The organism is Rhodopseudomonas sp. RCAM05734 (assembly GCF_052658035.1).
On record NZ_CP199742.1, the window covers coordinates 2,941,224 to 3,171,909 of the forward strand.

Sequence of the window (230,686 nt, forward strand, 5' to 3'; positions counted from 1 at the left end):
CGGTTGGCGATATCGACCAGGATGCGCTGGCGGAATTTCAGCTTCTGCAGGTCGGTGCAGTTGGCGCGAAAAGTGTCCTCGCTATAGGAGCCATGATCGACGTAATCGAAGAATGCCTTCGGCACCTTGCGCTTGTGCTCCAGGCGAAGGTCTTCGATGCAGGTGATCTTGTTCAGGGACATTGCGCTGCCTTCTTGTATTTGCCGCTCGGGCAGTCATCTAGCATGGTTGGGCCGGCTGCCAAATCCTACGTTGCGCACCTCGCCACGATTCACAGGAGTCCACCATGCCGGAATCCAAGAACCAGCAGATCGCCGCCGAGATCGAGAAGAAGCAGCTCGACGACGCCCTGGAGGAGGGCCTCGAGGAGACCTTTCCTGGCTCGGATCCGGTCAACGTGACCCAGCCGGCGCCCTCGAAAGCCGACAATCACGTCAAGCGGAAGGGCTAGATCGGCGCGGCCCGGGCGGCCGTATCCATGGCATAATTAAGCGAAATCAATGACTTGGTTGATTTTTGCGACCCGCCCGGTGGTAATTATTCATCATATTTTTTGAAGCGATTTTAGGCCGAGGGGCTTTATAAGATCGTCACACGCCAGTGGGGCGTCGCGCTTGGGGCGTTGGGCCGGGGGTTGCCGGCAGCCGCAGGCGACCGTGGGGGTTAGCATGAGCCGCAGATATTTCGGGACCGACGGCATTCGGGGCCGCGCCAATGGCGTCATCACGCCGGAGCTGGCGTTGAAGGTAGGGCAGGCCGCCGGCCTGGTGTTCCAGCGTGGCGAACATCGCCACCGCGTCGTGATCGGCAAGGACACAAGGCTGTCCGGCTACATGATCGAGAACGCCATGGTGGCGGGCTTCACCTCGGTGGGCATGGACGTGCTGCTGGTCGGCCCGATGCCGACCCCGGCGGTGGCGATGCTGACCAAGTCGATGCGCGCCGACCTCGGCGTGATGATTTCCGCATCGCACAACCTGTTCGAGGACAACGGCATCAAGCTGTTCGGTCCGCTCGGCTTCAAGCTGTCGGACGACGTCGAGAAACAGATCGAGGAATTGCTCGATGAGGATCTCGGCCGGAAGCTCGCGCAAAGCGCCAGCCTCGGTCGCGCCCGTCGCATCGACGGCGTGCATGACCGCTACATCGAATTCGCCAAGCGCACGCTGCCGCGCGACCTCTCGCTCGACGGCCTGCGCGTCGTGGTCGATTGCGCCCACGGCGCCGCCTACAAGGTGGTCCCGGAAGCGCTGTGGGAATTGGGCGCCGACGTGATCTCCATCGGTGTCGAGCCCGACGGCTTCAACATCAACAAGGAATGCGGCTCCACCGCACCGGAAGCGCTGTCGCGCAAGGTGCGTGAGATGCGCGCCGACATCGGCATCGCGCTGGACGGCGACGCCGACCGCGTCATCATCGTCGACGAGCGTGGCCATGTGGTCGACGGCGACCAGTTGCTGGCGGTGATCGCGCAGAGCTGGAAGGAAGACGGCCGCCTCGCCAAGCCGGGCATCGTCTCCACGGTGATGTCCAATCTCGGCCTCGAGCGCTTCCTCAACGCGCAGGGCATCGAACTGATCCGCACCGCGGTCGGCGATCGCTACGTGCTCGAGCAGATGATGAAGAACGGCTACAATGTCGGCGGCGAGCCGTCCGGCCATATCATCATGTCGGACTACGCGACCACCGGCGACGGCTTCGTCGCGGCCCTGCAGGTGCTGGCGGTGGTGCAGAAGTCGGGCCGCCCGGTCTCCGAGGTCTGCCACCTGTTCGAGCCGCTGCCGCAGATCCTGAAGAACGTGCGTTATCGCGGCGGCAAGCCGCTCGACGACGCCGAGGTGCAGTCGACTATCGCCGCCGGTCAGGTCCGGCTGAACGGCCACGGCCGACTGTTGATCCGCGCCTCAGGCACCGAGACGGTCATCCGCGTGATGGGCGAGGGCGACGACCGCATTCTGGTGGAGGAGGTCGTCGATACCATCGTCTCCGCGCTGGGGCAGGCCGCGGCTTGATGGAGCGCCTACGGGTGCGCGGACCACAACGTTTTAGAACTACACTCAATTGTTATCACCCGCGCAAGCGGGTGATCCAGTAAGTGGCGTTGCCTCGGCTTTGTCACTGTCGCCGGTGACTACTGGATCGCCCGCCTGCGCGGGCGATGACAGTGAGATCCAGGCGTGCGCGTCAGACCTCGATCGCCGCGCATCGCTGCTATCGACTAATATCCATAGTCCGCCCGGGCGGTTCATTGTACGAGGAGCGTCCCATTGCAGGATGCCGTCGTGAACAAGCCCGTTGTCGTTACCGAGGAATCGCAGGTCGCGCCTGTGAGCACGCCCGCACTGGCTGCGCCAACCGGTCCGGCCTATCTGGTGCTCGGCGGCATCAGCCTATCGCACTTCCTCAACGACACCATGCAGTCCTTGATTCCGTCGGTCTATCCGATCCTGAAGGAAAACTATGCGCTGGATTTCGCGCAGATCGGCCTGATCACGCTGGCGTTCCAGATCACCGCCTCGCTGCTGCAGCCGGTGGTGGGCCATTTCACCGACAAGAAGCCGCTGCCGTTCTCGCTGGCGATCGGCATGGGCTTTACCTTCTTCGGCCTGTTGCTGCTCAGCATCGCCCATGTCTATGCGGTCATCCTGGTCGCTGCGGCGCTGGTCGGGCTGGGCTCGGCGGTGTTCCATCCGGAATCGGCGCGGATCGCGCGGCTCGCGTCCGGCGGGCGCTATGGTCTGGCGCAATCCGTGTTCCAGGTCGGCGGCAATGCCGGATCGGCGCTGGGGCCGGTGCTCGCGGCGTTGATCGTGGTGCCGTTCGGTCAGCCCAGCATCGCCTGGTTTTCGTCGATCGCATTTGTCGCCATCGTGCTGCTGTGGCAGATCGGACGCTGGTACAAGCCGCGCATCGTGCCGCGTGCCGCTAGGGCCGTGGCGCGGCATCCCGATGCCCCGACATCGCGACGCGTGGCATTTGCCATCGGCATTCTGATCGTGCTGGTGTTCTCGAAGTTCATCTACATGTCGAGCCTGACCAGCTACTACACATTTTACCTGATCGAGAAGTTCGGCGTCTCGACGCAGGGCGCGCAACTTTATCTGTTCGCGTTTCTCGGGGCGAATGCGGTGGGCACCTTCTTCGGCGGTCCGATCGGCGATAGGATCGGCCGCCGCTATGTGATCTGGTTCTCGATCCTCGGCGTGCTGCCGTTCACGCTGGCGCTTCCGTTCGCAGGCCTGATGGGCACCGCGGTGCTGAGCGTGATCATCGGTTTCGTCCTGTCGTCGGCGATGCCGGCGATCCTGGTCTACGCGCAGGAACTGGTGCCGCATCGCTTCGGCATGATCTCCGGCCTGTTCTTCGGCTTTGCCTTCGGGGCAGGGGGCATCGGCGCGGCGCTGCTCGGCGAGGTCGCCGACCGCATGGGCATCGCCTTCGTCTATCAGCTCTGCGCGGTGCTGCCGGCCATCGGCCTGCTCGCGGTGCTGCTGCCGAAGATGCCGCGCTCTGCGCACTAGCCGATCCGCCGCGCGCTCCAGTTTGATATCAACACATTGTTAGTAATTGTGGCGCGACCGCGTCGTGCGCGGGTTCCACAGCGGTCCTCACATATTGTCAACCTTAATTGTTAGGGTTAAGCGCCGCTTAAGAATTTGGTGTCATCGTCCGTCCGTGAGTTTCTGAGTGTGGGGCCCCCGGTATTGCCTCTCTTGAAAAAGGACGACGCCAATGCGTAGCGTGAAATTGATATTGGTCGCCGGAGCGGCTTCCCTGATGTCGACCGCGGTTTTTGCCGCCGACATGCCCATGCCGCCGCCGCAGTACTACGCGCCGCCGGCCCCGCCGGCCGAAGAGTTCGGTGGCTGGTATCTGCGGGGCGACATCGGCTTCAGCAATCAGCGCGTGAAGAACATCGAAATGGGCGATAACCGGAACGCCGCTCTGCTGTCGCTTCAGGAGACCACGGCTTTCGACACCGCAGGCATCTATCAGGTCGGCGTCGGCTATCAGTTCAATAGCTGGTTCCGCGGCGACATCACTGGCCAGTACCGCGGCAATTCGAACTTTAAGGGCACCGACCGCATCACCTTTCCTTCGAGCGGATTCGTTGGGAGTGGCGTCAATAACTATAATGCGAGCAAGTCTGAGTGGGTCGCAATGGCCAACGGCTATGTCGATCTGGGCACCTGGTGGTGTGTGACACCGTTTGTCGGTGCTGGTGTCGGTATGGCTCGCGTCAATATTGCGAATTACACTGATAACGGTGGGACGCTCGTCAACTTCGTCAGCTCGTCGAGCTACGCGGGCGCGCCGGCCGCGTCGAAGTGGAATTTCGCCTGGGCGCTGCACACCGGTCTGGCCTACAAGGTCAACCCGGCGATGACCGTCGAACTTGGCTACAGCTACATGAATCTCGGTAGCGGCACCACCGGGCCCGTTTCGGACTACACTGGCTTCACGAAGGGGGTTGCCATGCAGTTCAAGGACATCACCTCGCATGATCTGAAGCTCGGCGTGCGCTGGAATCTCGACGCTGCGCCGGCCTATGCGCCGCCGCCGCCGCCGTTGATCCGCAAGGGCTGATCGGCCCAACTATCTTAAGACATCTTAACGGCGCGGGACCTTCCCGCGCCGTTTTGTTTTGCGTGAACCGCGCTCGCGCAACCATTGGTTAAGGTTAACGCGGGATGATCATGACAGTCGATGAGTTGAGGGATGTCGTGATGCGTAAGTTTCTGATGGCGACGGCAATGCTTGGGATGGCGCATGGCGCACAGGCCGCAGACATGCCGGACCTTCCGGTGCTGCGCGGCGCCTTTTCGGACGGCGTGAGCTCCTCGCAGGTGAACTGGCAGGGCTACTATATCGGTGCCCAGGCTGGCTATGGCCGCTCCGACATGAATTTCGCGGGAGCCACGCGCGCGGTTACGGCGCGAATGCTTGACGGCCTCGCGATCGAGCAGGACGGCCAGGTGTCGCAATGGCCCGTCATGGGCAAGGCATCACAGAACGGCAACGGCTTCGGCGGCTTCGTCGGCTATAACAGCCAGTGGGACGACGTGGTGATCGGCGTCGAGCTCAGCTATCTGCATGGCAAATTCGGCGGCACGCAGAGCGGCAGCGTGGGACGTTCGTTTGTCGACTCGCTCGGCTACACCGATGGCGTGACCAACTACGGTTTATCCAGCATGTCGATCACCGACATCGGCACGTTCCGGGCCCGCGCGGGCTACGCGTTCGGATCATTTTTGCCCTACATGTTCGGCGGTGTCGCGCTGGGACAGGCGGACATCATCAGGACGGCGCGCGTCTTCGGCCAGTCCGTCAACGTCAACGCGGCGCCAGGTTTTCAGTACATTTCGTTCGACCACAACAAGACCGATGCCCAATACAGCCACTTGCTCTACGGCTATTCCGCCGGACTTGGCGTGGACGTCAATTTGATTGGCGGCCTGTTCCTGCGTGCCGAGTGGGAATACATCCGCTTCTCGTCGGCCGTCGATACCAGCATCAACACCGTGCGCGCCGGGCTCGGCTACAAGTTCTGATCGCGCGCCGCCGCCCGCCAAACCTGTTGACAGGATTTGGCCGGGCTGCTGCTCTGGGCTTCCGACATGGAGCAGGGCGATCATGAAGATCTACGGCGACAGCAATTCCGGCAACTGCCTGAAGGTGAAGTGGGTCTGTGATCGGCTGGCGCTGCCGTATGACTGGATCGACGTCGATACGATGAAGGGCGAAAGCCGGACGCCGGAATTCCTCAAGCTCAACGGGGCCGGGCAGGTGCCAACCATCGTGCTCGACGACGGCCGCATGCTGGCGCAATCAAACGCCATCATCCGCTATCTCGCGCGCGACAGCGATCTTGTTCCCCGCGATGCGTTCCAGGCAGCGAAAATGGATGAGTGGCTGTTCTGGGAGCAGTACAGCCATGAGCCCTATATCGCGGTCTGCCGCCACCAGATGGTCTATCAGGGCAAGCCGGCGTCCGACCTCGATCCGGAGAAGATCAAGCGTGGCTACTTTGCGCTGGCACGTATGGAGCACCAGCTCGGGGCGACCAGGTTCCTGATCGGCGATCCGTTCTCACTCGCCGACGTGGCGCTGCTTGCCTATACGCGCGTCGCCCATGAAGGCGGCTTCCATCTCGACGGCTACGCATCGATCCGGCGCTGGATCGCCGCGGCGGAACGTGAACTGGACCTGCCGCCGGCCCGTTGATTGCCGCAGCGAGGCTGCGATTCGGCCGGTTCCGGTTAAACTGTTGGCAACCAAATGGGCGCGCGATGGTAATGTCGTGCAACGGACAGACGTCTCGCGCGTATATCGAGCGTGAATGTCGAAATCAAGAAATGCTATGCGATCGTCAAAATCGGCAACGACTACGTTGTCCAGGTGAACGATCGCGGCGTGATGAAATTCACCAGCAAACGGAAGGCGATACGTTCAGTGACCGTGGCGGCGGGATTGCTCGCGCGGGAGCAGGAAGCGGAGCAGGATGAACCGTCATCACCTTTTCGCGCGTGCTGGGAAGTTCCTTGACGCCGGAAGGCGATTCCCATATCCACGCCAGCGGGCCACCTCCCCCAACGGGAGGCTTGCTATCTGGAAGGATAGATTATGACTGCAGCTAAGCCATCTTCGCGGCCGAACGTGCCGCATTTTTCCTCCGGTCCCTGCGCCAAGCGCCCCGGTTGGACCCCCGAAAATCTCAAGGATGCAGCCCTCGGCCGTTCGCATCGCGCGAAGGTCGGCAAGGCCAAGCTCAAGCTCGCCATCGAACTGACCCGCGAAGTGCTGGAAGTTCCGGCCGGCTACAAGATCGGCATCGTGCCGGCGTCGGATACCGGCGCGGTCGAAATGGCGCTGTGGTCGCTGCTCGGTGCGCGGCCCGTCACCACCATCGCATGGGAATCCTTCGGCGAAGGCTGGGTTAGCGACATCGTCAAGGAACTGAAGCTCAAGGACGTCACCAAGCTGCATGCCGGCTATGGCGAAATTCCTGACCTCTCCAAGGCCGATCCGGCGTCGGACATCGTCTTCACCTGGAACGGCACCACCTCCGGCGTGCGCGTGCCCAATGCCGACTGGATCAAGGCCGATCGTGAAGGCCTGACCATCTGCGACGCCACCTCCGCGGCGTTCGCGCAGAAGCTCGACTGGGCCAAGCTCGATGTCGTCACCTTCTCTTGGCAGAAGGCGCTGGGCGGCGAAGCTGCGCACGGCATGCTGGTGCTCAGCCCGCGCGCTGTCGCGCGTCTCGAGAGCTACACGCCGGCCTGGCCGCTGCCAAAGATCTTCCGCATGACCAAGGGCGGCAAGCTAAACGAAGGCATTTTCGAAGGCGAGACCATCAACACGCCGTCGATGCTGTGCGTCGAGGACTATCTGGATGCGCTCGGCTGGGCCAAGTCGGTCGGCGGTCTCAGCGCGCTGATCGCGCGCGCCGACGCCAACACCAAGGTGCTGGCCGACTGGAAGGCCCGCACGCCGTGGGTGGACTTCCTCGCTGCCGATCCGGCGATCCGCTCCAACACCTCGGTGTGCATGAAGGTGGTCGATCCCGCCATCACGTCGCTGTCAGCCGATGCCCAGGCTGACTTCGCCAAGAAGCTGGTGGCGCTGGTCGAGAAGGAAGGCGCCGGTTTCGACTTCGCGCACTACCGCGACGCTCCCGCCGGCCTGCGCATCTGGTGCGGCGCCACCGTGGAAGCCAAGGACGTCGAGATCCTGACGCAGTGGATCGACTGGGCGTTCGCCGAGATGAAGTCCTCGCTCGCCAAGGCGGCTTAAGCACTTCTTACCCTCCCCTGGAGGGGGAGGGTCGACGGACCCTGAGCGACGCGCGGCGTCGTCACGATTCGGCGGGGTGGGGTGAAGAACTCCCCCCGCTCGTTCACTCAATTGTCAGCTCGTAGCTTCACCCCATCCCGGCGCTTCGCGCCGACCCTCCCCCTCAAGGGGAGGGTGAAGGAGCCTCATCATGACCGCCCCCAAAGTCCTCATTTCCGATGCTCTCTCTCCCGCCGCCGTGCAGATCTTCAAGGATCGCGGCATCGACGTCGACTTCCAGCCGAACCTCGGCAAGGATAAGGACAAGCTCGCCGAAATTATCGGCAACTATGACGGCCTGGCCATCCGCTCGGCCACCAAGGCCACGGCCAAGATCCTTGAGAAGGCGACGCGACTGAAAGTGATCGGCCGCGCCGGCATCGGCGTCGACAATGTCGAGATCCCCGCGGCGACCGCCAAGGGCATCATCGTGATGAACACGCCGTTCGGCAATTCCATCACCACAGCCGAACACGCCATCACGCTGATGATGGCGCTGGCGCGCGAGATCCCGCAGGCCGATGCCTCGACCCAGGCCGGCAAGTGGGAGAAGAACCGCTTCATGGGCGTGGAGATCACCGGCAAGACGCTGGGCGTGGTCGGCTGCGGCAATATCGGCTCGATCGTCGCCGACCGCGCGCTCGGCCTGCGCATGAAGGTGATCGCCTTCGATCCGTTCCTGTCGCCGGAGCGCGCCAAGGATCTCGGCGTCGAGAAGGTCGAGCTTGAGGACCTGTTCAAGCGCGCCGATTTCATCACGCTGCACACGCCGCTGACCGACAAGACCAAGAACATCATCGACGCCACAGCAATCGCCAAGATGAAGCAGGGCGTGCGCATCATCAACTGCGCCCGCGGCGGTCTGGTCGACGAGCAGGCGCTGGTCGATGCGTTGAACACGAAGCATGTCGCTGGCGCCGCCTTCGACGTGTTCGTCGAGGAGCCCGCGACCGCTAACGTGCTGTTCGGCCATCCCAACGTGATCTGCACGCCGCATCTCGGCGCAGCCACCACCGAGGCGCAGGAAAACGTCGCGCTGCAGGTCGCCGAGCAGATGTCCGACTATCTGCTCACCGGCGCGATCTCGAACGCGGTCAACTTCCCGTCGATCACCGCCGAGGAAGCGCCGAAGCTGAAGCCGTTCATCGAACTCGCCGAAAAGCTGGGCTCGTTCGCCGGGCAGCCGACCGAGACCGGCATCGCCAAGGTCACCATCACCTATGAAGGCGCTGTCGGCGAAATGAAGATCAAGGCACTGACCTCGGCGGCGCTCACCGGGCTGCTGCGCCCGATGCTCGGCGACATCAACGTCGTCTCCGCCCCCGTCGTCGCCAAGGAGCGCGGCATGGTGGTGGACGAAGTGGTGCGTGCCGCGCAGAGCGACTACGAGAGCCTGATCACGGTGACGGTGACCACCGACAAGCAGGAGCGCTCGGTGTCCGGTACGGTCTATGCCGACGGCCAGCCGCGTCTGGTCGATATCAAGGGCATCCGGGTCGATGCCGAATTCGGCAAGTCGATGATCTACGTTACCAACGAGGACAAGCCCGGTTTCATCGGCCAGTTCGCCTCGCTGCTCGGCGACGCCAGGATCAACATCGCTACCTTCCATCTCGGCCGCAACAGCAAGGGCGGTGACGCCATTGCCCTGGTCGAGGTTGACGGTGCCGTGCCGGCGGATGTGCTGGCGAAGGTGCAGACCCTGCCGCAGGTGAAGCAGGCCAAGGCGCTGACGTTCTAGGATCGCAAGCGCTTCGGTCGCCGCAGGCGACTCTTTGCAACGACGAAAATGAAAATCCCCGCCCCAAAAAGGCGGGGATTTTTTTGCGTGAATTCCACGTCGCGGTATTTTTGATCGGCGGCGGGCGTAAGCATTTGAAAACACTACGTTGATATATTCTTTCCAGGGGTCATGCCGAGCGCTGCTGAAAGTGTGGGCCAAGGGAGCTATAGCCGTGAAATTCAACAACATTCGCATCACGACCAAGCTGGTTATTCTGGTGGCGGTCACGATGATCGGCCTGTGTGCTGCAGGCGTTCTGGCGGCCCACATGGTCAAGAGCGAGATGCTCGCGGCGCGGACCGAACAGTTGAAGTCGATCGTCGAAATCGGCAGCAACGTGGCTGCCGGCCTGCAGAAGGACGTCGCCGCCGGAAAGCTGACGCGGGAAGCCGCCACCGCCGAGCTGGTGCGCCGGATCGAGCCGATGACCTATGACAACGGCAACTATCTGTTCATCTACACCATGGATGGCACCGTGGTTCATCTGCCGGGCTTCAAATCCGGGGCCGATCGCCTCAACACGCTGGTCAACGGCGTGGCCGTGACGCGCGAGTTTCGCGACGGCGTGGCAGCCAAGGGCTGGCACATTCTGACCTACGAATTTGCCAAACCCAACGCGCAGGTTCTGTCACGCAAGATGGGCTATGCGGCGGCGCTGCCCGGCTGGAACATGTTCATTGCTACCGGCGCCTATCTGGATGACCTCGACGAGCACCTGAAGCCAATCATCTGGGCGCTCGGTCTGGCAATGTTCGCGATTGCCGCCGTTGCCGGCCTTATCGCCTGGTTTATCGGACGCAGCATCACCCGCCCGCTCGGCCGCCTCGGGGCGCGCATGAAGTCGCTCGCCGATGGCGCGCTCGATGAGAGCATTCCCGGTGTGGAGCGCGGCGACGAGATCGGCGCGATGGCGGCGACGGTGCAGGTTTTCAAGGACAACGCGCTGCGCATCCGCGCCCTCGATCAGGTCGAAGCCGACGCGCAGGGCCGCGTCGCCGCCGAACGCCGCGCGGCGATGGAAAGCATCGCCGACGATTTCGAGCGTAGCGTCAACGGCATCGTCCGCTCGGTTTCGACCGCGGCGGCCGGCATGCAGACCACCGCGCAATCGATGACCGCGACGGCAAGCGATGCCAGTTCGCGCGCGGCCACGGTCGGCTCCGCCTCGCAGCGCTCGTCCGACGACGTCGGCACGGTCGCCTCCGCAGCCGAGGAACTGTCGGCATCGGTCAACGAGGTGCTGCGCCAGGTGGCGCAGTCGACCGAGGTCGCCCGCCGCGCTGTCGGCGACGCCGAGCGGACCAACGCCACCGTGCAACTGCTGTCGCGCGGCGCCGAGAAGATCGGCGAAGTGGTGCAGCTGATTCACAACATCGCCTCGCAGACCAACCTGCTGGCCCTCAACGCCACCATCGAGGCGGCCCGCGCCGGCGAGTCCGGTCGCGGCTTTGCAGTAGTGGCATCCGAGGTGAAGGCGCTGGCCAGCCAGACCGCCAAGGCGACCGAGGAAATCTCCGCCCAGGTCTCGGCCATGCAGGCATCGACCAGCGAGGCGGTGGCGTCGATCACCGGGATCACCGGCACCATCGGCGAGATGAGCGAGATCACCAGCCGCATCTCCGGCGCCGTCGAGGAGCAGGGCAAGGCGACGCGCGAGATAGCGCAAAGCATCCAGTCGGTTGCTGCCGGTGCCAGCGAGATCAGCAATCACATCGGTGGCGTCAGTTCGGCCGCCGAAGCCACCGGCGCCGCGGCCTCGCAGGTGCTGTCCAATGCCCGCGATCTGGACGGTCAGTCCGGCATGCTGCGCGCGGCGGTCAATGATTTCCTCGGCAAGGTCCGGGCGGCGTGAGCCATGCCGGTGCTGCTTGCTGATCCTCTGACCTGCCGGCTCCCCGGAAATGCCGTGCGTTACGGGAAGGTATTTATGGTGGCAATCACGCGTTGCGATTCCCCGTATTTTTACGGAGTCGCAGGCTAATCAATAGCGAGGATATGAACGCTACTGTCGGATTAGGTCCGTCGCCGCGACCGTTCGGGAGATAGCCAGTGCAATTCAACAACCTTCGCGTCACCTCCAAGCTGATCATCCTTGTGGGGGTGACTTTGATGGGGCTGTGCGCAGCCGGCCTTCTCGCCGCCAATCTGATGCGGAACGAAATGCTGACGGCGCGTATCGACCAGACCAAGATCTTTGTCGAGGCCGCACGCAACATGGCGATCGGGTTGCAGAAGCAGGTAGCCGCCGGGAAACTTACCCAGGAAGCGGCGATCGCGGAATTCGTCAGTCGCGCAAATACGCTGACCTATGACAACGGCGCGGGCTACCTGTTCGCCTATACAATGGAAGGTGTGGCTCTGGCGCTGCCGGATCCCAAGCTGGTCGGCCAGAACCGGATTGACTCGCTGCTTAATGGGCGGGGGGTGATCCGCGAATTGCGCGACGGAGCCGCCAAGGGTGAAATTGCGCTCCGCTATGAAAACCTCAAACCCAACTCGCAGGAGATGTCGCGCAAGGTGGCCTACGCGGTTCCGATTCCCGGTTGGAACATGTTCGTCGGCAGCGGCGCCTATCTCGACGACCTCGATACCAAGCTCAAGCCCATCATGTGGACGCTTGGCTTGGCGATGGTCGCCATCGGCGCCATTGCCGGGCTGATCGCCTGGCTGATCGGCCGCAGCATCACGGCGCCGCTCGGCCAGCTTGGCGCGCGCATGGAGGGGCTCGCCAATGGCGCGCTCGACGAGAGCATTCCCGGCGTGGAGCGCGGCGACGAGGTCGGCGCCATGGCCAAGACCGTTCAGGTGTTCAAGGACAATGCGCTGCGGATCCGCGGCCTCGAGCAGGTCGAGGCCGACGCCCAGAACCGCGCGGCCGCCGAGCGCCGCGCAGCGATGCAGAGCATCGCCGACGAGTTCGAGCGCAGCGTCAACGGCATCGTCCGGTCGGTTGCGACCGCGGCGACGGATATGCAGACCACCGCCCAGTCGATGACCGCGACGGCGTCTGACGCCAGCTCGCGCGCCGCCACCGTCGGCGCCGCCTCGCAGCGCTCGTCCGACGATGTCGGTACGGTGGCCTCGGCCGCCGAGGAACTGTCGGCGTCGGTCAACGAGGTGCTGCGCCAGGTGGCGCAGTCGACGCAGGTCGCCAGCCGTGCCGTCAGCGATGCCGAACGCACCAATGCCACCGTGCAATTGTTGTCGCGCGGCGCCGAAAAGATCGGCGAGGTCGTCCAGTTGATCCACAATATCGCCTCGCAGACTAACCTGCTGGCGCTCAATGCCACCATCGAGGCAGCGCGTGCCGGAGAGTCCGGCCGCGGCTTCGCGGTGGTCGCCTCCGAAGTGAAGGCGCTGGCGAGTCAGACGGCGAAGGCCACCGAGGAAATCTCGGCCCAGGTCTCGGCCATGCAGGCCTCCACCGGCGAGGCGGTGGCGTCGATCACCGGCATCACCGGCACCATCAGCGAGATGAGCGAGATTGCCAGCCGCATCTCCGGCGCGGTGGAGGAGCAGGGCAAGGCGACGCGCGAGATCGCGCAGAGCATCCAGTCGGTCGCCGCCGGCGCCCACGAGATCAGCAACAACATCGGCGGCGTCAGCGCGTCCGCCGAAGCCACCGGTGCAGCGGCCTCGCAGGTGCTGTCCAATGCCCGCGATCTCGACGGCCAGTCCGGCATGCTGCGCACGGCGGTCAATGACTTCCTCAGCAAGGTGCGGGCGGCGTAACGCTGACTTGCTCGCTCTCCCGGAATGGGGCAGGCGAACCTGCCCGCGCAGCAAAAAGCCCTCCCGCAAGGGAGGGCTTTTCTCGTGGAGACAAGGCCGAGCAGCGAAGCTTACTTCGCCTTCAGGAAATCGCCGACTTCGAGCAGTACGAACTCGTTGTCGTCGGCCTTGTTGGGCTCGCGGCTCGATGAGAACGGCAGGTTGTTGTCGTTGCCGACGATGATATGCGTGGCATCGACCTGATCGACGTTCTCGATGGTGAAGAACGGGAAGGTCAGAACGCCGTCGTTCAAGGGCTTGAGCGACTTCTTGTCGGGATCCTGGATCTTCATCAGGTCGATATAGCCGATCTTGCGCACCGGCTTGCCAACATTGGCGTCGCTGAGTTCGATCTTGAACACGCGCTTGAACTTGGCCAGATCCGGGAAGCAGTCGGTGCCGCGCTTGCCGTCGGCGCAGGCCTTGTCCTTGGTGCCTTCGCCGTTGTCGCGCTCGATGATCAGGCCGTTGTCGGCGGTGATCATGTTGAAGTCGCCGATCGCATTGCCGTTGTTCTCGAACACATACTGCCAGGAGCGGCCGGTGAACTTCTCGGCCTTGACGTCGAATTCGAGGATGCGCGCGGCTTCCTTGCCGTCGACCTTTTCCCAGTCCTTCTTCTCGGCATCCCACACCGGGCCTTCGAGCAGGCCGTAGATGAACTTGCCGTCCTTCGACGACGCGAAGCCCTCATAGCCCTTGGAGCGGCGCAGGTTGACGTTGGTGAAGGTGGCGCCCGGTGCGCCCGGCGACTGCACCTGCCAATGGTCCGGCGAACGCACCGGCTTGCCGTCGATCACGGTCTCGAACACCGCAAGTACCTTGCCGGTCATGTCGGTCTTGAGGATGTAGGGCCCGAATTCATCGCCGATCCAGAAATTGTCGCCGATGATCTGGAAGCCTTCGGTATCGAAATCAGCGCCGGTCAGATAGCGCTTGGCGGTATCCTCGTGGACGATGCGGAACGGCACCTTCTTGTCGGGGTCGTGCAGGAAAACGGTGGCTTGACGCTCGACCTTGCCGGCCTTCCAGTCGATCTTGTGGTGGTTCAGATACAGCATGTAGTCAGCTGAATTGTAGCGCGAGCCGGCGCCGTTGTCGGTCAGTACCCAGAACGAGCCGTCGGGCATCACCTTGATGCCGGAATGCCCCTGCAGCGGCTGGCCCTTCATCGGCAGCGAAATCCCGGTATCGCGCTCAAAGGACTTGCCCATCACGGTGCCCAGCGCGTCCACGCGCTTGCCGGTGGTGTATTTTCCGGAGGTCTTGAGGTCGTTCGGCGCGTCGGCCGGCGCATCGATGGTCGACATTGCCGGCAGCACGGCATGGCCGGCCAGCTTGGCGGGAAATTCGCCTTCGCTTTGCGCCAGAGCCGCGGACGACAGCAGCAGCATCGACGCTACGGAACAGAGCAGGGATTTGCGCATGGTGGTTCTCCTTGTGGTGACCATGCTGCGTGTTCTGGGGCGCGCGCGTTACGGCGCGCTGACGGATGCATGACGGCGGAATGACAGCGGGGGACAAGGCTGCGGCAAGGGGGCGCAGCCGTCGTCCCCGCCGAAACGCAATTGCGTTTCGGCGGGAGGTGCGCAAGAGCGCGCACCTCAGGATGACGCTCCGTCTGTGGCAGTAGTCCCTACTGCTTCTCGATGCCGGCTTCCCTGATCAGCTTCTCCCACACGACGAGCTGTTCCTTCAGGAAGGCATCGAACTCCTCCGGTGGTCCGGAGAACGCCTCCATGCCGCGGTCGGCGAGATCCTTCTTCATTTCCGGACGGTCGATGATCTTGCGGATCTCGGTATTGAGCTTCAGCACGATATCCCGGGGCATGTTGGCCGGACCGAGATAGCCCTGCCACGAGGTGATATCGAAGCCCTTGACGCCCGCTTCGTCCATGGTCGGCAGATCGGGTAACAGTTTCGAACGAGTCTTGGTGGTCACCGCCAGCGCCTTCAGCGCCTTGCCGTTGACGTGCGGCAGTCCGGTCGGCACGTCCGTAAACATCATGCTGACGCGGCCGGCGATGACGTCGGTCAGCGCGGGCGGCGAGCTCTTGTAGGGAACGTGCAGCATGTCGATGCCGGCGAGCCGCGCGAATGTTGCGCCCGACACGATCGCCGACGATGAGCCGCTCGCATAGGAGTACTTGCCCGGGTCCTTCTTGGCCAAGGCGATCAGCTCGGCCACCGAGTTGGCGGGGATCTCCGGATTGATCACCAGCATGAAGGGCAGGTCGCCGGTGCGGGCGATCGGGGTGAAGTCCTTGATCGGATCGTAGTTCATGGTCTTGAGCAGATAGGGATTGGCCGAATGCGAGGTGTTGGTGGTGACGAACAGCGTGTAGCCGTCCGCCGGCGCGCGGGCGACATAGCTGGCGGCGATCGACCCGTTCGCGCCGGGCTTGTTGTCGATCACGATGGTGACGCCGAGCGCCTGGGCGAGTTGCTGCGAGATGACGCGCGTGGTGGTGTCGGTGCCGCTACCGGCGGCAAACGGCAGTACCAGCGTGATGGCGCGATTGGGGTAGGTGCCTTGCGCCAGCGCGCTGCCCGCCGTGCCGATGGCGATGACGGCCGCCGCCGCCCGCAGTGCCCCGCGGACTCCATGAATGTCGATCATCCCGTTTGCTCTCCCTGTCTCCGGCCTGAGTGGCCGGCATTGTTGCGGGCAAACTAACTGACGGTCGCGCGGCGTCAAAGCCGAAACGCGGCACGCTGATACCGCGTGGCGGAAGGCGCCGCAGACGGCGATGACGATCAGCCGTCGCTGCTCCCGATCGTCCCCCGGGGCAGTGTCCGCAGGGCGGCGTGCGGGAGCGATCGTTGCGGCATGTCGAATAGCAAGACCGTGGTCCCTGTGCCGCACCGCGGCAATCGTTTTGACAAAACCGCGGGCCGTCGTTATATCTATTAGAATAATTCTAATCTAAAATAAGGCATTGAAGATGAAGGCATTTTCAGACTTGACGGAGCGCGAGGTGCTGGCGGTCGCGATCTCCGGCGAGGAGGAAGACAGCCGCATCTATTCCAGCTTCGCCGAGGACCTGCTCGATCGCTACCCGGATTCGGCAAAGATCTTCAGCGAGATGGCCGAGCAGGAAAAGGGCCATCGGCACATGCTGCTGGAAATGTATGAGCAACGGTTCGGGCCGAACCTGCCGCCGATCCGCCGCGGCGACGTCAAGGGATTCATCCGTCGTCGCCCGATCTGGCTGACCCGCAATCTCCCGCTCGATGCCATCCGCAAGGAAGCGGAGACCATGGAATTCGAGGCCGAGCGATTCTACGCCAGGGCCGCCGAGCAGACCACCGACGTCCATGTCCGCAAGCTGCTGGGCGATCTCGCCGAGATGGAAAAGGGCCACGAGCAGCTGGCGTCGCGGCTGTCGGAGACGTTCCTGACGCCGGGCGCACGCAGCGCAGAGGATCACACCAGGCGGCGGATGTTCGTGCTGCAATATGTCCAGCCCGGGCTCGCCGGCCTGATGGACGGCTCGGTGTCGACGCTGGCGCCATTGTTCGCCGCGGCCTTCGCCACACACCAGAACTGGGCGACCTTCCTTGTCGGCCTCGCCGCTTCCATCGGTGCCGGCATCAGCATGGGCTTTGCCGAAGCGCTGTCCGACGACGGCTCGATGACCGGGCGCGGCTCGCCGTGGCTGCGCGGCGGCATCTGCGGATTGATGACTACCGTGGGCGGCCTCGGCCACACCATGCCGTATCTTGTGCCGGACTCCTGGGCCAACGCGTTCTGGATCGCTACGGCCATTGCCGGCGTGGTGGTGTTCTTCGAACTCTGGGCGATCGCCTGGATCCGCGCCAAGTACATGGACACGCCGTTCATGCAGGCGGTGTTCCAGATCGTGCTCGGCGGCGTCATCGTGCTGGCGGTGGGCATCCTCATCGGCGGCGCGTAGCCGGAGCCATCGTGCTTTGCAGCCGCGCGTAGCGGCTCCGATTGCGACGTCGACGGCTCACTGATGCGTCGCATCCGCGCGCGAATTGATAGCAGGACCCGCGCCGTTCGAAACACGAGTCACCCCGCTTCTGACGGACGACATAGCGGCAATATGTAGCTTGGCATACTGAGAAAATTTTCATTTTCCAATATCGAGCTACCACTCGCGTTTGTCGCGCAGCCCGCCCGTTAATGCACAGTTATGCTCCGGCCAATACCTTGACGGCACGAACCATAGGAACGTGCCATGCAAATCGGTCGTCTGTTTTCGCTCTCCATGCTCGCGGTCACGGGATTGGCAGTGCTTCTGGGCGCCGAGGTGCTCGTCCCGCAATATCGAACCGTCGCCAGCAAGAGCGAGGCCATGAGGGCCGTCGAGGCCTTCGGCGCAGTTCTGGTGGTGGGACAGAACATGGCGGGCTTGCGGGCGCCTTATGTCGGACCCTTGTTCCAGGAAGCCGCGGCGACGCCGGTGCAGCTCGACGCCGTTGCGAAGGTGCGCGCGGCATCGGACGCCGCTTTTGCGAGCGCGCGCGAGGCTATCGGTGCACTCAGCGACGGCGCGGCGGTAATTGACGGCCTGTCCAAGGCCGCGGCGAGCCTTACCGACGTTCTCGGTAGCGCCGATCGCGCCATGACCTCACCGATGACGGCGCGCGACCCCGCCATCATCAAGGGCTTCCTGCCTGGCGTCGGCAAGGCCGTCGCCAGCGTCGAGCCGCTTCTGAACCGCCTTGAAAACGATGTTGCCGTGGCGGACGCATCGCTCACGACATTGTTGAGCATCGCCCGCACCGCCCAGGATATCCGCGTCACCGGCGGCAGCCGCGCGGCGACGTTCTCGCTGCCGGTCAGCACCCGCCGGCCGCTGACGCCGGCGGAGATGTCCAGCATGGATCGTGGCCAGGGCCGTATCGACGCCGGCCGGGAACGGATCGAGGCGTCTGTCGATCAGCTCGGCAAGCCGGAACGGCTGCTGGCGCCGCTCAAGGTCGCGATCGAGGGCTATTTCGATCGCGCCGCGCCCGCCATCGAGAAGGAGATGCCGGCCGCACGCAGCGACGGCAAATACGCCATGACGTCCGACGTCCTCGCCGCAACCATCGTGCCGGCCATCCAAGCTTTCATCACGGTCCGCGATGCAGCGCTGGCCGAGGCCGCGCAGCGTGCCCGCACCGGGCGCGACCACGCCATGATGATGCTGGCTCTGACCTGCGCCGCAGTTCTTGCCTTGCTTGGCGTGCTGGGCGCGGTGACGGTGATGTTGCGCCGTCGGGTGATCGCGCCGGTGGCGACGATCACCGAGGCCGTCAGCGAACTCGCCGCCGGCCGGCATGACGTCGTCATTCCCGCGATCGACCGGACCGATGAGATCGGCACGATGGCGAAATCCCTGCAGGTGTTCAAGGAAACCCTGATTGCCAAGAAAGCCGCCGACGAGGCCGCTGCCGCGGAAGCCGATGCCAAGATCCGGCGCGGCCAGCGCGTCGATACGATGACGCGCGATTTCGAGGCGATGATCGGCGAGATCGTCGACATCGTCTCGTCGGCCTCCACCGAATTGGAGGCCTCCGCCGGAACGCTGACGTCGACCGCCGAGCGCTCCGAGAAAATGACCACGCTGGTGGCGGCAGCTTCCGAAGAAGCGTCCACCAACGTACAGTCGGTGGCCTCCGCCACCGAGGAGATGGCCTCTTCCGTGAACGAGATCAGCCGCCAGGTGCAGGACTCGGCGCGGATCGCCGGCGAGGCCGTGGTGCAGGCGCAGTCGACCAACGACCGCGTCGGCGAACTGGCGAAGGCGGCTGCGCGCATCGGCGATGTGGTCGAACTGATCAACACCATTGCCGGACAGACCAATCTGCTGGCGCTGAACGCGACGATCGAAGCGGCGCGCGCTGGCGAAGCCGGCCGCGGTTTCGCGGTGGTGGCGTCCGAAGTGAAAGCATTGGCCGAGCAGACCGCCAAGGCGACCGGCGAGATCAGCGCGCAGATCACCGGCATCCAGGCCGCGACGCAGGAATCGGTGAACGCCATCCGGGAGATCGGCAACACCATCGCCAGGATGTCGGAAATCGCCTCGACCATCGCGTCTGCGGTGGAAGAGCAGGGCGCGGCGACGCAGGAGATTTCCCGCAACGTCCAGCAGGCGGCGCAGGGAACCCAGCAGGTCTCGGCCAACATCACCGACGTGCAGCGCGGCGCCAGCGAGACCGGATCCGCGTCCTCTCAAGTGCTCCATGCGGCCAAGTCGCTGTCCAGCGAAAGCGCGCGCCTCAAGGCCGAGGTCGCCCAGTTCCTCAACTCGGTTCGCGCCGCGTAGCGCGATCCGCCAGCACTTGCCACGCGCAAGCTGCCTGCGTTCGGAAGCTGGGCATTGCTGAGGCGCTCTCCGACAAGGGCTCGATGACCAGGTGCGGGTCCCCGTGGCTGCGCGGCGGCATCTGCGACTTGATGATCAAGAGCACACGGATATGCCGTTAGTGCAGGCAGTGTTCGAGATCGTGCTCGGTGGAGTCATCGTGCTGGCGGTCGGAATATTGATCGGCGGCGCGTAGCCGCCGCCGGTTGCGTCCCTGCAGTCCTACGTGATGCCAAATCAACTCGAAATTAACCGAGTGCCACCTAAAGCTTTATTTACTGTCGTTGCATCACCAAAATTGCGTTCAAAGAAAATGCAGGCCGGCGTTCGAATGGACGCAAGCGCAGATTCTCCGCTGTCGGCGGGCATGCGCGGGCACGACCATTCGCGCGCCTGACCAGACCGTTTCGGGGCCCCCCATGAATCTTCGAATCCGCACGCTGCTGCCGCTGGTCGTCTGCGCGCTCGCCCTGATTGCGGTCGGCCTTGCCGGACTTGGCGTCCGTGACGCGCTGCAGCGCGGCGCGCAGTCGGAGGCCTTTCTCGAGGTCAACCAGATCGCGCGGGCGTTGCTGCGCAGCTCGGGGCAATGGGCGACGGAGCGCGGCATCATCAATTCCACGCTGAAGGCGCCGGAAGCGGCGGGCGTGGCGCGGCTCGGCGAGATCAAAGCCCTGCGCGAGGCCGGCGACCAGTCCCTCCGCCAGGCGCTCGAACTATTGCGTGCGCAAGCGCAGACAAAAGCCACCGCTGCGGTGATCGCCGACGCCGAGCAGATGCATCGGGCGCTGCAGGCCGTGCGCGGCAAGATCGATCAGGAACTCGGCAAGCCGATGAATGTGCGGGCGACTGAGGTGGTGCAGGGCGCCTTCGCCCAGATCACCCTGGCGATCGAGACTTCGGCGAAGCTGCGGCAGACGCTCGAAACGCTCAGCTCCCCACCCTCTGCGGCGTTGGCGCGACTGGTGATGCTGCGCCACCTCACCGCGGACATGGCCGAGTATGCCGGCCGCGAGCGCGGCTATCTCGGCGGCATTATCAGCGCGCGTGCCAAACTGGGGAGCGAGCAGTTACGCAACCTGTCGATGTTCCGCGGCCATATCGATCTGGCTTGGTCGATGGTGGCAGCTTTGAAACAGCGTGTCGACACGCCTGCCGCGGTCAGCGATGCGATCGACGGCGTCGCGAAGGAATACTACGGCGTCTATAACGCGGTGCGCGAGCAGATATTCGCCTCCGGAGAACGCGGTGACTACGCGCTCAGCGCCGACGAGTACTTCAAGCGCGCCACGGTGGCGGTCGGCCACATCCTGCGGCTCGCCGAGGCGATCGGCGGCGCGGCCGATGAGGAGGCGGCCAACGACGCGGCGCGCAGCAGCGCTGCCGTGAACGTCAACGGCGGGGTGCTGGCCGCGGCGCTGCTGCTGGTCATCGTCAGCCTGTGGCTGACCTTCGCTCGCATCCTGCGGCCGTTGTCGACGCTGACCACCGCGATGCGCGGTCTCGCCGCGGGCGATCTGACCGTCGCTCTGCCGGGGCTGCGGCGCACCGACGAGATCGGCGAGATGGCGCAGGCAGTGGACGCCTGCAGGCGCCACGTTCAGGCCCGGGCGCGAGAGGAGATCGAGGCAAAAACCGCAGACGACGAGCGCATTGCGGCGCAGCGCCGCAAGGACATGCACCGGCTGGCCGAGGGTTTCGAGAGCGCGGTTGGCGAGATCGTCGAAACCGTGGCGTCGGCCTCCACCGAACTCGAAGCTTCGGCGGCCACGCTGACGTCGACTGCCGAGCGCGCCGAGGAACTGACCACGCTGGTGGCGGCGGCGTCTGAAGAGGCCTCGACCAACGTGCAGTCGGTGGCCTCGGCGACCGAGGAGATGGCGTCGTCGGTCAACGAGATCAGCCGCCAGGTTCAGGATTCGGCGCGGATCGCCGGCGAGGCGGTCGAGCAGGCGCAGAAGACCAACGACCGCGTCGGTGAACTGGCGAAGGCTGCCGCCCGCATCGGCGATGTCATCGAACTGATCAACGCCATCGCGGGACAAACCAATCTGCTGGCGCTGAACGCGACCATCGAGGCGGCGCGCGCCGGCGATGCCGGCCGCGGCTTTGCCGTGGTGGCGTCCGAGGTCAAGGCCCTGGCCGAGCAGACGGCCAAGGCTACCGGCGATATCAGCGCACAGATCAACGGCATCCAGGCCGCGACCCAGGAATCCGTGACAGCGATCAGGGAGATTGGCGAGACCATCGCGCGCATGTCGGAGATCGCCTCGACCATCGCGTCAGCGGTGGAAGAGCAGGGTGCGGCGACGCAGGAAATTTCCCGCAACGTCCAGCAGGCGGCGCAGGGAACCCAGCAGGTCTCGGCCAACATCACCGAAGTGCAGCGCGGCGCCAGCGAGACCGGATCTGCGTCCTCGCAGGTGCTCACCGCAGCGACGTCACTGTCATCGGAAAGCGCCCGGCTCAAGCTTGAGGTCAGCAAGTTCCTCGACTCGGTGCGGGCCGCTTAGCGCGGTCCCCAAGTAGAGGTGTTGCGTCCGCAGTAGCGTAGCGGTTGGCTTCCTGAGCGTCGCGCGCACCACCCCTCCGTCGACACTTCCGGCGCCACCGGAATGCAGGGGCGCATGGGCAACTACCGCCGCGATGCCACGACCACGCCGGCCAGCACCAAGGCATAGCCGACCAGATGAAACAGTTTGGGCTGTTCGTCGAGGAAAACGATGGCCATGGCCGAGCCGAACACCGGCATCAGGTGGAAAAACGGCGCAGCGCGGTTGGGCCCGATCAGGGCGATGCCGCGGTTGAAGAACAGGTAGGCCAGCGCCGAGGGAAAGACGATCACATAGATCAGCGTGACGAGCGTCAGGCGGTCGAGGATCAGCGGCGTGCCGGACGTAAGTTCCCAGATGTTGAGCGGAATGGTCATCAGCGCGCCGGCGCCGATGGTCACCACGATCAGCGACAACGGATGGCTGGCCGGTCGCCGCAGCATCAGCGCCGAGTAGATCCCGAAGATGAACAGCGCCGCCGCCAGCATCGCGTCGCCCTTGTTGATCTCGATGCTGGTCAGCGCCGCGAGGTCGCCACGCAGGATGATGATCAGCACGCCGATGAGCGATGTGAAGATGCCCAGCAGCCGTGGCAGCGTCAGCCGCACGCCGAACAGGATCAGCGTCCACAGCGCCACGCACAGCGGTCCGGCCGACTGGATCAGCAACCCGTTCAGCGCCTGAGTATACAGCAGGCCCCAATAGGCGAGCACGGTGTTGGCGGCAAATCCGGTGAAGCCGAGCGCAAGCATCAAAGGCCAGCGCGCGATCAGCACCGGCCAGTCGTCGCGCAGATGCGGCCAGGCAAACGGCAGCAGCAGCAAGAACGCGCCGACGCAGCGCACGCAGGCCATCGTCACGGGCGGGACATGCCCGGACACGTAGCGTCCCAGCACCATGTTAGTGGCCCAGAACAGCGACGTCAGGCTGAGCAGCAGATAGGGCTGGTTGGAGAGCCAAGTGACGGGAGACAGCTTTCGGCTTTGGTCCATCATCGAGCCCGTCAATCGCCACGCAAGGAGTTTAGATCGATTCAAATAATCGCAACTCACGCAAACAAACAACCGTCCGACGCGGGACGCTTCCATGCACCAACGTGCCGCCGCGCGCAAAGCTGCGGCAGTCTGGCAACAGTGCACAGCGAAAGGCTCTGTCTGGAAGCCTTCCATTGGAGTTGCCTGGACAAGTCGCCTAAGCGGAATCCAGCGAAGTGTTGCGTCATCCACATCAGCAGATGCGCCGGATATGAGTGGAGGCTTGCGTTGAAGAAGATCCATCTGTCGCGGCTGGCGGCCTTGTCGTCGGCCTGTGCGTTGAGCGTGCTGACATTGAATTCATCCGCGGCACAGCAAGCGAACGCGGGGGCTGGGCAGGGCGCGCAGACCCTGCCTCCGGTGGTGATCAGCCAGCCGCAGGTGCGCCGTGCCGCGGCGGCCGCGCCAAAGCGCGCCGCCCGTGCGCCGCGCAGCAGCGCTGCTGCTTCGCGCAGGCCGCCGGTCGAGCGCGCCGCCCTATTCGTCGAGAATCCGCGCGGCGCGATCCGTGGCTATGTCGCCGGGCGCAGCATGGCCGGCACCAAGACCAACACTGCGATCAACGAGAACCCGCAGTCGGTTTCGGTCATCGGCGCCGAACAGATCTCGCGACCAGAGGCCGAAGAAGTTCGATGAGATCGTGCGCTACACGCCCGGCATCGTCGGCGGCTATTTCGGCGCCGACACCCGCAACGACTGGTTCCTGATTCGTGGCTTCAAGTCCGACGACAATAGTCTGTTCCTCGATGGCATCCAGTTGTTCTCGACCGCTTTCGCGACCTGGAAGCTTCAGCCGTTCAATCTCGAGCGTGTCGAAGTCCTGCGCGGGCCTTCCGCGGTGCTGTACGGTGGATCGAGCCCGAGCGGCATCGTCAACGCCGTCAGCAAGATGCCGCCGGCGGAGCCGATCCGCTACATCGAAGCCGGCGTCGATAGCTTCGGCAACGGTTACACGGCGTTCGATTTCGGCGGCCCGGTCGCGATCTCGCCGGAGCATGGCAAGCTGTACACCCGTCTCGTCGGCCAGGTGCAGAACGGCGGCACCCAGACCGACTTTACACCCAACAACAACTACTTCATCGCACCGTCGGTGACCTGGAAGCCCGACGCTGACACCAGCCTCACGGTGCTGGCGTCGGCATCCTATAACCAGACCCGCGCGCAGAATTTCCTTCCCTATGCGGGCACTGTCACCGCCGCGCCGTTTGGCAGGATCGGGACGGGGCTGTTCGCCGGCGAACCGAGCGCCGATACGTTCAAGCGCGAGCAGGAGATGCTGGGCTATCAGTTCGAGCGCCATCTGTCGGACAACGTCACGTTCCGCCAGAATGCGCGCTACGCGCACACCGATGTCACGCTGTCGACGCAGCAGGGGTTGGGCTACGCGACGACGCCCGCCGCCGCAAACCTGGCGCGCGGCAACTTCTTCACCCATGGCATAGGCAACCAGGCCGACCTCGACAGCCAGGTGGAATACCGTTTCGACACCGGCATTCTCAGTCATACCACGCTGTTCGGCCTCGACCTCAAGCACTACAGCATCGATGACTACCAGGGATTCGGCGCGGCGACGCCGCTCAACCTGATCAATCCGGTCTATGCCCCCACCGCGCAGTTCAGCGGGACGCCGTACCAGAATGCGATGCTGACGCAGAACCAGCTCGGCGTCTACGTGCAGGACCAGATCAAGCTCGATCGCCTGACGCTGGTGCTGAGCGGTCGCAACGACTGGGTCGGCACCAACAACGACAACCGCATCGGCGCGGGCCTGAGCCGCGAAGACAGCAAGTTCAGCGGTCGCGCCGGGCTGATCTACAATTTCGACTCTGGCGTCGCCCCCTATGTGTCCTACGCCACCAGCTACAACCCCGTCGTAGGCACCAACTTCTCGACCCGCACGTTGCTGATGCCGGAAACCGGCCAGCAGACCGAAGTCGGCATCAAGTATCAGCCGGTCGGGTTCGACGGTCACTTCGGCTTCGCCTATTTCGACCTGAAGCGTCAGAATGCCCTCACGAGCGATCCCAGCAACGCCAACTTCACGGTGCAGAACGGTGAAGTGACGTCGCGCGGCCTTGAACTGGAGGCGGTCGCCAATCTGGCGCCGGGATTCAAGGTCATCGGTTCATTCACGACCTATAACCTGTTCGTCAGCAAGGATGGCAACCCGGCATTGATCGGTACGGTGCCGACCAATACGCCGCGCCAGATGGCGTCAGGCTGGGCCGACTACACGTTCCAGGACGGACCGCTGCGCGGTTTCGGCTTCGGCGGCGGCGTGCGCTATATCGGTTCGTCGTTCGCCGACGCCGCCAACCTGCTGCCGGTCCCCTCCACTATACTGGGCGATGCGGCACTTCACTACGAGTGGCAGAACTGGCGCGTGGCCGTGAATGCGGTCAATGTCACCGACCAGATCTACGTGGCGAGTTGCGCTACGGCATCGTCCTGTTTCTATGGCGATCGCCGTCGCGTCACGGCCAGCGTCGGCTACAAGTGGTAGCAGGCCGTCAAGGCAGCGGTGCCGATCGGCTCAAGGAAGACCAGCAGGATTAGTCAACCCCGGCCGAAGCCGCGGCAATCGCCGGCTTCGGCTTCCTGGCCGCCACCACGATGCCGCACAGCACCAGCGCATAGCCGACGATGTGAAACAGGTGCATCGTCTCGCCGAGGAAGAAGATGGCCATGGCCGAGCCGAACACCGGGATCAGGTGAAAGAACGGCGCCGAGCGGTTGGCGCCGATCAGGGCGATGCCGCGGTTGTAGAACGTATAGGCCAGCACCGAGGGGAACACCGCGACGTAGGCCAGCGACAACAGGTTGCCGGCATTGATCTCCGCCGGTGGCCGCGTGAACAGCTCCCATATGAACGGCGGCACGAGGCACAGCGCGCCGCAGGCAAAGGTGAAGGTCAAGAACGACAATTGCTGGATCGCCGGCCGTTTCAGGGTAAGCACCGCATAGAGACCGAAGATCGCCATCGCCAGCAGGAACAGGAGGTCGCCCTTGTTGAGCTCGATGGCGGTCAACGCCGCAAGATCGCCACGCAGCAGGATTACCAGCACGCCGATCATGGAGAGCGCGATGCCGCAGGCTTGCGCGATGGTCAACCGCACGCGAAGAATGAGCAGCGACCAGATCGCGACGAACAGCGGTCCCGACGATTGCAGCAGCAGCGAGTTTAGGGCCGTGGTGTATTCAAGTCCCCAGTATTGCAGCGAGTTGAACAGGCCGATGCTGATCAATGACAGGAAGATCATGAATCCGAATTGCCGTCGGATCACCGGCCAGTCCTGCCGCATCGCTCGCCAGCCGAACGGCAGCAAGATCAGTGCGGCGAGGCCCCAGCGAAAGAATGACAGGGTGAACGGCGGAATGTGGCCGGCAGCGGCGCGACCGACGATGGCGTTGCCGGCCCAGAACAGCGAGGTCAGGCTGAGCAGCAGATAGGGCTGGTTCAACAGCCATCCGATCGGTGTGCGTTCGGTCGAGATGGAAGGGGGCATGATTGGGCCTGGACAGAAAACGCTGGTACCGCGCGGCCAGCTACTGGCCGGCTGCCGGATCGGTCTGACAGACACGGATTTGCCGCCGATATCAATGGCGGAACTGCATTGCGATCATGCAGGACAGCGCGGTCGCGCCGCCGCCGCGCAACCTTCGCAGTGCAAAGAAAAGGCCCCGAACGGCTCGGGGCCTTTTTCGCTGCGGACCGACCTTACCAGCGTCGGTTCCAGTCGTTATTCCAGTTGTTGTTCCAGTCGTTATCCCCGCGAGCACCGTGGCGGCGGCTCTTGCGCGGGCGCTGCTCCTGACCGAAGGCCAGTCGCGGATTGACGATGCAGTCGCCGCCGATTCCGCTCACCGTCGCCATGCACTGGTTGAACGACGTAAACGAGCAGCTCGGATTGAAGCCGGTGACCGAGGTGCGCGAGCACCACGGGTAATCTCTAGCCATGCTCGGCGTCGCGCCGAGGACAAGGAGAAAGGCGGAGGCCGCCAAGATTGAACGCATGGTAGAATCCTTGCTCGTTGACAATGACCGTCCAATTCTAGGGACAGTTGATTGTTCCGCCATGCGCGGTCAAGTCTCGTGGGTGACGTCAGCAGTCTCCGGGTTTGGCCGTCGAGGTGGCGCCCTGGGCCTGCTGCGCCGCTGTCGGCTGACCCTCGGTCTGTCGCCGCACGTCCTCCGACGAGGTGGCACCGCCGGCGGTGGCATTGCCCATGGCGCTGGTCGGCGGATGTTGCGCTGTAGTGGCGGAGCCTGTGGTGATCGTCTGTCCGGTATTGCCCGGCGTGGGCCCGGCGCCGGCATCGCCCATCTTGCCGTCCTTGCCCGTCGTGCAGGGGCCTGCCTGTGCGGCGCCGAGGCCGAGCATCAGAATGGCCATTCCGGCCATCATGGTCTGGTGGATCTTCATGTGTCTCTCCTGGGTTTCCCCGTCATCGGCCGCGTCTTCGCGTGGCTGGACGGCAAGGGGGAAACCCGCCCGACGCGGACCTGTTCCGGGAACTTATCTGTTTACGTTCAGGCCACCACGCTGCTGGCGGTGGCGCCAAGTGCCTTGCAGGCGTCGTTCGGATCCAGCGCGATCTGCAAGCCGCGCTGGCCGCCGTTGAGATAGATGCTGGCCTCGCTCAGCGCCGCCTGCTCGATCACCACCGGCACACGCTTCTTCTGGCCGAACGGGCTGATACCGCCGACATGATAGCCGGTCAGACGCTCGGCGTCGGCCGGTCGCATCATCTTCGCGGTCTTGCCGTGCAATGCGGCCGCCAGCTTTTTCATGCTGACTTCGCAGTCGGACGGCACTACGACGCAGACCGGCTTGCCGTCGACCTCGGCCATCAGCGTCTTCAACACCCGCCGCGGTTCGGCGCCCAGCGCGGCTGCGGCCTGCAGCCCGATACTGTCGGCGTCGGGATCGTAATCGTAGCTGTGCAGCGTGAAGGCGATGCCCAGCCTGGTCAGCGCCAGCGTCGCGGGGGTGGTCTTCGACATGGTGCGTCCTGCTTCGTCCGGCGCGGGGCCGGAACCTGTTGTTGCCCTTGACGTTGCTCCGTGCAACCGCAGGAGAGCGCCATGGGACTTGCGACATACGCCATTATCGAAACGGGGAAAACCGGAACCTCCGGCCCCAACATCTACAGCACCTGGGGAATCCTCCACGACGGAAATGTCGAGGGCGATTACGAAACCAAGGAGGCGGCTTTCGAATCCGCAGTGGCCGCGGCCTCGCTGGCGGTGCGCGAAGGCCATGAAGTCCATGTCAGCGTGCCTTCGCGCGCGGCCGGCAATGGCACGGCGCTGGGCGCCACCACCAATTAACCCCTACGTACGCAGAAGCAACAGGAGCCGGCATGAGCCAGGAGACCCCAAAGGACGATCCACGGCAGCGCGACGACTGGAAGCCCACGAAGGGGACCGACGAACCGTGGAAACAGCCTGCACAGAAGTCGCAGGACCCGGCGGCACCGGATACGCCGAAACCCGATCTTGAAAAGTGGAGCGAGACCAACACCCATTGAGCGGCGTGGCGTGGCGGCGCGTGTTACTGCGTGGGCGCGCCGCGCCGCCACAGCCAGACATTGATGCTTCCGGTGCGGCCACGGACTTGCACGTCCTCCGGGCCGTTCAGCACACCGGAGGTCTGCACCGGCGAGTTCGGTCCGGCCTTGCGCAGCAGGTCGTCGGTCAGCGCGATTTCGGCGCCATGGCTCTTTGCTACGTCCATCATTCGGCTGGCGACATTGACGGTGTCGCCGATGGCGGTGACGTGCTGGTGACTGCCGCCAAGCCGTGACGCGACGATGGCGCCGAAATGCGCGCCGATCTTGAAGCCGATCCGGCTTCCGACCTGCGGCGGCAGCGAGGCCAGCCAAGCGTGTGTGCGGGCGCTTAGGCCGAGACAGCAATTTACGGCGTTGACGGCATCGTCGGCGGAAGCTTGCGGCAGGCCGAACAGGATCATCGCGCCGTCGCCCATGAAGCTGGTGATCAGGCCGCCGCAGGCCTCCACTTCACGGTCGACGATGCGCTGGAAATCGCTCAGCAACTCGCGCGTTGCATTGGGGCCGGCCGTCTCGCTGTGTGCGGTGAATCCTGACAGATCGATAAACACAATGGCCGCGTCCTGATGCACCGGCTGCAGCAGGAAGTCGGGATCCTCGGTCAGCCAGGCGTGCAGCCGCGGCGCCTGGAACTGCTGCAGCAGGTCGCTGCGATCCGCAAGGTGCTGGGCGCGCCGGCGCCCCATCCAGATCTGCACGGCGCCGAACAGGATCGTCGGCGGGGCGGCGGCGGCAATCGGGAGCGCGGCGCTTAGCCAGACCCCGTGTGCGAACGCCGCAACGTTGACCGTCGACCAGATCGCCGCGACGGCGGCGATGGCCACAAGCCCGACCGTATTACGGCGCCACGCCAGCAGGCCGACCAGCAGCATCGGTAACAGCACCGCGACGGCGCCATCGGCGAGCCGCACTGCGTGGTTGCGCACCAGCGCATCCTTGGCCAGCAGATGGGTGATGGCAGTCGCGACCACCTCGACGCCGGGCATCACCGGATCGAACGGCGTCGGGAAAAAGTCGCCGCCGCCGGTCGCCGTGACGCCGATCACCACAGCGCGGTCCTCGATGTCGTGGCGCGCCAGCGTGCCGTCAAGCGCGGCGGAGGCGCCAACAGTAGGGATGGTGCCGTGCGGGCCGTAGAACGAGATCGGCAAGAGATGCCCGACGTCGGTCGGGACATCCGGCCCCGACAGAACGAAATCGTTCGGCGCGATGCTGGGGTCCTGGCGCGCGGCCGCCGCCGCCGTGCGCAGCGGCAGCGACACCAGCACGGCATCTGCCGTGCGGAACAGCAGCGGTATCGAGCGCGGAATGCCGGTCTGATCGGTGGTCACGTTGACCACGCCGACGCCGGCCTGATCGGTAAAGTCTTTCAGCGGCAGCAGGAAGCGCGCCGCGGTTGGAAGCCGCGCCAGCGGTCCGTCGCCGTCGGCGGCGAGGCGCTGCCGCGACTCGGCGAATATCGCCGCCGCGGCGATCACCGCATTGGTGTTGCCCAGCGCCCGCGCCAGCGCGGCATCGTCCTCGGGCGTGCTGCGATCGACCAGCAGCAAGTCCACTGCGATCACCCTGGGTTTGAGCTGTGCGATCTGCTCAATGATGCGGGCGAGGGCGGCGCGTGGCAGCGGATAGCTGCCCTGTTCGCGCACCACTTGGTCGTCGATGGCGACGATGGTCACCGCGTCGGGCGGCAGCCGGGTGCCGCGCGCCAGCACCCGCAGATCGGTCAGCGTCGCCTCGAAACGGTCGAGCAGCCGCATGCCGGAGGGCCCGTTTCCCCAGGTCAGCGCCGCGCCCCAAAGGCCTGCCAGCACGATGGCAACGGGAGCCTGGAATGCCCGGGCCTTCATCGGCTGCCTAGCGGCCGAGCCGGGCCATCAGCGCCGCAACGCGGGGCGCGGCCCAGCGCTTCACTTCCAACGGCGTCGTGCCGGCCTCGACATCGACGCCTTCGCCCGGGCCGAGCACCACCTGGCCCGCAACGGTGGGGCGGCGGACGGCGACACGGCCGGTGTCGACGAATACCGAGGTCTTGGCGGCGTCGGCATCGACCGCCCATTTGGTGCCGCGCACCGCGGCGATGGCCTGCGGCGTCGTCACCTCGAAGCGCTTGCCGGATTTGTTTTTCGGCGCCTCGACGAACACCGCCTTGCTCTGCAGGTCGATGGCGTCCACATGCCCGTCACGATTGCGATCCTGCAGCGTGAACGTTGCGCCGCTCTCGGCGACGATGGTCAGCCCACCGCCGCAGCGCAGGGTCTGCGTACCCGCGGCCGACGCTTGCGCCGTGCAGCCCATCCCTGGTTGCTGCGCCGAAGCGGCGCCGCAGAATATTGCGCCCACCAGCGCGGCGGTCGCCATCTGCGTGGGGATACTCATGCCAATACTCCAAATTGTTCGACAGCCATGGTCCTTTAGGCGTGCATCGCGCGGTTTCGTTCAAGGCCCAAGGATTGGCGGGGCGCCGGTACCTATATAAGGCCGGCCGAAACCCATGCCACCCGCCGGTTCAAGTTTTTGGAGGCTTGGCCGTTATGTCGGTGCGGTTTTGCGCAGGTTCGCGATGACGCAGCGAGATCCGCATGCGCATCTCGGGCGGCTCGGCTCCGCGCACCGGCGCGATCAAGCCGCTGTGAACGCGAGCCGCTGTCCGCCTGATGCCTAATCGGCGATCAGCGTACGCAGTTCGTCGATCATCCGATCGGTCTCGAACGGCTTGCCGAAAAACCTGCTGTCGGCGGGCAGCTCATTTTCTGAAACCTGCAGATGGCCCGAGACGATCACGATCTTGATAGGGGGCCAGCGGTCGCGAACGGCGTGTGCGAGTTTGAGGCCGTCCATCGATCCGGGCATGTTGACGTCGGTGAACAGCAGCGCGATGTCGGAACGAGACTCCAGGATCGCGACGGCCTCGTCGGCGTTAGAGGCCTCGATGGGGATGAACCCGGCTTCTTCGACGATGTCGGCGGCATGCATGCGCAGCAACGCTTCATCTTCGACGATCAGGATGGCGTAGCGTTCAGGTTTCTTCGATGTTGCCATTGCGATCTCGTATCAGAGGCTGGGGGCGGCCGAAACCAGATCGCTCAATCTGGTCTCGAACCGGCAGAGCAGGCCTTCCGGCAGGTAGTCGATTTTGACCGAATTGCCAAAATCCGATGCCAATGTTCTCTCGATCAGGCGCGATCCGAAGCCGCGGTGCGTCGGCGGCGCCACAAGGGGGCCGCCGGCTTCGCGCCATTGGAAGTGCAGCAGCGGCTCTTTGTCAGACGCGATACAATTCCAATCGATCGCGATCGTTCCGCCGGGCACCGACAGCGCGCCATATTTGGCTGCATTGGTCGCAAGCTCGTGAAGCGCCAGTGCCAACGACAGCGCCTGCTTCGCGGTGAGCTGGACAGCGGGGCCGCCGGCGCGGATGCGGCCTTCGCCGGTGCGATGCGGCGCCAGCGCGCCGTCCACCACGGTAGGCATCGAGGCACTGGTCCAGCTCGACCTTGTGAGAATGTCGTGGGCCTGATTGAGCGCATGGAGGCGGGCATCGAAGATGCTGCGCGCTTCCTCCTTGGTCGCCGCGGTACGGAAGGTCTGGTTGGCGATGGCGCCGACCATCGCCATGGTGTTCTTGATGCGGTGTTCCAGTTCGCGCGTCAGCAGCCGCTGCTGCGCCTCCGCGCGCTTCAGCTTGCTGATGTCGCAGATCGTGCCAATGAAGCGGATCGCTTTGCCGTTCTCGAAATCCGACTTGCCCTTGGCGGAACACCACCGCTCGATGCCGTCCTCGAAGCCAATGGTGCGAAACTCGATGTCGTAGGCTTGCGGTCCGTCCGGCCGCATGGCGTCGGTACACGCTTTGTCAGTTGCTTCGCGATCGTCGGGATGGACGCCCGCCAGGAACACGTCGAAGCTCACCGGCTTGCCGGGCGTCAGGCCGAACAGCTGGTAGCAACGCGCATCCCATTTCAGGACGCCGGTTTGCGGATCGAAGTCCCAGGTCCCGGTGTCGGCGGCGTTGAGCGCGGCGGCCAGACGGGCTTCGCTGGTCTGCAGCGCCACTTCGGCAAAATGCACGGCGGTCACGTCGCGAGACACCGACAGTAATTTTTCGGGTTTGCCGTCGGGGCCGGGGATGGGCGTGACGCTGACGTCCCACCATCTCGGCGAGCCGGCCATGGTGGCGGCGTAGCCCCGGAAGTGTCCGGCACCTCCGGCCTTTGCGGTGGCCACTGCCGCCTTGGCGTCGATATGGCCTTGGTCCTGCCAGAAGTCCGGCCATGGACAGCCCCGGATAGCAGCGAAGTCGGTGACTTCCATGATCCGCTGGCCGCCCTCGGTCATGAATTCGAGGTTGCCTTCGAGGTCGAGGATCTTGATGCAGTCGCCCGACGAGGCCAGCAGGCTGCGCAGCAGCAACGTTGGGTCTGACAGCGGCCCGAACGATTGATCCACGAATACCTCTGACAATGAATTCTCGAGCGGTCAGTTGCTGCGTATCAGCAGTGCTTGCATCAAGTTGCGAGGTGGGTGACGGTTCCCTGTCGCTCACCGCCACGGCAACGCAGCCACCCCGCTGATTACGCCGGATGTGCCGGAACCCGCGCCATCATTGCCCGGCGCCTCCACGGAGTACGGATTTTTGGGGGATATCAAGGGTTTGACCGCGCTCTGAAGTCCTCAAAACGGCCCTTCTTGCTTGCTTCCCCAAGCGGCTTCCGTTAATCCCGTGATGCCTCGCATGCGAGCGGCTGCGGCCGTGTTTGGCTGGGCGCTCCGGCATGATTCGCACGGCGGGAAACCGGTTTTCCCGCCACAGTCATGCGCCATGAAGTGAATTGCAGGGATTACCTCGAAATGGCCAATGTTGTCGTCGTCGGCGCCCAGTGGGGCGACGAGGGAAAAGGCAAGATCGTCGACTGGTTGTCGGAGCAGGCGGACATCGTCGCGCGCTTCCAGGGCGGCCATAATGCCGGCCATACGCTGGTCATCGACGGCACCACCTACAAGCTGGCTCTGCTGCCGTCGGGCGTGTTGCGTCCGTCAAAGCTCGGCGTCATCGGCAACGGCGTGGTGTTCGACCCGCAGGCGTTCCTCGATGAGGTCAAGCGGCTTCAGGCTCAGGGCGTGCACATCGGTCCCGACAATCTGCGCATTGCCGAGAATGTCACTTTGATCCTGCCGCTGCACCGCGAACTCGACAGCCTGCGCGAAAACGCCAGCAAGGCCAATGCCATCGGAACCACCCAGCGCGGCATCGGCCCGGCCTATGAAGACAAGGTTGGCCGCCGCGCCATCCGGCTGATGGACCTCGCCGATCCCGACACGCTGCCTAACAAGATCGACCGCCTGCTGGCGCATCACAATGCGCTGCGCCGCGGCTTCGGACTGCCGGAATTCGACGGTGCGGAGATCCAGAAGGGCCTGATGGCGCTTGCGCCGGAACTGCTGCCTTACGCCGAGGCCGTCTGGCGGCTGCTCGACCAGAAGCGCCGCGAAGGCAAGCGCATCCTGTTCGAGGGTGCGCAGGGCGCGCTGCTCGACGTCGACCACGGCACCTATCCCTACGTCACCTCGTCCAACACCGTCGCTGCGCAGGCCGCCACCGGCACCGGCATGGGTCCAGGCGCGGTCGGCTACGTGCTGGGCATCTGCAAGGCCTACACCACCCGGGTCGGCGCCGGCCCATTCCCCACCGAACTCGACAACGATATCGGCCGCCGCATCGGCGAGCGCGGCCGCGAATTCGGCACCAACACCGGCCGCCCGCGCCGCTGCGGCTGGTTCGACGCCGTGCTGGTGCGCCAGACCGTGCGGACCTGCGGCATTCACGGCCTGGCCCTGACGAAACTCGACATTCTCGACGGCTTCGACACCATCGAGGTCTGCGTCGGCTACATGCTGGACGGCAAGGAGATCGACTATCTACCGGCCGGCGAGGGCGCCCAGGCCCGCATCGTGCCGGTCTACGAGACCATCGAAGGCTGGAAGGAACCCACCGCCAATGCCCGGTCCTGGGCGGATTTGCCGGCCCAGGCCATCAAATACGTGCGCCGGGTCGAGGAACTGGTTGGCTGTCCGATTGCTTTGCTTTCCACCAGCCCGGAACGCGAAGATACTATTCTGGTGCAAAATCCGTTCGAGGCTTAACGAAGTATTACCAGAATACTCTCAAAGTGAGGGTATTCACAGAGTCGAGTACCGATGGCTGACTACTACCCGCTGATTGCCCGTGCCATCGCTGGCCTGGATCCCAGTGCTCCCGGCGAGCAGCGCCGCGCGCTGTACGAGCGCGCGCGCAGCGCGCTGATCGCGCAATTGCGCAGCGTCGAGCCGCCGCTCACCGAATCCGAGATCACCCGGGAACGGCTGTCGCTCGAGGATGCCGTCCGCAAGGTCGAGTCCGAGGCCGCGGCCCGGGCCCGCGACATCAGTCGCGGTGGCGACGGCAAGCCGCGCGCCGGCGACGCGTTCCGCAACAACAACCGCGCCAATCCACAGCCGCCGGCCGAGCCCTCGCCGCGCGGCCGCCAGCCGATCGTGCCGACGCCGGCACCGCCGCGCGACCGTCCCGACGATGTCGCGGCGGAGCGCCCGAAGCGCAACCTGCGCATCGATCCGCCGCCGATTCCGCGGCAGCAGCAGCCCAGCGTCGCCATGCAGGAGCCCACCCTGCCGCCGACCCGCGAACGCTCCGCTGCGCCGCGCCCCGACCAGCCGGCGGCTCCCGGTGCCGCGGCCATGCGCGGCTTTCGCGACGTCACTGCCGATGTCGACGATCTCGGCCGCGCCGCCGCGCAGGCCAACCGCGCCGCGCGAAAAACCTATGCCAACGTCCCGTCGGAGTCGCCCGAGTTCGACCGGCTCGAGCCGAGCATGGAAGACCGCGGCGGCGATTATGCCTATGACGAGTCCGGCAACGACGGTCGCTTCGAGTCTGAACCGGCGTCGCGGCAGCGCCCGGATTCGGTAAAGCCGAAGAAAGAGAAGAAGATCAAGCCGCCGCGCGCACCGCGCACCGGCCGGTTTCCGCTCAAGACTGCCGTCGGCATCGGCATCGCAATGATCCTGGTCGGCACCGCGATCCTGGCGGGTCCGAAGATCATGCAGACGGTGCGCGGGTTCGGCTCCTCGACGCCGGTCGTGGTCGATGCCACGAAGGATGCGCCGCTGGCGCCGCGGCCGAAGATTGCCGATCGCGTCGGCCAGCCCAGTTCGTCGGACCAGGTCGCCCCCGTGGCACAGCGCGTGGTGCTCTATGACGAGGATCCGGCCGAGCCCAAGGGCAAGCAATATGTCGGCACCGTGGTGTGGCGGACCGAGCAGATCAAGGCGTCGGGCGGCAAGCCCGGCGACCTCGCGGTGCGCGCCGATATCGAGATCCCGGAACGCAAGTTCAAGATGTCGATGTCGTTCCGACGCAATACCGATACGTCGTTGCCGGCCAGCCACACCGCCGAACTGACCTTCGTGTTGCCGCCGGATTTCTCCGGAGGCGGTGTCAGCAACGTGCCGGGCATCCTGATGAAGTCCAACGAGCAGGCGCGCGGCACGCCGCTGGCAGGACTCGCGGTCAAGGTCACCGACGGCTTCTTCCTGGTGGGCCTCAGCAACGTCGAGAGCGACCGCTCCCGCAACATCCAGTTGCTCAAGGAGCGTTCGTGGTTCGACGTGCCGCTGGTCTACAGCAACCAGCGCCGCGCCATCATCGCCATCGAGAAGGGCTCGCCGGGCGAGCGCGCCTTCAACGAGGCCTTCGCGGCCTGGGGCGAGTAGTCTTCCTTCACCTCTCCCCGCTGGGGAGAGGTCGGATTGCGAAGCAATCCGGGTGAGGGGCCTCGCTCGGACACAAACCTCCACGCCAGCGAGTAGGGCGGATCAGCGAAGCGTGATCTGCCATTCGGCGTCAGACAGGCGCAATACGCCGGGCCATTGCGACGTTTGAATGCTCTACGGATGGTGCTGGATCAAGCCGGCGCGGCGGCGAAATATCTTGGCGCGTCGCGCCAGTCGCGGGCCGCGGCCCTGACCGCCTTGGCGCGATAGTCCAGTTCGAGGTCGCACAGCATGCCGCGCAGTTCGGCGTCGGCTTCCTGGCTGGCGAGCCGGTTGCAGTCATCGGCGCGTTGCCGCAGGTACATTTCTGAAATCATGCAGCCTCCGTCCATCAACGAACAATTGACGGAGGCTGTGCGCGGTTATGGGCAAGGGCGTGGCGGCAATGTGCACAAATGCGACCGCCGGGAACCCGAAAAACTACGGCGCGCCGCCGGCGCCGGCGGCGATCGCGTGGGTCACTAGGTCGTGGGCGTCGGTGATGCCTTCCGATGCGCTGCGCACGATGGTTTCGGCCATCTTCGCCTTGGTGGCGGGAGTGCGATGCTGCTCGGCGATCTGCTCCACCGCGATATCCAGCACTTCGCGCAAGGCAGCGATGTAGCTGGGGTCGAATTTCGGCATCGACTCTGTCGTCATGGGGCCCTCTGTTCTCAATGGGCGGACCATGACGACGCAATGGGGCTGATGTGAGTCAGGGCCATGAACTGGCGATGACTGCGGCTGACATTGAAGTGATGGCGACATCGCGCCATCGACACCAAACTGTAACCTTTTCCGTGTGCACGCCGGCGCGGCGCGGGGACGAGCGGACGCGCCTTGGCGCGGTTGCGGCATATGCCGAAGCTACGGCTGCGGCATGCGCGAAAATCGGAGCACGGGCGGTGACGACTCGTTTATGGTGTTGGCGTAGCGTGGCGGCCGTCAGAGCCCGGCTGCCCGCGCTCGCTTTGGGGCTCGCTGATGATGCCGACCACGATTCTGCCGATCCTGCCGATCTGTTCCGACCTGCGTCTGCGTCGTCTGGCGCAGGCCTTTATCGTGCTGCTGGCGCTGTCGCCGTCGCCATCGACGGCGCGCGAGGCGCCGAGCGCGCCGTTCCTGCAGAAGAACGGCTTCTATCTGGAGTCGGCGGGTTTCAAGGCGCGGTTCGTCAGCGATGCGGCCTCGCAGGAGGCGATGCGCAAACTGCCGGCCCACCGCTTCGTGGTGCACAAGACGCCGAACGGTCCGGTCTACGTCTATGCCGATCCGAAAGCCTGCGTCTGCATCTTCACCGGCCGCCGCGACAATTATCTGTCGTATCTGGACATCCTGCGCGCGCCGCTGCCGCAGGCGGATGCGGTGTCGCCGGACTACAAGTCCGAAGCCGGCGCGCTGCTGGCCGACGACCCCGTCGACTCTGCCGGCATCGACTGGCAGCCCGATAGCGCCGCGGCCTTTCTGCGCGACTATTACTAGCACGCGGGTTCTGCAGTTCGGCGACGACGGTAGCACCGGGCGGGTCCGAGAGGTTGATTTCCGACGCCCTCGATGCCGCGCGCGTTACACGCGGAAATCCATGACCTGACCAGGCGATTTTGCGCGTCGGCCTTAAGGAGAGATTAGAACTCGGCGTCTAGATTTGCGCTCCAATTGCGCGATTGAGAGCCCCGCAAAGGTGGACCGGAAGGTCCAGGAAGGTACCTCGATGCAAACCCTTGGTTCAGCTTTGGACGACCAAAAGGGTTTCGGCCGGGGATTCGATTTCCTTCGGATATGTCTGGCGACCGGAATCATTGCCTGGCACACCGCCCAGCCGAGCGGGCATCTGGAGTTGGCCAGGGCATCCGTCTTCTGGCTTTCCGAATACATGCTTGTGCCGATGTTTTTCGCCTTGAGCGGATTCCTGGTGGCAGGAAGCAGCACGCGTCTCTCTGCAAAGAACTTCATGCTTAACCGCGCTGCGCGCATCCTGCCGGCGCTCATCGTCGACATCTTCTTTGCGGCGCTCTTGATCGGCCCGCTGGTGACGACGTTGCCCGCAAGAGAATATTTCACCGACGCGACTTTCTTCAGCTACTTTCTCAACATCACGGGATGGATCCACTACTCTCTTCCGGGCGTGTTCGAGAACAATCCTTCGCCGGAGGTGAATGGCGCGCTCTGGACGGTCCCTTTCGAAATGGGCTGTTATGTCATTCTGATCGGACTGATGCTGTCCGGGGCGATCAAACGAACCAGAGTGGTGCCGTTGTTCACTCTCGGCGTTCTGATCGCCGGAATCTATCTCAGGCAGATGTCATCGCACCTCGTCAGCGACCATGCCTCGTTTTTCGATCTGCTGGCGATGAACCTCTTCCTTTTCCGCGGATCGTTGCTCTGGCCGTCCTTCCTGATCGGAATCGTCCTCTATCAACTGCGGTATTGCGTGCCGTTCTCCAGGACGGCGGCCATCGGCCTGCTATGCGTGGCGGCTCTTTTGAGCGCATTTGGAAGTAATGCGGCGTTGTTCGGCAACCCCGGCGTTCATGCCATCGCGCTCCCGCTGCTCGGCTATCTCACCGTCCTGGTCGGGCTGTCGCCGATGCCACGTCTTCCGGGCTTTGGGACCGGCGACTACTCCTACGGGCTGTATCTCTATCATGTCCCGTTCCTGCAGCTGCTGATCCACTACTTTCCGGAGGCCTGGACCGGCGACCGTTGGTGGACACTGTTTCTGGTCGGGTTTCCGCTCTCGCTGACAGCCGCTGTGATCTCGTGGCACCTGTTTGAATATCCCGTGCTCAAGCTCAGGAACTCTTTCGTGATCAAACGACGGCCGGAAGGTGCTACGGCAGTCTTGGGCGTGCCACGCTTGCCGCCAACAGCCAGTTTGCCGCTGACAGCGCATCTGTCACGGGATAGTTGACCGCAATTCTCGATCGCGATGCAGCGCCAGGATCGGGAAATATCCGGCCTCGTCGCCGTCGGTCGACGCCAACCTGCAGACTGGCGTCATCGCCGACACGCTGCTAAATCCCGACCAGTTCACTGGAGTCTGAAGATGTCCCATAAAACCTGGATCGCGAAACGGTCGCTGTCGATCGATCTGGAATACGACACGGCATTCGAGGTCAGGGAGGGCATGACCTATACAGACGACGGCACCACCGTGTTCGGCGATTATGTCTGCGACGAATTGTTTGCGCCGGCCACGCCCGGTCCCGGCACGATCGTCGTGACCCATCCCGAGGCGCGCAGGTCGCGAAGAAACTAGTCTACAGCGTTTCGAAGGTGGCTCGTCCGCACCAATGCGATGGCTCGGCCTTTTCCTGTCGAAACACCTTGTTGTGCAGGATGGTCACGACGTAGGTCTGCTGCCCGATCGAATTGCCCATCGCGCCGTTCACGGTCGCGCGGACACAGGTCTCCCAGGCTCCGGCTGCCTGCAGCGGCGGCGAAAAACTGATGTTGGACGGTGCCGCTGCGGGCATGAAGAATTCGGACAGCCGTGTCGCGAGCAGATTGCGGATGTCCGGAGCCGGCTCGGGTTGGGGCGCCGCGGCGGCCTTGTCCTTGAGGATGTCCGGCGCCCAGGTGGCGCCGGGATCGATGGAGCATCCCGACAGGGCCACAGCGATCAGCGGAATGACAAGGCATCTGGACATCGGTCCAAGCTAGTGCCCGCCCGGTTGTCGAGCAAGGGGGCTCGCGGCGAGCCATGCTCCTGGCTCGCCCGGCGTTGCGTGGGTACGTCTATGCCGGGCCGCGGTCCCCGGCAGCCGGCGCGCTCCGGCTGACGTAGCGTCCTCCGCCCTCGCGGCCGACCAGCGCGCCATCGCGCACGACAAAGCGTCCACGCAGCATGGTCGCCACCGGCCAGCCGGTGATCTCGATGCCTTCATAGGGCGTGTAGTCGGCGCCGTGATGCAGGCCGGCCTGCGACAGGGTCGCCGTCTTCTTGGGGTCCCACAGCGCGATGTCGGCGTCGTAGCCGACGCTGATCGAGCCCTTTCCTGTCAGTCCGTAGGTCTTGGCGTGGTTGGTCGAGGTCAGTGCCACGAACTGGTTGACGGTGATGCGTCCCTTGCTGACGCCTTCGGAAAACAGGATCGGCAGCCGGGTCTCGACGCCGGGAATGCCGTTGGGAATCCAGCGGAAGCTGGTGCGTCCGCCCGGCGTCAGCTTGCCGGCTTCGTCGTCGAAGCGGAACGGGCAGTGGTCCGACGAGAACAGCGTGAACACGCCCTGCTGCAGGCCTTCCCAGCACGCCTGCTGGCTGGCCACGTCACGCGGCGGCGGCGAGCAGACGTATTTCGCGCCCTCCATGCCGAGATCCTTCAGGTCCTCCTCGGTGAGCACCAGATATTGCGGGCAGGTCTCGCCGGAAATCTTCAGCCCGCGCTGCTGGGCGCGGCGGATCTCTTCCATCGCCTCTCGGTTGGAGACATGGACGATGACCAGTGGCACGTCGATCAGCTCGGCCAGCGAGATGGCGCGATGGGTAGCCTCGCGCTCCACGGCGATGGGACGCGACTTGGCGTGGTAATACGGCCCGGTATTGCCGGCACGTTCGAGGCGGTCGGCAAGAAAACGAATGGCGTCATAGTTCTCGGCATGAACCTGCACCAGCGCGCCGGTCTCACGGGCCACCGTCAGCACCTGCAGGATCTCGTAGTCGCTCAGCACCATGTCCGCATAGGTCATGAAGATCTTCAGCGACGTGTAGCCGTCGGCAACGAGCGCCGGCAGTTCCTGGCCGAGCACGGCGTCGGTGGGATCGGAGATGATCAGATGGAAGGAGTGGTCGATGTAGCAATGCCGCTCCGCCAGCGCATGATAGTCCTTCAGCGCCTCGCGCAGCGGCTGCCCCTTGGCCTGCAGGCAGTAGGGCATCACGAAGGTGTTGCCGCCGAACGCCGCTGCCCGCGTCGCGCTGGTAAAATCGTCGGCCATCACGATGCCCGGACCGGACGGCTGCGAGATGTGGACGTGGCTGTCGATGCCGCCCGGCAGCACCAGCAGTCGGGTGGCATCGACGATTTCACTGGCGTCGGTCAGCGCCTCGCCGAGCGCGACGATGCGGCCGTCCCTGATGCCCACGTCGGCCTTGAAGGTCTCGCTGGCGGTCACCACGGTGCCGTTGCGAATGACGGTGTCGAAAGTGGCCATGGCGAGACCTCCCGTTGAGTGTGTGTTGCGAACCGGTCAGACGTTCTGGAACAGCGAGCCCCAGCCGGTCACTCGCTTGGTGTCGACGCCGGCCATCTTCAGGCACTTCCATACCACGGTGGCGATGGTGTCGTAGACCGGGATGCCGGTTTCCTGCTCCAGTTTCGCGGTCGACGGCGCCACCCGCAGATTGGTGCAGATGATGGCAATGGCGTCGGGCTTGTCAGCGGCGACGTCGCGGGTCATCTGCTCCAGTTGCGGCACCGGCACTTCCGAGAACGAAAAGTTGTCCTGCAGGTTGAGATGGCGCTCACCGCCGCAAGCGATGCCGAGCTTGCCGTAATTGTCCAGGATCTTTGCCTGAACCGCATCGAGATAGGGCGTCACATAGCCGAGCTTCTTCACGCCCGTAGTGGCAAGGATCTCGTTCAGCGCCAGCATCGAGGTGGTGGCGGGAATGCCGGTGGCGGCCGTGATCTGCTCGCACAGGCGGACGTCGGCTTCGAAGCCAAGCCAGCCCGACGACGTGCCGTTCCAGCCGATCACGTCGACCTTGGCGTGGGCCAGCAGTTCGGCGGCCCGCAGGATCTCCGAATTGTCGAACTGCGCCAGCGCGGTGTTGGACAGGGCTATCTCGGTGACCTTGAAGCGGGAGAAGTGTGCGGAGACTTCCGGAAGCCCCGCCAGCATGGCGGTGGTGATCGGCTCCAGCGCCGTGTTGGACGATGGGGTGAGCTGGCCGAGCAGAACGCGTTTGGTCATGGGTGATCCAGAGTTTCGAGGGTGGGTGTTGCCCGCTCCGAGCGGAGCAGGTCGAGGATGTGCCGCTTGATCTCGTTGAACTGCGGGCTGGTGATATCGCGCGGTCGCTCGAGGTCGATCGGGATGATCTCCTTGATGCGGCCGGGCCGGGCGCTCATGACTGCGACATGGGTGCCGAGGGTCAGCGCCTCGTCGATGCCGTGGGTGACGAAGACGATGGTCCCCTGATGCTGCTGCCAGATCCGCACCAGCTCGTTCTGCATCTCCATCCGGGTCTGCTCGTCGAGCGCGCCGAACGGCTCGTCCATCAGGATGACCTGCGGATTCATCAAGAGCGCGCGGGCGATGCCGACGCGCTGGTTCATGCCGCCGGACAGCTCGGATGGATAATGGTTTTCAAAGCCGGTGAGGCCGACCATGTCGATGTAGCGCTGGGCGACGGTGCGGCGTTCTTCCTTCTGGCCGCCCCGCAGCTTGAGATGGAAGCCTACGTTTTCCCAAACCGGCAGCCACGGCATCAGATTGGCCTGCTGGAACACGACACCGCGATCGGAGCCTGGCGATGTGATCAGCTGGCCGTCGACGGTGACGGTGCCGGACGACGGCTTCTCGAAGCCGGCGATCATGTTCAGCAGGGTTGATTTGCCGCAGCCGCTGGGGCCGAGCAGGCACAGGAACTGGTTCTTGGAAACCTCCAGGTTGATGTCGTCGAGCGCGATGACGTCGGCCTTGCGCTTGGCGTCCTTGAAGACCTTGGAGACGTGGGAAATATCGATCGTTGCCATCGCCTATTCTCCCGCGATCGTGGTGTTGCGCTGCCAGTGCAGCACCTGGCTCATCACCGCGCGGATGCCGAGGTCGCTGAGAAAGCCGAGCAGGCCGATGCTGGCCATCGCCGCCAGCACGAGGTCGTACCGCAGGAAGTAATAGGAATCCCAGAGCACATAGCCGAGGCCGCTTTTGACGGCGACCATCTCGGCGGTCACGGTCAGCATCCAGGCGGAGCCGATGCCGATGCGCAGGCCGGCGAAGATGCTGGGCAGCGCCGCCGGCAGCACGATGAAGCGCAGCAGCTCGCGGTTGCCGCCGCCGACCATGGCGCCGGCGCGGATCAGGTTGCGGTCGCAGGTCTTCACGCCGTGGATGGTGTTGAGCAGGATCGGGAAGAACGCCCCGAGAAACACCAGGAAGATCGCCGGCTTGTTGGCGATGCCGAACCAGATGATTGCCAGCGGAATCCACGACACCGGCGGGATCGGCCGCAGCATCTGCAGCGTCGGCTCGATGATCACCTCGATCTTGCGCGACCAGCCGATGGCGACGCCGGTGGACACCGCCAGTACCGTGGCGATGGCAAATCCCGCCAGCACGCGGGACAGGCTGGCGGCCATGTCGGACAGCCAGTGCCCGCTATAGGTCTGGGTGTTGCCGTCGGTGCCGAACAGCCAGTCCGCCCATGCCCACACCACGGTGGACGGGGCGGGGAGCAAGGCGGCGGGAAGCGCGCCCGAGCGCGAGAACGCTTCCCAGCCGGCCAGGATCAGCACCGGCACGATATAGCGGTCGAGTTTTCTGAAGTGCCGGAGGCTGGCCATGATCGATCTCAATAGCCGAGTTCGGTCTTGGGCTTGCCGGTGGCGGCTTCGAGGAATGTGTAGTTCATGTTCTTCTCGACCGCGGCGGAGACGTCGGAGTTGATGTACTTCAGGTCCCGCATCATGTTGGCGATGGCCAGCGCCGAGGCGCGGTACATCTTCGGATCGGGATCGAGATTGTCGACGGCGCCTGTCGCGATGGCCTTGTCGAGGCCGGTGACCTTGGAGATGACGTCGATCAGCGCGCCCTTGTCGGCGGCGACGAATTCATCGACCTTGACGATCGCCTTGACGGTCGCTTCGAGTTCCTTGGGCTTGTCCTTGACCACGTCGGAGCGGGTCAGGATCAGGTTCGTCAGCTTGCCGGCGGCCTGGTCGTAGGGCAGGCCGAACATCTTGGCCGCCTTCTGCTGCAGAATCTGCGTGGCGAACGGCTCGACGGTGCAGATCAGTTCGATCTCGCCGCGGCGCAGCGCCTGCAGATGGTCCGACGGGTTGGGAATATTGACGAACTGCACATCCTTGTTGATGTCGATACCCTGCTTGGCGAAGGCGCCGCGCATGTGGATGTCCTGCGCATTGCCGCGCGACGCTGCCACGCGGAACGGCTTGCCGGCTGCCTTGTAGTCGGCGATGACCTTCTTCAGCGAGGCCCAGTCGTTGGGCGTAACCGGCAGGTCGTTGCCGACCAGCATGGCGGAGCCGCCGTTGACCTGGCCGGAAATCGCGACCACGTCGAAACCCTTGTCGAGCGCGATGGCGTAATGAAGATAGGTGACCTGCGCGACATCGAGATTTTTCGAGATCAGCGCGGTGAGTGCGTCGGTGCCGGTGTTGAAGCTGACGGCATCGATCTGCACGCCCTTGGCGTATTGCGGGGTCAGCGACATCGGCGTGCAATGGGCGCACTTGGCGTAACCGAGCTTGATGACGGGCTCTGATTGGGCGAGGGCGCCGGGTGACATGGCCGAGGTCAATCCAAGGGCGAGACAAATGCCGAGCAATAATCGTTTCATGGTCGCAATCTCCGGGCGTGGGCGATGGGTTCGCTTTGACCTGCATCCATCAGCAAGCCTCATGCCACTTCGAATACGATATGCAATTTTCATATTATCTTGAAATATCAATGATTAAATGCTAATAGTAGTCATCAAAAATTGCTGCATCTTTAGGCGGAGAACACGATTTTGAGGCATTTCGAACCGTCCAGCGATGTGGCTCATGACTGAGCTGGCCCCCGCGCGCGGCTGCGGACGCGCTTCAAGCCCACCCGGCTGAAACTGTCGTCCGACCATTCGAAGCGGCCGCTGGAGCGCATGTCGCTGCACGACCAACTGGTCGCCAAGGTGCGGGAGATGATCGTCGACGGCGAACTCGCGGCCGGCGCGCCGTTGCCGGAAAAGATGCTGTGCGAGACCTTCGGCGTGTCGCGCACGCCGCTGCGCGAGGCATTCAAGATCCTGGCCGCCGAAGGACTGATCGAATTGCGCTCGCACCGGACGCCGGTGGTGACGCCGGTCAACCGCGATGAGATCGCCGACAGCTTTGCCGTCATGGTGGCGCTCGATGGCGTGGCCGGCGCCCAGGCCGCAATGCTTGCGACCGGCGCCGATATCGCCCGGCTCGATGCGATGCATGCGCAGTTGGTGGCGTTGCACCGTGATGCGGCACGCGCAGCCTATTTTCGCATGAACCAGGATATTCACATCGAAATCACGCGGCTCGCCGGCAACCCGGTGCTGCTCAACATCTGGACCACCTTGAACGCCAATATCTATCGTGCGCGCGCGACGGCGAATTACGATGCGAAACGGTGGACCGAGTCCGTCAAGGAGCACGAGGATTTCATGGCGCTGCTGCGCGCGCGCGATGCGCAGGGCTTTGCGGCGTCGCTCAGCGCGCATACCCGCAAGACCGGCGACGCGGTTCTCGCGGCGTTGAAAACCGCAGCCGAGGCGGGTGGCTAGTCGCGGACGCCATCTTGCCTTGCGTCATGCTGCCTGTTGAATGAGCGTTGCGCGCTCCAAAAACTTGCTTGGAGAAGACCGGGCCGATGGTCCAAAGAGTGCCGGTTGAACCGGCAGTGCGGTTCCTGGATCGAGCAATGAACGTCCTGATCTTTGGCGGCACCGGTTTTGTGGGGCTCAATATCGCCGATGTCCTGCTGTCGCGGGGCCATGCGGTGACATTGTTCGACCGCGCAGGCTTGCCGCCGGCGGCGCAGCGGGCCTTCCGCCGTCATGGCGACAGGCTGACGATGGTATTGGGCGACATCCTCGATCGCGCCGCGGTCGATGCGGCCATCGCCGGCGGCATCGATGCGATCGTGCTTGGCGCCGCGATCACCGCCGATGCGGAACGCGACGCCGCCGATCCCGAGAGCATTCTGCAGGTCAACCTGATGGCGCAGACGCCGATCCTTGTTGCGGCCAGGCGTCACGGCGTTCGACGCGTGATCAACCTGTCCTCCGCGGGCGCCTATGGCGCCGCCGCCTTTCGGCACGCGCTGCTCGACGAGGAACTGACCTGCGATCCCCAGTCGCTTTACGCCATCACCAAATTCGCTTCCGAGAAGGTCGCCGCGCGCCTCGCCGCGCTGTGGTCCATGGACATCGTCAGCGTGCGGCTCAGCGGCGTGTTCGGACCGTGGGAGCGGGCGACCGGCGTGCGCGACACGCTGAGCCCGCAGATGCAGATCATCGACGCGCTGCATGCGGGACGCGAAGCCGTACTGCCGCGCGCCGGCGTCAAGGACTCGATCTACGCGCCGGACGTGGCCGACGCCATCGCCCTGCTGCTCGAGGCTGCCAGGCCGCAACATCGCCTGTACAATATCTCCACCGGCGTCGAATGGTCGGCGCTGCAATGGGGTGAAGCACTGGCGGCGCTCAATCCGGGCTTCGTCTGCCGGCTCGCCGCGCCGGGCGAAGCCCCGAACGTCAATCTGCACAGCGCCGCCGACCGCGCGCCGCTGGCTGTGACGCGCCTCGCGGAGGAGTTTGGCTGGCGGGCGCGCTTTGGCTGCGCCGATTCCGCGGCTGACCTTCAGGACTGGTCGCAGCATCAGGAAGGAAACTGAGATGAGACTTCATGGACGCACGGCGATCATCACCGGCGCAGGCTCCGGCATCGGCCGCGCCAGCGCGCTGCTGTTTGCGCGCGAGGGCGCATTCGTCGCATTGGTCGATCGCGACGAGGCCGGCCTGCAGGAAACTCTTGCGGAGATCCAGGACGCGAAGGGCGATGCCTCGATCCACGTCGGCGATGTCGGCGACGGCGAATACGCGTCCGGAACGGTTGAGCATATCGTGGGCCAGCGCGGCCGGCTCGACATCCTCATGACCTCCGCCGGCTTCTCCGTCGGCGGCACGGTGGTGACCACCGCGCCGGAGGATTGGGATGCGGTGTTCCGCACCAATGTGGGCGGCACCTGGCTGTGGGCGCGCGCGGCGGTGCCTCAGATGCAGCGACAGCGCAAGGGCTCGATCGTCACCGTTGCCTCGCAGCTGGCCATAGCCGGCGGCAAGGGCAACAGCGCCTATATCGCGTCCAAGGGCGCGATCCTCAGCCTGACCCGCACCATGGCGGTGGACTTTGCCACCGACGGCATTCGCGTCAATGCCATCGCACCGGGGGCCATCGACACGCCGCTGCTGCGCCGCAGTTTTGCGCGGCATGCCGATCCCGATCCGGTCCGCGAAGCGTCGCGCAACCGCCACGCCATGAAACGTTTCGGCGAGGCCGTGGAGGTCGCCGAAGCGGCGCTGTATCTCGCCAGCGACGCGTCGTCCTTCACCACGGGGACCGTGCTGCCGGTCGATGGCGGATGGCTCGCGGCATGAACGACGCTCTCTCGGCTTTGGAAGCACAGGTTCGCGACGATCTCCACAAGACCGCGCATCCCAATGTGCCGTGGCTCAAGGCAAGGCCCGGTCCGGATGGCAAGCCGGCGCTGGACGTGCTGATCGTCGGCGCCGGCCAGTCCGGTCTCGCCATCGGCTTCGGCCTGCTGCGTTCGCAGGTCGGCAATATCCTCGTTCTGGACAAGGCCGCTGAAGGTCTCGAAGGTCCGTGGCTCACTTACGCGCGCATGCCGACCTTGCGCAGCCCGAAGCATTTCACCGGTCCGGACCTCGATATGCCGAGCCTGACCTACCAGTCCTGGCACGAGGCGATGTTCGGCCGGGAGCACTGGCAGCAGCTCGATCGCATCCTGCGGCAGCACTGGGTGGACTATCTGATCTGGTTCCGGCGTGTGGTCGGCGTGCCCGTGCGCAACGGCTGCGAGGTGCTGGACATCAAGCCGGCCGCGAATGGTTTGCTCGCGGCTTCGGTGCAGACCGCCGGCGGCATGGAGACGCTTTATGCGCGAAAAATCGTGCTGGCGACCGGGCAGGAGGGCATGGGCAACTGGATGATTCCGGAGCCACTGGCGCATCTGCCGCCCTCGCTGTGCGTCAACGCGTCGGCGGACATCGATTTCGCAGCGCTGCGCGGCAAGCAGGTCGTGGTGATCGGCGCCGGCGCGTCGGCCTTCGACAACGCCGCCACGGCGCTGGAAGCAGGCGCCGCCGAGGTGCACCTGCTGTGCCGCCGCGCCGAGGTGCAATTGATCCAGCCTTATCACTGGCTGACCTTTCGAGGCTTCCTGCGGCATTTCAGCGAGCTCGACGACGCCTGGCGCTGGCGCTTCATGCGCACCATCCTGGACATGCGCGAGGGGTTTCCGCAGCCGACCTGGGACCGCTGCGCGCGCCACGCGAATTTCGTCCTGCATGAGGGCGCTCCGGTCGAGGCTGCCCAACAGGCGGGCAACAAGGTCGAATTGCAGACGCCAGGCGGGGCGATGGTCGCCGATTTCTTGATCTGCGGCACCGGCATCGCCATGGATTTTACCAGCCGGCCCGAATTGCAGAACTGCGCGGCCAATATCGCCACCTGGGCCGACCGCTACCAGCCGCCGCAAAGCGAGCGCAGCCCGCGGCTCGGCCGCTTTCCCTATCTGGCCGAGGATTATGCCCTCACCGAGCGCGTGGCCGGAGCGACGCCGTGGATCTCCGATATCCATCTCTTCGCCATCGCCTCAACCATGAGTTTCGGCGCATCGGGTTCATCCATCAACGCGATGACGACCGCGGTTCCGAAGCTTGTGCATGGACTGACTCGCGGCTTGTTTCGCGCGGATATTGAGGGACACTGGGCTACCCTGCAGGCTTACGACGTCCGGCAGGCCGTTATCCGCAGGGAGCCGGAGACTGCAGACGACGCTGGATGATCCCGGTGCGATCGTGCAGGCTGACGCAGCCTCGCGGAGGCCGGCCGGACCGCTTGGCGCATTAATTGCTTTAGATATCGAATAGTTCACGGTGCAGGGCATCGAAGGGTTGTTGATTTCAGGGGAACAGGACGATGAGACTTTCTTATTCGAAGCAGATGCTGGGCGCGGCCGCCGTGCTGGCCTTTCTGGTCGCCGCGGCACCGGTCAAGGCGCAGACCCGGGCCGAGACGCTGCGCTATGTCACGGGCGCTTCGGTCAATACGCTCGACCCGAACATTCCCGGCTCGACCCGCGAAGCCTTTGCCGTCAGTCTCTCGACCTATGACCGGCTGGTCTCGTTCGGACGCAAACAGCTCAACGGCAAATGGGTGTTCGACCTCGATACCATCCGCGGCGAACTCGCCGAGTCCTTCGATGTCAGCCCCGACGGACTGAAGATCACCTTCAAGCTGCGCAAGGACGCCAAGTTCCAGGACGGCTCGCCGGTCACCGCCGACGACGTGAAGTGGTCGCTCGATCGCGCCGTCACCGCCAAGATTCTCGGCAAGGCACAGTTGCTGACGGGCTCGCTGACCGATGCCAGCCAGTTCAAGGTGATCGATCCCCTGACCTTCGAAGTGACGCTGCCGAAGCCCGACAAGCTGGCGCTGCCGAACCTCGCCACCGTCTATCCGATCATCATCAATTCGAAAGTCGCGAAGGCGCATGTGACCGAGGAAGATCCCTGGGCGCAGGCCTGGCTGAAGGAAAATACCGCGGGTTCGGGCGCCTATGTCATCGACAGTTTCAAGCCCGGCGAGCAGGTAATCCTGAAGCGCAACGACGCATGGAATCGCGGTCCCGGCGGCAAGCAGGCGTTCTTCAAGCGGTTGATCCTGCAGTCGGTGCCGGAGCCTTCGACGCGCGCCAACCTGGTCGAGAAGGGCGATGTCGACATCGTCATCGACCTGCAGGCCAGCGATGCGCAATCGCTGGAGGCCAAGGGCAAGCTGAAGGTGATCTCGACCCCGCAGTACAATGCCATCACCTTCATCTCGATGAACAACCAGATGCCGCCCTTCGACAAGGTCGATGTGCGCCGGGCCGTTGCCTATGCGTTGCCCTATGACGATATGTTCAAGGCGGCTTTGTTCGGGCGCGGCGATTTGCTCACCGGCGCCACCTGGACCGATGGCAAGCCGCCATCAGGCGGCTTCCCGATCAAGCAGCCGATCAAGCTCGATCTGGACAAGGCCAAGGCCTATCTGAAGGCGGCGGGCTTCCCGGATGGCTTCTCCACCACATTCAGCTTCAACGTCGGCCAGTCCGCGACTGCGGAACCGATGGCCGCACTGGTGAAGGAATCGCTCGCCAAGATCGGCATCAAGGTGGATATCCAGAAGCTGCCCGACGCGCAGATGTCGACGCAGATCACCGAGAAGAAACTGCCGTTCTTCACCGAAGGCATCGTCGCCTGGCTGCCGTCGACCGACTACTTCTATCGCAACTTCTACACCGGTAACCAGCGCTGGAACTACAGCTCGATCGACAATGCCGAACTCACCGCCATCGCGCAGGAAGCTCGTTTCGAGCCGGACAAGGCGAAGTATGAGGCCGACGGCATCAAGCTGAACGCCATCAATTTCGACCAGATGCCCCAGGTGCCGTTGTGGCAGCCGAGCCAGGACGCGGTGATGGCGCCGTCGATCGAAGGCTACACCTATCAGTTCCACCGCCAGGTCGACTATCGCGACCTCAGCAGGAAGTGATAGACCGATACTGCACGACAAACTAGAGCGTAGGGTGGGCAAAGGCGCACTTGCGCCGTGCCCACCACTTTGATGCTCGGTGGTGGGCACACTTCGCCGAGCTTCCCGCGTCGCAGCTTTGCCCACCCTACAATTGCAGCTTCCCGCAAGCGGGGAGAGGTAATGAAGATCATGAGCCGTGTGATCTTTCTCACGACAGTTTAAGGCGAACCATTTGTGTTGATGAAGCTGGCATCCACTGCGAAACGCGCCGCACGGCGTTTTGCCTCGTCACTGCCCGCATTGTTCGGCGTGCTGATCTTTACGTTCCTGCTGATGCGGGTGCTGCCTGGCGATCCTGCCGTGTTCTTCGCCTCCGGTCCCAATGCCGGCAAGGAAGAGATCGAGACCATCCGCAAGCAGATGGGGCTCGACAAGCCGGTGCCGCAGCAACTCGCGCTGTACCTCTACGACGTCGGCCGCGGCAATCTCGGCCGTTCGCTGATGACCGGCCAGACCGTCACCAAGGATCTCAAGGAGCGGCTTCCGGCGTCGCTGGAACTGACCTTCTCGGCCCTGCTAATCGCGCTCGTGCTCGCTCTGCCGCTCGGGATTCTGGCGGCGCTCAGGCCGGGGTCGCTGATCGATCACGGCGTGCGCATGTTCTGCGCGCTCGGCGTCTGCGTGCCCACTTTCGTCTCCGGGCTGCTGCTGATCTATGTGTTCTACTATCTGCTCGGCATTGCGCCGGATCCGACCGGACGCGTCGATATCTTCATGACGCTGCCGCCGTCGCATACCGGCTTCCTGCTGATCGACTTCCTGATCGCCGGGGATTTCGAGGGCTGGTGGGCCGCCTTCAAGCAGTTGATCCTGCCGGCCTGCACCATGGCGCTGTTCGTGATCGCGCCGCTGGCGCGCATCACCCGCGCCTCGATGCTGGCCTCATTGGGCAGCGACTTCGTGCGCACCGCGCGCTCGGTCGGCCTGTCGTGGTGGCGGATCGTCGTCACCTATGCGCTGCGCAACGCCATCCTGCCGGTGATCACCATTGCCGGCATCGTGTTCTCCACCATGCTCGGTGCCAACGTGCTGGTGGAAAAAGTGTTCTCGTGGCCCGGCGTCGCGTCCTACGCGCTCGACGCGTTGCTGTCGTCCGACTACGCGCCGGTGCAGGGTTTTGTCCTCTTGATGGCGTTCGTGTTCGTCATCGTCAATCTGGTCGTCGATGTCCTCTACGGCATCGCCGACCCCAGGATCTCCATCGGATGAGCAGCGCTACCCTCAGTCACGCCGCCTTCATCCTGCGCGGCAATCCCATCACCGGCATCGCTGCCGCCGGCTCGACGCTGCTGATTCTCGTCGGCATTTTCGCGCCGTGGCTCGCGCCCTACGATCCGATCGTCTCCGACGTGGCCAATGCCCTGCAGGGGCCGAGCGCGGCGCATTGGGCTGGCACCGACCAGCTCGGCCGCGACGTGTTCAGCCGCATCATCGTCGCCACCCAGCTCGATCTCGCCATCGCGATTTCCGCCGTCGGCATCTCCTTCGCGCTCGGCGCGGTGATCGGCGCGCTGTGCGGCTATAGCGGCGGCCGGCTCGATCGCGCGGTCGGCCGCTTCGTCGACGTGCTGATGGCGTTTCCGCTGTTCGTGCTGGCGATGGCCATGGTCGCCGCGCTCGGCAACCGGGTCGAGAACATCATCATCGCCACCGCCATCATCAACCTGCCATTCTACATCCGCTTCGCCCGCGCCGAAGTGAACGTGCGGCGTAACCTCGGCTGGGTCGAGGCCGCGCGCGCCAGCGGCGAGAGCCATTTCTCCGTGGTGCTGCGCTTCCTGCTGCCCAACGTGCTGCCGGCCATGGTGGTGCAGATGTCGCTCAATCTCGGCTGGGCGATCATCAACGCCGCCGGACTTTCGTTCATCGGACTCGGCGTCAAGGCGCCGACGCCGGAATGGGGCATCATGGTCGCCGAAGGCGCGCGCTTCATCTCCACCGGCAAATGGTGGCTGGTGGCGTTTCCCGGCCTGGCGCTGATGATGGCAGTCTTGTGCTTCAACCTGCTCGGCGACGGGCTGCGCGACATTCTCGATCCCCGCCAGCGCACATGAGCAATCTTCTCGACATCGAAAACCTGCACGTCACCTTCTCCACCCGCCGCGGCCCGGTCGAGGCGGTGCGCGGCGTCTCATTGGCTTTGGCGCCGGGCGAGACCCTCGGCATCGTCGGCGAGAGCGGCTCCGGCAAATCCGTGACCGGCTTCGCGGTAACCCGGCTGCTCGACACCTCCGGCAAGATCACCGGCGGCCGCATCCTGTTCCGCGACCGCGAAATCACGAAAATGTCCAATGCCGGCCTGCGCGAGATGCACGGCTCGGCCATGGCCATGATCTTCCAGAACCCGCGCGGGGCGCTCAATCCGATCCGCGCCATCGGCCAGCAGATCGCCGATGCCATCCTCGCGCACAAGAAGATCTCCGCCGAAGCCGCGCGCGCGGAGTCGCTCGAGCTGCTGCGCGCCGTGCAGATCCGCGATCCAGAGAAGCGCATGAGCGCCTATCCGCATGAGCTGTCTGGCGGCATGTGCCAGCGGGTGATGATCGCCATGGCGATCTCATGCAATCCGTCTCTGCTGATCGCCGACGAACCGACCACCGGTCTCGATGTCACCACCCAGAAGGTGGTGATGGATCTGCTGGCATCGATCGCCGCCGCACGGGGTATGGCGACCATCCTGATCACCCACGATCTCGGCCTCGCCGCCCGTTACTGCCGTCGCGTGGTGGTCATGGAGCAGGGCAGGCTGGTCGAGCAGGCCGACGCGCTGACCCTGTTCCAGTCGCCGCAGCATCCCTACACCAAGCGGCTTGTGGCGGCGTCGCCGACGGCGACCTCGCGGGTCGAGGACCTCGTCACCGGCGAAGACCGCGCGTTGCCGCCGACCGTTCCCGCCGCGCCCCGGCCGGCGCTGGCGCACGGCACACCGCCGCTGCTTGACGTGCAGAACCTGGTGAAGCGCTTTCCCGACGGCACCCTGGCGCTCAAGACCTTCTCCATGACCATGGCGGCCGGCGAGAGCGTCGGCCTGGTCGGCGAGTCCGGCTCCGGCAAGAGCACGACGTCGCGGATGATCTGCCGGCTGCTCGACCAGAGCGAGGGACAGATCAACTTCAACGGCGAATCCATCAGCCATATCCCGGCGCGGGACTTTCACAAGGCGCCGCAGCGCCGTGCCATCCAGATCGTGTTCCAGGATCCCAACGACAGCCTCAATCCGCGCTTCACGGCGTTCGACTGCATCGCCCATCCCTTGATGCGGCTGGTCGGCATGCGCAACGGCGATGCCCTGCGCAAGCGCGTGGGCGAATGCGCCGAACGCGTCGGCCTGCCGGCCGAGCTGCTGCAGCGTTTTCCGCATCAATTGTCGGGCGGCCAGAAGGCACGTATCGGCATCGCCCGCGCCATTGCCTGCGAGCCGAGCCTGCTGGTGCTCGACGAGCCGACGGCCGCGCTGGATGTCTCGGTGCAGGCAGTGGTGCTGCAACTGCTGGAGCGGCTGCGCCGCGAGGACGGGCTGTCGTTTCTGTTCGTCAGCCACGATCTCAACGTGGTCAGGATGATGTGCCAGCGCACCATCGTGCTGCGCAACGGCGAGATCGTCGAGCAGGGCGAAAGCCACGCTTTGTTCGACAATCCGCAGACGGACTACACCCGCGAACTGGTCGACGCCGTGCCGCATATCGAGAAGCTGCCGATGGCCGCCGGCAGCCGAGCGGAAAACTCCGGCGTCGGCCAAGGTCCAGGCCAACGTCTATGAGTTGTCAATTCGCCGGTGTCGGTCCCCCGGCGGTTCGCACCAGCCGATCGGCCTTTTGCAGGACGTAATGGCTTTCCGGCTGTTCCCGCGCAAAGAAGCTGATCAGGACAAAGGCCAGGCAGAACAGCAGGCCCGTGACCATGATCCTTCGATGCGTGCTCTTGTCGGCATTGTGCATGGAGCTGGACATCTCTGATCCCTCACCAGGGCAGACTACAAAGACGACCGCGAAATACAAACCTTCTCACGTCTTAACCTAACCAGTAAAGGTTACGGCGTCGCTTGAATGTGAGCGAATGCGTTCGTATTCGTTAACGTCTCGCCGTCGCTGCAGTGCGACGCGCTCATAGCCGTCAGCAGGCTTGCGGTCGCATGAGCGTTGTTGGGTGCTCCGGTCAGGCTTTGACTTCCAGAGAAGCCAGCGGCACGTCGAGCACATAGACGAATCCGTCCGGCTCATAGGCCAGATGCACTTCGCCGCTGAGCTGTTGGCCCAGCGATCCCATCATCCTGGTGCCGAAGCTGCGGCGGGTCGGCTCCTTAACCGCGGGGCCGCCCTTTTCGGTCCAGGTCAGGCGCAGCCGTTGCGCGGCGGCGTCGATGGTCCAGGCGATATCGATGCGGCCGGAGGGCACGGACAGCGCGCCGAACTTGGTGGTGTTGGTGCACAGCTCGTTGAAGGTCATGGCCAGTGCGATCACCGCGCCGGAGGTGATGCGGATATCCGGTCCTTCGATCGAGAAGCGGCCGGCGCCCTGGCTGTCATAGGGCTCGGTGGCGCCGCGGACGGTATGGGCGAGGCTGGCATTGGCCCAGCTGACCTGCATCAGCAGGTCGTGGGCACGTCCCAAGGCGATCAGCCGGCCCTCGATGGCGTGCTGGGCATGTTCGATGGAGGTCGCCGTGCGCAGGCTCTGCGATGCGATCGCGCCCACGGTGGCCAGCGTATTCTTGATGCGGTGATGGAGCTCGTCGAGGATCAGTTTCTGCAGCTTGTCGGCAGCCTCGCGCTCCTCGGCGTCGATGCCGGCCTGTGCCAGCAACACCTTGGCATCGATGACCGCCTGCTCCAGCAGCAGCCGCAGGCTGTCGTTCTCGGCGGTCAGCGACTCCTGTGCCGACGAGGGCGGCCCGCTCGGTCTGGTCTTGGTGAGCGCTTCGACGGCGAGCGGAATCGTGGCTTTGGAAACGGCCGTCAGGACGCCCTTGCCAATCATGTTCTGCAGCTCGCTGATCATCTGCTTGACCTCCAGCGGCTTGCCGAAGAAGCGGCTGTCGGTCGGCTTTTCGCTGTCGGCCACCTTGATCTGGCCGGACACCAGGATGATCTTGATCGCCGGCCAGCGGTCATGCACTGCATGGGCAAGCTTCAACCCATCCATGCTGCCGGGCATCTGGATGTCGGTGAACAGCAGCGAGATGTCGGAGCGCGACTCGAGGATGGCGATCGCTTCGTCGGCATTGACCGCTTCCACCGGCGTGTAGCCGGCATCCTCGACGATGTCGACGGCGCGCATGCGCAGCACCATCTCGTCTTCGACGATGAGGACGTTGGTCTGGGAGTCCGGCGGAAGGGTGGCCATGGAGGGACTGACGCTTTCAAAAGGAGCCGACAATATCGCGCGAGTCCGACGCAGTGCTCGACCCAGGCGGCAGGATGCAATTGATGATTGGACGCCCTGACCGCGATTGCGCAGTCAGGATTAGCCGGAAGATCGGCATCCATCACACATCAGTGCGCCACCGCCCGGCAGATGGCGAGGAAAATGAATTAAATCTTGCACGGAACCATTCGGCGTCGGCGCTACCGCGAACGGTGGCGGCTATCCAGGACACAGCGGCTTGCGCTAGGATCGGGTTGGCCAACCGTCACGGCCAGTCTCCGTCTGCCGGTGATCCTGATGCCAGTCCGCTCGGACATCCTTCGCGCTGCGGCGCTGTGCATCGCGGCCCTGCTGCCGGCCGGCGCGCGCGCCGAGGGAATCGATACCGAGCACCTGTTCGGCTTCATGATCGGATCCGACGTCGGCGATCGCGGCGAGCGTGAGTTCCAGACCCAGTCGACAGGGCGGTTCGGCAAGCGCGGCGGCGCCTACCGCGGCGGCGAGCAGGAATTCGAAGTCGAGTTCGTGCCGGCGCCGGATTTCCGCGTCGAACTCGGCAGCAGCTTCGCAGCTCACGACATCCGCAACGTCCCCGGTCTCGACGACCGCCGCCGGCCGGCCTGGCAGGGCGTGTCGCTCGATCTGCGCTATCGGTTTTTCGGTCGCGAGGCGGCGCCGTTCGGCATGACCGTGGCGCTGCAAACTCACGCCGAGCGGATCGACGAGACCAGCGGCCTGCCGGGCCGCGCTTACGGCACCGAGCTGACATTGGCCTTCGATCGCGAACTGGTGCCGAACGCGGTGCTCGCCGCGCTCAATGTCAGCTACCAGCCGGAATGGACGCGGCTGGCCGGGGCCGCATCCACCGAGCGCGAATCGACGCTGGGCGTGGCGATGGCCGTGATGGCCCAGGTGCGGCCGGGACTGCTGATCGGCGGCGAAGCGCGCTATCTGCGTCGCTACGACGGCCTTGGCCTCGACGCGCTGGAAGGGCAGGCGCTGTTCGTCGGGCCGACGGCCTATCTGAAACTGTCCGAGCGGTCGCGGCTGACCGCCGCCTGGAGCTCCCAGGTCTGGGGGCGCGAGAGCGGCTCGCGGGCCGCGCTCGACCTGGTCAGTTTCGAGCGCCATCAGGCGCGGATCATCTATGGCGTCAATTTCTGAGCCAGGCCGGGGCGATGATACCAGCGACTGCTGTCGGCTGCTCGTCGCAGTGGGTTGTCTTGAAACTTCTCGGGCGCCGTTCCGTTGCTTTTCGTGGTATCGTGGCTGCGAAGCAGGAATGCCTTGAGAAGAGGATGCCTGGAATGAATCCCATCAATCTGATCGTGACCGTCTGTGCGGTGCTGTCGCCGGCGACCTGTGAAGAGACGCGTCTGACGTTCAACTGGAGCGGCTCGCTGCAGCAATGCAGCATGGGGGCGCAGCCCTACATCGCCCAATGGGTCGGCGAGCATCCAAAATGGACCGCGGTGCGCTGGCGCTGCGAATATCCCCACACCAACGACAAGGCCTCGGCCGGGACGCCGGCACGCGGCTAGTTGCCCTTGCTGCAGTCCTTGAGATCCTTGTCGGCAATCGAGAACACCGCGTCGGCGACGATCTCGATGTCGCGCACTGTGCATTGCCGCTTGTCGCGGTAGCTGACGCGGGCGTCATAGCGCCCCGGCACCACGTCGGTGATGCGCAGCCGTTCGTCGTGGTCGACCTCCTTGTCCTTGTCATTGAGAGTCTGGTTGGGGCCCCATTCGCTCTTGCCGGCCGGAGACAGCTGGAAGCCCGATATGGTCTCCGCGGTCAAGTTCCAGAGCCGGATGCCCTTGCCTTTGACCTGCGCCGCGACAGGGGCGGCGGCGGCGATCAGGATCGCCGACGAGAGCAGCAGCACGCGCATCATGAGGTTTCTCCCGGACTTGTCGTTCGTTATCTCTTGCTATCACGCTGCGAGGGGATCGTGAAAGCCGGCGCACTCGTGGTGCAGCGCAAAATCGTTGGACACGAGACTGTGCTGTTTGCTGCCGGCGCTGGCCGTAGTAGCGTAGTGAAAAGGCGGAGACCTGACGATGGCGGCCAAATTCATATCGATGACAATCGCGGCGTTGGTCGTGTTCGGCGCGGTGTCTGCTGCCACGGCCGAGGACGTCAACGACTATCCCACCTCGGCGCGGGCGGAATATGTGTTCGGCTGCATGAAGGCCAATGGCGAGAACCGCCAGGCTCTCGACCAGTGTTCCTGCTCGGTGGATGTGGTGGCGTCGCTGTTGCCCTACGATCGCTATGTAACTGCGGAGACGGTGCTGAGCATGGCGCAGGTTCAGGGCAATCTCGGCGGCCAGTTCCGCTCGTCCCTGCAGGCCACCACGGCGCTCAACGACCTACGCCGCGCCCAAGCCGAAGCCGAAGTGCGCTGCTTCTAGAATTCGTCTTGCGGCAGAAGCTGGCGCCTTCCCTCGCGCGCCGCTCCGCGAAGCGCAGGGTTCGCTCACATCCCCGGCGTTTCCGCTTTCCATTCGCCCTGGAAAATGTGGCCTTCGGTGTCCTTGGCCTCGACGCGGATCTGCCGGGCGCCGTTGGAGGCGTAGGTGAAGCGGATATTCGGATCTTCGGAGATCGAGATTCCCCCCTCCATCGATAGCACCAGCGCGTCGTCCTGCGTGATCTTGATGGTGTCGATAAAGAATGCCGGAATGTAGAGCTGGGTCACCTGGTCCATCTGCAATCCGGAATTGTTGGGATGACCGATCATGACCTGGGCGTCGCGGGTGCGGCTGACGGGGCCGTTGCCGGCCTTGGCGTCGCTGGCGCCGGAGAATTGCCGGAACCGGAGCTGGCCGATTCTTGTCTTGGACTCGTCGGCATTCTTGGCGGTGGGCGCCGAGCAGCCGCCGGACGCCTTCACATAGGTCTTCACCATATAGAGGTTGCCGTCGCTGAGCTCGGCGACGGCGTGCACATCGGTGTAGTTGTTGACGCGGACGCGGGTCGAGATCTCCGACACCGCGGCGTCCGCGCCGAGCACGAAGCGCGCGGCCATCGGCGCCGGGTTCTGGTCGATCACCAGGGTGATGGCTTTGACGTGGCGCGGATCGGTCGGCGGCAGCAGTGCCCGCAGTGTCACCGGAACGATCGCGGCATCCTCGGCGCGGGCCGGCATCTGCAGCGCGATGATGCCCGTACCGTCCTTGATCTCACGACTGTTGAAGATGTCCTGTACGAGACCGGGCCAGGGATCGGGCGCTGCAGCGCGCGCCGCGGGCGCGACGGCAAGCAGGGCGGCCAGGCAAAAGAGGCGGAGTCCGGATCGAAACATGGTCGCGCTTCCTGTCCATGGTTGACGCAACAGTCCACAGCATAGGCCTGCTGCGCGTTCATTCCCACTCAATTTCTGAAAAGGCTGTTGTTGCATTGCGGCCGTTATAGTCGTCGAACAGCTGCCAGCGCGTGCGCTCCGACGCAGCGGCGGAACTGGCCGCGGCCATTGGCGCCCCTCGGGCGACGAGCGCCCGGATGTCGGTGATGAGCGTTGTCAGGTAGCGACGCTCATCGTCCAGCCCGTGTCGCCCCGCAGTCACCGGCCCATGTCCGGGGACCAGACGCTGGACCGGCAATTCGTCGAGCCTGTCGAGCACCTTGAGCCAGCCGCGCAGGCTGCCGTCGAGCACAGGGATATGCGAAATGAAGGCGAGGTCGCCGGCAAAGAGAGTTCCCGTGTTCCGATCGAACACTGTGAGATCATGATCGGTGTGGGCGGCAGGCCATGCCTGCAATGTGAGTTTGCGGCCGCCCAGGTCAAGTTCCATCGCGTCGTCAACCAGCAGGGTCGGCGCGACGATGCGCACCTCGGCCATCAGATCTTCGCCGATGACGCCGCGGAATGTGTCGAGATAGAAGTCGCCGCGTGCCTCCAGAGCGCGCGCGAGCTTCGTGTGGCCTACGAATACGGTTCCATCGGCCACGAATGCCGCGTTCCCGAAGACATGGTCGGGATGCCCGTGCGTATTCACCACATAACGAATCGGTTTTTTCGTATGTGCACGAATGGCGGCGAGCAGGCGGCGGCCTTCGCGCACGCTGCCGCCGCTATCAATCACCGCCACGGCGTCGTCGCCGATGATGAAACCGGCATTGGCCGCGTCGCCTTCATTGCCCGGCGTCATCAAGGAAATGGCGCCGATGTGAACAAAAATTCCGGGTGCTACTTCGTCGACCGCAAGCGCCGAGCTGTCATGCTGCGCTTGCACAAGTGTAGTCGCGGCGATTGCGACGGCAGCAACAAGCGCATTCCACCGCATTTTCATTGATGTTTTGCTCCATCGGACATGTGCGTCAGTGGCACTGACCAAATAAAAGTTGCGGCGACGCAAACGGAATTTGGTGCGATGCGCGACGAACCGGGTAGTGAATTATTTCGATTGCGCGCGTCAGTTCACGGGAATACCATTTTCGTACTCGAACTCCAATTGGACCTCGGTTGATTGGGATGGCCGACGTTCACGGAAGATGAGTTGGTCTGCAACGAGATCGATGACGTTGCCGCGTCATGATCGCGAGAGTGTCGCTAAACTGCATCCCTGTTGTTGAAGTCGGGCTCGAGGGCTGCGGGTCCGTCGCGTTTGAAATAAAAATGAACAATATCATGTGGGAGAAGTCGAAATGCACAAGGTGCTGCTTGCGACCTGTCTTGGCGCGACAGCGGTGTTTGCCTCAGGCGCCGCATTTGCCAATGATGAACTCATCAAAATGTCGCAAAATCCAAAGGATTGGGTGATCCCGGCTGGCGACTATGGCAGTCAGCGTTATTCCAAGCTGAAGCAGATCACGGCCGACAATGTCGGCAAGCTGCAGGTGGCTTGGACATTCTCGACCGGTGTGTTGCGCGGCCACGAAGGCGGACCGCTCATCATCGGCAACATGATGTACGTCCACACGCCGTTCCCCAACAAGGTCTACGCCATGGACCTGTCGAAGGAGAACCAGATCGTCTGGAAGTACGAGCCGAAGCAGGATCCCAACGTCATTCCCGTGATGTGCTGCGATACGGTCAATCGCGGCGTCGCCTATGGTGACGGCAAGATCTTCCTGCATCAGGCCGACACCACGCTGGTGGCGCTCGACGCCAAGACCGGCAAGGTGGACTGGACCGTCAAGAACGGCGATCCCGGCAAGGGCGCGACCGGAACGTCGGCGCCGCTCGTGGTCAAGGACAAGGTTCTCATCGGCATTTCCGGCGGCGAGTTCGGCGTGCAATGTCACATGACGGCCTACGATACCAAGACCGGAAAGCTGGCCTGGCGTGCCTTCTCGGAAGGCCCGGATGACCAGATCATGGTTGACCCCGTAAAGACCACCGAACTCGGCAAGCCGGTCGGCAAGGACTCCAGCATCAAGACTTGGCAGGGCGATCAGTGGAAGATCGGCGGCGGCTGCACATGGGGCTGGACCTCCTATGATCCTGAGCTGAACCTCGTGTATTACGGGTCGGGCAATCCCTCGACCTGGAATCCGAAGCAGCGCCCGGGCGACAACAAGTGGTCGATGACCATCTTCGCGCGCGACGCAGATACCGGCATGGCCAAATGGGTCTATCAGATGACGCCCCATGACGAATGGGACTATGACGGCGTCAACGAGATGATCCTGAGCGACCAGCAGGTCAACGGTGCGCCGCGAAAGCTGCTCACCCACTTCGACCGCAACGGTCTCGGCTATACGCTCGATCGCGTTACCGGCGAATTGCTGGTGGCCGAGAAGTACGATCCGAAGGTGAACTGGACCTCCGGTGTCGACATGAACAAGTCGTCGCCGACCTACGGGCGTCCGAAGGTCGTCGCGCAATACTCGACCGAGTCGGGCGGCGAGGACCACAATAGCAAGGGTATCTGCCCGGCTGCCCTCGGTACCAAGGACCAGCAGCCGGCCGCCTATTCGCCGGACACCCAGCTGTTCTACGTGCCGACCAACCATGTCTGCATGGACTACGAGCCGTTCAAGGTGAGCTACACCGCCGGTCAGCCCTATGTCGGGGCGACGCTGTCGATGTATCCGCCTCCGGGTGACACGCATATGGGCAACTTCATTGCGTGGGACAACAAGACCGGCAAGATCGCCTGGTCGAACAAGGAAGCCTTCTCGGTCTGGTCAGGCGCCCTCGCCACGGCTGGCGGCGTGGTGTTCTACGGAACGCTGGAAGGTTACCTGAAGGCGGTTGACGCCAAGACGGGCAAGGAACTGTACAAGTTCAAGACCCCATCGGGCATCATCGGCAACGTCACGACGTATGAGCGGGATGGCAGGCAGTATATCGCTGTGCTGTCCGGCGTGGGTGGCTGGGCAGGCATCGGTCTGGCGGCTGGCCTGACCGATCCGACCGCAGGCCTCGGCGCGGTCGGCGGCTATGCGGCACTCAGCAACTACACCGCGCTCGGGGGAGCGCTCACGGTGTTCGCGCTGCCGCAATAGACGGCAACCATCGGCCGGCGCGTGGATCCTTCCACGCGCCGGTTCGCTCACCCCCATCAAAGCCCGAACGTCGAGGACATGCTCTTGCGTAAAATCTGCTTTGTGGTTGCTGCGATCGCTGTCGTGGCATCCGGAGGACTCGCTGTCGCTGAAGACCTCTTTGATCCCACCGCCGTCAAATCAGAAGACGGCAAATACTACGACAAGCAGGGCAATCCGACCTACAAGGTCGCGCCCGACGGCACGGTCGACTGGTACACCTATTCCGGTTACCGCCGCTATCATTCCGAGTGCCACGTCTGCCACGGCCCGGATGGCGAAGGGTCGACCTATGCGCCGGCACTGAAGGAATCGGTCAGAGCGATGAGCTATGGCGATTTCCTGGGCGTGGTGGCGAGCGGTCGCAAGAATGTGACCTCCTCGCAGGAAAACGTCATGCCGGCCTTCGGCGACAACCCCAACGTCGCCTGTTATCTCGATGACATCTACGTCTATCTGCGGGCGCGCGGCTTCGACGCGGTGGCGCGAGTGCGGCCGGCCAAGCACGAGGACAAGCCGCCCGCCGCACAGCAGGCAGAAGATTCCTGTATGGGCCGGAAGTGACGCGGTTCGGACGCCGTACGAAGTCCGGCTGGAAGGAACAACGGCCATGACAGACGCCGCTTTGCGCAATTGGCCAGGTATCGTCGCCTCTGCTTTCTTGCTCGGCATGACCGCGGTCCCGGCGGCGGCACAGGCGCCGCCGCCCGATAGTGCTGACCCGTCCATCGAGCTGGTGGATCCCAAGGTGCTGCGGGTCTGCGCCGACCCGCGCAACCTGCCGTTCTCCAACGACAAGGGGGAGGGCTTCGAGAACAAGATCGCCGAGCTTTTTGCCGTAAAACTCGACAAGAAGCTCGACTACATGTTCTACCCGGACGCCACCGGCTTCGTCCGTATGACCCTCAATGCACATCGTTGCGACGTGATCATGGGCTTCCCGCAAGGCGACGATCTGGTGCAGCTCACCAATCCCTATTACCGGACGGCCTATGCCGTGGTCGTCAAGCAAGGCGGGGGCCTCGACGATGTGGCGACGCTCGGCGATCCCCGCCTGAAGGGCAAGCGCATCGGCATCGTCGCCGGCACGCCGCCAGCCACCAACATGGCCGCCAATGGACTGATGGTGAACGCCAAGCCCTATCCGCTGATGATCGACACACGGATCGATTCCTCCGGTCAGGCGATGATCGACGACCTCAAGGCCGGCACCATCGACGCCGCCGTGCTGTGGGGGCCGATGGCCGGCTACTACGCCAAGCGTGCCGATCCGCCGCTGCACATTGCACCGCTGGTCAAGGAGACCGTCGGCCCCAGGACGGCCTTCCGCATCGGCATGGGCGTTCGCCATGCCGACCAGAACTGGAAGCGCCAGCTCAATCGATTGATCCAGGAGAACCAGCCGGCGATCAACAAGATCCTGCTCGACTATGGCGTGCCGCTGCTGGACGAGAACGATCGCCCGCTCGGCGCAGACAGCGCGGCCAAGCAGCCGTGATGCGACCCGCGCTGGCCGGCATCGTCCTGCTGGCCTTCGCGACATGCGCGCATGCCCAGCAGGTCGTACCGGAGCCGGACGGCTACCGCAGCGACAATTATCGCACGCCGGTCCCGGCCACGTTGCGTGGCGCCCGCGTTGTCACGACGCCGGAGGCGGAAGCAATGTGGAGCGCCAAAGCGGCGGTCTTCATCGACGTCATGCCGCGCGCGCCAAAACCGCGCAACCTGCCGGCCGGCACCATCTGGCGCGACATACCGAGGTCCGACATTCCCGGCAGTATCTGGCTGGTCGACACCGGCTACGGCGCGCTGGCGGCGCCAACCGAGGCGTATTTCAGGCGCGGCCTGGCACAGGCCACCGGCGGTGATCCCGCAAAGCCGTTGCTGTTCTATTGCCAAGCCCAGTGCTGGATGTCGTGGAATGCCGCCAAGCGCGCGCTGAGCTACGGCTACAGCAACGTGGCCTGGTATCCGGACGGCACCGACGGCTGGGACGGCGCACTTCTGCCGCTGGTCGACGCACAGCCGCAACCGCGACCGGACGAATGACCACCGGTGCTACTCCATCTCCTGCTGGATCACGCGGCCGAGCGCAAACAGGCGCTGGTCGATAGCGACCGGGACCTCGCAGACGAAGGTGATGACGCGGCGGCGATCGTCAAAGATGCGCGTTGCCCAGACCAGCTGGTTGCCAAATTCCTCGACGTTGGCCGGATCGGGCGTCGCCGCGCCTTGCTGGGCCTGCAGCGCCAGCGTGTCGGCGCGGATCTTGTCTGCCGCCGCGCGCTGCTTGCGGGTGATCCGTTCCAGCCCGTTCATCACCGACGCGCGCTGCGCATTGAGCGTTTCGAACAGGCCGGAGAACAACAGTTTTCCCGCCTCGGTCTTTCCCGCGCCTGCTTCCGACAGGAATGCGGTGACGGCTTTCTCGGCTTCCTCGAGCGGCGTCCGCCGCGCTGCTAGCCGGGACACCAGCGCGCTGATCTTGGCGTCGTCCTTCCATTTTCCGGCGACATCATCGAGATCCGGACCGGCCCACACCGCGGCCAGCGAGACCTCGGGCACCTTGGCCTGAACGCAGGGCCAGTCGGGATAGCGCGGATCCGCCGCGAAGCAGGGGGCGGACACCGCCGCGACCACAAGCGACGCGGCCAGCGTCATCAGCCATTTCATGTCTCGCCTCCTGCAGGTCTGGATCGCGCGATGCCGCGCGACGGGTCGTAGGCGAGCACGGCGCCGATCATGAACACGGCGGTGCATCCGCCGACCACGGCGAAGGACAGCCAGTTCATCTTGCTGTACAGCGCGAAGCGGATCAGCTCGACCGCATGGGTGAACGGATTGAACAGGCAGATCTGGTAGAGCAGCGGGCTGCCCTCCAGCACCCGCCACAGCGGGTACAACGCCGATGACGCGAAGAACATCGGGAAGATGACGAAGTTCATGACCCCGGCGAAATTCTCCGGCTGCGTGATGCGCGAGGAGATCAGCATGCCCAGCGAGCCCAGCATCAGCCCGGTCAACACCAGCGCCGGCAGCACGGTGAAATAGCCGATATGGGGCGGTTCGATATCCCAGAACCAGGCGATCGCCAGGAAGGCGTAGACCTGCAGCAGCGATACCGCGGTGCCGGCCAGCAGCTTGCAGGACAAGAGATACCAGCGTGGCAGCGGGCTGACCAGCAGCGTGCGCATGTTGCCCATCTCGCGGTCGTAGACCATGGAGAGCGACGATTGCATGCCGTTGAACAGCTGGATCATCGCCACCAGTCCCGGCGTGATGTAGACCTCGTAGAGAATGTAGGTCTCGTATGGCGGGATGATGGAAATGCCGAGCACCTGGCGGAAGCCGGCGGCGAAAATGAACAGCCAGACCAGCGGCCGCACCAGCGCCGAGATGAAGCGCTCGCGCTGATGCAGGAAGCGCAGGCCCTCGCGCCAGACGATGCCGTTGAGGCAGATGACATACTGCGCAAACGTGAATCCGCGCGGCGGGTCCGAGATCACGACGGTCATGGCGCGATGCTCCCGGCGTCGGCGGCGCCTGCGGTCAGTTGCATGAAGGCTCCGTGCAGGTCGTGCGCGCCACTGTCGGATATGACGCGATCGACGACACCTTTCGCCAGCACGCGGCCCTGATGCAGCACCACGAGGTCGTCGCCGGCGACGATCTCGTCGAGCAGATGCGTGGCCCAGAGCACGCCGATGCCCTCATCCGCGACCAGGCGGCGGGCATGGCCGAGAATGCTTTCGCGGGCCTTGACGTCGAGACCGACCGTGGCCTCGTCGAGCAGCAGCAGGCGCGGCCGATGCAGCAGCGCGCGGGCGATCTCGAGGCGGCGCATCTGCCCACCCGACAGATCGCGCACCTTGCTGTCGGCGCGGTCGCCGAGTTCGATGCGGGCCAGCACCTCGCCGCCGCGCAACCGCGCCTCGCGCCGGCCGATGCCGTGTAAAGCCGCGTGATAAAGCAGATTCTGCATGACCGAGAGATCGGGATCCAGCGTCCGCGGCTGGAAGACGACGCCGAGCAGCCGCAGCGCCTCGCCGGGATTGCTGACGATGTCATGGCCGAAGATCGTAATGCGACCGGCCTGCACGCCGAACAGCCGCGTGATCAGCGCGAACAGCGTGCTCTTGCCGGCACCGTTGAGGCCGAGCAATGCTACGAAGCGCCCGGGGGCCACGTCGAACCCGACATGCTCGAGCGCGCGGCGCGGGCCATAGGCATGGCTGATCCTCTCCACCGACAGCGCAGGCGTCGCGCGCACGCCTCCGTGCGGTTGCGGCTCCGGCATGCGGATCGGGTGGGCGGCAGCGATCTGCGTCATGGCGGCGCCATGGCAATGCCCCAGGGCAGTTCGCCGACCTGGATGGTCTTGATCACCTTGAGCGCGGCGACGTCGATGACCGAGACGTCGTTGGATACGCCGTTGGTGACGAGCAGGTATTTCTCGTCCGGCGTGAACGCCATGTGCCAGACCCGCTGGCCGACCAGCAGATATTTCTTCACCTGATGGGTGGTCGCATCGACCACGGCGACCCGGTTGGCCGGGCCCAGGGCGACAAAGGCGGTCTTGCCGTCGCGGGTCATGCCGATGCCGACCGGCTGGATGGCCTCGCGGCGCAGGCCCGGAATGTCGAAGGTGATCTTGCCGGTGACCGCGCGTTTGGCGGGATCGATGATGGTCACGGTGCCGCCGATTTCCGCCGACACCCACAGTTCCGAACTGTCGCTCTTGAATTCGGCGAAGCGCGGCCGCGCGTCGACCAGCACGTTGGCAACGATCTGGCGCGTCGCGGTGTCGATGAAATGCGCCATGTTGGTGGTCTCGGAGGTATTGATCAGCGTTTTGCCGTCGGGGCTGATGGTCATGCCTTCCGGCTCCACGCCGACTGGCACCTCGCCGAGCCGCGCGCGCTTCTCGATATCGATCACCGTCACCGTGTTGTCGTTCTCGTTGGCGACGTAGAGGATCTTGCCGGCGGTGTCCTGCACGAACAGTTCCGGATCGGGGCCGGAGGGCAGGCTGTCGACGATTTGCCTGGTGGCGGTGTCGATCATCTGGATGGTGTCGTCGTCGCCGACCGCCACCAGCACGAACTTGCCGTCGCGGGTGAGTTCGATGCCGCGCGGCCGCTGGCCGACCTTGATGGTCGCGGTCACGGTCCAGGTCTCGGTGTCGATCACCGAGACGGTGTTGCCCTTCTCGTTGGAGACATAGGCGATGAAGGCGTAAGCGGGCGAGGCGAGGCAGGCGAAAAAGGCCGGAAGCAACAGCCAGCGTCCGATGCGTGCGACAGCAATGGTCAGTTCAACTTGCATTTGCTCTCCGGGCGATCGATGCCAAGCGTGTCGAGTTCGGACGTCTGGTGCAGGAAGCCCTCCTGCGGCGAGACCGACACCACCATGCGGCCGTCGGCCAGCAGGATCGGCTGGCGCAGCTGCAGGTTCCAGTCGCGCAGGGTCAGGCGCTGGCCCTTGAACGCGGCGATGGAGAAATCCGGGCCTTTGAGAAAGGCCAGCAGCGTCTTGGCGTCGCCGGAGTTGGTGCGTGACGCGGCTTCGCCGATGATGCGCGCTGCGGTCCAGGCCTGCATGTCCAGCGCGGTCATGCGCCGCCGGTTCAGCTTCGTGAAGCGGCTCTGCAATTGTTCGGCCCCCCATTGATCATGGGCGGGATCCCAGCTGGTCGGCACCAGCCCGGCGGAGCCGGCCACCGGCCGCGCATCCCAGGTGCGATAGGGCAGATAGGACGCGAACACCTCGCTCTCGTCAGCGGCCACGAGCACGTCGTAGGCCGGCGCCGATTGCGTGAACACCGGCATCTGGCGCTGGATCAGCGTGACGCCGCTGTCGGTCCGCCGCGCCCCGCCGGTGTCCTCGAAGGTGCGGGACTGCACCACCTTGGCGCCGAACCGTGTCGCGGCGCGCTGCAGCGCGTCGCCGAACAGTTTGTCCTCTGGATGCGAGCCGACCACCAGCAGCCAGCGCTTCCATTGCTTCCAGACCAGATATTGCGCGAGGCCGTCGGCGAGCATCGATCGCGTCGGCGCGACGTGAATGACATTGCCGCGGCAGTCCTGCTCGCGCAGCCGGTCGTCGATGGCACCGGCATTGACGATGACAGCGTTGCGGTCGCGCACCGCATCGGCTGCCTGCAGCAGCGCATCGGTACGCAGGTCGGCGATGATGAAAGACACGTTGCGATCGACGAGGGACAGCGCCGCCTTCGCGGCATCGTCGCCCTCCTTGAGGCGCACGTCGTCAAGCGCAAAACGCTGGTTGAGAAAGCGACCTGTGGTGTTGTTGTCCTCGATGGCCGGCTGTGCGCCGGCAATGCCGTCGTTCTCCGCCGGCTGCGCCAGCAGCGACAATGTCGACTTGCCTCCGGCCCGGCCGAGATAGCCGATCCTGATCTCAAGCGGATCCGCCAGCGCGCCGGAGGCCAGCGCAACCAGGACCATCGCGCCGACCAACGAGCGGATCATTCAATCTCCCTGACGCGTCCCTTTTGCGGTACCAGGCCACGGGGACTTTCTACTTGAAACATGGCTGATCCGGCCTAGGTTGCAAGTGACAAATTCGTTCGCTTGAGTTCGTTCACTTGGATCGCGCGGGGAACCCGCTGATGCGCCGATATTGCCTCGCTGCATTTCTTCTGCTCGTGCTGGCAGCGCCGGCTCATGCACAGGCGCCCGCGGCGAGCCTGCCCAAGGTGGCGGTGTTCGATTTCGAACTGTTCGACACCAGCCTGCAGGGCGAGACCGACGGCCCCCGCACCGACGAACACGACCGGCTGCTGCGCGCCGGCGATCAGATCCGCAAGGGGCTGGCGGAGTCAGGCCGCTATGCGATCGTCGACATCGCGCCGGTCAATGCGGCGGCCCACGAAAAGAACCTGCAGGCCTGCGGCGGCTGCGACGTGCAACTGGCCCAGCAGCTCGGCGCCGATCTCGCCGTCACCGGCGTGGTGCAGAAGGTCTCCAACCTGATCCTCAACATGAACATCTACATGCGCAACGCCCGCACCGGCCATATCGTTGCCAGCATGAGCGCCGACCTGCGGGGCAACACCGACGAGTCCTGGACCCGCACGGCAAGCTGGCTGCTGCGCAACCGGCTGCTGGCGCCGGATTTCGGCAGGCCGCAGTGAAATGTCATTCCGGGGCGTGCGAAGCGCCAGCTGCGCGCGAACCCGGAATCCCGGGCAGTTGCACGCTGAACATCTCGGGATTCCCCGCCATTCCAATTGGATTGGCTGAGGTTCGCGTTCGGCTGTCGCCGCCCGCGCCCCGGAATGACATTGTCACGCCTTCAATCGCTCCGCATGCCAGCGCAGGTGATCGTCCATGAAGGTGGAGATGAAATAGTAGCTGTGGTCGTAGCCAGGCTGGCGGCGCAAAGTGAGCGGAATGCCGGCCTTTTCGCAGGCATGTTCCAGCCGCTCCGGCTGCAGCTGCTGGGTCAGGAACGGATCGGCGTCGCCGACGTCCACCAGCAGGTCAGTGAAGCGCGCGCCGTCCTCGATCAGCGCCACCGCGTCATGCTTGCGCCAGGTCACGCGGTCGCCGCCGAGATAGCCTGACAGCGCCTTGACGCCCCACGGCACCTGCGCCGGTGCCACGATCGGCGCGAAGGCGCTGGCGGCGCGGTAGCGCTGCGGATAGCTCAGCGCAACGGTCAGCGCGCCGTGGCCGCCCATGGAATGGCCGAGGATCGACTGCCTGTGGGCGTCGACAGGAAACTGCGCGGCGACCAGTCCCGGCAATTCCTCGGTGACATAGCTCCACATGCGATAGTTGCGCGCATAGGGCGCCTGCGTGGCGTCCACGTAGAAGCCGGCGCCGAGTCCGAAGTCATAGGACTTGTCGGGATCGCCGGGCACGTCGGCGCCGCGCGGGCTGGTGTCGGGGGCGACAAAGATCAGGCCGAGCTCGGCACAGGCCTTTCGAAATTCGCCCTTCTCGGTGACGTTGGCATGGGTGCAGGTCAGGCCGGACAGATACCAGACCACGGGAAGCTTGGCGTTGGCGCCCTGGGGCGGCACGAACACCGAGAAGGTCATGTCGGTGCCGGTGGAGCGGCTGGCGTGCTTGTAGACGCCCTGGGTGCCGCCATAAGCCCGGTTGAGCGAGACTGTTTCGATGGTCATCGGCAGGAATCTCTGGATTGGACGGAAGGAGTTCGATCAATAGCAGCGAAGCCATCCGGAAGGCTATTCCGGATGGCTTCAGCTTTGAGGCTTCGTACCCCGGACCTGCGGAGCGGCACTTCGTGCCGCACCGCACCCGGGACACCGTTTCGGATCAAGCGTGAGCGGTCAGGCCGCCTTCTTTTTCGATTTTGCCACGTGGGCGGCGATGGCGTCCATCAGCCCCGGCGACAGGCAGTCATAGGGTTCGAGCCCGAGTTCCTTGAGCCGGGCCCTGATGCCGTCCATCTCGCCGGGATCGACGCCGGATTCGATCACCGACGACACGAAGGCCGCAAAGCCCGGCGCTGCCGAACCGGTTTCCTCGAACAGTTCCGGGTGGATGAAGTCGAGCCCGTAGAACGGATGATCCTTGTTCTCGATCCGGCCGTACATGTGCGTGCCGCAGATCCGGCAGGCGTGACGCTGGATCGTCGCCGAGGCGTCGACGATGTGCAGCTTGTCGCCGTTTTCGAGCACGGTGACATTGTCGCGTGGCACCACGGCGACCACCGAGAAGGTCGCGCCGTCCGGCTTCCAGCATTTCGTGCAGCCGCAGGCGTGGTTGTGGGCGACGTCGCCCTTGATGCCGACCTTGACCGGGCGGTCCTTGCATTTGCAAACCAGCGTGCCGCCGGCGAAGCTGCCGGAGCCTTTCTTTACGCCACTGTCGACTGAGGGGTGGATGTGAACAGTCATGGGATCAATCCTCCGTTTTGCGTCTTCGTTGGACGCTTGTGATTTGAACTTGCTGCGTCTTGCCGTTTCTCCTGCCGAACTTGAAACCCAGTAAAACTCAGTAGACGACCACCGATCGGATCGACTTGCCCTCGTGCATCAGCTCGAAGCCCTTGTTGATGTCTTCGAGCTTGAGCACGTGGGTGATCATCGGATCGATCTCGATCTTGCCGTTCATGTACCAGTCGACGATCTTCGGCACGTCGGTACGGCCGCGCGCGCCGCCGAAGGCCGTCCCCTTCCAGACCCGCCCGGTGACCAGCTGGAACGGCCGCGTGGCGATCTCCTTGCCGGATTCCGCCACGCCGATCACCACCGAGACGCCCCAGCCGCGATGGCAGGCTTCCAGTGCCTGGCGCATCACCGTGGTATTTCCGGTGCAATCGAAGGTGTAGTCGGCGCCGCCGTCGGTGAGACCGACGAGATGCGCGACGATGTCGCCCTCGATCTTCTTCGGGTTGACGAAATGGGTCATGCCGAACTTGCGGCCCCATTCTTCCTTGGAGTCGTTGAGATCGACGCCGATGATCTTGTCGGCGCCGACCATGCGTGCGCCCTGGATCACGTTGAGGCCGATGCCGCCGAGACCGAACACCACCACGTTGGAGCCCGGCGTCACCTTCGCCGTATTGACCACGGCGCCGACGCCGGTGGTCACGCCGCAGCCGATGTAGCGGCTGGAGTTGAACGGCGCGTCGTCGCGGATTTTCGCCACCGCGATCTCCGGCAGCACGGTGAAGTTCGAGAAGGTCGAACAGCCCATGTAGTGATAGATTGGCGCGCCCTTGTAGCTGAAGCGCGAGGTGCCGTCGGGCATCACGCCCTTGCCCTGGGTGGCGCGGATCGCGGTGCACAGATTGGTCTTCTGGCTGAGGCAGCTTTTGCACTGCCGGCATTCCGGCGTGTACAGCGGAATCACGTGATCGCCGGGCTTCACCGACGTGACGCCGGGACCGACTTCGCGCACAATTCCGGCGCCCTCATGGCCCAGCACCGACGGGAAGATGCCCTCACTGTCGAAGCCATCCAGCGTGTAGGCGTCGGTGTGGCAGATGCCGGTGGCCTTGATCTCGACCAGAACCTCGCCGGCCTTGGGGCCTTCGAGATCGATCTCAACGATCTCCAGCGGCTGTTTCGCCGCGAAAGCAACGGCTGCGCGTGTTTTCATCTGTCGTTCTCCGGGTCGCCAAAGCTTGAAGTTAGATTCGTTGTGTTCGGTCGTTCCGTCCGTTCGCGACGCGGGACCTGCAAGCGAACCACTGGTCGCTGAAGTTTTGTCAGATCCGCACCGGGCGATGCATCTTGGTCAATGGCGTCCGGTATTACCGCTCAAATAATGCGGAGCCTGTGAAGGTATGTCAACGCCGAAGCATCCATAGTGATCTCCTGCTTTCGCTGCGTCGCAAGATAAGTCCCATAAACACCGCCGCATCGCAGCAGGAAAGGGTTGTCGCAGAATTTGCAGATAGGTGATTCGCGCGCGCATCTGCACCGCGCACTGCCTTGACGCAACGCGCTGCATCCTTCCGGCTGCCGCCGACGCCGCATCGCGGCGAGGCGGCAGCCGCAATATCGGGACGACACGCGCCATGAACACGCTCTATCACTGCGCCGCGGCACGTTCGTTCCGGCCGCTGTGGACGTTGGAAGAGCTAGGACTGCCCTACGAACTCAAGATGCTGCCGTTCCCGCGCGCGTCCATCCCAAGCATAATCTCGGCATCAATCCGCTCGGCACTATTCCTCTGCTGTTCAATGGTGACACGCGTATGACGGAGTTGGCGCCGATCGCGCAATATCTCGTCACGAAATACGTCCCGACGCCGCTGGCGGTGGGAATCGACGAAGCGGACTACGGCGCATTCCTCAACCGGCTGCATTTTGGCGAAGAGAAGCGTCGCTGACCTTTCCGCAGACGCTGGTGCTGCGCTATTCGCAACTGGAGCCGGACCTGCGACGCCAGCCGCAGGTGCTGGAGGACTATTCGAGTGGTTCCTCGGCCGGCTGAAGGTGATCAAAGCCGTCACCGCAACCTCTGAATTCATGTGCGTCAGGCGCTTTACCGCCGAGGATGTCTCCCTCGGCTTTACACTGCTGATAGATCAGTGGTTCGTCGGTCCGACTTGCACCTTGTTCCGCTAGGTAAACGACAAAGGAACGAAGGAAAGAGTGGCAACAACAGATAATTGCATTTTTTGAGGCGGGAGACCCGCGGCCTTATGGAACTTCGATCGCCGAAACCGAAGACTATAACTTCAGAGATGAGGAAGAAGACAGCGGTGGGCTTCCAATAATGAAAATAGGGTCGCGTTCAAAATCGCTTCCGGAAAAGTCAGCCTAGGCAACGATGCCCGCACATCGGTTTTGTGACAGATGTGCGGGCATGCAATACCCCGGCTACGAAGCGGAGCCGGTAGCGGTCGGTTGGTGATTAACATTACCGAGGATCTGACATTAAAAGGCGTCGGTATTCGATTGCGAACAGCTAGATCGAAGGCCCTGCGCTTGTCGTCTTGCTGCTCATCCACTGAAGCGAAGTCCGTTCCTGGAAGCGTTTTTGAAGAGCCGTGACGGTTTGCAGGGCTCCGGATCGGATAATGTAACCTCCAAGGTACCTAACCAGGATGGCAATTCCCTGGGTGGCAGCTTCGGGCCAGAGTTCTTGTCGACGTGTTGCGAAATAGACTTCAATGCTTGGACGCCATTCGATCGCGGGTCTGAATGATAATCTCAAGAATACGTCGCAGATGACGCACGGATCCACCGGGCCACGCGGCAGTGACGCTGGCGAGTTCATGGGCATCGAGCGGAGTGATCCAGCGGTTATCAATGCCGCGATCGGCGGCAAGACCTCTGATCATCACAGGCAACAGCGCATCAAGATCCCGGATTGTCGGTTTTGGAAACGCAATGATCCTGAAGCGGTCGAGGAGCGGAAGGGGAAGTGGATCAATTGTGTTGGCGGTCGCAATGTAGTTCACGTGGCTTAGATCGAGCGGGATCTGCAATGCAGGATCCGGATAACAAGCGCTTGTTTCGGACTCCAACAGGCCAAGCAGACAATCCCACAACCGACCGTAATCATTGCGCGTGCTGGTCTTTTCGATCTCGTCGATCAATACAAAAGGATTGGCGGTTTTGCCCCGGGCAATCGCGAGGAAGGCATGGCATGGTTGGGCCGTGTTCCATCGCCGATCGGTGCCGGCAAAGGTGTTACCGTCTGATTGTGCAGCGTCATTGCGCCAGATAGTCAAGCCCAAAACCTCGCCTAGCCGGCGGGCGAATCGGGATTTTCCACTGCCCGGTTCGCCGACGAGCAGCAGCGGTCGCAACCGCACAGTGGGACGGCTGACGAGGTCTGTAAGTGTGAAATCGATGACATCGATGGCATAGGGAAATTCGGCGAACAATGCCGCGCGGACGCGGTCGAGGGGAGGTGTATGGATGAGCGGCAACGAAGTTCGCAGAACGTGTTTCAGCGGCTCTGTAAGTTTAAGGGCCTTCATCTCGGTCTCAGACATGCGCCCGACGGTCACATGGTGCTCAGCAATCGGCTCGATCGTTAGCTGATCGCGCATTGTGGAATCTGCGGCCGGTTGATGCGATGGCCTGACCGCCTGATTTGTCTCCATGTCACGGCGGATATAGTTCGTCGCATTGACGACTGCGGCGCGGATGCGATGGCGCGCCGACCGGTCGCCCAGGTACACCGCGCTGCTTATCGCCGGCCAATGGCGAGTACCATCGGTCAACCCTTTCGCGGCGGGCAGCGCGGCAAAACCGTAGACTAATTCTTCGAGGTCCGCGCACTGCTGATCCTCGAGATGTGCGGCAACCTGATGCAGGGCGTGGATCATGGCGCGCGTGACGCGCCGGTAGGCTGTGAAGCTTTCGAAATCGTGTGGCACGGACAGCGACAGCAATCGAACGCAGTCACTCAGGCTGCGCAAAAGCGGCAGGTCCGCTATCACAGCGAGGCGGTCGAGTTCGGCAGCGAGAGCGCGACCGCTTTCGGCGTCCTGGGTGGCAGCCCAGACGACGTTTTGCGGGAGATTTGGGCAGAGTTCATCGATCTCCGCAACTAGGCGTTGTGCGACGACTTCGTCGCGGTTTTCCTTGGACAGCATAGCGTATCGCAAAATTCTTGGCAGGCCTTTGAGACGCTCCAACTCGCTATCGGCTGAATCTGCCGCAGCGCCGTTTGCGACAGTGTCCGGATCGACTTCACGGGGGCTCAAGGCATCATTGCCGTCGTCGTCGTCGTGGTTCAATTGACGTCTCCGGACCAGCCGGCTTCGTCGCAGCCGTCGAACGTAAACGGCGAGGTTGCGAGGATGCGATCGCAATCGTCGGGATCGGCGGGGCGTCCCAGCCGGTAGAATCGTGATAAAGTTCGAGCCCAGTGTCCTTCCGGATCGGCAACCCAGACCTGTGAAGTGACGATTCTGGCGATCCTAGTAGCGGATGCTGCGTGACCTGGCCGACGAGATGCAGGCCGAGCGGAGAGAGCACGGGGACATAGGAATCGAGCATTGGTGCGGTGCGCAAACGCGCCGTCACGAACGTGAGGTCATGTTCGAGCATGAGGCAATCCTTGGCCAACGCTTGTAGCCGGTCTGATAATGCGCGCGTGATGTGGACTGGATCGAGAAATGGAAACATTTTGGTCAGCATGGAAGTCTTTCGTTGGTCAGAACGGGTCAACCGGGGGGAGGCACCAAGGCTGCCTGCCTTGGCACGCCCATCCGGCAAGCAATGCTGTTGAGACCACGGGCGGCTGACGGAGTTCGCTTGAACGTCAAAGATCACCGTCATCTTCAGCCAGCATGAGCATGAACGCATCGGCCCGAACCGCCGCTGCTGTCGCGAAGGCGCGGCATTGAGCGCTCAAAAGCGGATCCTGCCAGATCGAGCGTTCGTCGAAGAGCGTCATCAGGGTACTCTCGTCGAGGAACGGGACCTCGATTGCCACCTCCCGCGGCTCACCCGGCAGGAGTTCGCGATGCGGATCGCAGTCGCGCAGCATGCGACCCAGCACATCTATCTGGTGGGTACGCCCGCTGTCCGGAACAATGGTTGCGATGAGCGTCGGCACGGCGATATCACGATAACGCTGGACGTCGCGGGCCCGCGCGAAGGTGCGCACCGCCCAATCGATTTCTAGAACCGACGCGCGCGCCGGTATCAGCACCATTGACGCATCGCGCATAGTGGCGGCATTCGCGGCGCGCTCGTTGCAGCATAGATCCACTACGACATGTCCGTCTTTGCCGACCTCGGCCATGGCCATCTCGCGCAACGCGGTCACAAAGCGAGCGTCGGCGCTGTGGATCATGGTCGCCAGTCCGGCGCTGAGGTCCGACGGAAGCGCATAGGGGGCTGGCAGCATCAGCTCGCAGCACGTTACCGGTAGCGTTGCCTCGAGCGGCTCAATCGTCGAGAGAAGGCCATGGTAGGTCTGTCGCACCAGGATCGTCGGTCTATCCTGTAAGTGCAGTCCGTACGCGAGCAGCGCAGCGGTCAGGCTGCGGCCGCCGCCGCCGTTGAGACCGGCGACCAGATAAATCTGCATGGTCATGATGGCATTCTCACGCGGCACGACGAGAACGAGCGCAACCCAGCGTCTCCGGCCCGCCCGGTTCTGCGTCATATGCAGCGCGCAACCGCGCGGTTGCGCGGGACAACCGCGCATGCAGGGTGCCGATCGGCAATCCGAGCCGTGCCGCGATCTCGTCATGCGACAGTTCTTCGATCCGCGCGAGATAGATGATCTCTTGATCGACCACCCGCAACGTAGAAAGCGCTGCCAACGCATCGGCGACGTCAAGCCTGAGTTCCTGGGGCGCGGCGACCGGCAGGTCGATCGTTACTGCATCGCCGTCATCCGTAGTCACCGGCGACAGTGGCACCGAGGTGCGGACGTGAGCGCGGCGGCGCGCATTCCGGATGTGGCTGTTCAGAATGGACATCAACCAGCCGGACAGATTGTCCTCGGCATACCGATCCGCGCTCATCAGCGCAGTGATCATCGTGTCCTGTACGTAATCGTCAGGGGCACCGATCTGGGTCCGTCTACCGATCAGAAACGTGGCCTGGCGGCGCAGGGCCGGCCGCAGAGCGATGATGCGTTCGATATATTTCGGGGGAAACCTGGACGGTGACATGTGCGCTCCTTTGCCTGGGGCGAACCTGGCAGGATCCCAAAGGGTTGTCTAGGATCTAGATCCTATTTTGTGGACCGCCCGCTCGCTGGCCTCATCTGGTCAACCATCCAGCCAGCGTCCCATTGCGGCATCCAACGCCTGGCCGGAGATCCGACAGCCACTCGATATACTGGCCGAATGAAGCCGGCGGCTGGGGAAGTGCTTCCGGAAGGTGCGTCACGGCCCGCCCGAAAACAGTCCAGGCACCTTGCGAGCGGCAGTCTGGAAGGCGATTCAGACGTCAACGCCGTTGGGTGAAGTAACGGGGGGAATACACCAACTGCTGGGCGTCAACCCGCGCCCGGCCGTGCCAGATGAGGCTTGCGCTGTGCTAGCCAGCCGTCAGCGTAGCGCTCCACCAGTTGGTCAATTCGGCGATATGCAGCATCACGGTCGAAACCCTGGGCTGCCAGGAGCAAAACGAGGTGATCACACCACGACCCGAATTTAGCATCCGGGGTGCGCAGAGCTTCAGTGATCATCAGGTGGAGCGCCACCCTCGCCACATCGTCACGCGACGGTTTGCGCAACGCAGTCTGCTGCAAGCGATACGCCCGCTGCTGCTCCGCTTGCTCAGCGCGGCGTTGCGTGATCGGTCTACGCATCAGCAATCCTCCGGAAAATGTTCATTACGCTGGCCCCCGCGGCACACACGTTCCAGCCATTCCAGTATGCGTCTGGTCGGAGCAAGCGACAAATCTGCGCCGGCAGAGATTCTTTCCTTCGACCAGGCCTCGATGCTGATCGAAATCAAACCCTTGGCTGAATGCGGAAAATCAGGTGATATCGAGCGACCTTCGAGAAATCGGACGGACCGTCGGAAGGACCGGGGTCGTTACGAGCGTTTGACCAGGCGGAAAAGACGATCGGAGGCCGGGCGTTTTGGCGAACCCGTGTCGCGTCTCTGAGATCGCAATCGATGGAAGAAAGCGACTAGTCCCCCGGCAACGCGTGAACGCCGCTCCCGCGGCGCCTCGCCCACATCACATTCTGAATCGGAAATTTCGGACTCCGCAACGCAAAACCCGAGAATTGCAACGAAGATATCTGGCTTTGAATCGCCATTTTCGAACTTTGAATCGAAAATGCGCAACTGCTTCTGCGTCTGGTGCAACTTTAGTTGCTATTCATGCAACTTGTCCCGGGTTGCCCCGAATATCAAACACGGAGGAAAGCCTGACTAAGCAGTCTCCGGGAACGTATGTGAGCTTGCGCATGGCAGAATCTTGCGGTCGCTCCGTTACAGATCAATAGCGTAAGCGTCATTCAAGGAATGCAACGCATATACTAAACATTGAATCGGCGCTGTCGGATCTCGAATCATTGATATCGAACTTTGCAACGTAAATATCGGGCTTTGAATCAGATGTTTCAAAGTGTGGAGCTCATTTGCATGGATTTAGCCATGTCTGTAGCGCCGTTGTTGAACGCTGAAACGATGATTTCGGGATTTGAATCGTCATTCTCTGAGTTTGAATCGTAAATGCGCAACTGCGATCGCGTACGCGGCAACTGATTTCGATGTGTCTGGGAATTGGAAAAGGTCGCCGACAGAGCGAGATGGTGTCCAACTGCTGAACCAATGGCTGGTGGCGCGGCACATGTTCGAAAATCGTCGTCCGTCGCGAAGATCGCAAAGGGGTATTCACCTTACATGATCAAAGTAACGGAAATCATGGGATCTGAATCGGAATTATGTCGATATGAATCAGGTTTACCGAACTTTGCAACGCGCTTGTACGTCTTTGAATCGCTCTTTCGAAGAGTTGAATCGGATGCGAAGGAAAATGCCTCCACTTTCTTCCAGTCAATTGAAGGAAATCGTTGCGAACGCTAACGCGAGACGATGGATGAGCGGCTCTGGAACTGGATCGCCGGACGGGGCCGCAGTGTATAGAATGACACGCCCCCATGCCATGTTGGATGGGTGCTCAGAGCTGCGCTACCTCCAGCGTGGTCATGCGGTGGGGCATCCGATCCCCATCGAAGACGTTGTTGGCCGCACGACGTGGTCTATACGGGCCGAGCACGCTCCTACGTTGGCGGCTATGTGGCGCCCTCTAGTTCGTGAGTGCTGTCTAATACCAAGTGAGTATTTAGATTAGCCACGCTGGCAGAAGTTCAAGGAACGATGGCGAGCACAACGGCCGGTATTCCCTTGAAGTCGAAAATCTTGCTTAGATCGGTGATATCTAGAGGGTCATAGTCACCGCCTCGATGCGCCGAACCTCACTGAGGGCGGCCTTGACGAAGCCTCATTGGTGAGACTACGTCGGGACGACGCTGGCCTCGGGCTGTGCGCAGCAGAGGAATCCGCCGGATGATGACGCTCTATCATTGCGCCGCGGCGCGTTCGTTCCGGCCGCTGTGGACTCTGGAAGAGCTCGGGCTGCCCTACGAACTCAAGATGCTGCCGTTCCCGCCGCGCGTCCATGCCAAGCATTATCTCGGCATCAACCCGCTCGGCACCATTCCTCTTCTGCTTGACGGTGACACGCGTATGACGGAGTCGGCCGCGATCGCGCAGTATCTCGTCACGAAGTACGGCCCGACGCCGCTGGCGGTGGGGATCGACGAAGCGGCCTACGGCGCATTCCTGAACTGGCTGCATTTTGGGGAGGCGACGCTGACCTTTCCGCAGACGCTGGTGCTGCGCTATTCGCAACTGGAGCCGGAGGAGCGCCGCCATCCGCAGGTGGTGGAGGATTATTCGAAGTGGTTCCTCGGCCGGTTGCGGGCGATCGAAGCCGTCACCGCAACATCCGAATTCATGTGCGCCGGGCGCTTCACCGCCGCGGATATTTCCGTCGGCTATGCGCTGCTGCTGGCGCAGCGGCTGGGATTGTCGGCACAGTTCGGCCCGTCGGTCGCCGCCTACTGGCAGCGCCTCCAGGCACGCGACGGCTATCGCAGCGCGGTCGAGGCGGAAAATGTAGCGAGTGACGCGCAGGGCGTGCCGCGGCGCAGCCAGGGCAGCTCCTTCTGATTCGTCCACATATGCAGCGAGCGATTCCATGAAAGCGACTGACGGCGTTACCTCCGGCGACAGCGTGCTTCTCGACAAGCGCGGGCAGGCGCTGTGGATCACCATCAACCGGCCGGACAAGCGTAACGCCATGAACGGCGAGGTGATCGCCGGAATCGCGCGCGGCTATCGCGCCGCCCATGACGATGCCGAGGTGCGGGTCATCGTGCTGACCGGGGCCGGCGACAAGGCGTTCTGCGCCGGCGCCGACCTGCAGAACACCGGCGCGGCCTTCGCCGCGGATTTCTCCAAGCCCAATGCCGACTTCGCCGACCTGCTGCGGCTGTCGCAGGCGTCGACAAAACCGGCCATCGCCCGCGTCAACGGCACCTGCATGGCCGGCGGCATGGGGCTGTTGTGCATGACCGACTTGGCAGTGGCGGCAGAGCAGGCAGTGTTCGGCCTGCCCGAGGTCAAGGTCGGGGTATTTCCGATGCAGGTGCTGAGCCTGCTGCACTCGACCGCGCCGCGCCGGCTGATCAACGAATGGTGCATCACCGGCGAGCCGTTCGACGCTCGGGCGGCCCAGGCGGCGGGCTTGCTGAACCATGTGGTGCCGGTTGCCGAACTCGACGCCAAGATCGACTGGCTGATCGCGCGCATCGTCGACAAGTCGCCGACCGCGATCCGCCGCGGCAAATACGCCATGCGCGCCATCGCATCGATGTCGTTCGACGAGAGCATCGCCTACACCGAAAGCCAGATCGCGCTGCTGGCGATGACCGAGGACGCCAAAGAAGGGCTCAAGGCCTTTGCCGAGAAGCGCAAGCCGGTGTGGCCGGGGAAGTAGCAAGACGCGATGCTCGGAGCGCTGTCTTTGTCAGGTTCGCGAAACCGGCAATTGAGCATCTAGTTCGCCGGCTGGGCGAGGTAGGCCAGCAGTTTCACTTCGCGGCGTCCGCGCGTCACGGTGTCGAGCACCAGGCCCGACGAGATCGACAGCATTGCGAGGATCATCATCCCCGTCGACAGCACGGCGGTGGGCAGTCGCGGCACCAGACCGGTTTCGAAATAGGTCACGGCCACCGGCACGGCGAGACCGAAGGCGACGATGGCCAGAAACAGTCCGATGGCGCCGAAGAAGCGCAGCGGCTTCTCGGTGCGGTAGAGCTTCAGGATGGTGCCGAGGATGCGCAGGCCGTCCGGCCAGGTGCTCAGCTTGCTGACCGAGCCTTCGGGCCGCGCGAAGTACGGCGTTTCGATCTCGGCGATCGGCAGCGCGAGCTGCAGCGCGTGGACGCTGAGTTCGGTCTCGATCTCGAAGCCGTCGGACAGCACCGGAAACGACTTCACGAAGCGACGGGAAAATGCCCGGTAGCCGGACAGGATGTCCTTGAAGTCCTGCCCGAAGACGGTGGCCAGAAATCCGGTCAGCAAGGAGTTGCCGGTGCGGTGCCCGGTCCGGTAGGCGGCCTTGTGCTGCTGGATGCGCCGTCCCACGACCATGTCGAGGTGATTGCCCGTCAGCGTCTCGAGCATGCGTGGCGCGGAAGCCGCGTCATAGGTCGCGTCGCCGTCGACCAGCAGATAGATGTCGGCGTCGATATCGGCAAACATCCGCCGCACCACATGTCCCTTGCCCTGGCGGCGCTCGCTGCGCACCTCCGCACCGGCCGCTAGGGCGACGGCCCTGGTGCCGTCGGTGGAGTTGTTGTCGTAGACATAGATCCGGGCGTCGGGCAGCACGCGGCGGAAGTCCGCGACGACCGTCGCGATGGCGACTTCCTCGTTGAAGCACGGGATGAGGACTGCGACGCGATCGCGTGTGGTCATGTGGGACGTCCCGTCAGGCGCGCTTGCTCGATCTCGCAGTCCGCAGCCGCGGCCTAGCCGGGATTGGCTTTCAGGCCGGCCGCTTCGATGCCGGCAACGGCGGCGATCTCGTCATTGTCCGAGGTGTCGCCGGAGATGCCGACGGCGCCGAGCAGGGAGCCGGATGTGTCCATGATGAGCACGCCGCCGGGCACCGGGATCATCGCGCCCTTGGTCATGGTGCTGATAGCGTCGACGAAATAGGGCTGCTCCTGGGCGCGCTGGAAGATAGCGCGCGAGCCGATGCCGAGCGACAGGGCGCCGTAGGCCTTGCCGTAGGCGATCTCGCCGCGCATCAGGCTGGTGCCGTCCTGCGCCAATGACGCCTTCACGCAGCCGCGCGCGTCGAGCACGGTGATGGCCATCGGCTTCATCTTCTTTTCGATCACCTTCGCGAGCGCGGCGTCGAGAATCTTGCGGGCGGTGTCGAGGGAGAGGTCGGCCATGAAATCTGTCCTTTGTGATCTGGCGGCAAACTAGTGGCGGGTGGCGGCGCTGTCGAGGCTCATGGCCAGCAGCCGGGCCACATGCAGCGCGTCGCGGGCGCTGCCGTCGTGGATCTGGTGCCGGCACGACGTGCCGTCGGCGACGATCAGGGTGGTGGCGTCCGCCTTGCGCACCGCGGGCAGCAGCGACGCCTCGGCCATCTGCATCGACACTTCATAGGTGTCGGCGCCATAGCCGAAGGCCCCGGCCATGCCGCAGCAGCTCGACTCGATGGTCTCGACCGCAAGGTCCGGGATCAGCCGCAGGATCTGCGCGACCGGCTTGAACGCGCCGAAGGATTTCTGGTGGCAATGGCCATGCAGCATCGCCTTCTCGGCGATAGGGCCGAGCGGCAGCCGCAGGCGTCCGGCCTCGACCTCGCGGACCAGGAATTCCTCGAACAGCAGCGCCTGGGCGCTGACGCTTCTGGCGGCATCGTCGGAGCGCAGCGACAGCAGCTCGTCGCGCAGGGTCAACAGGCAGCTCGGCTCGAGGCCAACGATGGGCACGCCGCGCGCCGCGAAGGGCGCATAGGTGACAACCAGCCTGTCCAGCTCGGCGCGCGCCTGGTCCACCAGCCCCGCGGAGAGGAAGGTGCGGCCGCAACACAGGGCGCGGCCCTTGTCTGCCGCAACAGGCAGATGCACGCGGTAGCCGCCGGCCACCAGCACCTGGATTGCAGCATCGATATTCTCGCGCTCATAGGCGCGGTTGAAGGTGTCGGCGAACAGCACCACCTCGCGGCCATCGGCGGGGCCGACGGCTTCGGCGTCGCTGCGAAACGCATCGCGGCGCCATGCCGGCAGGTCGCGCCTGGCGCTGATGCCGGCGTAGCGCTCCAGCAGCTTGCGCAACAACGGACTTCTGTTGCGCAGGTTGGCCAGCGGCGCCAGCGTTCCGGCGATGGCAGCGTAATGCGGGAGATAGCCGACCAGCCGGTCGCGCAGCGACAGACCGTATTTCGCCGCGCGCGCGGCCAGCACCTCGATCTTCATCTTCGCCATGTCGACGCCGGTCGGGCATTCGTGACGGCAGGCCTTGCAGGACACGCACAGCTGCATGGTCTCGGCTATTTCGTCCGAGGTCAGCGCATCCGGGCCGAGCTGGCCGGAGATCGCCAGCCGCAGCGTGTTGGCGCGCCCGCGCGTCACATCCTTCTCGTCGCGGGTGGCGCGGTAGCTCGGGCACATCACGCCGCCCTCGAGCTTGCGGCAGGCGCCGTTGTTGTTGCACATCTCCACCGCGCCCTGGAAGCCGCCGCCAGCGCCCGGCCAAGCTGACCAGTCCAGCGCGGTCGCGAATTCATCGACGCGGTAATCCGGCGCAAAGCGGAACAACGAGCGATCGTCCATTTTCGGCGGATTGACGATCTTGCCGGGGTTGAGAATGTTGCCGGGATCGAAGCGCCGCTTCACGGCGGCGAAATCGTGCACGATGCGCGGGCCGAACATGGCGGCGTGGAATTCCGACCGCACCAGGCCGTCGCCATGCTCGCCGGAATGCGAGCCCTTGTAGCCGCGCACCATCTCGAAGGTTTCCTCGGCGATGGCGCGCATTGCCTTGACGTCCTGCTCGAGCTTGAGATTGAGCACCGGGCGCACATGCAGGCAGCCTTCGGAGGCGTGCGCATACATGGTGCCGGTGGTGCCGTGCTTGACGAAGATGCCGTTGAGCCGCGCGGTGTAGTCTGCCAGATTGGGCAGCGGCACCGCGCAGTCCTCGACGAAGGACACCGGCTTGCCCTCCTGCTTCATCGACATCATGACGTTGAGGCCGGCTGCGCGGAATTCGGCGATGCCGGTCTGCAGCGCGGGCTCGACGATCTCGACCACGCCGCCCCATTTGCGCTTGGCATTCTCCCAGGAAAAGCCGAGGTCGCCCATCAGCTCGCCGAGCTGCTTCAGCTTGGCGAGATTGTCGGCCTGGCTCTCCTCGGCAAATTCGACGATCAGCACGGCATCCGGGTCGCCGCGCACGGCGGTTGATATGATCGACTTGAACATGTCGATGTCGCGGCCGAGCCCCAGCATGGTGCGGTCGACCAGTTCGACGGCGATCGGCTTCAGCTTCACCAGGTGCTGGGTCGATTCCATCGCCTGGTAGAAACTGCCGAAATGGCAGACGCCGAGCACCTTGTTGGTGATCAGCGGCCACAGCTTCAGCTCGACCTGGGTGGTGAAGGCCAGCGTGCCCTCGGAGCCGACCAGCAGATGCGCCATGTTGTTGGCGCTGTTCTTCGGCACCAGCGCGTCGAGATTGTAGCCGCCGACCCGGCGCTGCACTTGCGGAAAGCGTTCGGCGATCTCGCCGGCCTCGCGTTGGCCCAACGCCAGCATGTCGCGAAACAATTGAGGGGTATCGCCGCCGTCGGCATTGACCTCGCCGAAATGCAGCAGCGATCCATCGGTCAAAGCGGCGTCCATCGCCAGCGTGTTGTCGCGCATGGTGCCGTAGCGCAGCGAGCGGCCGCCGCAGGAATTGTTGCCGGCCATGCCGCCGATGGTGGCGCGCGACGCGGTGGAGACGTCGACTGGAAACCACAGCCCGTGCTTCTTGAGCTGGCGGTTGAGGTCGTCGAGCACGATACCGGGCTCGACCACGCAGGTGCGGTTCGCGACATCCAGCGAGATGATCTTGTTGAGATGCTTGGAGAGGTCGATGACCATGCCGTCATTGACGGTCTGGCCGCATTGCGAGGTGCCGCCGCCGCGCGGGGTGACAACGCGGCCGTCGTCGGCGCAGATCGCCAGCGCCCGCAGCGCTTCCTCGACGGTGCGCGGCACCACCACGCCGAACGGCACGATCTGGTAGATCGAGGCGTCGGTGGCATAGCGGCCACGGCTGAAGGCGTCGAACAACACGTCGCCCGAGGTCTCGCGTCTGAGCCTTGCCGCCAGCGCGCTGTCCGCCGCCGCACTCCGGATTGTCGCCGTCTTCGCCATCGATTCCATTCCCGCGCCAGCGCCCTGTCTTGCATCCGGGTTTTGGCTTGGCAAGGCGGGCAAGCGGGCAAGTCTCGTTCCCCGGACGCGATGCAGCGCGCGGCCGGCGATGCGCAGCATCGTCGTCCGCGTGGTGCGTCGCAGACCCGGGGCCCACGCTTGAATAAGGGCGTGCCGGGATCCGGGTCTGCGCAGCAGCATGCGATGCTGCGCATCGCCATGCCGCGGCGCGCCCGGGAAACGGCAGCGGCGGCGGATGAACACGATGCAAATTTCTTCATCGCCACTATTGACTATTGTCCTATACTAGACTTGTAGTCTTCTCGTCCTGCTCAACGAGGGGCGCTGTCATGAGGCGTCTTGAGAGTGGAGGAGGATTCGGTGTCCCGCGCGCGTGCCTCGCAAGCACGCCCCGGGAGGCTGGGGTCACCGTCCGGGCCCTACTACGGGGCTCTGCCTTTAGTGGCTGGACGCGGATGGCGAAAGGCGGGCGAAACCCCGCCGGAGTGGCTCCCAAAGGGAGTTCACGTGCCAGCCCGGAAGTACGGTCCCCTTGCCATAAACCCCGCGGTGGCGCGCCGGCAGGCGCCGCGACCCGCTTCGCCGTTGCGACGGCATGGCGGATCGCGTCCCAACCACCATCCCCGCGCCTGCCGGCGCGCCGCTCCCCTCATGTCTGGAGGGGAGATCTGCTCACACCTCGGACGCCATCGGCGCCGCGAGAACAAGAGCGGCTGGCTGTTTGACATTCAAATCGGACATTCAGCGTTTGCGCGCGACGCTGCACTGCACCCAAACGCGATAACAAAACCTCATGGCTGCTCCACGTTTTTCTTGGACGCTCTGGTATACCAGATGCGGGACAAGGGTCGGGAAAAGTGATATCCGGGCGCCGAACCAAAAAATACGCCCTGGGAAGGACAGACCATGACCGTACACACTGGAAGACACTTTCTGCAGATTCCGGGTCCGACCAATGTGCCCGACCGGGTGCTGCGGGCCATGGACATGCCGACGCTGGATCACCGCGGTCCGGAATTCGCCGAACTCGGCCACAACGTGCTGGCCGGATCGCAGCGCATTTTCAAGACCAAGCAGCCGGTGATCATCTATCCGTCGTCGGGGACCGGCGCCTGGGAAGCCGCCATCGTCAACACGCTGTCGCCGGGCGACCGGGTGCTGATGGCCGAGACCGGCCAGTTCGCGGCGCTGTGGCGCAACATTGCGGAGAAGTTCAAGCTCGACGTCGAGCTGGTTCCCGGCGACTGGCGCCATGGCGCCGACCTCACGCAGATCGAGGCCCGGCTGCAGGCCGACAAGGCGCACGCCATCAAGGCGGTGATGGTGGTCCACAACGAGACTTCGACCGGCTGCGTCACCCATCCCCAGGACGTCCGTGCGGCGATGGACCGCGCCAAGCACCCGGCGCTGCTGATGATCGATACCGTCTCCGGCATCGGCTCGCTGGAATACGAGCACGACGCCTGGGGCATCGACGTCACCGTGGCCGGCTCGCAGAAGGGGCTGATGCTGCCGCCCGGCCTCGGCTTCAACGTGATCTCGGACAAGGCGCTGGCGGCGTCGAAGGCCAACAGCTCGTACCGCGCCTACTGGGACTGGCAGGAGGTCATCAACGCCAACAAGCTCGGCTCCTGGCCCTATACGCCGGCCACCAACGTGCTCTATGGGCTCAAGGAAGCCATTGCCATGCTCGAGGAGGAGGGGCTGCAGAACGTGTTCGCCCGCCACCAGCGCCATGGCGCCGCCGCCCGCGCCGCGGTGAAGGCCTGGGGCCTCGAGACGGTGTCCATCGAGGCCCATGACCACTCGCCGGCGCTGACCGCGGTGATGATGCCCGAAGGCCATGACGCCGATGCGTTCCGGAAAGTCGTACTGGACAACTTCGACATGTCGCTGGGAACGGGTCTGGCCAAGTGGAAGGGCAAGATCTTCCGCATCGGTCATATCGGCCACTTCAACGACCTGATGCTCATGGGCACGCTGTCCGGCGTCGAGATGGGTCTCGATCTCGCCAAGGTTCCGCACCGCGCCGGCGGCGTGATGGCGGCGATGGAAGTGCTGAAGGGCAGGGACGTGGTGCAGTTGAAGGCGGCGGTCGCCTGAGGCAATTCTGTTATCCCGAAACGCGGCTGGAGCGCCTGCGCTCCGGCCGTTACGGTGTTTCGCGGCGTGGAGCTGCATCACGAGAAAGAACATCATGAACGCGCCGACGCCCGCATCCGAAGACCTGATCTATTCCGTCACCGACGGCATCGCCCACATCACCTTCAACCGCCCGCAGGCGCGCAACGCCATGCTGTTCTCGATGTATGAGCGGATGGCGGAGATCTGCGAAGCCGCCAACACCGATCATTCCATCAAGGCGATGATCCTCACCGGCGCCGGCGACAAGGCGTTTGCGTCGGGGACCGACATCTCCCAGTTCCGCGCCTTCAAGACCGCGCAGGATGCTCTCGACTACGAAGCGCGCATCGATCGCGTGCTGACCGCGCTGGAAACCTGCCGCGTGCCAACCATCGCCGCCATCGCCGGCGCCTGCACCGGCGGCGGCGCCGGCATCGCCGCCTGCTGCGACCTGCGCATCGGCACATCAGCCACCCGCATGGGCTTCCCCATCGCCCGCACCCTCGGCAACTGCCTGTCGATGTCCAACATCAGCCGCGTCATGGCGCTGGTCGGGCCGGCGCGCACCAAGGACATGATCTTCACCGCGCGCCTGATCGAGGCGGATGAGGCGCTGGCGCTCGGGCTGATCAACGAGATCGTGCCCGACGTCGAGACGCTGCAGCGCCGCGCGCTGGAGATCGCCCAACTGGTCGCCAGCCACGCGCCGATCACCCTGGAAGTGACCAAGGAAGCCGTGCGCCGGCTGCGCCCCAAGCTGACCCGCGAGGAAGGCCAGGACCTCGTGCTCAAGGCCTATATGAGCGAGGATTTCCGCGAGGGCATGGATGCCTTCCTCAACAAGCGCAAGCCGAACTGGCAGGGCAAGTAAGCGACTTGTTCCTTCTCCCCGCAAGCGGGGAGAGGTGAAGCGCGACCTACCAAAGTCGTCCTCTGCACGCCCCTCGCACGCTTGAAGTCACGTCGAATAAACCGCACACTACCGACTATCAAACGGGCCGTTTCGAGCCCGCGTTCAACGAACCAGGGAAGATTTCATGTCCAAGTTGATCAGGGCCACAGCGGCGCTTGCGGCCGTACTGGCCGGTGCGCCGGCGATGTCGGCGTCAGCTGCCGCGTGGGAACCGACCAAGCCGGTGGAGATCGTGGTCGCGGCCGGCGCCGGCGGCGCCTCCGACCAGATGGCGCGCATGATGCAAGCCGCGATCCAGAAGAACAATCTGATGAAGGCCCCGGTGATCGTCTCGCTGAAGGGCGGGGCGTCCGGCGCCGAAGCGCTGATCTACATGAAGTCCAGCGAAGGCGACGCCAACAAGGTGCTGATCGCCTATTCGCTGATCTACATGCTGCCGCTGTCCGCCAAAATCCCGTTCAACTGGCGAGACCTGACGCCCGTGTCGGTGGTGGCGATGGATCAGTTCGTGCTGTGGGACAATGCTGCCGGCCCTAAGACCGTGAAGGATTTTATCGCAGCAGCAAAAGCGGCCCCGTCGCCATTCAAGATGGGCGGCACCGGTTCGAAGCGCGAGGACCACGTGCTCACGGTGTTCATGGAAAAGCGCACCGGCGCCAAGTTCTCCTACCTGCCGTACAAGTCCGGCGGCGAGGCGGCGACGCAGCCGGTCGGCAACCACACCGAAGCCAACGTCAACAACCCCTCGGAAAATCTCGAAGTTTGGCGCGCCGGCCAGGTCCGCGCGCTCTGCGTATTCGACAAAGAGCGCATCGGCTACACCACCAAGGTCACCGAGACGCAGTCGTGGAACGACATCCCGACCTGCAAGGAGGAAGGCCTTGACGTCCAGTACCTCATGCTGCGCGCCATGTTCCTGCCCGGCAAGGTGACGCCGGAGCAGCAGGCGTTCTATGTCGACCTGTTCGAGAAGGTGACCAAGACCGCAGAATACAAGGACTACATGGAGAAGCAGGCGCTGAAGCCGATCTTCCTGAAGGGCGATGCGATGCTGAAATTCCTCGAAGAGGACGACGCGCTGAACAAGTCATTGATGAGCGAAGCGGGATTCGTGGCGAAGTAGGAGCACGTTCCCCGGACGCGACGCAATACGCCGCGAAGCGGCGTGGTGCGTCGCAGATCCGGGGTCCAGCTTCCTTCAATCAACCGGGATCCCGGATCTGCGGAGCGGCATAAGAATGCCGCACCGCGTCCGGGAAACGTACCTCACGCCTCAGAAATAATTCCATGTCCAACACCGACCTCGAAATCATCGTCGACGATCCCACCGCGCCCGAGCCGGATTCGCCGGCGGTCTGCAGCACCCGCACGGTCGAGATCGTGGTCTGCCTGCTGCTGCTCGCCCTCGCGGTCACGCTGGGCATCGACAACTACGCCACCGGCATTTCCTGGGACGACACCGGCCCGCAGCCCGGTTACTTCCCGTTCTATCTCTCGGTCATCCTGGGCGGCGCCAGCCTGTATGGCCTCGTGACCACGTTGCTGGCCCGAGCTGTGCCGTCGGACACCTTCGTCACCCGCGCGCAGCTGCGCCGCGTGATGCTGGTGTTCCTGCCGACCGCCGCCTTTTGCCTGGCGATGCAATATCTCGGTCTCTATGTGGCGAGCTTCCTGCTGATCGCCGGCTTCATGCGCCTGGTCGGCAAGATCGCGTGGTGGAAGTCGCTGCTGACCGCCTTCGTCTTCACCGCGATCATGTTCGCCACTTTCGACATCGCCTTCGACGTCATCATGCCCAAGGGACCGCTCGAAGCGGCCTTCGGCCGCTAGGACTGATCTGATGGAAGCCTTCGGACTGTTGCTGCACGGCTTCGCCGTGCTGATGACCTGGAAGATCCTGGCGCTGATGGTGGTGGGCCTGGTGCTCGGCATCTTCGTCGGCGTGCTGCCGGGGCTCGGCGGCCCGAACGGCGTCGCCATCCTGCTGCCGCTGACCTTCACCATGGACCCGACCTCGGCCATTGTGATGCTGTCCTGCATCTATTGGGGCGCGCTGTTCGGCGGCGCCATCACCTCGATCCTATTCAACATCCCCGGCGAGGCATGGTCGGTGGCCACCACCTTCGACGGCTATCCGATGGCCCAGCAGGGACGCGCCGCGGAGGCGCTGACCGCGGCCTTCACCTCGTCCTTCATCGGTTCGCTGGTTGCGGTGCTGCTGATCACCTTCCTGGCGCCGATGATCTCGTCCTTCGCTTTGAAATTCGGCCCGCCGGAATTCTTCGCGGTGTATCTGCTAACGTTCTGCTCCTTCGTCGGCCTTGGCCGCGAAGAAAAGCACAAGACCATCATCTCCATGGCGCTCGGTCTGCTGATTGCGGGGGTCGGCATGGATACGGTGTCTGGCACGCTGCGCATGACCTTCGGCTCCAACGAGTTGTTGCGCGGCATCAACTTCCTGGTTGCGGTGATCGGCCTGTTCGGCATCAGCGAAATCCTGCTGACCATGGAAGAGCGCCTGGCGCTGCGCGGCCATGCGGCCAAGATCAGCCTGCGCACCGTGCTCAAGGTCTGGAAGGATCTGCCGCGCTACTGGGTGACGCTGTTGCGTTCATCGGTGATTGGCTGTTGGCTCGGCATCACGCCGGGCGGCGCCATCGCGGCCTCCTTCATGGGCTACAACCTGGCCAAACGTTTCTCGAAAGACCCGGACAGTTTTGGCAAGGGCCGCATCGAAGGCGTGTTCGCGCCGGAAACCGCGGCGCATGCCTCGGGCACCGCGGCGCTGCTGCCGATGCTGGCGCTGGGCATTCCCGGCTCCGGCACCGCGGCGATCCTGCTCGGCGGGCTGATGGTATGGGGGCTCAATCCCGGTCCGCTGCTGTTCGTCGAACACAAGGATTTCGTCTGGGGCCTGATCGCCTCGATGTATCTCGGCAACGTCGTCGGTCTCGTCATCGTGCTGACCACGGTGCCGATCTTCGCCTCGATCCTGCGCGTGCCGTTCGCCGCGGTGGCGCCGATGATCGTGGTGTCCTGCGCCATCGGCGCCTATGCGATCCAGAATGCGATGTTCGACATCTGGCTGATGCTTGGGTTCGGCGTGGTCGGCTACGTGTTCAAGAAGATCGGCATTCCCCTCGCGCCGTTCACGCTGGCGCTGGTGCTGGGCAGCCGCGCCGAGGACGCCTTCCGGCTGTCGATGATCGGCTCCGGCGGCAGCGTCGGCGTGTTCTGGTCCAACGGCCTCGTCGGCTCGATCACCACCCTGGCAATCGCGCTGCTGTTCTGGCCGGTGATCGACAGGCTATTTGCTGGTGTCGGCCGCATGTTGCGGCCCGCGCGGGTGGCGGGCTGAACCTCACACGACCTTGTCATCGCGCAGCGCCGCGATCTCCTCGGTGCTGAAACCAAATTCGGTCAGCACCTCGTCGGTCTGCTCGCCGACTTCCGGCGGTCTTGCCGCCATTTTGCTCGGCGTACGCGACAGCGTGAAGGGTTGGCCGACCAGCCGGATGTCGCGGCCGTGGTCGTTGGGCACGTCCTGGGCGATGCCGAGGTGTTTGACCTGTTCGTCGGCGAACATCTGGTCGACCGAATAGATCGGCCCGCAGGGCACGCCGGCGGCGTTCAACTCGTTGACCCATTCGTCGGTGGTCTTCTTTTCAGTGCGGGCGTTGATCTCGGCGCTGAGCGCATCGCGATTCTTGGAGCGGGCCGGGGCGGTGGCGTAATCCGGATTGGTCACAAGTTCCGGCGCGCCGATCGCCTGGGCGCAGCGTTCCCAGATCTTGCCGCCGGTGGTGGCGATGTTGATGTAGCCGTCGGAGGTCCTGAATACGCCGGTCGGGATGCTGGTCGGATGGTTGTTGCCCGCCTGCTTGGGGACGTCCTTTTCCATCAGCCAGCGCGCGGCCTGGAAATCCAGCATGAAGATCTGCGCCTGCAGCAGCGATGTCTGTACCCACTGGCCCTGGCCGGACACGTCGCGCTCCAGCAGCGCCGTTAGGATGCCCATGGCACAAAACAGGCCGGCGGTGAGGTCGGCGACGGGAATGCCGACCCGCATCGGGCCTTCGCCCGGCGCGCCGGTGATCGACATCAGCCCGCCCATGCCCTGGGCGATCTGATCGAAACCCGGCCGCTTGTGGTAGGGCCCATCCTGCCCGAAGCCGGAGATGCTGCCATAGACGATGCCGGGATTGATGGCGCGCAGGCTCTCATAATCGATGCCGAGCCGGGCTTTGACGTCCGGACGAAAATTCTCGACCACCACGTCGGCCTTGGCAGCAAGCCGCTTGAACACCGCCAAGCCCTGCGGGTCCTTCAGGTTCAGGGTCATCGCCCGCTTGTTGCGGTGCAGGTTCTGGAAATCGGAGCCCTGGCGCGGTCCGCCCGGCTGCTCGCCGCCGGCGTCGTCGGTCAGGGCGTCGATCTTGATGACATTGGCGCCCCAGTCGGCCAACTGACGGACGGCCGTCGGTCCCGAGCGAATGCGGGTCAGGTCAAGCACAGTGAAGCGGGACAAGGCCGAAGAAGCGCGCGGGAATGTCATGCGGAAAGCTCGGGTTGGGAGAGGAATCAGGATGCACGGACAGAGAGGGGGCGGGTCGGTCGCCGTGCAATTCTTCGCCCAAACCCGGTCCGTTGTCATGCGTCGTTATTCAGGATCGCCCGACGGCACGCAACGTCACCGCTGATTTATCTGTTTTTGCAGCGCGAAGGTTCGGGCGCGCATCGTCTGCTGTTTGCGTCCGGAACCAGCGGTGCAGGTTCCGGTCAGGATTGTGCGTGGCGGACCGCAGGATTTGCAAAGATCGAAGGCCGTCCTGCTTGGAGCTGGCGAGGCACCGGCACGCGATGGCTCAACCGCGCGACGACCGACTTCGCGAGGCGGTTCGCCATTCTGAGCGGAGCTGTCAGACGCCATGAGAGGCTGTTCTGATAGGTGCGAACGACGTCAGCGAGTCGCAGCGTTTCCTGCCTGTCGATCACCGACTGACCGAGGCGCTCATAGGCCTGGCGAATCGGTTGGGCGATGTCGTTGATGTCCGAAAGATCGAACAGCTGCTTCAACCGCACGGGCATGTCGGAGCCGACTCCCAGCACGCCCAGGCCGTGCGCATGCTTGAATTCGAAGTGGGGGTAGACCGCAGTCAATTCGGACCAGAACCGGCCGACCCCGAAGCCCGGTTCGTTGGTATCGTGGAAGAGCACAACGGCCCGGTTCGACAGCTTCGGCTTCCAGAATTCGAAGTCGCGGCGCACGTCTTCGTAGTGATGCCGGCCGTCGATGTGCAACAGGTCGATGGACCCATCGGCAAACTGGCACTGCGCCTCGTCGAAGGTCGAACGGATCAGTCGCGATGTGCTGGCGTAGGGGCGGTGCAGATCGAGCAGATTGTCGTAGATTTCCTGGCCGTACAGACCCGCGTGCTCGTCACCGCGCCAGGTATCGATTCCGCCGCATGCGCAGTCGATGCCCGTCTTCTTCACGGCCTGGCAGAAGGCGAGGTACGAGAAGCCGCAATGCACGCCGAGTTCCACGATGCTGCGGGGCTTCATGACGTTCACAAGCCAGAAGGCAAACGGAGCATGTCCAATCCAGGCTGACGGCACATTGTGCTGCGGAAGCCAGAATGAGGACTCCAGAAGAAAGTCCGGCACCGTGGTGGCGGGGTATTCACACACCCTCATGTTCATAGCGAGCCTCCTGCAGCCAATCGTTCATCGCGGATCAGCAGATTTTTATTGACGCTCCCCAGCTCAATCGGCGTTCAGGATGGCACCGAGCCGTTAACGGACGGTTAACCATAAAGCGTTTCTCGTTGCGTCCCGCGGCTTCGCCGCACCGCCCGCGCCGCAAAATCGTTCAAATATCTGAAAAATTGAATATTTTCGGGATGCGAATGTGCTGGTCCAGGGGCGCGGCATCGCCCGAAAATTCGCGATCACGGCCAAAGGAGGGGCGTAGGCCGGCATTTCCCTCTGAGTAAAAGTTTCGGTAAACACACTTGGAATTGGGGGCCATCGGCGGCGTCTCCAACGCAGTCATGACTGCGCGGCAGGCCGCGGTCGTCGTGGCCGGTCATCCGGCCGCACCCTCATGTGCATCAACAGAGCGGACAGTGTTTGAGCGAGCCAATCGAAATGCAGGATCTGGTGGTTGGCGGCACAGGGATCGTCGGCGGCTACATCGTCGCGCATCTGCTCAAGGCCGGTCGTCGGCCGATCGTGCTGTCGCGATCCCAGCACAGCGGCCCCGACATCGACTGGATTCAGGGCGACCTTGTCCGTCCTGACCAGTTGACGGTACCGCCGTTCGAGACCCTGTTTTGCACCGCCGAGATCGGCCTGCTTGCGGACGCCTTGCCCCACCTGTGCCCGCCATCTTTGAAGCGCGTGGTTGCCTTCACGTCGACCAGCATCGTGACCAAGCTTGAGTCCGGGACGGCTTCCGAACGCGAATTGCTGCGTCGTCTTGCCGATGGCGAGCGCCGCCTGGCGGCCGTCTGCGAGCAGCGCGGCATCGGATGGACCATCCTGCGTCCAACGATCATCTATGCCGAGGGGCGCGACGGTAATATTTCGCGCCTGGCTCGCCTGATTCAGAAACTGGGCTTCCTGCCTTTGATGGGGCGCGGCGCCGGCTTGCGTCAGCCCGTCCACGCTGAGGATCTTGCGATCGGAGCCATCGCCGCCGCCCAAAGCGTCGAAGCGACCAACAAGACATACGCGCTGCCGGGCGGCGAAGTGGTCAGCTATCGCGAGATGGTCGGCCGGATCTTCGATGGCCTGCACCGGCCGCGGCGTGTGATTTCCGTGCCGCCGATCTTCTGGCGCGTCGCCTTCACGCTGGCGAAGCCGCTGTTTCCCCAAGCCAACGTGGCCATGGGAAGCCGCATGTCGAAGGACATGGTGTTCGATGCGGCGCCGGCCATGGAGGATTTCGGCTGGAAGCCGCGCAAGTTTCATCCGCAGTTCGGCCCTCCCGGCTGAGCAATCCGGCGGGCGGAGCGGGCTCTGCCCGCCGCCCCGCAAATCAGGGACCGCAGGCCCGTCGCGCCCTTCCGGTAACCGGTGTGATGACACGGTGTGGACGACTCAATCAGGATTAGCCAAATTGCCTTCAAGACATCCCAAGGTCGTCATCCTGCTTGCGACGAGAAATGGCGCGGAGTTTCTTCGCGAGCAGCTCGAGTCCTTTCGCGCCCAGACCTATGCAAACTGGGAACTTATCGTTTCTGACGATGGTTCGACCGACGCCACCGCAACGATTGTCGGTGCTTTCGCGGCGAGCGTGACCCAGCGAGTCGTCCTGCGGCCGGGCCCACAAAAGGGATTCTGGCAGAATTTTGTATCGCTGGTCCGCGACGGTGACAGTGACGGCGATCTGTTTGCCTACAGCGACCAGGACGATATCTGGCTGCCGGAAAAGCTGGACATGGCGGTTGCGTGGTTCGACGCGCAGTCCGAAGGCCGGCCGCTGCTCTATTTCACGCGCACCGAGCTGATCGACAGGGATGGCGCGCCGCTGGGGTTTTCACCGCTGTTCACGCGGCCGCCTGTCTTCGAGAATGCGATGGTGCAGAACATCGGCGGTGGCAATACCATGGTTTTCAATCGTGCTGCGCGGCTGGCGCTGCAAACCACCCCGGTGGATGCCGAGCTGGTTTCGCACGACTGGTGGACGTACCAGATGATCACCGGCATCGGCGGAGTGGCCCACTATGATCCTCGGCCAAGTCTGAAGTACCGGCAGCACGGGCAGAATATCGTCGGCTCCAACATCGGCCTGCGCGCCCGCCTGGTTCGGCTCCGCGCATTTGCCAACGGCCGGGTCGTGAGTTGGAATACGACCAATCTGGCATTTCTGGCTAGGATCGGCAGCTTGCTGACGCCCACGAACGCTGTAGTGCTCGAACGCTTCGCACGCGCGCGGCACGCCTCCTTGCCGGTGCGGCTGTACTTGATCTGGAGATCCGGCGTCTACCGCCAGAGCGCTATCGAGAACATCGGGTTGTTCGTCGGAGCGCTGTTCGGTCGGCTCTAGCCGTCAATGCGGGCCAATCTGACGCGCGCAGCGCGCGGCCAGCGTTCAAGGCCCAAGATGCCGTTTGATCAGCGACACATCATAGTCGCTGCGTGATGAAATGACGTCGGGCCATTGTGATGTCTTGAAGATGCCGGCCGGATTCGCCTTGAGCAGCTCCCGCTTGATGAAGGGGCAGCCGAACTCTTCGATCGCCAGATCCCAGAAATAGTGCATCGAGTTGATGGGGCGGCCGCGCAGCAACGCCATCTGGAGACGATCGAAGACCACTCGCTCGGATTCGCTGAAGGCTTTCGTGTCCAGAGTGCCGAGGCGATCCTTCATTTTTTCGGCGGCTTGCCAATAAGGAACGAGGGCGCCGCCTCGCAGTCGCTGGCGTGCCAGTTGCTGGGTCAGCATGACCTCGCCGTTGCGAATGACCCAGCCCTTGTTGCCGATATAGGGATGACGGTGCCAGAACCGCTTGAAAGCGGCTGAATGCAATGCCCTGGGGTGGAACAGCACGAAGAACGTCTGCAGATGATACTGATGCTCCCAACTGTCTGCGATCCCCCAGAAATCGTACTTTAACGGATCGGCTGCGGCGAGCGTCTCGCCGAGCTTCCGGAACGGTCCGTAAATGCTGTCGTTCATCAACAACAGGCTGTCGAGATCGCCAAGATCGCCGAGCGATGCAATGCCGTCCTTGTAGGCGCCGAAATCGTATCCGGTGTTGTGGCGCCACATCAGCCTGGCGCAAAGCGGCAGGATGCGTGCCCGGCTGGCTTCCGGAAATATCGGCGAGTTGGACACGAAGACGATCCGGAAGCCTGACTGCCGAAGCTCGCCAAGCTGATGCACGACGTAGTCGTGGACGAGTCCATCCCCGTCGAAATGGACGTAGATTGCGACGCGTTTGGACGATGCCAGGGGATCGCTGCCGACAACGTCCTCCCGAACGAGGCGGCCATGTCGAACGAGATGCGAGAGCAGCCAGATAACGAAGTCATGAGCAACGAAATAGAGGCTCAGGACGGTTCGAACCAATTCGCCGAGGCGTCCCATGCTGTTGCTTCCAACCCCTCTTGGTGCGGTCCGGCCGGGACCGGTCAGACCGCGCTGCTCGCGATGGCATATTCCTCGAGGATCTTATTGATCTCGCCCTGTGCCCTGATCTGCCCGCGTTCCATCCAGATCGCCTTGTTGCACCACGTGCGGCAGATCTCGGGGCTGTGCGAAGCCAGAACGAGAATGTTGGCGCGCTCCACGAACGACGCGATGCGATGCTGGGCCTTGGTCAGAAAGCCGGCGTCGCCGGCGACGATCCACTCATCCATCAGCAGTATCTCGGGCGAGAAGCAGGTGGCAACGGCGAATGTCAGTCGTGTCATCATGCCCGAGGAGTAGGTTCGCACGGGGATGTCGAGATAGTCGCCGAGTTCGGTGAATTCGACGATCTCGGCCATCCGCTCTTCGATCTCGCTCGATGACAGGCCGAGTATGAGCCCGCGCAGCCGAATGTTATCGTAGCCGTTGATCTCGCTGTCGATGCCGAGGGCGATGTCGAAGATCGGGGAAATCCGGCCGCGGCTCACCACGGTGCCCGTGACGGGTTCGTAGATTCCGGCCATCGCCCGAAGCAGCGTGGTCTTTCCGGCTCCGTTCGAGCCGATCAGGGCGACGCGGTCGCCGGCGCGCAGGTCAAGAGAGACGTCGCGCAGAGCTTCCACGACGATCCGGTGGCTGGCGTCGGTGGCGAGTTGCCCGCCGGAGCCGCGGAACAGGATGCTCTTCTTCAGCGAGCGGGATCCGCCCTGATAGATCGGGAATGAGACGTTCACATTCCGAAGCGTGAGCTGGCTCTCTTCGGCTTTCTTTTTCATGGCCACGTTCATCAGACTCACACCCAATACGAGATGCGGGAACGGAAGCGGGTGAAGAACGCGCCGGTCACCGTGAGATTCACAATCGTGATGATCACGACAGCCAGACAAGTCCCCGATGAGGGCAAGTTGCCAAGTAGCGGAGCTCTAACGATCTCGACGAGATGATAGAACGGATTGAAATCGGCTATGTAGGGGTGGTTCTTGAGCAGCTCCGGCTTCCAGAAGATCGGCGTGATGAACAGCACGATCTGAACAAACGAGTTGATGACCTGAGGCACGTCCCGGAACCGCGCAGAGATGATCCCGATGCACAGATTTGCGAGCGCGCCGTTCAGGATGACGATCATCAGGGCCGGAATGGCAAGCAACGCGGTCACGCCCGGCCAGATCTGGAAATAGATCAGCACGCCGAAGTAAATAACGAAGTTATGCGCAAAGATAACCAGCTTGCTCCAGCTCGATCTGTACACATAGACCGAGTAGGGCAGCCTGATCTGCTTGATGTATGACTCCGAGCCGGTGAACAGCATGCCACCTTCCGTCAGGAAGCTCGCAAGCATGTTCCAGACAAGAAGGCCGACGCAAAGATACGGAAGAAAGTCGTGGATCGGCGCCTTGAACAGCTCCGCATAGAGGATGCCGAGGGCGATGACCATGATGGCGGTGCTGATGGTGAGCCAGAACGGTCCGAGAACGGAGCGTTGATACCGCTGCAGGATATCGTTCCAACCGAGCCTGACCCAGAGACGCCACAAAAGCAGCCCCGAGCGAAAATCGGTGAGCGCGGCTGCGACCGCCGTGCGCGCATAGCTGCGCGCGACCGGAAGTTCAGCGGAGCCGTCATCCGACAGGCGGTTCGGTATTGTTGCCATATCAAAAAGACCTTGAGGTATTCATCTGTTGAGCATGGCTCTCAGTAGGCGCTATCGCACACGGAAAGAAAGCTTTCTAAAGGCGTCCCGGCAGATCGCCGCTCAGCCGATTGTTCGTGACCACTGAACCGAGCCGGGTTGCGGAAACGGGGTCGCAATGATCTCGGCGTATGTCCCAATCGTCATTGCCAGATGGAACTGGAGACCTGCAGCACGGATCGCCGCGCCGCCGGCATCCCTGATTGAACTTACTCGTGACGGTCGAAGAAGCGGAAACCGTGCTGCTTGATCAGTTCGTCGCGCTTCGCCGATTTCATGTCTGCTTGCATCATTTCGCTGACAAGCTGCGGGAAGGTCGTGGTCGGCACCCAGCCGAGCTTTCGCTTTGCCTTCGAGGGATCTCCCAGAAGGGATGCCACCTCGGTGGGGCGAAAATAACGCGGGTCGACGGCAACGATGCATTTTCCGGATGCGACGTCGTAGCCTTTTTCCTCGATGCCTTCGCCTTCCCAGCGAAGCTTCATGCCGATCTCGTTGGCGGCCAGATCGACGAACTCGCGCACCGAGTGCTGCTCGCCGGTTGCGATGACGAAGTCCTCGGGAATGTCCTGCTGCAGCATCCGCCACTGCATCTCGACATAGTCGCGCGCATGGCCCCAGTCGCGTTTCGCATCGAGGTTGCCGAGATAAAGCCGCTCCTGCTGGCCGAGATGAATGCGGGCCAGCGCACGGGTGATCTTGCGGGTGACGAATGTCTCTCCGCGCAGCGGCGACTCGTGATTAAAGAGGATTCCGTTGCAAGCGTACATGCCGTAGGCCTCACGGTAGTTCACCGTGATCCAGTAGGCATACAGCTTGGCGACCGCATAGGGCGAGCGGGGATAAAAAGGCGTGGTTTCGGTCTGCGGCGTTTCCTGCACGAGCCCGTAAAGCTCTGACGTCGAGGCTTGATAGAACCGCGACTTTTTCTCAAGCTTGAGAATGCGGATGGCTTCAAGGATGCGCAGAGCCCCGACGGCATCGGAGTTAGCCGTGTATTCCGGCTCCTCGAACGACACGGCCACATGGCTCTGCGCCGCGAGATTGTAGATCTCGTCCGGTTGCACTTGCTCGATGATGCGGATCAGGCTGGTCGAGTCGGTCAGATCCCCGTAGTGCAACGTGAAGTCAAATGTCTTCTCGTGAGGGTCGCTATAGAGATGGTCGATGCGATCGGTGTTGAACAGGGACGACCGTCGCTTGATGCCATGGACTATGTAACCCTTGGTGAGCAAAAGTTCAGCCAGGTATGCACCATCCTGACCCGTCACGCCGGTGATCAAAGCTGTTTTGGCTGTCATCAGACTGAAGATCTCGCGGAGCGGGAGAGGCGGGCTGTCTCTGGGGAGGACCGGTGAAAGTGCCCGCCTTCTAGGATGATTTCCCAGCATAATCAACCGCCGCAGTGGGGGCGGGACCTGCGCTCCGGTAGTGGGGGGCGCCCTGGGGGCAGGCTGCCGCAAGTGACCGGCGGCGTGCCGTCGCCGGTCCGGGAAGCTGCCCTTCCCAGCGCAGCCGGAAGGCCTTAAGAAGACGAAGCGTTGATCGCTGCCTCCGGTCCCCACCCGCTGAACGGCAGGTGGCGAGATTCGCGCTGATGGCACCGACCCCACGGGCGGGCCGCGCCAACCAACCGGAATTCACGATGACTGGGGACAAGGGCTCCCGACCTGTTTCCGCCTGGGGACGATTGACGGCGGATTTGCATCGCGTGGCGCGGATTTCGGTCGCCGCCGAAGCGGTTGCGGCAATCGGCGATACCCAGGTCGCGAACCTGCCGATCGGCCTGCGACGGTCCTATGGCGATGTCTGCCTGAATGGGGGCGGCCAGTTGCTGGACACCGCAGCCCTTGACCGATTCATCAGCGCGGACTGGCGGGCCGGGATGGTGGTTGCCGAGGCGGGACTCACGATCGACGATCTGCTGCGCGTGTCGGTACCGAAGGGTTGGTTCATTCCTGTCACCCCGGGAACCAGGTTCGTGACCCTCGGTGGCGCCGTCGCCAATGATGTCCATGGCAAGAACCATCATCAGATGGGCACCATCGGCCGTTTCATACGCAGGCTGGTACTGGCCCGCTCGGATGGCGAGGTGGTCGAGATTTCCGCCGAGCAGCGGCCCGAACTGTTCGCAGCGACGATCGGCGGGCTCGGTCTGACAGGCGTCATCCTGCAGGTCGAACTGTCGATGTCGAAGATCGGATCCGCGTTTCTCGACGTGCAGACCTTGCCGATGAGCGACGTCGACGACTTCTTCCGAATCAACGCCGAAAGCGAGGCATGGCCCTATACGGTGGCCTGGGTCGATTGCTTCGCAACCGGGGCCGCGGTCGGTCGCGGTCTTTACATGCGAGGGCGCCCGCTTGCCGATGGCGACCTCGCTGTTCACGGGCGCCCCCGGCTCGCGATTCCCTTTGCACTGCCGTCGTTTCTGCTCAATCCGCTGACGATCCGCGGTTTCAACGCGTTTTATCGCGGGGTTGCCGGGCGAAGCGGATCGCAGCGAACGCACTATGGGAGTTTCTTCTACCCGCTGGATTCGATTGCATCGTGGAATAACCTTTACGGTTCGCGGGGCTTCTACCAGTTTCAATGCGTCGTGCCGACGAGCAACGGACCCGAGTTGATGCGGCAGATGCTCTCGGCTGCGGCCGAGGCCCGCCAAGGTTCGTTTCTGATCGTGCTCAAGACATTTGGCGATCTCGTCTCTCCCGGGATACTGTCGTTTCCCCGGCCAGGCGTGACATTGGCGCTGGATTTTCCCAACAAGGGGCCGCGCACGCTGACCCTGGTCGGCCGGCTCAACGCGATGGCGATCGATGCCGGCGGCCGAATTTACCCTGCAAAGGATGCAACCATGACCGGCGACCAATTCCGCACGTCCTATCCGCGCTGGGAAGAGGTCGAGCGCCTGCGAGACCCCGGGGTCATGTCCGACTTCTGGCGCCGCATGACCGGGACGGCATCCCGATGACCCAGAAAATACTCATCCTCGGGGCGACCTCAGCGATTGCCCATGCCTACGCCCGGCGCATGGCGGTTACGGGTGCGTCCCTGGTTCTGGCCGGGCGACGGTCCGAGCCGCTGGAGGCCAACGCGGCCGACCTGCGGGCCCGCGGCGCTGCGGGGGTGGATATCGTCGTGGCCGACCTCGCGCAGGTCGACCGCCTCGACCAGATGTTGGCGCAATGCACCGGCTCCGGATTTCCCGACGTGGTGCTGCTGGCCTATGGCAGCCTCGGCGACCAGGCGAGGTCCCAGGACGACCCACATTACGCCCGCGAGGTCATCGATACGAACTTCACCAGCGCGGCACTGTGGCTTTTGGCGCTGGCGAAGGCGCGGCCGGCCGGGCAGGCTGCCACCGTCATCGTCATCGGCTCGGTCGCTGGAGATCGGGGGCGGGCTTCAAATTTCGTCTACGGCGCAGCCAAGGGCGGACTCGAGAGGTTCGTGCAGGGCCTGCAGCACGCCAATGCCGCGGGTCCGTTGCGGTTTGTCCTGATCAAGCCGGGCTTCGTCGATACGCCGATGACAGCTGGCATATCTGGCAAGGGAGGCCCGCTGTGGGCGAGTGCGGACAAGGTTGCCGGCGATATTGTCGCCGCGACAAAATCCGGTAAAGCTGAGGTCTTTTCACCCTGGTTCTGGTGGGGCATCATGATGATCATCCGGAACCTGCCGCGTGTCATATTCAATCGAATGAAGATCTGATGGCTGGCGAGCAGATAAGGATTGCGATCACCGGCGCCGCCGGTCTCGTCGGTCAAAACCTGATTCCGCGGCTGAAGGCACGCGGCTATACCAATCTGGTCGCGATCGACAAGCATCGAGCCAACACCCAGATTCTCCGCCGGCTGCACCCCGATATCCGGGTCATCGAGGCGGACCTCGCGCATGACGACGGCTGGCAGGAGGCTGTCGGTGACAGCGACATCGTCGTTGTCTCGCACGCGCAGATCGGCGGGATCGATCCGCAGGCCTTCGCGGATAACAACGTCGTTGCCACAAGGCGCGTGGTCGAGGTGCTGCAGGCCGAAGGCAAGGCTTACGTCGTTGGCATCAGTTCCTCTGTTGTCGAATCCGCCGCATCGGATGCCTATACCGAGACGAAGGCGGAGCAGGAGCGGATCTACGTGAGCTCCGGCCTGCCGCATGTGGTGCTTCGACCGACGCTAATGTTCGGCTGGTTCGACAGGAAACACGTCGCATGGCTGTCGCGTTTCATGCAGAAGACACCGGTGTTTCCGATTCCGGGCAGTGGCGAATATGCACGCCAGCCGCTGTTCGCCGGCGACCTCTGCGACATCATCATGTCCTGCATCGAGCGCCGCCCCAACGGCGAGGCCTACAATATCTCGGGGCTGGAGAAGATCACCTACATCGACCTGATGCGCGCGGTGAAGAGCGTGACCGGCGCGCGCACCGCGATCGTTAAAATTCCCTACGGCCTGTTTCATGGTCTTCTGTCGCTTTATGCGATGTTCGATCGCGATCCGCCATTCACCACCAAGCAACTCGAGGCGCTTGTGACACCCGACATTTTTGAGGTGATCGACTGGCCGGGTATCTTCTCGGTCTCGCCGACGCCGCTGAACGTGGCGCTGCGAACCACGTTTCAGGATCCGAAATATTCCAAAATCGTGCTGGAGTTCTGATGGCGCGCGTCGTTGTGCTCGGTGCTGGAGCGATGGGTCTCGCCGCAGCCTATCACGCCTTGAAGCTGGGGCACGACGTGACCTTGCTGGAAGCGGGGCCGCAGCCTGGAGGCATGGCCGCGCATTTCGATTTCGGCGGGCTGTCGCTCGAGCGCTACTATCACTTCGTCTGCAAGGCGGATCGGCCGACATTCGAGTTGATGGACGAACTCGGTATAGGCGACCGTATGCGCTGGGTGGGCACGTCGATGGGCTATTATGTCGATGGCAAGCTGTACCCGTGGGGCGATCCGGTTTCGCTGCTGACCTTTCCCAAGCTCAGCCTGATCGAAAAGCTCCGCTACGGAATGATGATGTTCGTTCAGACCAAGCGCCGCGACTGGTCGACGCTGGAGAACGTCTCCGCCAAGACGTGGATCGAGCGCTGGTGCGGCGCAACCGTATACCGCAAGCTCTGGAAGCCGCTGTTCGACCTGAAATTCTACGAATATGCCGACAACGTCTCGGCAGCCTGGATCTGGACACGGATCAAGCGCGTCGGCAATTCGCGCCGGTCGCTGTTCCAGGAGGAGATGGGTTACATCGATGGCGGTTCGGATACGCTGGTTCGCGCGCTTGTCACCGAGATCGAGCGGATGGGCGGTCGCATCGAGCTCGGCTGTCCAGCGGATGAGGTTCTCAGCGAGGCCGGCAGGGTTGTGGGCGTCGTTGCAGGCGGCCGCACCTTCGCCGCCGATGCCGTGATTTCCACAGTGCCGACGCCGCAGGTGGCGCGTCTGGTGCCGTCTCTACCGGATGAATGGAAAGCGAAATACGACGCGATCGAGAACATCGGCGTCATCTGTGTGGTGTTCAAGCTGCGGCGCTCGGTGACTCCGCATTTTTGGGTCAACATCATCGATCCGAATTTCGAGATTCCCGGCATCATCGAATTTTCCAATCTGCGGCCGACGGGCGACACGATCGTCTACGTTCCCTACTACATGCCGACCACGCAACCGAAGTGGAGCATGGACGACGCCTATTTCCGGCAGGAAGCCTTCGGCTATCTGAAACGGCTCAATCCGGCGATCACGGACGACGACTTCATCGACATGCATGTCGGGCGCCTGCGCCACGCCCAGCCGGTCTGTCCGCCCGGTTTTCTGTCGATAATTCCACCGGTCGAGACGCCGATAGCAGGTCTGCAGGTCGCGGACACCTGCTTCTATTATCCCGAAGACCGCGGCATCGCCGAAAGTGTCCGCTTCGGCGCGGAGATGGCGCGGCGGATCGCTTGAACTGCCGCCATGAAACCCAACCGTGAATTCATTGTCTTTCTGGTGGTCGGGGGCTTCTCAGCCGTCGTCAACGTGTTGTCGCGCATCGCGTTCAGCCTGCTATGGAACTACGAGGTTTCCATCGTTCTGGCCTACCTCTGCGGCATGACGACGGCCTACGTCCTCAACCGCGTCTACGTCTTCGAATCGTCCGGTCGCAGTGTAGCCAGCGAGTATCTGCGGTTCGGGCTCGTCAATTTGGTGGCGCTGGTGCAGGTCTGGATCGTCAGCGTCGGACTCGCCAATTATCTGTTTCCGGCCATCCATTTCACGTGGAATGCCGAAACGATCGCCCATGGAATCGGCGTGTCGGTGCCGATCGTGTCGAGCTATTTCGGTCACAAGTACTTTTCCTTTGCGGGGCGCGCCGGCTAGATGTTTAGTCCCGGACTTTGATGGGTCGGATCAACATTGAATCTGGTGGGCTCTTTTGTCCAGATCTTACAAACGTACTCGTAGGGTGTGAGGCCCTGCAGGGTCTTTAGCCGACGCGCGAAGTTGTAGGCGTCGATGAAGTCGCCGAGGTGGCGACGGAGTTGGTCGTGGGTCTCGTAGTGGAAGCGCTTGACGGTCGCTTCCTTGATAGTCCGGTTCATCCGTTCGACCTGGCCATTGGTCCAGGGGTGCTTGGGCTTGGTGAGGCGATGATCGATGTCGGCCTGGGCGCAAGCCAACTCGAAGCCATGGGCCCAGACCGGCTCGCCACGCTCGAGGGCCAGCTTGATCTCAGGGACCGCTGAGCCACCGGCACCGGGCGTGGTGAAGTGCGTGCCATTGTCGGTCAGCACGGTGTGGATCTTGTAGGGCACGGCCGCGATCAGGTGGCGCAGGAAGTCGCCGGCGATGCGCCGAGTGGCTTTCTCGTGCAACTCGACGAAGGCGAACTTTGAGGTCCGGTCGATCCCCACGAACAGATAGAGCTTGCCCTGCTCGGTGCGGACCTCGGCGATGTCGATGTGAAAGTAGCCGATCGGATAGGTCTTGAACTTACGCCGATCTGGCTTGTCGCCCTCGACTTCAGGCAATCGCGAGATGTCGTGGCGCTGCAGGCAGCGATGCAGTGACGAGCGCGTCAGATGCGGGATGGTTGGTTGCAGGGCATACAAGCAGTCATCGAGCGGCAGCAGCGTGTGCCGCCGGAAGGCGACAATAAGCGCCTCTTCCTCGACCGTCAGAACCGTCGACTTCGGGTCTTTCGGCCCGGTTCGTAGATCTTCGACCGAGGCCCGCGCCTTCCACTTGGCGACGGTCTTGGGATTGATCCCATGCCGCCTGGCCAAGACCCTCAGGCTCTCTTGACTATGTTGTATCGCTCGACGGACCGCCGCTGTCGTTGTGGCGCTCCCGTGGTGAACCTGTCCCATAGCGCATCCTTCCAACCGTCGGAGAATAATGCACCATCAAATGCTGGGACCAAACATCTAGGGGCCATCCGCCGCGCTACCAGACCTGCGACAGCAGACACACCAGTCCGATGGCGAGGAAGATCATCAGGCTTTTCTTATCCTTGATCGCGAAGACGATGGGATCGTCATGCATGTGGCCGCGAAAAGACATGAACCAAAGGCGCAGCATCCAGTAGGCCAGCAGAAAATACGCGGCCCACAGGAAATAGGGGGCCGAATACTGCCGGCTGTCTTCGAAGATCGCGGCGATGAACAGCGCAAAGATCACCATCGATGCAACGGAGGTCGCGATCCCGACCATCTGCACGAACGGACGATCGTCGACCGTATATCCCCGTCCTCTGAGCGAGTGCTGCTGCGAAGCAGCCAGCACGGCGATTTCGGCATCGCGCTTCATGAGCGCCAGTCCGGTGAAGAAAAATACCGAGAAAATCAGCAGCCACTGCGAAGAGGGTGCGGACCCCAGCGACATGCCGGCAACCACCCGCAGCGTGAACACCAGGCCAATCAGCAAGACGTCGATGACCGGCGTCTGCTTGAGGCGGAATGAATAAGCGAGCGTCATCACCAGATAGAGCGCCAGCACCGCGCCGAATGCCGGTTCGAGCAGATAGCCGAACAGCAGCGTCAGGGCGATGATCAAAGGCGCTGCGACGACGGCCCAGGCCACAGGCAGTTCCCCGCTTGCGAGCGGACGTTTCGATTTGCGGGGGTGGCGGCGATCGGATGACAGATCGAAAAGGTCGTTCACGAGATAGGTGGCGCTGGCGAGGCTGCCCAGCAGGATGAAGCCTGTCATGACACGCAGGATCTCGGCCACGCTGAGCGTGCCAAGCGCCAGACCGATCGGTACAAAGATGAGAATATTCTTGAACCACTGATGAAGCCGCAGGGATCGCAACAAGGCGCTGAGGCGATGCGCCGGGCTGGCCAGATGCTCGATCGTGGTGCTGCCGCTATCGAGCTTTCGGCGGGTAGGGGCCGATAGCCTGACGCCGTAGCCTTTCACGGCCGCCTCGAACACCGGTATGTCGGTCGCACTGTCGCCGACATATTCGAAGCCGTCGGGATGTCGTGCGGTCAGCAGCGCCGCTTTGGCCGGGCCTTTGACATTGGTCGTGCCGTCACTGCCGACGATATCGTCGAACATCGCGACAAGTGCGGGATCCGAACGGAGCAGTTCCTGATGCGATGCGCTGATCAGTTCGACACGCCGGCCATCCTGCCGTGCCTGCGCGATCAGGCTGACGACGCCCGGCTCGCGCGGAAACGAGCCGACATCCACGACGGGTGAGGCCAGTCGCCAAAGCGCCGACTTGAATGCCGCCTTTGAGCGGAAGATCTGCGGCAGTATCTGCAGGAGCGCCAGTGGCCTCGACTTCAACGCAGACAGGAAGCACTCGTAGATCGCGTCGGTCTTGACAAGCGTGCCATCAAAATCAACGCATAGCGGCAATCGGGAAGGCTGGCCCGAAGCAGGCGTGTGCGGATCTGTCATGTTCACCCTGCTGCGCAATCGTCGGTCATCGTCGTGGTACAATGTTCGCCAGTCGACGGCACCGGCCGATGGCGGTCCAGTTTAGCATTTGTTGTAATCACGATACCACGCGATAAACTCGGAGATACCATGCTCAAGGGTCGTGGCCGGCTGAAACCCGACGTCCCGGATCAGGTCGTCGACGTCGGCATAAGTTTGCGTCACGTCGCCTGGTTGCATCGGCAGCATTTCCCGGAGCGCCGGGCGGCCCAGCGCCAGCTCCAGCAGTTCGACCACGCGCATCGGCTGTTCGGGCTTGTTGTTGCCGATGTTGTAGACGCGCCACGGCGCCGCGCTGGTGCCCGGATCCGGCGCGTGACCAGGTTGCGCAGCGATTCCCTGGGGCGGATGGTCGATCAGGCGGAAAATGCCTTCGACAATATCGTCTACATAGGTGAAATCGCGCTGCATCTGGCCGTGGTTGAACAGCTTGATCGGCCGGCCCTCCATGATCGCACTGGCGAACAGATACATCGCCATGTCGGGCCGTCCCCAGGGGCCGTACACCGTAAAGAACCGCAAGCCCGTCATCGGCGTTGCGAACAGATGGCTGTATGCATGGGCCATCAGTTCGTTGGCCTTCTTCGTGGCGGCGTACAGACTGATCGGGTGGTCGACGTTATCGTGCACGGAGAACGGCAGCTTGGTGTTGGATCCGTAGACCGACGAGGAGGATGCAAACAGCAGGTGCTTGCACCCATTGTGGCGACATCCCTCGAGGACGTTGGTAAAGCCCGTGAGGTTGGAATCGATATAGGCGTGCGGATTCTCCAGGGAGTAGCGGACGCCGGCCTGGGCGGCGAGATTGATCACCACCGGAAACCGATGCTTCGCGAACATCGACTGCATGGCCTCGCGATCGGCGAGATCGCTCTGCACAAAAACGAAGCCCGGATAGGACTGCAGGATCTTGAGCCGCGCCTGTTTCAGGCCCACATCGTAATAGGCGTTGAGGTTATCCAGTCCGACCACCTGCCGGCCGCTTTCCAGCAGCCGACGCGACATATGAAAGCCGATGAAGCCGGCTGCGCCTGTCACCAGGGTCGAATCATCGGACATTGAACACCTCATGCGACTGTGGAAGGCTGCAGGCCTTCGTTCGAACGACCGGGCGGATCAACTCCGCACGGCCGGATCCACGAAGGTGCTATTGGACGCTCATCTCGGTGACGATGAAGCTGAGCTGGCGTCCATCATTTTCAGCTGGCAACACGCTGTTCGCCCGCAGGTCGACGCGAACCGTCCCGTCATCCCCGGGGCTGGAATCGTCGAGATCGACCGATAGTTCGAAGACGCGGTCAGCGGACGCGCGGATGGTATCAATCCGCTGCCCGTTCACCAGGACATCGACGGTGAAATACGAAATCTGGTTCTTGTCCCGGTGCATGGCGTAGGGCAGGTAGCCCGCCAGGCGCAGTTGCTTGCCGCCGATATCCGGCGGCATGGTCAGCGCCACGGTCTGCGGCATCCATGCAAATTCCCGTTCGCCGTCCTTTTCGGTAACGAACCCGAAGAACGGCTGATGCGTGGGATAGCGACGGAGTTCCGACAACGGGGCGATTTGCATCGCATCGACCCGGAACGGGACCATGGCGCCGGACGGGAGCATGACGAACACGTCGATGATACATGCGCCTGGATTTGCGGTGAGGACCGTACCGATCTCGATGATTTCGACGCGCGATCCGCTGCCGCGCAGAGGGATCGTCGCGCAACGTTCGCCATTGACGCTGACGTAGACCTGGCCAGTCGCATAGGCCGTGAACAAGTGCAGCCCGAGCGCCAGGCCGGCGAGGTTGGTCTGCCCGGCTGCTTGACTCAGAACAAATCCGATGGACGCTGACTGGCCGGCAGCAAACCGGCTGCCATACTTGTCGAGGCGCGCAGGCTTGGACAGCAGCGCCAGCGCCCCACGCCCTTCCAGTCCAAAGGAGACAGTCTCGCCGGTGTCGATTCTAGCGACGGAAAACGGGTCCTGTGCTGCAAGATCGGCGGTGGGCGCCCGACGGGAGGCTTTTGTGTCCATGAGTTGGCGATAGGCGGTGTTGATGGTGCGGGGCGGACCGCCGTTGAACATCGCAAGGATCGCGCTCGCCACGGGATCGAGATCGCTGACGTTGTAAAGAATTCGCTCGCTTAGCGCATTCCAGATACTGTTATTGCCGGTTATCTGGTAGGTCCAGTACGGCATAAACGTGCTTTCTAGCCGGCAGATGATCTTGTCATAGATCAGAAAAAAATTTGCGCGCTCCTGCATTTCCTTGCTGAGCGTAAGGGTTGCAAATTTCTTCGTCAGAAGCTCTTCGTATTCCTCAGCCGTGTTGGCGACATGACAGAAGCCGAGATCCGACAGAACAGAACGACCCGCCAGTAGCGAGGGCTTCCCAAATACGGACATTTCATAAGAGATGCTGCCGCGGACGGTGACTGCGAGATCGCAGACCGAGTACAGTTCCATTTTCTGCAATTCGTTCTCGAGAAAGAAGATGTTCTGGTGCCCTTGGTGCTCCTCTTTCAATCGCTCCGTCGCATTTGTGACATCGTAAACGCCGCGATTGGACGGGTGCGTCTTGAAGATCCAGTTCTTGCTGGTGTCGCGAACCGCAATTTTCAGCGTTTCGACAATCCAGACGTAATAGTCGAGATAGATCTGCTCGTCGTCGCGCGGGAGATCGCTGAGACAATGGAAAAAAACGCAAACGACCGGGCGAGGGTCGTTGGGCCAGCCAAGCTTTTGCAGTGCAATTTTGCGCAGGACCGGCGCCAGCGCAGCTGGCGGTGACTTCGCGGGCTCAAACCAGAAAGGTCGCAAGAAATAGTCGCTTGAGAAAAGCAGCCGAACCTTTGCGGCAAACTGCGGATCAAGGTCACCCCTGTTTTGGAATTCACTTTCAAAAAGGACTTTGTCGATCTGCCGTATCTGGCTGTCGAGCGTTTCTTCGCCCGCGGGAGGACGCGTCAAGAGATAGGCAGAAAAGTTCCCCGTCGTATCGAACCAAATTGCCTTGCCTCCACCGCGAAGAATGATGTCTGCGGTCATCCCCCACTGAGTGTAGCTAAGGTGGCCTGATATGAAGGCCTCCACCTGCTGGCTCTTGCATGCTGCCCGAACGATGTTGTGTATATGATGGGCTTCTCGGGTAATGGCCTCAAGTTGCGGGCGTACATCAGTTAGGAATGGGTTCCTTGCCACGCGAATGGCCGTTTCAAAAATATATTCACCAATTCGGCAGCCGTCCGCCGTGCGCTGGCGTAGAACAGCGTCCGCAAGATCTTCGTCGGCGCTGTCGTGGATCGCACGGACCGCTGCTGAAGTATCGTCCTCCGTGAATTGTCCAGAAAGGCCGTGTGCGAAAATTGAGGCTGGATCTTCAAGGTCAAAAAATTCGGTAATGCCAAACGACTCGGCAAGACGTATCGCGTCTTCCTTCTGATAATTGAATTCGAGATCGCGAGAAAATACCAGGTTGCCGATAAGGCCGACAAGCTTAAAGCCGTGCTGTTTCTGGAGCATTTTCGCGATAAGAATTGCGCGCGTCGCATAAATTTGAAGATCGTGGCTCAGTAGATCAACCAGCACGATGCGTTTCGTGTCGATTGCGGGCAGAACCGAATCTTCAATCGACCAAAGAGCCGTGTTGAGCTTGATGAAATTCAGGAACGCGTCGCGTTCTTCGGCGCTCATGTTCACTTTCCGATCTGAACAGCGTTGGGCTAATGGTGATGTATTAGGTGAATCAAAGACTGTCGGTTGATGGTGATCAGATCACCCGCCGCAGGTATCCGCGCGGATTCAAGGTCATCATGAAGCGTTCGCAGCGTTCATCGATCTCGAATTCCTTGCTTTCCCCGAGAAACCGATCAAGTGCTTCCATCGGTCCAGGCCCATATTCTGGAAACGTGGGGTGTCCATTGACGTTGGTGTCTTCAACGATCAAGTAGCCGGCTAGCGGTACGAGCTTCTGGTAGGCTAGAATCTCGTTGTAGACGTGCCCGGCGCTGTGGTCGGAATCGAGTATGACCATTGCCGGTCGACCTCCTACGTCCTTATAGACATCGGCTACGATCGCCGGATCCGTGCTTGAGCCAGTAATATAGCGTATGCGGGGGTGCTGCGGTCGTTCCGGCTTGTCTTCTATGTCCACAGAAATGACCCTTCCGTGCCCGATCTGGTCAAAGATCATCGCCATGAAGAGCGCGCTACCACCGTCGAAAGTGCCTGTTTCGACGACGACGTCGGGGCGCATCCTTACGATCAGTTCCTGATAAACCCAAAGATCCATTGGGCATTTCAGCACGCGGAACCCGAACCAACTCAGGTTGATAGTGTCGGCGTCGCCTGAGAGCCACCTACGATAGTAAAGATCGTGGAATTGATTAACCAGGGAGACCTGATCGGGTGATAATTGGGGCTGCTTGCGTTCGGCGAAGAATGTACCGACCGGAGCTCTCTTGGGCGAGCCAAGGATTGAGCCGAATATTCGCCGAAGCAAAATGACCTCCTTCAAAACAAAGCGCGAGCTACCATGGAATGATGGCCATGGTCAACGCGCCAATTACCTGATAAACCTAGCAGAAATCGTTGTATTGCGCATAGCCAAATGTCTTCGTTCCAGCTAGCTAGTCAGAGCTGGGTTGATCGGTGATCGGATTTTATTCCGGGTCCTTGTTACACGCTCTGGCTCCCTGGGGACTCGGAAAGCTGGCTGCGGTTGCGGCCCGTCGCCGGTCACCCGTTCGAAAGGAATTCGCTTGAGTCACTTCGCTTCGAAGGTCAATCCGGTGTTGTTCATTGCCGAGATTGGCGGAAATCATGAGGGTGATTTTGCCTACGCCCAGCGGCTGATGCAGCTTGGGCTCGAATCCGGCGCTGACATCATCAAGTTCCAGATCTATTCCGGCGACACGCTGGTCAGTTCGCTGGAGCGGCCCGATCTCAACAAGCACTTCAAGCGCTTCGAACTGTCCGCTGAACAGTATATCGCCCTGGCCGAGACCTGCATCGCGGGTGGGGCCATGTTCATGGCCTCGGTCTGGAACGCGGCGGCGATCGAATGGATCGACCGCTACATCCCGATTCACAAGGTCGGGTCGGGCGATCTCACCTGCACCCCGCTGATCCGCAAGCTGGTTCAAACGGGCAAGCCGATCATTCTCTCCACGGGCCTGTCCTCGCTCGAGGAGATCGAGGCGACCATTCGCTTCGTCGAGAAGGTCGATCCGGCCTATATCAGCGACCGCAAGCTGGCGCTTCTGCAGTGCACCTCGTCCTATCCGTGCCGTGACGAGGATGTTCACCTGCTTGCCATGCAGACCCTGAAGAGCACCTTCGGGCTCCCGGTGGGGTTCTCGGACCACAGCATCGGAACCCTCGCGGTGGAAGCCGCGGTGGCGATGGGGGCGGAAATCATCGAAAAGCACTTCACCGATACGCGGGAGGGCAAGGAATTTCGCGATCACAAGGTCTCCATCACCCGTGACGAACTGCTCGATCTGATGCCGCGATTGCGCCGGATCGTCATCCTGCGCGGCGGTGCCACGAAGCATCTCACCGTTGCGGAGTCCGACGCCGCGCATCAGTTGTCGTTCCGGCGGGCGATCTATCCGCTGCGCGACATCGCGGAAGGCGAGATTTTCTCCGAAAACAACCTGACGGTGTTGCGGCCCGCGCACGGGTTGCCCGCCAACCGCTTCGACGAGGTGGTCGGCAAGGTCGCCAAGCGCGCGCTCAAGGCGCATGAAGTGCTGCGCGAGGAGGATGTCGGCTGATCCAGCCGGCAGAGCAAGACGATGAAGGATCCCCTGGTTACCGTTTACGTCACCAACTTCAACTATGGCCGCTACCTCAGGATCGCGCTGGAGAGCGTGTACCAGCAGAGCTTCAAGGATTTCGAGCTGATCATCATCGATGACGGCTCGACCGACGATTCCCGCGCCATCATCGCCGAATATGCCGGTCACCCGCAGACCCGCATCATTCTGCAGGACAACAAGGGGCTGAACGCCACCAACAACATCGCGGTCAAAGCTGCACGCGGCAAGTACATCATGCGCCTCGACGCCGATGACTTTCTCAATGAGAATGCGCTGCTGGTGATGACCAACATGCTGGAAAACGACCCGGAGCTCGCTCTGGTGTTTCCGGACTATTTTTATGTGGATGACAGCGGCACGGTCACCGGCCAGGAGCGCCGCCACAATTTCCAGCGCGATGTGACGTTGCTGGATCAGCCGGCGCACGGCGCCTGCACGATGATCCGGCGCGACTGCCTGATCGAGGTGAACGCCTATTCGGAAGGCTACCGTGCCCAGGATGGATATGATCTCTGGCTGAAGATCATCGACCGCTACAAGGTCGGCAACATCGATCTGCCGCTGTTCCACTATCGCCGTCACGGGGAGAACCTGACCAACAACCAGGAGTTCATCCTCCGGACCCGCTCCGAGATCCTGAAGGCCCACGTCCGCCGCGCTGATCGCGCGCCGTTGGGGACCGTCTGCGTCATTCCGGTCCGCGGACGCGCCATCGACGCGCAGTGCATGTCTTATGAGATGCTGGCGGGGAAGAGGCTGATCAACTGGACCATCGATGCGGCGCTAGGCGCCGACAATCTCGACGAGGTGATCGTCTCGTCGCCGGACGAGCGGCTGCTGCAATCGATCGCCAGCGAATATGGTGACCGCGTCGGCCTGCATCTGCGACCGCGTGAACAGGGCCTCGAGAACGTCTCCTACGACGAGGGGGTGTTCGATGCAGTGGCCCGGCGCAAGACATCGGGCCCGGTCGATGCCATCATGCTGCTGACCATCGACGCCCCGTTCCGGAGTTCGTTCTACGTCGAGAAGGCCATCAGCGTGATGCAGGTGTTCAACGTCGACGTGGTGTTGGGGGTGCTGCCCGACAACGATCTGTTCCTGCAGCATGACGGTTCGGGGTTAGCGCCGATCGGCACCAATATCATGAAAGGCCCGCTGCGGTTCGAACGCGATTATATCTACCGACATGCCGGCGGCGCGGTGCTGGTGCGGAAATCGTTCTACGAAAATCACTTCCGCCAGCCGCTGGAAGGCCGGATCGGGCATTTCGTTCTGAGTCGCCACGGCGCCACCTCGGTGCGGACGCCGCTTGATCTGAAGATTGCCGAGGCGATCCTCGACTACGAAAATGGGCGCTGAGCCATGTGCGGGATAGCGGGCTATATCGGTCGCAGCCCGCCGCCGGACTCGGCCGTTGGGACGTGCCTGGATACGATGCGCCGGCGTGGTCCGGATGCCTCGGCCAGTTACCGGCATCGTCTGCACGATGACTGGCACGTCTGTTTGCTGCACAGCCGGCTGTCGATCATCGATCTCGACAGCCGCGCCGACCAGCCGATGCAGCGCGACGCTCGCACCATCGCCTTCAATGGCGAGATCTACAATTACCTCGAACTGAAACACGCGCTGCAGAAGCAGGGTGAACGCTTCGTCACGGCAGGCGACACCGAGGTGCTGCTCGCCGGCCTCAACCGGTCCGGCACGGACTGTCTCGATGAGGTCGAGGGCATGTGGGCCTTTGCCTGGTACGATGAGGCTACCGGCGCGCTGGTGCTGTCGCGCGACCGGTTCGGCGAAAAGCCGCTCTACCTGATGGAAGGCGACGGCGGCTGGTATTTCGCATCCGAAGTCAAGTTTCTCATGGCGTTGTCCGGCCGGTCGCTGACGGTCGATACCGACCATCTGATGCGTTATCTGGTGAATGGCTACAAGGCGCTCTACAAGGCGGATGCGACATTTTTTGAAGGCGTTCGCGAGCTGCGCTCCGGCTGCGCGCTCACCCTCCGTCCGGGCAAGCCCGCGGAAGAAGTCCGGTACTGGCGGCCGGTGCCGCGCCCGAACGACGCGATGAGCTTTGCGGAGGCCGTAGCGGGCACGAAGGATCGGCTGATCGAGAGCGTCCGGCTGCGGCTGCGCGCCGATGTGCCGATGGCGTTCTGCATGAGCGGCGGCGTGGATTCCAATTCCCTCATCTCGATCGCAAAGCGGGTGTTCGGCTACGACGTGCACGGCTTCACCGTGATGAATACCGACGCTCGCTACGAGGAAAGTGCCACCGTCGATGCCGTGGTGCGCCAACTCGGCATCAGGCATGTCGCATTGCCGCTGCAGACCGATGGATTTCTTGCCCGGCTGCGCGAGCTGGTCGCCTATCACGACGCGCCGATCTACACGATCTCCTATTACGTGCACTGGCAGCTGATGCAGAGGGTGGCCGAGCACGGCTACAAAATCTCGGTGAGCGGCACGGCCGCAGACGAATTATTCACGGGCTATTTCGATCACCACAACGCCTATCTGGCGGAGGTCGCCGGCGACCCGACGGCCCATGCCGAGGCGCTGGTCAACTGGCAGCGCCATATTCGGCCGGTGGTTCGCAGTGCCGATCTGCAGGATGCCGATCTCTACGTCCGCAACCCCGCTTACCGCGATCATATTTTCGGGTCGGAGCGGTTCGCCGGCGCATTTCGCGCGCCGTGGCAAGAAGCCTTCAGCGAAACGGCCTATTCGCCAAGCCTGTTGCGCAACCGCATGCTCAATGAACTGTTTCATGAAGCCGTCCCGGTGATTCTTCACGAGGACGATCTGAACGCGATGTATTTCTCCATCGAGAATCGCTCCCCGTTTCTCGACCGCAATCTGTTCGACTTCGCCTATTCGATCCCGACCCGTCATCTGATCCGCGGCGGATACGGCAAGGCCGTGCTGCGCGAGGCGGTACGCGGCATCGTTCCCGACGAAGTGCTCGATACGCATCGCAAGGTGGGCTTCAATGCACCGCTGCTGGATCTGCTGGATACGTCGAATCCCGCGGTGATCCGTGAGATCATGGCGGATAGCCCAATTTTCGAATGGGTCGAGCGCAGCTTTGTCGCTGCGCTTCTAACAAAAAAGACATTCCCCAACAGCGAGAGCAAGTTTCTTTTCAACTTCCTGTGCGCCAAGTTCTTTCTTGAGCAACATGCAGGCGTGAGCGGAGTGGGCTAAATGGAGAAATTCGGCAAACCCAACGGGCCACTGCTGGATGCGCGCGGACACCTGCTGACGGTCGCCGGCAACGACGCGCTGGTCGCCCGAACTCAGCGGATCTACGACTGCTATCGACGCCAGCCGCGCCGGCTGAGCTGCAAGATCTGCGATCATGCGCTGGATGCCGCGCCGGTGTTCGAGAAGTTCGATATTCCATATTTCCTCTGCGCTTCCTGCGGCCATTTCAATGGTGGCTTCGAGGATACACCGGCATTCAACGATTTCCTCTATACGGGGGACGCCAGCGAGGGCATGACCGCGGACTATCGCGAGGACAGCCGGGAGGCGTTCTTCCGTCGCGTCACCGATATCTATGTGCCGAAGGCCGGATTCCTGTTCGAGGCGATCGCCGCTGCGGGCGACGATCCGGCGAAGCTGCGTCACGCCGATCTCGGCGCCGGATCCGGATATTTCGTTGCCGCGCTGCGCGATGCGGGTGTCGCCGATCCCGCCGGTTATGATGTTTCGGCCGACCAGATCGCGCTCGGCAACAGGATGCTCGGCGACAATCTGCTGCATCCCCACGCGATGGACGAGCTGAACCATCTCGCCGCCACCGTCGAAGCCGAGGTGGTATCGCTGATCTTCACACTGGAGCATCTCGAGCAGCCGCGCGAAATCATCGCTGCGCTTCGGGCCAATCCGCATGTCAAATATGTGATGATTGCCGTACCGACGGTCTGCCCGACGATGTTTTTCGAACTGGTGTTTCCCACCGTGTTCGAACGGCACCTGTCCGCCCACACCCATGTCTTCAGCGACGGATCGCTGCGCTGGCTGGCGGAGTACGGTGGCTTCGAGCGGGTGGCGGAATGGTGGTTTGGCTCCGACGCGATGGATATATTTCGCGACGTCGCGGTCCGCATGCGCCAGGCTGGCCAGAGCGAGGCTGCCCTGGAAATGTGGACCGCAATGATGCGTCCGATCATTGATGACTGGCAGATGGCGGTCGATGCGCGCAAGCTGTCGTCGGCGGTGCATCTGGTGCTGAGGAAGTCCGCGACCTCTTAGCGATCATCTGTTTTTAGCGAGCTAACATGAATGCCAGCGTCGAAAATCCCGTAACAGCCGGTGTGGCCGTCGAAGGCGGGGTACGCAAGTATGCTCCCTTCACGTTGCGCCAGGCGATCCGTCGCCGGTGGATTACGCGTGGCATCGGCCGCATCGGGAAGGACGTCTATGTCGACCGCAATGTCGAACTTTTGCGCCATCCTGAGAATATCGAGCTCGGATCCAGGGTGATGCTCAAGGAAGGCGCGCGGATCTGCCCGACCAATCCGCAGGCGCGGGTTTCGATTGGCGACTGGACCACCGTCGGTTATCACTGTTTCATCTTCGCGACGCTCAGCATCGAGATCGGTCCGGACTGCCTGATCGCGCCGTTCTGCTATCTGGTTGACTCCGATCACGGAATTGAGCGGTCCAGGCTGATCCGCGAACAGCCGATGCGCTGTGAGCCGATCCGGATCGGAGCGGGGGTCTGGCTCGGCGCAGGCGTCACCGTGACAGCCGGCGTGACCATCGGCAACGGCGCGGTGATTGGCGCCCGCTCGGTGGTGACCGAGGATATTCCAGCGTTTGCCATTGCGGTCGGATCGCCGGCGCGCGTTGTCAGGTATCGCGAATGAAGGTCGGCGCAGTCGTGCTTGCGCGGCTCGATTCCCGGCGGCTGCCTGGCAAGGCACTGCTGGAGTTGAACGGCCGCCCGCTCATCCAATATGCCTTCGATGCCTGTGCGGCGACCGCGGGCATCGATGTCACGGTGCTGGCGACGTCGGATCGAGCGGAAGACGACCCTCTTGCGGCATATGCCGAAGCGCACGGCATCGGATGTTTCCGGGGTGACCTTGACGATGTGGCGGGGCGTTTTCTCGGCGCGCTGGAATTCTATAACCTGGACGGTGCGCTACGTTTCAATGGCGACAGCCCGCTCAACCGTCCGGCCTTGCTGGGTCGGGCCGTATCGGTTTTCCGCGGCGGCGATTGGGATCTCGTCACGAACGTGCCGGGGCGGACATTTCCCTTCGGCATCAGTGTCGAGGTGGTCGGTGCGTCGATCATGAAGGCCGCATGCGCTGCGATGACGGACAACCTGCATCGCGAGCATGTGACCAAGTTCTTTTACGACATGCCGCAATTCGCTCGGACATTCCACATTGTCAACGAACTGCAGGGCATGACGGGGCTGCAACTTGCCGTCGACGATGTCGCCGACATGGAGCGGGTCGGATGGATCCTTCGCCGATTGCCCGCGCCATTGTCCGATGTGTCGCTGGCGCAAATCGTCGAATGTGCGCAGCAGTATGACCGCGGCCTGAACCGCTGAGATCGCTATCCGGCGTAGTCAGGCCTTGACGATCTTGTCGCTGATCACGCCATAGCGGCTGCAGACATTTCGGGTATCGACCACCACAGCAGAATGCTCCACCAGGCCGGCATAGTCGATATCGTCATGATCGGTGGCAATCAGTGCCGCATCGTAGGCGCTGATTGCACTGGCTTCGAGGCTGACCGAACGGCGCCCGGCAAATTCCGGATGCTCGCGCGTCCGCGGAATTTCGGGAATGTAGGGGTCGGAATAATCGACCATTGCGCCGCGCGCCTCGATCAGTTCGATCAGCTTGAGGCTCGGGCTTTCGCGAATGTCGTCGACGTTCTTCTTGTAGGCCATGCCGAGGATCAGGATCTTGGCGCCCCGCATCTCCTTGCCGGTCCGCGCCTTGATGGCGTCTTCCAGCCGGGAAACGACATATTCCGGCATGGCCGAGTTGATCTCGCCGGCGAGTTCGATGAAGCGGGTGTCGATGCCGAACTGGCGGGCTTTCCAGGTGAGGTAGAACGGGTCGATGGGGATGCAATGCCCGCCGAGTCCTGGACCGGGATAGAACGGCATGTATCCGAACGGCTTGGTTTTTGCCGCCTCGATCACTTCCCAGATGTCGATCCCCATCTTCTCGTAAATGACCTTCAACTCGTTCACCAACGCGATATTGACGGCGCGAAAGATGTTCTCGGTCAGCTTGACGGCTTCCGCGGTGCTCGGAGAGGAGACGGGGACCACCTTGTCGACGAAGCTGCCATAAAAGGCGGCGGTCAGGTCGGTGGCCCTGACGCATTGGCCGCCGAGCACCTTTGGGACCGCGGAAATGGCGAAGGCCTTGTTGCCGGGGTCGTGCCGCTCCGGGGCGAAGGCCAGGAAGATGTCTCGGCCTGGCTCGAAGCCGTGGTCGCGGAAGATCGGGACCAGGATATCGATCGTGGTGCCTGGATACGTCGTCGATTCCAGAATGACCAGTTGGCCCGCGCGCGCATGCTTGGCGATGGCCTCGGCGGTGGCGACGACGTAGGATAGGTCCGGATCGCGATGGCGCCCGAGCGGCGTCGGCACGCAGATGGCGATGATATCGCTGCCGGCAATATGGCTGAAATCGCTGGTCGCACTGAACTTGCCGGTCTTGACCATGGCCGAGATGTCGGCGGAGGGGATGTGCTTGATGTAGGATTGCCCGGCCAGCAGCCGGTCGACCTTGTCCTGGTCTGTGTCGGCCCCGACGATCGGGAACCCGCACTCGCTGATCGCGCAGGCGAGGGGAAGGCCGACATAACCCATGCCGCAAACCGTCACGACGGCCGTGCGCTCGGCAATCCGCTGACTGAGGCGCGCGTGATGACCGGCCGCAATCGGCTCGATCCTGTCGGCGGTGATGCTTTTGCTCATGAATCTGACCAGTTGAAACGGAATGTCGCGTCGGCGGGAGGATGGGGGTCCGGCGATGGACGCCGGAAATGGCTGCTGCGGCAAGCAATATCCGCCACAAGCGAGCCAAGCAACCCGTGCGCGGCGGCGAATCCGCGAGGCCTCTGCAGGTTTTGCGCGCAGCGTCCGTGTCATGCTCCCGAACGGCGCCGTTTCCGGCCCGACCTGGCTTTCAGCATTTGGGCTGGCGCTGGGCCAACCCATTGTTTATACGAAAATTCCTGGTTCCGGTCGGCAGCTGCCGGCGCGCGGAACGGGCCCGCGAGCCCCGATCGACTGAAGAGACCGTTGTCATGCAGTATTGCACCAAATGCGTTTATCCGGCGGTGGCGGCGACGCCCCTGACCTTCGATTCTCACGGCGTTTGCAGTGGCTGCCGGATCGGTTTGAACAAGGTCAAGATCGACTGGGACGAGCGCCGGCAGATGTTCGTCGATCTGATCGACCAGTATCGGACGGACAGCGAATATGACTGCCTGTTGCCGGTCAGCGGCGGCAAGGACAGCTACCGCGCCGCACATATCGCCAAGGAATTCGGCCTGAAGGCGCTGCTGGTCACCTATCACGGCAACAACTACCTGCCGGAGGGAGAGACCAACCTGCAGCGCATGCGCGAGGTGTTTCCGTTCGATCACATCGTTTTCCGTCCCTCGCAGGACGCGCTGATCCGCCTCAACCGCGCCGGCTTCATCAAGACCGGCGACATGAACTGGCACTGCCATGCCGGCATTTTCACCTATCCGATGCAGATCGCCGTCAAGTACAAGATCCCGCTGGTGTTCTGGGGCGACCATGGGTTCACCGAACATGGCGGCATGTACACCCACAACGATTTCTTCGAATTCACCGCCAAGGATCGCTACGAGAACGGTCTCCATGGCTTCGACTGGTTCGATTTCGAGAATGTCGAAGGACTGCGAAAGAAGGATCTGCAGTTCCTGATGTACCCGGACGACGCGGCGATCATGGATGTCGGCCTGCGCGGCATCTACCTGTCGAACTATTTTCCCTTCGATGGTCACATCAATGCGCAGATCGCGCGCGAGACCTATGGCTGGCTCGAGGCGCAGCAGTCGTTCGATCGCACCTACCGGCGCGTCTCCAACGTTGACGACATGCATGAGAACGGCGTTCACGACTACATGAAATTCATCAAGCTGGGCTACGGTCGCGCTTCCGATCACGCGCAGTACGATATCCGCGCAGGACGCATGACCCGCGAAGAGGGCATCGCGATGGTCCGCAAATACGATCATGTGAAGCCCAGCGATATCCGTCGCTGGCTGGCCTACACCGGCATGAGTGAGGACGAGTTCGACGCGATCGCCGATACCTTCCGCAATCACCGGGTGTGGTCGATCGAAGACGGCCAGTGGGTCAAGGAAAACGTTTGGGGCGGCAGATCGGCCTACGGGCCGGTGCGTGGTTTGCCAGCATGGGCCAAGGCAGCATGAGTTTTACACCCGAAGACATTCGCCCGGCCGCTCTCGAGGAGGGCAAGGCGCGCGAAATCCAGCGTGACATGGACTGGCTGCTGGAACGCCGCGCCGATTTCGTTGCGGTGAAGTGCCCGGCATGCGGCGGCGCGGGGCAGCCCGCCTTCACCAAATCCGGCTTCAGTTTCGAGGAATGTCCGTCCTGTCGGACCGTGTTCATGTCGCCGCGCGCGACGGCGCAGATCATGGGCGAATTCTACGGTCGCTCGACCAATTACGAATACTGGGACAAACATGTTTTTCCTGCCTCGCGCGACGTGCGCAAGAACAGGGTGTTCAAGCCGCGGGTCGACCGCATCCTCGCTCTGAGCGCCGAGCGCGGCATCGAAACCGGCGTCGCGATCGATGTCGGTGCCTCGGTCGGCATCTTCTGCGAGACTTTGCGGGATGCCGGGCGCTTTCGCCGGGTCGTGGCGCTGGAGCCCAATTTCGCTCAGGCCAGCACCTGCCGGCGTCTGGGCCTGGAGACGCTGGAAACGGATTTTTTCGAACTCGACACGTTTGACGAGCCCCTCAACCTGATCACCGCGTTCGAGGTCATCGAACATCTGTTTTCGGCCGTCGAGTTTCTCGCGCGGTGTCACCGTCTGCTGGCCCCGAACGGAATGGTCGCGGTGACCTGCCCAAACCAGCTCGGTTTCGACATCCAGACTCTCGGCACCGATTCGCTGAGCTTCGACGTCGAACACGTCAACATGTTCAACCCGGCGGCGTTGACGCGCCTGTTCGAGGAGAACGGGTTTTCCGTGCTGGAATGCACCACGCCCGGCGCGATGGATGCATCCATCGTCCGCGACGCTGCGGTGGCCGGTCAGTTGTCGCTGGACGGACAGCCGTTCCTGCGCGAGGTCCTGCTCAGCCAATGGGAGCGTCTGGGTCCTCCATTTCAAGCCTTCCTGCGAGATAACGGGTTGTCGTCCCACATGTGGTTGGTCGCCATCAAGCGTTAGCCTGATGACGTCGCGGCGTGCGGTCGTGCCGGCTTGGCCAAAGTGATTGAAATCTCCGCTCGTCCGGGGTTGGATGTGGGTGACCAGCCTGAGCTCGGTCAAACCGGGGCTGCGCCATCGATGAAGACTCAGTTTTGTGCGGGCCATGCTCTTCCTATGCCGGCCGCCAGCCGGCGCATGGGGGCTGAATCGCGATGGCGATGGCAGGAATTATCGACTCCGGCATCTGCAACCTGAGCTCCGTGCTCAACGCGGTGCGTCTGCTGGGGTTCGCGGCGGAGAGCACGAGCGATCCCGACGCGCTGCCGCGTTATTCCCATCTCATCCTGCCGGGTGTCGGCAGCTTTCCAAAAGGCATGGAGTCGCTGCGCGCGCTCGGCATGGACCAGTCGATCATCGCGGCAGCGGCGGCCGGCAAGCCGCTGCTGGGTGTGTGCCTCGGCATGCAGTTGCTGGCAGGTGAGGGGGCCGAATTCGGGCCGACCCGGGGCCTGGGGTTGATTCCCGGCAAGGTCGATCTGTTGACGCCGTCGTCGGCGGAATTCCGTCTGCCGCATATCGGCTGGAACGATGTGAAGCCGGTGGGCGACTTCCGGCTGTTCCGCGACCTGCCGGATCCGGTACCCAGCTTCTATTTCGTGCATAGCTACGGTTTCAATGCCCCCTCGGCGGCGGAGGTGTCGGCTCTGACCGATCACGGCGGTCCGGTGGTCGCGGCCGTGGAAAAGGACAATGTCTATGGCGTGCAGTTTCATCCCGAGAAGAGCCAGCGCTGCGGTCTTGCGCTGCTCACGAATTTCATGACCCGATGCTGAAGCACCGCCTGATACCGGTTCTGTTCCTCAAGCACGGCTGGCTGGTGCGCAGCGAAGGCTTCGAGCATCATCAGAACCTCGGCAATCCGATCGCCCAGGTCGACCGTTACAACTCCTGGAACGTTGATGAACTCGTGTACATCGACATCACGCCGGACGACACCTACGACACCAAGCGGGACGATCTCGGCGGTGCCGGTTCGGTCAATCCGGGCACGTTTCTGGACATCGTACAGCTTGTGGCGTCACGGTCGTTCATGCCGCTGACGGTGGGCGGCAAGATCCGGACGCTCGAAGACGCACGCCAGCGGCTCCGGCTGGGCGCAGACAAGATCACCATCAACACCCAGGCCCTGGTCGATCCGGACTTCATCGATGCCTGTGCCAGGGAGTTCGGCAGCCAGGCGGTCGTCGTGGGAATCGATGTGCGTGGGAGCAGTCCCGACAGCTACGAGGTGTTTTCCCACTCCGCGCGGACAGCGACCGGCTGGAGCCCCGCGGAATGGAGTGTCGAGGCCGCCCGCCGGGGAGCTGGCGAGATTTTGTTGAACGCGGTCGACCGCGACGGCGCAGGCCGCGGCTATGATCTCCAACTGGTGCGCAGCGTGTCGGCCGCCTCGCCGGTCCCCGTCATCGCGCTCGGCGGCGTCGGTGACTTCGCGCATTTCGGCAAGGCCATCACTATCGGTGGCGCGCAGGCGGCAGCCGCTGGCAATATCTTCAACTTCAAGGAACACAGCTATCCGCTGGCCAAGCGCCAGATGAAGAAGGAAGGCATTAACGTCCGCTAATAGCAGTATAGGCGCCAGGCCCGGGCCATGAAAATCCCTCCAGATCAATAGGCCGTAACAGGATTGGCGATCGTATCTGCTAGATAGGCGCCAAGTTGATGGATGCGCCATCATTCAGGCCGGTTTGCACCGGCGAAACGCACATTTGCGGTCGATCCGATCTTTGAGAACATCGGGTGTAGTGACGCGCTTGGTATCTAGCTGTCTCGCTATTGGACATTGAGATCCATCTGTTCTAAATTGAGGTTTATTAATGGTCTGATCGATAGTGCGGGTGTAAGCCACGCAACGTTGTCAAGAAAGTTGCAGATTTCCTATGACGATTTCTTCGGCGGGTCGTACGGCTGAACTTTGCGGCTCGCGACCGGGGAGGCTTGAGACATTCATCGTTTCCGCATTGCTTGTTATGGCGTGCGTTGGCATTACCCAGCTTTTATCTGTTCGGTATTTTGTCGGTGCGGGCGACTCGGCCAGCATGATTGACCTCGTCAAGCAGGCCGCGGCCGGTCACGGTCTCGTCGATTCCAGCTTTAATTCTGCAAACGATCTGTGGCCGCTGCTTGGTGCACTCGCTGAAAAGTACTGCAGCTCCGATTTCATTCCGCGATTTCGGGGTGCCAGCGTCATAACGTGGCATCCCTACTGGATGACGTTTCCAATCGCTGCTCTCACTTTGATTCCCGGTGTGAAGGCGGCAAGCGCCGTTATGGCTCTGTTGGCTCTCAGTCACGTGGGTGTGTTTGGCCTGCTCTGGTGGTTCTTGCGCCGGCAGGGCGTCCCGCTGATTTTGGTAATCACGTTTTGTGTCGCAGTTTTCGTCTTCAAGCCATGGGCCGAAAGCGTGCTCGGTCAGCTATATTTCGACAGGCTGTTCATTCTTCCAGGAACGGCGCTCATTTTGCTTACTCATTTACGGCTGACTGAGAAGGCCGGCTCATTGCTCGCCATTGTGGCGCTGGCATTTGTGTGCGTTCTCATTTCGGAACGCCCAGCCTTGATGGTCGGCGTTTTCCTGATCGGTTATCCCTTTCTGCGCAAAGGCTGGAAGGTCTTCGAGGAGCGTGATTGCCTGACATTGATGGGCGCCGGGCTTGCTTGTCTCGCTTACGTGTTCATCTACACAAAGTTCGTTCAGGAGAGCCCCTATTTGGTGAGTTGGACGAGCATGGCGGGGATGATATCCGCGCTGCAGTCAGCGTTGATACAGGGCGGCGGGCTTTATCCGGCAACGATGAAGCTGTTCGCGGTGATTGCCCCGTTCATTCTTCTGGCGGTGTTCGACTGGCGCATGTGCTTGATTGCGATCGGCGCGGTTGTGCCGAACCTGCTGGTCAGCATCGGCGGCGCAGAGAAGTATGTCTTCCTCACGCACTACCATATGCCATATTTGCCATTTGTGCTTGCCGGTGCCGCGTTGGGGTTGGTGAGGCTCTGGTCAATGATCAGGCCCGAGCCCAATCAAGGCGGGGGTTTCAGCTTTGCAACCATCCGCGCCGGCTTTGTGATGACCGTGTTGCTGGCTGCAATCGCCGCCTACAACAACTGGTTCAATCACACCGATCTCAGCCGCACGTTTGTCTTCAACAATCCGGTGGACCCCGTGTTGCCGCGCGCTCTCGTTCCCGGATTCCCTAATCCATGGGTTGCTGGATCCCTGGCCATGCGCGAATTCTCGAGGGAGTTTGTGTCCGCCATTCCTGAGGGAGTCGCGGTATCTGCCCCTGAATGGATGTGGCCGTCGCTTGTCGATCGCGGCGGCATTACAATCGATTTCCTGCCGTTTGGCGTCGGTATGGACTCGTTTGTGGTGATGACTTCCGCCCGCATGTCCGATGGCAGTTATCAACTTCAAGTCCAATCATTCCAGTCCGAGGCCGAGGCCGCAAAAATTCGCGTCTGCGTCCAGGAGCGTGTCGATCGGACTTACAATCTTCTGAAACAAGCAGAATACGGTGGTCTGCGCTTCGAGATCTACTCGAAAAGATAGCTACTTATCGACCTGAGCGGGCAGCTAATCGGCCGGGGACTTGGTTGGGGATTCTGCGAAAGTCCAGGCGGAGTTAATTATGTAACTCATCACCGGATAACAGACCGTTATACATGCCGTTACGATCAGATGATCGTAACCCCATGCGTAACGGGCAGCGGCCATTGCTGCGCTGCTCAGAACAAATAGGCTCGCTGAGACGACGAGAAAGCGCGGCAAAGACTGCCGGTGACCGCCGGACACCTCAAACGTATAGCGATGATGTCCCAAGTAAGAAAATAGCAGAGAGACTGCGACGCCAACGGTATTAGCGGCGACCGGATCCATTCCGATCGGTGGGCGTCCGAGCATAGTCGTCGTGACAAAGTACAGCAGGGTCGCAATGATGCCGACGATGCCGAAGCGGCTTATCAGGGCTAATCGTTGTTTGTTGGGTCCGGTACGCAAACGTATATCTCGTTCCTGCTCGGCTTCCGTTTTCCGTTCGATACATTCGACCCGACGTCATGGGGCCGCCGAGACAAGTCGTCCGGTCTTTTTGCTCAGGCGCCTAAACTGATCCCGGGAATAGCTGATTAACCAGTCTTGATCTCTCGTGATCGGTTCGTCAGGCTCGCGCGGTGACGAAATGAGACTGGGCGAGCCATCGCGTCAGTATGGTAGCCTCGAGCGCCGGTTCGACCGCTAGGATGGGCGACGTTAGTCCCTTTGGAAGGCCCGGCAACAGGAAGTCTTTCGTACGAACGGAGACGTCGTGCCATCCAGCCGCCGGCAGCGCTACCCTCAGTTCGCGCGGGGTAAAGGCCATTTCATCCGGCTCGAGCCGGGCCCAGCGGCGTCCCATGGGCGTACCGAAGATGAATGCACAATACGGATTGAGAAAATTTGGTTCGATGAAGGCCAATCCACCGCCGGGCCTTGTCAGGGATTTGAGGGAACTCAAAACCTGCGGGAGCCGCATCACCAGATGATGCAGAATGCCGTTTCCGCAGACCATGTCGAATTCACCGAACGGAGGAGGGGTCTCGCCCAGAAGGTCGAACAATTCGAAGCGCAAATTCGGAGCGGCATGCCGCGCACGCGCTTCAGTGATAAATGCCGGGCTAATGTCCACCGCGACAATTTCGGCGCTTGAATTCGCAGCCAGGTAAGCTGCCGTTTCGCCGGTGCCGCTTCCGATTTCAAGCACACGTTTCGCACCGAGATGTTCGATCTGGGAGACGAACCAATCGCTGCGCCGGCGCATCCTCAGGGGGGTCGAGCCTACAGGTCGGAACACCTGGTTGAAGCCCTGTTCATCCCGCAATGCGATTTTGGACATTTTCAGATCATCTTCTTCGCATCGAGACCATAGCCCAGAGGGTCTGCCAGCGAGCCCCAGCGGAACCACAACGACAAATGTGCAACAGCCAGGCCTATCGCTGCTGCCAGCCCTATGATCAGGACCAAGGGTAGCCGCCAGATCAAGGCAACCGATGGCTTCAAAAGCCGCATGCAGACGACAATGAGTTTGTTGGCTATGACTGATAGATCATCGCCTCGTTCCTGGATGGTCACTTCTGAAAAATTGCAGAACATGTCGGTGAGGCGATAGGGAGTGAATCGGTGGTAATCGTGCGGAGCGTGATGAACGCGCGCGGAAAACGGGACAGTTGCCACCAAGGTACCATTGGGGCGAAGAACACGGTGCATTTCGGCGATCAGGGCTTCCGGACTTTTCACGTGCTCCAGCACTTCCGTACAGAGAATGTGATCAAAGCTCGCATCAGGAAACGGAATGTGAACTCCATCGAAGGCGATGATATCCGAACTCTGCGTCATTCCGAATTCGTCGGCGAGTGGGACGTCAATGCCCGTATACTTGCAACCCGGCGGCAACAATCCGCGAAATGGCATCTCACCACAGCCCACGTCGAGCACTTTGCCCTGCATCTTCGCCAATCGGGGCTTCAGAAAGCGGAAACAGGTCAGCAGCTGCAGGTCCAGAACCATCCGGGTTCCGAACGCAACGGATCCTATCAAGCCCGCGCGACGCTTGATCGGTATCGGTTTGAATTCTTCTGAAAAACGGGCACAATCCATCGTCACTTTATGACCCAATCGACCTTTCATGTCCACCGACGGTGACTCGAGCCAGCCGGTAACGCCGCGCCAATAAGTGCGTTTCGGGCGAGCCGGCTGGATGTGCAGCAGACGCAGTTCGATGAGATGCGTGACCAAGAAGACGCCTGATCAGAAGGTTTTTTGTTCGCATCTCGCATCCGCTTGGTACGGCGGCGATCGCCGTGACAGAGCGATTTGTCCGTGGTATTCGATATTTTAGCTTGAGAAGGAAAGTGGTGGTTCGATGATTTTGGCCGACAGTGATCTCAACAGAGCGAGGTCCCGTCTCGTGGAGATGCATTATCGCGCTCGTGCTGGCCACCTCGGTGGCAACCTTTCCTGTATCGATGCTATGATGGTCATCTACCACGAATTCATGACACCTGAAGACAGATTCATTCTTTCCAAGGGGCATTCGGCCGGTGCGTTGTATGTAACGCTTTGGACATTAGATCGGCTGACCGATGCTGATCTCGCCAGCTTTCATCAGGACAATACTCTGCTGGGCGGGCATCCGCCTCCGAAAGGGATTGCGGACGTCCTGTTTGCAACAGGCAGCCTTGGTCATGGTCTCTCCCTTGCCGCCGGACTCGCTAAAGCTGCGAAACTTCAGGGGCAGACGCGGCGAGTCTTCGCATTGACGTCCGACGGAGAATGGCAGGAGGGCTCAACGCTCGAGGCGATTATCTTTGCGATCCATCAGCGTCTCGATAATCTGACGATTCTGGTTGATCATAATGGATTGCAGGGGTTTGGCTCGACCGAGGCTGTCGCATCCATGAACCCTTTGGGTGAGCGCCTCGCAGGATTCGGAATCGAAACGCGCGTCTGTGATGGCCATGATCCTTCGTCTATCCGCGAAGCCCTTTCACAAAAGCAAAACGGCCCGCTTCTGATTGTTCTCAACACTGTCAAGGGTCGCGGTATTCCAAAGGTAGAAGGCCTGATGGAGAGTCACTACTTGCCGCTTTCAGCCGATCAATATTCAGGAGCGCTTGCAACTTTTGCGACGGCATCATGAGAGACGAACTGTGCCGGCAGCTGGTTGTCCGCTCCGTAAACTCACGCATGGTTTTTCTGACGGGTGATCTTGGGTTTATGGCCCTGGAGCCATTGCAGGAAGCGATGGGGGAACGCTTCGTCAATTGCGGTGTGGCCGAGCAGAACATGATCACCGTGGCTGCTGCTCTTAGTTTTGAAGGCCTTGAGCCTTGGACCTATACCATTGCGCCATTTTGCTACGCGCGGGCCTTTGAGCAGATCCGTAACGACATTTGTATCCACGGCTTGCCCGTCAAGCTCTTAGCAAACGGCGGGGGCTATGGTTACGGTGTGATGGGTCCGACCCATCACGCTCTTGAGGATTATGGCATCCTCCTCACGCTGCCGAAGATGAAAGTATTCGTTCCGGCATTTACCGAAGATGTCAAAGACACAGTGGCGCAAGCCGGTGATTTTCAAGGACCGGCCTATATCCGTCTGGGCCGTGGCGAAAAGCCCGCGGACTCTGTCGTTCCCGGCTATGCGCCGTGGCGGCGTCTTCTTGAAGGTGACGCTGGCGTAATGGTCGTGGTCGGACCGCTTGTCGGGCCCGCTTGGGGAGCCTTGCGGGATCTTGATTCTTCCGAGCGGCCCGCATTATGGGTCGTGACCGAGTTGCCTATTGAGGCGAACCCTCCGCCGGCAGAATTGCTTGAGGCACTTGAGCGCACGCGACGACTGATGGTTGTCGAAGAACATGTCGCGCAAGGAGGATGCGGTCAACAAATGTGCCACTGGGCCATGAAATCTGGAATAGGTATTGATCGCTTTCGCCATCTGTTCGCCCGCGGCTATCCGAGCGGTACTTATGGTTCGCAGAATTTCTTGAGACTTCAGAGCGGTCTGGATCCGCAAAATATTGCAAATGACGCGAAAGCGCTGGCGAGATAGATGACCGAGATAGCTGATTACGTCCGTGCGTTGCGCGGACCGATTGTAGTGCTTGGCGCCGGCGGTTTCGTCGGCGCAAATCTGTTGCGCATGCTGCTGAAGTACAGAACGGATGTGTTCGGCGTTGTTCGGAAACTCCCGGCCTGGCGTCTGGATGCGATTGATCGTCGACACATTCTGGAGATCGACATCAACGATCTCGCAGCAACGCGCAACATGATCAGCAGCATTCGGCCGTCGACCGTATTTGATTGTGTAGCCTACGGCGCATATTCCTTCGAAACTGATTACGCGTTGATCTATCGCACCAATTTTTCTTCGCTGGTGCAACTGGTCGAGCTTCTCGCGGAAACCGAGTTCACTGCTCTCGTTCATGCGGGAAGTTCGTCGGAGTACGGGCTCAACAGCGCCGGCCCGAAGGAAGAAGAAGCGCTGCAGCCGAACAGCCATTATTCCGTTTCGAAGGTGGCTGCGAGCGATTACCTGTCGTTCGCCGGAAAGGTGCGCCGTCTGCCGGTCATCAATCTTCGGCTGTACTCGGTGTATGGACCATTCGAAGATACGTCGCGGTTGATCCCGAACCTCGTGGCCAAGGGAATGAACCGGGAATACCCTCCCTTCGTAAACCCTGACATCTCGCGCGACTTCGTCTACGTCGACGATGTCTGCGAGGCGTTCATTTTTGCAGCGGCCAAAATCACTCCCGATCTGTATGGCGAATCCTTCAACATTGGAACTGGTCAGCGAACGACCATTCGTGAACTGGCTGACGTGTCGGCCAAGGTCTTCGATATTCCGACCCAGCCCAACTTTGGAAACATGGCTGGTCGAGCCTGGGATATGTCCAATTGGTACGCCGCTCCGGCAAAGGCTGCGCATGAACTGGGCTGGAAGGCTCGCGTCGGACTCGAGGAAGGCATCAAGCTGACGTCCGAATGGTATCGCACGATCGGCAATACTGAATTTCCCGCCAGGACCAAGCTTGGCGTAGGCACTCCGCGTCGGAGCATCTCGGCAATTATCGCTTGCTATATGGACGAGCAGGCGATCCCGATCATGCATCAGCGGCTGACTGCCGTATTCCAGAAGCTCGACGTGGATTATGAGATTATTTTTGTCAATGATGGCAGTCCCGACGATTGCGCTGGCCGAATCCAGGAATTGTCAGTTTCCGATCCGCATGTATTGGGCATCGTGCATTCGCGCAACTTCGGCTCGCAGATGGCGTTCCGGAGCGGGATGGAAATGTCGGTGATGCAGTCATGCGTATTGCTCGATGGCGACCTGCAAGACCCGCCGGAGCTGATCGAGCAGTTCTATGAGAAATGGGTTGAAGGCGCCGACGTGATTTACGGGCGGCGAATCAAACGCGATATGCCGTTCATTTGGGGTCTGCTCTACAAAGCGTTCTACAGAATATTTTCCAAGCTGAGCTACGTTACCATTCCGCACGATGCTGGAGATTTCTCGCTGATCGACCGGCGCGTTGTCGGGTGGCTGTTGCACTGTCCCGAACGAGATTTGTTCCTACGTGGCCTGCGTGCTTACGTGGGTTTTCGCCAAACCGGCGTCGATTATATTCGGCCGAAGCGGATGTTCGGAGAAAGCACGAACAACCTCATCAAGAATCTGGAGTGGGCGAAGCGGGGCATCTTTTCATTCAGCAATGCTCCGCTGAAGCTTCTGTCGGCTGGTGGCGTTATTTTGCTCGGCGTCTCTATCTTCGCCAGCATCATCGTCGTCGCTATGAGGCTGCTGTTTCCCGAAAGCGCACCGCGAGGCGTGACGAGCCTGCTCTTGGTGGCCTTGTTTTTCGGTGCACTGAACCTGTTCTCCGTTGGTCTTGTTGGTGAATACATCGCCAAGATTCTGGAAGAAGTAAAAGGAAGGCCACGGCTGATACGCTCGGGGATCATCCGCAATGGTGAAAGAAGCCAGTTGCTGCCTGACGGCTCCGTCACTCCATAGCCAGTGGCCTCGCAGGCCGCGCTGAATGCCGACGTGAGGTCAGTGTCGTTGGCACCGAATCATGAGGTGCGAGGGGCGCATGAGCTGCGCGGCGATCCGCTGGTCGAGCCCACGGTTACCTCTTCGCGAGCGGCAGGTCGTCCGAAGGGAAGGCGAGGCAACTTGCCCCGCAGATTGAGCGATTGTACCCCCGCCGTCAGATAGGCAATTGGTAGATCGCCAGTCGCCCGATCCGATTCAGCAAGGTCGCTTTGGCGCTGAGGTAGAGGCCAGCCGACTTTTCCAGTGCAGACAAACCGCTGGTGTCGAACACGACATGGGTCGGACGTACCCTGGTCATTAGCGATGCAAATTGTTCCTCTGTCGTGACGGACGCGAACTCGGTTCCAAAGGCAGTATTGTACCAAGCCGAGTAGATCGCGATTCCGGTCAGCAGGCCGCCGAAAGGATTGCCGACGTAGAGAACCTTTGCCAGCGGTCCCGCGGCTTCGTTGAGGATGCGGTTGGCGATCCGTTCCGGAGCCTGGCCGAGTTCGAGCTGGCGGCGCAGGTTCTCGCTGCAACAGGCGCGCAGGTCGGAGACGCCGAGGATCCAGCCGCCGGCCGGCATCTTGTAGACGTTCAGCAGCGCCACCGCGGCAATGACGATTGCCAGCGGAAACCGCATCAGCCGGATCTGCCGAAGGTGGTCGATGGCCACCGCGACCACAACGACCAGCAGCGGGAAGAAGATCAGAAGGTAGCGCAGATACTGGGTCTTGACCGACAGCATGACGATCAGGAACAGGCCGAAGCCGCCGCAGAACAGCGCAATGCGGTCGCGGCGCTGGATCGCGGCGAAGATGCCCGCCGCGAGGAACACCAGGAACGTGAAGCCAAGTGCGCCGTTGTAGGCCTCGACAAAACCGCCGGTGGCGAAGGTGGCGTCGTACAGGAAGGAAGGCGAGAATTTCCCGATCCAGCGGCTGTCGACGAATTCGACTGGCGGGAAGAATGGTGATTTGAAAATGTTGTTGAACAGCGGGAGCACCGGATTGCCGGTCTTGGTCCAGGCGTAGAGATACGGCCACAGCGCGGCGCCGATGCCTGCGGCCGTGATGATGGCGAAACGGGCCAGCGGGCGGGGCGCCGTCCTGGTCCGAAACAGCAGAAAGGCGGCAAGCGGCCCGAGGAGCGCGGCGACGATGGCGCCGTGCAGTTTCACGGCCGATGCCGCGGCGATCAGGATGATAATGGCCAGATAATCGGCGATCCGTATCCGGAAATTTGCAGCGATCAATACCAGAACCGTCGTCGTGATAAACAGGGCAGCGGTGTTTTCGACGAATAAGGTTGCCGACTCGATCAGTGTCAGCGGCACGGATACCAGCAACGCGACGGCCCAGATCGCCGAACTGCGCGCGCAGCAGCGTGCGGCGATCTGGAAGGTTACCAGACAGGTGAACGCGAAAGCGGTGAAGTTCAGCAGCCGTGCGGCTGCTTCGCCCTGCAGCAGGAACATGTGCGCATACAGCATGTCCGCGCCGATCGGCGTGTAGGCGAATGCATAGTTTGCGACATCATAGCTCCAGGCGCGGTGGGCTGAGATGTAGGAGGGAATGTACAGATGCATCGCCATGGCATCGAAGTAGCGCTCGGGCAGCGCCACCATGGCGAGATGAAACGACAGGATCACGACCGTGAAGACCAGGCCGGCCAGATAGGCGAGGCCAGGGCGGTTCGGCGATTGCAGCCGGGTGAATGCCGCCGCGGTGCCGGCCCGGAAGTCGCTCCGGATTCCCGGGCGTGCGAGAGCGAGGGCGATGGGCACCGCCAGAATGAGGGTGTGCGTGGCCGTGGTGTTGACGGGAACGCTGGCCAGCAGTGCAAAGCCGATGGCGAAGACCGCCCAGCCTGCCACGATCGTCACCACCGCGGGCAGGTTGTTGGTGACGGTGCCGGCCCGTGATAGCAGGAATGCGCCGAGGCACCACGAGGACAGGAGAAAGGCGAGCACGATCGCTGCCGGAGCGGGGCCGCACAGCGCGGCGGCGATGAGGACGATCAATAGGCCCAGCACGGTTTCGGGCCGCAGCCGGAGACGGACGGCCACGATGCAGGCGGCGATGCCGGCGGCTGCGACGCCGGCGAACAGGAACTGCGTTTGCTGGATCAGCGAAGGCTGCCACAGAACCTCGGCCAGCAGGCCGGAGCGGACCAGCCCGAAAATGCCGAGCGCGACACAGGCGATCAGGGCCAGCGAGGGAATGTCGCGAAGCATCGCCAGCGCGCTGCCGCCAGACGGAGGCGTTGAACGCGTGGGGCCGGCAGTCGGAACGGTCTGCTGGCCGCGGGGCGCCTTGATCGCGGAGCGCCGGTCGGTTTGCGGGCGTGTTGCCACGATCGGCAGGCTCCACGGATACCTGTGCAGGATGCCCCATTTCGGAATGTCCTGATCGAACACCTGGACATCGACGAAGCCGGCATCGGCGAGATGTTTTTCCACCGCACTGCGCGAATACACACGCATTTCGAGCGTGGTGCCGGGGCCGCCGTGGAACACCAGATTGCGATGCATGGTGTACTGGCCGTCGACGGCCCGATTGACGAGCACATACTCATCGCCGAACTGCAGCGTGCGGTAGTCGTCCAATTCCGGAAAATGCTCGACCGTTTCGGGATTGTTGGTGAACGGCACCGTGAGCAGCAAGGTCCCGCCCGGCTTGAGCACGTCGAAGGCATGCTGGAAGGCCGTCTGCGCGGGCGGCGCGACGTGTTCGAACACCTCGGTGGAGATCATGAAATCGCAGGTGCCGGCCCGGTCGCCGACCGGCGCGCAAATATCGAAGAACGGCTCCTGATGGAAGAACGTATTGGTGTAACCCAGCCGCTCGGCGATGGGCTGTGCGTAGCCGAGCCCGTCGGACAGCCCGATGCCGACGATGCTGCGATCCGCCGGAAATTCCGTCACCGGCATCGAGCGGCCGAACAGCGCCATGCTGAGAAGATGAGCAATGCTGCGAATGCGTACCGAAGAGTTGCAGGTCGGGCATGAGGCGATTTCGCGGTCGATATTCTCGACCGGGCAATTCTTCACCTCGGTCCCGCAAACATTGCACTGAAAGTCCATTTGATTCCTCGAAGAGGTAACGATTTTCGGAGAGACCGCGGGATTGGACGTAATGTACGATCGTGTCCGAGCTTAATTTGCGTCTGATACATGAAACCGGCACGGGCTGCGAGTCATGGTCGTGCGGCATGCAAGCCGGCCCTGGGTGGATCCGGCTCAGCCCGTACGACTGGCCAAATCCGCCCCAATGCGGTGTGCGTTGGCCATCATGGTCAGGGTATGCGGCTTGGCTGGCAGGACCGGCAGGCAGGCGGCATCGGCCACATGGACGCCCGGCAGCCCGACCAGTTCGCCGCTAGGGCGGGTGGTGCCGATGCCGCCGTCCGCTTTCATCGGGAGCGTACCCGCGTAATGGATGTCCGATCCCGGCGAGCCCGGCAGAAACCCTCCGGGCGGAATGATGCCGCCAAGCTTTCCGAAGCCCTTTGCAAGGACGCGGCGCAACCCGCGCATCGCTGCGTCGAGCGTGCCGCCGGCGCTGCCCCGGATCATGATCCGGTCGTCGGACTGCAGGGTCAGGGAATGGCTTGAATGGCCGCCGGGCAGGAAACAGTTACCGACGGCCGTGGCAGGCATCAGCATCCGCCACAGGTCGAGCGCGACCGCACGGCTCAGGGGAAAGCGGTTGACGAATTCCCGCGCCGGCAGGTGGCTTGCGGCAAACAGGCCGCAATGCACGTTTCCGAACTCGCTCACGCCGTCAACGCTGGCCATCAGCTGGGCCATATTGTGCCCGGGTGTGACCGGACGGCCGATCCGTCCGGGCAGGATCAGGACGAACGCCGCCGTTGGGTTGGAGAGCAGGCGCAACGGCTGGCCCACGCGTCCGAGGCTGCGCAGCGCAATGCCACTGGTTGAGATGGTGCCCGCAGCGAGCACAACCTTCCCGGCGGAGATTGATCTTGGGGTCCCGGTCTTGCGCTCAACCGCCTGAACCAGCCATCCGGAGGCGTCTTGGGACAGCCGCTCGACCACCAGACCGGTCCGGTGAGTGAGGTTGGGGTATTTCCTGAGTTCAGCGAGGTCATAGCGCGCCGAATAGATTGCGCCGCGGTGGCAGCCCCACAGGCACAAGCCTGTGTGGTCGCAGCCGAGCCTGCTGCCTTTGTCCTGCGTCAGCAGCGCCAGCCGGGCCCGGCCGATGCGGAGCCCGGTCTGGATGACGCCGGCGCGCCTGCGGCGGTAGCGGTCGAACAGCAGGGTGCAGTTGGTATCGAGCGGAAGCGGTTCGGTCGCCAGGTCATCGAGGCCGAAATAGCCGGACAGGTCGTCGGCGTTGCTGCCACTGAGGCCAATGCGCCGGGCAACAGCGGCAAATCCCGCGTCAAGATCTGCTGGCGCAAACGGGAACGCGGCAAGTTCACCGGCGTCGAAGCGGGCAACTCCGGCGCCCCAGGCATTGGACAGGCCGCCGCTGGCCAACGAACCGATGCTGGTGAAGTTCTCGCAGACCACCCGGTTGGCTTCATTGAAACCGGCAAAGGTGCCGGCCAGATTCGGGATCCGCAGCTTGGGCGACGTCGCATGGGCGGATTTGATGGCGTAATAGTCGGCTCCGGCGAGCCAGTTCCACTGCGTCCTGTCGGTCGCGCGCAGCGACAGGTAGTCCCCGCGCGGCGGGTCCGGCGCATCGTCGCCGCCGCCGGCATCGATCATCAGAACCTTGCGACCGGCCTGCAGCAACGGAAAGGCGGCCGAAACGCCGGCTGGCCCCGTGCCCACGATGATGACGTCATAATCCATTACAGAAGCGGCTCATGTTCGGTTCGGGGACGCAAGCGATCGAGACGGGCGCCGGCCAGCAGGCCGATCATCTGGCGGCCGGCTTCCGCGAAGATGCGGAGACCAAGCATTATAATACCGGTCATGCGTTGGCGCTGATCGCGAATGAAAAAGCGGGCCACGGTGTCGACCGAGGTCTCGGCACAGACCGTCGCCAGATCGACGCGTTTCCAGAACGCGGCGTCGGCCGTGCGGCGACGTAGCGTCGGCTGATCGGCGATGGCCAGCAGGGACGGCCACCGTCTGAACACCGGCCGCAGCAGCAACGGCTCGCCGTGATAGAGCGCCTCGACCGCCCGCACATAATGTTTGATGCAATCGCAGGGGACCGGGCCGCGCAGGACATAGCGCAGCAGCGTGCGCGCCTCGCCGATCAGGCGTCGCCGCCGGCCGCGACCGGACCGGCCAAGCCCGTCGCGTAGCGGCCTCAGTGTGACCTGGAGCGCGGTCAGGCTCGCAGGCGTGTCCATGGCGGGAAGCTCGGACAGCGATTTCAGCCGTTGCGCGATACCGACAATGGCACGCGGCAGATACCGGGCATCGGCCAACGCCACGATGGCCCGCATAGGCAAGGGAAGGCCGACCACCACCCTGTCGAAGCGGATGTCGGCAAGCAGTTTCAGAAAGGTCGAGAAGCCAACCGGCTCGGGCGCGGCAATTTGGTAGCTGCCGGACACGACCTGCTGCCTCGTGGCGCAGGCGAGCAGGGCCTCCGCCAGATCCTCGACATGGACGGGCTGAATATTGGGGGCCGGCACGAAGTGCGGCACCACCGGCGACGCGCGGACAAGACGGCACAGGGTCCCGAACAGTCCCTGTTCGGCGCCGCCATAGACCAGGCCCGGCCGCACCACGATTCCGCCGGCCGCGAGCACGCTTTTTTCGCAGCGCCATTTCGACTGGCCGTATCCGGTCGGGGCGTTGTCCTGCGCCGCCTGGCTCGAGACGAAAACCAATGTGGCGCTTTGCTTCCGCGCCGCCTCGATCAGGCGGTCGAGCGCCACGAGTTCAATCCCGGCATCGGCAAACGGGCCGAGATGGGTCTGGGCAGCCAGATGGATCACCGCGTCGATGCCGTCGAGGGCATCCTGCTGCAGCGGTTCGCTGAGGTCGTAGCGTCGCCAATCCGTCGCGGCAGGCGGCCGCCGCCGGCTCAACGCGACGACGCCGGCGCCGGCGTCCAGCAGTCTTGCGACCACGATGCGCCCGATGTAGCCCGTCGCTCCGGTCACCGCGACCGTGATGCGAGCATCTGCTGGTGGGGATTGCTCCATATCGGCAACGGTTCCGGATTACGGGAGATCCAGACCGCTCGGTCCTTTCTGAAAGATGAAAAGTTTGGAGATGGCAAAGGACGCAACGACGCCAACGCAGTCGGCAATGATCTTGGCGATCGTCACGTTCGGGGTCACGGGGATCAGCAGCAGCAGAAGGCCGGTAGTGAAAGGCGTGTAGAGGATCACGACGGTGAAGTATTTGACCGCTTCCTTCGCCATGCTGTCGCGGCCGATCAACTGAAAGGTCACGCGCCGATGTGCGAAAAAGCCGAAGATCGCGGTCGCGATCTTGCCGATCACGTTGGACTCTGTGACGCCTGCCATACCGCTGTGGTGCAGAAGGCTGAAGACGCCGATATCGACGACGTACGCAAGTACGGCCACCACGATATAGCGGAACATGGTGGAGGCCGCCTGGCGCATCTCAGGTGCGATCGTTGCGGCGGTAGCGCAGCAGTTTGGCGGGCGTTCCGGCCATGACCGAGTAGGGCTCGGTATCCCGGACGACCACCGAATTGGCTCCGACCACAGTACCCTTGGCGAGGCGGACGCCTGGCAGGATCACGACATTCGCGGCAATCCAGACGTCATCCTCGATGACGATCTTTTCCGGAATCGTCGGACGGGCAAACACCGGTGGAAATTCGCCATCGATCGGGTGCCTGCCGGACGAGATCGTGACGTTCGATCCGATCAGGACATGGTCGCCGATTTCGATGCCGCCGATGGCATTGATGTAGGTGCCGGAATTTACTCCGAAGTGCGATCCCACCTGCAGGCGATCGGTACGCCAGATCGTGACGTTTGCCTGGATGAACGGCAGGCTTCCCAGGCGCTTGAAGAGAAGTTTGTAGACGGGATAGCGCAACAGGAAGCCCAGGCTGCCGGGCGCGTACTTGAACAGCCAGAGCAGCATCTGCTCGACTTCGTCGCGCAGTACCTGCCCGATGCTGACGTCCTTGAGCTTGTCCCTGAGAAACGAAATGGTCGACATCAGACGCCCGTCTTTCCCGGGGACGTTTCGCGCGAGCCCGCTAACGCCGGCTTCCTGACGCCGGCATGCGGGGGACGAGGAAGGTTCATCTTCTGCAGCGCTTCGCTCGGGACATTGTGGATGTCCGCTCCAATTGCGGCCAGTAGCAATTGCGATCCGATGATGATCGGCAGGGTCGCCAGCATGACGGTGCCGGCTGGCGTTTCCTGCTCCATCATTCCGTGGCTGATCCAGTTGACGATGCCCCAGATCCCGCCGGCCAGGATCAGGAACAGGCCGATCAGCGTTTCGATGGTCCCGATGTTCATGTCGCGCAGGATGTAATTGTAGAAGAAGCGCTTGAAGAAGTTTTTCAGGTACCGCAGCGGAAAATCGACCAGCACCTTGCCGATCTTCAGGTTGCTTTCTTCGTCACCGTAAATCGAGGCCATCGGTACGTCGCGCACGACCGCCCGGATGACGTTGAGCCGGAACAACATGTCGGACTCGAAGAAGTAGCGTTTGGCGATCTTGTCGAGGTCGATCTCTCTCAATGCCGTGGAATGGATCGCCGTGAATCCATTGGTGGGATCCATGATGTTCCAGTACCCGGACGAGATCTTGTTGACGAACGAGAGCGCGGAATTGCCGAACACTCGAACCGGCGGCATGTGGCGCAGATATTCGATGTTGAAGAACCGGTTGCCCTTGGTGTAGTCGGCAGTGCCGGCGAGGATCGGAGCAATCAGCACCGGAATGTTGTCCGGGTCCATCTGCCCGTCACCGTCGAGCTTCACGACGATATCGACCGCATCCTGGCGGGCGGCGAGATATCCGGAGATCACGGCGCCACCGACACCCTGGTTAACGGTGTGGCGGATCACCCGCACCCGGTCCGGCGAAAAGTGTTCCGCGACCAGATTGCCGCTTTGGTCCGGACAGCAATCGTCGATGACGTAGACTATATCGACCTTCGTCAATGCAAGCCTGACCACATCCAGGATATGACGGCCGACGCGATAGCAGGGTATAACGGCCGCTACCCTCATGTCCCCACCTTGTGCATGCTCCGAGGCGCTCGGCGACTTAGTGCACCGCCGCTGCGACGCATGTCAACGGGTCATGCCTCGGCACCCGAATTTGTGAAAATTGCGCAAAACCACCCGTCTGGACGCCTAGCAAGGCTTCGCGGAATCAGCAAGTGTGATCCGCGTTGGTTCGGCCGGGACGAAAATGATCAGTCGATCACGCGGTGCAACGACCCGGCGGGCGCCTTGAACAGCAGTTCGGTCGCGAATTCCACCGGATAGGACCGTACCGCGAAAATCATGCGCGTTCCGGGCGGAAGGTTCGCCCGGGTCAACTGCTTGCCGTCCTCCACGACCAGAACATTGCACCGGCACGCCATCCCGAACAGGACATAGGCCATGGCGCCATAACGGTCGGTACCGACCACCAGCACCTTGTCGGCCTCCGTTCGCGGGAAGTATTCACTGGCAAAGCGGCCGGCCTGCGTCAGGAACTGGGAACTGGCGATCTGAAAGTGCTGGAATTTCGTAGTGTTGACCGTACCCATCACAAATGCCGCACCGAGCGCGGCGATCATGCAGGCGGGTGCGAAGCGGCTGCGGGCCAACAGCGCCAGTGCCGCACCAGCGAGCGCCAACGGCGTGGCGATGGCAAACCAGCGGATATGGACCGGCGACTGCCATACCGACGTCTCGTTGCGGAAGATGGCCTGCAGCTCCGGATTGTCCCAGGGCAGAATCTGAAATCGCCAGATCAGGGTCAGGAATAGTGAACCGCAGACGAGCCAGCCGGCGCCGACCAGGCGATAGCCGTCGAGCCACGGCAGCCGGGAGGCGAAGACGGGCTTGGTAAGAACCGTGTCCCAGCGGGGGATCGACAGCGCTCCGGTGAAGATCAGGATCAGCAGATAGGCATAATAGCGTCCGTGCAGCCGCATCGCTTCCGAAGGCGTCGACGCCCCGGCTGCGTAGGTGAACATGGCGACCATCAGGAGGGTCGCGCCTGCGACAAAGACCGTGATCACGAGCAGCGTGAGAGGACGCAGGTCGAGGGGGATCGCTCGGTCCGTGCGGAGCAGGTCGCGGGCCTTCAGGATCATCAGGGCGAGAAAGGGGAAGGTGTAGAGCAGCACCCCGGAGGCGTTGGCTGCTAGGTAATAGGCGATCCAGCCCAGCCCATCGGCTGCCGAGCCTACCGTTGTCCGGGCGGCGCTGCTGTAGAACTCGCCGAGCAGAAACCGCGGGTCGAATTGCAGCGACCCTAACAGGGCAGAAGAAAGGGTAATAAAGACGTAGGTCGCTCCGAGATAGACCGCGGTCGCCATCGCCACGCCGCGCCAGGGGCGCCGTTGCGCCAACAGCAGTCCCATGAGCGCGAGCTGGCCGGCGATCACGCCGACCAGCACACTGATGGCATGTGGCTTCAGCAGGAAAGCGACGGCCGTGAGCAGCCCGGCGAGGAGGGCCCCGGCCGCGGGAGATGTCGGCAGAGCCAGCACCAGCACGGCGGCGACGACCGCCGCATAGAACAGCACTTCCGGCATCACCGCGGCGGCATATCCGGATGAGGGCAACAGGCATGTCAGGATCACCGCGACAAGTGCTGGCAGCTTTCCACCCCGACGCAGCACGAACCCGCCGACGAAGCCCGCCATGGCGAGATAGCTGAACACGCCCAGCAGCCGGATGACGGCTGCCGGATCCGGGAAAGCCCGCGCCGAGCGATCGATCAGGGCCAGGAATAGCGGGTTGACCACCCGCTGAAGGTAGGGGTCGTGCAGCCAGATATCCGGCAAGTTGGCCCGCGACAGCCCGCTGGCAAAATAGGCGTATTCGTCCCCGCCGTAGATCGGAGACGGGGTGCCCAGCGCGTGGACGAGTTGAAACAGGGCTGCAGCCGCCAGCACCAGCAGTGCAATACCAAGCGACACGGCGGGGTTTAGAGGCGAATGTTGGGCGAATTGTTTCATGTTCTGCTTTACCTAGCGGTCATCCAATCATAAGAAAAGCGATCAGTTCTCGCCGTGACGGCGGATCGCGTGGCTCCGGAAGCGCCCTTGACTGCATTTCCTGCTCATTCTCGTCTGGCGAAGTTTCGCGGCGTATCCGTCCTGCGTATTTCGACGGTTGCTGCGTACGCTCCGGAATCGGGGGCCGCCTGCACGGACGTCTCGCTGCAGGCCCGATATGGACGCTGAACAGACCGATGCGATTCGACGCCTGATTGCCGGCCGCGACGCCAAGATCAACCTGCTGCTGGCAACCAACGCGCTGTTAAGTCTGCATCTGCGCGATGAACGGCGCGCACTGTCGGCGGAACGGGTGCAACTGCAGTCGGAGCGAGAAATCCACGCCGCGGCCGAGCGGGAGCGCAGCGCGGCTATGGCCGCGATGCAGCGCAAGTTTTACATGCCCGTCCTGCCGCCGCGCCTGAGAGCCATCGCGCGACGCGCGAAGGCGTGGTTGCGAAGTCCGCAGCCTTGAGTAGTTCAGCATGAATAGGGCGAACGCGGCAGATCCGGAACTGGACGGGATGGCTACGCTTGACCATGTGGTGTCGATTGTAATTCTCAACTGGAACAAGGCCGAGTTGACGCTCGACTGCATCCGGCTGGTCAGGGAGCATACCGGAGAACTCAACTATGAAATCATCGTGGTCGACAATGGCAGCACGCCTGACGAATTCGGCCTGCTGACCCAGCAACTGCCCCCGGAGGTCCGGCTGATCTCGTTGAGGGAGAACCTGTACTTCGGCGAGGCCAACAACATCGGCGTCGAGGCGGCGACCGGTGAATACATCCTGTTTCTCAACAACGACGTGCAGGTGACGGCCGGCTATCTCGCGCCGCTGCTGCGGGCATTCGCAGAGAATTATTCCGTCGGTGGGGTGGGGTCGAAATTTCTGTACCCCGACGGCAGCCTGCAGGAGGCTGGGGCCTTCGTGCTTGAAGATGGATACACCTTCCAGCAGGGCAAATTCGGGATGGAGATTTCCGAACGATTCAACCAAGGCTGTCAGATCGTGGACTATTGCTCGGCCGCCTGTCTGCTGGTCCGGCGCGATGCCTTCCTCGCAATATGCGGGTTCGATCCGTTGTACGATCCGGCCTATTTCGAGGATGTTGATCTGTCGCTCCGATTACGGTCGAAAGGCCTGTACACCTATTATTGCAGCGAATCCGTGGTCTACCATCTGGAAAATGTAACCTCGCTGGCGGTCTGGTCGCGCCAGGAAGTCGGTGCGGTCGCCGGTGCGAACCATGAGAAGTTTTATCAGAGGTGGAAGGGCTATCTTGCCGAGCGCCTGGTGCGCGACATCGAGCCGCCGCCGCTGCGCGAGGTGAAACCGGTCGCGCACGCCATCGAGGCGGCGTCGCTCCCTAAGCTCCTGTTGTGCACCTCGGGAAAAATGGAAATTTCCGACGAGTGTCGTGACATGCTGGTGCTGGCCGAGACGCTGGGGCCTTATTACGATGTCGAATTTGCTGCGCGCGAGATGTGCAGCAGGTCTCGGATACGGTCACTCTGCCGGCACTACGGGATCGGTTTGCATGGCGATCGTGTCCATCGCTTTGCTCCGGACAATCTGAATGGCTACCAGCGGGTCGTTCTGTTCGGAGATCTCGGCGTCGATTCCGCAGCCGGGACTGCCCTGCACCGGGCGTCGGATGCGGCCTTGGTCGAACAATTGCTGGGTCACTGAGCTCGGTCGCGGGCAACCAGCGCCGCATGGCGCCAAACACCCAAAACATCGTCGCCACGACCTGTCGGCTCTGCTATGGAGTGAGACCTTTTCTGGGGCGGGAACAAGATGCTGAGACGAATTATCAAGCGGATCACGAGGATCGATGCCGTCGTCAAGGCGCGACGCTATCTGCAGGACAAGCTTCAGATCGACATCTCGTTTCGCGATCCGGCGCTGAATTCCAGGAGGCCGCAGGTCTCTATCGTCGTCGTGGTTTACAACATTCCGCGCGAATCCCGGCGCACATTGCTGTCGCTGTGCGCGCGCTATCAGCGGCATATCGCGGCGCATGAATATGAAGTCCTGGTGGTCGACAACGGCTCTACGCCGCCGGTGGATCCGGAAATGGTCCGGTCGTGCGGCGACAATTTCCGGCTTATCCGCATCAAGGATGCGTCGTCTTCGCCGGCCATGGCCGCCAACCGGGGCATCGCAGAAGCCCGGGGCGAGTATATCGGTGTCATGGTCGACGGGGCCCGAATTGCCAGCCCCGGGCTCGTTCACTTTGCGCGCAGCGGCGCGCGGATGTTCGAGCGAAGCATCGTCGGCGCGCTCGGGTGGTACCTGGGACGCGACTATCAGAGATTTGGCGTCCTTGCCGGCTACGATCACGCACAGGAAGACCAGTTGCTGGACTCGATCAGCTGGCCGAACGATGGCTATCGCCTGTTCGAGATCGCAACGATGGACGAGTCGTCGGTGGACGGCTGGCTGTCGACGATAGCCGAGTTGAACGCGTTGTTCGCAAGCCGTGCCACTTGGCAGTTGCTCGGCGGTCTGGATGAGAAATTCGATCTGCCCGGTGGCGGACTGGTCAACCTCGATACATTCCGGCGGGCGGTGGAATTGCCGGATGCCCGTCTCGTGCTGATGCTGGGCGAAGGGACTTTCCATCGGCTGCATGGCGGCGTCGCCACCAACTCAGCGCCCGACAAGGCGCGCACGAATTGGGACCTGTGGGCCGGCCAGTACGAGCAGATCCGCAGCCGCCCTTACGCGTTGCCTGTCCTCGCCAATCCGCCTGCCTATGTGGGAACATTGCCCACCCCGGTTCTCGCGCGGCTGGTGCGCGCGGCGGTTCATCCGGCCAAGCTCCACAACAGCCCGGCGCCGCTCGGCGACGGCTTCGATTTCGGCCTGTGGACCGCTGCGGCGTCGCCGCGGTCGTCCGATCCGGTGATCGCGCAACTCGTCGATCTTGCCCAGCAACAGTTTCGCGCCGGGCAATACGCGGCCGTCGCCGCGCTGTCGCGTCTGATCCTGAAGCGCGATCCCCGCGAGCCCGAGGCAGGGCGCTTGCTATCTCTGTCGTGCCCCTGGCTTCCATCCGAGGCAGCACCGTATCCACCACAGGAAAACTACCACCTGGTGCTGGGCGAAGCGTGCCGCCTGTTCGGCGAAAACGAAGCGGCCAAGGGGCATTACCAGGAAGCCCTCAAGATCAACCGCGATCTTGTCCAGGCGCATGTCGGCCTTGCCACCATCAGGTTGCCCGGCGACTTCTACTATCAATGGCTCGATCGGCTCTATACCGAACTGAAGCCCGACGTTGTCGTTGAAATCGGCGTTTATGAAGGAAAGTCGCTGGCCTATCTTCGCCCGCCGACATTGGCCATCGGCGTCGATCCCGAGCCGCGACCGCTGGTGCCGCTGCAGGTGAACGCGAAGATCTTCAAGCAAACCAGTGACGACTTCTTCGCCGGCAGCGAACTGGCCGGTCTGCTCAAGGACAACCGCGTCACGATCGGCTTCATCGATGGCCTGCACCTTTTCGAACAGGCCCTGAAGGATTTCATCAACCTCGAAAAATATTGCGGCCCCAAGTCCATCATCATGTTCCACGACACGTTGCCGCTGGACGAGGCGACCCAGAGTCGAGCCACCGACACTCAGTTTCATACCGGCGACGTGTGGAAGACCATCGTCTGCCTCAAACACTATCGGCCGGACCTGGACGTTTTCACCATTGCGACCCCTTGGACCGGCCTGACGGTTGTCGCCGGCCTGGATCCGGGCTCTCGCATCCTGGCGGATCGCTACGACGAGGCCGTCGAGCGCTTCATGAAGATGCCGTTTGGCGAGGTCGCCGATTGTCTGGACGCCAGCATGAACGTCGTCCCCAATGATTGGGGAGTCGTGAAAAAGCGTCTCGGAAGCCACGGAATCCTGTAGCCGATGCGGAAAAGCGCGGCTGGCGATGGCACGGTTCGTTGGACGGGATCCGGCTCGGAGGAAAGGGCTGTCCGTGGAGGACAAAGCCGGAACGATGGCCTCGATCTGTTGAGGTCGATCGCCATCCTTCTGGTGCTGGTCTCTCATTTCGGGGGCGGAGTGACCTACGCCGCCGGCATCGGCGTGCCGCTAGCGGTCTTCGTGCCCGGCTATTTCGGCGTTGAACTGTTCTTCATTCTCAGCGGTTTCCTGATCGGAAATCTGCTGTTCGACATCGCCGAGCGCGATGTCAGCCCGCGCGCGCTGGGCATCTTCCTTTTGCGCCGCGCGATGCGAACCATGCCTGTCTATTTCCTGTGCCTCGTGGCGCTGGTGGTGATCGCGCCGCCCCTGCATCCCTCGACCACCCTGCCGTTGTTCGCCGTTTTCGCGCAGAATCTGGCGTGGCCGTTCCCCGAGTTCTGGTTTCCGGTGACGTGGTCGCTGACGATCGAGGAGTGGTTCTATCTGAGTTTCAGCGCTTTCATGATCGGGGCCACGGCCTTTTGGCCGGGCAAGGGACCATGGATCGCGATCGGGACGTACCTGGTCGTGCCCCTGATCGTCAGGCTTCTGGTTGCGCCGGATCTCGCCTGGGACGATCATATCCGCAAGGTCGTCATCACGCGTCTGGACGCGATCGCTTACGGCGTGGCTCTGGCCGGCATCATCCGCAAGAGCGATTTTCTGGACCGGCGTGCCATCCCGTGCTTCGCCATCGGCCTGGCAATGCTGCTCGCCATTGCGGCGTACTGGTTGCTGGTGATCCAGAAATGGAACATCGACGGCTACTTCTGGCGGACCTTCATCTTCAACCTGACCGGCATCGGTTTCGCGCTGGTGTTCCCCATCGCGCGGCGTGTCAGGTTTCAACCGGGCGGACCTGTTCGTCGGGTCGTTCTGGCGATCAGCGCGTGGTCATATGGCCTCTACCTCGTCCATCTCAGCATTCTGGTGCAGGTGTCGCCCTGGCTCGATGGCGGTCCGGTAAAGGCCTCGGGCGCTCTGTTGCTGGCGCTGCTCGGCAGTTTCGTCCTTGCCTGGCTGCTCCACATATGTGTGGAGAAGCCCATCCTGCGCCGACGTCCCCCGCAGTTCAGCGGCGCAACGCGAAGTGGGCCTGCGGCGCCGACACCTGCCTGAGCTGCCGCGGCGGATCCCGGCCGCGGCGCAGCCACCTGCGCCTGGCGGCTTGTGCGATACTTTCCAGACGACCGCGTCGGCTGGCGACCATCGGTTCGGGCAGCAACGCGTCGTGGGCAGCGACGTCGTCCCGAAGGATCTCTGCCAGTTCGCGTTTCAACCGGATCTCGCTCCGCTGCAGCCTCGTTGCGTTGGCCACATCGAGCGCCTGCTGGCAGCAGCGCGTTCCTGTCTCGCGCGAGAATTTATCGATCACGAAATCATAGGCGGCCCGCTGCATGCGGGTCCACTTCTGCTCGTCGAAATACAGCGTCAGGATATGCTCTGCCAGTTCTTCGGGCCGGTCGGCGATCAGGGCCTGGACGCCGTTCTTTAGGCCGATGCCTTCGGCGGCAATGCCGCTGATCACGGCCGGCGTCCCCAGCGCGAGGCTCTGTATGACTTTCCCCTTGATGCCGGCTCCGTATCGTAGCGGCGCCGTAAAGACCCGCGCCTTGTCGAACCATGGCTGCAGATCCGGGACGAAACCGGTCACAACGATCCGCTCGGTAGCCAGCGCCTGGACGGCGGGGCTGGGGCTGGCGCCGGCCAGCAGCAGACGCGCGTCTGGGGGCAGGCGCTTGACCAGCAGCGGCCAGACCTCGCGCACCAGAAACTCGGCGCCGTCGATATTGGGCGGATGGGCGAAGCCCGCCAAGAACATCACGTCCCGCCGCTCGGCGAAGGCGACGTTCGATTCCTGCGCTTCGACAAAGATCGGCATCTCGACGATGGTCTTCAGAGGGTAAGGCATCCGCGCCTGGATTTCGACGGTTTCGGCCGACGAAGTGACGATAGCGCAATCGGCGCGGGCGATGATTTCGAGCTCGCGGCGCTGCGTTTCAGCGGCCCGCAGCAAGCCGGGCTGGCTCTTTCGCAACAGCGCCTCGCGGGTTTCCCTCAGGTAGTGCAGATCGATGTTGTGAAATATGATCGGCGCGAGCGGAATCCGACGCCGGACTTCGTCGAACACATCTACAGCGACCGTGATCCTGTAGATCAGCACATTGGTGAAATTGCAGCGTTCGTCGAGGACCTTGGAGATATTGCGAACGAACGGCGCGTACAGGCACTCCACGCCGGTCCGTTGCAGGGACGGTCCAAACCGCGGCTCGAACCGGTAGTCCGATTGGGCGAGGAACGTGATCTGAAACCCGAGTTCCTGGTAGGAGCGGATCATCTGCATGGTGACGACCGAGCCCGAATCCATGTCCGGCATCGGATTCATGGAATCGATGATCAGCATGCGTTGCGTGGCGAGGCGATTGGCTTCGTCATGGGGAGTGACGCCGTTCGGGGCGTGGTCCTTGAGCCGGTGTCCCCAGCGGTCGGCCAGCCGCTTCATATTGGTGACCTGATAGGCCTTGATGCCGGACGCCACGTCGCGGCCGTGGGTCTTGCCTTCATAGTGGATGACGCGCGCCAGCGGCTGATACCAGGTTTCCAGCCCCAGTTCGCGGATCCTGAATGCGATATCGGCATCCTCGCAATAGGCCGGGCGATAGTCCGTGTCGAAGCCGCCCAGCCGGCACCACAGGGTGGTAGGGATGGCGATGGCGGCGCCGCTGCAGTAATCGACCCGCCTCGCAAAGCAGTAGCGCGAGTGATTTGGATCGTCGTTGCGACCGTAATTCCAAGCGGAGCCGTCGCGCCAGAAGATGCCGCCGGCCTCCTGCAGCGTGAGGTCTTCGTTGAACAGCTTGGAGCCTACCAGGCCGGCCTTGGGGAAGATAGCAAACGTCCCGATCAGCTCATCGAGCCAGCCCCGTGCGACCCGCGTATCGCTGTTGAGCAACACGACGTAGCTGCCGCGGGCCTGTCCGGCTGCCCAGTTGCACGCATCGATGAAGCCGCCATTGCTGTCCCGACGCAGGTACCGGATCCAGGGTATCGCGCGGAGGCGTTCGGTCTCCCTGGCCGCCGGAGAGGCGTCGTCGCACACGATAATCTCGACGCTGTGCTGGCTGATATGCTGCGACAGGGAGTCGAGGCAGCCAAGCACGAACGGCAGCTGGCCATAGACCGGGATGACGATCGTGACGACAGGCGACAGGCGATCCACCCTGATGCGCGGATTGCGCGCGGCGAGCTCACGGGTCGCTTCGGCGACCCAGCGCGTGGATCCGTCGGGCGAGAGTGAGAAGCCGAACCGCGCGAAGAACGAGCGTCCGGCCATATGCTCGAGATCGACTATGTCATCCGGCATCGGGTGGTCGCCGCCGACCCATTTCAAATCTTCGTCGATGGTGCGGATCGCGCGATTCTCGTGCTGTCCCCAATCGATATAATGAAGCAGCGGATTGGCATGCGAGCGCCGGACGTCGGGGTGTTCGGCAAGATAGGCTTGCGCCGAAAATCGCGGCGAAGGATTGCAGCCAAGAGTGGCGCCATTGACGAGGTAGTGCATTGCGGCGTCGAGGCCCTGCGATGCGGCACATGGATTCTGCGAAAGATAGAAGGCCTCGTCAAAAAGATGGCTGGCACGGATGCGCTGGGCTGCGGCTTCGCGGCTGTGGTGTGGGATGTCCGTGGGCGCGAGCCCGCGATCTTCGTGGCGTCCATAGTAAAAATAATGCTCGAGCGGCTCGATGCCGGCCTGAGCGATATCGGTATGGGTCTTGAGATAGGCCGCCGTGTTGAAGGCGGCAGACGGGCGCAAGTACTGACGGCGCCCGATCGTCCAGTAATGCGTCCACAACTCCTTGTCGGACGCGCGGACACCGGGTCCGTCCATAAGCTCGGGCGCATTTGCCATCGCATAGAAGGCCGGATCGAAGTAGCCCAGCCGAACGAGTTTCCGATACAGGGCGCTGCTGGCATTGACCGGAGCTCCGCGACGCGGAGACAGGCTTGCGAGCGCCCGCAGCCGCCGCAGGGCCGTGCGCGCATACCGCTTGATTTGCGGGTGACCCGATAGCAGCGATGCTGCATGCACCTTGAGCCGCGATAGTGTCTTCGAATAGACGTCAGGCATTGAATGTCCGGGGTTCGACTTGACGAAAATTCAAGTGGCTGATTTCGAGACCATCAATTGGCCGACTCTGGCTTCTGCTTCCTTCAGCGCCGCTTGCATGGCGCGGATCGTTCCGGTCTGGCTGTCGATGTCTTCGCGCAGGCGCTGGATGATGACGTCGCTATCCATCGGCTGCGTCAGCCCGGCGCTGTCGCCCGAGGCCAGCCTAGTATTGCCGAGCACCATATTTCCGTTCTGCAGGTCGAGGTTCTCGAGGCGCAGCCGGATGATTTCGGCGTCGCGCTCCTCGATGCCGCCCCGCAATGAGTTGGCGATGTCCGGCCCATGATCGGCCAGTTCGTAATGGTTCGAGATGGCCTTGCCCAACCGGCTGTAGATCTGCCGGACCAGTCCCGCGCTCTCTGAATCGTCGGGGAGCTTCAGCAGGCACTGAACACGGTCGGGCAAACCATTGCCGATGCCGAGCATGCCGAGGCCGTTGCCGTGCAGGAATTCGAAGTGCTCGTGTTTGGCTTTCAACTCATCCCAGAGCCGGTAGACGCCGAAGTTGCGCTCCCTGACATTGATGTCGTGGAACAGCACGACGGCATTCGGAGCCAGCTTCGGAATCCATGACGTGTAGTCGTGGTTGGCGTCTTCGTAGTGATGCCGGCCGTCAATGTGCAGGAGATCGACCGTGCCGTCTTCGAAATGCACGAGGGCATCGTCGAAGGTCGAGCGGACCATTCGGGCAAAGGAGCTGTAACGGGCTTCGATGAAGGCAAAGACCTCGTCATAGATCTTGTCGCCATAGAAGCCGGCATGTTCGTCTCCCTGCCACGTATCGACGGCGTAGCAGCGGACCTGCGTGCGCACCTCGAGGGCCGCCTGGCAGAAAGCCGAGAAGGAATACCCCTTGTGCGTCCCCAGTTCGACGAACACCTTCGGCCGCAGCGCCTCCATCAGCCAGAAGGCAAACGGGGCGTGTTCGGCCCATCCCGAACCGACGCTGGACAGGTTTGGAAACCAGAATGATGCAGGCGAAATGCACTTTAGCGCCGCTTCATCCGCCAGCGGGCCACGCTCGGCCATGGCAGCAGCCTTGTCGTCGATTGTCATTCAGGAATTCCGTGGCGTGGGTGGCAGAGCGCGCAATATGGCTTCGGGCGTTTATAAACTCAGACGGACGATGACGCAATTGAACAGCGTCCTGCCATGCGATGCCTGGCAGCCGCGGGTGGCGCGGGCAAGGGGGCGGTCAGGAAATGGCGCCGTCCGATTCATTTCCGTGGATCGGCAGACATCCAGATTGCTCCGGCAGAATGCCTATGATATTGGTTCGGAATTGCCATTTGCGCTAGAGATTGACCGCTTGCACAGCGCGGGATTGGGTTAGCCGAAGTCCATGTCTTTCAGTTCTCCGGGCTTCATTTTCGCGTTTATGCCGCTCTTTTTTATCTGTTATTTTTCGGTGCCCGCGTGGCTTCGAAATGCGGTTCTGGTTGCGGCAAGCCTGGCCTTTTACAGCATAGAGGGCGGGTTCGTGACCGCGGTCCTGATCGCCTCGATCGCGGTCAACTACGTGTTTGGCGAGCTCATCGACAGATCAGTGTCGCATCGCTGGCGGTTGAACGTGCTGGCTGCAGGCGTTGTCCTGAATCTGGCGCCGCTGCTGTATTACAAGTACTGGAATTTCATTCTGACGGTGGCGAATGATGCGCGCGGCCTTGTCGGCGAAACCGCGGCGTTCAGCCTTGCCGAGATCGTGCTGCCGGCGGGGATTTCCTTTTTCACCTTCCAGGGCCTGTCCTACATCATCGATATCTACCGCCGTGATATCAGGCCGGCCCCGACCATCGTAGATTTCGGCATGTATCACACGCTCTTCCCGCAGTTGGTTGCAGGTCCGATCGTCCGGTACCGCGAGGTCGAACGTCAGATCGTCACCCGTGACGTCGGTGCTCGTGACGTCGAACTCGGGATCATCCGGTTCTGCGTCGGGCTTGCCAAGAAACTCGTGCTTGCCGACAGCATGGGGACCGTCGCCGACCACATGTTCGGCCTTGCGCCGGACCAACTGACGACGTCGGCCGCGTGGCTTGGCATCCTCGCTTACACCTTGCAGATCTTCTTTGATTTTTCCGGCTACTCGGATATGGCCATCGGTCTCGGTCGCATGCTGGGTTTTCGCTTTCCCGAGAATTTTGACCAGCCGTATCGTTCGAAGAGCATTACCGAGTTCTGGCGGCGCTGGCATATGACGCTCTCGCGCTGGTTTCGCGATTACCTCTATATTCCGCTCGGGGGCAACCGCTCCGGCTGGCTGCGCACCTACCTCAATCTGTTCATCGTCTTCGTACTGTGCGGCCTGTGGCACGGCTCGGCCTACACCTTCCTAGTCTGGGGAATCTACCATGGCTCCTTGCTAGTGATCGAGCGGATAAACATGCGCATGTTCGGTCTCTCGCTGCCGTCCGTCGTCGGCTGGCCGCTGACGCTTTTGCTCGTGGTGATCGGCTGGGTCTTCTTCCGCGCCGGGACGATGGCCCATGCGGGCACGATGCTGTGGGCGATGGCGGGCTTCGGGGCGACCTCGTCGGTGTTCGACCTCGCCGCCTTCGTGACGCCGGACAAGGTGGTGTTCTTCCTGGTCGCTTGCGTGATCGCCCTGTGGCCAAAGGGGACGCAGATCAGCTTTGCTGGTCGCTGGTCGGAGACCGCGCCGCTCGGCCGATCGCTGAGGCAAGTCGGGGCGCTCCTGCTGTTTGTCTATTCGGCGGCCCTTGTCGCCGCCAACGGATTTAACCCCTTCATCTATTTCAGGTTTTGACGACGGTCATGCGCTCCCGCACCTTCATCGCGATCTTCCTGATCCTGTCGTTGCTGCCTGCATTGCAGATGATCACGGGGCTCGTACCGGTGGCTCCCGTGAACGAAAATCGCAGGCTGGCGGCCTGGCCGGCGTCGCTGGCCCCGATTGACAGCATTCCTCGTGCGGCCAGCGATTGGTTCAACGATCACTTCGGCTTGCGGCCGCTGCTGATCCGCCTGAAGACTCAGATAGACTATTCTGTGTTCAGGACGTCGGACCGGGTTCTGGTCGGCCGCGACGGATGGCTGTTCTATCGCTCGACGGTCAACAACGAAGCGCCGATGGTCGAAACCATGCTCGCCAGTAGCAAGGAAGCCGACATCGTCGCGGGTGTACGGATGTTCTCGGATGCGCTGCAGAAGGCGGGTATCCGCTCGGTCCTCGTGATCAACATGATGAGCGATCGCTTCTATGCCGACAAGCTGCCGGCGGCCGCCATCCGCCGTCCTGCGCATCCGCGCATCGACGACCTGATCGCGAAGTTGCGGCTGCTGCCTGACGTGCAACTGGTGGACAGCTTTGCGATCCTTCGGGAAACCATGAAGCAGCGAGCGATCTTTCATAAGACGGACTTTCACTGGAATGATCCCGCCGCCTTTCCGGTCGCCGAAGCCATTGTCGATGTCATGAGCAATGCAGAAGGCCTGCCGCAATCGGCCTGGAAGCACAGGCTTGAGATCCAGACGATGCCCTCCAGCGGTGGCATTGCCTCGTTCATGCCGCTGTTCGTCCCGCCTTCCGAGCAGGCTCTGATGGTCAAGCCAAACTTCGCTGGGCCACCTGGCCTCGCGAACAGTTTCGACGTCGGCATCTTTGAGCAGGTCACCACAGCAACGCCGGGAACGCCTGGATATCTGCCTTCAACGGTCTTTGTTGGCGACAGCTTTTTCGATGGAATGATCCGGGCAGGAATTCAATCTTCGTTCCTTGCGACCGCCCGTGCGCGCTGGAAGCCAGATCTGAAGCTGAGCACAATTGCCGAAAACCTGCCTGCGGGCACCCGTTGGTGCGTGATCGAGTTCATCGAGGTTAATCTGACCGCGCTTGGTGCCTTCGCCGATCTGGACGACGTCGCCAAGGCAGCCAGAATTCTTGAGCGCCGGGGTAGCTGAGGGCTACCTTCCGCCAAGAAATCTACGATGTAGTAAATCTGGCATTGAGTAAAAATGATCGCAAGTTCTGGAACTCGAAGCCATTGTAGGGCACGCACTGTTGCGGTGGGATACCTTCTTGCCATCGGCAGATCCCCCGTTTTCGCATCAGCGGTTCGCTATCTCACGTCGAAGGGGTTCTATAATCGGACTCCCATCTGCACTGTTGAGAGTATCACGAGACGAGAAGGCGGTCCAACGGCGGCTTGTGTCCTGATGAAGAAGGAGATCGCGTCGGAGCTTAGGATGCGGGCGAGCACGATCGTCCCCTTGGCGCAACGCTTTGCCGAGGGAGGGTTACGGATCAGTCACGTCGAGGACTTCTTCTTGCTGCGGACCGAACGTGCCCTGAAACGAGGTGTGTTCGGCTTGGTCGCCAAGCTCGAAAAACTATCAGGAATTACATCCAAGCCACAAATGCCGATCGCAAACCGTTCCTCTGGACCAAGACTGCGGATATATCTTGGCCAGCATCAAATGATGACTTCGCAAACTCTCTGTGTACGCCTAGAATGAAGCTTATTTTGGAATCAGGACGCTAAGTTGGCGCTTCAACTCGAGCAGGTGCTACGCATGCTGAATATCCGGGGAAATCGTTCGCTGTCCGATATCGCAAGAACGATCAACGATGCCTCCGACACGACGTCGAAGCCGATCTATTTCTACGATCGCTATGAGAGCTTTTCGCGCCGCTGCGCGGCGAGCCGGTCGCCGTCATCGAGCTCGGCGTCCACAAGGGCGAAAGCATCAAGGTGTTTTCGTCCTATTTTCACCGCGGCACCGTCGTCGGGGTCGACATCCAGGACTACGGCCTCGACCTCACCGGATACGAGAACGGCCATTTCGTCGTCGGCGACCAGCGCGACGGCGCCCATCTGCAGCAGATCGCCGATCGCTTCGCTCCGGCCGGGTTCGACATCATCATCGACGACGCCTCGCATTACGGCTCCTGGAGCAAGCTGACCTTCGATTCGCTGTATCCGCGCCTGAAGCCCGGCGGGCTGTACATCGTCGAGGACTGGCAGCCCGGCTACTGGGACGACTGGGCCGACGGCTCGCGCTACCAGCGCAACATCGTAGAGGTGCCGAAAGACCATATTCCGCCGCGCATTCCGTCGCACGACGCCGGAATGGTCGGCTTCATCAAGTCACTGGTCGACGAGATCGTCGACAGGCCGGTGACCGTCCGCGGCTCCCATATCGGCCATCCCGCCAAGTTCGACTGGATGCACATCAACGACACCTTTGCGGTGCTGAAAAAGAAGAGCTGACCGCACGCCGGGGGGCGGCCTCCGGAACTTCCCCGGCGAGGCGGCTAATGGCGGCCTTGGTAGGGCGGCCCGCACCGCGCCAAGGCTTTACGCGGTCCCGGCGCGCGGCTAGGTTCGCGAGCCCATATTTCCTGCGTCACGAGCCGCCGGCTCCCGAGCGCGCAACAAGCATCGATATCTGAAATGAAGCAATTGCTCCTGCGAACCGTCAAGGCAATGGGTTATACCATCGTGCATGAGCCGGTGTTCCTGCAACTGCAGGAGCGCGCGCGCCGCGCCGAGGAACGCCTGGAAGCGCTGTCAAAGCCGGCAGCAGCCCCTGTCCCGACGCCTGAGGCGCTGCAGCATGACATGGAGTTCGAACGGCAGGAATATACCGGCACCAATCTGAGCATTACCGATCGCCAGTACAATGCGCTGCTGCCCTTGCTGGCGGAACGTCGCGACGAACTGTTCAAGATCCCGTTCGTGCGGGATTACCTGGCGACGCAACGGCACAAACACCTGACCCGCGACCGCGCGGTTGACTATGCGCCGTTCGACGACAGCGACGTGCTCGGCAACACCGTGAAGTACAATCAGGGCGCGCTCGACCACTATCTGTCGCTGGACCGCATCCGCATCACCCTGAACGTCGTCAACAGTATCTCGACGCTTGGCCGCAACCCGCACGAGCGCAAGATCCTGCTGATAGGACCGCGCTCCGAAACCGAATTGTACTCGGCGCTCGCGGCCGGCTTCACGCCCGGCAACATTTCGGCGCTCGACCTGTTCAGCTACTCGCCGCTGGTGACGCCGGGCGACATGCACGCCATCCCTTTTGCCGACAATCACTTCGACATCGTGTTCATCACCTGCGTGCTGTCCTACAGCAAGAACGTTCAGAAGGTGGCGTCGGAAGTCACCAGGGTGCTGAAGGACGGCGGCTACGTCGCCTTTGTCGAGCCGATGCACTATGATTTCCTTCCGGCCGAGCACAAGACCGACGTGCCCAAACCCTACGACAAGGCGGACGACCTCGAACCCGCGCCGGCCTTTTATGGCAAGATCGATGACGTCCTCAACCTGTTCGGCGACAGCGTTGCCGAGGTCAACTTCCGCTCCGATCCGTCGCCGCCCTATGACGGCTGGGGCCTGATGCTCTCGACCATTTTCAGAATCAAGAAATAGACCACCGCCTGGGCGGCCAGGCCCGGCCGCTTGTGAGAACTGGAGGAACAGATGACCGCAACGGAAGCGCCCCGCGAACCGACCGTGTTCGACTACACCAAGCGCTATTTTCGCGCGCTCAAGAACCATTTTCGTCACGGCGAATACGACGCCGAAGGCGTCCAGGGCTGGGCGCATCTCGACATCCGCACCAATTGCCTGGTCAGCGGCGCGACCAGCTATGGATTGCGCGCCATCCAGCATCGCGAGCGTTACGGCACCACCCACGGCCTGCTCGGCGAATTCACCAAATCGCGGCGCCGCGAGATCGTGTCGGCGATGAACAAGGATGCCTATTACGTGTTTCCGGAGCGACTGCCGGAATCCGTGATCCAGGCACTCGAAGCGCCGATGGCGACCGATGAGGGCAAGCTGTATCCCCGCCTGCCCAACGGCACCGAATACGCCAAATACGACGCCGCCAAACCGGTCGGCCCGACCTATTATTACCGCTCGTTCTCGCCGACCATGCAGCAGTGGATGGCCGACGAAAACCTCGCGGCGCTGGCCACCGAATATCTCGGCGTCGACCCGATCATCCACACCGCGCAGAGCTGGATCAGCACGCCGTTCGGCACGGCGCCGTCGGCGGAAAACGCCCAGCTCTACCATTTCGACCTCAGCAACCTGAAAATGTTCAAGGTCTTCGTCTATCTGACCGACGTCGGCCCCGGGAACGGACCGCATTGCCTGATCAAGGGCTCGCACAATCCGTTCGACACCACCGGCTCGCACCTGCGCCGGCGCGGCGCGGTGCGCATCCCCGACGCCGAGATCGACTCGCTGTATCCGGGTCGCGAGGTGGAGATCACCGGCAAGCGCGGCACGGTGTTCTGCGTCGACACCCGTTCGTTCCACAAGGGCAAGTACCCGACCGACGGAGAGCGTCGCATTGTCGAACTGTACTACGTCAACAGCACCTTCGGCATTCCCAGCCCGGTCTACGAAGTCAAGGCCCCAACGCTGGCCTATCTCGCGGCCGCCAAGCGATGGCCCCGGCTGTTTCACTACTATCCCGCCATTACCCAGTAATGGCCCGTTGACGGGCCGCTCTTTCGCACAGCTGGTCCAATGACTGAAGCGTCGATGAGCGGCGTCAAATGTGACACGCCGCTAATGTCTTGATTGACAACGAGGGTGTTTTTTTACCTTTTTGGATGGAGAAGGTAGCGAACGGGAAGGTACCGCGCTGTTACGATCGAACTCGACGATGTTGTGAAGCAAAATTGACCAATTTCGGTCCTGAATGTCGCCGTGTTCTCAGTCCGTTGGTCGCAAATTTGGACGTTTTCAATGTCTGGACCAGTCGAGCGCTGCGGATGTATGCCGGCGGACTGGCGGAATCCGATTGACGTTGACAACTAGGTTGGGTTCTAACGGCTGCAATTGGAGGAAATTTCCTTCTTTAGGATGTCAGGAATGCAAGTCGAACGATTTGGAGTGCCCGACCTCCTGTTGCTTAAGCCCGTCAAGCACGGGGACCACCGGGGGTTTTTCTCGGAAACGTTTCGCACCGATGTCATGGCCGCAAATGGCGTCGATCTCGCCTTCGTGCAGGACAATCATGCTCGCTCCACCCAAAAGGGTGTCTTGCGCGGACTGCACTTCCAGGTCGCACCGAAGTCCCAGGGCAAGCTGGTTCGCTGCGTGCGCGGATGCATTCTTGATGTGGCGGTCGATATCCGTGTCGGTTCGCCGAGCTACGGTCAACATGTTGCCGTCGAACTGTCGGCGGACAACTGGCAGCAGCTGTGGGTTCCGCCGGGGTTCGCTCATGGCTACGTAACGTTGCAGGATGAGTGCGAAGTCATCTACAAAGTGACCGAATATTATGCTCCAGAATGCGACCGGGGCATCGCCTGGAACGATCCGGCGCTCGGCATCGATTGGCGCGTACCGGCCGGTGACGTCATCCTGTCTGACAAGGATGGCCGGCAGCCGAAGCTTGTTGACCTTGGTCCTGTCTTTCAGTTCAGCCGCTGAGCGAGGAATACCGATATGCGCGTGATCGTCACCGGCGGCGCCGGCTTCATCGGATCGGCGGTTTGTCGTCATTTCATTCAGGACCTCGGGCACGATGTCGTCGTGCTGGACAAGCTGACCTATGCGGGAAACCTGGCATCGCTGGCGCCGGTGGCGTCGAGCCCGCTTTATTCCTTCGCCCAGCACGACATTTGCGATGCTGCGGCGGTCGACCGTCTCTTTAACTCCTATCAGCCCGATGCCGTCGTGCATCTGGCGGCTGAGAGCCACGTTGACAGGTCGATCTCCGGCTCCAACGTGTTCGTGCAGACCAACGTCAACGGCACGTTCAATCTCCTGGAAGCCGCCCGCAAGTACGTCGCTTCGCGCAAGAACGCCGACCGATTCCGCTTCGTCCATGTGTCGACCGACGAGGTCTACGGATCGCTGGGCGCGGATGGCCTGTTCACGGAGACCACTTCCTACGATCCCAGCTCGCCCTATTCTGCGACCAAGGCGGCGTCCGACCATCTCGCCAAGGCTTGGCACAGGACCTACGGGCTCCCGGTCATCGTATCGAACTGCTCGAACAACTATGGCCCCTATCATTTTCCCGAGAAGCTGATCCCGCTGATCATTCTCAACGCGCTCGAGAGAAAGCCGCTGCCGGTCTACGGCGATGGCTCCAACATCCGCGACTGGCTGTTCGTCGAAGATCACGCACGCGCGCTCGGCCTGATCCTGGACAAGGGTCGCCCCGGCGAGACCTACAATATCGGCGGTCGGAACGAGCGCAGCAATCTCGACGTCGTGCATCAGATCTGCACATGGATGGATCGTCTGCGACCGGCGGTGGCCGAACACCGCGACCTCATCACCTTCGTGGCTGACCGGCCGGGCCACGATCTCCGCTATGCGATCGATGCCAGCAAGCTGGAAACAGAGCTCGGCTGGCGCGCGCAGGAAACATTCGAGACCGGCATTGAAAAGACCGTTCGATGGTATCTCGACCGGTCGGACTGGTGGCAACCGCTCCGCAAGGACGTCTATGGCGGGGATCGCCTCGGACTCGTGAAGGCATGAACCGTCCAATGCGCCTGTTCGTCGTGGGTGCCGAGGGGCAGGTCGCCCGGTCTCTGCATGAGGCGGCCGCAGGCCGCCCGGACATCGTGTTCGGCTATGGTGCGCGGCCCGGTCTCGATCTTACGCGGCCGGAGACGATCCAAAAGGCGCTGGCGGATTTTCAGCCGGACGTCGTGGTCAATCCGGCGGCCTATACCGCCGTCGACAAGGCAGAGGTGGAAACCGCTGCCGCCTTCGCAATCAACCGCGACGGTGCGGGTTTCGTTGCCGAGGCGGCTGCGCGATGCGGCGTTCCCGTCATCCACCTGTCGACCGACTATGTCTTCGACGGGCGAAAGGCCTCGCCCTATGTGGAGAGCGATGCCGTTGGACCGCAAAGCGTCTATGGCCAGTCCAAGCTGGAGGGTGAACGCGCGGTTGCCGCGGCCAACCCGCGCCATGTGATCCTGCGAACGGCGTGGGTTTACGCCCCGTTCGGTTCCAATTTTGTCCGCACGATGCTGCGGCTTGCGGGTGAACGCGATCAGTTGCGCGTGGTCGACGATCAGGTCGGCTGCCCCACCTATGCTCCGGACATCGCCGAGGCAATCCTGCGCATTGCTGGGCAATTGTTCGGATCCGGATGGGATCCCGTCAAGGCCGGCGTGTGTCACCTAGCCGGTCCGGACGCCGTGAGCTGGTGCCAATTCGCAAGCAAGATCATTCAGATGCAGGCGGAGCGTGGGGGGCGGGCGATCGCTGTTGACTCAATTTCAACCGCCGATTATCCCACTGCAGCGGCAAGACCGGCCAATTCGCGACTTTCCACCGCACGGCTGGAGTCTCTGTTTGATACACGATTGCCGCCCCTGAATCAGTCATTGGCGGCGTGTCTGGACCGCATCTTGGGCGGGCCACATTAGGAATGGGGTTCACTGTGAGGGGAATTATCCTCGCCGGCGGTAGCGGCACGCGGCTCTATCCCATGACGTTGGTGACATCGAAGCAATTGCTGCCGGTGTACGACAAGCCGATGATCTACTATCCCCTGACCACCCTGATGCTGGCCGGGATCCGGGAAATCCTGATCATCACGACACCGCAGGATCTGCCTCTGTTCCAGGCTTTGCTGGGCGATGGGTCGCAGTGGGGAATCTCGCTGGAGTTCAGGGCGCAGCCGCGGCCCGAGGGCCTGGCGCAGGCATTTATCATCGGCGCGGATTTTGTTCAGGGCGCCCCTTCTGCTCTCATCCTGGGCGACAACATCTTCTTCGGACACGGGTTGCCGGAATTGCTGGCCAACGCCGTTGCGCGGCCGGCAGGCGCCACTGTTTTCGCCTATCATGTCGCCGACCCCGAGCGGTATGGCGTCGTCGCGTTCGACAAGGATGGACGGGCGACCTCGATCGAGGAAAAGCCGGCGACTCCAAAATCGAATTTTGCCGTGACCGGCCTGTATTTTTACGATGCGCAGGTCGTCGATTTTGCCGCCAACATCAAGCCATCGCCGCGCGGCGAGCTTGAGATCACCGATTTGAACAGGGTGTATCTCGAGCGGGGCGAACTGGCGGTTGAGCGCATGGGCAGGGGATTTGCGTGGCTCGATACCGGAACGCCCGACAGCCTGCTGGAAGCCGCCGACTTCGTGGCAACGCTTGAGCGGCGGCAGGGCGTGCGCATAGCCTGTCCGGAAGAAGTGGCGTTCAGCCAGAATTTCATTGATAGCAACCAATTGGAAAAGCTCGGGATTGCGCTGGGGAAGAGTGACTACGCACAATATGTTCGTGGACTGGCCTCTCACTGAATTAGCCGGGAACTGTTTCTGCGGTCTTGATTTGATATTTGTCGATTTACCGGGGCTTCGCCGAACATGACGATAACACCATCGATGGCGGCGTGCCGTTGCCAGTTGCCATTTTGGGAGCGCGGTGCATGGCGTGAGGCTCGGCAGGTCGATTCCACATTCTCGCGGGGAGCTCAGTGAGAGACGTTCTCGTCATCCTGCCGCTTTACCGAAACGCAGCCCTCGTTCCAGCGCTCTTTCGCTCGCTGGTTTCCGCCGCGGACGATTTCGCCGGAATCGGCGGGCGGCTGCTGATCATTGTCGATTCTCCTGACGACGATGAATTGCGCGAGATGCTTCGGCGCGAACTGCCTGCGCTTGAGGCGGTCGTGCCGACCGTGGTGCACGTCAACGAGACGAACATTGGCTTCATCGGAAGCGTGAATTTCGGTTTTGCCCGTGCCATTGCGGAACGGCGGGATACCATCATTCTCAATTCCGACGTCGTGGTGTCCGCCGGCGCATTTCGGGAGATCCGCGATGTGGCCTATCTGGACCACATGACGGGCTTTGTATGTCCGCGATCGAACAATGCCACCATCTGTTCGCTGCCGAGTGATCCGCGCTATCGGCACCGCTCAGTCGAGGAGAGCCGCGCCAGCTACGACCTGCTGTCGCCCCACCTGCCACGTTTCCGCTACGTCCCGACCGCGGTCGGATTCTGCATGTATATCAAGTGGACGATCCTAGCCGAGTTCGGCTGTTTCGACCCGATTTACGGCCGTGGCTACAACGAGGAAAATGACCTCGTGATGCGTGCGAGCCGGTGCGGCTACCGTGCGGCGCTGGCAAATCACGCATTCGTCTTCCATATCGGCGAGCAATCCTTTTCACTGACATCGTCATCAACGAGCGCCCGCGACCTGCAGAATGGCAAGATCTTCCGCAAGCGCTATCCGGAATACGATCGCAGCATCGAGCGCGAGCTGCAGTCGCCCGAGGTTTTCGCGGAGACGATGCTGACAGGGTTTCTGCCCGACGATCAGGGCAAGCTCACCATCGCCTTCGACTGGTCCCATATCGGTCTCTATCACAACGGGACATTCGAGGCAGCCAAGGCGATTCTGGTGGCGGCCGCCCGCCGCTGGCAGTCCAGCTACAACATCGTGGTCATCGCTAGCGCGCAGGCGGCTGCCTTCCATGGCATCGACGCCATTGCCGGGGTGTCAATCGTAGCCCGCGACAAGGCAGAGATTTACGCGGCCATCATCAGGGTAGGCCAGCCGTTCGATGCCGACGTGATCGATTTCCTAGTGCAGCATAGCCCGGTCGTCGTTTTGTACATGCTCGATACGATCGCGCTTGACTGTCAATATCTGGACGAGATCGGTCTGCAGGACATCTGGCAGTATTCGCTCGATTCGACCGATCTGGTCGTCTACATCAGCGAGTACACCCAGACCCAGTTCAGGCTCCGGTTCCGGATATCTCCGACGACGCTCGAACTGGCCTCGCTGCTGTCGCTCGATACTACGGACTATCGCGAGGGTGCAGCGCGCCCCGCTGCCGGCGACACTGTGCTCGTGGTCGGCAATCATTTCAGCCACAAATACGTCGATCCGACGGTTTCGCTGCTGGCTGCCAGCCATCCTCACGTCAAGGTCGTCGTACTCGGTGGCTCCAGCGTGCGAAGTCCCTCCGTCACCGTTCATCCGAGCGGCAGCCTCGCCCCCGATGTGATCGACCAGCTCTACCAGGATGCAAGGGTGGTCCTGTTTCCGTCGCACTATGAAGGTTTCGGCCTTCCGGTCATGCATGCGATCGCACGCCGGCGGCCGGTGATCGTTCGCACCATGCCGCTGTACGATGAGATCAATGCGCGGCTCCGCGGCAGTTCCAACTTGCATCAGCGCGAGACCATCGAGGAAATGGTCCGGCTTGCCTGCGATCCGGCGACGCAATGGAATCCCGAGGATCGCAGCTTCGACGGCAACGGCGAGGGCTGGGACCGCGTCGCCGCCGACCTCGAAAGCGGCATCGACCAGGCACGGGAGCGCAGCCGGTACGACAATCTGGTGGCTCGGTACGAGCGCTTGCAGCGCAAGGGCCCCGAGGCCAACGAACGCTATCGATCGCGCAAGTCGGCGGCGCCGCCGGAGCTCCGGATTTTCGGCTTTGTGGTCCCGCGCATCGTGCTGATCGGGACCGTGATCATTGTGCTGGCATTGCTATCGACGCTTGGCGTGCTCGTGTCGTCGGCCTTCATGGCGTTTCGCGGCTATTCGGCACTGCCATTCTGGGACCAGTGGCAATATGTCGGTCCGGATGCGATCTCCGCGAGTTTTTTCCGGTTTCACAACGAGCATCGGGCGGTCATCTCCAAGCTGTTGTTCCTGGCGGACGCGCAGTGGTTCGGCAGCCGCAACATCCTGCTCTACAGCGCGATCTATCTGATCCAGGCTTTCCATTGCGCGGTTCTGGTGAGACTTGGGCTGGGATCTGGAATCAAGGGACGCATCCGCTCGCTGCTTGTTCCGATGACCGTGATTTGCACGCTGTTCGCGACGCAGAATTACGAGAACCTCACCTGGGGGTTCCAGACCCAGTTCGTGTTGGTGTTCGCCATGGCGAGCGCCTCCTTTCTCTGTTTTGCCCTGTTTATCGACCGGCGGCGCCCGGTCTATTTGCTCGAGTCGCTCGCGGCAGCGCTGGTCGCCAGTTTCGAGATGGCCAATGGCATCGGCACATTTCCGCTGCTGATGCTGTTCGCGCTGTACTACAGGACGTCCTGGAAAGTGCTCGTGCTGATCGCTTTGGGCATGGCAACGGTGGTGTTGACTTACGCATTCGGCCAGATCGTATTCCAGTCTGATCCCACGATGGTTCAGTCGCACGTGATGCTCGTGGTGAAATACACGTTGGTCTATCTGGGCGGGTTCCTGGCGACCACCGTGACGAACAGCAGCCTTGGCCGTGCGATGGGTGTCACCGACATGGCGACGACGATCCGGCTGGCCTTCATGTTCGGCTTGATGCTGGTCGGCTTCTGTTCATGGGTCGTGTTGTTCGCCTCGCGCCGGGTGCGGCCGGAAACCGTGGCCATCGCCTGCGTGTTCGCTTTCGCGGCCGGAAGCGCCGGCATCACGGCGCTGGGGCGGGCAGGGTTAGGGTTGGAATCGGCGCTTTCTGCCCGCTACGTGGCCGGTAGCGGACTGGCCACCGTGGCAGCGGTATTCCTGTTGCTTTGGGTTCTTTCCAGCGCCGGTCGGGCTTGGATCCAGGCAACGATGCTTTCGGGAGTGGCACTCTTTCTGGCGCTGGTTGCGCTGAGCCAGCCTTACTTCATCGCGATGGCCGACAATCGGCGTATCGGCCGCGACACGGCGACGACGGCCCTTTACACCGGCGTGAACGATGAGGACGCCCTCCGGAACGTCTTCATCGATGCAAACCTTGTGCGTGCAGGCGCCAGCTACTTCAGGTCGGAGTCCGCGTCGATATTCGCCGACGATCGATATCGCCTGCTTGGCCGCAAGTTTTCCGGATCAGTTGCAGCGTGTGCGGTGGCGGTGACCGGCGATACACCTGTCGTCGGCGGCGGATGGCGCATCACCGGCACGGCCGAGGTCAACCCGTTCGTCTTGCGTCCTCCGATGATCTTTGTTCTGGATTCGGACGACAGGATCGTCGGTTTGGCATTCGCGTCGATACAGATCGAGCAGTCGCGGCGCATCCAGTTGAAGAAGATCGTGCAGTCGGTTCCCTGGATCGGTCACGTGGTTCCCGGTGCGCGGGGACCATTCCGCGCCGTGCTGTCCAGCAAGGCGGACTCATGCATGCAGACCGCGGCTCCGCGCTGACGCAGCGGTCTGCTACCGCAACGCGATCAGTAATGGCTAGACTAGCCGTCCTGCAGGGCACTGATCCGTGCCGTGACCATCATCGCCACCACGCCGGAGAAGCCGACCTCGGGTTTCCAGCCGAGTTGTGAAACCAGCCGGCTGGTGTCCGCGGTGGTCACGCGCATGTCCGAGGCGCGGACCAGGCCGGGATCGACATCGACATGGGCGCGCCAGTCCAGGCCGACAAAGCCGAACGCGGCTTCGCAGAACTCGGCGATCGAATGGTTCTCGCCGGTCCCGATGACGTAATCGGCGGGTTGTTCGCTTTGCAGCATCATGTGCATGGCCCTGGCGACGTCGCCGGCAAAGCCGAAGTCACGGCGAATGTCGAGGTTGCCGAGCAGGACCTTGCCCTTCGAGACGATAGGGCGCCCGCGCTCGTCCAGTTCCCGGGTCTCCGTCATGCCCAGCGAAACAGCGGCGGCGGCATGAGCGATCTTCTGCGAAACAAAGCTCAAAGGCCGCAGTGGGCTCTCGTGGTTGAACAGGATTCCGCACGATGCGTGAAGGCCATTGCGCTCCCGGTAGGCGCCGGTCATCTGATGGGCGAAGCACTTCGAGATACCGTAGGGAGATTTCGGACGACAGCAGGTGGTCTCGTTTTGAAGCGCATCGTCGGTATCGCCGAAAATTTCCGATGACGACGCCTGAAACAGCCGGCTGGTCGATTTGGTCTTGACCAGGAATTCGCAGATCCGTTGCGGCACAATGGCATTGAGTTGCGTAGTCTCGAACGGAATTTCCCAGGACAGAGCAGGCCGGGAAACGGCGGCAAGGTTGTAGATCTCGTCGGCTCTCAATTCGCCGAGCAGGCCATCGAGGAATTGCGGATCGGTGAGGGCGCCGATATGCCACTGCAGTCCCGGCCGATCGGCGCCGCCAGCCCGCGGCTGGCGCGACTGCGCGTGAACGGCATAGCCGCGTGAGAGCAGGAGATCGATGAGGTAACTGCCATCCTGACCAGCGGCACCGGTCACCAGCGCGGATTTATTCAAGTAGTCCCCCTATCACTGCGCCGCCGCGCGAGCCTCACGGCGAGCCCGCAGCGGTCGCATCGGTGCGAACAAACGTGCGGGCCGTACCGGGGCAGCCGGCACAGCCAATACCCGCCCTTTCTCAGCACGGCCCGACCTGTACATGACGGAGTACGGGAAAAATGCACGAAGGCAGCTGCGCCCGTTGCCGGTCTGCTTGACCTGCGCGCATTCAGGGCAGGGCCTCGAAAACCGCAAACGCTCACTAGCATGGATAACCGTGGCTTTGAAACCGCCAAGACGAGCGGCGGAGGGACTGTCCGACTTGCTCCAGGCAAGTTGCCGGTTCGCCGTCGGTGCATGCCGTTCGAATGGACGGCGGTGTCGAACGGCAGGGTTCTGGCGCGGGCGATGCTATGCTACTGCAGTGGAATGAAATTGGAGCAGGTTGTTCGGTGGCTGGAAGCGTGGGGCACTCTGGATGCCCGCGCGGCCGCTGTGCTCGCGGGCATTCTGGTGCTCGCGGCGTTCCTGCCGGTGCCACGCACGATTATCGTGCTGGGGGCGGGCGCTGCCTTTGGCCTCAGCGCTCTGACGGTCATCGTTCCGGCCACGACGCTCGGCTGCATCTTGGCGTTCCTGCTGGCCCGGGGGCTGCTCAGAACCTGGGTCGAGAAGCAGATAGGCAAACGTCCTAGTTGGCAAATCGTCGCTCGGGCGGTTGACGACGAGGGCTGGCCTATCGTCGCGCTGATGCGGTTCTGGGGGCCGTTGCCCAATTCGGCGCAGAACTACCTGTTCGGTCTGACGGGTATCGGGGTCTTGCCATACTCTCTGATCACCTTAGTGTTCACGCTGCCGCAGATCGCATTCTATACCTATCTGGGCTCGTCCGGACGAATGCTGCTGGACGATCTTCCTTTGCCGTTCAGCAAGGGGCTTGTAGCGCTCGCGGCGCTGATCGCGATGAGCATCATTTTTCTCGTGGCGCGGCGAGTGCGCATGATCGTCAGGGATGGCCGCTCCGTTCAGATCTCCGCGCGGTAGATTATTTTTCACGTCGCTTATGCCTGGTCAAGCGGCACTTTCCGACGGAACACAACAAAATGCGACATCGCGAAATTGACGACGAAGCCCGCAAGGATTGACACCAGCTTGGCGCCGATGACAGGCATGAAGTTCGACAGCACCACCAGCGTTGTGGTGGTGGCGATCACGCCGAGGATGCCGGAGGCGACGAAGCTGACATAATCCTTGCGCCGCAACACCCGGCCGGACTCGGCGCGGAACGTGATCATCGTATTCATCACGTAAGAGCCGGACACGGCGACCAGCCAGGCCAGGACGTTGGCGGGGACCAAGGGCAGACCGAGCACCTTGTAGGCAAAGCTGAAGATTGCCAGATCGATGACGGTATTGCCGAGGCCGATGATGCCGAAGCTGACCATCTTGGCGACCATCGGATGCGACAGCCGGTTTTCGATAAATTGTGGCAAAAGCAACTTCATGGGTGGCGGCCCGTCCTTGTTCAGGGCCGGTGCTTAACAGGATCGGCAGAGCAAGTCCGGGATTTTTACCCGCGGCACGTCCTCGGCTGCTATGCACCGCGCTCGTCGGCGATCACCTTGCCGTCATTGGGAAGGCTTCCGGGGGCCACCAGTGCGACGGTGCCCCCAAGCTTGCTGACCGCCCGTAGGGTCGTTGCAACGGCCTCCTGGAGGTCCTTGGCGGCCACGTTGCCCGTTTCCGCCTGTAGTGTCATGGCATCAATCTCGCCGTCCCGCGTCACCACCAGCCTGAGCCGGCCGAGTTCGGGATGAAGCCGGCCGATCTCGGCGATCTGCTCCGGCCGCACGAACATGCCCTTGACCTTGGTGGCCTGGTCGGCGCGGCCCATCCAGCCCTTGATCCGCATGTTGGTGCGGCCACAGGTCGAGTGACCGGGCAGGGCGGCGGTGAGGTCGCCCAGCGCCAGCCGGATCCAGGGGTGATGCGGATCGAGCGAGGTGACAACCATCTCGCCGACATCGCCTTCGGGAACGGGATCGCCGGTGCCGGGGCGGACGATCTCCAGGATCAGGTCCTCGTTGACGATCAGCCCGTCGCGGGCCGCGCTTTCATAGGCGATGAAGCCGAGGTCCGCGGTGGCGAACGCCTGATAGGCGTCGATCCCGCGGGCCTTGATGTCGTCCTGGAGGGATTTGGGAAATGCCGCCCCGGACACCAGCGCGCGCTTGATCGACGAGACGTCGCGTTTGCCGGTCCTGCCAGCATCAAGCAGGATTTTCAGGAAATCCGGGGTGCCGCTGTAGGCCACCGGGCGATAGGCCTCGATCAGCTCCAGCTGCTGCTCGGTATTGCCCGGCCCCGCTGGAATCACGGCACAGCCTAGCGCTCGCGCCGCGCCATCGAAGATGAAGCCGCCGGGCGTCATGTGATAGCTGAACGTGTTCAGCACCACGTCGCCCGCGCGGAAGCCCGCCGCGAACAGAGCGCGGGCGCCGTGCCAGGGGTCGAGATGTTTCGACTCGGGCTCGAAGATCGGACCGGGCGAGGTGAACAGCCGCCCGAACGATCCGGGCGGGCTGATCACCAGCCCGCCGAACGGCGGTCGCGCCTTCTGCAGGCCCGGGAGGTCGGACTTGCGCAGCACCGGCAGCCGCGCCAGCGCGGCAGTGTTGACGACGGTGGAGGGATTGATGCCCTTCAGGCGCTCGGCATAGGCCGGCGCGGCCATGGCGTGGCGCAGCATGTCCGGCAGCCGCGAAAACAGGTTGGCGTGGCGGTGCGAGGGATCGCAATTTTCGAGGGAGTCGAAGTGGCGCATCAGGTTCCTCGGCTGGCTTCATGACGACCGACGATGCGGGGTGCCATGATCCAAAAGATCATAGCACCTAGCAGCAATCCTGCCATGAGACAGATCAACGGAACTCGCCTCCAAAAAGCGCGGTCAAAGCCAGCGCTTGCGTCGCTTGAAGCTCTTCAGATTCTTGAAGCTCTTGCGTTGGTCGCCGGCGCCGCCGAGGTAGAATTCCTTGACGTCCTCGTTGTCGCGCAATTCCTCGGCGGTTCCATCGAGCACCACCTTGCCCTGTTCCATGATGTAGCCATGGCTGGCCACCGACAGTGCGGCGCGGGCATTCTGTTCCACCAGCAGGATGGTGACGCCGAGGTCGCGGTTGATCTGCTGGATGATGGCGAACACTTCCTTCACCAGCAGCGGCGACAGGCCCATCGACGGCTCGTCCATCAGGATCATCTTCGGGCGCGCCATCAGCGCGCGGCCGATCGCCAGCATCTGCTGCTCGCCGCCCGAGAGATAGCCGGCGAGGCCGGTGCGTTCCTTCAGCCGCGGAAAATAGTTGTAGACCATGTCGATGTCGGCGCCGACCTCGTTGTCGCGCCGGGTGAAGGCGCCGAGCCGCAGGTTTTCCAGCGATGTCATGTCGGAGACGATGCGGCGGCCCTCCATGACCTGAAAAATGCCGCGGCGAACGATCTTGTCGGGATCGATGCCGTCGATGCGCTCATTGTCGAACACGATCTCGCCGCGGGTGACCTCGCCGTCTTCGGTCTTCAAGAGGCCGGAGATCGCCTTCAAGGTCGTCGACTTGCCTGCGCCATTGGCGCCGAGCAGGGCGACGATGGCGCCCTTCGGCACCTCCATGCTCAGCCCGCGCAGCACCAGAATGACGTCGTCATAGACGACCTCGATGTTGCGCACGGCAAGCAGGGGGGCGACCTGTGCGGCGGCGGCGGGACTTGCGCTGGCATCGACGTTTGGCTGCACAGATGGACTCCGAATTGTCGGTTCTAGCTCACCTCTCCCCGCTTGCGGGGAGAGGTCGGAGGCTGAGCGAAGCGAAGGCTCCGGGTGAGGGGGACTCTCGCGCGAAACTCCGGCCCCTCACCCGGCTCGAATGACCTTTGGTCCTTCGAGCCACCCTCTCCCCGCCTAGCGAAGCTTTGCTTCGCCTTGCGGGGCGAGGGAAGATGGCGCCTGCGCTCAATTACCAGCCGAACCATTCCGGCTTGCGCGGCAGCTCCACCGTCTTCACCTTCTCCAGCTTGATGGTGCCCTTCTTCATGACGTCGTTGAGGTCGCCATCGGTGGCGCCGGTGACCTTCGAGCGGTAGAGGTCGACCTTCATGGTCGGGCGATGGTCCTTGTCGGTCCAGGTCGAGGGATTGCAGACGCCCTCCATGCCGGCCGGCACCCAGTCCTTCTTCTGGTAGAAGCCCTTGGCGACGTTCTCGCCGCTGGCGCCGCCGTTCTTGACGGCCCAGTCCAGCGCCTCCTTCATGTACAGCGAGGTGCAGACCGCGGCGATGTAATGCACCGGACGATAGACCGCGCCGGTGGGATCGGACATTTTGGAGATCTCCATCACCGTCTTCATGCCCGGCGCGTTGCCGCCCCAGCTCACCGCGGTACGCAGCGGGAAGATGACGCCGTCGGCGGCATCGCCCGCGGTCTTGGCGGCGTTCTCGTCCATGCCCCAGACGTTGCTCATGAACTGCACGTCGACGCCGGCCGACTTGCAGGCCTTCATCACCGAGATGTTGGAGGCCGCGGTGTTGCCGAGATAGGCGTAGTTGGCGCCGGCGCTCTTCAGGCTCAGGCACTGCGCGCTGTAGTCGCCGGGCGCCAGCGCGAACACCAGCGGCGGCAGCACCTCGAAGCCGAGCTCGGTGGCCATCGCCTCGCCCGCGGCCTTCGGCGCGTTGGGATAGGGATGGTTGGCGCCCATGTGGACGAATTTCGGCTTGCCGGTCTTGCCCTTGGCCTTCCAGTCTTCCGCCGCCCAGGTCAGTTCGGCACGCAGCGCGTCGGAGTAGGAGGGGCCGTAGAAGAAGTTGTAGGGCGCGGGCTTGGCCTTGCCGCCGGCGCCGGTGGGGTCGGTCAGGGCGGCGGCATAGGAGCCGGAGATGTCGGGGATCTTGTCGGCTGCCAGGAAGCCCGTCAGCGCCTCGGTGTCGGCGGTGCCCCAGCCCATGATCGCGGAGACCTTGTCGGCACCGGACCATTTCTTGTACAGCGCGATGGCGCGCGGCACCTGGTAGCCGTAGTCGACAGTGTCGACATTGACCGGCTTGCCGCCGATGCCGCCGTTCTTGTTGATCCAGGCGAAGGTGTCGGCCACCCCCTGACCGTAGGGCGTGCCGACGTCGGAGGTGCCGCCGGAATAATCGGCGAGATGGCCGAGCGCGATCTGCGCCTGCGCGGTGGCGCTCGCCCCCGCGAGCAAGAGGGCGACAGATGCGGTACTGAGCAGCGATTTCATCGTCATGAGCATTCTCCCGGTGATCTTTTGTTTTGAGGTCTCAGTCTAGCCAGTCCCGTTCCAACCTCAATGCGAAAACGGGTACAGTTTCCAGTAGGTCTTGATCTGCCGCCAGCGATGCGCGAGGCCATCCGGCTCGAAGATCAGGAAGGCGATGATGATCAGGCCGATGGCGATCTCGCGCAGGAAGGTCAGGTTGTTGTTGAGTTGCAAAGCGCGGTCGATCGCGCTGCCCTTCAGGCTGGCCGAAATCCACTCCATGGATTCCGGCAGCAGCACCACGAAGGCGGTGCCCATCAGTGTGCCGGAGATGGAGCCGGTGCCGCCGATGATGACCATGGCCAGGAACAGGATCGAACGCTCGATCCCAAAACCTTCGTTGGAGACCACCAGCTGATAGTGCGCGTAAAGTGCGCCGGAGATGCCGGCGAAAAAGGCGGCCAACCCGAACGACAGCGTGCGGTATTTGGTCAGGTTGATGCCCATGATCTCGGCCGAGAGATAATGGTCGCGGATCGCCACCAGCGCGCGGCCGTCGCGCGAGCGCATCAGGTTGGTCACCAGCAGATAGCTCACCACGACGTACGCCAGCACGACATAGAAGTATTGCCGGTCGCCGCGCAGCACGTAACCGAAAATCGAGAACGGTTCGGCCATGGCCGGCACCGAGCCGCCGGTAAACCATTCGGCGCGGGAGAAGAAGTCGAGCAGGATGTATTGCGCGGCCAGCGTCGCGATGACGAGATAGAGGCCTTTCAGCCGCGCCGCCGGTAGGCCGAAGATCAGTCCGACTAGCGCGGTGACCACGCCGGCCAGCGGGATGGCGAAGAACACCGGGATCGGCGCGTGGTTGGAGATGTAGGCCGAGGTGAAGGCGCCGAGCAGGAAGAAGGCGGCGTGGCCGATGGAGATCTGGCCGGTGAAGCCGACGAGGATGTTCAGACCGAGCGCGGCGATGCCGAAGATGCCGATCTGGATCAGCACGCTCAGCCAGTATTCGCTGAACAGCTGTGGCGCGAGGCACACCAGCACGATCCCTGCGATGCAGAAATTGCGGCTCGTGGCGGTCGGAAAGATGGTGGTGTCCGCCGCGTAGGAGGTGCGGAAGTCGCCGGCCGGAATCAGGGAAGGAGTTGCCATCAGGATCAGACCCGCTCGATGTCTTTGGTGCCGAACAGGCCATAGGGCTTGATCATCAGGATGATGATGAGCACGTAGAACGGCGCAATTTCATAAAGGTTGCCCCAGTGCAGGTATTCGCTGTCGACGAACTGCGCGAGGTTTTCCAGCACGCCGATGATGATGCCGCCGAGCACCGCGCCGCCGATTGAATCCAGGCCGCCGAGGATCGCCGCAGGAAACACCTTGATGCCGTAGATCGACAGCCCCGACGACACGCCGTTGACGACGGCGACGACGACACCGGCGACCGCGGACACCATGGCCGAGATCGCCCAGGCCATGGCGAACACGGTCTTGACGGAAATGCCCAGCGACTGCGCGACCTGCTGGTTGAACGCGGTGGCGCGCATCGCCAGGCCCCATTTCGACACCCGGAAGAACCACGCCATGCCGATCATCATCAGCACGGAGACCACGAGGCTCATGACATAGACGGTCTGGATCTGCAGCCCGGCGAAGCTGACGGAGTCGCTGGTGAACACCCGTGGGAACGGCTGCGGGCTGACCCCGTAGATCCATTTCAAGGACGCCTGGAACACGGTGGACAGCGCGATGGTCACCATGATCACCGAGATGATCGGCTCGCCGATCATCGGCCGCAGGATCACGATCTGGATGGCGATGCCGAAGGCGAACATGAAGATCAGCGTCATCGGCATGCCCAGCCAAAACGGCACCTGATATTTCGTCAGCAGCGTCCAGCACACCCAGGCGCCGATCAGCAGCAACTCGCCCTGCGCGAAGTTGACCACCTGCGTGGCCTTGTAAATCAGCACGAATGACATCGCCACCACGCCATACAGCGTGCCGACCACGAGGCCGTTGACGAGAAGCTGGAGCAGGAGGTGGGTGTTCATGATGGCCTGCACGCGAATGATGTGAGGCGGATCCCCTCTCCCCCGAGCGCAGCGAAGCGGAGCTTGGTGGGAGAGGGGGCCTGAGCGAAGCGAAGGCGGGAGAGGGGGCGCCACAGGTGAGGCCGGAGCGTGCGGTCCCCCCTCTCCCGAATGAGTTTCAGGTATCGGCCGGTGCAGCCCCCTCCCACCCTGCAAAGCTTCGCTTTGCTTGGGGGAGAGGGCACCATTACTGGCGCCGGGATATGTTGCTGCACCCTCATTCCGCCGCCTCCATCGCCGCGATCGGGCGATTGAGGTCGACGACCTCCAGCGTGGTGCGGATGCGCTGGGTGGTGCCGTCCTGGAAGCGGATCACGGTATCGACGGGGATCTCGCGGGCGCCGCCATAGATGCCGTCGATGATATCGGCGTATTTCTCGTTGATGACGCTGCGGCGGACCTTTCGCGTCCGGGTCAGCTCGCCGTCGTCGGCATCGAGTTCCTTGTAGAGCAGCAGGAATTTCGAAATCTGCTGCGCCGGCGGCAGCGTGGCGTTGACCGCCTCGACCTCCTTGCGAACCAGCGCATAGACCTCCGGCCGTGAGGCAAGGTCGGTATAGGTGGTGAAGGCCAGCCGGTTCTTCTCCGCCCATTTGGAGACGATCGAGAAGCGGATGCAGATCATCGCCGCCAGCACATCGCGCTGGTCGCCGAGCACCACGGTCTCGGCGATGTAGGGGGAGAACTTCAGCTTGTTCTCGATATATTGTGGCGAGAAGCGCTCGCCGCGCGCGGTCTGCGCGAGATCCTTGATGCGGTCGATCACCACAAGCTGCTTGGTGTCGTTGAAATAGCCGGCGTCACCGGAATGCATCCAGCCGTCGCGCAGGTCGGCGGAGGAGGCTTCCGGCGCCTTGAAATAGCCGAGGAACATGTTGGGGTGCTTGACCACGATCTCGCCGACCCCGTGCACGTCGGGGTCGCGGATCTCGATCTGGATGTTGTCGCCCATGGCCACGCCGGTGGTGTCGGGATTGACGGCATCCGGCTGGTGCAAGGTGAAGGCGCCCAGCGTCTCGGTCTGGCCGTACAGCGTGCGCAGCGGCACGCCCATAGCGCGAAAGAACTTGAATGTGTCCGGGCCCAGCGCCGCGCCGCCAGTCGCCGCCGAGCGCAGCCGGGTGAAGCCGAGCCGGTCGCGCAGCGCGCGGAACAGCACCGCGTCGGCGATCGCCGAATGCTTGCCTTCGGCCAGCGCGGCCAATCCGGCCTTCATGCCGTATTCGTAAAAATTCTGCTTCAACGGCGAGGCGTCCATGACGCGCGCGCGCACGTCAGCCGCGATGCCTTCCCACACCCGCGGCGCGAACAGCACGAAGGTCGGCGCGATCTCGCGGAAATCGTTCATCATGGTGTCCGCCTGCTCGACGAAGTTGACCTTCATCCGGCACAGCAGGCCTTTGCCCATGGCATAGACCTGTTCCATGATCCACGGCAGCGGCAGCACCGAGACGTATTCGTCGGACGAATCCTTGGGATCGAAGCTGAGATAGGTCGCGCAGTGGCCAAGCACGCGGCCGGCGGCCAGCATCGCCAGCTTGGGATGCGACGTGGTGCCTGAGGTCGTACACAGGATCGCGACGTCCTCGCCTTGGGTCGCGTCAACGAGTTGGTTGTACAGATCCGGCTCGCGCGCGGCGCGTTCGCGACCCATGGCGGCCAGCTTGTCGGCGCTGAGAAGGCGCGGGTCGTCGTATTTGCGCATGCCGCGCGGGTCGGAATAGACGATGTGGCGAAGTTCAGGCACCCGGTCGGCCAGCGCTAGCAGCTTGTCGACCTGTTCCTCGTCCTCGGCGAACACCAGTTTCGCTTCACCGTAGTTCAGGAGATAGGCGGCTTCCTCGTCGAGCACGTCGCGGTACAGGCCAAGGCTCATGCCGCCCACCGCATGGGCGGCGATCTCCGCCGCCACCCAGTCCGGCCGGTTGTCGCCGATGATGCCGATGACGTCGCCGCGGCCGAGGCCCAGTTCGACCAGACCCAGCGCGAAGGCCTTCACCCGGTCCTGATAGGCGTTCCAGGTGAACACGCGCCACAATCCAAAATCCTTTTCGCGCAACGCGATCTCGCCGCCATATTCGCGGGCGTTCAACCGCAGCAGCTTTGGAAAGGTGTCGGCCTGGGCCACCCGGCCTGCATAATCCATCATGCCGCGCTCTCCGAGATCGGGGTGTCGTCGGGATCGACCAGCACGTCGTCTTCCTCGCCGAGATAAGCGCGCTTGACATGGGGGTCGGCGAGCACGGCGGCGGGATCGCCCTCGGCGATCTTGCGGCCGAAATCCAGCACCATGACGCGATGGGAAATGTCCATCACCACGCCCATGTCGTGCTCGATCATCATCACCGTCATGCCGAACTCCTCGTTGAGGTCGACGATGTAGCGGGCCATGTCCTCCTTTTCCTCGAAGTTCATGCCGGCCATCGGTTCGTCGAGCAGGATCAGGCTGGGCTCCAGCGCCATGGCGCGAGCCAGCTCGACCCGCTTGCGCAGGCCATAGGGCAGGGTGCCGGCGGTGGCCTTGCGCACGCTCTGCAGATCGAGGAAGTCGATGATCTCCTCGACCTTGCGGCGGTGTTCCAGTTCTTCCGTGCGCGCGCCGGTGAGCCAGTACAGCGAGCCTGTCAGGAAGTTGTTCTTCAGGAGGTGATGGCGCCCGACCATGATGTTGTCGAGCACGCTCATGTGGTGGAACAGCGCGAGGTTCTGGAAGGTGCGGCCGATGCCGAGGCCGGGCCGTGCATTGGGGTTGAGCGCGGTGATGTCGCGGCCGCGATAGAACAGCCGCCCCTCGGTCGGGCGATAGCGGCCGGAGATGCAGTTGACGATCGAGGTCTTGCCGGCGCCGTTGGGGCCGATGATCGAGAACAGCTCGCCGTCACGCACGGCGAAGCTGACGTCGGTCAGCGCCCGGACTCCCCGAAGCGCAGGGACACCCCGCGCACCTCCAAAGCGTGTTCCACGCTGTTCCTCCCCTGCAACGGCGCTTAGGCGCTCTGTTGTTTTGATCTGTTACGTCAAACCTACACGGGTCCGGCACCGTACCCTATTCGACTAACGACAGGTGCGCCGTCATTCCGGGACGCTCCAGCGGCGCCGCCTTTTCCGCTGTCATCGCCCGCGAAAGCGGGCGACCCAGTAAACATCGACTTCAGCGATAGAAACGCAGGCTTGCGTGTACTGGATCCCCGCTCGGCGCGCACCTTCGGTGCGCTGGGCGGGGATGACAACGGAGCGGGTGATTTCCGCCCTACCTTCACACCTCCAGCCATTCCTTGCGCACGGCGTCGTTGGCCTTGAGTTCGGCCGGCGTGCCTTCGAACACGATGCGGCCGTGGCCCATGACGTAGAGCCGATGCGAGATGCGCATGGCGATGGACAGCTTCTGCTCCACCAGCAGGATGGCGACGCCGCGTCGCGCGATTTCGGCGATGAGGTCGCCGACCTGCTGCACGATGATCGGCGCCAGCCCCTCGGTGGGTTCGTCGATCATCACCAGGTCGGGGTCTCCCATCAGGGTGCGGCAGATCGTCAGCATCTGCTTCTCGCCGCCGGACATCACGCCGGCGGCGGTATCGACGCGCGCGGCGAGGTTGGGAAACATCTCGAGCATGTCGTCGAGCTTCCACTTGCCGGGATGCTTAGGATCCTTGATTCCCAGCATCAGGTTCTGGCGGACCGTCAGGCCCGGGAAGATGTCGCGATGCTCGGGCACGTAGCCGAGGCCGAGATGCGCGATCTTGTAGCTTGGCAGCCCCGCAATATCCTTGCCCTTGAAGCGCACCTGGCCCTGCGGCGGCACTTCGCCCATGATCGCCTTCACCGTGGTGGAGCGGCCGACGCCGTTGCGGCCGAGCAGGCTGACCACCTCCCCGGCATCGATATGCATGTCGACGCCCTGCAGGATGTGGCTCTTGCCGTAATAGGCGTGGAGGTCCGTGACTTCGAGCATTACGCAGCCTCCTCGCCGAGATAGGCTTCGCGCACCTTGGGATTACCGCGGATCTCCTCCGGCGTGCCCGACGCGATGATCTGGCCGTAGACCAGTACTGAGATGCGGTCGGCGAGGCCGAACACCACGCTCATGTCGTGCTCGACGATCAACAGCGTGCGGCCCTCGGTAAGGCGGCGGATCAGCGCGACCGCGCGTTCGGTCTCAGCGTGGCTCATGCCGGCGGTGGGCTCGTCGAGCAGGATGACATCGGCGCCGCCGGCGATGGTGATGCCGATCTCCAGCGCGCGCTGTTCGGCATAGGTCAGCAGCCCTGCCGGCACGTCGCGCCGGGCGGTCAGGCTGATGTCGCCCAGGATCTGCGCGGTGCGCTCGCGCACCTCCGGCAGGTTGTCGATGTTCTTCCAGAACGCGTAACGCTGCCCGGTGGCCCACAGCACAGCGCAGCGGATGTTCTCCCACACAGTCATGTTGGCGAACACGTTGGTGACCTGAAAACTGCGCGACAGGCCGCGGCGGTTGATCTGAAACGGGGGCAGGCCGGAGATCACTTCGTCGCGCAGCAGAATCTGGCCCACCGTCGGCTTCATGTAGCCGGAGATCAGGTTGAACAAAGTCGACTTGCCGGCGCCGTTGGGGCCGATCAGAGCATGGCGCTCACCTTGCGCCACGGCGAGGTCGACATTGCGGATCACCTTGGTGATGCCGAAGGCCTTCTCGACCCCGCGCAGCTCGATGGCGGTGCTCATGCGGCGATTCCTTTTTCGCGCGCGGCGCCGAGCGCATCGTCCCAGGCCCGCGCGACCCGACCCCAGCTCTTCTGCGCCAGATAAAATCCGCCGAAGATCAGAAGTGCGGCGATTCCCCAGATATACGGGTTCGCAGCATCGAACGGGATTCCGAACGACTTGATGTGGGAATCGTCGCCTGGATTGACGGTGAAATGCACGATGGTCTCGATCGCCAGCATCAGCCCGGTGATCATCGCCAGGGTCGGGACGAGGGCGACGGCATAGCTCGGCAGCACGCGGCCGAGCGTGCCCGCCCGGATCAGCGGTCGGTGCATCATCAGGAGCCCGGTGAGCCCGCCCGGCGCATACATCACCACGACGATGAAGAACAGGCCGAAATACAACTGCCATACCGGGGTGAGGTCGCTCAGCCCCAGCGACAGCACGGTGACGAAGATCGCGCCGACGATGGGGCCGATGAAGAAGCCGATGCCGCCGATATAGGTCGAGAACAAGACAGTGCCTGACTGTACCGCGCCGAGGTAGGCCGAATTGGCGATCTCGAAATTGATCGCGGCCAGGGCGCCGGCAATGCCTGCGAAGAAGCCGGCGAAACAGAAAGCGAGATAGCGGATGACGTGCGGGTCGTAGCCGACGAATTGCACGCGCTCGGGATTGTCGCGCACCGCGTTGCACATCCGGCCTAGCGGCGTGCGGGTCAGGGCATACATGGCGATGACGGCGAGCAGCGTCCACGCCGCCACCAGATAATAGATCTGGATCTGCGGCCCGAAACTCCAGTCGAACAGCCGAAACACCTTGGTGCGGTTGGCAGAGACGCCGGCCTCGCCACCGAAGAAGGTGCGCAGGATCAGTGCCGACGACGCCACCAGTTCGGCGAGGCCGAGCGAGATCATGGCAAAGGCGGTGCCGGAGCGCCGTGTCGACACCCAGCCGAGCAGGGCTGCGAACAGCAGGCCGGCGAGGCCGCCGACCAGCGGAATCAGCGGCAGCGGGACGGCGAACTTGTTCTTCGCCACGATATTGATGGCGTGGATCGCGAGGAAGCCGCCGAGCCCGTAATAGACCGCGTGGCCGAACGACAGCATGCCGGTCTGGCCGAGCAGGATGTTGTAGGACAGCGCGAAGATGATGGAGATGCCGACCAGGCTGAAGGTGGTCAGCGCGCCTCCCGAGGAGAACAGTTTTGGCAGCACCAGCAGCGCCACGATGACGGCGAGCCAAAGTCCGTAGAATTTCAGCTTGTCGGCGGCGGCCGGCAGCGGCGGCGCGACGGAGGAGGTGGAGGCGAGGTCGCTCATGTATCGCGTGTTCCCAGGAGACCCATCGGGCGGAAGATCAGGATCAGCACCAGCAGCATGTAGGGCATGATCGGGGCGATCTGGGCGATGGTGACGTTCCAGATGTCGGACAGCCAGGTGGCGGCGTAGTCGGGGCTGAGCGGTCCGAAGGCGCCGGCCAGCGAGCCGTTCATCGACACCGCAAAGGTCTGCACCAGTCCGATCAGCAGCGACGCCACAAAGGCGCCGGGCAGAGAGCCGAGGCCGCCGACCACAACGACCACGAACAGGATCGGCCCGAGCAGCCCGGCCATGTTGGACTGCGTCACCAGCGCCGGCCCGGCAATGACGCCGGCGACGGCGGCCAGCGCGGTGCCGACGCCGAACACCAGCATGAAGATCCGCCCGACATTGTGGCCGAGATGGCCGACCATGTGCGGATGGGTGAGCGCGGCCTGCACGATCAGGCCGATCCGCGTCCGCTTGAGCGCCACCAGCAGGCCGATGAAGATCACCACCGACACCAGCAGCATGAACATCTTGAAGGCGGGATAGTTGGTGGAGAAGATGGTGAAGGCAGGAAAATCGAGCAGCGGCGGCACGCGGAAATCCACCGGGCTCTTGCCCCATATGATCTGCACGATTTCCTCGATGGCGAAGGCAAGGCCGAAGGTGAACAGCAGTTCGGCGACGTGGCCGTTCTTGTGCACCCGGCGCAGGCCATATCGCTCGACGGCGGCGCCGATCGCGCCGGCCAGCAGGGGGGCGATCAGCAGCGCGGGCCAGAAGCCGACCCAGCGGCTGATCTGGAAGCCGAAGAAGGCGCCCAGCATGTAAAAGCTGGCATGAGCGAAGTTGAGCACGCCGAGCATGCTGAAGATCACCGTCAACCCGCTGGCCATCAGGAACAGCAGCATGCCGAACAGGACGCCGTTGAGGGTGGAGATGACGATCAGTTCAAGCACGGTGGACCTAATGGTGATGAGCGTTGATCAGCAAAGCGAAAGGAGTCGCTTCCTTCTTTACCTCTCCCCGCTTGCGGGGAGAGGTCGGCATTCGCGCGAAGCGCGGATGTCGGGTGAGGGGGAGCCAGCGAGTGAAACACAGAATCCCTCTCACCCCGACCCTCTCGCCGCCTAGCGAAGCTTCGCTTCGCAGGGCGGGGAGAGGGAGCTACGGCGCCCGTGGCGTCAGCAGCACTTCTGCCGATCTTACGGCCGCTCCATCTTGCAGGTGGTCGGCAGTTCGGTGGCGGCGGTGTCGATCTTGGCCACCAGTTTCCAGCCCCAGCCGGTCTTTTCCTCGTCGAACGGCTCCTTCGCGCTGCGTTCGCCGAGCGAGGAGATGTAGATCGGCTGGAAGAACTGATGGTCGGACTTGCGCATCACGCCCTTGCCGCCGTCGAACACCTCCCACTCCATGCCTTCGAGGGCCGCTGCGACCTTGACCGGATCGAGCGACTTGGCCTTTTCGGCGGCGGCAGCGAACATCCGCATCTCGTTGACGGCGCGGGGGTAGAACAGGCTGAAGTCATACTTGGCGCGGATCGCCTTCTCGAATTCCTGCGACGACTTGTGGTCGAGGTTCGGAATGCCCTCGCCGACCTGGAATACCTGGTGGTCGAGATTGGCCTGCTTGATCGCGGTGGGACCACCGGTGCCGCCGGCATAATAGGTGTACCAGTTGACCTTCAGTCCGGCGTCGGCGGCGGCCTTCAACAGCAGCGCAAAGTCCTGCCCCCAGTTGCCGGTCACCACGCTGTCGGCGCCAGACGCCTTGATCTTGGCGATGTAGGGCGCGAAGTCGGTGATCTTGAGCAGCGGATGCAGTTCGTCGCCGACAATTTGGATGTCGGGCCGCTTGGCCGCCAGCATCTTCCTGGCCGCGGAGCGCACGGACTCGCCGAACGAATAGTCCTGGTTGATGAGATAGATCTTCTTGATCGCCGGAACGCCCTTCATGTAGTTGGTGAGCGCTTCCATCTTGATGTCGGAGCTGGCGTCCCAGCGGAAATGCCAGAAGCTGCATTTTTCGTTGGTGAGCACCGGGTCGACCGCGGCATAGTTGAAGTACAGGACTTCCTTGCCGGGATTGCGATCGTTGTGTTTGGTGATGAAGTCTGACAGTGCGCCGGCCACCGCGGAGCCGTTGCCCTGGGTGATATAGCGCACGCCGCTATCGATCGCCTTCTGCGCCTGGATCAGGCTTTCCTGAGGATTGGTCTTGTTGTCGAGCGGCACGATCTCGACCTTCTTGCCGAGAATGCCGCCCTTGGCGTTCACCTCGTCGGCGAGAAACTGGAAGGTCTTGTAGCCGACCTCGCCGACACTGGCGCCACCGCCGGACAGTGGATCGATGTAACCGATCTTGACGGTTTCCTGCGCCATCGCGGTCGTCGCGAGCAAAGGCAGTGTTATGGCAGCAATGAGTGCGAACCTGCGCATCGGATTCTCCCTGGAAGTTTTTGTTGGCCGCTGTTGAAACGCCGGGCTTTGCGCCCGTCCGTTAGAGACCTTGCGCCAATTGTGACCCAACGGTGCGAAAGCCGCAAGCACGACATAAGTGCAGTGTGATGCCCGGGAGCGCGAGCTGCGCTGTCGCGCCCCGGGAATGACGACGAGGCGTCTTACTTGCCGCTCGCGGCCTTCGCCTTTTTCGCGATCGCCATGTCGCCGATGATTTCCGCGGCGCGCAATTCGGCAATCTCGGCGTCCGACAGTCCGAGCAACTCTCCGAGCACTTCGGCATTGTGCTGGCCGAGCGTCGGCGCGAGATGCTCGACCGGGTAGGGCATCTCGGCGTCGCCTTCGCGGTAGGCAACCGACGGCAGCAGGTGTGGCCCCATGAACGGCCGCTCCACTGACTGCCAGTGGCCCACCTTGACCAAATGCGGGTCGCCGGGCAGGTCCATCGGCAGCCGTGCTACGCCGGCGGGGATGCCGTGCGCCTGCAACGTCACCATCGCGAGGTCGGGCCGCACGGTGGCAGTCCAGTGTCGCACCGCGACCTCGATGCGGTCCTCCTCGGCGCGCCGTCCCTCGGCCGATGCCAGACGCGAATCGCCGGCAAGGTCGGGGCGATGCATCACCGCACACAATGCCTGCCATTCCGCATCGCTGCGCACCGCCAGCGTGATCCACTGGTCCTCGCCGGCGCAGGGGAAGCAGCCGTTCGGCACGAAGCGCGGGTGGCGGTTGCCGATCCGTGGGCCGGACGTGCCGGTGGCGGATTGTTCGATGATCGATGGCGCCACCAGCGGCAGCAGTGCTTCCACGGCGCTGAGATCGATGTGCTGGCCCTCGCCGGTGTTGCGCTGATGCATGAAGCCGAGCAGCAGCGCCGCGGCGGCGCTGACGCCGCCGACTGGATCGCCGAGCGCCGCATGCAGCATGGTCGGCGGGTCGCCCTCGCGTCCGGTGACCGAGGGCAGGCCGCAGGCCTGCTCCAGGGTCGAGCCGTATGCGCGCACGCCGCTCCACGGCCCGCTCATGCCGAACGCCGGCATGGTCACCACCACCAGCCGCGGATTGATCGCGAGCATCGCGGCAGCATCGAGCCCCATACGCGGCAGCACGTCGGCGGCATAGTTGTCGATCACCGCATCGGCATCGGCGAGCAGGCGCTTCAGCAGGGTCATGCCCTGCGGCCGGGTGAGGTCCAGGGTGATGCCGCGCTTGTTGCGGTTCATCTGCTGGAACCAGTAGATCTTCTCGTAGGTGCGCTCCGGATAATACGGTCCGCGGGTGTCGGTGCCGCGAAACCAGTCGGGATACTGGCAGGATTCGACCTTGATGACGTCGGCGCCGAGATCGCCCATCTGCCGCGTCGCCGACGGCCCGGCCCAGCCCATGGTGAGGTCGAGGATGCGCAGGCCCTTCAGCGGCTGTGGATCGTCCGGCGTCGCCGCGCGGCTGGCAACGCGCTTGCGCGCGGGCAGGGCCTCGCCATCGTGCTCGCCGGCCAGCGGCGCGCGACCGTTGGGCAGCGGCCGCGATCTGGTCAGGTATTGCGGCAGCACCGGCGCGTCGAACGATGCGCCGCCGATCGCGACCGGCGCGAAGGCGCCGCGCTCGCGGTAATAGGGCTGCTGCAGCAGTTCGGCCATGTCCGGCACGATTGCCAGCGGAATGCGCAGTTCGATGCCGCGCTCGAACCAATGCTGCGCGGTGTGCTGCATCAGCACCGGCTGGAAGATCCCCAGCAGCTCGGCGGAATGGGTGGTGCGCTGCAGGCTGTCGGCGAAATGCGGCTCGGCTTCCAACTCGGGCAGGCCGATCATCGTGCAAAAGGCGCCCCACTGAGCAGGCGTCACCACGGTGATGCCGAGCCAGCCGTGTTTGGTCGGGAAAGTGCCGACCGGATAGCCGCGGCCGAAGCGGTTGATGGCGAGACGCGGCCGGGTGAAGCCGACCTCCAGCGCCAGGCCGGTGTCGAACTCGCTGATCTGCAGCATGGAAGCCAAGGCGCTGACCGCAAAGCGCCGCGCGCCATGGGCACGACCATACAGGCCGGCGAGGCTTGGAATGAAGGCGGTGGTACCGGCCATCACCGCGATCTGGCCGTCGCGCGGCAGCACCGGCGGGCCCTCCAGCGGCCCCACCAGCTTGACGCTGCCGGCCAGCGAGCGGCACACCGAATCCGTGGCCTGGTAGTCGCGATACGGGCCGTGCTCGCCGAACCATGACAGCGCGGTGATGGCGAGGCCTGGCTGCCGACGACGCAATTCGTCGTGCGGCAGCAGCGAAGCCTGGATCGCCGACGGCGGGCGGCCGTCGAGCAGCAGGTCGGCGGTGGCCAGCAACGCGCTTATTCTTGCGACATCGGCAGGCCGGTCGAGATCGGCGATGATGCTGCGCTTACTGGTGTTGAGCCAGGCGAAGGTCCCGCTCTCGCGGCGGCCATCGCCGGCATCGACAAACGGGGCGATGCCGCGCAGCGGATCGCCACCTGATGGTTCGACCTTGATGACCTCAGCGCCGAAATCGGCGAACAGTTTTCCACAATAGCTCAGGGCGTCGCCGGATCCGATTTCCACGACGCGCATGTCCGACAACGGCAATTTCGGCATTTCCACCCGATCTTGTTCTTGCTTGCCCGCATCATGTCGACGTCGGTGGGGACGTCAAGTCAACTCATGAGAAAGGGGCAGCCGTCGATATTTCGTCGCTCTCTGAACTTCCAGGAAGGATGAACGGATTCGCGCACATTGCCGCTACCCGGTCGCAACATCGATCATCGCGCCCACGAATCTGAAGCGGCGGCGCTAAGAGATCAGCATACGCAAATATCGGGCCACGCGTCGGGTATTTCTACATCAAGCGAGATCGGTGGTGGCCCCACCTCGGGACCCAGACCCGCACCAATATCTTCAGACCTAATGCCAGGCCGGGAGTTTCTACCTTCCCAGACGAGTTCGAAGGCCATCGCTCCCGGCATCTTGTGACCGTTCGATAGTTTTGCGAGTTTGGACAGTACCGGATGTGAATGACGCCGCACTCTCGGAGGACGAAACTTTGAAGGCAATTCCTACATGGAGCCTCGTTTAATTGCGCGATATGCAAACGAAGCCCAATTTGCGGGATGGTCTGTTCGGGAGCTCCGGCAAGAACCTTCCGTGATGGCAACGTCGTGGTGGCTGGAGCGGCCGACGGAGGCTTCCGTGCAGGCTGATCGGCCTTGGCTTGACAACGTCGACTAGCAGTATTTAATTATTTTACAGATAGATTAAATACTATTTATTTTCTAGGGCTCTTGTGGATCATTGCGTGACCGGAGTTCTGACAGGCACCTCGCGAGCCACATTGAACGTCCGTCTCACCTCACTGCGAGGAGGGCAGCTATGGACCTCAAGTCGATCGCGCGGAAAGTCAATCAAAGGGAGTTCCACTACGTCCTTGGCCAAATTCGGATTGTCCGCAAAACCTACAGCGGCGTCCGCCGATTGGCGACTGCGTTTGCGCGGCAAGCAGCGAATGTTCCGCGGGCGGGCGCGAAAATGAGATCATGAGAGAAAGTGCATCTGGGACCCGCTTCGTTCAGGATACGTCGTGCTTTCACCGAGCGACTCCACCTCTATCCGGAGCGATCGGCTCATGCTGGCAGTGCGGTTCGTTAATTGATTCCCGGAACATCGGAATGCTTGGGCGGCGAACTTGCCGAGTGTTCGCAATTGTCCAGATCATGATCAGGTCGGTCTCCGGCTTAATCATCTCGGTCGTTCGTATTCCCTCATGACGCCGTCACGCACGCTTTGCGTCGTCACGCACGCTTTCGCGAGGCGAATCCGACGCCTTTGAAGGAAAGGTGATCTGGTCGATCTTGCTCCAGAAAGATGGCGTGGCTCGTCTCTTCGGAGCGGTAGATCCGCGTTCTTCAGACGTCAATCTTGCTGTTTCCGTTGTGCGTTTGCCGAGCCTGCGGCTCTCGCTATGCGAGGTGTCGCGACGATAATTCCCTTTGGACGATTGAAGCATCTTATTCTTTGTCGAAGTAACGGCGAGGAAGCCGGCACACCATACTGCAATGTACGTGAAAAGCAGCGTGACAAATAGAACGAGGAGTTCATCGGTCGGCGTCAGCCTTTTTGCCTCTAGCGGATCAAGCGTACGAACCAGCATCGCGAACGTGAGGAGCATGCCCAGACATGCTGTCAGGTAGACGCTAACTCTAGTGATGATTCCGGCGGAAAATTCGTCGATCGCTGATTTTTTCGCCATATTGAGAGCTCCTATCACGTTGCCGGACATGTATCGGACTATCAATCATGAGGTATCGAGCGTCACGCTCCATCTCGAAAATCCAGTCACGCTGTTAATGTGAATTACCAGCGAGATTCACTGGAGGGAGCATAATTCGATTTTGGATCGGCAAATGATTCCAGTCTCCGCATGATTGATACTGCTGGACGAGGATGTTCCGGATTGCGCGTTCGGCAAGGTTGCTTGATCGACTGCGACGCTGGCTGCGCGTCCTCGCACCGCCGAGCCATCGAACAAAGTCGGTGGAGAAATTGGGCGAGCGTTAGTCTGTAGCCGGCCGTCCGGGCGATTGTGGCTCCCGGCTCCTTTATGATGGAGAGGCGACAACGCGCTCGCCCCCGGCGCGGTCTGTCGCCGTATAGGCCAGAATCGTTCATCAGATCCTACCGCGGTCGAGCGAGAGCAACTGCGATCCCCCCGTTCCGGAAATCCGCCAGATCAAGGCTGCAACGGTCGAGGGCCAGAACGTCGTCGATCGCCGACAGCGGGTGATACAATACCTCTTCGACCCGTCCGCTTACGTCGGTTAGCAGAGGGGGCGTCACGTCGCGCCGCATGCGGACAATGCCGCCTTGATATGGTTTGCTGCCCGTCGCAAGCGATCTCTGCGCGCGGCGGGAACTTTTGCCATCGTCGCGTACCCTCCGCGACACGGGCGCGGCCCTCGGCTTGGGCTACGGCCTCCCGTAGTTCATAGAGGTCCCTCATGAGGTTCCATATATGGATAGAAACGTCAGCCAAACGTTGTGTCGCAACAGCACTTCGAACCAATGAACTCACGGTTGTCACCGATTTGCAATTGTCGTTGGCGATCTAGTAGTCACGCATATCTCAAATACCCGGCGATGATGAAGTTACAGAAAATGCTGCCGGATACAAACTGAAATCTCTCGACATCCTTTTTTCAACTAATGATAGTTATCAAATGTTGCTTAAGTGTATCACCCAAATGGGAGAGCGCTTAATGCCTTACAGTTTTCCGGCGCGGTACCGGCGCGACAGCGAGAGCAGAAAGAGAAAGGTGCTGACCTTGGGAAACCAGCGCTTCTTCGCCCCGCCCGATCCTGCCGGTCCCGGGCGTGCGCGATGTCTTCGAAGGTCGAGCAGCCCCATCGGAAGAAGCAGATAGCGGACGGCAGGAAACCTCGCCTGATACAGTTGGCGCCATGCCCGGAGCTTCGGCATCCGTCGCCGATGACGGACAGGAAATTGGACGTCGAAAAGCGTAGTGAGCAGCAAAAGCTGTGTTTCAAAGGCGTTTCGCGCGATCGCACTAGATGTCATCGTCTCGAGGAGTTCCCAACGGAAGCCACCGGGCGCTGCAAAAATCGCCTTCAAGTCGAGCAGATGCCGCAGGTCGATGCAGCCGGTCCAGTAGTCGTAGTCCTGAAACTGATCGTGCACCACCAACATTAGCGCCTGAAGCTCCGGGGAGGGAACCAGTGCACTGGCGCCGCCCAGGCGGATCGGCTGCAGGTGGAGACGAAGCTCGTCCGGTGTTTGATCGTAAAAAGGCTGGCCAGGAAACGCCTCATGCAAGTCGATAGTTCCGACGTCTTGGGAGCGTTTGAGGTCGGCGTACCATTTTTTCGTGTGTCGCCTGTCCGACTCATAATCGATGCTGTAGCCGATCGCCGCCAGTGCCTTCATGGCGGCGGCGATCTCGTTGGGGCCGACAACAAGATCCAGATCGGACATCAATCGAAGTGCGCGATCGGACAGTGGACTAGTTGCGAGCGTGGCTGTCCCCTTCACGAGGACGGGAGTTATCCCGACGCGGTTCAGCGAGAGAACGGCCTCTTCGAGTTGAGCGTTCAGGCGATCGTTGCGGATCGCGTTGCGTTCATGGAGTTCCCGGACATAGGCGGCGACGTCGGCCGGAATCGTAGCGAGCTGCGACCTGACGAAGACGGCCAGCGACGGTGTCGTCAATGTGTGGTTGGCGAGGGCTAGAAGTGCCGTCCAATCGGTGCGCCCGGGATCGTCGCCCCGGAAACACGCGCAGAGCGGCAGCAGTGCGCGGCTATAGCCTGCCATCGCAGAGCTCCAACAGCTTGTCGACGGCCTCCTCAGCTTCCGTGTAATGGAGCACAAAGGAGCGCGTACGGGACACCATGTTCTTTAGCATGCCGAAGCCGTCGCTGGTCAGCTTGCCATGGCTCGCGTAAGAGGCGCCGACGATCCGCTTGAGGGTTTCCAGAGCGCTCAGTTCCTCCAGCACCGGCGGCGCGCAGCGGGTCGTACGTTCGAGAAAGATGAACCAGCTCGCCCGCATTGCGCCTTTGTGCAGATTGGACCCGACGTCCAGATAGCGGACCGCCTTGCCGTCAAACCGGTCATGGCTCGGGACACTGAATAGATCGGGCCTGAAATCTCCGATAAGCGGCCAGGCACCGGACTTCAGCGTCGGCGCAAATGGCGCGCCCCTGATCGAGCCATCGGGCGCGATGAACACGATATCGTCAGTCGCAAATCGGAGACCAGCATGCAGCAGATGCATGGTGATCGTACTCTTGCCCACTCCCGGCGGCGCGCTGATCAGCATTCCGCGATCGCCTGACGTCACGGCGGCAGCGTGGAAGATCACATCGCGGGCACCGGCAGTGAGCAGCAGATGCTTGACGGCATAGGCCCTGAAGCTAGGAGCAAGCTCTTTTAAGGAGCAATGGAGGATCATGCGGCCGTCGTGCATCAAGATGGAGGAGTCGCCGAACCGATGAACCGTGAAGGTCGCCTCCGCTTTGCTGGCGGGGGCCGCCGTGGAGACGAACAACGACTTCAGGAGGTCGAGGACCCCGGCATCCGATGCGCGGACTTCGAGAGGCCGCAGGCCGATCAGCGCGGTGAACGCGAAATCGGCAGCGTCGATATGGGGCACAAGCAGTCCAGCTCTCAGCCATTGATTAAGAGCGTCTCGCAAGGTCTGGCGCGCCCCTGTGGCGCTAAGACCGCGATCGATGAGTCGATCGCGGATTGTCTCCAACGACACCTCGTCCTGCATGCTGCACCAGATGAAGGCAGCCACGTCAGTCAACTCGAAAAGCTCTTGCGCGTATTCGCTGAACAGTACCGGCAACTGTCCGATGAGCGCGAACGACGTGCCGGTTGCCGGTCGAAGACCGCCGAACGTTGGCTTGGATCCTTGAGGCGCAATTGAATCCATCATTTCTCCAGTTATTACGCCGATGTGGCGCACAAGCGGCCGGTTCGACGTAAACTTGACTCTATATTTAATTCGATTTAAAGAAACGGCAATCTTTCATTTTAATTAAACGCAGGGACGTGACATGTCTGCTGACAACGATCCAAAAGTGGAAGGTCAAGATTCGTTACAAGATCAGCTCGACGAAGACCGGCGCAAGTTTCTGGCCGCGTGCGGGAAATTCGCGGCCGTTACGCCACCGGCATTGACGATGCTCCTGTCGACGTCGTTGAATTCGGAGGCCGTCGCGAAGTCCGGTGGCGGCCGTGACGGTCCTCCGCGCGGCGACCGGGATCGCGATCTGCTTGAGTGGCTGGACAAGTTGCTGAGTAAATTCTTCTGAGGCGTGAGACCGTATCGGCTGGGGCGAGAGCAACGGCGGCGGTCGAGATGCGGCGATGCAGGGGCGCCGGGGCTCAGGGGCGTTCCGGAATTTGCCCGTGTTGGGCCGATCGGCGCGAGGTGCCTATCTGGCTGCGCTTAGAGTGCCCGCCACGCGCCTCCCAGCGCGTCCTACGAAGGTTCGGCCACCGGGTCATGTTTGCCATCCGACTACGTCGAGGAATCGATCACACGGTCTTTCAGCGTTGAGGGGCCCGTTGCGGCGACAGCCTTCACGGTGAAATCTACGTCCCGTCGAACGAGCGCTGGGCACATTGCTGAACCGACGGCTCGCGTGCGTGTTCGTCAGGATATTTTTTTATTTTTTCCAAGAAAAACTCTTCATGGCGTTGAACCAATTGCTCGGTCTACTATCCAACTTCAGATAGATCAACGGACCTGGACATTGGGAGCGCCAACGGATGCCGACCCGCGAAATGCCCGCCGATAGAATTGTCGTGTCGATCTTCTGTTTGAGGAATGCCAGGGCTAGACTGGCGCGAACGGCGCAGCCGCGCGACAAATCCACGGTTGAAGCGCGGATCGATATCTGCGACGAATTGATCCACAGGGTCGGAGAGATCGATCGAGATCTCAGGCAGCTGTCGTCGAATGCACGTGGCGCGCGGATCGGCGTCGCCTTTCGCAACGATGGCTCGCGAAGGGATGGTGATCCTCGGGACATTGGAGGTGTTCAGAAGAGTGTTGCCCTTCGCGACGATGGTGGCTAGCGCTGACAAGTCCCTTTGTGGGCCTCTCGCAGCGACGGCGCATTCGCGAAGTGGCGCTGCGTGACACCGCGCGCCAAGCCGAACTATTGCGATCTCTAGCGATTGCGTCACGGTCAGGATGACGACTGCTCCGCGGGAACCAATTCAGGATCGTTGTCGTCGTCGTTTCTCTTGATTTTCAGCTCTTCTAGGACATGTCCAGCCTGGAGCGCCAAAGCGAGCCAGCGAGGTCTCTTTCCCCGGCCCGACCATGTTTCGCTCGGCGCCAAGGGATTGAAATACTTGGGTAGGACCTTGGGATACTTGCGACGTGAGGGGCGTTTCCGCAGCCCCTCGGCCGTCAAGGGGGCGGTCTGGTTCAACTTCGAGAGCCTGTTTTCGAGCTCGCGTTTTTCACCAAGAATTCGGTCGGACAGGATCTTCGTGAGCTCCTCATGGATGGTCCAGAGCTCGTCGACTTGCATGGCTTCCAAATCTGGTAGGTCTGGCTTGCGCATAATTCTCCGCACCATTGAAAAATTCGGATCAGGCCGGACTTCGAAAGATCGAACAGGCAAGGCGATCTCATCTCTGACGCGCTACCCGCTCAGTAATCGGTTGAGCCATTCTGCATAAGGCCGCAATTAATATAGAAATTATTATATTAACTACGTCATGCGACATTGTATTGTAATACTTTGAATTTGATTTGTCGATTAAAATTAAACAATAGGGAACATTGTTGGCACCGCGACGTTCCGACCTAGAAGCTCGTCTTTTCAAGTTTTCGGCTGTGCAGAACGGGCAGCAGGGGCGTTCTAGCCGTTTATGAAGGTTGTTAAATTCCAGCTTGGTTGGCGTAATTAATATTTTTTATGCCGAAAGTCGGTGAAACAGGTCAATTTTGGTCTTGTTCGACTCGGTGATTTCGCCTTATTTCGGGAACAAATATCTGGTGTGTGGCGAACGGTGAATTTTAATGGACCGGTTGGGACTATCTTATGTCGACTAAGAAGCTTGAGCTGGAATCGATGTCTGTTGATGACCTATGGTCGCTCTATGAGACGATCAGCCGAATCTTGTCGGCCCGGATCACGTCCGAAAAGGAGGGGCTAGAGAAGCGCTTGGCAGTCTTGAACCGGGGCCACAGTGCTTTCGATGTTGGGGCGGAGCGAGCCTCTGATGACCAAGACAAAGTTCGGCGGAAGTATCCACGGGTGTTCCCCAAATATCGCAACCCGACCACCCCGTCCGAGACATGGTCCGGTCGCGGCAAGCAGCCCCGGTGGCTGGTTGCCGCCCTCAAGTCAGGCCGCAAGATCGAAGATTTTCGCATCCGCGACGAGGCGAACGCCAAAGGACGGCGGCAATACGCTTGATTTCCATGGTTATCTGCGGTGTCTTCCGGTTAACCATCTGCTCAACCTGACGCCCGCCGTTTGCAGAACAGGCTTAAGCTTGCTCTCATACGCAACCGGAGGGCGCCGATGGTTCATTCCCACTGGGATCGGGTTCGGATGGAATTGACGGGCGGTTGGCAACGGCTTCCCGTCGCCGCGGCAAGCGTCATGGCTGGGCAAGGACCTGTTACTCAGTCCGACCCGCAGCATTCGTCGACGGTCCCCGACTCCGATGGGGTAAATGTCGACCATACGGATGCGCTGCTCGAGCATATCGCCAAGGCGCTTGCCGATCGCGATGATCAGTCGAGCTGAAACCAGGACGGTCAAACGGTCCTCCCATTTCACGGAATGACGTTCAGACCGCATTTCTTCCGCGGATCAGCTCATAGGGTGTTTGGAGCAGGATCAAGAGATCCAATCCCAAGCTCCAGTTGTCGATGTAGCGCAAGTCCTGTTTCACGCGTAGTTCGATCGAAGCGGGCGTTGAGGTCGGGCCTCGAAAACCCCTGATCTGGGCGAGGCCGGTCAGACCGGGCTTCACCCTACGTCGATAGGCATAGTTTCTGACCGCTTTGTCGAACTCGTTATCATGAGCAACGGCGTGCGGTCGTGGCCCGACGACGGACATGCTACCCTCAAGCACGTTGAGGAGCTGGGGAATTTCATCGATGCTCATCCTGCGGAGCCATCCACCCAGCCGCGTCAGCCTCGCATCGTTTGCCCTTGCCTGCACGACAGTCGGCCCGTCTTCAAGCACCGACATCGAGCGGAATTTGTAAATCGTAAAAATGCGGCCGTTGAACCCGCAGCGCTGCTGCTTGAACAGAACGGGGCCGTTCGAATCCAGTTTGATGGCAACCGCCACGAGCAGGAGCAAGGGTGACAGCACCGTCAGTACGGCGACAGCCAGGCAGATATCGAGGGCACGCTTTGTGAGCAGCGCGACTGGCGACAACGGTCCGCGCTGGAGTTCGACGCAGCGCGCGCCGCCAAGCTCCGTAGACGGCCTGTGAAACAGATCTGAACTCGCTCCGGTCGGGACTAGCCTGACGCGCAGGGGCAGCACGCCCAGCCCGGCGACGGCATGCTTCAGCCGCGACCAATGGTCCGGAGTCACTCCGAAGAAGATCTCGCGGATCTCGGTCTCACGTGTATAATTGATTACCTTTCCGATGAGTTCCTCCTGGAGGGACGAGCGGGCTGGCGGCAGCGCAAAATGCCGTTCTACGAAGAAGCCGAGGTCGCTCAGTGTATTGACCAAGTCGCGGCCGGCTTCATCGGTGATCAGGACGATCTTGCGGCCGGAGAAGCGCCGCTCTGCGAGCCCCTTGCGCAGCGCGTCGCGCAGCAGCGCGCGCTGGGCGATCAGGATCGCAAGCCCGCCGACACCGAAAATGAGGGCGAAATCCCACGGAATCTCGCTCTTCATCTGTAAGGTGAAGGTGGTCGCCACGAGGATTAAAAACACGCCCAGCCAGATCGCGCACACCGCTCGCACCTGATTACGCAGGTCGAGCAGGGCCTTGGGCACATACATTTTAAATGACTTCGCTACAGCCGTGAAAACCACCGAAGTCGGCAGCGCTACGCTGGCAAGCCGCGTGATTTCCTGCGACGTTCCGTGCAGCAGCATGTAAGCGAATGCGGCCACGAGGCTCGCGACGAAGATAGTCGCGATGTCCGCAAGCAAGGCCAGGATCTCCACGGAATCGTATTGGACCGGCCACCTCTTGTCCTGGGCCCGGCCGTTGGCCAGGTCTGGAACAGACGCGGCATTCAACTCGAACTGTCTCCGCATGGACTGCATGCCCGCCACCCGGTGAATTAAATTAAATAATAATTAACTATTATATTCGGAAGCGTAGCTGGCAAGCGTTTTGTTAAATATATTAAGAGAAAATTAAATAATTTAGGTGTGCGAACGCGTGGTTTGTGGGTGGGTTCAAACCGTATCCATAGTAAGCGTCGTTCTCAGGCCACGGCTCTGAGGTCTTGCTTTTGGTAGGCCCACGGCAAGAGCGCGTCGATGTCGCGGTTGGGATGACCGCTGGCGATCCTGGTAAGGACGTCTGTCAGGTAGCCGAGCGGATCGATATCATTGAGTTTACAGGTCTCGATCAGCGAGGCGATGGTGGCCCAGTGCTCGGCACCTCCGTCGGAGCCCGCGAACAAGGCATTTTTCCGGTTCAGTGTGATCGGTCGGATAGAACGCTCGACGGCGTTGTTGTCGAGTTCGATGCGGCCATCGTCGAGGAAGCGGGTGAGGCCCTCCCAGCGCGACAGCGCATAGCGGATTGCCTCGGCGAGCTTGCCCTTCTGGCTGATCAGCCCGAGTTTTGCGCGCAGCCAACTCTCCAATGCGTCGACCAGCGAGCGGCTTTTCTGCTGCCGCACGGTCCGACGCTCCTCGGCGGTGCGGCCGCGGATGTCGTTCTCGATCGCATACAGCGCAGCGATGCGCTGAAGCGCTTCGCTGGCGATCGGCGCAGGACCGGGCGTGGCGAGCTTGTAGAAGTTACGCCGCACATGGACCCAGCAAAATGCGAGCTGCACGTCGCCGCGCTCGGCCAACCTGCGGTAGCCGGCATAGCCGTCCACCTGCAGGATGCCCTTGAAGCCTTCGAGATGGATGATCGGCCGCTCGGCCTTGCGGTCCGGGGCGTAGACATAGGCCACGCCCGGCGGATCGGATCCATTCCATGGCCGGTCATCGGCGGCATAGGCCCATAACTGGCCGGTCTTGGTGCGGCCGCGGCCGGGATCCAACACTGGCAACGTCGTCTCATCGGCAAACAGTTTTGGCCGCTCTTTGAGCTTTTCGAGCAGGCGTTGGTGCAACGGACGCAGATGCCAGGCGGCATTCCCCACCCAGTCTGCCAGCGTCGAGCGGTCGAGGTTGACGCCCTGGCGGGCATAGATCTGGGACTGCCGATAGAGCGGCAGATGATCCGCATATTTGGAGACGAGTACTTGGGCGATGGTGGCTTCGGTCGGCAGCCCACCCTCGATCAGCCGCGCCGGCGCCGGGGCCTGCACGACGCCATCCTCACATTGGCGACAAGCGTATTTCGGCCGGATCGTGACCAGCACCCGGAACTGCGCCGGCACGATATCCAGCCGCTCGCTCTTGTCTTCGCCAATCCGGTGCAACGCGCCCCGGCAGCAGAGGCAGGTCTTGTCGTCGATGTCGATGGTGGTCTCAATCCGCGGCAGATGCGCCGGCAGCGCGCCGCGGTTGGCCCGACGCTTCGCAGCTCCGGCCCGTCGTGCGGCCGGTGTCGCCTGCTCAGCTTCTGCGGCGTCACGCGCCGCCGCCTGCTCGACGTCTTCCAGGCCCAGCAGCATCTGGTCCTCTGGCAGCGTCTCCGCCCGGCGGCCAAACTGGTGGCGCTGCAGGTCCCTGATGATCTGACGCAGCCGTTCGTTCTGCACCCGCTCGGCGAGCAGCATCGCTTTCAGCGTCTCGGAATCATCGGGCAATGCGTCGCGCGGCATGATCAAATCAGAGCATATTTACCGGCATTTTGCGACGTGCTCGATGCTGCTGATTCACTTTGCCACAGCAACAGGCGTCAGCCAGGCTGCGCCGGCGTCACCGTCTCGCGCGCCGTGTGGACACGCCGCCAATCCAGCCCTTCGAGCAGCGCCGACAATTGCGCGGCCGATAAATGGATCACGCCGTCTTCGATCTTCGGCCAGCGGAAGATGCCATCCTCCAGCCGCTTGGCGAACAGACACAGACCCGTGCCGTCCCAATACACCAGCTTGATCCGATCCGCGCGCTTGGCGCGGAACACGTAGACCGCGCCAGAGAACGGATCCGCCGCCATGCTCTCGCGCACCAGTGCCGCCAGCCCATCGGCGCCCTTGCGGAAGTCCACAGGTCTGGTCGCGACCATGACGCGGACCGCGCCGGTCGGGCCGATCGGGCCGATCGGGCCGATCACGCGCCGGCTTTCAGCGCCCGCAACACCGCGGCGATCGTGTCCGCCGGGGCGCCCGCGCCGATGCGCACCGTCACGCCGTCGATCGCAACCTCGATCATTCCGGCGGGCGGTTCATCCCGATGCTGTCGCCGCGTCTTGCGCTGCCGAGGCCCCCCGGTGTCGGACGGTGCCGCATCGATGACCGCCGGGACGAACCGTGGTTCGTCATCCTTGGAAACGACCGCTTGAGATTCTTTGACTTGCCGGCGCCAGCCAAACAATTGCTGCGGCGACAATCCGTGCCGGCGTGCCACCCCGGAAACCGAGTCGCCGCTGGCTTCGATCTCCGCGACCACCCGCGCCTTGTCCGCGTCGCTCCATGTCCGACGGCGCCCCGCACCGGTGAACACCTCCAGCCGGCGAACCGGCTTGGTGATAGCACTATCCACTGTGTCCATTCTAAGCCTTGCGGTTCGAACGAACCGAAACGTCGCAGATCAGCACGTCAACCGAAAGGTGGGGCCGGGACGACGCTTACTATCCATAGACGGGGCGCTGCGAAGAAGTTTCGAGCCGTCTGTCGTAACGATGCGGCGGAAGCGCCTCAGCTTGTTTAAGAAGCGTTCGATGGGGTGGTGCCCGCAGTTGTGTACTGGATCGACTGAACGTCGGACCTCGGGGTCCCGGCAGGACGGGATGTAAGCCGGCCGCCGCGGCCTTCGACCAGATCAATGATCGCACGGCGTCGTGGTAGGCTCCGTCGACGATGAGGTCGCGGTCAGGAGCCAGCCCTTAGCGCACGACTGGCGCGGGAACACAACGATGCGGATCGGCATGCCGGCCTGGCAACAGTCGCGTTGGTCTTGGTGCTCTCTCCTCGACGGGAACGACCAATTGCGTTATCCGGCCCCCTTTCTTCCGCTGGCCGCGTGATGGTGAGCGCGAATGATGGACGAGTTGATTAATTGCGGCGACTGCGGCGACTTCGCTGCAGGGCCGCGAATATCCGAACCGAGATACCTGCATCGGCGAAGGCATTGAAGCGATTTGATATCGTCTTCTACGGATCGTGGCGCTGCAACAGATCGCGCTTAAGCATCCCTGTGCGCAACATAAAGATGATCCCATTGAGAGGCTTGCTATCGTCCGGCCACGGGCGGCCGTTCTTTTTGCCCCCCGCCGGGCAACAGAGGAGCAATGATGGACAGACCACCTGACGTCGCCAGATCGAACGTGACGTCAAGGCCTCCTTATGAGAGCCTCGAATGAATCCGCATCGTCACTTGCAAGAGGTTTGAGTGCAGAACCTAGGTGAGTTGCGCGCGCAGTATGGTCAGATAGACGGGGTCGAATGACGTCACCGTCTGCTCCACCAACTTCCGCCCCGAGGGGGACCCTGACCGGTAGGCGGCGATCAGGGCGGGGCGCAAGGCCGTGAACCGCATGATCACCAAGCGGACGTCGCGACGGACCATGTCGGCGAGTTCTTCGTCGCTGAAGATGTCCTTCGCGCGCAATGCCTGCGCCAGTCGCAATGGCAGCAATCCGGCTTGATTGGGAGCCGTATAATACGACATTTTCAGGAGCGCGCCGACATTACAGGCCTGCAGCTTCAGCCGTTCGCAGGTCGAGGCCAGCATCAGCCAAGCATCGCCGCGGTGCGGCGAGTGATGCAGCGTCTGGAGCAGGCTCTTCAGGGTCGCCGCGTTGCGGGCACCACTTGCCTCGAGTTCAAATGCCTCGTCGGTCCATACCATGCCGGCCTCGCTGAAGGCGCTCTCTGCCCACAGGTCGCCGCGGACGGCCGCAATTGCGGCAGACCTCGTCGCCCTCTCCTTGTCCAGCCGCGCGACCGTGGCGTGTCGGTCGTCGCTGGGGAAGCCGATGGGCGTCGGGCGCAGCATTTCCGGCAACAGGATCCATGCTCCCTGCACCGTGAGGATCAGCGCGAAAATCGCTGATGCGCTGCGCAGATAACATCCAAACGAATGGGGATCGAGCGATGCAGCGGGCGCCGGTCCAGGGGGAAAGGCATCAGAGGCGGGGGTTTCACCTTTGCTCTGCGCAATGGCCAATCCGAGCACTGCGCTCAGGATGACGGATGACGCGAGCGCGAGACCGCCTCCATTCGACAGCGCGGATATGAGAAACGCGGCAATACACCCCGCGCCGGCAGCGGGATAGACGTAATCCCGACCACGCATCAGCGAGGCCCGTAGCACGATCGCAGCCCATGCCATGACCATCAGGGCGATCAACCAAAGAAACGGCCGCCCCATTTCTATGGCAACCGTCGCAACGACGGGAATCTCAAGGGGCGGACCTGCTAACGCATGGCCATAGATCGGCGCCAGCGCCGAAAGAGTTCCGGCGCCGACGCCCAGCAGTCGCGCGTCGTCCATCATGTGCACGATCATCTCGCTTTCGGCGCGGCCAGGCATGAAGGCTAAAAACGTCGTCAGCGCAAGTGCCAGCACCGCGGCCGTTCCGGCCTGCCCCCAGGCGCCGAGGCGGCTTTTGCGGACGACCAGGACGGCAACCAGGAGGCCTCCTCCGAATAAGGCAGAAAATAGTGTAGTGGGATTCGCACTGCAGAAAGCCGCACCGAGATTGATGAGGCAGGCCGCCAACGCCGCCATGTCAATTGTGAAGGTCCCTCTTGGCTTGCGGCTCTTTGACCGCGTCGGAGGCGAGTCATATCTGCGAACGATCACTGCAACGGTTAGCACGAAGCCGAATATGCCGATTGTCTCGGCAACGCCATTCGCCGTGGGCGGCAGAATCTGGAAGGTCTCCGGCAGCCAGAAGGGGCTTGCGATACGCTCCAGCGACACCAACGTCGCGATCCCTGCAAGCGTCCACAGGAGTCTCTCGGCGCGTCGTCGGTGTTGCCCGAGCAGGGCTGCGAGCAGGGCGACCCCGACCATACAAGTGAGGCGGCAGAGGACCAGCAGGGTCATGCCCGTATCGATCGTGATCGAGCCCGCCAGCTTCTCGCCAACGGCCGCCGCGGCACTGCTCCAGATCGGATGCATCAGCGGGCCGCTCGGCAAGGGCAGGATCTGCAGCAGCATGACGAGGAAGGCTCCGGCCAATCCGGCGAGAAGGACCGGGCTGAAAAGGCGCGGCAGCCTGTACAGATCGCGTGATACCGACGTCGCAGCGACGATGGCCACGGCCATCGCGCCCAAGATCGAGACGATGCCGTCACCGATGGCGCTCTGTGAAAGAAGCAGCACCGGGACAGACGCGATCATGCCGCAATACAGTAGAAAAACGACGGTCGTCGCCATTGCCGCTCCTAGGATAACGTGACGAAACGGCGGCGAACCCGCATATAAAAACTTGGCAATTAATTAAATATTAAATATCAGATAATGCGTTTTTATGCAAATCTAGATTTTTATTCCGCCCGCCTGGCATATTGAGAGCCGACGTTGGCCGAAGCCAGACTTCGGCCGAGGTGTTCAGTCCCGAGGGCAAGTGGATTGGAGCCCGAAGCGATCCGGCTCGTTTGCCGAGGCCGTGCGATGGCTACGTCGGGCGGACCCACATAGGGTCTTTTGCCGGAGCCCGATGACCTGCTCTCGAAGACTCAGATCAAAGAGTGGCGCGCTAGTGTCAATCGGCATCGGATCCACGCCGAAACACAGGTCAGGACATCAGCCGAAAGGTGGGATCGGAACAACGCTTATGCCTAAACGGCCTTCGGCTGGTTTTCACCTGCGACATCCGGCAGATCACCGACCCCGCGGCACTGCAGGCGACGGCGCTAGGATGACCGCGTCAGGTGCGTTATCGTCGCCTACCGGACTGGATGCAGTCATCCAGGGAGCAAAAGCGTGTGTCCGGGGAAAGGACGACCTTCGCGTCCTGCCCGGCGGACTGCCGTCAGGCGCACGGTCTTCGGGCGCATCGGGAATCATGGACAAAGATCCACTCGCGCTCTGGCAGACCTCTTCCGATTTAGACCGCGTTGTGCGATCAACTTCCCGAGCTGAGCCTTCGATCGCTGCATCGCCGCACGGATGCGTGCGTTGTCACGGCGTCGCTATCTCAGAACCCTTCTCGGAATGAAGGGACAGTTTGGCTGGTTTCCACACCAGGGGATCAGCCTACCGGCCCGAAGTGATCGGAGTCGGCGTGGTGATTATCGTCGACGTGCCCCCGTTGATCGCAGCCTTCAGAGCATATCCGTTGGTCGCGTAGAGGATGGGATCGTTGGCGGTGGCCATGATTGTGCGCAAGAAATTTAGGAATTTAGTCGTTTCAACCGCAGCCGCATTCGAGACGAAGATTACGTCTTTATTGCGCATCTCGAAGGACTGCGAGAGGAAATACCCGCTAGGATCCCGCAAGTTTACGGAATAGATCACCGGCACGATGGGGCCGTTAAAACCGGAGATGTCGACGCCGATCTGGCGCGCGACTTCCTTGGTCTCGCCGCGATAGAGGAAAACGGAGGCTGGATCCGCCTGACCATCGGCCAGGCCGCCGACCTTGCCCACCGCCTCGGCCAGCGAAATGCGCCACGCGTCGAACTTGAACTGTCCCTGGTTGCCGGCGGCACCGAAGGCGACGAAGGTCTGGGCCTGGTTGTAGAGATAGATGACGTCGGCCGGGAGCACGAAGATATTGTTGGACGGCTCATAAAGGAGAGCGCCGAACGGTACACTGGCGCGATGGCCCTGACGCTCCAGAGTGACCCACATGTCGTAGCCCTGGGAGGCGGGGCCGCCGGCGCGGGCGATGACGTCGACGATACGTTCGCCGGACGGGCTGGCCGGGAAGCGCCCCGATGCCTTGACGTCGCCCAGCACGCTGATCAGCGACGTCCGCTGCTCGACTACGGACACAAGGACCTGCGGCTCAATGGCTCGGTTCTTTAGCGTATCGACGATCGCCCGCTGGACTTCCGCGGGCGTCCGCCCGCTGGCCCTGATAGCGCCAGCGTAGGGCACGGTAATATTGCCGCCATCATCGACGGCCTGGTTTGGGATGACGACGTAGTTGCCGGGACGAACGCCGGCTTCGGCCGGGATGAACAGGCCGCCCGCCGCGGCCTCGAATATCGTCACGCTCAGGATGTCGCCGATGCCGAAGCGGAACGCTTTGGGCGGCGTCCGATTGGCAAATGCGGTGGACAGCCGTGGCGTGTAGCGCCCGAGAATCTGGACCATATCGGGATTGAGGCGCACGAGCGCATAGGGGAGGCTGTCCGATTCGGGGGGGGGCCGCTCCTGATATCCATGCTCTGAGGACCGCTTGCTGGCATGATCGAACAGCCGGCGCCAAGCGATGAAAGGGCCGCGATCGATAGTATCGCCAGATGATGCGGGAAAGGTTTCAGGAAAGCCCCCAGGCAGACGACTAATGCGGAAGCCAAGACTCGCACCCCTTGCCGATTCAAACCAGCAGCTTATTAGTCGCTTTTAAATAGAGATTTGCACTGTTGCATCTTGGCCACAATGGACGGATGCGCCCGGCGGATATGCAACCTTAGCCATCATGGTCGACGTAGCCATACCGACCGTAGTGCTCGCTATTATAATAGTCGCTGTGATAGCTATCGTAGCGTTTCATGATGTTCATGTCGGTCTTGTTGAGCACTGCACCGAGCAACGCTTCTCTTATGTTTGGAGCGGTGTGCAAAGCGTGCTGGACAACGTCGATCTTGGTTCGTCCCCACTCCACCACCAGTACATAGCAATCCACCAGAGGCGTCGTCGCGCGGACGTCGACGATCGGGGCGAGCGGAGGTAGGTCGACGATGACATAGTCGTAGCTGGCCCTTAGCTTGTCGAACAGAGCGCGGGTCGGTTGGGCGGACAGGATTTCGCTCGTGTGGAACAGCGGACCTTTCTTCGCGATCGGGAGCAGAGTGAGCCCCGTGCTCTTGTCTTGCCAGGTCACCTCGTCGAGCTGCTTGGCTCCGGAGATGATCTCGATTAAGCCGCTCGTCGCGGAGGGAGCGAGATTCATCGACAGCGACGGGTTCCTCAGATCGCAATCCACCAAGATGACGCGCTTGCCGGCGTGGGCGATGAGCTGAGCGAGAGACGCTGCAATGGTCGATTTTCCCTCGTTCGGCAGCGACGACGTAATGCCGATGGTCTTGTTGTCCGACAGGCTTTGGTTCAGATCGATAGCGAGCTTGAGAGCGCGGATCGACTCTGCGAATCTCGACAGCGGCATCGCAGTCGCGGCCCAATAGGCGGTCGATCGGCGTGATATCATCCGGGCGTCGTTTCCGGACGACGGCAGGCTCGCCGATCCGGGTGGGGTGATGTCCTTGAGCAATGGAACGAGTGACAGGCAGGGTAGGCGCAGCGCCGCCTCGAGCTGAGCCGACGTGCGGAATACGCGGTCCATCACGTCGCGCAGCAGGCCGAGCCCCACGCCCAGGCCCAGGCCGGCTGCGAGACCAAGCGCGATGACAAGTGACGATTTGGGCTTGCTCTTGCCGGGTGGCGGCGAGGCCGAGGCGATGACGCGCGCATCGGCGCTCGGAAACGACTCCTGCTGCACCGAACCCATGTAACGTTGCAGAAAGCTGTCGTAGAGGCTGCGATAGCTTTTCGCACTCGTCTCGAGCTCGCGCATCGTCAGCTCGGCCGAGCTGCTGCCCCGGGACCGAGACACTGCGGATGCGAGCTGATCCTCGATCTGCTTCTGCTTCTGCTTTGCAATCTCGTAGTCGCTTCGGTTGGTCTCAGCGAGGCGCCGGACTTCGTCCACGATCGAGGTGCGGATATCGCGCATGCGGTTGCGCAGGTTGATGACGGCTAGGTGGCCCTTGCCGAACCGCGAAGACCAGTCGACCTCGCGCCGCGCATAATCGAGATACTGCTGTCGCAGTGAATTGATGATGGGGCTGAGCAGAACTTCCGAACCTGGCGTGTCGATGCCGGCAAGACTAAGGCTGTCCGGCGCGATGGCTCCGAGGACCTCGTCGTATCGGTTCAGCCGCGCCAGACTATCCGAGGTAAGTGCGCGGGCTGCGACGAGACGGCTGTTGAGTTCGACGATCTGCTGGTCGTCGATCAGTTTGCCGCCGCTGACGACGATATTGTTCTCCGACTTGAACGCGTTCACCGCGTGTTCGGCTGTGAGCGCTTGTTGTCCCAGTTCGCGCAGCCGGCTTTGCAGCCACGCCGTGGCGCTTTTGTTCGCCTCGAATTTCGCATTCAACTGATCGAGGATATAGGTGTCGGCGACCGCATTGGCGATTTCCGCGGCCCGCTTTGCCGTGCTTGCGTTGTAGCTGAACTCGATGACATTGCTCATGCCGACGCGATTGGCTGTAAGCCGGTTTCCGAATGCCAGAACGAGGTCGTCCGCCGTGGCCGCCTCATGCGCACCCGTGTCGAGCGGGGCCATCGACAACCAGCTCCGTACCTTGCGGATGAGCGCGTGCACTTGCGACGAAGGCTGGAATTCGCTGTCATCATACAGTTTCAAATTCTGGATAACCGACGTCGCGACTGCTTTCGATTTCAGCACCTGAAGCTGGGTCTCGATTTGGACTGAATCGATGGCGGCCTCAGCCACCAACGACTGTTGCTGCACGAAAGGAGTCTTTTGGTTGCTGAGAAGGATCTTGACTTGGCCCATATAGGTTGGGGTCGCCGTCTTCAGATAGATGCCGGCGACGACGACCGTCAAGACGGTGCAGAATATGATGACCGCATACTGTCGCCTAACAAATCCGATGACAAGTTCGACGATCTGTCCCAGGTCTCCGCCGGCACCGTCATCGTCGTGAGGACCATCGAACAGCGGAAGCATCCTGTCCGTTTGCAGAATGTTACTTTGAAGCATCGAAAGCCACCAAGCCCCTCGGTTGTGCCGGGAAGAAAAGAGCTGTGCTCATGCGAATGATATCGGTGCCGTCGATCGCATGTAGTAGCATTTAATATCATTGTACTGAATAAAGAAAGCAGGATCGAAAATTAAATGCGTATAATTAATTTTTGGCGTTTGTCGGCGATGCTGGTCAATTCTTTCAGGTCATACCAGCTTGATTTATCGACGCAAAAGGAATTTGGCGCAGAGCGATGGGCTCTCTGTACTGGTTTTGTGCATTCGGCAAGCCCAATACAGGGTGTTCGAGGAGTGTACGCGCCGCACACCCGAATTCCGGCGGTCAGCGACTCGACGTTTGCATCGGTGCGGTCTTGACCGCCATTCGGCGGCCCCGGTGTCTGAGGCGGTCGTTCATCTAGCTTCGAAGTCGCGCCGATCTGTCAATTGCCGATCTCAATTTATCTCGAATGGGGCGTCCCCGCACTGCGCTCGGGCCACGGGAGTATTTCTCGGAGTCGAACCGCCCGGGCGGCGGAGCGCGAGCGTGGCGCGACGGTGTTCGCGTATCACGTGAGGGATCTTGAGCGATCGGTCGCTTAGGCCAGTGCGCCGGGCACAGAAGGGCGGTTGCGGGCCCAATTTTCACGAACTTCGCCAACGGGCGGCGATATCGTCGTTAGCCAATACATTTAAATTTCCATATTTCAATTGACCGCAGGTTTTATTTAATATTATTTATTTCGCAACTGAGACCTGTCTCCTCCTTGGTGGGCGATGCGTTTGATCATGTCAAATCGGATACCGATTCCGTATGCGGAGACTACCCCGCAGCACGGTTACGTTGAAGATTTGCTAAATTATTCAACGGCGTGCGAAGCCTCCGCGCGATTTCCCCCTGTCGTCGGTCGAAAAGCGGAAGATACCGGTTGCTCGCCCCGGGAGGAGGCGATGTGCGCGACGAGCAAGATCGGAATTAAATCGTCCGTCGGGTCCCGGGTGACAATCCTTGCGATCCAGCTTCGTCTACAGCAGGACGGGGGGCCGGTGCGGACGGACCTGGACTTTGCCGCTCTGGGCATAAGCCCGGAGCAGGCGCTTGAGGTGATGTCGCTCCCCCGCAACGGTCGTATGTGGACAACAGCATCGCAGCAAGGCCTCAAGGTCGGGGACCTGATCCTCGCCGCCAATCTGGTAACGCTGCAATTCCTGGCTTCCCCGCACACTTCGGTATCAGACCCCCAATTTGAGCTGCGAACCATCGAAACAGATGGTGAGCCGTTCATCGTCCGCGTGACAATCCTGGCTGAGCGCCGCGTATCCGGTCGTGCCGTTCAGGTACGATGCAAGGATGCGTCGGCGGTGCAGGTGGATCCGCTCGCATTCGGTCTGATATCGGCCCTGACCGCGTTGTTGAGTACCGCTGCTGCTGCGTTGCCCACACCGTCCATTGACGCTGGCTTGGCGGGTGACCGCGTCGATGGCCAGACGCGCGCCGATTTTGCTCCGAAAGGCGACGATCCGGCGCTGGACCCGGCAACCGAAGAGCCTTTGGTGACGGGGAGCGTTCCGAAGAGTGACGGGCAGGGCGCGCGGAGCCCCGATGCGCGCCGACGCTGGATTGGATCGGGTACCCCACCCGACAGTTGGCATAGCGGGGAGACTGCCATAGAGAAATCGACGGCCGAGCATTTCGAGCAACTGACGGCGCCGTCTCGCCCCCCGCCGTCGGCTTCGAAGAAGAGCGCCTCGCAGTTCCCGCCGCGGTTGGATGGTTCGACTTGGCGCCGGCGGGACGATCCTTGCCGCTGGCCATGACCGGAGCCCCAGCGACAGAGTCCGCGGCTATGCCTGCTGCCTCGTCCCCAATTGCCGGACCGGTCGCTGGGAATGACGGCGGAGCCTCGACAACAGGGCCCGCGGCTCCGCCCGTCGCTACGCCGGCAACTGCGCGACCTGTGGCCGGAAATGACGAAGGTTATCTGGTTCTTGGCGGCAAGAGGACGATCCAGGCAACCGCCTTGCTGACGAACGACACGGCGTCGCCTGGCTCGCACCTCTCGGTAGATGCGGTTTTCGCGGCCCAGCAAGGGACTGTCACCTACGACGCGTTCAGCCAGCAGATCACTTTCGTCGCATCGGCCGGATATCGTGGCAATGCGAGCTTCTCCTACACCGTCAAGGACGACGAGGGGCGCAGCGCGCCAGCGACCGTCACGCTGTTCGTGGTGCCGGACGAGCATCTGTTCGATAGCGGCGCGCAACCGGTCATGGATCCGGTGAACGATCCCAATGCGGTCGAACTTGGCGTCAGATTTGTCAGCGCCTCGGACGGGGTGATTTCGGGTCTTCGCTTCTACAAGGGCGCGAATAACGTCGGAAATCACACGGCGAGCCTTTGGGACTCTTCCGGCACATTGCTCGCGACAGCCACGTTCAGTGGCGAGACCGGCAGCGGATGGCAACAGGTTGCGTTGTCGAACCCGGTCGCAATTCGCGCGGGCGTCACCTATGTCGCCTCCTATCACACCGACGGCCTGTACTCCGCCGATCCAGGCTATTTCGCAAGCCCGGTGACGAGCGGAGACCTGACGGCGGTCGGCAGCGTTTACGCATACGGCTCTTCGAGCGTGTTTCCGACGAACAGCTACAATGCCAACAATTACTGGGTCGATGTGGTCTACAGCAGGCCGCCCGCGCCGCCAGGACCGCTCGACGATGTCGTCGGGGCGATCGCCGCCGGGCGCTCGACGTCCATCGCCTCGTCGCGGCTTCTCGCGAACGACCAGAATCCGGATGATCTTCCTCTTTCCGTGACGGCGGCCGGGAGCGCAGTCAACGGAACGGTCTCGTATGACCCGCTTACGCAAGCGGTGATATTCACCCCTGCGTCAGGGTATTTCGGCGCCGCCGGATTTTCTTACACGGTAACCAATAGCCTCGGCATGTCCGCTACGGCGGATGTGAAGCTCTGGGTTGCGGGGGCGCAGCCGACCACGTTCTTCGACTCGGCGGCTGTGCCGAGCGTGGTCACAGCGAACGACAGCAATTCCGTCGAACTGGGCTTCAAATTTTACAGCATGATGGATGGCGATGTGGTCGGACTGCGCTTCTTCAAAGGCGTCGACAACACCGGTACTCACGTCGGAAACTTCTGGAGCGCCACGGGCGACCTTCTCGCAACGGCGACGTTTGCCAATGAAACGGCGGAGGGTTGGCAGCAAGTGATGTTCTCGACCCCGGTCTCTTTGACCGCCGGCGTGACCTATATCGCTTCGTATCACACCGACGGCAATTACTCCGCAGATCCTGGCTTCTTTGCCGACTCGCACACCAGCGGGTTGCTGATTGCGCCTGCAAGCACGTCCGGCAGCGCGAACGGACTCTATGCCTATGGCTCGGCGAGCCTTTTTCCGACCAGTAGCTTCAACGCCACCGGTTACGGCGTCGATGTCTTGTTCAAGGCGAATCTCACAGGCTAGGGAGAACTACCATGCATTCCGAAATATATACCGATGGAATCGACGAAATCACGGTAGGCGGGTCGATCGTTCGCGTCGACATCGTCAGTCTTTCGCCGACCGAACGCGACGCGAACAATGCGCCCAAGAAGGTCTTTCGCCAGCGACTGATCTTTCCGATCGAGGCGTTCGCCAACTCCGTCGAAGTCATGCAGAACGCGCTGCAGGGGCTGGTCGACGCGGGTGTGGTGAAACGCAACCAACCGCGACCGTCGTCGGACCCCTCGATGTCGAGCCCGACCAACGCGGATATGACCGCATCAGCCCCGAACCTGTCACGGAATCCAAATGCTTCATCAAATTTCCGTTAAAGACGAAGTTCAACCGCCTCCTCAGGAGACCGAGCCCGTCGCCGCGAGGCGCGTCGAAGTCCAGACGGCACTCCAGTGCCTGGAATTCGTTGCGGCGCGCCACGGCGTAGATCTGTCCGTCGAACAGTTGATGCATGCTCATGCGGTCGATGGCGCCGCGCTCCCGGTCTCGGACGTCGTGCGTATGGCCCGACAGGCTGGGCTAAGAGCGAAGATTGCGAAGATCGACTGGCAGGCTCTGGTAAACCTCGGGGAGGCGTTCCCCGCGATGGTTCAACTCGCGAACGGCAATTGGGTGGTGGTCGCGGGCGCCGGCGGTGGGAGCGATGCCCCATGCGTCAACGTCATCGATCCGCTCGCGGACCGGCGTAACGAGCCTTTGCTGGTGAACGAGGATCGATTTTGTACCAATTGGAACGGCGATGTTCTGCTCATCAAGCAGGATCAGAAGGGCGCCGCGTCCGAGAAGACGTTCGGCTTCCGCTGGTTCGTCCCGGAGCTTCTGTGCGAGCGGCGCCTCTTCGTCGATGTCGCCGTCGCCGCCATTCTGCTCTACGGACTCGGTCTCGTGGTTCCTATTTTCTTCCAGCTAGTCATCGACAAGGTTCTGGTGCATGAAAGCTTCACCACCTTGTACGTCCTTGCAGCCGGAGCCGTCGTTGCCCTGATATTCGATGCGATCTTCAGCTTCCTGCGCCGATATCTGATGCTGTATGCGACCAACAAAGTCGATATACGGGTAGCCACGAAGACGTTCGGCCATATGTTGGGTTTGCCGGTGACGTTCTTTGAACACATCTCCGCAGGCATATTGGTCAAACATATGCAGCAGGCCAGCCGCATCCGGGAATTCCTCACCGGCCGGCTGTTTCTCACCTTCCTGGACGCGCTCTCGCTTCTCGTCTTCATTCCTGTCTTGGCGATGTACAGCCTCAAGCTGACGGGAATCGTGCTGGCATTCACCTTTCTCAGTGGCACGATCGTCGTGCTTCTCATGGGGCCGTTCCGGCGCCGCCTCTTTAGTTTGTACCAAGCCGAAGGCACGCGGCAGGCATTGTTGGTCGAGACCGTCCATGGCATGCGGACAGTAAAGTCGCTGGCGATGGAACCGTTGCAGCGCAAGGTTTGGGACGACTGCTGCGCACAGTCGGTCTCCATGCGCTTCAACGTGGAGAAGATTTCGGCCGCTGCTCAATCCACGACCGGGTTCCTCGAGAAGCTGATGACGCTCGGCATCATCGGCCTCGGTGCGTTGGACGTCTTCGGCGGCGAATTGACGATCGGCGCATTGGTTGCGTTCAACATGCTCGCTGGTCGTGTCTCAGGGCCGCTGGTGCAGATGGTCACGATGGTGCATGAGTATCAAGAAGTCGCGCTCGCCGTCAGGATGCTTGGTGAAGTCATGAACCAGGCTCCAGAGCGTGAGGCGTTGCGCAGCGGATTGCGACCGGACATTAAGGGAAGCATCGAATTCGAAAGCGTCTCCTTCCGCTATGGCGCCGAAGGAGCCGCAGCTCTCGACGACGTGTCCTTTTCAATTGCGCCAGGGCAGGTCTTTGGGATCGTCGGACGCAGTGGTTCCGGAAAAACGACGCTCACGCGTCTGATGTCAGGCCTGTACCCCATCCAGCAGGGGCTGGTGCGGATCGACGGCTATGATGTGCGCGAGGTCGACCTTGTTCACCTCCGGAAGAATCTCGGCGTCGTTCTGCAGGACAGCTTCCTGTTCCGCGGGACTATTCGGGAGAATATCGCACGCGTCAAACGCGATGCGACCTTTGCTGAGGTCGTCCAGGCGGCACAACTCGCGGGCGCGGACGATTTCATCCAGCGACTGCCGCGAGGTTATGACACTCTGCTCGAGGAGGGCGCGTCCAATCTCTCCGGCGGGCAGAAGCAAAGGCTGGCGATCGCGCGCGCGCTGATCGTCAACCCGCGCATTCTCATCCTTGATGAAGCGACAAGTGCCCTCGATTCGGAGAGCGAAACTATCATTCGTCGCAATCTCCGTCGCATCGCGTCCGGCCGAACCGTGGTTATCGTCTCGCACAGGCTGTCGATGCTGGCGGAGGCGGACTCTATCCTTGTGATCGAGGGCGGCCGTGTCGTCGATGTCGATAGGCACGACAAGCTCATCGCCAAATGCAGCATATATCGGCACTTGTGGAATCAGCAGATGAAGGCGGCCTGACGATGGACATCAATGAGCGCGCGAACTCGCCTGCCGCGGGGGGAGCAAGTCCGGCGAGCTCCGAAAGGCGGAAGCCAACGGCGTTACGGTCCGCGAGGATGCGTCGCCCCGACGTCGTCCGCGAGTTCCAGTCCGATGCTGTGGAGATCGAACAGAGTACGCCGCCGAACGTTGCTCGTCTCACTCTCTACTGCGTGGTGGCCCTGATATTCGCTTCCGTTCTGTGGGCCTCGCTTTCTCACGTCGAAACGATCGTCTCGGCGCAGGGAAAGCTCACGACGACCCGCCCGAATCTCGTCCTTCAGCCGCTCGAAACGTCTGTCATACGGCAGATGCATGTCCGCGCTGGGGACGTGGTCAAGAAGGGCGATCCGCTGGCGACCCTCGACCCGACATTTTCGCAGGCTGACCTCGACCAATTGCGCGTTAAAGTCGCGGCGTTCGATGCGGCGATTGAACGCCTCAAGGCCGAACTCGAAGGGCGCGACTACGTTCTGACGGAGCCGAACAACCCCGATGCTATCTTGCAGAGCAAGTTGTTCGCACAACGTAGGTCGTTCTATAGCGCCCAATTGGCGACTTTCGACGCGCAGATTGCCAGCGCCCGCGCGAATTTGAAGACAGGTCAAGACGATGAGACGGTGCTGGCTCAGCGCCTTGAAACGATGAAGTCCATCGAGTCGATGCGGACCACCCTGATGGACCGGGAAGTCGGATCCAGGCTGAACTTCCTGCTCTCGCGGGATGCGCGTCTCGAGGTGGAAAGCAGCCTGTCGAGAGCGCGGGGAAACCAAGTAGATAGCGCGCACAAGATCGAGAAGGCCGAAGCGGATCGACAGGTTTTCATTGAGGAGTTCAAGCGCGCGACATATCAGGAACTGGTCGAGACACTGGCCAAGCGGAGCGGTGCGGCAGAAGACCTGAAGAAGGCGGAGCTGCGCAGGCAACTCATCGTCCTGTCGGCTCCAGCTGATGCGGTTGTATTGGAACTCGCGAACCGCACCGTCGGGTCAGTGGTTAAGGAGGCCGAGACCTTGTTCGTACTCGTGCCTCGCAACGTGCCGTTGCAGGTGGAGGTCAACGTCGAGGGCCGAGATATCGGCCAGATTGTCCTCGGACAAGCCGCCCGTCTCAAGTTCGACGCCTTTCCCTTCCAGAAATATGGAACGGCAACGGGAATGGTGCGCGTCGTCAGCGAGGATGCGTTTAACCCGGACTCGAAGACTGACGCGTCGCGCCGCAATCCCGCTCCTTATTACCGCGTGTTGGTCGACGTGACCGACGGCAAGCTGCGAACTCCGTTGGGGCAGGTTCAACTCATCCCTGGCATGGCCGTGACCGCGGAGCTCAAAGTCGGGCAACGGAGCGTGATGTCCTATTTTCTCTATCCACTTCTCCGTGGCCTGGATGAGAGCATTCGTGAATATTGAACGAGAGGTTGTATGAGCAACGCAGGTGGGCAGGATGTTGTCGCTCCGAGGTCCGTTGCAGCAAGCGGGGTCATGGGGAATTCGCCGCTGGTCAATTACGCGCTGAGCGGCTTGCAGAAATGCTGGCTCCCAGATAAGCAGCGATGGTCTCATATTTACCATCTCGACGGGCGCGAGAATCCCAACGAATCCGTTCCTCATAGCGACGTCTTCTATTCGCTAAATGTTCTCTTGGGAATGTCACGCATCCGGGCCGTGCCGCAGGCTATCAACATTCCAGACGTGTTCTCGACCAATGTCGATCAGCTTACGCGTCTGCCCGTGCCGACCTATGCGTTCGGCATGGCCCTTTGGGCCGCGGCGAAACTGAAACTTGAGGTGCCGTTCAGCGTTTCTAAAGTGATTAGACAATTGCTTGAAAACAGAGGCAGGTGGACGACGTTCCGGGCGCAGGATCTAGGAATGCTCCTGATAGGGATCGTTGCCCAAGCGGTGGAAGGCAGGACCGAATTTTCCCATCACGCTGCGCTTCTGTTCAACTTTCTGAGCGAGTCCTACGCAACGGATTCCGCACTGTTCTGTGACACTGCTACCGGGTTCCGGCGCCGCTTCGCGTCATTCGCGACCCAGACATATCTCGCCATCGCCTGCTACAGCTATGGTGAGTTTGCCGGCGAGCCGGAGGCAATCGAGCTGGCCAATTCATGCGTACGCCGCTTGATTGAGTTACAGGGCCCCCAAGGTGAATGGCCGTGGTTCTTCGACGCGAAGCGTGGCGAGGTGGTCGATTTTTACGAGGTCTATTCGGTTCATCAGTACGGAATGGCACCTGCGTTGCTTGAATTTGCGGAACGCCACAATGTGGAGGGAGCAACCAAGGCGTTGGTGAAGGGATTCAACTGGATCTTTGGTGAGAACCAACTGAGGCGATCGATGCTGCTGCCGGCGTCGCAGCTGAGCTATCGGTCGCAGGTGCGTGTGAACGAACTGCATTCGAAGGACAGGCGCGTGGTTCGCGCTGTCGCGAACGCCTATCTTGGTCGTAAAACCCAGTTGATCCCGCCTGCCAGCCTTACGCTCCGGATGGAGTGCCGAAGCTACGAACTCGGATGGATCCTGTGGTCGTTCGGAGAGCGATACGATCTTGACCAATTGACGCATAATTTGGTGTTCAGCAGCGCCTTGCGATGAGGGCGGTCACGCTAAGTGCCGTGGCGAAGAAAGACGCATCGATGCGATCACTGACGATTGACTCTGAGTGGTAGCTCGGTCCCGAAGTCAAGTGGAGCGGACCGAGCCGAGAGAGGCTTAGCTGCGAGCTTTCAATAGGTTGTCCGTCCGGTCCCGGTCGGGGAAGCTGCGGGCGTCGAAGCTTTAGCGGTCCGCGAGGGGCCCCGGATGAACATCCACAAGGACTCTCGGCTGGCCATGGTCGAGACTGGTCGGCGCCGTCGCTGGATGGATGACGAGATCTGAAGGCTTGGCTTGCCGATGTCCTGGCGCATCGCCGAGCATCTCGTCCAAAGGCTCGATGAGCTGTTTGCCGTGGAATTGGCACAACATCCTACAAGTTGATCCGTAAGCGTCGTCCCGGCCGCACCTTTCGGTTGACGTGCTGATCTGCGACGTTTCGGTTCGTTCGAACCGCTAGGCTTAGAATGGACACAGTGGATAGTGCTATCAGCAAGCCGGTTCGGCGACTGGAGGTGTTCACCGGTGCGGGGCGCCGGCGGACGTGGAGCGCCGAGGACAAGGCGCGGGTCGTTGCGGAGATCGAAGCCAGTGGCGACTCTGTTTCCGGCGTGGCGCGGCGGCACGGATTGTCACCGCAGCAATTGTTTGGCTGGCGCCGGCGAGTCAGGGAAGCTCAGGCGGTCGTTTCCAAGGATGATGAACCACGGTTCGTCCCGGCGGTGGTTACCGCGGCACTGTGCGAGACTGCGGGATCTCGACAGCGCAAGGCGCGGCGGCAGCAGCGGGACGAACCGCTTGGCGGAACGATCGAGGTTGCGATCGACGGCGTGACGGTGCGCATCGGCGCGGGCGCTCCGTCGGACACCATCGCCGCGGTGTTGCGGGCGCTGAAAGCCGGAGCGTGATCGGCCCGACGGGCGCGGTCCGGGTGATGGTGGCGACCAGGCCTGTGGACTTCCGCAAGGGCGCCGATGGGTTGGCGGCCCTGGTGCGGGAGAGCATGGCGGCGGATCCGTTCTCGGGCGCAGTCTACGTGTTCCGCGCCAAGCGCGCGGATCGGATCAAGCTGGTGTATTGGGATGGCACGGGTCTGTGCCTGTTCGCCAAGCGGCTGGAGGACGGCATCTTCCGCTGGCCGAAGATCGAAGATGGCGTGATCCATTTGTCGGCCGCGCAATTGTCGGCGCTGCTCGAAGGGTTGGATTGGCGGCGTGTCCACGCGGCGCGCGAGACGGTGACGCCGGCACAGCCCGGCTAACGCCTGGACGTTTGTTGCTGTGGCAAAGTGAATCAGCAGCATCGAGCACGTCGCAAAATGCTGGTAAACATGATCTGATTTGATCATGCCGCGCGACGCATTGCCCGATGATTCCGAGACCTTGAAAGCGATGCTGCTCGCCGAGCGGGTGCAGAACGAACGGCTGCGTCAGATCATCAGGGACCTGCAGCGCCACCAGTTTGGCCGCCGGGCGGAGACGCTGCCCGAGGACCAGATGCAGCTCGGTTTGGAAGACGTCGAGCAGGCGGCGGCGCGTGACGTCGCGGAAGCTGAGCAGGCGACACCGGCCGCACGACAGGCCGGAGCTGCGAAGCGTCGGGCCAATCGCGGCGCGCTGCCGGCGCATCTGCCGCGGATCGAGACCACCATCGATATCGACGACAAGACCTGCCGCTGCTGCCAGGGCGCGTTGCACCGGATCGGCGAAGACAAGAGCGAGCGGCTGGATATCGTGCCGGCGAAGTTCCGGGTGCTGGTCACGATCCGGCCGAAATACGCCTGTCGCCAATGTGAGGATGGCGTCGTGCAGGCCCCAGTGCCGGCGCGGCTGATCGAGGGTGGGCTTCCGACCGAAGCCACCATCGCCCAGGTGCTGGTCTCCAAATATGCGGATCATCTGCCGCTGTATCGGCAGGCCCAGATCTATGGCCGCCAGGGCGTCAACCTAGACCGCTCGACGCTGGCAGACTGGGTGGGCCATGCCGCCTGGCATCTGCGTCCGCTGCACCAACGCCTGCTCGACAAGCTCAGAGAGCGGCCAAAACTGTTTGCCGATGAGACGACGTTGCCGGTGCTGGATCCTGGTCGTGGTCGCACCAAGACCGGGCAGTTGTGGGCCTATGCCGCCGACGACCGGCCATGGAACGGATCCGAGCCGCCAGGCGTGGCCTATGTCTACGCGCCGGACCGCAAGGCCGAGCGGCCGATCGCCCATCTCGACAGCTTCAGGGGCATCTTGCAGGTCGATGGCTATGCCGGCTACCGCCGGCTGGCCGAGCGCGGCGACGTGCAGCTGGCGTTCTGTTGGGTCCATGTGCGGCGCAACTTCTACAAGCTCGCCACACCCGGACCTGCGCCGATCGCCAGCGAAGCACTGCAGCGCATCGCCGCGCTTTATGCGATCGAGAACGACATCCGCGGCCGCACCGCCGAGGAGCGTCGGACCGTGCGGCAGCAGAAAAGCCGCTCGCTGGTCGACGCATTGGAGAGTTGGCTGCGCGCAAAACTCGGGCTGATCAGCCAGAAGGGCAAGCTCGCCGAGGCAATCCGCTATGCGCTGTCGCGCTGGGAGGGCCTCACCCGCTTCCTCGACGATGGCCGCATCGAACTCGACAACAACGCCGTCGAGCGTTCTATCCGCCCGATCACACTGAACCGGAAAAATGCCTTGTTCGCGGGATCCGACGGAGGTGCCGAGCACTGGGCCACCATCGCCTCGCTGATCGAGACCTGTAAACTCAATGATATCGATCCGCTCGGCTACCTGACAGACGTCCTTACCAGGATCGCCAGCGGTCATCCCAACCGCGACATCGACGCGCTCTTGCCGTGGGCCTACCAAAAGCAAGACCTCAGAGCCGTGGCCTGAGAACGACGCTTACACTGCTACGCGCTCCTCGCGGGATGCTTACGCGCGTTCTCAGGGCGCCGCTGCGGCAGAGCCAGTGCGTCGCTACGTGCGCGGCCACTCCTGCGAGCTGATCCATGTCGACATCGAAAAGCTCGGTAGATTCGTGCGAACCGGTCAGGTCACCGTCGTGACGAGTTCTGCCAGGCGGCGGCGCTCTCCAATGATTGAGGCTCTTCGCCAAACCTAAACGCGTTGGGGTCGGTCCGATGATGGCCATCGCGTCTTGCCTAACAGTTGGGACGGACGCTCAACTAGGGCATGAAATACTGCTGCGAAGCAGATCGATACCGCGACGGCCAAAACAATGACCAATACTGGCGGCAGGCGCTGCCAAAGTGAGTAATACATAGCAAAAATAATCGGTACGTGCACCAGATATAGACTGTACGAGATGCGGCCCAACCAGCAGAATATCTTGTGTTCAAGAAGAACTGCGCGATCCGAAAGTGAAAGAGCGATGATGATCCCACTCCCGACGCCGGCGATGAAATCGTTCACGCGTGTCATGGCCGCTAAAGCAACCGCTAGCGCCAGCAAGAAAACTAATCTCGATGAGCGATTCAACTCGAATTTTATCGTTTCGCGATGCGATGCCAGCATCGCGCCGAAGTAGAAAAATGGGATAAAATGACACCAAGCAAGAATAGCTTGCGAAGGGGAATCTGAAAAGTACGGCAAAGTATCAAATCCGAACAATCGAACTGCCGTCTCAGTGCCCACTATCCAGATGAGCATTGCGAACACTGAACGCGATGTTGAAAGATGCTTGCTCAAAAAATAAAGCGCTGGAAAGACTAGTGATATTCTGAGCTCGATAATTAGGCTCCAAAAAACGATGTTTAGTGACGCGTCTTGTTTTCGCCCAAGGAAGAATGCCTGGTTCAGAAGCTTGGTGAAATCCAAATGCTCGGTCCAGTTTTCTTTAAACCAACTTGTTTGGTGAGCAATATCGACCGGATGTACAATGTAATAAAGCGTGGCAGAAAACGCTATGGCAGCGATCGCTGGGATGTATATTCGGCAAATACGCCGGAAGGCGAAAATGGTATAATTCCAGGTCATCTCGCGCTCGATAGAGATCGCAAGGACGAAGCCGCTTAAAATAAAAAACAAAATTACTGCAGGTCGTCCGACAAAAATCAGCCTGATCGGAGACCACCATGATGAAAATATCTCTATCCAAGGGTAGTGCGGCAGAATGGTCAAGCAGGCGTGGTGAAGCACAACCGCCAACGACGCGATTCCCCTCAGCGAATCTAATTTATTCTGCCGCAAATTGGATTCCTTTAAATAATCAAAAGCGTAAAAACGGGAAATTGAACAACCCGTTTAGTGGTTCAATTAATAAAATAATTAATATTAATATGGCTATTCTGACAAGAGGGAGAGCCCTCAGAGATCGAGCTGGGCTAACTTTTCGACTAGCTGACCTTGCCCCAAGTGTTTTCCGGTTCTGGTGGTGGAGGCGCCGCGAACTTGCGCGGAGGCCTTGGCATAGCGCAACGGCCAGCTCGGGGCGCGGGTTGAAGGTGACGTGCCCCGGCGCAAAATCTAATTCTGGGTGGTCCAAAGTTCGGTCTCACTGCACTGCAAGCAGGACTCTGCCCATTGCTGGCTGAAAGAAGGCGCTTCGGTCGGAGGCAGCGTGGCTGATACTGCCGCACCGGATTTGACACCTAGATTTTTGTTTCGCGATTCCAGACGATCGCGCGATCGCCGAATAGCATTTGGAGCATCCTCCGAGCCCGGTGGACCCGGATTGCGCAGAGAATAGCGCAACCTTTCAGACGGGCGGGAAATCCCTGGATCCGGCTAGTCAACAGCACCTTCGGGAAATCGCGGAACGGCGATATCAAGATCAGCAATGCACGCAAGGCCCAGCGCCAGCGCCAAGCCGGGGTGCCTTCCGCCATATTGAAATAGTGGCAAATTTGACGGTCCCATTTAAGTCGAAGTTCTTCCAATGTCCTTCTTGCCGGATGATAAACGATCATGTCCGACACGTAATTGAACTTAAAACCGCGGGCGCTGGCGCGCTGCCCCCACTGCATGTCTTCGGCCACGCAGAGTCCGGCAAAGGGTCCAACTTCGTCGAATTCGGTCCGACGCACGGCAAGATTGCCCGTGCCGCAATAGCCATGCTGCTCGATATAGAGTTTGAACCGGTAGGCAAAGATGCTCTCATAGGCTTCGATGCCAGTGATCGGTTGGCTGGGGTCGCGCCAGATCTGGACATCGCCGCCAAGGATTTGGCCTGGACCGGCGTGCCTGAAGGCTGCCTGGATCGATGCAAGCCAGTCGGGATGGGCCCGGCAGTCGGCATCGATAAATGCAAGGATTTCGCCGCCAGCGGCACGTGCGCCGGCATTCCTCGCCAGTCCTGGTCCGGGTCTCGCCTCATGCAGAAGGCGCGCGCCGGTGTAGCTGGCGACGATCGTCGTCGGCAAGGACGTTGAGCCATTGTCGATGACGATGACTTCGAACCTGTCGGCGGACAGAGATTGCTCCGCGAGGCTCTCCAAGCATTCCCGCAAACCTTCAGGCTGATTCAGATGCGGAATGATCACCGTGATCAGCAGGTGCTGCTGCTCCGATTTAGTTCCGTCTGTCGCCGATCCGCATTCGCTCACGGCGCCGCCGGTGAAGTTCACAACCGCGGCTAGCTCGGCCGGCATTCGCTCTCTCCATGCCCACGCATTATTTCATATTAATTAATTTAACTCTTGCAATTGATAATAATAAATATAATGCTTGTCTAACATTAAATTCGACCAATCAATTAATTTACTCGTTCTGCGGCGTCGAAGAAATCATTCCGTCGATGAGGGCCCAATGAGGGAAACGTTCTTAGGGTGTCCGATTGATTTGCTGACCATGGCAGAGACGGTCGAGCGCGCCCGCGACGCGATGTGCAATCGGAAGCGATTGCACCACGTTGCATTGAATGTCGCGAAACTCGTCAATATGCGCACCGATTTGGTGTTGGCTGATGATGTTGCTGGAAGCGATATCGTTGGCCTCGATGGCATGGGAATCGTGTGGGGGGCGCGCTGTCTCGGAATTCCGGCGACGACCCGCGTGAGCGGCGTAGATTTGCTTGTCGAGGTTCTCGCGGTATGCGCGAAAGAGGGATTCAGGCCGTATTTTCTCGGCGCGACACGCGAGATTCTTGACCTCGCCGTGAGGCGCACGCAGGACAAGTATCCAGAGATTAAATTTGCCGGATGGCATGATGGTTATTTCAGTGCAGCCGCTGAAGCGCAGGTCGTGGCAGACATCAGGAGCAGTCGCGCCGACTGTCTGTTCATTGGGATGCCGACGCCGCGCAAGGAGCGGTTCCTGGCGGCGCACCGCGATGACGTCGACGTCTCCTTCATCATGGGGGTCGGTGGCTCTTTTGACATCATAGCCGGGCGCACCCGTCGTGCTCCCGTGACCGTGCAGCGGCTCGGCCTCGAATGGCTCTATCGGATCTATCAGGAGCCGCGCCGCATGTGGTGGCGCTACCTCAGAACGAACAGCATTTTTGCAGGCATTATCTCCACGGAGATACTGCGCCGGGGTGTCTTGGCGGTCAGCGGCGTTGGCCGGCTTGGGTCACCAAAGCCTACACGCGGTGGGAGGTAACCGTGCAAAAGCATTTTTTAGTGCTGCTCGGAACTCGTCCTGAAGCCATCAAACTGTTTCCGGTTATCAACCAGCTGAAAAGCGATAAGCGTGCAACCGTTACGGTGTGTGCCACGGCTCAGCATCGGGAATTGCTCGATCAGGTCTTGAAGCTGTCGAATATTGTTCCGGATTTCGACCTGGACATCATGACAGCGAACCAAAGCCTAGATAGGCTGAGCGCACGCTTGCTTGACAGCATTGGCGATGTACTGGATCGGTCACGTCCGACTCGTGTTGTGGTGCAGGGGGACACGGCCACCGCAATGGTCGGTTCGTTGGCTGCGTATTATCGGCGAATCCCCGTCTCGCACGTCGAGGCCGGTCTCAGAAGCGGCGATATCTATGCGCCATGGCCGGAGGAAGTGAACCGGAAGATCGTCGGCTCCATCGCAGACCAGCACTTTGCCCCGACGGACCGTGCCTCCAAGGCGCTCCAGGCCGAGAACGTTCCAAAGGAACGGATCCATGTCACCGGCAATACTGTGATCGACGCACTCATCGCCGCGAAAGCGGTGGTCGAGGCGGACCCGCGAATGTCCACGCGCTGGGAAAGCGTTCGGCAGCAACACGGCAATCGGCGGATCATTTTGGTGACGTGTCACCGGAGAGAGAACTTCGGCCAGGGCGTTCACAACATCGTCGACGCTTTGCTGGCAATTCTGCAGCGAGACGACGTGGCGATGGTTCTTCCCGTTCATCCGAACCCGAACGTACGGGACATCTTCGCTGAGCGCTTATCCAATCATCCGCGGGTGACGCTGATCGCGCCGCAAGGATACACTGACTTCGTGGGACTGCTATCGCTTGCGTATCTGGTCCTCACCGACTCCGGGGGTGCAGGAAGAGGCACCGACCTTCGGAAAGCCAGTCCTGGTCATGCGCGAGACAACGGAACGCCCCGAGGGGATAGAAGCCGGCACCGCGCGGTTGGTCGGTGCGAACACCTGCAGGATCGTCGACGAAACATTTCGCTTGCTCGACGACGAGGACGCCTACGCGTGTATGGCGCGATCACACAATCCGTTCGGGGATGGGCGCGCGAGCGAGCGAATTGCAAAGGTTCTGCTCAATGCTTGAATTCGGAAAAGTCGTTGTCCTGGGACTGGGTTATATCGGTTTGCCTACCGCGGCGGTGATCGCCAGCAAGGGGATGAAGGTTCTAGGCGTAGATACCAAAGCCAGCGTGGTGGAGACCGTTGCATCGGGCGCGATCCATATCGCGGAGCCCGATCTGGACGGTCTCGTGCAGAAGGTCGTCTCGAGCGGCGCCCTCCGCACCTCGACCAAACCGGAATCGGCCGACGTCTTCATCATCGCGGTTCCCACGCCGATCGATGACGCAAATCGTCCAGAGCTCACTCACGTCAAGGCCGCAATCGAGAGTATCGTCGAGTTTCTGGCTCCGGGAAATCTCGTCATTCTGGAATCGACATCGCCAATCGGCACCACGGAGATGATCACCAAAACGATCACCGAACGTCGCCCCGACCTCGAGATCGGAGGCAGCGATCGGGAGGGGGTGACCGGTGTCGCTGTCGCTTATTGTCCGGAACGGGTATTGCCTGGGCGAATTCTCACTGAGATCGTGAACAATGACCGGTGTATCGGTGGAATAACGCCCTGGTGCACGCGGCGGGCACAGCGGTTCTACAAGACCTTCGTCCGCGGCGCCTGCGTCCCGACCACGGCGCGGGCGGCAGAATTGGTCAAACTCACTGAAAACGCATTTCGAGACACCAACATCGCCTTCGCGAATGAGCTGTCTCTTATCTGTGACCGGTTCAACATAAATGTCTGGGAAGTCATTGACCTGGCCAACCGACACCCGCGCGTCAATGTGTTGCGCCCGGGACCTGGCGTCGGAGGTCACTGCATCGCCGTTGATCCGTGGTTTATCATCGATTCGGCCCCCGATCTTGCGAGAGTGATGCGCACCAGCCGCGAGGTGAATGTCGCAAAAACAAGAAAGGTGATCGAGCGGGCTGAACAACTGATCGACGATCACCCCTATGCCACGATTGCCTGCTGCGGGCTCGCGTTCAAGGCGAACGTCGATGACTTGCGCGAAAGCCCGGCGATGGAAGTCACGCATCATCTGGTGTCGAAATACGGATCGAGGATCAAGATCGTTGAGCCGAACATTCGTGCGGTGCCGGAGGCGTTGCAGGGGCTCGGAGCGGACCTCGTGAGCATCGATGAGGCGCTGCGGACGTGCGAAATTGCGATCGTTTTGGTTGATCACGACGAGTTCAAAATGGTGCCGATTTCCGAGCGCCGTCATCTGGACGTGATCGACACGCGCGGAATCTGGCTCGATATGCCGGCACGTACTTGAGGGCGTTATACTTGTCCTGGTCGATGGCGGGGCACGGCGCGCGAACGCAGTATTCTTAATCGTTTTGGCGAGGACACCATGCAAGGCGGTCGTTTGGGAGTAGGCGTCATCGGTTACGGCTATTGGGGCCCGAACCTTGTCCGCAATTTTGCAGCCAGCGAGTGCGCGCGTGTTGTCGGGTTGAGCGATCGCGATCCGTCAAGGCTTGCGATCGGCAAACGCCTTCATCCGGAAATTGAGACGACGACTGACGTACGTGACTTATTCAGAAATCCTGATATCGATGCGATCGCGATCGCAACGCCTGTCCACACGCATTACGAATTGGCTTTGGCCGCTTTGAATGCCGGAAAGCATGTGTTCGTCGAGAAGCCGCTGGCGCCTACATCAGACCAGGTGCGACGGCTGATAGATGAAGCGGCTCGGCGCAACCTGACGCTGATGGTCGACCATACGTTCCTTTATACGCCTGCGGTCCAGAAGATCCGCGAACTGGTTAGCCAGGGCGAATTGGGCGAGATTTATTACTACGACAGCATCCGTTCCAGCCTTGGATTGTTCCAAAGTGATGTGAATGTCATATGGGACCTCGCCGTTCATGATCTCTCAATCATCCAGCACATCCTGAATGAGAGACCGGTAGCGGTCTCGACAACCGGGTCAAGCCACGTAGCAGGTGCTCCGGAAAATATGGCCCATATCACGCTGTTCTTCCAAAGCAGTTGCGTTGCGCATGTCAGCGTGAACTGGCTATCTCCGATCAAGGTCAGGCAGACTTTCATCGGCGGGAGCCGAAAGATGATTGTCTACGACGATGTAGAGCCGACCGAGAAGATCAAGGTCTATGACAAGGGCATAACGCTGAACGGGTCGGCCGAAAATGCCTATCAGCTTCGTATCGGGTATCGCGCAGGCGATATGTTGGCCCCGCATATTTCTTCCAAGGAAGCGCTGCAGACCGAGGTGGAGCACTTTGCACATTGCATCAGGAGCGGTAGCCAGCCGATTTCCGGCGGCGAGTCGGGCTTGCAAGTGATCGAGATCCTCGAGGCCGCATCGCAATCAATGACCGAGCAGGGGCGGCCCGTGAGAATTGGACGAACGAACCTGCGGCTCCGACAGCCGGCGTATTAGTGCGTCCTTGCAGTTTCGATATAGTCCTAGAGGGGGTCGATGAGCTCAGTGCATAGATCGGTATTGTTCTCGGCATTGGAGCGGTACGGAAGCATTCTGCTTGTTTTCGCGGCCATGGCTGTGCTTTCGCGGCTGCTGTCTCCGGCCGAATTCGGCGTCTATGCCGTCATCAGCGCGATCCTCGCGGTGATCAGTGCGTCATATCAAGAAATCGGCGGTGCGAACTACTTGATTCAGAAGATAGCGCTGTCCGCAGCCGACGTCCGCACTGCCTTTACCGTCACGCTTATGTTCTCTGTCGCCGTTACGATGGCAGTTGTTGTAGCAGGCGTGCTAATTGCCAGGTTCTATGGCCAGGAAAGTCTAGGCACCGGGCTCGCAGTCGCTGCAATCAGTTTCGTCCTGACGCCCTTTTCGGCAACGATCACGGCGCTATACCGGCGAGAAATGCAATTTGGCAAGCTGGCGGTCTGCAACCTGATTGCAAATACAGCCTCGATGATCGTGGCCATTCTTTTGGCCGCCTTGCACTACAGTTTCATGGCGCCTGTGTGGGGAGGCGTTGCGGGCAATTTCGTTCTCGCCGCGCTCTTGGCGACCGCGCGGCGGGACATCAAGCTGTTCCGGCCCTCGCTCGCCGGTGCGACAGAAGTGATGGGGTTTGGCCTTTACTCGAGCGGAATTAGTCTCATCAACGTTTTCTACAATCTTGCGCCCCAGATATTTCTAGCACGCATTCTGGATTTTAGTGCGGTTGGCCTCTACAGCCGTGCGCTCGGCGTAACTCAAGTCTTCGACAAGCTCATAGGACAGGTGCTCGGCCCCGTGATGATGCCTGCTATTTTTCAGCAGATTGGCGCGGGCGGCGAACTGCGTCTAATTTATCTCGATGCGATCCGGTTATTGACCGCGGTGTATTGGCCGTCATTGGCTTTCATGGCGATCATGGCTGAGCCGATAATCACGATTTGGCTCGGTTCTTCATGGCTCGAGATCGTCCCGTTAGTGAGATTGATATGCATTGGATATCTCGCGTTGTTCGCGGCATGCCTCACTTACCCGGTTCTGGTGGCTGCCGGCAGGGTTCATGATGCATTGTTGTCCTCGCTCATCTCACTGCCGCCCTCGCTTTGTCTCGTCTTCGCGGCATCGTTCTGGGGCGTGACATGGGTGGCTGCTTCGATGCTCGTGACGCTCCCGTTCCAGGCCGCGGTTGCGATCGGGTTTATCGCCAAACGGCTGGGCTTGACCTGGTCCGAATTGTTCGCTGCGCTGTGGAAAAGCGCGCTCGTGTCGCTGATGTCGTCGATTGCAGCTCTGTTGTTTGCGGTTATGATCAGTCTCGACGAGATCGGCATGGTGTCGGGATTGGCCGCAGGATCCGCTTGTGCTGCTGGGGCGTGGTTGACCGGTATGACGGTTACCCGGCATCCTCTCCTGGAGAAGATTGCGAACGCCTCGAACGGATTGTGGGACCGTCGATTGAATCGCTTGTTTGACAGGCGCAATACGCAAAAAATTCGCTCCGCCGAGCAGGGGCGGAATGTTTGATAGGAGTGTAGAATGCCGATCTCGAAAGATGTGAAACTTGGAAAGGACGTACGTATTTTTCACCCCGATTTGGTGAACCTTTATGGTTGCACGGTTGGCGACGAGACCCGTTTGGGAACGTTCGTGGAAATCCAGGCGGGAGCGACCGTCGGTGCCCGCTGCAAAATCTCGTCCCATACGTTCATTTGTGAGGGGGTCACGATAGAGGACGAAGTCTTTGTCGGGCACGGCGTCATGTTCACGAATGACAAGGTTCCGCGCGCCACGACCGAGGATGGGCGGCCTCAGAGCGCTGCCGATTGGCTGGTGGTACATACGAGGGTCGGAACCCGGGCATCGATCGGGTCCAATGTCACCATTCTTTGCGGCTTGACGATCGGCGAAGGGGCCGTCGTCGGGGCCGGCGCCGTTGTGACCCGCGATGTGCCTCCGAACACGACTGTCGTTGGTGTTCCGGCTCGCATTCTCCTTAGCACGGGGACGGAGCGGGCTGGCGCCGAGCTGGACGCTAGTGAGATCTGAGCGCTTGCTTAGTATATAAAAAGATTTTTGTTTATTTATATTATATTTTGTGATTTAATTTAAAAATGACTTATTAAACGATTGGGTGCAGGCGTGAACGACCCCGTTCCTTTTCTTGATCTAAAAGCGCAATACCGCCAGATTAAACCAGAGATCGAAGCCGCGGTCCTGAGGGCATTGGAGAGTACCAATTTTGTGCTCGGGCCGGAGGTCGTGGCCTTCGAGGGGCGGTTTGCCAATTATTGCCAGGTCCCTCATTGCCGTGCAGTGAACAGCGGCACGTCGGCGTTGCACCTTGCGCTGGTGGCGGCGAATATCGGTCCTGGCGATGAGGTCATAACCGTCTCTCTGACATTCGTGGCGACCACGGCAGCCATTCTTTACAGCGGCGCCACGCCGGTTTTCGTCGATGTCGATCCGGCAAGCTGGACGATGGATCCAAGTCTCGTAGAGGCCGCGATCACACCCCGTACAAAGGCGATCATGCCGGTCCACCTTCACGGTTTGATGGCCGACATGGATCCGATCATGGAGATCGCCCGCCGGCATGGCCTGATCGTGATCGAAGATGCTGCTCAAGCTCATGGAGCAGAATACAAAGGCCGGCGCGCGGGCTCGATCGGAGACTTCGGCTGTTTCAGCTTCTACCCCGGCAAGAATCTGGGCGCGTTTGGCGAGGGCGGCGCTGTTGTCACGAACGATGTGGCTGCCGCCAAGCGGGTGTCCCTGCTGCGCGACTGGGGTCAGGAGAGCAAATACAATCACGTCGTTCCCGGTTTCAACTATCGCATGGATGGTGTCCAGGGTGCGGTCCTGAGCGTGAAGATGAAGTATATCGAGGAATGGACCGAGGCGCGTAGGCGCGCAGCAACCCGATATCACGAGCTCCTCGGTCGCTATCCGTGCCGGCGCCCCGTCTCGCCAGACCACAGTCGGCACGTCTATCATGTCTATGCCGTCGGGCTGCCGCAGCGGGGCGCCGCCCTTGATGCGCTGCAATCCGCGGGAATAGGCTTCGGCATTCACTACCCAGTACCCGTACATCTTCAGAAGGCTTATGCCCACCTTGGCGGCGGTGAGGGCAGTCTGCCTGTGACTGAGATGTTGTGTGCAGAGTTTCTGTCGCTCCCGATGTTTCCGGAATTGAAGGCAGAACAGGCTGCGAAAGTAGTTTCGGTACTCGAGAAATTCCTGATGGCCGAAGCGGCGTGAGCCGCAATGTCACCTCCAGAAAAACAATCGAACGGGAGAATGCCGTGGTAAGCTTGAGAGGAAAGCGCGTACTCGTTACTGGCGGTGCCGGATTCATTGGGTCTCACATCGTCGACCTGCTTTGCGATGAAGAGTGCATCGAAATCGTTGCGATCGATAACATGGTTCGCGGTCGCGCAGACAACCTAGGCCGGGCGATGGCGCGGGGCCCTGTAAGACTTGTTCAGGGAGACATCTGCGATCAGAAGCTTATGGGCGCGCTCGTGCAAGCGACGGACATCGTCTTCCATCAGGCGGCACTACGGATCACACATTGTGCGGTAGAACCGCGTTTGGCCATGAATGTGATGGTGCAGGCGACCTTCGACTTGCTTGAACTGTGCGAGAAGCACAAGATCGAGAAGGTCATCGCTGCCTCGTCGGCGTCGGTGTACGGGATGGCCAGTGAATTCCCGACGACGGAGCATCAGAATCCGTACGATAACAGAACGCTCTATGGCGCCGCCAAGGCGTTCAACGAGGGTCTATTTCGTACATTCAAGGACATGTATGGGCTCGATTACGTCGCCTTCCGCTATTTCAATGTCTACGGGGATCGGATGGACATCCACGGCCGCTACACCGAAGTCCTCATTCGCTGGATGGAACGCCTGGAAGCCGGATTTCCGCCCATCATTTTCGGCGATGGTCAGCAGACGATGGACTTCGTCCATGTTCGCGACGTCGCTCGGGCGAATATCCTGGGGGCCAAGGCCAAGGTTTCTGACGAGGTGTTCAATATTGCAAGCGGGACCGAAACGAGTCTGACCCAGCTCGCGGCTACACTGGCGTCCGTCATGGGGCGCGGCGATCTGGTGCCGGAGTTCGGGCCCGAGCGGTCTGTCAATCCGGTGCCGCGCCGTCTTGCGTCGACCACAAAGTCCGAACAGAAGCTTGGCTTCGTTGCTTCCGTTCCCCTTGAGCAGGGCCTCCGCGAACTGGTCGATTGGTGGCGCGCACAGCACGGTGCGTTGGTGAAAGAAGATCGACGGGAGGCATTGGCGTCGTGATACCAATCGCTTTGCCGTTTCTCGGAACAGAAGAAGCCGACGCCGCTCGCGACGCCGTTCTGTCGGGCTGGGTCTCGCAGGGCCCGCAGGTGGCGGCCTTCGAATGCGAATTTGCAGCATTTGTAGGTGCACGCTATGCGACGGCGGTGTCGAACTGCACCACCGCGCTGCACTTGGCGCTCGTTGCCGCCAACGTCGAGCCGGACGACGAGGTTATCACCGCTAGCCATTCGTTTATTGCGACAGCGAACTGCATCAGATATGTTGGTGCCATACCGGTATTCGTGGACATCGACCCGGATACTTACAACATTGACCCCGTGCGAGTCGAAGAGGCGATCACCAGCCGAACGCGCGCCATCATTGCTGTTCATCAGATGGGCATGCCTTGTGATCTGTCCGCTCTGGTCGATATTGCCCGGCGGCACAACATCGTTCTGATTGAAGATGCCGCTTGTGCTGCAGGGAGCGAGATCTCGATTGGCGGCGAGTGGGAGCGGATTGGAATGGCTCACGGTCGGATTACGTGCTTTTCGTTTCATCCACGCAAGGTCATTACCACTGGGGAGGGCGGTATGCTGACCACGTCCGACCCGGAGCTTGATCGCAAGTTCAAGCTGCTGCGGCAACACGCGATGAGCGTGCCCGACACGGTCCGCCACGGTGCGTCGCAGGTCATTTTCGAGAATTATCTACAAGTCGGATTCAATTATCGTATGACTGACGTGCAGGCCTCCATCGGGCGGCAGCAATTGGCGAAATTGTCAGGCATCATTGCGAGCCGGCGCAAACTTGCATCGGCATATGCCGAATTGCTCGGGAACATCGAGGGCGTGCGGCTGCCGTACGAACCCGCCTGGGCACGCTCCAACTGGCAGAGCTATTGCGTGGGACTTCCCGATAGGCTCGATCAGAAAGCCGTAATGCAGAATATGCTCGATCAGGGGATCGCTACACGGCGCGGGATCATGTGCTCACATCTCGAGGCTCCCTATCGCGATGCCGAGACCCGCCACACGCTGCGGCAATCCGAGCGGGCCCAGAAACACTCGATACTCCTCCCGCTCTATGCGCAGATGAAAAAATCCGATCAGCTTGAGGTCGTTCGGGCCTTCAGAGCTGAGGTCGAGCGCTGACCGCGGTTGCATAAGGCGGCGACATCGGTTTGTCCTACAGAAGATAGGGATCAGGGAGTTCTGCTACCGCGGACTTGATTCAGGACGGCCGCAACCCGACTACGCGAGTTGCTGTCGTCGACCCGCGCGGTCCCCAGCCATTTTTGATATTTTCGGTTGATCTTGTAGGCCGCAAGCGCTGTCGCGCAGCATGCGGCTTCAGAAAGCCTGCTGCCCGCATGGTCCCGTTGTTCGATGGCCGCCGCATAGGCGCGTTCGAGCGTTTTTGCGGCCTGCCGGAGGCTGAAGCGGCTCTCCGCCAGATTCCGGCCGAACTCTCCGAGCTCGGAACGCATTTGGCCAGAATCCACCAAGCCTT

The 230,686-nt window shown here is 62.0% G+C and carries 196 protein-coding genes and 5 pseudogenes (2 of these 201 only partly in view); 107 read left to right on the forward strand and 94 right to left on the reverse strand.

Annotated elements, in window-relative coordinates; translation table 11 throughout:
- Window positions 1–176 carry the start of an alpha-hydroxy acid oxidase gene (locus ACUXVA_RS14000; protein ID WP_445493286.1) on the reverse strand. It extends 964 nt beyond the left edge of the window, so the window shows 176 of its 1,140 coding nt (coding positions 1–176); its start codon is at window positions 174–176; its stop codon lies off the left edge, out of view.
- A gap of 110 nt (window positions 177–286) precedes the next feature.
- Between ACUXVA_RS14000 and ACUXVA_RS14005 the strand changes: the two genes are divergently transcribed.
- The 11 genes from ACUXVA_RS14005 to ACUXVA_RS14055 all read left to right on the forward strand — a co-directional run bounded on the left by ACUXVA_RS14005 (window position 287) and on the right by ACUXVA_RS14055 (window position 13,351).
- A complete protein-coding gene (locus tag ACUXVA_RS14005) occupies window positions 287–451 on the forward strand; it encodes a hypothetical protein (RefSeq protein ID WP_445492727.1) in 165 nt (54 codons plus the stop codon).
- A 217-nt stretch (window positions 452–668) separates the two neighbouring features.
- Window positions 669–2,012, forward strand: a complete 1,344-nt coding sequence (gene glmM / locus ACUXVA_RS14010) for a phosphoglucosamine mutase (RefSeq protein WP_265079752.1) — start codon at window positions 669–671, stop codon at window positions 2,010–2,012.
- 270 nt (window positions 2,013–2,282) lie between these two features.
- On the forward strand, window positions 2,283–3,521 hold the full coding sequence (locus ACUXVA_RS14015) for an MFS transporter (protein WP_265079751.1): 1,239 nt from the start codon (window positions 2,283–2,285) through the stop codon (window positions 3,519–3,521).
- Between the two features lie 211 nt (window positions 3,522–3,732).
- Window positions 3,733–4,587: an outer membrane protein gene (locus ACUXVA_RS14020; RefSeq protein WP_445492730.1), complete on the forward strand. Its 855-nt coding sequence runs from the start codon at window positions 3,733–3,735 to the stop codon at window positions 4,585–4,587.
- 140 nt (window positions 4,588–4,727) lie between these two features.
- Window positions 4,728–5,552: an outer membrane protein gene (locus ACUXVA_RS14025; RefSeq protein WP_445492732.1), complete on the forward strand. Its 825-nt coding sequence runs from the start codon at window positions 4,728–4,730 to the stop codon at window positions 5,550–5,552.
- Window positions 5,553–5,634: 82 nt separating this feature from the next.
- Entirely contained in the window at window positions 5,635–6,225 is a 591-nt protein-coding gene (locus ACUXVA_RS14030) for a glutathione S-transferase family protein (RefSeq protein WP_445492734.1), read from the forward strand.
- 111 nt (window positions 6,226–6,336) lie between these two features.
- Complete coding sequence (locus ACUXVA_RS14035) at window positions 6,337–6,546, forward strand: hypothetical protein (RefSeq protein WP_265079748.1); 210 nt, start codon at window positions 6,337–6,339, stop codon at window positions 6,544–6,546.
- 78 nt (window positions 6,547–6,624) lie between these two features.
- The gene (locus ACUXVA_RS14040) at window positions 6,625–7,797 is read left to right on the forward strand and encodes a phosphoserine transaminase (RefSeq protein WP_265079747.1); all 1,173 of its coding nucleotides are present in this window, start codon (window positions 6,625–6,627) and stop codon (window positions 7,795–7,797) included.
- A gap of 190 nt (window positions 7,798–7,987) precedes the next feature.
- Window positions 7,988–9,577, forward strand: coding sequence for a phosphoglycerate dehydrogenase (gene serA, locus ACUXVA_RS14045; protein ID WP_445492737.1), 1,590 nt, complete (start codon window positions 7,988–7,990; stop codon window positions 9,575–9,577).
- 214 nt (window positions 9,578–9,791) lie between these two features.
- On the forward strand, window positions 9,792–11,471 hold the full coding sequence (locus ACUXVA_RS14050) for a methyl-accepting chemotaxis protein (RefSeq protein WP_265079745.1): 1,680 nt from the start codon (window positions 9,792–9,794) through the stop codon (window positions 11,469–11,471).
- Window positions 11,472–11,668: 197 nt separating this feature from the next.
- The gene (locus ACUXVA_RS14055; protein WP_445492739.1) at window positions 11,669–13,351 is read left to right on the forward strand and encodes a methyl-accepting chemotaxis protein; all 1,683 of its coding nucleotides are present in this window, start codon (window positions 11,669–11,671) and stop codon (window positions 13,349–13,351) included.
- Window positions 13,352–13,461: 110 nt separating this feature from the next.
- Here ACUXVA_RS14055 and ACUXVA_RS14060 read toward each other — a convergent pair whose 3' ends face one another.
- Both ACUXVA_RS14060 and ACUXVA_RS14065 read right to left on the reverse strand, forming a co-directional pair.
- On the reverse strand, window positions 13,462–14,817 hold the full coding sequence (locus tag ACUXVA_RS14060) for an esterase-like activity of phytase family protein (RefSeq protein ID WP_265079744.1): 1,356 nt from the start codon (window positions 14,815–14,817) through the stop codon (window positions 13,462–13,464).
- A gap of 209 nt (window positions 14,818–15,026) precedes the next feature.
- The gene (locus ACUXVA_RS14065) at window positions 15,027–16,010 is read right to left on the reverse strand and encodes a Bug family tripartite tricarboxylate transporter substrate binding protein (protein WP_413776389.1); all 984 of its coding nucleotides are present in this window, start codon (window positions 16,008–16,010) and stop codon (window positions 15,027–15,029) included.
- A 325-nt stretch (window positions 16,011–16,335) separates the two neighbouring features.
- Between ACUXVA_RS14065 and mbfA the strand changes: the two genes are divergently transcribed.
- The 4 genes and pseudogenes from mbfA to ACUXVA_RS14085 all read left to right on the forward strand — a co-directional run bounded on the left by mbfA (window position 16,336) and on the right by ACUXVA_RS14085 (window position 22,223).
- Window positions 16,336–17,307: an iron exporter MbfA gene (gene mbfA, locus ACUXVA_RS14070; protein ID WP_265079743.1), complete on the forward strand. Its 972-nt coding sequence runs from the start codon at window positions 16,336–16,338 to the stop codon at window positions 17,305–17,307.
- Window positions 17,308–17,595: 288 nt separating this feature from the next.
- On the forward strand, window positions 17,596–19,671 hold the full coding sequence (locus ACUXVA_RS14075; RefSeq protein ID WP_265079742.1) for a methyl-accepting chemotaxis protein: 2,076 nt from the start codon (window positions 17,596–17,598) through the stop codon (window positions 19,669–19,671).
- Window positions 19,672–19,718: 47 nt separating this feature from the next.
- Window positions 19,719–19,906: pseudogene (locus ACUXVA_RS14080) on the forward strand (iron exporter MbfA); the annotation flags it as partial.
- A gap of 223 nt (window positions 19,907–20,129) precedes the next feature.
- Window positions 20,130–22,223, forward strand: coding sequence for a methyl-accepting chemotaxis protein (locus ACUXVA_RS14085; protein WP_445492743.1), 2,094 nt, complete (start codon window positions 20,130–20,132; stop codon window positions 22,221–22,223).
- Between the two features lie 122 nt (window positions 22,224–22,345).
- On the opposite strand, the gene ACUXVA_RS14090 is transcribed toward ACUXVA_RS14085, so the two are convergent.
- Complete coding sequence (locus ACUXVA_RS14090; protein ID WP_445492745.1) at window positions 22,346–23,257, reverse strand: DMT family transporter; 912 nt, start codon at window positions 23,255–23,257, stop codon at window positions 22,346–22,348.
- A 267-nt stretch (window positions 23,258–23,524) separates the two neighbouring features.
- On the opposite strand from ACUXVA_RS14090, the gene ACUXVA_RS14095 reads away from it, so the two are divergent.
- Both ACUXVA_RS14095 and ACUXVA_RS14100 read left to right on the forward strand, forming a co-directional pair.
- On the forward strand, window positions 23,525–23,932 hold the full coding sequence (locus ACUXVA_RS14095) for a hypothetical protein (protein ID WP_445492747.1): 408 nt from the start codon (window positions 23,525–23,527) through the stop codon (window positions 23,930–23,932).
- Window positions 23,933–23,936: 4 nt separating this feature from the next.
- Window positions 23,937–25,799 (forward strand): TonB-dependent siderophore receptor, encoded by a 1,863-nt coding sequence (locus ACUXVA_RS14100; protein ID WP_445492749.1) that lies wholly within the window; start codon window positions 23,937–23,939, stop codon window positions 25,797–25,799.
- 49 nt (window positions 25,800–25,848) lie between these two features.
- Here the strand turns inward: ACUXVA_RS14100 and ACUXVA_RS14105 are convergent, their stop codons facing one another.
- From ACUXVA_RS14105 to ybaK, 4 genes are all read right to left on the reverse strand, one after another.
- On the reverse strand, window positions 25,849–26,802 hold the full coding sequence (locus ACUXVA_RS14105) for a DMT family transporter (RefSeq protein ID WP_265079738.1): 954 nt from the start codon (window positions 26,800–26,802) through the stop codon (window positions 25,849–25,851).
- 212 nt (window positions 26,803–27,014) lie between these two features.
- A complete protein-coding gene (locus ACUXVA_RS14110) occupies window positions 27,015–27,311 on the reverse strand; it encodes a DUF3551 domain-containing protein (RefSeq protein ID WP_265079737.1) in 297 nt (98 codons plus the stop codon).
- Between the two features lie 88 nt (window positions 27,312–27,399).
- Window positions 27,400–27,720, reverse strand: coding sequence for a hypothetical protein (locus tag ACUXVA_RS14115; protein ID WP_265079736.1), 321 nt, complete (start codon window positions 27,718–27,720; stop codon window positions 27,400–27,402).
- A 107-nt stretch (window positions 27,721–27,827) separates the two neighbouring features.
- Window positions 27,828–28,301, reverse strand: a complete 474-nt coding sequence (gene ybaK / locus ACUXVA_RS14120; protein ID WP_265079735.1) for a Cys-tRNA(Pro) deacylase — start codon at window positions 28,299–28,301, stop codon at window positions 27,828–27,830.
- Window positions 28,302–28,382: 81 nt separating this feature from the next.
- Between ybaK and ACUXVA_RS14125 the strand changes: the two genes are divergently transcribed.
- Entirely contained in the window at window positions 28,383–28,628 is a 246-nt protein-coding gene (locus ACUXVA_RS14125) for a hypothetical protein (RefSeq protein ID WP_445492753.1), read from the forward strand.
- Window positions 28,629–28,660: 32 nt separating this feature from the next.
- Window positions 28,661–28,828 carry a hypothetical protein gene (locus ACUXVA_RS14130; protein ID WP_265079734.1) on the forward strand — a complete coding sequence of 56 codons (168 nt, stop codon included), beginning with the start codon at window positions 28,661–28,663 and terminating at the stop codon, window positions 28,826–28,828.
- Between the two features lie 23 nt (window positions 28,829–28,851).
- Here ACUXVA_RS14130 and ACUXVA_RS14135 read toward each other — a convergent pair whose 3' ends face one another.
- The 4 genes from ACUXVA_RS14135 to ACUXVA_RS14150 form a co-directional block, all read right to left on the reverse strand.
- Window positions 28,852–30,717 (reverse strand): CHASE2 domain-containing protein, encoded by a 1,866-nt coding sequence (locus ACUXVA_RS14135; RefSeq protein ID WP_445492755.1) that lies wholly within the window; start codon window positions 30,715–30,717, stop codon window positions 28,852–28,854.
- Window positions 30,718–30,724: 7 nt separating this feature from the next.
- Window positions 30,725–31,246 carry a FecR domain-containing protein gene (locus ACUXVA_RS14140; RefSeq protein WP_265079733.1) on the reverse strand — a complete coding sequence of 174 codons (522 nt, stop codon included), beginning with the start codon at window positions 31,244–31,246 and terminating at the stop codon, window positions 30,725–30,727.
- A 282-nt stretch (window positions 31,247–31,528) separates the two neighbouring features.
- Window positions 31,529–31,909 (reverse strand): response regulator, encoded by a 381-nt coding sequence (locus ACUXVA_RS14145; RefSeq protein WP_265079732.1) that lies wholly within the window; start codon window positions 31,907–31,909, stop codon window positions 31,529–31,531.
- A 12-nt stretch (window positions 31,910–31,921) separates the two neighbouring features.
- The gene (locus ACUXVA_RS14150; RefSeq protein ID WP_265079731.1) at window positions 31,922–33,331 is read right to left on the reverse strand and encodes a PAS domain-containing sensor histidine kinase; all 1,410 of its coding nucleotides are present in this window, start codon (window positions 33,329–33,331) and stop codon (window positions 31,922–31,924) included.
- Window positions 33,332–33,718: 387 nt separating this feature from the next.
- On the opposite strand from ACUXVA_RS14150, the gene ACUXVA_RS14155 reads away from it, so the two are divergent.
- Complete coding sequence (locus tag ACUXVA_RS14155) at window positions 33,719–35,011, forward strand: adenylosuccinate synthase (protein ID WP_265079730.1); 1,293 nt, start codon at window positions 33,719–33,721, stop codon at window positions 35,009–35,011.
- Window positions 35,012–35,065: 54 nt separating this feature from the next.
- Window positions 35,066–36,637, forward strand: a complete 1,572-nt coding sequence (locus tag ACUXVA_RS14160; RefSeq protein WP_445492759.1) for a hypothetical protein — start codon at window positions 35,066–35,068, stop codon at window positions 36,635–36,637.
- Between the two features lie 191 nt (window positions 36,638–36,828).
- On the opposite strand, the gene ACUXVA_RS14165 is transcribed toward ACUXVA_RS14160, so the two are convergent.
- Both ACUXVA_RS14165 and ACUXVA_RS14170 read right to left on the reverse strand, forming a co-directional pair.
- Complete coding sequence (locus ACUXVA_RS14165) at window positions 36,829–37,014, reverse strand: hypothetical protein (protein WP_265079728.1); 186 nt, start codon at window positions 37,012–37,014, stop codon at window positions 36,829–36,831.
- Window positions 37,015–37,117: 103 nt separating this feature from the next.
- Window positions 37,118–37,336 (reverse strand): hypothetical protein, encoded by a 219-nt coding sequence (locus ACUXVA_RS14170; RefSeq protein ID WP_445492761.1) that lies wholly within the window; start codon window positions 37,334–37,336, stop codon window positions 37,118–37,120.
- 324 nt (window positions 37,337–37,660) lie between these two features.
- Here ACUXVA_RS14170 and ACUXVA_RS14175 point away from each other — a divergent pair, with 324 nt between their 5' ends.
- From ACUXVA_RS14175 to ACUXVA_RS14185, 3 genes are all read left to right on the forward strand, one after another.
- A complete protein-coding gene (locus ACUXVA_RS14175; RefSeq protein ID WP_445492763.1) occupies window positions 37,661–38,158 on the forward strand; it encodes a hypothetical protein in 498 nt (165 codons plus the stop codon).
- A 229-nt stretch (window positions 38,159–38,387) separates the two neighbouring features.
- The gene (locus tag ACUXVA_RS14180) at window positions 38,388–39,587 is read left to right on the forward strand and encodes an acyltransferase family protein (RefSeq protein WP_445492765.1); all 1,200 of its coding nucleotides are present in this window, start codon (window positions 38,388–38,390) and stop codon (window positions 39,585–39,587) included.
- A gap of 135 nt (window positions 39,588–39,722) precedes the next feature.
- The gene (locus tag ACUXVA_RS14185; RefSeq protein WP_265079724.1) at window positions 39,723–39,935 is read left to right on the forward strand and encodes a hypothetical protein; all 213 of its coding nucleotides are present in this window, start codon (window positions 39,723–39,725) and stop codon (window positions 39,933–39,935) included.
- A 1-nt stretch (window position 39,936) separates the two neighbouring features.
- On the opposite strand, the gene ACUXVA_RS14190 is transcribed toward ACUXVA_RS14185, so the two are convergent.
- From ACUXVA_RS14190 to ACUXVA_RS14215, 6 genes are all read right to left on the reverse strand, one after another.
- The gene (locus ACUXVA_RS14190; protein ID WP_265079723.1) at window positions 39,937–40,326 is read right to left on the reverse strand and encodes a hypothetical protein; all 390 of its coding nucleotides are present in this window, start codon (window positions 40,324–40,326) and stop codon (window positions 39,937–39,939) included.
- An 88-nt stretch (window positions 40,327–40,414) separates the two neighbouring features.
- Window positions 40,415–41,830: a dihydropyrimidinase gene (gene hydA / locus ACUXVA_RS14195; protein ID WP_445492767.1), complete on the reverse strand. Its 1,416-nt coding sequence runs from the start codon at window positions 41,828–41,830 to the stop codon at window positions 40,415–40,417.
- Between the two features lie 36 nt (window positions 41,831–41,866).
- Window positions 41,867–42,592, reverse strand: coding sequence for a maleate cis-trans isomerase family protein (locus tag ACUXVA_RS14200; protein WP_265079721.1), 726 nt, complete (start codon window positions 42,590–42,592; stop codon window positions 41,867–41,869).
- The gene (locus ACUXVA_RS14205; RefSeq protein WP_265079720.1) at window positions 42,589–43,377 is read right to left on the reverse strand and encodes an ABC transporter ATP-binding protein; all 789 of its coding nucleotides are present in this window, start codon (window positions 43,375–43,377) and stop codon (window positions 42,589–42,591) included. The genes ACUXVA_RS14200 and ACUXVA_RS14205 overlap by 4 nt, the downstream gene beginning before the upstream one ends.
- 3 nt (window positions 43,378–43,380) lie before the next feature.
- The gene (locus ACUXVA_RS14210; RefSeq protein ID WP_265079719.1) at window positions 43,381–44,187 is read right to left on the reverse strand and encodes an ABC transporter permease; all 807 of its coding nucleotides are present in this window, start codon (window positions 44,185–44,187) and stop codon (window positions 43,381–43,383) included.
- Between the two features lie 8 nt (window positions 44,188–44,195).
- Window positions 44,196–45,203, reverse strand: a complete 1,008-nt coding sequence (locus ACUXVA_RS14215) for an ABC transporter substrate-binding protein (RefSeq protein ID WP_445492769.1) — start codon at window positions 45,201–45,203, stop codon at window positions 44,196–44,198.
- A 300-nt stretch (window positions 45,204–45,503) separates the two neighbouring features.
- On the opposite strand from ACUXVA_RS14215, the gene ACUXVA_RS14220 reads away from it, so the two are divergent.
- The 8 genes from ACUXVA_RS14220 to nikE all read left to right on the forward strand — a co-directional run bounded on the left by ACUXVA_RS14220 (window position 45,504) and on the right by nikE (window position 55,015).
- Window positions 45,504–46,154, forward strand: a complete 651-nt coding sequence (locus tag ACUXVA_RS14220; RefSeq protein ID WP_445492771.1) for a GntR family transcriptional regulator — start codon at window positions 45,504–45,506, stop codon at window positions 46,152–46,154.
- Between the two features lie 137 nt (window positions 46,155–46,291).
- Window positions 46,292–47,266 carry an NAD-dependent epimerase/dehydratase family protein gene (locus ACUXVA_RS14225; protein ID WP_445492773.1) on the forward strand — a complete coding sequence of 325 codons (975 nt, stop codon included), beginning with the start codon at window positions 46,292–46,294 and terminating at the stop codon, window positions 47,264–47,266.
- 1 nt (window position 47,267) lies between these two features.
- Entirely contained in the window at window positions 47,268–48,029 is a 762-nt protein-coding gene (locus tag ACUXVA_RS14230) for an SDR family oxidoreductase (protein WP_445492775.1), read from the forward strand.
- Window positions 48,026–49,462: an NAD(P)-binding domain-containing protein gene (locus ACUXVA_RS14235; protein WP_445492777.1), complete on the forward strand. Its 1,437-nt coding sequence runs from the start codon at window positions 48,026–48,028 to the stop codon at window positions 49,460–49,462. The genes ACUXVA_RS14230 and ACUXVA_RS14235 overlap by 4 nt, the downstream gene beginning before the upstream one ends.
- Before the next feature lie 158 nt (window positions 49,463–49,620).
- The gene (locus tag ACUXVA_RS14240) at window positions 49,621–51,213 is read left to right on the forward strand and encodes an ABC transporter substrate-binding protein (RefSeq protein WP_445493287.1); all 1,593 of its coding nucleotides are present in this window, start codon (window positions 49,621–49,623) and stop codon (window positions 51,211–51,213) included.
- Between the two features lie 222 nt (window positions 51,214–51,435).
- Window positions 51,436–52,464 carry an ABC transporter permease gene (locus tag ACUXVA_RS14245; RefSeq protein ID WP_445492779.1) on the forward strand — a complete coding sequence of 343 codons (1,029 nt, stop codon included), beginning with the start codon at window positions 51,436–51,438 and terminating at the stop codon, window positions 52,462–52,464.
- Window positions 52,461–53,309: an ABC transporter permease gene (locus tag ACUXVA_RS14250; protein WP_265079715.1), complete on the forward strand. Its 849-nt coding sequence runs from the start codon at window positions 52,461–52,463 to the stop codon at window positions 53,307–53,309. The genes ACUXVA_RS14245 and ACUXVA_RS14250 overlap by 4 nt, the downstream gene beginning before the upstream one ends.
- Window positions 53,306–55,015 (forward strand): nickel ABC transporter ATP-binding protein NikE, encoded by a 1,710-nt coding sequence (nikE, locus tag ACUXVA_RS14255; protein ID WP_445492781.1) that lies wholly within the window; start codon window positions 53,306–53,308, stop codon window positions 55,013–55,015. Before ACUXVA_RS14250 ends, nikE begins: the two co-directional genes overlap by 4 nt.
- A gap of 4 nt (window positions 55,016–55,019) precedes the next feature.
- Here nikE and ACUXVA_RS14260 read toward each other — a convergent pair whose 3' ends face one another.
- Window positions 55,020–55,205 carry a hypothetical protein gene (locus tag ACUXVA_RS14260; protein WP_265079713.1) on the reverse strand — a complete coding sequence of 62 codons (186 nt, stop codon included), beginning with the start codon at window positions 55,203–55,205 and terminating at the stop codon, window positions 55,020–55,022.
- 205 nt (window positions 55,206–55,410) lie between these two features.
- Entirely contained in the window at window positions 55,411–56,598 is a 1,188-nt protein-coding gene (locus tag ACUXVA_RS14265; protein ID WP_265079712.1) for an HWE histidine kinase domain-containing protein, read from the reverse strand.
- A 318-nt stretch (window positions 56,599–56,916) separates the two neighbouring features.
- On the opposite strand from ACUXVA_RS14265, the gene ACUXVA_RS14270 reads away from it, so the two are divergent.
- Window positions 56,917–57,783, forward strand: coding sequence for a hypothetical protein (locus ACUXVA_RS14270; RefSeq protein WP_445492784.1), 867 nt, complete (start codon window positions 56,917–56,919; stop codon window positions 57,781–57,783).
- A 143-nt stretch (window positions 57,784–57,926) separates the two neighbouring features.
- Window positions 57,927–58,160 (forward strand): hypothetical protein, encoded by a 234-nt coding sequence (locus tag ACUXVA_RS14275; RefSeq protein ID WP_265079710.1) that lies wholly within the window; start codon window positions 57,927–57,929, stop codon window positions 58,158–58,160.
- Here the strand turns inward: ACUXVA_RS14275 and ACUXVA_RS14280 are convergent.
- A complete protein-coding gene (locus ACUXVA_RS14280) occupies window positions 58,157–58,513 on the reverse strand; it encodes a hypothetical protein (protein ID WP_413776537.1) in 357 nt (118 codons plus the stop codon). The two genes, ACUXVA_RS14275 and ACUXVA_RS14280, sit on opposite strands and share 4 nt — an antisense overlap.
- Window positions 58,514–58,703: 190 nt before the next feature.
- Here ACUXVA_RS14280 and ACUXVA_RS14285 point away from each other — a divergent pair, with 190 nt between their 5' ends.
- Window positions 58,704–59,036, forward strand: a complete 333-nt coding sequence (locus ACUXVA_RS14285; protein WP_445493288.1) for a hypothetical protein — start codon at window positions 58,704–58,706, stop codon at window positions 59,034–59,036.
- Between the two features lie 65 nt (window positions 59,037–59,101).
- On the opposite strand, the gene ACUXVA_RS14290 is transcribed toward ACUXVA_RS14285, so the two are convergent.
- On the reverse strand, window positions 59,102–59,929 hold the full coding sequence (locus ACUXVA_RS14290; RefSeq protein WP_445492786.1) for a quinoprotein dehydrogenase-associated SoxYZ-like carrier: 828 nt from the start codon (window positions 59,927–59,929) through the stop codon (window positions 59,102–59,104).
- Window positions 59,930–59,987: 58 nt separating this feature from the next.
- The gene (locus tag ACUXVA_RS14295; protein ID WP_265083793.1) at window positions 59,988–60,911 is read right to left on the reverse strand and encodes a quinoprotein relay system zinc metallohydrolase 2; all 924 of its coding nucleotides are present in this window, start codon (window positions 60,909–60,911) and stop codon (window positions 59,988–59,990) included.
- A gap of 361 nt (window positions 60,912–61,272) precedes the next feature.
- Between ACUXVA_RS14295 and xoxF5 the strand changes: the two genes are divergently transcribed.
- From xoxF5 to ACUXVA_RS14315, 4 genes are all read left to right on the forward strand, one after another.
- The gene (xoxF5, locus tag ACUXVA_RS14300) at window positions 61,273–63,078 is read left to right on the forward strand and encodes a lanthanide-dependent methanol dehydrogenase XoxF5 (protein ID WP_445492788.1); all 1,806 of its coding nucleotides are present in this window, start codon (window positions 61,273–61,275) and stop codon (window positions 63,076–63,078) included.
- A 78-nt stretch (window positions 63,079–63,156) separates the two neighbouring features.
- On the forward strand, window positions 63,157–63,681 hold the full coding sequence (locus tag ACUXVA_RS14305) for a c-type cytochrome, methanol metabolism-related (RefSeq protein ID WP_265079708.1): 525 nt from the start codon (window positions 63,157–63,159) through the stop codon (window positions 63,679–63,681).
- 106 nt (window positions 63,682–63,787) lie between these two features.
- Entirely contained in the window at window positions 63,788–64,615 is an 828-nt protein-coding gene (locus ACUXVA_RS14310) for a substrate-binding domain-containing protein (RefSeq protein ID WP_445493289.1), read from the forward strand.
- Window positions 64,615–65,166 carry a PQQ-dependent catabolism-associated CXXCW motif protein gene (locus ACUXVA_RS14315; protein WP_445492791.1) on the forward strand — a complete coding sequence of 184 codons (552 nt, stop codon included), beginning with the start codon at window positions 64,615–64,617 and terminating at the stop codon, window positions 65,164–65,166. Before ACUXVA_RS14310 ends, ACUXVA_RS14315 begins: the two co-directional genes overlap by 1 nt.
- A gap of 9 nt (window positions 65,167–65,175) precedes the next feature.
- Here ACUXVA_RS14315 and ACUXVA_RS14320 read toward each other — a convergent pair whose 3' ends face one another.
- Genes ACUXVA_RS14320 through ACUXVA_RS14340 form a run of 5 tightly spaced genes read right to left on the reverse strand, consistent with a single transcriptional unit; the run spans window position 65,176 to window position 69,608 of the window.
- On the reverse strand, window positions 65,176–65,790 hold the full coding sequence (locus tag ACUXVA_RS14320) for a hypothetical protein (protein WP_445492793.1): 615 nt from the start codon (window positions 65,788–65,790) through the stop codon (window positions 65,176–65,178).
- A complete protein-coding gene (locus ACUXVA_RS14325; protein ID WP_445492795.1) occupies window positions 65,787–66,632 on the reverse strand; it encodes an ABC transporter permease in 846 nt (281 codons plus the stop codon). Before ACUXVA_RS14325 ends, ACUXVA_RS14320 begins: the two co-directional genes overlap by 4 nt.
- Window positions 66,629–67,438 carry an ABC transporter ATP-binding protein gene (locus ACUXVA_RS14330; protein WP_445493290.1) on the reverse strand — a complete coding sequence of 270 codons (810 nt, stop codon included), beginning with the start codon at window positions 67,436–67,438 and terminating at the stop codon, window positions 66,629–66,631. Before ACUXVA_RS14330 ends, ACUXVA_RS14325 begins: the two co-directional genes overlap by 4 nt.
- Before the next feature lie 5 nt (window positions 67,439–67,443).
- Window positions 67,444–68,442 carry a YVTN family beta-propeller repeat protein gene (locus ACUXVA_RS14335; protein WP_445492797.1) on the reverse strand — a complete coding sequence of 333 codons (999 nt, stop codon included), beginning with the start codon at window positions 68,440–68,442 and terminating at the stop codon, window positions 67,444–67,446.
- A complete protein-coding gene (locus ACUXVA_RS14340) occupies window positions 68,427–69,608 on the reverse strand; it encodes an ABC transporter substrate-binding protein (protein ID WP_445492799.1) in 1,182 nt (393 codons plus the stop codon). The genes ACUXVA_RS14335 and ACUXVA_RS14340 overlap by 16 nt, the downstream gene beginning before the upstream one ends.
- A gap of 140 nt (window positions 69,609–69,748) precedes the next feature.
- Between ACUXVA_RS14340 and ACUXVA_RS14345 the strand changes: the two genes are divergently transcribed.
- Window positions 69,749–70,273: a DUF3280 domain-containing protein gene (locus tag ACUXVA_RS14345; RefSeq protein ID WP_445492801.1), complete on the forward strand. Its 525-nt coding sequence runs from the start codon at window positions 69,749–69,751 to the stop codon at window positions 70,271–70,273.
- A 153-nt stretch (window positions 70,274–70,426) separates the two neighbouring features.
- Here the strand turns inward: ACUXVA_RS14345 and fghA are convergent, their stop codons facing one another.
- The 3 genes from fghA to ACUXVA_RS14360 form a co-directional block, all read right to left on the reverse strand.
- On the reverse strand, window positions 70,427–71,272 hold the full coding sequence (gene fghA / locus ACUXVA_RS14350) for an S-formylglutathione hydrolase (protein WP_445492803.1): 846 nt from the start codon (window positions 71,270–71,272) through the stop codon (window positions 70,427–70,429).
- Window positions 71,273–71,440: 168 nt separating this feature from the next.
- Window positions 71,441–72,010 (reverse strand): S-(hydroxymethyl)glutathione synthase, encoded by a 570-nt coding sequence (gene gfa, locus ACUXVA_RS14355; protein WP_445492804.1) that lies wholly within the window; start codon window positions 72,008–72,010, stop codon window positions 71,441–71,443.
- Window positions 72,011–72,107: 97 nt separating this feature from the next.
- A complete protein-coding gene (locus ACUXVA_RS14360; RefSeq protein WP_445492806.1) occupies window positions 72,108–73,217 on the reverse strand; it encodes an S-(hydroxymethyl)glutathione dehydrogenase/class III alcohol dehydrogenase in 1,110 nt (369 codons plus the stop codon).
- Window positions 73,218–73,638: 421 nt separating this feature from the next.
- Here ACUXVA_RS14360 and ACUXVA_RS14365 point away from each other — a divergent pair.
- Window positions 73,639–74,142 (forward strand): annotated as a pseudogene (locus tag ACUXVA_RS14365) (glutathione S-transferase); the annotation flags it as partial.
- A 593-nt stretch (window positions 74,143–74,735) separates the two neighbouring features.
- On the opposite strand, the gene ACUXVA_RS14370 reads toward ACUXVA_RS14365, so the two are convergent.
- The 5 genes from ACUXVA_RS14370 to ACUXVA_RS14390 form a co-directional block, all read right to left on the reverse strand.
- Window positions 74,736–76,319, reverse strand: coding sequence for an AAA family ATPase (locus ACUXVA_RS14370; protein ID WP_445489918.1), 1,584 nt, complete (start codon window positions 76,317–76,319; stop codon window positions 74,736–74,738).
- Entirely contained in the window at window positions 76,316–76,501 is a 186-nt protein-coding gene (locus ACUXVA_RS14375) for a DUF6634 family protein (RefSeq protein WP_445493291.1), read from the reverse strand. Before ACUXVA_RS14375 ends, ACUXVA_RS14370 begins: the two co-directional genes overlap by 4 nt.
- 345 nt (window positions 76,502–76,846) lie before the next feature.
- Window positions 76,847–77,626 carry a hypothetical protein gene (locus ACUXVA_RS14380; RefSeq protein ID WP_445489920.1) on the reverse strand — a complete coding sequence of 260 codons (780 nt, stop codon included), beginning with the start codon at window positions 77,624–77,626 and terminating at the stop codon, window positions 76,847–76,849.
- A gap of 10 nt (window positions 77,627–77,636) precedes the next feature.
- On the reverse strand, window positions 77,637–78,212 hold the full coding sequence (locus tag ACUXVA_RS14385; protein ID WP_265082259.1) for an RNA polymerase sigma factor: 576 nt from the start codon (window positions 78,210–78,212) through the stop codon (window positions 77,637–77,639).
- Window positions 78,213–78,541: 329 nt separating this feature from the next.
- Window positions 78,542–78,856 carry a hypothetical protein gene (locus ACUXVA_RS14390; RefSeq protein WP_265082258.1) on the reverse strand — a complete coding sequence of 105 codons (315 nt, stop codon included), beginning with the start codon at window positions 78,854–78,856 and terminating at the stop codon, window positions 78,542–78,544.
- 1,715 nt (window positions 78,857–80,571) lie between these two features.
- Here ACUXVA_RS14390 and ACUXVA_RS14395 point away from each other — a divergent pair.
- Both ACUXVA_RS14395 and ACUXVA_RS14400 read left to right on the forward strand, forming a co-directional pair.
- Window positions 80,572–81,237, forward strand: coding sequence for a glutathione S-transferase family protein (locus ACUXVA_RS14395; protein WP_445492808.1), 666 nt, complete (start codon window positions 80,572–80,574; stop codon window positions 81,235–81,237).
- A gap of 28 nt (window positions 81,238–81,265) precedes the next feature.
- Window positions 81,266–82,066 (forward strand): enoyl-CoA hydratase/isomerase family protein, encoded by an 801-nt coding sequence (locus ACUXVA_RS14400; RefSeq protein WP_445492810.1) that lies wholly within the window; start codon window positions 81,266–81,268, stop codon window positions 82,064–82,066.
- A 59-nt stretch (window positions 82,067–82,125) separates the two neighbouring features.
- Here ACUXVA_RS14400 and ACUXVA_RS14405 read toward each other — a convergent pair whose 3' ends face one another.
- The 3 genes from ACUXVA_RS14405 to ACUXVA_RS14415 are packed head-to-tail and all read right to left on the reverse strand — an operon-like array spanning window position 82,126 to window position 86,516.
- The gene (locus ACUXVA_RS14405) at window positions 82,126–83,049 is read right to left on the reverse strand and encodes a glycosyltransferase (protein ID WP_445492812.1); all 924 of its coding nucleotides are present in this window, start codon (window positions 83,047–83,049) and stop codon (window positions 82,126–82,128) included.
- 53 nt (window positions 83,050–83,102) lie between these two features.
- Complete coding sequence (locus ACUXVA_RS14410) at window positions 83,103–83,534, reverse strand: GlcG/HbpS family heme-binding protein (protein WP_445492814.1); 432 nt, start codon at window positions 83,532–83,534, stop codon at window positions 83,103–83,105.
- Window positions 83,535–83,564: 30 nt separating this feature from the next.
- Complete coding sequence (locus ACUXVA_RS14415; RefSeq protein ID WP_445492816.1) at window positions 83,565–86,516, reverse strand: FAD-binding and (Fe-S)-binding domain-containing protein; 2,952 nt, start codon at window positions 86,514–86,516, stop codon at window positions 83,565–83,567.
- A 927-nt stretch (window positions 86,517–87,443) separates the two neighbouring features.
- Between ACUXVA_RS14415 and ACUXVA_RS14420 the strand changes: the two genes are divergently transcribed.
- The 5 genes from ACUXVA_RS14420 (at window position 87,444) to ACUXVA_RS14440 (ending at window position 92,932) form a co-directional block, all read left to right on the forward strand.
- Complete coding sequence (locus tag ACUXVA_RS14420; RefSeq protein WP_445492818.1) at window positions 87,444–88,640, forward strand: pyridoxal-phosphate-dependent aminotransferase family protein; 1,197 nt, start codon at window positions 87,444–87,446, stop codon at window positions 88,638–88,640.
- A gap of 94 nt (window positions 88,641–88,734) precedes the next feature.
- Complete coding sequence (locus tag ACUXVA_RS14425) at window positions 88,735–89,532, forward strand: enoyl-CoA hydratase/isomerase family protein (RefSeq protein ID WP_445492820.1); 798 nt, start codon at window positions 88,735–88,737, stop codon at window positions 89,530–89,532.
- 166 nt (window positions 89,533–89,698) lie between these two features.
- The gene (locus ACUXVA_RS14430) at window positions 89,699–90,697 is read left to right on the forward strand and encodes a tripartite tricarboxylate transporter substrate binding protein (protein WP_445492822.1); all 999 of its coding nucleotides are present in this window, start codon (window positions 89,699–89,701) and stop codon (window positions 90,695–90,697) included.
- 164 nt (window positions 90,698–90,861) lie between these two features.
- Entirely contained in the window at window positions 90,862–91,404 is a 543-nt protein-coding gene (locus tag ACUXVA_RS14435; protein ID WP_445492824.1) for a tripartite tricarboxylate transporter TctB family protein, read from the forward strand.
- Window positions 91,405–91,414: 10 nt separating this feature from the next.
- Complete coding sequence (locus tag ACUXVA_RS14440) at window positions 91,415–92,932, forward strand: tripartite tricarboxylate transporter permease (RefSeq protein ID WP_445492826.1); 1,518 nt, start codon at window positions 91,415–91,417, stop codon at window positions 92,930–92,932.
- Between the two features lie 3 nt (window positions 92,933–92,935).
- Here ACUXVA_RS14440 and ACUXVA_RS14445 read toward each other — a convergent pair whose 3' ends face one another.
- Entirely contained in the window at window positions 92,936–94,129 is a 1,194-nt protein-coding gene (locus ACUXVA_RS14445; protein ID WP_445492828.1) for a CaiB/BaiF CoA transferase family protein, read from the reverse strand.
- A 224-nt stretch (window positions 94,130–94,353) separates the two neighbouring features.
- Window positions 94,354–95,277 carry a class I SAM-dependent methyltransferase gene (locus ACUXVA_RS14450; RefSeq protein ID WP_445492830.1) on the reverse strand — a complete coding sequence of 308 codons (924 nt, stop codon included), beginning with the start codon at window positions 95,275–95,277 and terminating at the stop codon, window positions 94,354–94,356.
- A gap of 447 nt (window positions 95,278–95,724) precedes the next feature.
- Here ACUXVA_RS14450 and ACUXVA_RS14455 point away from each other — a divergent pair, with 447 nt between their 5' ends.
- Together ACUXVA_RS14455 and ACUXVA_RS14460 are read left to right on the forward strand one after the other, a co-directional pair.
- Entirely contained in the window at window positions 95,725–96,573 is an 849-nt protein-coding gene (locus ACUXVA_RS14455) for an NAD-dependent epimerase/dehydratase family protein (RefSeq protein WP_445492832.1), read from the forward strand.
- Window positions 96,574–96,697: 124 nt separating this feature from the next.
- Window positions 96,698–97,627, forward strand: coding sequence for a glycosyltransferase family 2 protein (locus ACUXVA_RS14460; RefSeq protein WP_445492834.1), 930 nt, complete (start codon window positions 96,698–96,700; stop codon window positions 97,625–97,627).
- A 45-nt stretch (window positions 97,628–97,672) separates the two neighbouring features.
- Here the strand turns inward: ACUXVA_RS14460 and ACUXVA_RS14465 are convergent, their stop codons facing one another.
- The 4 genes from ACUXVA_RS14465 to gmd all read right to left on the reverse strand — a co-directional run bounded on the left by ACUXVA_RS14465 (window position 97,673) and on the right by gmd (window position 101,704).
- Window positions 97,673–98,671 carry a rhamnan synthesis F family protein gene (locus ACUXVA_RS14465; RefSeq protein ID WP_445492836.1) on the reverse strand — a complete coding sequence of 333 codons (999 nt, stop codon included), beginning with the start codon at window positions 98,669–98,671 and terminating at the stop codon, window positions 97,673–97,675.
- A 44-nt stretch (window positions 98,672–98,715) separates the two neighbouring features.
- Window positions 98,716–99,489 carry an ABC transporter ATP-binding protein gene (locus ACUXVA_RS14470; RefSeq protein WP_445492838.1) on the reverse strand — a complete coding sequence of 258 codons (774 nt, stop codon included), beginning with the start codon at window positions 99,487–99,489 and terminating at the stop codon, window positions 98,716–98,718.
- A 17-nt stretch (window positions 99,490–99,506) separates the two neighbouring features.
- Window positions 99,507–100,364, reverse strand: coding sequence for an ABC transporter permease (locus tag ACUXVA_RS14475; protein ID WP_445492840.1), 858 nt, complete (start codon window positions 100,362–100,364; stop codon window positions 99,507–99,509).
- Between the two features lie 248 nt (window positions 100,365–100,612).
- Complete coding sequence (gmd, locus tag ACUXVA_RS14480) at window positions 100,613–101,704, reverse strand: GDP-mannose 4,6-dehydratase (protein ID WP_445492842.1); 1,092 nt, start codon at window positions 101,702–101,704, stop codon at window positions 100,613–100,615.
- Window positions 101,705–102,048: 344 nt separating this feature from the next.
- Between gmd and ACUXVA_RS14485 the strand changes: the two genes are divergently transcribed.
- The 5 genes from ACUXVA_RS14485 to ACUXVA_RS14505 are packed head-to-tail and all read left to right on the forward strand — an operon-like array spanning window position 102,049 to window position 106,755.
- The gene (locus tag ACUXVA_RS14485) at window positions 102,049–103,377 is read left to right on the forward strand and encodes an FAD-binding oxidoreductase (RefSeq protein WP_445492844.1); all 1,329 of its coding nucleotides are present in this window, start codon (window positions 102,049–102,051) and stop codon (window positions 103,375–103,377) included.
- Window positions 103,374–104,117, forward strand: a complete 744-nt coding sequence (locus ACUXVA_RS14490) for an SDR family NAD(P)-dependent oxidoreductase (protein ID WP_445492846.1) — start codon at window positions 103,374–103,376, stop codon at window positions 104,115–104,117. Before ACUXVA_RS14485 ends, ACUXVA_RS14490 begins: the two co-directional genes overlap by 4 nt.
- Entirely contained in the window at window positions 104,117–105,061 is a 945-nt protein-coding gene (locus ACUXVA_RS14495) for an NAD-dependent epimerase/dehydratase family protein (protein ID WP_445492848.1), read from the forward strand. Before ACUXVA_RS14490 ends, ACUXVA_RS14495 begins: the two co-directional genes overlap by 1 nt.
- Complete coding sequence (locus tag ACUXVA_RS14500) at window positions 105,061–106,341, forward strand: NAD(P)/FAD-dependent oxidoreductase (protein ID WP_445492850.1); 1,281 nt, start codon at window positions 105,061–105,063, stop codon at window positions 106,339–106,341. The genes ACUXVA_RS14495 and ACUXVA_RS14500 overlap by 1 nt, the downstream gene beginning before the upstream one ends.
- Before the next feature lie 9 nt (window positions 106,342–106,350).
- Window positions 106,351–106,755 (forward strand): GtrA family protein, encoded by a 405-nt coding sequence (locus ACUXVA_RS14505; RefSeq protein WP_445492852.1) that lies wholly within the window; start codon window positions 106,351–106,353, stop codon window positions 106,753–106,755.
- Here the strand turns inward: ACUXVA_RS14505 and ACUXVA_RS14510 are convergent.
- The 5 genes from ACUXVA_RS14510 to ACUXVA_RS14530 all read right to left on the reverse strand — a co-directional run bounded on the left by ACUXVA_RS14510 (window position 106,752) and on the right by ACUXVA_RS14530 (window position 113,831).
- The gene (locus ACUXVA_RS14510) at window positions 106,752–107,744 is read right to left on the reverse strand and encodes an IS481 family transposase (RefSeq protein ID WP_265078738.1); all 993 of its coding nucleotides are present in this window, start codon (window positions 107,742–107,744) and stop codon (window positions 106,752–106,754) included. The two genes, ACUXVA_RS14505 and ACUXVA_RS14510, sit on opposite strands and share 4 nt — an antisense overlap.
- Window positions 107,745–107,820: 76 nt before the next feature.
- Complete coding sequence (locus ACUXVA_RS14515; protein WP_445492854.1) at window positions 107,821–109,284, reverse strand: UbiA family prenyltransferase; 1,464 nt, start codon at window positions 109,282–109,284, stop codon at window positions 107,821–107,823.
- A gap of 81 nt (window positions 109,285–109,365) precedes the next feature.
- Complete coding sequence (locus tag ACUXVA_RS14520) at window positions 109,366–110,382, reverse strand: NAD-dependent epimerase (protein WP_445492856.1); 1,017 nt, start codon at window positions 110,380–110,382, stop codon at window positions 109,366–109,368.
- Window positions 110,383–110,470: 88 nt separating this feature from the next.
- Complete coding sequence (locus tag ACUXVA_RS14525) at window positions 110,471–113,008, reverse strand: hypothetical protein (protein WP_445492858.1); 2,538 nt, start codon at window positions 113,006–113,008, stop codon at window positions 110,471–110,473.
- Window positions 113,009–113,084: 76 nt separating this feature from the next.
- A complete protein-coding gene (locus ACUXVA_RS14530; protein WP_445492860.1) occupies window positions 113,085–113,831 on the reverse strand; it encodes a CmcI family methyltransferase in 747 nt (248 codons plus the stop codon).
- A 244-nt stretch (window positions 113,832–114,075) separates the two neighbouring features.
- Here ACUXVA_RS14530 and ACUXVA_RS14535 point away from each other — a divergent pair, with 244 nt between their 5' ends.
- From ACUXVA_RS14535 to ACUXVA_RS14560, 6 genes are read left to right on the forward strand one after another with little or no spacing between them, the layout of a single operon-like run.
- Window positions 114,076–115,092 carry an N-acetylneuraminate synthase family protein gene (locus ACUXVA_RS14535; protein WP_445492862.1) on the forward strand — a complete coding sequence of 339 codons (1,017 nt, stop codon included), beginning with the start codon at window positions 114,076–114,078 and terminating at the stop codon, window positions 115,090–115,092.
- Window positions 115,093–115,113: 21 nt separating this feature from the next.
- Window positions 115,114–116,499: a glycosyltransferase family 2 protein gene (locus tag ACUXVA_RS14540; RefSeq protein WP_445492864.1), complete on the forward strand. Its 1,386-nt coding sequence runs from the start codon at window positions 115,114–115,116 to the stop codon at window positions 116,497–116,499.
- A gap of 3 nt (window positions 116,500–116,502) precedes the next feature.
- Window positions 116,503–118,347, forward strand: a complete 1,845-nt coding sequence (gene asnB, locus ACUXVA_RS14545; protein WP_445492866.1) for an asparagine synthase (glutamine-hydrolyzing) — start codon at window positions 116,503–116,505, stop codon at window positions 118,345–118,347.
- On the forward strand, window positions 118,348–119,400 hold the full coding sequence (locus tag ACUXVA_RS14550) for a class I SAM-dependent methyltransferase (protein ID WP_445492868.1): 1,053 nt from the start codon (window positions 118,348–118,350) through the stop codon (window positions 119,398–119,400). It begins immediately after the preceding gene.
- A 26-nt stretch (window positions 119,401–119,426) separates the two neighbouring features.
- A complete protein-coding gene (locus ACUXVA_RS14555) occupies window positions 119,427–120,017 on the forward strand; it encodes an acyltransferase (protein WP_445492870.1) in 591 nt (196 codons plus the stop codon).
- Window positions 120,014–120,715, forward strand: coding sequence for a cytidylyltransferase domain-containing protein (locus tag ACUXVA_RS14560; RefSeq protein WP_445492872.1), 702 nt, complete (start codon window positions 120,014–120,016; stop codon window positions 120,713–120,715). Before ACUXVA_RS14555 ends, ACUXVA_RS14560 begins: the two co-directional genes overlap by 4 nt.
- Window positions 120,716–120,733: 18 nt before the next feature.
- On the opposite strand, the gene ACUXVA_RS14565 is transcribed toward ACUXVA_RS14560, so the two are convergent.
- Complete coding sequence (locus tag ACUXVA_RS14565) at window positions 120,734–122,071, reverse strand: nucleotide sugar dehydrogenase (protein ID WP_445493292.1); 1,338 nt, start codon at window positions 122,069–122,071, stop codon at window positions 120,734–120,736.
- A 368-nt stretch (window positions 122,072–122,439) separates the two neighbouring features.
- Between ACUXVA_RS14565 and ACUXVA_RS14570 the strand changes: the two genes are divergently transcribed.
- The 5 genes from ACUXVA_RS14570 to ACUXVA_RS14590 all read left to right on the forward strand — a co-directional run bounded on the left by ACUXVA_RS14570 (window position 122,440) and on the right by ACUXVA_RS14590 (window position 128,185).
- Window positions 122,440–123,600, forward strand: a complete 1,161-nt coding sequence (locus ACUXVA_RS14570; protein ID WP_445492874.1) for an N-acetyl sugar amidotransferase — start codon at window positions 122,440–122,442, stop codon at window positions 123,598–123,600.
- Window positions 123,597–124,592 carry a methyltransferase domain-containing protein gene (locus ACUXVA_RS14575; protein WP_445492876.1) on the forward strand — a complete coding sequence of 332 codons (996 nt, stop codon included), beginning with the start codon at window positions 123,597–123,599 and terminating at the stop codon, window positions 124,590–124,592. The genes ACUXVA_RS14570 and ACUXVA_RS14575 overlap by 4 nt, the downstream gene beginning before the upstream one ends.
- Window positions 124,593–124,792: 200 nt before the next feature.
- Window positions 124,793–125,407 (forward strand): imidazole glycerol phosphate synthase subunit HisH, encoded by a 615-nt coding sequence (gene hisH, locus ACUXVA_RS14580; protein WP_445492878.1) that lies wholly within the window; start codon window positions 124,793–124,795, stop codon window positions 125,405–125,407.
- Window positions 125,401–126,198 carry an imidazole glycerol phosphate synthase subunit HisF gene (hisF, locus tag ACUXVA_RS14585; RefSeq protein ID WP_445492880.1) on the forward strand — a complete coding sequence of 266 codons (798 nt, stop codon included), beginning with the start codon at window positions 125,401–125,403 and terminating at the stop codon, window positions 126,196–126,198. The genes hisH and hisF overlap by 7 nt, the downstream gene beginning before the upstream one ends.
- Before the next feature lie 316 nt (window positions 126,199–126,514).
- Window positions 126,515–128,185 (forward strand): hypothetical protein, encoded by a 1,671-nt coding sequence (locus tag ACUXVA_RS14590; RefSeq protein WP_445492882.1) that lies wholly within the window; start codon window positions 126,515–126,517, stop codon window positions 128,183–128,185.
- A 24-nt stretch (window positions 128,186–128,209) separates the two neighbouring features.
- Here ACUXVA_RS14590 and ACUXVA_RS14595 read toward each other — a convergent pair whose 3' ends face one another.
- The 3 genes from ACUXVA_RS14595 to ACUXVA_RS14605 all read right to left on the reverse strand — a co-directional run bounded on the left by ACUXVA_RS14595 (window position 128,210) and on the right by ACUXVA_RS14605 (window position 130,405).
- Window positions 128,210–128,632: a GtrA family protein gene (locus ACUXVA_RS14595; protein ID WP_445492884.1), complete on the reverse strand. Its 423-nt coding sequence runs from the start codon at window positions 128,630–128,632 to the stop codon at window positions 128,210–128,212.
- 160 nt (window positions 128,633–128,792) lie between these two features.
- The gene (locus ACUXVA_RS14600; protein WP_445492886.1) at window positions 128,793–129,506 is read right to left on the reverse strand and encodes a class I SAM-dependent methyltransferase; all 714 of its coding nucleotides are present in this window, start codon (window positions 129,504–129,506) and stop codon (window positions 128,793–128,795) included.
- A 2-nt stretch (window positions 129,507–129,508) separates the two neighbouring features.
- The gene (locus ACUXVA_RS14605) at window positions 129,509–130,405 is read right to left on the reverse strand and encodes a class I SAM-dependent methyltransferase (RefSeq protein ID WP_445492888.1); all 897 of its coding nucleotides are present in this window, start codon (window positions 130,403–130,405) and stop codon (window positions 129,509–129,511) included.
- Window positions 130,406–130,532: 127 nt separating this feature from the next.
- On the opposite strand from ACUXVA_RS14605, the gene ACUXVA_RS14610 reads away from it, so the two are divergent.
- From ACUXVA_RS14610 to ACUXVA_RS14620, 3 genes are read left to right on the forward strand one after another with little or no spacing between them, the layout of a single operon-like run.
- Window positions 130,533–131,309, forward strand: a complete 777-nt coding sequence (locus ACUXVA_RS14610; RefSeq protein WP_445492890.1) for a 1-deoxy-D-xylulose-5-phosphate synthase N-terminal domain-containing protein — start codon at window positions 130,533–130,535, stop codon at window positions 131,307–131,309.
- Window positions 131,306–132,220 carry a transketolase family protein gene (locus tag ACUXVA_RS14615; RefSeq protein ID WP_445492891.1) on the forward strand — a complete coding sequence of 305 codons (915 nt, stop codon included), beginning with the start codon at window positions 131,306–131,308 and terminating at the stop codon, window positions 132,218–132,220. Before ACUXVA_RS14610 ends, ACUXVA_RS14615 begins: the two co-directional genes overlap by 4 nt.
- Entirely contained in the window at window positions 132,221–134,188 is a 1,968-nt protein-coding gene (locus ACUXVA_RS14620) for an NAD-dependent epimerase/dehydratase family protein (RefSeq protein ID WP_445492893.1), read from the forward strand.
- Window positions 134,189–134,384: 196 nt separating this feature from the next.
- On the opposite strand, the gene ACUXVA_RS14625 is transcribed toward ACUXVA_RS14620, so the two are convergent.
- From ACUXVA_RS14625 to ACUXVA_RS14655, 7 genes are all read right to left on the reverse strand, one after another.
- Window positions 134,385–137,297: a methyltransferase domain-containing protein gene (locus ACUXVA_RS14625; protein ID WP_445492895.1), complete on the reverse strand. Its 2,913-nt coding sequence runs from the start codon at window positions 137,295–137,297 to the stop codon at window positions 134,385–134,387.
- A 156-nt stretch (window positions 137,298–137,453) separates the two neighbouring features.
- On the reverse strand, window positions 137,454–139,040 hold the full coding sequence (locus ACUXVA_RS14630; RefSeq protein ID WP_445492897.1) for a GMC oxidoreductase: 1,587 nt from the start codon (window positions 139,038–139,040) through the stop codon (window positions 137,454–137,456).
- On the reverse strand, window positions 139,040–140,353 hold the full coding sequence (locus ACUXVA_RS14635; protein ID WP_445492899.1) for an NAD-dependent epimerase/dehydratase family protein: 1,314 nt from the start codon (window positions 140,351–140,353) through the stop codon (window positions 139,040–139,042). The genes ACUXVA_RS14630 and ACUXVA_RS14635 overlap by 1 nt, the downstream gene beginning before the upstream one ends.
- Before the next feature lie 18 nt (window positions 140,354–140,371).
- Window positions 140,372–140,779: a GtrA family protein gene (locus ACUXVA_RS14640; RefSeq protein ID WP_445492901.1), complete on the reverse strand. Its 408-nt coding sequence runs from the start codon at window positions 140,777–140,779 to the stop codon at window positions 140,372–140,374.
- Between the two features lies 1 nt (window position 140,780).
- Window positions 140,781–141,350: an acyltransferase gene (locus tag ACUXVA_RS14645; protein ID WP_445492903.1), complete on the reverse strand. Its 570-nt coding sequence runs from the start codon at window positions 141,348–141,350 to the stop codon at window positions 140,781–140,783.
- Window positions 141,350–142,378, reverse strand: a complete 1,029-nt coding sequence (locus tag ACUXVA_RS14650; RefSeq protein ID WP_445492905.1) for a glycosyltransferase family 2 protein — start codon at window positions 142,376–142,378, stop codon at window positions 141,350–141,352. Before ACUXVA_RS14650 ends, ACUXVA_RS14645 begins: the two co-directional genes overlap by 1 nt.
- 188 nt (window positions 142,379–142,566) lie before the next feature.
- Window positions 142,567–144,327: a hypothetical protein gene (locus tag ACUXVA_RS14655; RefSeq protein WP_445492907.1), complete on the reverse strand. Its 1,761-nt coding sequence runs from the start codon at window positions 144,325–144,327 to the stop codon at window positions 142,567–142,569.
- Between the two features lie 217 nt (window positions 144,328–144,544).
- On the opposite strand from ACUXVA_RS14655, the gene ACUXVA_RS14660 reads away from it, so the two are divergent.
- The 4 genes from ACUXVA_RS14660 (at window position 144,545) to ACUXVA_RS14675 (ending at window position 149,456) form a co-directional block, all read left to right on the forward strand.
- Window positions 144,545–144,841 (forward strand): hypothetical protein, encoded by a 297-nt coding sequence (locus ACUXVA_RS14660; protein WP_445492909.1) that lies wholly within the window; start codon window positions 144,545–144,547, stop codon window positions 144,839–144,841.
- A 10-nt stretch (window positions 144,842–144,851) separates the two neighbouring features.
- Window positions 144,852–146,060 (forward strand): glycosyltransferase family 2 protein, encoded by a 1,209-nt coding sequence (locus ACUXVA_RS14665; RefSeq protein ID WP_445492911.1) that lies wholly within the window; start codon window positions 144,852–144,854, stop codon window positions 146,058–146,060.
- Window positions 146,061–146,168: 108 nt separating this feature from the next.
- Window positions 146,169–148,274 carry a glycosyltransferase gene (locus tag ACUXVA_RS14670; RefSeq protein ID WP_445492912.1) on the forward strand — a complete coding sequence of 702 codons (2,106 nt, stop codon included), beginning with the start codon at window positions 146,169–146,171 and terminating at the stop codon, window positions 148,272–148,274.
- Between the two features lie 3 nt (window positions 148,275–148,277).
- Window positions 148,278–149,456: an acyltransferase family protein gene (locus tag ACUXVA_RS14675; RefSeq protein ID WP_445492914.1), complete on the forward strand. Its 1,179-nt coding sequence runs from the start codon at window positions 148,278–148,280 to the stop codon at window positions 149,454–149,456.
- Here ACUXVA_RS14675 and ACUXVA_RS14680 read toward each other — a convergent pair.
- Window positions 149,410–152,469, reverse strand: a complete 3,060-nt coding sequence (locus tag ACUXVA_RS14680; RefSeq protein ID WP_445492916.1) for a glycosyltransferase — start codon at window positions 152,467–152,469, stop codon at window positions 149,410–149,412. The genes ACUXVA_RS14675 and ACUXVA_RS14680 overlap by 47 nt on opposite strands.
- Window positions 152,470–152,499: 30 nt before the next feature.
- On the reverse strand, window positions 152,500–153,567 hold the full coding sequence (locus tag ACUXVA_RS14685; protein WP_445492918.1) for a class I SAM-dependent methyltransferase: 1,068 nt from the start codon (window positions 153,565–153,567) through the stop codon (window positions 152,500–152,502).
- A 286-nt stretch (window positions 153,568–153,853) separates the two neighbouring features.
- On the opposite strand from ACUXVA_RS14685, the gene ACUXVA_RS14690 reads away from it, so the two are divergent.
- The 11 genes from ACUXVA_RS14690 (at window position 153,854) to ACUXVA_RS14740 (ending at window position 167,618) form a co-directional block, all read left to right on the forward strand.
- Window positions 153,854–155,278, forward strand: coding sequence for an MBOAT family O-acyltransferase (locus ACUXVA_RS14690; RefSeq protein WP_445492920.1), 1,425 nt, complete (start codon window positions 153,854–153,856; stop codon window positions 155,276–155,278).
- Window positions 155,279–155,286: 8 nt separating this feature from the next.
- A complete protein-coding gene (locus tag ACUXVA_RS14695) occupies window positions 155,287–156,432 on the forward strand; it encodes an alginate O-acetyltransferase AlgX-related protein (RefSeq protein WP_445492921.1) in 1,146 nt (381 codons plus the stop codon).
- Window positions 156,433–156,687: 255 nt separating this feature from the next.
- Window positions 156,688–156,987 (forward strand): hypothetical protein, encoded by a 300-nt coding sequence (locus ACUXVA_RS14700; RefSeq protein ID WP_445492923.1) that lies wholly within the window; start codon window positions 156,688–156,690, stop codon window positions 156,985–156,987.
- Window positions 156,988–157,187: 200 nt separating this feature from the next.
- Window positions 157,188–157,742, forward strand: coding sequence for a class I SAM-dependent methyltransferase (locus tag ACUXVA_RS14705; protein WP_445493293.1), 555 nt, complete (start codon window positions 157,188–157,190; stop codon window positions 157,740–157,742).
- A gap of 183 nt (window positions 157,743–157,925) precedes the next feature.
- Complete coding sequence (locus ACUXVA_RS14710; protein WP_445492924.1) at window positions 157,926–158,912, forward strand: class I SAM-dependent methyltransferase; 987 nt, start codon at window positions 157,926–157,928, stop codon at window positions 158,910–158,912.
- 51 nt (window positions 158,913–158,963) lie between these two features.
- Complete coding sequence (locus tag ACUXVA_RS14715; protein WP_445492926.1) at window positions 158,964–159,983, forward strand: hypothetical protein; 1,020 nt, start codon at window positions 158,964–158,966, stop codon at window positions 159,981–159,983.
- A gap of 387 nt (window positions 159,984–160,370) precedes the next feature.
- Complete coding sequence (gene rfbC / locus ACUXVA_RS14720; protein ID WP_445492928.1) at window positions 160,371–160,934, forward strand: dTDP-4-dehydrorhamnose 3,5-epimerase; 564 nt, start codon at window positions 160,371–160,373, stop codon at window positions 160,932–160,934.
- A gap of 15 nt (window positions 160,935–160,949) precedes the next feature.
- Window positions 160,950–161,996: a dTDP-glucose 4,6-dehydratase gene (rfbB, locus tag ACUXVA_RS14725; protein ID WP_445492930.1), complete on the forward strand. Its 1,047-nt coding sequence runs from the start codon at window positions 160,950–160,952 to the stop codon at window positions 161,994–161,996.
- Window positions 161,997–162,004: 8 nt separating this feature from the next.
- On the forward strand, window positions 162,005–162,898 hold the full coding sequence (gene rfbD / locus ACUXVA_RS14730; RefSeq protein ID WP_445492932.1) for a dTDP-4-dehydrorhamnose reductase: 894 nt from the start codon (window positions 162,005–162,007) through the stop codon (window positions 162,896–162,898).
- Between the two features lie 14 nt (window positions 162,899–162,912).
- The gene (gene rfbA, locus ACUXVA_RS14735; protein WP_445493294.1) at window positions 162,913–163,779 is read left to right on the forward strand and encodes a glucose-1-phosphate thymidylyltransferase RfbA; all 867 of its coding nucleotides are present in this window, start codon (window positions 162,913–162,915) and stop codon (window positions 163,777–163,779) included.
- A gap of 176 nt (window positions 163,780–163,955) precedes the next feature.
- The gene (locus ACUXVA_RS14740) at window positions 163,956–167,618 is read left to right on the forward strand and encodes a glycosyltransferase (protein ID WP_445492933.1); all 3,663 of its coding nucleotides are present in this window, start codon (window positions 163,956–163,958) and stop codon (window positions 167,616–167,618) included.
- Window positions 167,619–167,659: 41 nt separating this feature from the next.
- Here the strand turns inward: ACUXVA_RS14740 and ACUXVA_RS14745 are convergent, their stop codons facing one another.
- Window positions 167,660–168,655 carry a GDP-mannose 4,6-dehydratase gene (locus ACUXVA_RS14745; RefSeq protein ID WP_445492935.1) on the reverse strand — a complete coding sequence of 332 codons (996 nt, stop codon included), beginning with the start codon at window positions 168,653–168,655 and terminating at the stop codon, window positions 167,660–167,662.
- Between the two features lie 417 nt (window positions 168,656–169,072).
- On the opposite strand from ACUXVA_RS14745, the gene ACUXVA_RS14750 reads away from it, so the two are divergent.
- Entirely contained in the window at window positions 169,073–169,681 is a 609-nt protein-coding gene (locus tag ACUXVA_RS14750; RefSeq protein WP_445492937.1) for a TVP38/TMEM64 family protein, read from the forward strand.
- A 17-nt stretch (window positions 169,682–169,698) separates the two neighbouring features.
- On the opposite strand, the gene ACUXVA_RS14755 is transcribed toward ACUXVA_RS14750, so the two are convergent.
- From ACUXVA_RS14755 to ACUXVA_RS14835, 17 genes and pseudogenes are all read right to left on the reverse strand, one after another.
- Window positions 169,699–170,142, reverse strand: coding sequence for a GtrA family protein (locus ACUXVA_RS14755; RefSeq protein WP_445492939.1), 444 nt, complete (start codon window positions 170,140–170,142; stop codon window positions 169,699–169,701).
- A gap of 89 nt (window positions 170,143–170,231) precedes the next feature.
- Window positions 170,232–171,461, reverse strand: coding sequence for a phenylacetate--CoA ligase family protein (locus ACUXVA_RS14760; RefSeq protein WP_445492941.1), 1,230 nt, complete (start codon window positions 171,459–171,461; stop codon window positions 170,232–170,234).
- Window positions 171,462–171,584: 123 nt separating this feature from the next.
- On the reverse strand, window positions 171,585–172,424 hold the full coding sequence (locus ACUXVA_RS14765; protein WP_445492943.1) for an ABC transporter ATP-binding protein: 840 nt from the start codon (window positions 172,422–172,424) through the stop codon (window positions 171,585–171,587).
- A gap of 220 nt (window positions 172,425–172,644) precedes the next feature.
- Window positions 172,645–173,925 (reverse strand): ABC transporter substrate-binding protein, encoded by a 1,281-nt coding sequence (locus ACUXVA_RS14770; protein WP_445492945.1) that lies wholly within the window; start codon window positions 173,923–173,925, stop codon window positions 172,645–172,647.
- Window positions 173,926–173,985: 60 nt separating this feature from the next.
- Window positions 173,986–175,059, reverse strand: a complete 1,074-nt coding sequence (locus ACUXVA_RS14775) for a branched-chain amino acid ABC transporter permease (RefSeq protein WP_445492947.1) — start codon at window positions 175,057–175,059, stop codon at window positions 173,986–173,988.
- A gap of 5 nt (window positions 175,060–175,064) precedes the next feature.
- Window positions 175,065–175,958, reverse strand: coding sequence for a branched-chain amino acid ABC transporter permease (locus ACUXVA_RS14780; protein ID WP_265079615.1), 894 nt, complete (start codon window positions 175,956–175,958; stop codon window positions 175,065–175,067).
- A 256-nt stretch (window positions 175,959–176,214) separates the two neighbouring features.
- Complete coding sequence (locus ACUXVA_RS14785; RefSeq protein WP_445492948.1) at window positions 176,215–178,146, reverse strand: long-chain fatty acid--CoA ligase; 1,932 nt, start codon at window positions 178,144–178,146, stop codon at window positions 176,215–176,217.
- A pseudogene (locus tag ACUXVA_RS14790) lies at window positions 178,143–178,960 on the reverse strand (ABC transporter ATP-binding protein). Before ACUXVA_RS14790 ends, ACUXVA_RS14785 begins: the two are co-directional and overlap by 4 nt.
- A gap of 293 nt (window positions 178,961–179,253) precedes the next feature.
- Window positions 179,254–179,949 carry an ABC transporter ATP-binding protein gene (locus tag ACUXVA_RS14795; protein WP_265079614.1) on the reverse strand — a complete coding sequence of 232 codons (696 nt, stop codon included), beginning with the start codon at window positions 179,947–179,949 and terminating at the stop codon, window positions 179,254–179,256.
- Window positions 179,949–180,698 carry an ABC transporter ATP-binding protein gene (locus tag ACUXVA_RS14800; RefSeq protein ID WP_265079613.1) on the reverse strand — a complete coding sequence of 250 codons (750 nt, stop codon included), beginning with the start codon at window positions 180,696–180,698 and terminating at the stop codon, window positions 179,949–179,951. The genes ACUXVA_RS14795 and ACUXVA_RS14800 overlap by 1 nt, the downstream gene beginning before the upstream one ends.
- Window positions 180,695–182,002 carry a branched-chain amino acid ABC transporter permease gene (locus ACUXVA_RS14805; protein WP_265079612.1) on the reverse strand — a complete coding sequence of 436 codons (1,308 nt, stop codon included), beginning with the start codon at window positions 182,000–182,002 and terminating at the stop codon, window positions 180,695–180,697. Before ACUXVA_RS14805 ends, ACUXVA_RS14800 begins: the two co-directional genes overlap by 4 nt.
- Window positions 181,999–182,946: a branched-chain amino acid ABC transporter permease gene (locus ACUXVA_RS14810; protein WP_445492950.1), complete on the reverse strand. Its 948-nt coding sequence runs from the start codon at window positions 182,944–182,946 to the stop codon at window positions 181,999–182,001. The genes ACUXVA_RS14805 and ACUXVA_RS14810 overlap by 4 nt, the downstream gene beginning before the upstream one ends.
- Before the next feature lie 246 nt (window positions 182,947–183,192).
- Window positions 183,193–184,425 (reverse strand): branched-chain amino acid ABC transporter substrate-binding protein, encoded by a 1,233-nt coding sequence (locus tag ACUXVA_RS14815; protein ID WP_265079611.1) that lies wholly within the window; start codon window positions 184,423–184,425, stop codon window positions 183,193–183,195.
- Between the two features lie 182 nt (window positions 184,426–184,607).
- On the reverse strand, window positions 184,608–187,049 hold the full coding sequence (locus ACUXVA_RS14820; protein ID WP_445492952.1) for a CoA transferase: 2,442 nt from the start codon (window positions 187,047–187,049) through the stop codon (window positions 184,608–184,610).
- A 1,171-nt stretch (window positions 187,050–188,220) separates the two neighbouring features.
- Window positions 188,221–188,697: a hypothetical protein gene (locus tag ACUXVA_RS14825; protein ID WP_445492954.1), complete on the reverse strand. Its 477-nt coding sequence runs from the start codon at window positions 188,695–188,697 to the stop codon at window positions 188,221–188,223.
- 1,011 nt (window positions 188,698–189,708) lie between these two features.
- Window positions 189,709–190,776 (reverse strand): nucleotidyltransferase family protein, encoded by a 1,068-nt coding sequence (locus ACUXVA_RS14830; RefSeq protein WP_445492956.1) that lies wholly within the window; start codon window positions 190,774–190,776, stop codon window positions 189,709–189,711.
- On the reverse strand, window positions 190,763–191,902 hold the full coding sequence (locus ACUXVA_RS14835; RefSeq protein ID WP_445492958.1) for a PqqD family peptide modification chaperone: 1,140 nt from the start codon (window positions 191,900–191,902) through the stop codon (window positions 190,763–190,765). Before ACUXVA_RS14835 ends, ACUXVA_RS14830 begins: the two co-directional genes overlap by 14 nt.
- Window positions 191,903–192,026: 124 nt before the next feature.
- Here ACUXVA_RS14835 and ACUXVA_RS14840 point away from each other — a divergent pair.
- Window positions 192,027–192,230 (forward strand): annotated as a pseudogene (locus ACUXVA_RS14840) (hypothetical protein); the annotation flags it as partial.
- A 514-nt stretch (window positions 192,231–192,744) separates the two neighbouring features.
- Window positions 192,745–193,053 (forward strand): hypothetical protein, encoded by a 309-nt coding sequence (locus ACUXVA_RS14845; RefSeq protein WP_265079606.1) that lies wholly within the window; start codon window positions 192,745–192,747, stop codon window positions 193,051–193,053.
- A gap of 113 nt (window positions 193,054–193,166) precedes the next feature.
- Here ACUXVA_RS14845 and ACUXVA_RS14850 read toward each other — a convergent pair whose 3' ends face one another.
- A complete protein-coding gene (locus ACUXVA_RS14850; protein ID WP_445492960.1) occupies window positions 193,167–193,550 on the reverse strand; it encodes an H-NS histone family protein in 384 nt (127 codons plus the stop codon).
- 483 nt (window positions 193,551–194,033) lie between these two features.
- Here ACUXVA_RS14850 and ACUXVA_RS14855 point away from each other — a divergent pair, with 483 nt between their 5' ends.
- Both ACUXVA_RS14855 and ACUXVA_RS14860 read left to right on the forward strand, forming a co-directional pair.
- Window positions 194,034–194,411: an H-NS histone family protein gene (locus ACUXVA_RS14855; protein ID WP_265079604.1), complete on the forward strand. Its 378-nt coding sequence runs from the start codon at window positions 194,034–194,036 to the stop codon at window positions 194,409–194,411.
- A 108-nt stretch (window positions 194,412–194,519) separates the two neighbouring features.
- Window positions 194,520–194,747: a hypothetical protein gene (locus ACUXVA_RS14860; RefSeq protein WP_445492962.1), complete on the forward strand. Its 228-nt coding sequence runs from the start codon at window positions 194,520–194,522 to the stop codon at window positions 194,745–194,747.
- Window positions 194,748–194,790: 43 nt separating this feature from the next.
- Here the strand turns inward: ACUXVA_RS14860 and ACUXVA_RS14865 are convergent, their stop codons facing one another.
- From ACUXVA_RS14865 to ACUXVA_RS14895, 7 genes are all read right to left on the reverse strand, one after another.
- A complete protein-coding gene (locus tag ACUXVA_RS14865) occupies window positions 194,791–196,233 on the reverse strand; it encodes an exopolysaccharide biosynthesis polyprenyl glycosylphosphotransferase (protein ID WP_445493295.1) in 1,443 nt (480 codons plus the stop codon).
- A 173-nt stretch (window positions 196,234–196,406) separates the two neighbouring features.
- Window positions 196,407–197,930, reverse strand: coding sequence for an IS66 family transposase (tnpC, locus tag ACUXVA_RS14870; RefSeq protein ID WP_445492964.1), 1,524 nt, complete (start codon window positions 197,928–197,930; stop codon window positions 196,407–196,409).
- Between the two features lie 77 nt (window positions 197,931–198,007).
- The gene (gene tnpB, locus ACUXVA_RS14875) at window positions 198,008–198,334 is read right to left on the reverse strand and encodes an IS66 family insertion sequence element accessory protein TnpB (RefSeq protein WP_445493296.1); all 327 of its coding nucleotides are present in this window, start codon (window positions 198,332–198,334) and stop codon (window positions 198,008–198,010) included.
- A gap of 44 nt (window positions 198,335–198,378) precedes the next feature.
- The gene (gene tnpA / locus ACUXVA_RS14880) at window positions 198,379–198,819 is read right to left on the reverse strand and encodes an IS66-like element accessory protein TnpA (protein ID WP_265078501.1); all 441 of its coding nucleotides are present in this window, start codon (window positions 198,817–198,819) and stop codon (window positions 198,379–198,381) included.
- An 849-nt stretch (window positions 198,820–199,668) separates the two neighbouring features.
- Window positions 199,669–201,654: a hypothetical protein gene (locus tag ACUXVA_RS14885; RefSeq protein WP_445492967.1), complete on the reverse strand. Its 1,986-nt coding sequence runs from the start codon at window positions 201,652–201,654 to the stop codon at window positions 199,669–199,671.
- 822 nt (window positions 201,655–202,476) lie between these two features.
- Window positions 202,477–203,541, reverse strand: a complete 1,065-nt coding sequence (locus ACUXVA_RS14890; RefSeq protein ID WP_445492969.1) for a polysaccharide biosynthesis/export family protein — start codon at window positions 203,539–203,541, stop codon at window positions 202,477–202,479.
- A gap of 319 nt (window positions 203,542–203,860) precedes the next feature.
- Window positions 203,861–206,149 (reverse strand): polysaccharide biosynthesis tyrosine autokinase, encoded by a 2,289-nt coding sequence (locus tag ACUXVA_RS14895; RefSeq protein ID WP_445492971.1) that lies wholly within the window; start codon window positions 206,147–206,149, stop codon window positions 203,861–203,863.
- Window positions 206,150–207,115: 966 nt separating this feature from the next.
- On the opposite strand from ACUXVA_RS14895, the gene ACUXVA_RS14900 reads away from it, so the two are divergent.
- The 9 genes from ACUXVA_RS14900 (at window position 207,116) to tnpC (ACUXVA_RS14940) (ending at window position 217,678) form a co-directional block, all read left to right on the forward strand.
- Window positions 207,116–207,982 (forward strand): hypothetical protein, encoded by an 867-nt coding sequence (locus ACUXVA_RS14900; RefSeq protein ID WP_445492973.1) that lies wholly within the window; start codon window positions 207,116–207,118, stop codon window positions 207,980–207,982.
- A gap of 140 nt (window positions 207,983–208,122) precedes the next feature.
- Window positions 208,123–209,646, forward strand: coding sequence for a DUF4082 domain-containing protein (locus ACUXVA_RS14905; RefSeq protein WP_445492975.1), 1,524 nt, complete (start codon window positions 208,123–208,125; stop codon window positions 209,644–209,646).
- Between the two features lie 11 nt (window positions 209,647–209,657).
- Window positions 209,658–209,996: a hypothetical protein gene (locus ACUXVA_RS14910; protein WP_265079596.1), complete on the forward strand. Its 339-nt coding sequence runs from the start codon at window positions 209,658–209,660 to the stop codon at window positions 209,994–209,996.
- The gene (locus ACUXVA_RS14915) at window positions 209,974–212,187 is read left to right on the forward strand and encodes a peptidase domain-containing ABC transporter (protein WP_445492977.1); all 2,214 of its coding nucleotides are present in this window, start codon (window positions 209,974–209,976) and stop codon (window positions 212,185–212,187) included. Before ACUXVA_RS14910 ends, ACUXVA_RS14915 begins: the two co-directional genes overlap by 23 nt.
- Before the next feature lie 2 nt (window positions 212,188–212,189).
- The gene (locus tag ACUXVA_RS14920; RefSeq protein WP_445492979.1) at window positions 212,190–213,617 is read left to right on the forward strand and encodes an HlyD family type I secretion periplasmic adaptor subunit; all 1,428 of its coding nucleotides are present in this window, start codon (window positions 212,190–212,192) and stop codon (window positions 213,615–213,617) included.
- 12 nt (window positions 213,618–213,629) lie between these two features.
- On the forward strand, window positions 213,630–214,808 hold the full coding sequence (locus tag ACUXVA_RS14925) for a hypothetical protein (protein ID WP_445492981.1): 1,179 nt from the start codon (window positions 213,630–213,632) through the stop codon (window positions 214,806–214,808).
- A 515-nt stretch (window positions 214,809–215,323) separates the two neighbouring features.
- The gene (gene tnpA / locus ACUXVA_RS14930; RefSeq protein WP_445491550.1) at window positions 215,324–215,716 is read left to right on the forward strand and encodes an IS66-like element accessory protein TnpA; all 393 of its coding nucleotides are present in this window, start codon (window positions 215,324–215,326) and stop codon (window positions 215,714–215,716) included.
- Window positions 215,713–216,069: an IS66 family insertion sequence element accessory protein TnpB gene (gene tnpB / locus ACUXVA_RS14935; protein WP_265079591.1), complete on the forward strand. Its 357-nt coding sequence runs from the start codon at window positions 215,713–215,715 to the stop codon at window positions 216,067–216,069. The genes tnpA (ACUXVA_RS14930) and tnpB (ACUXVA_RS14935) overlap by 4 nt, the downstream gene beginning before the upstream one ends.
- An 85-nt stretch (window positions 216,070–216,154) precedes the next feature.
- Complete coding sequence (gene tnpC, locus ACUXVA_RS14940; RefSeq protein ID WP_265079592.1) at window positions 216,155–217,678, forward strand: IS66 family transposase; 1,524 nt, start codon at window positions 216,155–216,157, stop codon at window positions 217,676–217,678.
- Between the two features lie 225 nt (window positions 217,679–217,903).
- Here tnpC (ACUXVA_RS14940) and ACUXVA_RS14945 read toward each other — a convergent pair whose 3' ends face one another.
- Entirely contained in the window at window positions 217,904–218,995 is a 1,092-nt protein-coding gene (locus ACUXVA_RS14945; protein WP_445492983.1) for an acyltransferase family protein, read from the reverse strand.
- Between the two features lie 401 nt (window positions 218,996–219,396).
- Window positions 219,397–220,395 (reverse strand): glycosyltransferase, encoded by a 999-nt coding sequence (locus ACUXVA_RS14950; protein WP_265079589.1) that lies wholly within the window; start codon window positions 220,393–220,395, stop codon window positions 219,397–219,399.
- Between the two features lie 157 nt (window positions 220,396–220,552).
- Between ACUXVA_RS14950 and ACUXVA_RS14955 the strand changes: the two genes are divergently transcribed.
- The 9 genes and pseudogenes from ACUXVA_RS14955 to ACUXVA_RS14995 all read left to right on the forward strand — a co-directional run bounded on the left by ACUXVA_RS14955 (window position 220,553) and on the right by ACUXVA_RS14995 (window position 230,328).
- Window positions 220,553–221,347 (forward strand): WecB/TagA/CpsF family glycosyltransferase, encoded by a 795-nt coding sequence (locus tag ACUXVA_RS14955; protein ID WP_265079588.1) that lies wholly within the window; start codon window positions 220,553–220,555, stop codon window positions 221,345–221,347.
- 20 nt (window positions 221,348–221,367) lie between these two features.
- Window positions 221,368–222,466, forward strand: a pseudogene (wecB, locus tag ACUXVA_RS14960) (non-hydrolyzing UDP-N-acetylglucosamine 2-epimerase).
- Window positions 222,459–223,724 carry a UDP-N-acetyl-D-mannosamine dehydrogenase gene (wecC, locus tag ACUXVA_RS14965; protein WP_445492986.1) on the forward strand — a complete coding sequence of 422 codons (1,266 nt, stop codon included), beginning with the start codon at window positions 222,459–222,461 and terminating at the stop codon, window positions 223,722–223,724. The pseudogene wecB and the gene wecC overlap by 8 nt, the downstream one beginning before the upstream one ends.
- Window positions 223,725–223,802: 78 nt before the next feature.
- Window positions 223,803–224,858 (forward strand): Gfo/Idh/MocA family protein, encoded by a 1,056-nt coding sequence (locus ACUXVA_RS14970; protein WP_445492988.1) that lies wholly within the window; start codon window positions 223,803–223,805, stop codon window positions 224,856–224,858.
- 39 nt (window positions 224,859–224,897) lie between these two features.
- The gene (locus tag ACUXVA_RS14975) at window positions 224,898–226,409 is read left to right on the forward strand and encodes an oligosaccharide flippase family protein (protein ID WP_445492990.1); all 1,512 of its coding nucleotides are present in this window, start codon (window positions 224,898–224,900) and stop codon (window positions 226,407–226,409) included.
- 12 nt (window positions 226,410–226,421) lie between these two features.
- Window positions 226,422–226,931, forward strand: a complete 510-nt coding sequence (locus ACUXVA_RS14980; protein WP_265079585.1) for an acyltransferase — start codon at window positions 226,422–226,424, stop codon at window positions 226,929–226,931.
- A gap of 93 nt (window positions 226,932–227,024) precedes the next feature.
- Complete coding sequence (locus tag ACUXVA_RS14985; protein WP_265079584.1) at window positions 227,025–228,143, forward strand: DegT/DnrJ/EryC1/StrS family aminotransferase; 1,119 nt, start codon at window positions 227,025–227,027, stop codon at window positions 228,141–228,143.
- Window positions 228,144–228,196: 53 nt separating this feature from the next.
- Window positions 228,197–229,192: an NAD-dependent epimerase/dehydratase family protein gene (locus ACUXVA_RS14990; RefSeq protein WP_445493297.1), complete on the forward strand. Its 996-nt coding sequence runs from the start codon at window positions 228,197–228,199 to the stop codon at window positions 229,190–229,192.
- Window positions 229,189–230,328: a DegT/DnrJ/EryC1/StrS family aminotransferase gene (locus tag ACUXVA_RS14995; RefSeq protein WP_445492993.1), complete on the forward strand. Its 1,140-nt coding sequence runs from the start codon at window positions 229,189–229,191 to the stop codon at window positions 230,326–230,328. The genes ACUXVA_RS14990 and ACUXVA_RS14995 overlap by 4 nt, the downstream gene beginning before the upstream one ends.
- A 50-nt stretch (window positions 230,329–230,378) precedes the next feature.
- Here the strand turns inward: ACUXVA_RS14995 and ACUXVA_RS15000 are convergent, their stop codons facing one another.
- Window positions 230,379–230,686, reverse strand: the 3' end of a protein-coding gene (locus tag ACUXVA_RS15000) for a glycosyltransferase family 4 protein (RefSeq protein WP_445492995.1). The gene runs 961 nt beyond the window's last position; 308 of the gene's 1,269 nt are visible here — the last part of the coding sequence; its start codon lies beyond the right edge, outside the window — the gene reads right to left on this strand; the stop codon is at window positions 230,379–230,381.

What these genes read in the sequence shown, in the direction of transcription:
- ACUXVA_RS14855 (WP_265079604.1), top strand. Translation starts at nt 194,034, where the DNA reads ATGTCGACTAAGAAGCTTGAGCTGGAATCGATGTCTGTTGATGACCTA.
- ACUXVA_RS14155 (WP_265079730.1), top strand. Translation starts at nt 33,719, where the DNA reads ATGGCCAATGTTGTCGTCGTCGGCGCCCAGTGGGGCGACGAGGGAAAA.
- ACUXVA_RS14715 (WP_445492926.1), top strand. Translation starts at nt 158,964, where the DNA reads ATGACCGCAACGGAAGCGCCCCGCGAACCGACCGTGTTCGACTACACC.
- ACUXVA_RS14910 (WP_265079596.1), top strand. Translation starts at nt 209,658, where the DNA reads ATGCATTCCGAAATATATACCGATGGAATCGACGAAATCACGGTAGGC.
- ACUXVA_RS14600 (WP_445492886.1), bottom strand. Translation starts at nt 129,506, where the DNA reads ATGTCCAAAATCGCATTGCGGGATGAACAGGGCTTCAACCAGGTGTTC.
- ACUXVA_RS14140 (WP_265079733.1), bottom strand. Translation starts at nt 31,246, where the DNA reads ATGAGTATCCCCACGCAGATGGCGACCGCCGCGCTGGTGGGCGCAATA.
- rfbD (WP_445492932.1), top strand. Translation starts at nt 162,005, where the DNA reads ATGCGCCTGTTCGTCGTGGGTGCCGAGGGGCAGGTCGCCCGGTCTCTG.
- ACUXVA_RS14295 (WP_265083793.1), bottom strand. Translation starts at nt 60,911, where the DNA reads ATGCGGTGGAATGCGCTTGTTGCTGCCGTCGCAATCGCCGCGACTACA.
- ACUXVA_RS14500 (WP_445492850.1), top strand. Translation starts at nt 105,061, where the DNA reads ATGGCGCGCGTCGTTGTGCTCGGTGCTGGAGCGATGGGTCTCGCCGCA.
- ACUXVA_RS14775 (WP_445492947.1), bottom strand. Translation starts at nt 175,059, where the DNA reads ATGGCAACTCCTTCCCTGATTCCGGCCGGCGACTTCCGCACCTCCTAC.
- ACUXVA_RS14805 (WP_265079612.1), bottom strand. Translation starts at nt 182,002, where the DNA reads ATGAGCGACCTCGCCTCCACCTCCTCCGTCGCGCCGCCGCTGCCGGCC.
- ACUXVA_RS14825 (WP_445492954.1), bottom strand. Translation starts at nt 188,697, where the DNA reads ATGGCGAAAAAATCAGCGATCGACGAATTTTCCGCCGGAATCATCACT.
- ACUXVA_RS14670 (WP_445492912.1), top strand. Translation starts at nt 146,169, where the DNA reads ATGCTGAGACGAATTATCAAGCGGATCACGAGGATCGATGCCGTCGTC.
- ACUXVA_RS14405 (WP_445492812.1), bottom strand. Translation starts at nt 83,049, where the DNA reads ATGACCACACGCGATCGCGTCGCAGTCCTCATCCCGTGCTTCAACGAG.
- ACUXVA_RS14220 (WP_445492771.1), top strand. Translation starts at nt 45,504, where the DNA reads ATGTCGCTGCACGACCAACTGGTCGCCAAGGTGCGGGAGATGATCGTC.
- ACUXVA_RS14610 (WP_445492890.1), top strand. Translation starts at nt 130,533, where the DNA reads ATGATTTTGGCCGACAGTGATCTCAACAGAGCGAGGTCCCGTCTCGTG.
- ACUXVA_RS14475 (WP_445492840.1), bottom strand. Translation starts at nt 100,364, where the DNA reads ATGGCAACAATACCGAACCGCCTGTCGGATGACGGCTCCGCTGAACTT.
- ACUXVA_RS14040 (WP_265079747.1), top strand. Translation starts at nt 6,625, where the DNA reads ATGACTGCAGCTAAGCCATCTTCGCGGCCGAACGTGCCGCATTTTTCC.
- hisH (WP_445492878.1), top strand. Translation starts at nt 124,793, where the DNA reads ATGGCAGGAATTATCGACTCCGGCATCTGCAACCTGAGCTCCGTGCTC.
- ACUXVA_RS14030 (WP_445492734.1), top strand. Translation starts at nt 5,635, where the DNA reads ATGAAGATCTACGGCGACAGCAATTCCGGCAACTGCCTGAAGGTGAAG.
- ACUXVA_RS14235 (WP_445492777.1), top strand. Translation starts at nt 48,026, where the DNA reads ATGAACGACGCTCTCTCGGCTTTGGAAGCACAGGTTCGCGACGATCTC.
- ACUXVA_RS14290 (WP_445492786.1), bottom strand. Translation starts at nt 59,929, where the DNA reads ATGTTTCGATCCGGACTCCGCCTCTTTTGCCTGGCCGCCCTGCTTGCC.
- ACUXVA_RS14270 (WP_445492784.1), top strand. Translation starts at nt 56,917, where the DNA reads ATGCCAGTCCGCTCGGACATCCTTCGCGCTGCGGCGCTGTGCATCGCG.
- ACUXVA_RS14785 (WP_445492948.1), bottom strand. Translation starts at nt 178,146, where the DNA reads ATGATGGATTATGCAGGCCGGGTGGCCCAGGCCGACACCTTTCCAAAG.
- ACUXVA_RS14445 (WP_445492828.1), bottom strand. Translation starts at nt 94,129, where the DNA reads ATGACATTCCCGCGCGCTTCTTCGGCCTTGTCCCGCTTCACTGTGCTT.
- ACUXVA_RS14125 (WP_445492753.1), top strand. Translation starts at nt 28,383, where the DNA reads ATGGGACTTGCGACATACGCCATTATCGAAACGGGGAAAACCGGAACC.
- ACUXVA_RS14320 (WP_445492793.1), bottom strand. Translation starts at nt 65,790, where the DNA reads ATGAAATGGCTGATGACGCTGGCCGCGTCGCTTGTGGTCGCGGCGGTG.
- ACUXVA_RS14470 (WP_445492838.1), bottom strand. Translation starts at nt 99,489, where the DNA reads ATGAAAAAGAAAGCCGAAGAGAGCCAGCTCACGCTTCGGAATGTGAAC.
- ACUXVA_RS14275 (WP_265079710.1), top strand. Translation starts at nt 57,927, where the DNA reads ATGAATCCCATCAATCTGATCGTGACCGTCTGTGCGGTGCTGTCGCCG.
- ACUXVA_RS14410 (WP_445492814.1), bottom strand. Translation starts at nt 83,534, where the DNA reads ATGGCCGACCTCTCCCTCGACACCGCCCGCAAGATTCTCGACGCCGCG.
- ACUXVA_RS14435 (WP_445492824.1), top strand. Translation starts at nt 90,862, where the DNA reads ATGTCCAACACCGACCTCGAAATCATCGTCGACGATCCCACCGCGCCC.
- ybaK (WP_265079735.1), bottom strand. Translation starts at nt 28,301, where the DNA reads ATGTCGAAGACCACCCCCGCGACGCTGGCGCTGACCAGGCTGGGCATC.
- rfbB (WP_445492930.1), top strand. Translation starts at nt 160,950, where the DNA reads ATGCGCGTGATCGTCACCGGCGGCGCCGGCTTCATCGGATCGGCGGTT.
- ACUXVA_RS14850 (WP_445492960.1), bottom strand. Translation starts at nt 193,550, where the DNA reads ATGCGCAAGCCAGACCTACCAGATTTGGAAGCCATGCAAGTCGACGAG.
- ACUXVA_RS14815 (WP_265079611.1), bottom strand. Translation starts at nt 184,425, where the DNA reads ATGCGCAGGTTCGCACTCATTGCTGCCATAACACTGCCTTTGCTCGCG.
- ACUXVA_RS14830 (WP_445492956.1), bottom strand. Translation starts at nt 190,776, where the DNA reads ATGGCAGGCTATAGCCGCGCACTGCTGCCGCTCTGCGCGTGTTTCCGG.
- ACUXVA_RS14245 (WP_445492779.1), top strand. Translation starts at nt 51,436, where the DNA reads ATGAAGCTGGCATCCACTGCGAAACGCGCCGCACGGCGTTTTGCCTCG.
- ACUXVA_RS14690 (WP_445492920.1), top strand. Translation starts at nt 153,854, where the DNA reads ATGTCTTTCAGTTCTCCGGGCTTCATTTTCGCGTTTATGCCGCTCTTT.
- ACUXVA_RS14490 (WP_445492846.1), top strand. Translation starts at nt 103,374, where the DNA reads ATGACCCAGAAAATACTCATCCTCGGGGCGACCTCAGCGATTGCCCAT.
- ACUXVA_RS14680 (WP_445492916.1), bottom strand. Translation starts at nt 152,469, where the DNA reads ATGCCTGACGTCTATTCGAAGACACTATCGCGGCTCAAGGTGCATGCA.
- ACUXVA_RS14525 (WP_445492858.1), bottom strand. Translation starts at nt 113,008, where the DNA reads ATGAGCGCCGAAGAACGCGACGCGTTCCTGAATTTCATCAAGCTCAAC.
- ACUXVA_RS14655 (WP_445492907.1), bottom strand. Translation starts at nt 144,327, where the DNA reads ATGAAACAATTCGCCCAACATTCGCCTCTAAACCCCGCCGTGTCGCTT.
- ACUXVA_RS14540 (WP_445492864.1), top strand. Translation starts at nt 115,114, where the DNA reads ATGAAGGATCCCCTGGTTACCGTTTACGTCACCAACTTCAACTATGGC.
- xoxF5 (WP_445492788.1), top strand. Translation starts at nt 61,273, where the DNA reads ATGCACAAGGTGCTGCTTGCGACCTGTCTTGGCGCGACAGCGGTGTTT.
- ACUXVA_RS14135 (WP_445492755.1), bottom strand. Translation starts at nt 30,717, where the DNA reads ATGAAGGCCCGGGCATTCCAGGCTCCCGTTGCCATCGTGCTGGCAGGC.
- ACUXVA_RS14210 (WP_265079719.1), bottom strand. Translation starts at nt 44,187, where the DNA reads ATGGCCAGCCTCCGGCACTTCAGAAAACTCGACCGCTATATCGTGCCG.
- ACUXVA_RS14185 (WP_265079724.1), top strand. Translation starts at nt 39,723, where the DNA reads ATGTCCCATAAAACCTGGATCGCGAAACGGTCGCTGTCGATCGATCTG.
- ACUXVA_RS14280 (WP_413776537.1), bottom strand. Translation starts at nt 58,513, where the DNA reads ATGCGCGTGCTGCTGCTCTCGTCGGCGATCCTGATCGCCGCCGCCGCC.
- ACUXVA_RS14685 (WP_445492918.1), bottom strand. Translation starts at nt 153,567, where the DNA reads ATGACAATCGACGACAAGGCTGCTGCCATGGCCGAGCGTGGCCCGCTG.
- ACUXVA_RS14325 (WP_445492795.1), bottom strand. Translation starts at nt 66,632, where the DNA reads ATGACCGTCGTGATCTCGGACCCGCCGCGCGGATTCACGTTTGCGCAG.
- ACUXVA_RS14675 (WP_445492914.1), top strand. Translation starts at nt 148,278, where the DNA reads ATGCGGAAAAGCGCGGCTGGCGATGGCACGGTTCGTTGGACGGGATCC.
- ACUXVA_RS14640 (WP_445492901.1), bottom strand. Translation starts at nt 140,779, where the DNA reads ATGCGCCAGGCGGCCTCCACCATGTTCCGCTATATCGTGGTGGCCGTA.
- serA (WP_445492737.1), top strand. Translation starts at nt 7,988, where the DNA reads ATGACCGCCCCCAAAGTCCTCATTTCCGATGCTCTCTCTCCCGCCGCC.
- ACUXVA_RS14845 (WP_265079606.1), top strand. Translation starts at nt 192,745, where the DNA reads ATGCCGACCCGCGAAATGCCCGCCGATAGAATTGTCGTGTCGATCTTC.
- ACUXVA_RS14415 (WP_445492816.1), bottom strand. Translation starts at nt 86,516, where the DNA reads ATGGCGAAGACGGCGACAATCCGGAGTGCGGCGGCGGACAGCGCGCTG.
- ACUXVA_RS14335 (WP_445492797.1), bottom strand. Translation starts at nt 68,442, where the DNA reads ATGCAAGTTGAACTGACCATTGCTGTCGCACGCATCGGACGCTGGCTG.
- ACUXVA_RS14700 (WP_445492923.1), top strand. Translation starts at nt 156,688, where the DNA reads ATGAAGAAGGAGATCGCGTCGGAGCTTAGGATGCGGGCGAGCACGATC.
- hisF (WP_445492880.1), top strand. Translation starts at nt 125,401, where the DNA reads ATGCTGAAGCACCGCCTGATACCGGTTCTGTTCCTCAAGCACGGCTGG.
- mbfA (WP_265079743.1), top strand. Translation starts at nt 16,336, where the DNA reads ATGAAGGCATTTTCAGACTTGACGGAGCGCGAGGTGCTGGCGGTCGCG.
- ACUXVA_RS14695 (WP_445492921.1), top strand. Translation starts at nt 155,287, where the DNA reads ATGCGCTCCCGCACCTTCATCGCGATCTTCCTGATCCTGTCGTTGCTG.
- ACUXVA_RS14260 (WP_265079713.1), bottom strand. Translation starts at nt 55,205, where the DNA reads ATGTCCAGCTCCATGCACAATGCCGACAAGAGCACGCATCGAAGGATC.
- ACUXVA_RS14495 (WP_445492848.1), top strand. Translation starts at nt 104,117, where the DNA reads ATGGCTGGCGAGCAGATAAGGATTGCGATCACCGGCGCCGCCGGTCTC.
- ACUXVA_RS14115 (WP_265079736.1), bottom strand. Translation starts at nt 27,720, where the DNA reads ATGAAGATCCACCAGACCATGATGGCCGGAATGGCCATTCTGATGCTC.
- ACUXVA_RS14315 (WP_445492791.1), top strand. Translation starts at nt 64,615, where the DNA reads ATGCGACCCGCGCTGGCCGGCATCGTCCTGCTGGCCTTCGCGACATGC.
- ACUXVA_RS14265 (WP_265079712.1), bottom strand. Translation starts at nt 56,598, where the DNA reads ATGGCCACCCTTCCGCCGGACTCCCAGACCAACGTCCTCATCGTCGAA.
- ACUXVA_RS14615 (WP_445492891.1), top strand. Translation starts at nt 131,306, where the DNA reads ATGAGAGACGAACTGTGCCGGCAGCTGGTTGTCCGCTCCGTAAACTCA.
- glmM (WP_265079752.1), top strand. Translation starts at nt 669, where the DNA reads ATGAGCCGCAGATATTTCGGGACCGACGGCATTCGGGGCCGCGCCAAT.
- ACUXVA_RS14820 (WP_445492952.1), bottom strand. Translation starts at nt 187,049, where the DNA reads ATGCCGAAATTGCCGTTGTCGGACATGCGCGTCGTGGAAATCGGATCC.
- ACUXVA_RS14065 (WP_413776389.1), bottom strand. Translation starts at nt 16,010, where the DNA reads ATGATCGACATTCATGGAGTCCGCGGGGCACTGCGGGCGGCGGCGGCC.
- ACUXVA_RS14425 (WP_445492820.1), top strand. Translation starts at nt 88,735, where the DNA reads ATGAACGCGCCGACGCCCGCATCCGAAGACCTGATCTATTCCGTCACC.
- ACUXVA_RS14400 (WP_445492810.1), top strand. Translation starts at nt 81,266, where the DNA reads ATGAAAGCGACTGACGGCGTTACCTCCGGCGACAGCGTGCTTCTCGAC.
- ACUXVA_RS14925 (WP_445492981.1), top strand. Translation starts at nt 213,630, where the DNA reads ATGAGCAACGCAGGTGGGCAGGATGTTGTCGCTCCGAGGTCCGTTGCA.
- ACUXVA_RS14145 (WP_265079732.1), bottom strand. Translation starts at nt 31,909, where the DNA reads ATGGCAACATCGAAGAAACCTGAACGCTACGCCATCCTGATCGTCGAA.
- ACUXVA_RS14980 (WP_265079585.1), top strand. Translation starts at nt 226,422, where the DNA reads ATGCCGATCTCGAAAGATGTGAAACTTGGAAAGGACGTACGTATTTTT.
- ACUXVA_RS14345 (WP_445492801.1), top strand. Translation starts at nt 69,749, where the DNA reads ATGCGCCGATATTGCCTCGCTGCATTTCTTCTGCTCGTGCTGGCAGCG.
- gmd (WP_445492842.1), bottom strand. Translation starts at nt 101,704, where the DNA reads ATGACAGCCAAAACAGCTTTGATCACCGGCGTGACGGGTCAGGATGGT.
- ACUXVA_RS14555 (WP_445492870.1), top strand. Translation starts at nt 119,427, where the DNA reads ATGAATGCCAGCGTCGAAAATCCCGTAACAGCCGGTGTGGCCGTCGAA.
- ACUXVA_RS14440 (WP_445492826.1), top strand. Translation starts at nt 91,415, where the DNA reads ATGGAAGCCTTCGGACTGTTGCTGCACGGCTTCGCCGTGCTGATGACC.
- ACUXVA_RS14625 (WP_445492895.1), bottom strand. Translation starts at nt 137,297, where the DNA reads ATGGACTTTCAGTGCAATGTTTGCGGGACCGAGGTGAAGAATTGCCCG.
- ACUXVA_RS14200 (WP_265079721.1), bottom strand. Translation starts at nt 42,592, where the DNA reads ATGACCAAACGCGTTCTGCTCGGCCAGCTCACCCCATCGTCCAACACG.
- ACUXVA_RS14305 (WP_265079708.1), top strand. Translation starts at nt 63,157, where the DNA reads ATGCTCTTGCGTAAAATCTGCTTTGTGGTTGCTGCGATCGCTGTCGTG.
- asnB (WP_445492866.1), top strand. Translation starts at nt 116,503, where the DNA reads ATGTGCGGGATAGCGGGCTATATCGGTCGCAGCCCGCCGCCGGACTCG.
- ACUXVA_RS14630 (WP_445492897.1), bottom strand. Translation starts at nt 139,040, where the DNA reads ATGGATTATGACGTCATCATCGTGGGCACGGGGCCAGCCGGCGTTTCG.
- nikE (WP_445492781.1), top strand. Translation starts at nt 53,306, where the DNA reads ATGAGCAATCTTCTCGACATCGAAAACCTGCACGTCACCTTCTCCACC.
- ACUXVA_RS14560 (WP_445492872.1), top strand. Translation starts at nt 120,014, where the DNA reads ATGAAGGTCGGCGCAGTCGTGCTTGCGCGGCTCGATTCCCGGCGGCTG.
- ACUXVA_RS14795 (WP_265079614.1), bottom strand. Translation starts at nt 179,949, where the DNA reads ATGCTCGAAGTCACGGACCTCCACGCCTATTACGGCAAGAGCCACATC.
- fghA (WP_445492803.1), bottom strand. Translation starts at nt 71,272, where the DNA reads ATGACCATCGAAACAGTCTCGCTCAACCGGGCTTATGGCGGCACCCAG.
- ACUXVA_RS14310 (WP_445493289.1), top strand. Translation starts at nt 63,788, where the DNA reads ATGACCGCGGTCCCGGCGGCGGCACAGGCGCCGCCGCCCGATAGTGCT.
- ACUXVA_RS14835 (WP_445492958.1), bottom strand. Translation starts at nt 191,902, where the DNA reads ATGGATTCAATTGCGCCTCAAGGATCCAAGCCAACGTTCGGCGGTCTT.
- ACUXVA_RS14920 (WP_445492979.1), top strand. Translation starts at nt 212,190, where the DNA reads ATGGACATCAATGAGCGCGCGAACTCGCCTGCCGCGGGGGGAGCAAGT.
- ACUXVA_RS14205 (WP_265079720.1), bottom strand. Translation starts at nt 43,377, where the DNA reads ATGGCAACGATCGATATTTCCCACGTCTCCAAGGTCTTCAAGGACGCC.
- ACUXVA_RS14755 (WP_445492939.1), bottom strand. Translation starts at nt 170,142, where the DNA reads ATGAAGTTGCTTTTGCCACAATTTATCGAAAACCGGCTGTCGCATCCG.
- ACUXVA_RS14105 (WP_265079738.1), bottom strand. Translation starts at nt 26,802, where the DNA reads ATGCCCCCTTCCATCTCGACCGAACGCACACCGATCGGATGGCTGTTG.
- ACUXVA_RS14380 (WP_445489920.1), bottom strand. Translation starts at nt 77,626, where the DNA reads ATGACCATGCAGATTTATCTGGTCGCCGGTCTCAACGGCGGCGGCGGC.
- ACUXVA_RS14110 (WP_265079737.1), bottom strand. Translation starts at nt 27,311, where the DNA reads ATGCGTTCAATCTTGGCGGCCTCCGCCTTTCTCCTTGTCCTCGGCGCG.
- ACUXVA_RS14450 (WP_445492830.1), bottom strand. Translation starts at nt 95,277, where the DNA reads ATGAACATGAGGGTGTGTGAATACCCCGCCACCACGGTGCCGGACTTT.
- tnpC (WP_445492964.1), bottom strand. Translation starts at nt 197,930, where the DNA reads ATGCCGCGCGACGCATTGCCCGATGATTCCGAGACGCTGAAAGCGATG.
- ACUXVA_RS14900 (WP_445492973.1), top strand. Translation starts at nt 207,116, where the DNA reads ATGTGCGCGACGAGCAAGATCGGAATTAAATCGTCCGTCGGGTCCCGG.
- ACUXVA_RS14085 (WP_445492743.1), top strand. Translation starts at nt 20,130, where the DNA reads ATGAATCTTCGAATCCGCACGCTGCTGCCGCTGGTCGTCTGCGCGCTC.
- ACUXVA_RS14485 (WP_445492844.1), top strand. Translation starts at nt 102,049, where the DNA reads ATGACTGGGGACAAGGGCTCCCGACCTGTTTCCGCCTGGGGACGATTG.
- ACUXVA_RS14420 (WP_445492818.1), top strand. Translation starts at nt 87,444, where the DNA reads ATGACCGTACACACTGGAAGACACTTTCTGCAGATTCCGGGTCCGACC.
- gfa (WP_445492804.1), bottom strand. Translation starts at nt 72,010, where the DNA reads ATGACTGTTCACATCCACCCCTCAGTCGACAGTGGCGTAAAGAAAGGC.
- ACUXVA_RS14975 (WP_445492990.1), top strand. Translation starts at nt 224,898, where the DNA reads ATGAGCTCAGTGCATAGATCGGTATTGTTCTCGGCATTGGAGCGGTAC.
- ACUXVA_RS14780 (WP_265079615.1), bottom strand. Translation starts at nt 175,958, where the DNA reads ATGAACACCCACCTCCTGCTCCAGCTTCTCGTCAACGGCCTCGTGGTC.
- ACUXVA_RS14575 (WP_445492876.1), top strand. Translation starts at nt 123,597, where the DNA reads ATGAGTTTTACACCCGAAGACATTCGCCCGGCCGCTCTCGAGGAGGGC.
- ACUXVA_RS14190 (WP_265079723.1), bottom strand. Translation starts at nt 40,326, where the DNA reads ATGTCCAGATGCCTTGTCATTCCGCTGATCGCTGTGGCCCTGTCGGGA.
- ACUXVA_RS14165 (WP_265079728.1), bottom strand. Translation starts at nt 37,014, where the DNA reads ATGATTTCAGAAATGTACCTGCGGCAACGCGCCGATGACTGCAACCGG.
- ACUXVA_RS14770 (WP_445492945.1), bottom strand. Translation starts at nt 173,925, where the DNA reads ATGACGATGAAATCGCTGCTCAGTACCGCATCTGTCGCCCTCTTGCTC.
- ACUXVA_RS14395 (WP_445492808.1), top strand. Translation starts at nt 80,572, where the DNA reads ATGATGACGCTCTATCATTGCGCCGCGGCGCGTTCGTTCCGGCCGCTG.
- ACUXVA_RS14895 (WP_445492971.1), bottom strand. Translation starts at nt 206,149, where the DNA reads ATGCTTCCGCTGTTCGATGGTCCTCACGACGATGACGGTGCCGGCGGA.
- ACUXVA_RS14160 (WP_445492759.1), top strand. Translation starts at nt 35,066, where the DNA reads ATGGCTGACTACTACCCGCTGATTGCCCGTGCCATCGCTGGCCTGGAT.
- ACUXVA_RS14360 (WP_445492806.1), bottom strand. Translation starts at nt 73,217, where the DNA reads ATGAAAACACGCGCAGCCGTTGCTTTCGCGGCGAAACAGCCGCTGGAG.
- ACUXVA_RS14505 (WP_445492852.1), top strand. Translation starts at nt 106,351, where the DNA reads ATGAAACCCAACCGTGAATTCATTGTCTTTCTGGTGGTCGGGGGCTTC.
- ACUXVA_RS14955 (WP_265079588.1), top strand. Translation starts at nt 220,553, where the DNA reads ATGAGGGAAACGTTCTTAGGGTGTCCGATTGATTTGCTGACCATGGCA.
- ACUXVA_RS14800 (WP_265079613.1), bottom strand. Translation starts at nt 180,698, where the DNA reads ATGAGCACCGCCATCGAGCTGCGCGGGGTCGAGAAGGCCTTCGGCATC.
- ACUXVA_RS14385 (WP_265082259.1), bottom strand. Translation starts at nt 78,212, where the DNA reads ATGTCACCGTCCAGGTTTCCCCCGAAATATATCGAACGCATCATCGCT.
- ACUXVA_RS14340 (WP_445492799.1), bottom strand. Translation starts at nt 69,608, where the DNA reads ATGATCCGCTCGTTGGTCGGCGCGATGGTCCTGGTTGCGCTGGCCTCC.
- ACUXVA_RS14970 (WP_445492988.1), top strand. Translation starts at nt 223,803, where the DNA reads ATGCAAGGCGGTCGTTTGGGAGTAGGCGTCATCGGTTACGGCTATTGG.
- ACUXVA_RS14455 (WP_445492832.1), top strand. Translation starts at nt 95,725, where the DNA reads ATGCAGGATCTGGTGGTTGGCGGCACAGGGATCGTCGGCGGCTACATC.
- ACUXVA_RS14650 (WP_445492905.1), bottom strand. Translation starts at nt 142,378, where the DNA reads ATGAGGGTAGCGGCCGTTATACCCTGCTATCGCGTCGGCCGTCATATC.
- tnpB (WP_445493296.1), bottom strand. Translation starts at nt 198,334, where the DNA reads ATGGTCGCGACCAGACCTGTGGACTTCCGCAAGGGCGCCGATGGGCTG.
- ACUXVA_RS14390 (WP_265082258.1), bottom strand. Translation starts at nt 78,856, where the DNA reads ATGCGTAGACCGATCACGCAACGCCGCGCTGAGCAAGCGGAGCAGCAG.
- ACUXVA_RS14465 (WP_445492836.1), bottom strand. Translation starts at nt 98,671, where the DNA reads ATGGGACGCCTCGGCGAATTGGTTCGAACCGTCCTGAGCCTCTATTTC.
- ACUXVA_RS14890 (WP_445492969.1), bottom strand. Translation starts at nt 203,541, where the DNA reads ATGGTCCAGATTCTCGGGCGCTACACGCCACGGCTGTCCACCGCATTT.
- ACUXVA_RS14550 (WP_445492868.1), top strand. Translation starts at nt 118,348, where the DNA reads ATGGAGAAATTCGGCAAACCCAACGGGCCACTGCTGGATGCGCGCGGA.
- ACUXVA_RS14250 (WP_265079715.1), top strand. Translation starts at nt 52,461, where the DNA reads ATGAGCAGCGCTACCCTCAGTCACGCCGCCTTCATCCTGCGCGGCAAT.
- ACUXVA_RS14020 (WP_445492730.1), top strand. Translation starts at nt 3,733, where the DNA reads ATGCGTAGCGTGAAATTGATATTGGTCGCCGGAGCGGCTTCCCTGATG.
- ACUXVA_RS14240 (WP_445493287.1), top strand. Translation starts at nt 49,621, where the DNA reads ATGCTGGGCGCGGCCGCCGTGCTGGCCTTTCTGGTCGCCGCGGCACCG.
- ACUXVA_RS14915 (WP_445492977.1), top strand. Translation starts at nt 209,974, where the DNA reads ATGCTTCATCAAATTTCCGTTAAAGACGAAGTTCAACCGCCTCCTCAG.
- rfbC (WP_445492928.1), top strand. Translation starts at nt 160,371, where the DNA reads ATGCAAGTCGAACGATTTGGAGTGCCCGACCTCCTGTTGCTTAAGCCC.
- ACUXVA_RS14230 (WP_445492775.1), top strand. Translation starts at nt 47,268, where the DNA reads ATGAGACTTCATGGACGCACGGCGATCATCACCGGCGCAGGCTCCGGC.
- hydA (WP_445492767.1), bottom strand. Translation starts at nt 41,830, where the DNA reads ATGGCCACTTTCGACACCGTCATTCGCAACGGCACCGTGGTGACCGCC.
- ACUXVA_RS14760 (WP_445492941.1), bottom strand. Translation starts at nt 171,461, where the DNA reads ATGCGCCACTTCGACTCCCTCGAAAATTGCGATCCCTCGCACCGCCAC.
- ACUXVA_RS14285 (WP_445493288.1), top strand. Translation starts at nt 58,704, where the DNA reads ATGACAATCGCGGCGTTGGTCGTGTTCGGCGCGGTGTCTGCTGCCACG.
- ACUXVA_RS14170 (WP_445492761.1), bottom strand. Translation starts at nt 37,336, where the DNA reads ATGACGACAGAGTCGATGCCGAAATTCGACCCCAGCTACATCGCTGCC.
- ACUXVA_RS14060 (WP_265079744.1), bottom strand. Translation starts at nt 14,817, where the DNA reads ATGCGCAAATCCCTGCTCTGTTCCGTAGCGTCGATGCTGCTGCTGTCG.
- ACUXVA_RS14865 (WP_445493295.1), bottom strand. Translation starts at nt 196,233, where the DNA reads ATGCGGAGACAGTTCGAGTTGAATGCCGCGTCTGTTCCAGACCTGGCC.
- ACUXVA_RS14660 (WP_445492909.1), top strand. Translation starts at nt 144,545, where the DNA reads ATGGACGCTGAACAGACCGATGCGATTCGACGCCTGATTGCCGGCCGC.
- ACUXVA_RS14710 (WP_445492924.1), top strand. Translation starts at nt 157,926, where the DNA reads ATGAAGCAATTGCTCCTGCGAACCGTCAAGGCAATGGGTTATACCATC.
- ACUXVA_RS14860 (WP_445492962.1), top strand. Translation starts at nt 194,520, where the DNA reads ATGGTTCATTCCCACTGGGATCGGGTTCGGATGGAATTGACGGGCGGT.
- ACUXVA_RS14075 (WP_265079742.1), top strand. Translation starts at nt 17,596, where the DNA reads ATGCAAATCGGTCGTCTGTTTTCGCTCTCCATGCTCGCGGTCACGGGA.
- ACUXVA_RS14645 (WP_445492903.1), bottom strand. Translation starts at nt 141,350, where the DNA reads ATGTCGACCATTTCGTTTCTCAGGGACAAGCTCAAGGACGTCAGCATC.
- ACUXVA_RS14885 (WP_445492967.1), bottom strand. Translation starts at nt 201,654, where the DNA reads ATGGCGACGACCGTCGTTTTTCTACTGTATTGCGGCATGATCGCGTCT.
- tnpA (WP_265078501.1), bottom strand. Translation starts at nt 198,819, where the DNA reads ATGGACACAGTGGATAGTGCTATCACCAAGCCGGTTCGCCGGCTGGAG.
- ACUXVA_RS14430 (WP_445492822.1), top strand. Translation starts at nt 89,699, where the DNA reads ATGTCCAAGTTGATCAGGGCCACAGCGGCGCTTGCGGCCGTACTGGCC.
- ACUXVA_RS14130 (WP_265079734.1), top strand. Translation starts at nt 28,661, where the DNA reads ATGAGCCAGGAGACCCCAAAGGACGATCCACGGCAGCGCGACGACTGG.
- ACUXVA_RS14180 (WP_445492765.1), top strand. Translation starts at nt 38,388, where the DNA reads ATGCAAACCCTTGGTTCAGCTTTGGACGACCAAAAGGGTTTCGGCCGG.
- tnpC (WP_265079592.1), top strand. Translation starts at nt 216,155, where the DNA reads ATGCCGCGCGACGCATTGCCCGATGATTCCGAGACCTTGAAAGCGATG.
- ACUXVA_RS14090 (WP_445492745.1), bottom strand. Translation starts at nt 23,257, where the DNA reads ATGATGGACCAAAGCCGAAAGCTGTCTCCCGTCACTTGGCTCTCCAAC.
- ACUXVA_RS14950 (WP_265079589.1), bottom strand. Translation starts at nt 220,395, where the DNA reads ATGCCGGCCGAGCTAGCCGCGGTTGTGAACTTCACCGGCGGCGCCGTG.
- ACUXVA_RS14225 (WP_445492773.1), top strand. Translation starts at nt 46,292, where the DNA reads ATGAACGTCCTGATCTTTGGCGGCACCGGTTTTGTGGGGCTCAATATC.
- wecC (WP_445492986.1), top strand. Translation starts at nt 222,459, where the DNA reads ATGCTTGAATTCGGAAAAGTCGTTGTCCTGGGACTGGGTTATATCGGT.
- ACUXVA_RS14515 (WP_445492854.1), bottom strand. Translation starts at nt 109,284, where the DNA reads ATGACAGATCCGCACACGCCTGCTTCGGGCCAGCCTTCCCGATTGCCG.
- ACUXVA_RS14215 (WP_445492769.1), bottom strand. Translation starts at nt 45,203, where the DNA reads ATGAAACGATTATTGCTCGGCATTTGTCTCGCCCTTGGATTGACCTCG.
- ACUXVA_RS14665 (WP_445492911.1), top strand. Translation starts at nt 144,852, where the DNA reads ATGAATAGGGCGAACGCGGCAGATCCGGAACTGGACGGGATGGCTACG.
- ACUXVA_RS14520 (WP_445492856.1), bottom strand. Translation starts at nt 110,382, where the DNA reads ATGTCCGATGATTCGACCCTGGTGACAGGCGCAGCCGGCTTCATCGGC.
- ACUXVA_RS14005 (WP_445492727.1), top strand. Translation starts at nt 287, where the DNA reads ATGCCGGAATCCAAGAACCAGCAGATCGCCGCCGAGATCGAGAAGAAG.
- ACUXVA_RS14175 (WP_445492763.1), top strand. Translation starts at nt 37,661, where the DNA reads ATGATGCCGACCACGATTCTGCCGATCCTGCCGATCTGTTCCGACCTG.
- ACUXVA_RS14620 (WP_445492893.1), top strand. Translation starts at nt 132,221, where the DNA reads ATGACCGAGATAGCTGATTACGTCCGTGCGTTGCGCGGACCGATTGTA.
- ACUXVA_RS14635 (WP_445492899.1), bottom strand. Translation starts at nt 140,353, where the DNA reads ATGGAGCAATCCCCACCAGCAGATGCTCGCATCACGGTCGCGGTGACC.
- ACUXVA_RS14510 (WP_265078738.1), bottom strand. Translation starts at nt 107,744, where the DNA reads ATGGGACAGGTTCACCACGGGAGCGCCACAACGACAGCGGCGGTCCGT.
- ACUXVA_RS14570 (WP_445492874.1), top strand. Translation starts at nt 122,440, where the DNA reads ATGCAGTATTGCACCAAATGCGTTTATCCGGCGGTGGCGGCGACGCCC.
- ACUXVA_RS14590 (WP_445492882.1), top strand. Translation starts at nt 126,515, where the DNA reads ATGACGATTTCTTCGGCGGGTCGTACGGCTGAACTTTGCGGCTCGCGA.
- ACUXVA_RS14025 (WP_445492732.1), top strand. Translation starts at nt 4,728, where the DNA reads ATGCGTAAGTTTCTGATGGCGACGGCAATGCTTGGGATGGCGCATGGC.